Consider the following 224,925-nt stretch of genomic DNA (forward strand, 5'->3'; position numbering starts at 1 on the left):
CACCAGCACCCGCGCCCCGAACGCATCGATCGCGGCTTCGATGGCCCGCGGGTCGTCCCCGGGCCCCGGGGCCTGAGGTCCGCCTGTCAGCCGGGTGCGGGGCGCCTCGGGTTGCTCGGCCAGATGGGCGGCCAGCACCGACAGACCCGGCAGCGACGCCGGATCGCCGGCGTGCAACCAGACGCCCGGGCGCGGGCGGGCGGGCGCCGCGCGCGTCATCGCGGTGCCCGCCGCAGATCGGGCGGCGGCAGCGGCGCGGGGCCGGGGGCCGTCAGCCGTTCGAGCAACGTGGCCTGCAACGCGGGGCCAGCCGCGACCACCCCGGGGCTGCGTGCCTGGGCGGTGTTGAAACGCAAGGGCGCGCCAGCCCGGTCGGTCACGACCCCGCCGGCCTCGGCCACGATCAGCGCGGCGCCGGCGATGTCCCAGTCCCAGGCGTCGCGCAGCGTCAGCATGGCGTCGAAGCGCCCCTCGGCCACCAGCGCCAGGCGCCAGGCCAGCGAGGGGCGGAAGTGGCGCTCGAACGCGGGCACGCCGCCGGGCCAGTGCTGCGGGTCCATCGCCGGGCGCGTGGCCAGCACGCGCGCCCCCGCCGCGTCCCGATGCCCGGTCACGGTGATAGGCGCACCGTTCAATTGCGCGCCACCGCCCTGTCGCGCGGCATAGGTCAGCCCCATCATCGGCAGATGCACCACCGCCGCCACCGGCTGGCCGGCCCGGACCACGGCCAGCGCATGGGCAAAGCCGTTCTGCCCCTCGATGAAGGCCCGGGTGCCATCGATCGGATCGACGACGAACAGCGTATCGGCCTGCAACCGCGCCAGATCGCCCAGCGGATCGCTTTCCTCGCTGAGCCAGCCATAGCCCGGGCGCGCGGCGCAAAGGCGGCTTTGCAGATAGTCGTTGACGGCCAGGTCGGCCTCGGTCACGGGGCCCTGGCCGCCGCCCTTGTCCCAGACCCTGCCCCCGGCACGAAAATGGCGCTGGGCGATCTCGCCCGCGCCGCGCGCGGCGTCGAGCAGCAGCGCCAGATCCGTGTCAGGCCCCGGCAATCGTCAGCCCCTCGACCAGCAAAGAGGGAACCTGCGTGCTGAGATGCGCGCGGGCGTCATTGGCCGCGGTCATCCGCATCAGCATGTCGCGCAGATTGCCCGCCACGGTGCATTCGTTGACCGGATAGGCGATTTCGCCGTTCTCGACCCAAAAGCCCGACGCCCCGCGCGAATAATCCCCGGTGGTCGGGTTGATGGTCGAACCGATAAGCGCGGTAATCAGCAACCCGGTCCCCATGTCGCGGATCAGATCCGCGCGGCTGGCGGCGCCCTGGGTCAGCGCCAGGTTCGACAGGCTGGGCGAGGGCGGTGCCGAGGGGCCGCGCGCCGCGTTCGCGGTGCTGGTCATCCGCAGCTTGCGCGCGGTGGCCAGGTCCAGCACCCAGCCTTGCAGCACACCGTCCTGAACCCAGGCGCGGCGGGTGGTCGCCAGCCCCTCGGCATCGAAGGGCCGGGTGCCGGCGATGCGGACGCGCAGCGGGTCCTCGATCAGGTCGAACCCCGGCGGCAGAACGGGCTTGCCCAGCGCATCGCGCAGCCAGCTGGCGCCGCGGGCGATGGCGGTGCCGTTGATCGCCCCGGTCAGATGCCCGACAAGCGACGCCGCAACCCGTTCGTCATAGAGCACCGGATAGCCACCCGACGGCGGCTTTCGGCTGCCCTTGCGGGCGGCGGCGCGTTCGCCGGCCTGGCGGCCGATCTCCTCAGGGGTGGGCAGGTCGGCTTGAAAGATGCGCCCCTCGCTGGCCCAGTCCCGTTCCATCGCCGTGCCCGAGCCGGTAATCGCCACACAGGCGGTATGGCGCGAGGTCCGCTGATAGCCGCCCGCGAACCCGTTCGACGCCACCAGATGGATCGTGCGGCGCGAATAGCTGGCGCTGGACTGGTCGATCTGGCTGACCCCGGCGACGGACAGCGCGGCCTCCTCGGCGCGGCGGGCGTCGTCTTGCAACTGCGCGGGGTCGGGTTCGGCCGTGGAGTCCGCCAGGTCCAGCCCCCCGGCATCGCGGCGGGCCGACAACTGGCCGGGGTCGGCAAGGCCCGCGAAGGGGTCCTCGGGCGCCTCGCGCGCCATGGCCACGGCCCGTTCGGCCATCGCCGCCAGCGTCGCCGCGCGCCCGTCCGAGGACGAGACGCAGGCCTGCCGGCCGCCGACCAGCACCCGCAGGCCCAGGTCCAGCCCCTCGGCGCGTTCGGCGTGCTCCAGCCGGCCCTGACGAACATCGATCGAAAGCGCCGTGCCCTCGATTGCCAGGGCATCGGCGGCATCGGCCCCGGCCTTGAGGGCGGCATCGATCAGGGCGTGGGCGAGGTCTGCGGTCATGGTCGGGCCTTGGCTGCGAAGGGAACCCCCGAGGCTTAGCGCCTTGCCGCGCCGAAGGGAACCCACGCGACGCGGGGGCGGCGGCGCGTCATACCACGATCACCGCCGCGCCGTCGCCGGCATAGAGCCGGTCCACCAGCCCCGCGCGCTGCGCCAGCATCTTGCGGAAGTTGAGGTTGCCCTTGGCGGTAATCTCGCCATCGGCCATCGATGGCGGCGCGGTCAGGACCAGCGCGCGCCGGATCGCATGGGCCGACCCCTCGTTGGGCCCGGGTTTCAGGCGCGCCGCGATCTGCTGCGCCTGCGCCACCACCAGCGCGCCGTCGTCGTCGCGCGCCCCCTCGGCCAGCGCCGGGGTCGGCACGATCAGCACGCCGACTTCGGCCCGGTCGGCGCCGGTGATGACGACGTCCTGCGCCAACCCCTTGAGCCTGGCCAGCACCTCGAGCCTGAGCCCGGCCGCGCGCACCCAGGTGCCGGTGTTCAGCTTGAACTCCTCGGCGATGCGGCCGTCAAAGGTCAGACCCTTGTTCATGTCGCCGGGATCGACGAAACGCATCGCGTCGCCGGTGATGAAATACCCCTCGTCGTCAAAGGCCTCGGCGGTCTTTTCGGGGTCGTTCAGATAGCCCGGGGTGACGGTATCGCCCTTGACCCGAACCTCGAACCGGTTCGCGTCATCGACCGGCACCAGCTTGATCGTCACCCCCGGCAACGCGACGCCGATGATGCCGGATTGATGCGTGAATTCATGTTGCAGCAGCGCGGCGGGGGCGGTTTCGGTCAGACCCCAGCTCGAATTGAACAGCGGCATGGCGCCGCGCACGTCGCGCGCCATGTCCTCGAGATCGGCCCAGATGTCCTGCGGCAAGGAAGCGCCGGCATAGAACAGCATGTCCAGATTGCCGAAATACTGCCGCCTGAGCGCGGGATCGGCCCGCAGCGCGTCCCGCAGCACGGCAAACCCCACCGGCACGTTGAAGGCGATCGTAGGCGACACCTGGCGCAGGTTCTCGATCGTGTGCACCGCCAGCGCGGGCGTCGGCTTGCCGTTGTCGATATACAGCGTGCCGCCGTTCGACAGCACCAGATTGAAGTTGTGCGACCCGCCGAAGACGTGGTTCCAGGGCAACCAGTCCAGCAGAACGGGCGGCTTTTCGGTCACGAAGGGCAAGGTCGCCCGCAATTGCGCCTGGTTGGTGCACATCATCCGCTGGGTGGTCAGCACGCCCTTGGGATGCGAGGTCGAGCCCGACGTCAGCAGGTATTTGGCCACCGTATCGGGCCCGACCGCCGCGTTCAGGCCCGAGACGTCGCCCCGCCCCTTCAGCAGGTCGGCAAAGGGCGTCGCGCCCGACCCCGCGCCGGTGCTCACCACCTTTTCCACGCCGTCGAATTCGGCCAGCGCCAGCGCCGCGCCATAACGCGACCCGTCGTCGGCAAAGACCATGCGCGGCCGGATCATGCCGGCGATGCGTTGCAGAACCGGATGCGCGCCCGGAATCAGCGCGTATTGTTCGGCCACCGGCACCGTCGGCACGCCGATATACTGCGCCGCCAGCGTCAGCAGCGCGTGGTCCACGCCGTTGCCGCTGACGATCAGGATCGGGTCGCCCGCGCCCATGCCGCGATCCGCCAGCGCGGCGGCGATCGCCTGCACCATGGGCAGCGCCTGCGCATAGGTGACCTCGCGCCAGCCCGGGCCCGCGCGTTCGGCCAGGAACAGGCGGTCCGGCGCGGCATCGGCCCATTGGTGCAACCAGTCGGTCGAGCGGTGCGCGATCGGTCCCAGGGGGATCGCGCTGGTCAGCAGAATCGTGCCGTCCGCGCGATCCGTGCGCAGGGCCTCATGGGCGCGATACTTGGTCTGCGTCGTCATCCGAACTCCTCCCGTTCGATTCGATGCGGTGCAAGGCGTCCAGCAGGGCCAGGCGTTCCTCGGGGCCCAGCCCGGCCGCCATGCGGCTGTCATGCGCAGCCACGGCCGCGCTGGCGCGGTCGCAGACGCGCCGCCCCTTCAGCGTGACCCGCAGGTCATAGGCCCGGCGGTCGTCCTGGGCGCGGGTGCGGGTGATCCAGTCCGCACTCTCCAGTTCGTCGAGGATCAGCACCAGATTGGGGCGTTCGATCAGCAGGATGTCCGACAGGCGCGACTGGCGCACACCCGGGGTGTCGCGGATCACCACCAGGACCGAATAGGTCATCATCCTGAGCCCATGAGGCGCCAGCGCCGCGTTCACATCCGTCTGGATCGCGGCAAAGGCGCGCTTCATGCCGTAGCCCAGGAACTGCCTGAGGGTGCGGTCGGGCCGCGCGCTCATCGGTTCAGCGCGGCGGCAGGCGGGTCGCGCCATCCAGCCGGATCGTGGTGCCGTTGAGATAGGGGTTCTCGACGATCTGCGCGACCATCAGCCCGTATTCCGACGGCAGGCCCAGACGGTCGGGAAAGGGGATGTTGGCGACGATCTGCTGCGTCGTCTCGGGCGGCAGGCTTTCCATCATCGGCGTGTTGAAAAGACCGGGCGCGATGGCCATCACCCGCACACCCGAGCGCGCCAGTTCCCGCGCAGCCGGCAGACACATCGACGCGATGCCGCCCTTCGAGGCCGAATAGGCCGCTTGCCCCACCTGACCATCCTGCCACGCCGCCGAGGCGGTGTTGATGATGACCCCCCGTTCGCCGCCGGGCAGCGGGTCCATCGCCTGCATGCCGCGCGCGGCGTAGGACATGACGATGAAGGTGCCGATCAGGTTGACCCGGATCACCCGCTCATAAAGGTCGATGGACAGCTTGCCCTCGCGTCCGACGATCCGCGCCGCCACGCCGATACCGGCGCAGTTCACCGCAACCCGGGGCATCCCGCCCAGCCCGGCCACGATCCGCTCGAAAGCCGCCGCGACGCTGGCCTCGTCGCCGACATCGGCCTGCACTGCCAGCCCGCCGATCTCGGCCGCGACAGCCTCGGCGCGGGCGCCGTCATAGTCCAGCACCGCAACCCTGGCCCCGCGTTCGGCCAGCAGCCGCGCCGTGGCCGCACCCAGCCCGCTGCCGCCACCCGTCACCAGCGCAATCTGTCCGTCGATCTGCATGGAATTCCCCCTCCAACCGCGTGCCGAATATTGGTTATCCGTCATAACTATGCCCCATCGGTCGGGCAAGAAGAAAGGGGGCCGAGGCCCCCTTTCACAACCCGCGCCCGGCGTCAGGGTATCAGGAACAGCGTGATCGCCGGAAAGGCCACCAGGATCCCCACGCGGATCATGTCGGACAGCACGAAGAACGACACCGCCTTGTAGGTCTCGGTCATCGGGGTGGATCGGTCCATGGCGTTGATGATGAACAGGTTCATGCCCACCGGCGGGGTTATCAACCCGGTCTCGACCACGATCAGCACCAGGATGCCGAACCAGATCGCGACGTGTTCGGACGACATGCCGAAATCCAGCGCCATCATCATCGGAAAGAAGATCGGCACGGTCAGCAGGATCATCGACAGGCTGTCCATGACGCAGCCCAACAGCAGATAGATCACCAGGATCACCACCAGCACCGCAACCGGGGACAGCCCCAGGTTCACCACCCATGCGGACAGGGTCTGCGGCACCTGCGTCAGCGCCAGGAAGCTGTTGTAGAACCCCGCGCCAAAGACGATGAAGAAGATCATCGCCGTGGACCGCGCGGTCGAGGTGAAGCTTTCGAGCATGGTCTTGCGGTTGAGCCCGCGGTTGAACAGGGCGATCAGCCCGGTGCCCAGCGCGCCGACGGCCGAGCCTTCGGTCGGGGTGAAGATGCCGCCATAGATGCCGCCCACCACCGCCAGAAACACCAGCAGCACCGGCCAGATACCCAGCAGCAGGCGCATCCGTTCGCCCCACGGCACGCGCTCGGCCGTGCCGGCCCGGTCCGGGTAGAGACGGACATAGATCGAGATGACGATCATGTAGCCGATCGCCGCCAGCACGCCCGGCGCAAAGGCCGCCAGGAACAGCTTGGCGATGTTCTGCTCGGCCAGGATCGCATAGATCACCAGCACGACCGAGGGCGGGATCAGGATGCCCAGCGTGCCACCCGCCGCCAGAAGCGCGGTGGACAGCCCGCCGCCATAGCCGAACTGCTTCAACTCGGGCAGGGCGACGCGGCCCATGGTCGCCGCCGTGGCCAGGGACGAGCCGCAGATCGCCCCGAACCCCGCGCACGAGGCGACGGCGGCGATGCCGACCCCGCCCCTGCGGTGGCCGACAAAGGCCTCGGCGGCCTTGAACAGCGACCGTGACATGCCGCCGATGGTGGCGAAATAGCCCATCAGCAGGAACATCGGCACCACCGCCAGCGATTCGCTGGCAAAGGTCGAATAGGCGGCGCTTTTCAGGCGCGCCATGGCCATGTTGGGGCTGCCGGTCACGACCCAGTAGCCGACATAGCCGGTCAGGAACATCGCCAGCCCGATCGGCATTCTGAGGAAGATCAGCAGCAGCAGCGCCGGGAACGAGACGATTCCGATTTCGAGGTTGGTCAATGCTCCGCTCCTTCGGTCACGACCAGGGCGCGGTCGGTCAGGGCCTCGACGGTGCGGACCGCCGCCATATAGACGCCGATCGCGGCGGTGATGACCGCCGGAATCAGGGCCAGCAGATAGTTCCACCACATCGGATATTGCAGCAGAAAGGTGGTCGAGCGTCGGCGGATATAGGTGCTCATGCCCTCGTAGAGCTGCACCGCGATCAGCACCAGCGCCAGGGCAAAGATGATCTCGATCACCATCTGCAACCAGCGCCGCTTGCGGTCGCTGAGACCGGCGGTGAACACGTCCACCGTGGCGTGCCCGCCGGTGATCTGGCACCAGCCGATGAAACAGAAGATCGAGATCGCCAGCCCGGCCGTCAGGAATTCATAATCGCCGAAGATGGGCCCGACCCCGATGCCGATCAACCAGTTCGCAAGGCCCGCCATGTTGGACTGCATCCAGTCCGAATGCAGGATCGTCGACGCCGTGCGCCCCAGGATCGACAGGCACAGCATGAGCACCAGAAGGGTCAGCAGAGCCCCCCCGACAACCGCCATCCACCAGGCGATCCGGTAGAAAAATGCGTGAATGGTCTTGAACATCGTCCCGTTTCCGTTGCCGCGCGCGTAAGCCGCCCGTCTTGCCGATGCCTGGGCCCCGCGCCGCAGCCGGCCGGAACCGTGAGTGTAAGGGGCGCAGCCACCGGCCGCGCCCCTGCCTTGAACCGGGTTCCGTCGCCGTCAGTGCGCGGCTTCGTAATCCGCCATGAGCTGGCGCGCTTCGTCGATCAGCGCCTGGCCGTCGATGCCCCGGTCGGCCATGTCGGCGGTCCAGGTTTCATAGAGCGGCGCCACGACATCGCGCCATTCCTGGGCGTCGGCTTCGGGAATGGTGATGATGTTGTTGCCCGCATCCACCGCGACCTGCCGCGCCGGGCCGTCGGCGTCGGCCTGCGTGCCGCCCGCGAAGATCGAGAATTCCAGACCCGAGTTGCGGTCGATGACTTCCTGCAGGTCGGCCGGCAGGTTGTCATAGGCGTCCTGGTTCATCGCGAACGAGAAGGTCAGGGTATACAGGCCCGGCCCTTCGAATTCGGTGTGGTTGTGCACCAGTTCGGCGACGTGCAGCGAGGTGGTCACCTCCCACGGGATCGTGGTGCCGTCGATCACACCGCGTTGCAGCGATTCGGGGATCGCCGGAACCGGCAGGCCGATCGCCTCGGCGCCGACCAGGCCCAGCAGGTCGTTCACGCCGCGCGAACCGCCGCGGATCTTCATGCCTTGCAGGTCCGAGGGGTGCCGCACCGGCGTGCTGGTGTGGAAAATGCCCGGGCCGTGGACCCACATGCCCAGCATGTGCACGCCGGCGAAATCTTCCTGCATGTGTTCCTGGTACATCTGCCACAGCGCCGACGAGGCGGCGCGCGCATCCGCCACGAAGAACGGCAGTTCGAACACCTCGGTCTGCGGGAAGCGGCCGGGGGTGTAGCCGTTCACCGTCCAGACGATGTCGGCCACGCCGTCCATCACCTGGTCCATCAGTTCCGGCGGCGTGCCGCCCAGCGCCATCGAGGCATAGCGTTCGACGCGGATACGCCCGCCCGAGTCACGCTCGACGTTGTCGGCCCACACGTCCAGCACGAGATGCGGCACGTTGGCCTGCGCGGGCAGGAACTGGTGCATCCGCAGGGTATATTCCTGCGCCTGCGCGGTTCCGGCCGTCACCGCCATCGCGGCCGCGGCCCCCATCAATCCCAGAACAGTTCTGCGCTTGGTCATCTGTTTCTCCTCCCAAAGACGCCAGCTGGCATTATGTTGCAAACAGTGGCATAGGCCGCAATATAATGCCAAGACAATTTTCGCGGCCTGCCCGGACCTCTCGGTGGTCCGCCGTATTCGTTGCAGTCGCAAGCTTCCATGTGAAAACGATTCCTGCAAGCAAAATTTATCGACCGCTCGGTCACTTTTATCGCGCGGCGCTCATTCGGCATCCGGCTGGCGCGCGGGATGGGCGCGCTCAAAGGCCTCGAGCCCCTCGCAGGCAGCGACGATCTGGCGCAGGCGCGGCAGGCCCGAGGTATCGACCTTGAACCGCTGCGCCGAAAACATTTGCGGCACCAGGTAGACCTCGGCCATGCCCGGGGTGTCGCCAAAGGCAAAGCGCGTCGCCGGCCGCCGGGCCAGCAGCGCCTCGCAGGCGGCCAGCCCGTCGCCGATCCAGCGTTGGCACCAGGCTTCCTTGCCTTCCAGCCCCTGGCCGTAGTTCGCCTCGAGGTATTGCAACGTGCGCAGGTTTTGCAGCGGATGGATCTCGCAGGCGATGACGGCGCAAAAGGCGCGAACCGCGGCGCGCTCGAACAGGCCTTGTGGCAGCAGCGCGGGGGTCGGGTGCGCCTCGTCCAGCCATTCCAGGATCGCCGGCGATTGCGTCAGCACCTGCCCGTCCACTTCAAGCGTGGGCACCAGCGCCTGCGGGTTCAGCGCGCGATAGGCCGCGCTTTTCTGCTGGCCGCCGTCCCTGACCAGATGCACCGGCACAAAGTCATAGGCCAACCCCTTCAGATTGAAGGCAATCCGGCAGCGATAACTGCTGGAGCTGCGGAAATAGCCGTGAAAGCGCATGAGACCCCCGTTTTCAACCCGCGTTCGCACCGCCCGGGCCCCGCCGCGGGCCCCGGGCCATCCGGCCGACGCGCCGTCAGTCCGCCGCGCCGATCGTCAGACGCACCGGCGCCAGCCCGTCGATACCGCCCTCCAGCACATCACCAGGATGCACCGCGCCGACGCCTTCGGGCGTGCCGGTCAGAATCACGTCGCCGGGGCCCAGGTGATAGAATTTCGACAGGTGCACCAGAACATCGACGCAATCGTGGATCATCAGCGACAGATCGGACTGCTGGCGGATCTGGCCGTTGACCGACAGATGGATGCGCTGCGCGCCGACGGGGCCGAAATCGGCCGCTCGGGTCATCTCGGCCAGCACTGCGGCGCCTTCGAAATCCTTGCCCAGGTCCCAAGGCCGGCGCAGGTTCTTGGCCTGCCCCTGCAAATCGCGCCGGGTCATGTCCAGCGCGCAGCCATAGGCGAGAATCGCCGCCGACGCCTGCTGGCGCGAGGCGCGAAACAACGGCGCGCCCAGGGCAAAGGCCAGTTCCATCTCGTGGTGATAGTCGTCGGTGCCCGGTGGATAGGGCAGCGTCACCCCGGACGGCACCAGATGCGCGGGCGACTTGGTAAAGTAAAAAGGGGCCTCGCGATCGACCTCGACCCCCATTTCGGCGGCGTGGGCGGCATAGTTGCGACCGACGCAAAAAATCCGCGACACCGCATAAGCGGCGCTTTCGCCGCGCAGCGCGATGGTCGGAACCGGCGGGACCGGAAACAGGAACCCGCTCATCGCACCAGCCCGGTGCCCGTGGAAATCCGCTGCATCTGCCCCTCCCTGTCCTGTCGTCCCGGTATGGCGCAGTCCGGGCCCGATGTCAGCCCCAAAGGCAATGCGGGCTTGACACAAGCCCCCTTCGCGGGCATCCATTCATGAAACATGACTCATCGTTCATGTTTGCGACTGGGAGGTTATCATGAAACTGCTTCTGAGCGCCGCTTTCGCCGCGCTGGCCACCGCCCCCGCGATGGCCGACGAGATCCGCATTGCCCATATCCACGACATGACCGGCGCGCTCGAGGCCTATGCCGCGCAAAGCCAGACCGGCCTGATGCTGGGGCTGGAATACGCCACCGACGGCACCATGCAGGTCGATGGCCATGACCTGGTGGTCACCGAATACGACAGCCAGCTGCGTCCCGATCTGGGCCGCGCGCTGCTGGCGCAAGCGTTCGGCGACGACGACGCGGCGATCGCCGTGGGCCCGACCAGTTCAGGCGTGGCGCTGGCCATGCTGCCTGTGGCCGAGGAATACGAACGCATCCTGCTGGTCGAACCGGCGGTCGCCGATTCGATCACCGGCAGCGACTGGAACCGCTACATCTTCCGCACCGGGCGCAACTCCAGCCAGGACGCGATCTCGAACGCGATCGCGCTGGGCAACGAGGGCACGGTCGTCGCCACCCTGGCGCAGGATTATGCGTTCGGCCGCGATGGCATCGCCGCCTTCCGCGAGGCCCTGGCCGGAACCCCCGCGCAACTGGTGCACGAGGAATATGTGCCCACCGACACCACCGATTTCACTGCCGCGGCCGAGCGCATCTTCAATGCCTTGCAAGAGCATGAAGGCGACCGCCGTCTGTTCGTGATCTGGGCCGGTGGCGGCAACCCGATGGGCCGGATCGAGGCGATGGACCCCGAACGCTTTGGCATCCATCTGGCCACCGGCGGCAACATCCTGCCCGCGCTGGTCGCCTACAAGGATTTCCCCGGGATGGAGGGGGCGACCTATTACTATTACGACATTCCCCACAACCCGGTGAACGACTGGCTGGTGGAACAGCACATGGCGCGCTTCGGCACGCCGCCCGACTTTTTCACCGCGGGCGGCATGGCGGCGGGGATCGCCGTGGTCGAGGCGCTGCGCGCCACCGGCGGATCGACCGATACCGAGGCCCTGATCGCGGCGATGGAAGGGATGCACTTCCAGACCCCCAAAGGCGAGATGTGGTTCCGCCCCGAGGATCACCAGGCGATGCAGTCGATGTATCACTTCCGCATCCGCGTCGATCCGAACGTCGAATGGGCGATCCCGGAACTGGTGCGGGAAATCACGCCCGACATGATGGACGTGCCGGTCCGCAACAACCGCTGATCCCTGCATGGACCTTGGGGGCGCCCGGCCTGGGGCGCCCTCTCCCCCCCGTCTGACGTTCCCCGTTCCCGCCCGAGGTGCCCCATGCCGCAACCCTCGCTGGTCACGCATGACCTGACCGTGCGCTTTGGCGGCCATATCGCCGTCGATGCCGTGTCCTGCGCGTTCACGCCCGGCGAACTGACCGCCATCGTCGGCCCCAACGGCGCGGGCAAGACCACCTATTTCAACCTGATCTCGGGTCAGATCCGCGCCACGTCGGGCCGCGTCGAGCTGATGGGACAGGACATCACCCGTCTGCCCGTCTCGGCCCGCACCGAGGCCGGGCTGGGCCGGGCGTTCCAGTTGACCAACCTGTTCCCGCGCCTGACCGTGCTGGAAAACGTCCGCCTTGTGGTGCAGGCGCGCGCGCGGCGCGGGTTCAACCTGTGGACCATGGCGCAGGGCCACCGCGACCTGATCGAACAGGCCGAACAGGTGCTGGAACGGGTGCGGCTGACGCATCTGGCAGGGCAGACCGTCGCCGCGCTGTCGCACGGCGATCAGCGCAAGCTCGAGGTCGCGGCGATGATCGCGCTGAAACCCCGGGTCTTCATGTTCGACGAGCCCACCGCCGGCATGTCGGTCGAGGAAGCGCCCGTCATCCTGGACCTGATCGCCGGCATCAAGGCCGACCCCGACGCCACCGTGCTGCTGGTCGAACACAAGATGGACGTGATCCGCAGCCTGGCCGACCGCATCATCGTGCTGCACAACGGCGCGCTGGTCGCCGACGGCGCCCCGGCGCAGGTGATGGCCTCGGACGTGGTGCAAGTGGCCTATCTGGGCAAGGAACTGACCGATGTCTGACCCGATCCTGACCCTCAGCGGCGTGCAGACCGACATCGCCCAGTATCACATCCTGCACGGCGTCGATCTGGTGGTGCCGCGCGGCGCGGTGACGATGCTGCTGGGGCGCAACGGCGCCGGAAAGACGACGACCCTGCGCACCATCATGGGCCTGTGGCAACCCCACGCGGGCGAGATCCTGCTGGACGGCGCGCATATCCACGGCCTGACCCCGGCGCAGATCGCCCGGCGCGGCATCGGTTTCGTTCCCGAGGACATGGGCATCTTTTCCGACCTGACGGTCGAGGAAAACATCCGCCTGGCGGCGCTGTCGGGCCAGCCGATCCCTGAGCGTCTGGAGTGGATCTTTGCCGCCTTTCCCGCGCTCAGGACGTTCTGGCATTCGCCCGCCGGCACGCTCTCGGGCGGGCAGAAACAGATGCTGGCCGTCGCCCGCGCCGTGGTCGAGGACCGCGAACTCTACCTGATCGACGAACCGTCCAAGGGGCTGGCGCCGGCCATCGTCGCGACCCTGGCGCGGGCCCTCAAGGACCTGAAGGAACGCGGTGCCTCGATCCTGATGGTCGAACAGAACTTTTCCCTGGCGCGCGCGCTGGGCGATCACGTCGCGGTCATGGATGACGGACGCATCACCTGGACCGGCGCCATGGCGGACCTGGCCGGCGACACCACCCTGCAAGAACGCCTGATGGGCCTGAAGATGGAAAGCGCATGAGCAACACGGCCCCCTCGCACGCCCCCACGATCACCCGCCTGCCCCTGGCCGAGCGGCTGAAACCCTGGTTGCCGCTGCTGCTGGTGCCGGTGCTAATCGTGCTGGGGTTCCTGGCGATCCCGGCGACCTCGTCGTGGTTGACGCTGACGGTGTCCGGGCTGGCGATGGGAATGATGATCTTCGTCATCGCCTCGGGGATGACGCTGGTGTTCGGGCTGATGGATGTCATCAATTTCGGCCACGGCGCGTTCATCTCGTTCGGGGCGTTCATCGGCACCTCGGTACTGCTGGCGCTGGGCACGATGACCGGGGCGCCGTCCTTGCTGCTGAACCTGCTGGCGGTCGCCGGCGCGGTGCTGGCGGCGATGATCGTCACCGGCGGCATCGGCTGGGCATTCGAGCGGGCGATCGTGCGGCCGGTCTATGGCAGCCCCCTGAAACAGATCCTGGTGACGATGGGCGGGCTGATCGTGGCCGAGCAGCTGATCTATGTGATCTGGGGCGGCCACGAGATCGTCATCGCCCGCCCCGAAACGCTGAAAGGCGCCTTTACCTTTGCCGGTGCCGCGCTGGAAAAATACCGCGTGCTGGCCGTGGCGGTCGGGCTGGCGGTGTTCACGGCCCTGAGGCTGGTGCTCAGGCGCACCAAGCTGGGGCTGATCGTGCGCGCCGGTGTCGATAACCCCGAAATGGTTCAGGCGCTGGGCTACAACATCACCCGCGTCTTCGTCGGCGTGTTCGTCGCCGGGTCGGCGCTGGCCGGGCTGGGCGGCGTCATGTGGGCGCTTTATCAAGAGGTCATCACCGCGCCGATGGGCAACGAGATCATGATCCTGGTGTTCATCGTCGTCATCATCGGCGGGCTGGGATCGGTCGAGGGCTGCTTCATCGGCGCGCTGACCGTCGGGCTGGTGCAGAACTACGCGGCTTTTCTGGAACCCAAGCTGGCGCTGATCTCGAACATCGCGCTGATGGTGGCGATCCTGATGTGGCGGCCGATGGGGATGGTGCCGGTGGTCAAGGCGAAATGATCCGCGCGCCCCGTTTCCGACCCGCCCTCGGCCCCGCCCGCCACGACGCGCCCCACCCCTGCCCCGAAGGAGCCCGATCATGATGCGACTGCTTTCGGGCGATGCCCCCCGTAGCCGCCTGCTGGCCCTGCTGCTGGCATTGATCCTGCTGGCACTGGCCTTTGCGCCCTTCCTTTTTCCCGGCTCGCGCAGTCTGGAAACGGCCGCGCGCATCTGCGTGGTGATCGTGCTGGTCGCCAGCTATGACCTGTTGCTGGGCTATGGTGGCATCGTCAGCTTCGCGCATACCATGTTTTTCGGCATGGGTGCCTATGGCGTCGCCATCGCCAGCGACCGGCTGGGCACGGGCTATGCCAGCCTGGCGCTGGGCGCGCTGGCCGGTCTGGTCGTCGCCGGTCTGGTGGCGCTGCTGGTGGCGCTGCTGTCCTTGCGGGTGCGCGCGATCTTCTTTGCGATGATCACGCTGGCGATCGCCTCGGCAGTGGCGGTGCTGGTCAGCCAGTTGTCGGCCTATACCGGCGGCGAGGACGGCATGAACCTGCGCATCCCGCGCGAATTGACCCCGGCGTTCCGCCTGGGCGAGGTGTTCGGCACCCGCATCACCGGCAAGATCCTGAACTATTACCTGGTGTTCGCAGGCTGTCTGGTGCTGTTCCTGGGGATGCTGCGGATTGTCAATTCGCCCTTTGGCCGGGTCCTGCTGGCGATCCGCGAGAACGCCTTTCGCGCCGAGGCCATCGGCTACCGCGTCGTGGTCTACCGCGCCGTCGCCACCTGCCTGTCGGCCATGATCGCGGCGCTGGCCGGGTCGCTGTTCGCGATCTGGCTGCGCTATGTCGGCCCCTCGACCACGCTGGGGATGGAGCTGATGATGGACATCCTGCTGATCGTGGTGATCGGCGGCATGGGCACGATGTATGGCGCGGTCGTGGGCACGGCGATCTTCGTGCTGGCGCAGAATTACCTCAAGGAACTGATGGGTGGGCTGTCCGAGGCCACCGCGTCGCTGCCGCTGATCCCCGACCTTCTCAGCCCCGACCGCTGGCTGTTGTGGTTGGGGGTGCTGTTCATCCTGTCGGTCTATTTCTTCCCCACGGGCATCGTCGGTCGCCTGCGGGGCACCCGGTGACGATCCGCCTGCACCGCTGGGGCGCGGGCCCACCGGTGATCTTCCTGCACGGCTGGACGATGACCGGGGCGATCTGGGCACCGGTCGCGCAGCGCCTGGACGCCGCCAGCCTGGCACCCGACCTGCCCGGGCATGGCGGCACGCGCGGTCCCGCGCCCTCGGTCGCGGGCGGCGTGGCGCTGCTGGCGGACCTGATCGCACAAGAAGGGATCGCCGGGGCCACCCTGGTGGGCTGGTCGCTGGGCGCGCTGATCGGCTGGCGCTACCTGGCCGAGGGCGGAACCGGGGTCGCCCGCATGATGTCGCTGGACATGTCGCCCCGCCCGCTGCCCGCGCCGGGCTGGAACCACGCCATGCGCGGCCAGAGCGCCGAAAAGGCCGCGCGCGGCGGCGCACGCTTTCGCGCCGACTGGGCCGGCGCGGCGCGCGCCATCGCCCAGGGCATGTTCGCCGACCCCGACGGCTGCGCCGCGCTGTCGGCGGCCGAGGCCGAACGGCGGATCCGCGCGCAGGACCCCGTGGCCATGGCCGCCTTCTGGGATTCGCTGACGCGCGAGGACCTGCGCGCCGCGATCCCCGAGCTGACGGTGCCGGTGCTGGCGGTCCACGGCGCCCAAAGCCGCGTCTATCCTCCGACGACCGCCGGCTGGATCGCCGCCGCCGCCCGGCACGGGCAGGCGCGGGTGCTGCAAGGATGCGGACACGCGCCGCACCTTGAGGACCCCGCCGCGGTTGCCGCATTGCTCACCGCCTTCATCGCCGACACCTGAGCGGGGGCGCGAAAGGGGGCCAGCCCCCCTCTTTGCTACGCAAATTCACCCCCCGGGATATTTCCGGCACAAAGAAGGGGCGTTAACCTGTGCTGAACCATGATGCGCCAGCGCGAGGGAGGACTGCGATGATCGAGGCCTGTGTGTTCGATGCCTATGGCACGTTGTTCGACGTGGGGGCGGCGGCGCGGCGCGCGGCGGCCGAACCCGGCGCCGAAAGCTGGGCCGCGCGCTGGCCACGGATCGCCGCCGACTGGCGCCGCAAGCAGCTGGAATATTCCTGGCTGCGCGCGATCCAGGGGGCGCATTGCGATTTCTGGCAGGTGACGCAGGACGGGCTGGACTGGGCGCTTGAGGCCGCCGGGCTGGACGATCCGGCGCTGCGCGCGCGGTTGCTGGCGCTTTACTGGGCGCTTGAGGCCTTTCCCGAGGTGCCCGCCATGCTGTCCGCCCTGGCCGCAAGGGGCCAGCGCCGGGCGATCCTGTCCAATGGCTCGCCCGGGATGCTGGAGGGCGCGGTGCGCTCGGCCGGATTGTCCGGCCAGTTCGAAGCTCTGCTGTCGGTCGAAAGCGTGGGTGTGTTCAAACCCGCGCGCGCGGTCTACGACCTGGTGGCCGCGACGCTGGACCTGCCGCCCGGGCGGGTGCTGTTCGTCTCGTCGAACGGCTGGGACGCGGCGGCGGCGGCGGCCTATGGCTTTGTCACGGCCTGGGTGAACCGCGACGGCGCCCCGATGGACCGGCTGCCGGGGCGGCCCGCGCATGTGCTGCGCGACCTCGGTGCGCTGCCCGATCTGGTCGCCGGCCTTTAACCTGCGAAATTGCACTGGCGGCACCTGGGGCGGCGCCCTAGTCTGCACCGATGACCGCGATTCTCGACAGCCGCTATTCCTGGACCCGCCTCGCCCTCTCGCTGGGTATCGCCACCGTCGGCAACGTCGGCATGTGGTCGGTCATTGCGCTGATGCCCTCGATCCAGGCCACCTTTGGCGGCGGCCGGGGCGAGGCGTCGATCCCCTATACGCTGACCATGGCGGGGTTCGCGCTGGGCAATCTGGTGATGGGCCGGGCGGTGGACCGCTGGGGCGTCAGCCGCGCCCTGACCGGCGCCGCGCTGCTGTCGGCGCTGGGCTATTGCCTGGCCGCGATCAGCCCGACGATCTGGCTGCTGTCGCTGGCGCAACTGCTGATCGGGCTGGGCACGGCGGTGTTCTTCGGTCCGCTGCTGGCCGACATCTCGTTGTGGTTTCGCCGCCGCCGGGGAATCGCCGTGGCCATCGCCGCCAGCGGCAACTATCTGGCGGGGGCGATCTGGCCGGTGGCGCTGTCCGGGGTCTTGCAGACCCAGGGCTGGCGCGGCGTCTGCTGGGTGCTGGCGGCGCTGGTCCCCGTGGTGGTCATCCCCGCCGCACAACTGCTGCGCCGCCGGGTGCCCGAGGAAAGCCTGACCGCCGCGGCGCAGGCCACCGGACTGACGCCGCGCCGGGTGCCCTTTGCGCCGACCACGATGATGTGGATGCTGGGCCTGGCCGGCATCGGCTGCTGCGTCGCCATGTCGATGCCGCAGGTGCATCTGGTCGCCTTTTGCGTGGACCTGGGCTATGGCCCCGTGGTCGGCTCGCAGATGCTGAGCGTGATGCTGATGGGTGGCGTCGCCTCGCGGCTGGTGTCGGGGCTGATCACCGACCGGCTGGGGGGCATTCCCACGCTGCTGATCGGCTCGGTCGGGCAGATGATCGGGCTGATCCTGTATCTGCCGTCGGACGGGATGACCTCGCTTTACGTCGTCAGCCTGATCTTCGGGCTGAGCCAGGGCGGGATCGTCCCCGCCTATGCCATCATCGTGCGCGAGACGATGCCCCCGCGCGAGGCCGGCACCCGCACCGGCTTCGTCATCATGGCGACGATCCTGGGCATGGCGCTGGGCGGCTGGATGTCGGGCTGGATCTATGACGTGACCGGCAGCTACGCGATGGCCTTTGTCAACGGGATCGGCTGGAATCTGATGAACATCGCGGTCATGGCGGTGATCTTGCTGCGCAGCCGCCCCGGGCGCGGCACGGGCGGATTGGCGGCGACGGCCTGACGGCGCGGGCTTGCACGCGCGCGGGAATGTCCTAGCATGGCGGCTCGAAAGGACCCGCCATGCCGCACGATCACCCGCACCATGACAATCACCTCGACCCGATGGATGCCCGCGTGCGGGCGCTGGAAACGATCCTGACCCGCAAGGGGCTGGTCGATCCGGCCGCGATCGACGCGATCATCGACACCTATGCGCACAAGGTCGGGCCGCAGAACGGCGCCGCGGTCGTCGCGCGGGCCTGGACCGATCCCGCCTTTGCCGGCTGGCTGGCCGAGGACGCGACGGCGGCGGTTGCGTCGATGGGGTTCACAGGGCGGCAGGGCGAACACGTCCAGGCGGTCTTCAACACCCCGCAGACCCATAACGTCATCGTCTGCACGCTGTGCTCGTGCTATCCATGGACGCTGCTGGGCCTGCCCCCGGTGTGGTACAAATCCCCCGCCTATCGCTCGCGCGTGGTGATCGAACCGCGCGCGGTGCTGGCGGAATTCGGGCTGTCCTTGCCGGCGGATCAGCAGGTGCGGGTCTGGGATTCCACGGCGGAACTGCGCTATCTGGTCGTCCCGATGCGCCCCTCGGGAACCGAGGGTTGGCCGGCCGACCGCCTGGCCGCGCTGGTCACGCGCGAAAGCATGGTCGGCACGGGAATCGTCGAGGCACCACAATGAACGGGCCCCAGGACCTGGGCGGGCAGATGGGCTTTGGCCCCGTCGCGCCCGAGGACAACGAACCGCTGTTTCACGCCCCTTGGGAAGAACGCGCGCTGGGCATCACGCTGTGCGCGGGCGCCCTGGGGCGCTGGTCGCTGGACGAAAGCCGCCACGCGCGCGAAAGCTTGCCGCCGGCGGTCTATTATTCGGCCAGCTATTACGAGATCTGGACCCGCGCGCTGGAGGTGCTGCTGTTGCGCCACGGGATGGTGTCGGACCGCGAACTGTCGTCCGGAGAGGCCGCCGAACAGCCCGCCGACCCACGCCGCCTGTCGCCGCAGGCGGTGCCCGCGGCGCTGGCCCGGGGCACGCCCTGCGACCGGCCGCTGGACAGCGCGCCGCGCTTTGCCGCCGGGCAGCGGGTGCGCGCGAAGAACGCGCATCCCCGCACCCACACGCGCCTGCCCCGCTATCTGGCCGGCCACAGCGGGGTGATCGAATCGGTGCATGGCGGCTTTGTCTTGCCCGATACCAACGCCCACGGCCTGGGCGAACAGCCGCAGCGACTCTATACCGTCGTGTTCGACGGGCACGAGGTCTGGGGCGCAGATGGCGAACCCGGCCTGACGATCAGCGCCGATCTGTGGGAGGGCTATCTTGAGCACGCCTGACACCCCCGATCGCCCGTTCGAAGCCCCCTGGCAGGCGCAGGTGTTCGGCCTGACCGTGGCGCTCAGCGACGGGGGCCTGTTCACCTGGAGCGACTGGACGCAGGCGTTCGGCGCGCGGCTGGCCGCCGGGGTCACCTATTGGGACGCCTGGGTCCAGGCGCTCGAAGGGATGCTCGCCCAGCGCGGCATCGCCCCGCCGGACGAGGTCACCGCCCTCGCCCACCGATGGGAGGACGCCGCCCACGCCACCCCGCACGGCGTGGCGATCCGGCTGGAGAACGCGCCCGGCTGACGTTTCTGGACAAGACTGTGCAGATACGGCGTCCTGTGCTAACCAAAGACATGCAACAGAACCCGATCACCGACCCCGCCCGGCTGGGACTGGCCACGCTGGGCGTCGTCGCGGCTTCGGTCGGGTTCGGCCTGGTGCCGCTGTTCGCGCGCGGCCTGACCGAGGGCGGCATGGCCCCGCAAGCGGTGGCCCTCTACCGCTATGTGCTGGCCTCGGCGGTGCTGGCGCCGTTCGTCTGGCGCTGCCGGCGGCAATGGCCGACCCTCGTCTGGGGGCTGGCCACCGGGGTGCTGATGGCGCAGGGCTGGGTGGCCTATGTCCGCGCGATCGAGGTCGTGCCCGTTTCGACGGCGGGCGTGCTCTACATGACGTATCCGGCGTTTACGTTGGCGCTGTCGTGGCTGCTGTTCGGCGACCGGCCCGCGCGCCGGTCGATGGTGGCGGCGGGCATGATCGTCGTGGCGGCGGCGATCGTCATGACCCCCGGCGCGGTGGACCCGGCGCTGATCCCGCTGCTGCTGCTGTCGCTGGCCGCGCCGGCGGGGTTCGGGCTGGGGATCAGCGTGCTGGTGCACCGGATGCCCGCGATCCCGCCGCTGGCGCGGATCGGCATCGTGTCCATGGGTTCGGTTCTGGGACTGCTGCCGCTGGTGCAGGCCACACCCGCCGCCGCCCTGCTGCCGGCGGACCCGCACGGCTGGCTGCTGGTGCTGGGAATCGGGTTGGGCACGGCGCTGGTGCCGCAACTGATCTACACCGTCTGTTCGCCGGTCATCGGCACCGCGCGCACCGCGGTCGCGGGCAGTATCGAGCTGCCGGTCATGTTCGCGGTCGGCTGGCTGGCCTTTGGCGAACCGCTGGGCGGGGCGCAGGCCGTGGCCTGCCTGCTGGTGCTGGCGGCAATCGCCCTGACACCCGCCCGACAGGCCCGCAGCATCGCCGCCCAGCACGATCAGCGTTGATGCATCACCTCGACCCCCAGAACGTTGGGCAAGTGGCGGGCGATTTCGGTCCAGGTTTCGCCGTCGTCGATCGAGGCGAAGACACTGCCCGAGTTGGTGCCGAAATAGAGCCCGGCCCGTTCCGCCCTGTCCGTCGCCATCGCCTGCCGCAAGACCGTGAAATAGGCGTTGTCGGGCAGGCCCTGGCGCATCGGCGCCCAGCCCTCGCCGGCGTCCCGTGACCGCCAGACGGCCGCCTGCCCCCCCGGAGGATAGCGCCCGCCCCATTCCAGCAACGGGATCACGAACAGCGTGTCCGCGTCCTGCGGGTGCACGGCGATGGGAAAGCCGAAATTCGTCGGCAGGCCCGCGGTCACCTCGTCCCAGGTCCGCCCGTCGTCCCGGCTGCGAAACACGCCCTGGTGGTTCTGCATATACAGCATCGTGCCATCCAATGAGCGCACCATATTGTGCACGCACAACCCCACGTCATAGCCGCATTCGCCGGTGATCGGGTCGGGCGTGGTGGACTGGTTGCTGCGGCGGTTGCGCGGCTCCCAGGTCTGGCCGCCATCCTCACTGGCATAGACCCCGGCGGCCGAAATCCCCACCCACAGCTTGGCGCCGTCGCCCAGGATGGTGTGCAGCACCAGCCCCGCGCCTCCGGGTTGCCAGCCGCTGGCCGAGGGGTGGTTCGACAACCCCTCGACCCGGCGCCAGGTCTCTCCGCGGTCGTCGCTGGCATAGAGCGCGGCGGGCTTCGCCCCGGCATAGAGCGTGTCACCCACCCGGCCCAGCGCCCAGAGCGCCTGGATCTGCCCCTTGAAGGGCGCGTCGGGATCGGGGCCACGCCCCAGCATCTTGCGGAAGGTTTCGTCGCTGGCCAACATGTGGTCCAGATGCCCGTTCGCCAGCAGGGATTTCGTCCAGGTCGCGCCGCCATCGTCGGACCGCCAGACGGCGCTGCCCTGCCATTCCCCGCCGCAGGCGGCCCAAAGGGTGCCGGTCTCGGGGTCGCCCAGAACATGGCTGGCCGGCCAGCCGTCGCAGAATGGCCCGCGCTGCGTCCAGTTCCGACGCGCACCATCCGATTCCAGCACGAACACACCCTTGCCCGTGCCGACCAAGACCGTCACCCGCTCGCTCATCTACAAACCCTTTCCCGTTTGCGCGACGGCCAGATTAGCACGAATTGGCACGCGACAAGCGGGAAAACCGGCGCCGGGAAAAGGCTTGACAGCGTGGGCTCGGGGCTCAATATGACGAATGATTCATGTTTCAGGACGACCGATGCCCGATGCCTCGCCCAGCCGCCAGCCTTCGGTCCGCCCGCGCACCCGGCGCGGCCAGGATACGCGCGCCGCGATCCTGCGCGCGGCCGAGGTGGTGATCGGCGAGACCGGCTTTGCCGCCGCCTCGATCGCCGACATCACCCGCAAGGCGGGGATCGCGCAGGGGACCTTCTACATCTATTTCCAGTCCAAGGACGAGGTGTTCCGCGAACTGGTGCTGGAAATGAGCCGCCTGACCCGCGCCTTCCTGACCGAGGCGACCGCCGATGCCCCGGACCGGCTGACCGCCGAACGCCGGGGGCTGCGCGCCTTTCTGGCCTTTGTCGCGGAGCGCCCGGCGCTCTACAACATCGTGATGGAGGCCCGCTCGGTCGCGCCCGATGCCTACCGCGCGCATTACACCACGTTTGCCAGGGGGTATGCCCAGAACCTGGTCGCCGCCGAACGCGAGGGCGAGGTCCGCCCCGGCGATTCCGAGGTCCGTGCCTGGGCGCTGATGGGGCTGGCGGTGATCCTGGGCGAACGCTTTGCCATCTGGCAGACCGACGCCGATCTGGACCATGTGGTGGATCAGGTCTTTGACATGCTGGAACGCGGGCTGAAGCCATGACCCCGGTGCCGCCGGACGCCGGACACGCGGCCGACGGGGACCGCTTCGACCTGCCCGAAACCCGCGCCGCGCCGGCGCGGTTCCTTGCCACGATGGGAGCGTGACATGGGACACCTGCCCGATTTCGCCGCCCGCCGCGCGGCCCTCAGCCCCGACCGGCTGGCGTTCCTGGACCAGGACAGCGGCGAACGCTGGACCTTTGCACAGATCGATGCCGCCGCCGCCCGCATGGCCGGCGGGCTGCGCCAGCGGGTCGCGCCGGGCGCGCGCGTGGCGATCCTGTGCCACAACCGGCCCGAATTCTTTGTCGCCCTCTTTGCCTGCCAGAAGGCCGGGCTGATCCTGGCGCCGCTGAACTGGCGCCAGCCGGTGATGGAATTGAAGCCGGTCCTGGACAGCGTCGCCTGCGCTCTGGTGCTGCATGACGCGACCTTTGCCGCGCAGGCCGCGCAACTGGGCCTGCCGCGAATGGAGCTGCGCGTGCCCGATTGCGCGCCCCTGCCCCCCGCACCGGTGGACGAGGACGCGCCCTGGTATGTGCTCTTCACCTCGGGCACCACGGGCCTGCCCAAGGCGGTGATCCAGACGCCGCGCATGGCGATGGCCAACGCGGTGAACATCGCCCAGGCGATGGCGCTGACCCCCGACGACCGCAGCGTCAACTTCCTGCCGCTGTTCCACACCGCCGGCATCAACCTGTTCACCCTGCCCCTGTTCCTGTGGGGTGGCTCCAGCCTGGTGCTGCGCAAATTCGACGCACCGGCGCTGGTCGATCTGGTGGCCTCGCGGCAGGTGACGCAGTTTTTCGGCGTGCCGGCGATCTATCAGGCGCTGATGCAGATGGATCTGTCGGGGGTCGATCTGGCCGGACTGCGCGGCTGGGCCTGTGGCGGCGCCGCCCTGCCCGAGGCCACGATCCGCTTTTTCGCCGATCGCGGCGCGCCGATCTGCAACGGCTTTGGCATGACCGAAACCGGCCCGACCGGCTTTCTGATCGACCGCGACGCGGCGGTCGACAGGATCGGTTCGGTCGGCAAGCCGCAATTGCTGACCGAGGCCCGGCTGGATGGCGTGCCCGACGGCCTTCCCGGCACCGGCGAATTGCTGTTGCGCGGCCCCTCGGTGACGCCCGGCTATCTGGACAACCCGCAGGCCACCGCCGCCAGCTTTACCCCGGACGGCTGGTTGAAATCGGGCGACGTCGCGGCCCGCGATGCCGACGGCTACTACCGCATCGTGGATCGCATCAAGGACATGTATATCTCGGGCGGCGAGAACGTCTATCCGGCCGAGGTCGAGCGCGTCCTCATCACCCACCCCGATATCCTGGAGGCTGCGGTGGTCGGCATGCCCCATGCCCGCTGGGGCGAGACCGGCGTCGCCTTTCTCATCGCCCGCCCCGGGGCGGGCATCGACACCGGCGCGCTGCCCGACTGGCTGCGCACACGGTTGGCCGCCTACAAGATCCCCGGCGCCTGGCACGTGGTCGCCGATTTCCCCCGCACCGCCGCCGGCAAGGTGCGCAAGCCGGACCTGAGGGCGATGCTGTGATCGTCGAACGGATCTGGACCCCGACGCAGGCCGATTTCGACCGCTTTGCCCGCCTTTCGGGCGACGACAACCCGATCCATGTGGACCCCGATTTCAGTGCCCGCACCCGGTTCGGGCGCACGGTCAGCCACGGGATGCTGCTGTATGCGCGGCTATGGGCGATGCTGCGCGCGGCCCACCCGGACCGCCCAACCCGGATGCAGGAGATGACCTTTCCCAACCCCGCCTTTGCCGACGAACCGCTGCGGCTGGCGCTGGAGGATACCGGCACGGGCATCGCCCTGTCGGCCGCCCGCGTGGCGGATGGCGCGCTGTGCTTCCAGGGCCGGGCGGTGCTGGCATGAGCCCCGGCGACCACGCCGCGATCACCCGCCGCTTCACCGATCGCGACATCGCAGAGTTTGCGGCGCTCTCGGGCGCCTCGCCGGCCGAGGGGGTGCCGGAGCCGCTGATAGCCGCGCTCTTTTCGCGTATCCTGGGCGTGGACCTGCCCGGGCCCGGCACGAACTATCTGAAACAGACCCTGCGCCTGCTCGCCCCCGCGCCCGTGGGGCAGCCCCTGACGGCGCGGGTCACGATCACCCGCCTGCGGCGCGAAAAGCACCTGGTCGATCTGGCCACGACCTGCCACGCGGCCGACGGGACGCTGATCTGCGAGGGGCGCGCTCTGGTGTTGGCGCGCGACGTGGCGCGCTAGCCCGCCGCCGCGCGCCCCGCATTGCGGCCCGAAAACAGGCAGCCGCCCAGGAACGTGCCCTCGAGCGCGTTGTAGCCGTGATAGCCGCCGCCGCCGAACCCCGCGCATTCCCCGGCCGCGAACAGCCCGTCGATGCGATACCCTTCGGCGTCCAGCACCGCACCGTCGAGATCAGTGTGCAGCCCGCCCAGCGTCTTGCGCGTCAGGACCGACAGCCGCACGCCGATCAGCGGCCCGTGCGCCGGGTCCAGGATGCGGTGCGGCTTTGCGGTGCGGATCAGCCGATCCCCGCGATAGGCCCGTGCGCCCCGGATCGCGGTGACCTGCGTATCCTTGGCAAAGGGGTTCAGGATCTGGCCGTCGCGGGCTTCGATCTGCGCGCGCAGGCTGGCCGGGTCCAGCACCGGATCGCCCATCGCCGCGCCGATCCGGTTCATGCCGGCGACCAGGTCCTCGATCGTTGCGGCAACGGTGAAATCCGCGCCGTGCTGCTTGAACGCCTCGACCGGGGTGGGGGCCTTGCCGCCCGCGCCCAGTCGCGCCTTCAGCACAGCCCCCCACCGACCCGCGGTCAGATCCGGATTCTGCTCGCTGCCAGACAGGGCAAATTCCTTTTTGATGATGCTCTGGCTCAGCACGAACCAGGAATGCGCGTGCCCGGTGGACAGGATGCGCCGCAGCGTGCCCAGCGTGTCGAACCCGGGCAGATACGGCGCCTCGAGTCGCTTGCCCAGCGCGTCGAACCACAGCGACGACGGCCCCGGCAGGATGCGAATCCCGTGGTCGGGCCAGATCGGATCCCAGTTGCGCAGCCCCTCGGTATAATGCCACATCCGGTCGGTGTTGATCCGCGCCGCGCCCGCAAAGGCGGCGACATCCATCATGTCGCCATCGACATGAGCGGGCACGCCACAGACCATGCGGTCGGGCGCCGGGCCCAGGCGGGCCTCGGGCCAGGCCGCGCGCACCCGCGCCAGGTTGCCGCCGATCCCGCCCGAGGTCACGACGACCGCCCCGGCCTCGATCCGGAAGGCGCCGACCACGCCGCGCCCCGACCGCTGGCCGCGCGCCACGTCGGTGGGTTCCAGAACCTCGCCGCTGACCCCGCTGATGCGACCGGCGGCGATATCCAGCGCGGTGACGCGGTGGCGAAAGGCAAAGCGCAGCCGCCCGGCCGCCTCGTGCGCCCGCGCCATGCGGACAAAGGGCGCCAGAACGCCCGGCCCGGTGCCCCAGGTGACATGAAAGCGCGGCACCGAATTGCCGTGGCCGGTGGCCAGCGCCCCGCCCCGTTCGGCCCATCCGACGACCGGGAACCAGCGCATCCCGATGCCGTGCAGCCAGTCGCGCATCGGCCCGGCGGCAAAGGCGACATAGGCCTCGGCGACGCGGCGCGGCCATTCGTCCTGCGGGCCGTCGAATTGCGCCGATCCCATCCAGTCGGCCAGCGCCAGCCCGCGGCTGTCGCGGATCTTCATCCGGCGCTGCTCGGGCGTATCGACCATGAACAGACCGCCCAACGACCAGAACGCCTGCCCGCCCAGGTTCTGCGCCCCCTCCTGATCCAGCACCAGGACCGAGCGCCCCCTGTCGGCCAGTTCGCAAGCCGCGACCAGCCCCGCCAGCCCGCCGCCCACCACAACCGCATCCGCCTGATCGTGCAAATCGTTGCCCATCGCCGCCCCCTGTTCCGACACGAAGCCTAGAACCGCCACGGGACTGTGTCCAATGAGTCGCGATGCCGGCTGCATTTGGCGACAAGTTTCAATCCTGACTTGCTGCCTTTGCGCGCCGCCTGTAGCGTGGCCCGGAACAGACGTCCGCGTCGCCCGGAAAGCTGGGCAAAGTCACAATAAGGCTGCGCGGAATCGAGGGATTTACAGGCGGAACGATTGACGACATGACCCTTTCCAAAAGCCTCATGGACGCGAAGCTTCGCCCCGCTCGACATGTGACCCTGGCGCTGGCGGCCGTCCTGGCCGTTGCCGGCTGCTCGATGCCGCGCGGCGCCGCGCTGCAAAGCGAGATCCTGCGCGGCACCGACACCGCGGATTCGACCGTGCAGGTGATCGAGGTCACGCGCGCGACGATCACCGACCTGGACCGCTGGCCTGTCGCCGACCCGGAAACGCGCCACCACTGGGTCACCACCGGCGCCGCGCCCACCGCCCGGATGATCCGCGCCGGCGACCTGCTGTCGATCTCGGTCTGGGACAGCCAGCCGGATTCGCTGCTGACCACCGGCGACCAGCGCGTGGTGAACATGGACCATGTGCCGGTGTCGGCCTCTGGGCATGTGTTCGTGCCCTATGTGGGCGAAGTGCGCGTGTCCGGCATGTCGTCCGAAATGGCCCGGCGCGAGATCCAGGACCGCCTGTCGCCCATCGTGCCGGACGGCCAGGTGCAGCTTTCCGTCAGCCCCGGGTCCGGCAACACCATCGACGTGGTGACGGGCGTCGCCCGCCCGGGCCGCGTGCAGTTGCCGGAAATCAGTCCGACCATCCTGTCGGTGCTGGCCGAAAGCGGCGGCATCAGCCCTTCGCTGCGCAACCCGCTGGTGCGCCTCAATCGCGCGGGCGAGGCCTATGCGATCCCGGCCAGCGAACTCTTCGCGTCGCCCGCCAACGACATCCAGCTCAGGGGCGGCGACCGCATCCTGGTCGAAGAGGACGGCCGCAGTTACATCGCCCTGGGCGCCACCGGCCGCCAGGAGGTGGTGAACTTCGCGCGCGAGGACATCAACGCCCTGGACGCCGTCTCGACCATCGGCGGGCTGTCGAACACGCGCGCCGATCTTCAGGGCGTGATGGTCCTGCGCACCTACCCCGCCAGCCTGGTGCGCGAGACCGGCCCCTATCCGCGCCAGCAAGAGGTGATCTTCACCTTCGACCTGACCTCGGCCGATGGGCTGTTCGCCGCGCGCCGCTTCCAGATCGAGGCGGGCGATGTCGTCCTTGCGACGGAATCGCCGGTGCCGCTGATCGCGCAGACGATCACCATGCTGCGCACCCTGCGCAACGTGAACCTCTGACGCGACAGGTCGCTTTCCGGCCCTCAAGCTGCGCCCCCGGACATGTGTCCCGGGGGCGCCTGCGTCTAGGCAGGGGGGAATTCCCCGACTTGCCCCCTTGCCCCGCGCGCGAGGGCGGCGCACAGAGACCGGCATGATCGTGCACCAACCCAGCCCCGTGCCTGCCCGCACCGCGCCGCCGCGCGTCGGCGGGCATTTCGGCGAACTGGTGCAGGGCCGGCTGGGCCCTGACGGGCCGCTGGCGCTGGTGTCGCTGCCCTGCCCCGCGCTGTGGGTCGAACCGGCCGAGCCGGGCGATCCCGCGCTGATCGGCCCGCGCCGGTTGCGCGCGCTTTGCGCGGCGCTGGACCTGCCGTTTCCCGGGACCCTGCCCCGGCTGCGCGCGACGATGCCGCCCGGCGGAGGCGCCGGATCCTCGACCGCGGCGCTGGTCGCCGTCGCCCTGACACTGGGCTATGACGGGCCGCCCGACGCCCTGGCCCGCGCCTGTGTCGCCGCCGAAGGCGCCAGCGATCCGCTGATGTTCCCGCGCGCCGAACGGCTGCTTTTCGCGCCGCGCCTGGGCCAGGTGCTGCGCCGGCTGCCCGCGCTGCCGCGCTTTTCGGTGATCGGCGGGTTCCTGGGCCCCGGCCTGCGCACGCGGGCCGAAGATCAGGATTTCCCCGACATCGCCGACCTGATCGCGCGCTGGCAGCCGGGCCTGCCGCGCGCCGAATTGGCCGCGCTGGCCAGCGAATCGGCGCGCCGCACGCTGGCCCTGCGCGGCCCCTCGGGCGATCCGACCGCCGATCTGGCACGCGACCTGGGCGCCGATGGGTGGCTGATCGCCCATACCGGCAGCGCGCGCGGGCTGATCTTTGCCCCCGGCGCCACGCCAGCCGACGCCGCCGCCACCATGGCCGAGGCCGGGTTCACCGGCCTTGTGTGCTTCGACGGAGGCGGCGCATGAGCTTCGCGGCGGCGATGCTGGTGGCGATGGCGCTGGACCTGGCGTTGGGCTGGCCCGACGCGCTGTTCCGGCGCATCGGCCACCCGGTCACCTGGCTGGGCGCCCTGATCGCCGGGCTGGAACGCCGGTTGAATCGCACCCCGGGCCAGCGGATCAAGGGCGTGCTGACGGCGCTGGTCGTCATCGCGACAGCGGGCGGGCTGGCCGCGGGGCTGGTCTGGCTGTTGCCGGGCGGCTGGGCGGGCACGGTTCTGGCGGGCGTTCTGGCCTGGCCGCTGGTTGCCCTCAGGTCGATGCACGACCACGTGGTCGCGGTGGCGCGCCCGCTGGCGGCGGGGGATCTGGCGGCGGCGCGTCACGCGGTGTCGATGATCGTCGGCCGCGACCCCAGCGGCCTGGACGAGGCCGGTGTCGCCCGCGCCGCGATCGAAAGCCTGGCCGAGAACACCTCGGACGGGATCGTCGCGCCGCTGTTCTGGGGGGTGTTGTTGGGCCTGCCCGGCATCGCCGCCTACAAGGCCATCAACACGCTGGATTCGATGATAGGCCACCGCACCACAAGATACGAGGCCTTTGGCTGGGCCTCGGCCAGGATCGACGACGGGGTGAACCTGGCACCCGCGCGCCTGACGGGCGGGCTGTTCGCGCTGGCCTCGGCCGCGCCGCGTCGTGCGCTGGCCTGCATGGCCCGCGACGCCCGTCACCACCGCAGCCCCAACGCTGGCTGGCCCGAGGCCGCGATGGCCGGCGCACTGGGCATCCGGTTGTCGGGGCCGCGCGTCTACGGCGACCGGGTGGCGCAGGAACCCTGGGTCAATGCCGGCGCCCCGGACCCGACCCGGCTGGACCTGGGGCGCGCCCTGGGGCTTTATCGGCGGGCGATGGCGGCGCTGGCGCTGGTGGTGGCGCTGGTGGCGCTGACGGGATGGTAGGGACGGCATGACACGCGATCACGGCGGCAATCTGGACGCGGCGCGCGCGCTCTATGGCGGCGCGGACTGGATCGACCTGTCCACCGGCATCAACCGCCGCCCCTATCCCCTGCCCGCCCTGCCGCCCGAGGTCTGGACCGCGTTGCCCACCCGCCCCGCGCTGGACGCCCTGTCCCGGGCCGCCGCGGGCGCCTATGGCGTCCAGCCCGCGCAGGTGCTGCCGCTGGCCGGCGCGCAGGCGGCGATCCAGCTTTACCCCCGGCTGCGCGCGCCCGGTCTCGCCCGGGTGCTGACCCCCACCTACAACGAACACGCCGGCGCGCTTCAGGCTCAGGGGTGGACGGTCGAACCCGTGGCAACGCTGGACGCGCTGGAGGGGGCCGACCTGGCCGTGGTGGTGAACCCCAACAACCCCGATGGCCAACACCACGCGCCCACTGTCCTGGCCGCGTTGTCGCGGCGCGTGGGCCTGCTGGTGGTGGACGAGAGTTTCGCCGATCCGCACCCGGCGCTCTCGACAAGCGCGCATCTGTCCGACCGGCTGCTGATCCTGCGCAGTTTCGGCAAGTTCTACGGGCTGGCCGGGGTGCGCCTGGGGTTTGCGTTGGGCGGACCCGCGTTGCTGACGCGGTTGCGCGACCTGGCCGGCCCCTGGGCCGTCGGCGGCCCGGCGCTGGAGATCGGCGCGCAGGCGCTGGGCGATACCCGCTGGCAGGCGCAAACCACGGCCCGGCTGATGCAGGACGCGGCGCGGCTCGATGCGCTGGCGGACGGCGCGGGGTGGGCGCTGGTGGGCGGCACGGCGCTGTTTCGCACCTATGCCAGCCCCGACGCGGCCCGCGCGCAGGCGGCGCTGGCGCGGGCCGCGATCTGGTCGCGCATCTTTCCCTATTCGCGCACATGGGTCAGACTGGGCTTGCCCGACGGCGCGGACTGGCCGCGCGTTGAAACCGCATTGAGGGGCCTGACATGACCAAGACCGCGTTGATCACCGCCGCCGGGTCCGGCATGGGGGCGGCCTGCGCCCGTCGCCTTGCGGCCGAGGGGTGGCAGATCGCGATCCTGTCGTCCTCGGGCAGGGGCGAGGCTTTGGCGCAGGAGCTGGGCGGGGTCGGCGTCACCGGGTCGAACCTGCAAACCGCCGATTTGCAACGCCTGGTCGATGCGGCGATGGACCGCTGGGGCCGGATCGACGCGGTGGTCAATTCCGCCGGCCATGGCCCCAAGGGGCCGCTGCTTGCGATCCCCGACGAGGACTGGCACCGCGCGCTCGACGTCTACCTGCTGAACGTGGTGCGCCTGGCAAGGATGGTCACACCGATCATGCAGGCCCAGGGCGGGGGTGCCTATGTCAACATCTCCACCGCCTGGATCGACGGGCCGTCGCTGATGTTCCCGACCTCGGGCGTGATCCGGGCGGGGTTGCAGGCCTTTACCAAGATGTTCGCCGACGAATACGCCGCGCAGGGCATCCGCATGAACACCGTGCTGCCCGGCTGGATCGACAGCCTGCCGACGCAACCCGAACGCGCCGCCAGCGTGCCCCTGAAACGCTATGGCACGCCCGGGGAAATCGCGGCGACCGTCAGCTTCCTGTTGTCCGAGGGCGCGGGCTACATCACCGGCCAGGGCATCCGCGTCGATGGCGGGTTGATGCGCGCGGTCTGAGCCCGTCTCACCCCCGCCCGCTGTCCACGACGCCCTGATACCACTGGCGGATCAGGGCGCGCTCGTCGTCTTCCATCCACGACAGGTTCGACGGCGGCATGGCGTGCGCGCGACCGGCTTGCAGATAGATCAGGCGCGCGGCACGGGCGACCTCGGCCTGGGTTTCCAGACGCAGGCCATGGGGGGCCCAGTTGATACCGGGATAGACCGGCATCTCGGCGTGGCACATGGAACAGCGGCCGGTCACGGTGTTGTAGACCTGGTCGAAATCCGCCGCCTGCGCGAACCGCGCGACCGAGGGGGGCAACGCGGACACGTCCTCTTCGGCGCGGCTCAGAGCGGGCGCCACGGACAGCCACATGATGAGGATGAAGATCACCGCCGTCACCGCCCAGGTCCAGGTCGGATTGCCCGTGCGCGCGTGGTTCGAGTTGAAGTAATGCCGGATCGACACGCCCATCAGGAACACCAGCGAGGCGATGATCCAGGTGTATTGGGTGGCGAAGGCCAGCGGATAGTGGTTCGACAGCATCAGGAAGATGACCGGCAGCGTCAGATAGTTGTTGTGCGTGCTGCGCTGCTTGGCGATCTTGCCATATTTGGGGTCGGGCTTGCGCCCCGCTTGCAGGTCGGCCACCACCACGCGCTGGTTCGGCATGATGATCATGAAGACGTTCGCCGTCATGATCGTCGCGGTCCAGGCGCCCAGGTGGATCATCGCCGCCCGCCCGGTGAACACCGACGTGTAGAAATACGACATCCCCACCAACACGACGAACAGCGCGATCATCACCAGGGTCTGGTTCGAGTTTACGAACCGCTTGCAGATCTGGTCATAGACCAGCCAGCCAAACGCAAGCGAGGCCATCGAGATGCCGATCGCCTGCCAGGGCGCCAGGTCCAGCACCGCCGGGTCGATCAGGTAGAATTCGCTGCCCAGATAATAGACCATGACCATGAGCGAAAAGCCCGAGATCCAGGTCATGTAGCTTTCCCATTTGAACCAGGTCAGGTGTTCGGGCATCGTCGCGGGGGCGACCAGGTATTTCTGGATATGGTAGAACCCGCCGCCGTGGACCTGCCATTCCTCGCCATGGGCACCCTCGGGGAGGTTCGGAACCTTGCGCAGCCCCAGGTCCAGCGCGATGAAATAGAACGACGATCCGATCCAGGCGATCGCCGTCACGACATGCAGCCAGCGCAGCGCGAATTCGGCCCAGGCGCCGATAATGGCCAGTTCGAACATCTGTCCCTCCCGTTGGATTCGGCAAAGGGTATACCGAGGTCAGTCTTTCTGATAATCCGTCAAATCTCTGAGGACTTTCAAGCGGGGGCGAAAAATGTCCTATGTGAACATGGTCCGAATGTTTGTCCGTGTCTACGAATTGGGCAGTATGTCGGCCGCCGCCCGCGATCAGCGCACCTCGCCCGCGGTCGCCTCGGGGCGGATCAGCGAGCTCGAGAAGCATCTCGGTGTGCGGTTGTTCAACCGCACCACGCGCAAGCTGCAACCCACCGAGAACGGCCGGCTGTTCTATGAGGGCGCGCTGGGCATCCTGCAAGCGATCCAGGACGCCGAGGCCGCGGTGGCCGACGCCACGCAGAACCCGCGCGGCGTGCTGTTCGTGGGGGCGCCCCTGGGCGTGGGGCGGCGGTTCCTGGGGCCCTATGTGCCCACGTTCAAGGCCGCCTATCCGCAGATCGACCTGCGGCTGCGCCTGTCGGACCGGATCATCGATGTCACCGCCGAGGGGCTGGACGCGGTGCTGCACCTGGGAATGCCCGACGACAGCGGACTGAAGATGCGCGCCGTCGCCGATTGTCCCCGCGTGTTATGCGCCGCGCCCGCCTATATCGCCGCCCGCGGCAACCCCGAGGACGGCGCCGCACTGATCCGGGACCGTCACGACTGCCTGAACCTGCGCTATCCCGGCGCCAAGGAATTCCAGTGGACCTTGCAAACCCCGCAGGGGTTGCAGAAATTCGAGATCGTCGGCCCCTATGAATCCGACGACGGCGAGGTGCTGACCGATTGGGCGCTGTCGGGGCACGGGATCGTGCTGAAGCCCATCTTCGAGGTGGCCACGCATCTGCGATCCGGCGCGCTGGTGCCGGTGGCGCAGGCAACCCCTCCGCTGCCGGTGTCGCTGAGCCTGCTGACGCCGCACCGCCGCCTGCGCGACCCCAAGGTGCGGCTGTTCGCGGATTTCATCGTCAGCCGCATCCGCGCCGACATGGCCCGCCAGGTCGAAGGCCTGGACCTGCCGCAGGCCGCGCCGGTCTAGTCGCGCCCCGCGCAGGCGCGCAGATGCGCCATGCGGGCGTCGAATTCGGTCGCAAAGTCATGCGCGCGGGCAAAGGCCAGCCCGGCCTCGGCGTTGGCGATCAGGGCCTTGCGGTCGCGGTCCCAGGCGGCAATCCGCTGCGCCAGGTCCCGCACGCGCCCCATCGGGGCAACCGCGCCCGCACCCGCCTCGGCCGACAGGCGGGTCCACATGCGGTTCGCATACCCCACCAGCGCCAGGCCGCAGCCCATCGCCTCGAGATAGGTGCAGGACGGGTCGGCCTGCCGGTGACAGGACAGGAACACATCCGCCTGGGTGCGGCTGACCGGCACCAGCCCGGTTTCGAAATCCACCGGGCCGTGCAGGCGCACCCGGCCGTCGAATGCGGCCAGTCCGGCGGCGATCTGTTCCGCCAGCGAGCCGGCGCCGTAGATGTCCAGCGTCGCCGCCACGCCCAGCCCGTCCAGCGCGTGCATGACCGCCAACAGGTCCTGCGCACCCTTCATCGGCTCCAGCCGTCCCGAGTGGATCAACCGCAGCGGCGCGCCCGCGTGCAACCGTGCGGCCCGGGCGGCCATCTCGTCCGGGGTGGCCATCAACGCCGGCGTCATGCGGTTGTCGAGATACAGAATCGGCCGCGACACCGACCCGGCCAGGGCATCGAACGCGGGATAGCCGTTGAACTGCACCCCGGCGACCCGGCGCAGGCTGTCCGCCATGGCGCGGTCCTGGCGCACCAGCCTGATCGAACGCACCACGCGGCGCAGCGGGTTCAGCCCGCGGTCCAGCCAAAGCGTTCGCAGGCGGGTGTCCAGCGTGTATTCCAACCCTGAGACGACGGGCACCACCGCATCGCGGGCGGCGGCGGTCAGGCGCGGGAAATCTTGCAGGTCGGCGGAAATCAGCGCCAGCGCGGCGCCCTGAAACAGGGACGCGGGCACTGGCGCGCCCGCATCCAGCACCGTCAGGTCAAAGCCCAGATCCCCGGCCGCGTAATCGCGGCCAAAGGGAATGGACCCCGCGCCGCGCCACAGCACGCAGCGAACCCCGCCGGCCCATCCCGCGCGATGGGCCCGCATCCCGTCCACGAACTTCACATCCAGCCGATACCCTCCGGGGATATCCTGAACCGGGGCGGGGGCACAAAACAACAGGGTCTGGGGCATGATCGCTCCGATACGCGCCCCCTTTGCTAGTCCCCGCCGGCCGGCGGGGTCAAGCAATCAGCTGCCGCGATAGGTCGAATACCCATAGGGCGACAGCAGCAGCGGCACATGGTAATGCGCCTGAGGGTCGGCCATGCCAAAGCGGATCGGCACGATGTCCAGGAACAGCGGCGCCTCGCCCGCCTGCCCGCTGGCGCGCAGATAGTCGCCGGCGTGGAACACCAGCTCGTAACTGCCCGGGGCGAAGCGGTCCTGCGGCAGGATCGGCGCGTCGGTGCGCCCGTCGTCGTTGGTCGTCGTCTCGGCCAGCAGGCGGCGGGTTTCGCCCTCGATCGCAAAGAGCGCGATTCGCAACCCCTGGGCCGGGCAGCCGCGCGCGGTGTCCAGAACATGCGTCGTCAGATATCCGGCCATCGATTGGTTCCTTTTCATCAAGCTTGCGCCCCATTCTGCCCGGAAACGGCGCAATTGCCAGACCGCCTGCCGGACATAGGTCTTTTCGCGATAATTTGAAAAACGCGGCGATCTTTTGGGTTACGCTGAAACTCGAGCCTCGGAACCGGGGCCCAGGTGACTGCAAGGAAATGACCGTGATCGACGCCCCCCGCTATCCCCGAGACCTGATCGGCCATGGCCCGCGCGCGCCGCGCGCGCGGTGGCCCGGCGGCGCGCGCGTTGCGGTGTCCCTGGTGCTGAACTACGAAGAGGGCGGCGAGAACTGCCTGCTGCACGGCGATGCCCAGTCCGAGGCCTTCCTGTCCGACATCGCCGGCGCCGCGCCCTGGCCCGGGCAGCGGCACTGGAACATGGAATCGATCTATGACTATGGCGCGCGCGCCGGGTTCTGGCGGCTGCACGCGCTGTTTACCGGCCGCGCGCTGCCGCTGACGATCTACGGCGTCGCGACGGCGCTGGCGCGCAACCCCGAACAGGTGCGCGCGATGCAGGCGGCGGGTTGGGACATCGCCTCGCACGGGCTCAAATGGGTCGAGCACAAGGACATGCCCGAGGCCGAGGAACGCGCCCAGATCGCCGAGGCGATCCGCCTGCATACCGAGGTCACGGGCGAGGCCCCGCGCGGCTGGTATACCGGACGATGCAGCGTCAACACGGTGCGCCTGACGGCGGAAACCGGCGCGCTGGACTGGATCAGCGACACCTATGACGACGACCTGCCCTATTGGATCGAGGTCGGCGCCCGCGACCAGTTGGTCATTCCCTATACGCTGGAAGCCAACGACATGCGCTTTGCCACGGCGCCCGGCTGGGTCACGGGGCAGGATTTCGGCCAATACCTGATCGACGCCTTTGATGTGCTGCACGCCGAGGGCGGGCGCATGATGTCGATCGGCCTGCACAACCGGCTGATCGGCCGGCCGGGAAAGCTGGCGGGGCTGATCCGGTTCCTGGATCACGTCGCGGCAAAGGGCGGGGCCTGGTTCGCCACCCGCAGCGAGATCGCGGAATTCTGGGCCGCCAACCACCCCCACCAGCGGATCGAGCGCCCCTCGCGCATGGACCGCGACACCTTTGTCGCGCGCTTCGGCTCGATCTTCGAGCATTCGCCCTGGATCGCCGAACGCGCCTGGGCGCTGGAGCTGGGCCCTGCGCATGACACCGCGCTGGGCCTGCACAACGCGCTGGCACGGATGTTCCGTTCAGCCTCGGACGCGGAGCGCCTGGGCGTGCTGACCGCGCACCCGGACCTGGCGGGAAAGCTGGCGGCGGCAAAGCGTCTGACGGCGGAATCGACGCACGAGCAGGCCTCGGCCGGGCTGGACGCGCTGACCGACGCCGAGCGCGAAGCCTTTCAACGCCTGAATTCGGCCTATGTGGACAAGCACGGCTTTCCCTTCATCATCGCCGTGCGTGACAACACCAGGGCGAGCATCCTGGCGGCCTTTGAAACCCGCCTTGCCAACGACACCGAAACCGAGTTCGCCACCGCCTGCAAACAGGTGGAACGCATCGCCGAACTGCGCCTGATGGACCTGTTGCCGTGACCCAGTATTACGCCCCGACCGGCGGCCTGCCCCGTCAGACCGACCTGATGACCCAGCGCGCCGTCTTCACCGAGGCCTATGCGGTGATCCCGCGCGGCTGCTTCAGCGACATTGTCACCAGCCTGCTGCCCGGCTGGGATCGCACCCGGATGTGGCTGATCGCACGGCCGATGTCGGGCTTTTCCGAAACCTTTTCCCAATACGTGGTCGAGGTCCAGCCGGGCGGCGGGTCGCAAACCCCTGAGAACGACCCCCAGGCGCAATCCGTCCTGTTCCTGACCCACGGCGCGCTGACGCTGCGCATCGACGGTCAGGCGCACGGCCTCGAACCGGGGGGCTATGCCTATATCCCGGCGGGCGCGCGCTGGACGCTTGTCGCCACGGGCGACGAGGCTGCGCGCTTTCACTGGGTGCGCAAGATCTGGGAACCGGCCAGCGGGATCGACCGCCCCGAGGCCTTTGTGACCAACGAAACCCGTGTCGCCCCCGTCGCCATGCCCGACACCCAGGGACGCTGGGCCACGACCCGCTTCGTCGATCCCGCCGATATGCGCCACGACATGCATGTGAACATCGTCACGTTCCAGCCGGGGGGGCTGATCCCCTTTGAGGAAACGCATGTCATGGAGCACGGTCTCTATGTCCTGCAAGGCAAGGCCACCTACAAGCTGAACCGCGACTGGGTCGAGGTCGAGGCCGGCGATTTCATGTGGCTCAGGGCCTATTGCCCGCAAGCCTGCTACGCGGCGGGCGCCGAACCTTTCCGCTACCTGCTCTACAAGGACGTGAACCGCCACGCCCGACTGCGCGGCCCGTGGTCGAACCCGGGGAGCCCCCGATGACCCCGACCTTTCGCGCGACAGACCCATGCCGCACCTTGGCCGGGGGGTGGAAATCCCGCCGGCCGCGCCACGTCAAGACGACTTGCCCATGACGCGCACCGTTGCCCTCGAATCCCTGACGCCCGATGCTTTTGCGCCGTTTGGCGATGTGCTGGCCGCGACCGGTGACTTCCGCCTCATCAACGAAGGCCTGTGCCATCGCCACCACGACCGGGCGCGCCTGGACTTTGGCCCCGAGGGGCGCGCCGGGATCTCGATCTTCGACGCGGTGCCGCGCGCGCTGCCCTATGCGTTCACCCTGGTCGAACGGCACCCCGAGGGGTCGCAGGCCTTTGTGCCGATGCACGCCCATCCCTTTCTGGTGATCGTCGCCCCCGACGAGGGCGACCGCCCCGGCCGCCCCCGCGCCTTTGTCACCGACGGCACGCAGGCCATCAATTTTCACCGCGGCACCTGGCACGGGGTGCTGACCCCGCTGTCCGCGCCCGGACTTTTCGCGGTGATCGACCGCATCGGCACGACTGCGAACCTGCAGGAATACAACTTCGACACCCCGTGGGTGGTGACCGACCGATAGCGCCCCGAACTCGACGGGCGTCGGACCAGACCCGGGATCAACCCGGGCACCATTAACCGGACCGCGTCCACAGGGGAGGGACGCGGAGACGGCGCGAAAAAATATCAATCTCCCCCAGGGAAAGGAAACGAGAGAATGGCCACGTCAACCATCGGGACACCCGAACAGCTACGGGACCCGAATTATACGCCGCCACTGGGCACGGCGATTCCGCTGGGCATCCAGCATGTGCTGGCGATGTTCGTGTCGAACGTCACGCCCGCGATCATCGTCTGCGGCGCGGCCGGAATCGGCTTTGGGTCGGATCAAGGCGCGCTGGGCTTTCCGGACATGACCTACATGATCCAGATGTCGATGCTGTTCGCCGGCATCGCAACGCTTTTCCAGACCATCGGCTTTGGCCCGGTCGGCGCGCGCCTGCCAATCGTGCAGGGCACCTCGTTCGCCTTCATCCCGATCATGATCCCCGCCGTCGCCGGCGCGGGCGTGGGCGGGCTTGCCGGACTTCTGACCGGGGTCATGCTGGGTGGGGTCTTTCACTTCTGCCTGGGCTTCTTCATCGGCAAGATCCGCTTTGCCTTGCCGCCGCTGGTCACCGGCCTGATCGTCCTGATGATCGGCCTGGCGCTGGTGCGCGTGGGCATCCAGTATGCTGCGGGCGGCGTGCCGCTGATGGGCACCGACGCCTTTGGCAGCCTGGAAAAATGGACCCCGGCGCTGGTCGTGGTGGTCGTCACGCTGGCGGTCAAGTTCTTCATGCGCGGCTTTGCCGCCGTGGCCGCGGTGCTGATCGGCATCATCGCCGGGTATCTGGTCGCGATGGTGATGGGTCAGGTCAGCTTTGCGTCGATGGGCCGCGCGGGCTGGTTCACCGTGCCGACGCCGTTCCACTGGGGCTTTCACCTGGATTGGGCGATCGTGATCGGCATGTGCTTCATGGCGATCGTCTCGGCGATCGAGACCGTGGGCGACACCTCGGGGATCACCAAGGGCGGCGCGGGGCGTGAAGCCACCGACAAGGAAATCTCGGGCGCGACCTTTGCCGACGGCCTGGGCACCGCGGTGGCGGGCGTCTTCGGCGGTTTGCCGAACACCTCGTTCAGCCAGAACGTGGGCCTTGTCGCGATGACCGGCGTGATGAGCCGCCACGTCGTCACCTTTGGCGCGCTCTTCCTGATCGTCTGCGGCCTGATCCCCAAAGTCGGCGCCTTCATCAACACGGTGCCGATCAACGTGCTGGGCGGCGGCGTGATCGTCATGTTCGGCATGGTCTGCGCCTCGGGCGTGTCGATGCTGTCCGATGTCAACTGGAACCGCCGCAACATGGTGATCTTCGCCGTGTCGCTGTCGGTCGGCCTGGGCCTGCAACTGGAGCCCTCGGCGCTGCAACACGTCGGTCGCACGATGCAGATCCTGCTGACCTCGGGGCTGCTGCCGGCGGCCGGGATCGCCGTCATTCTGAACCTGGTCCTGCCCGAGCATCTCTCGGACGAGTCGATCGAGGAAGTGTCGGGCGGTCTGGCGGGCACCGATCGCGGCTGACCGTCGCGTTTGCGAATACCGGGGGGGCGGGCCACACCGGCCCGCCCCTTTTCGATGGGAGAAAGACAGCAATGACAACCACCTTGATCCGCAACGCCGATGTCGTCGTCACCATGGATGACCGACGGCGCGAACTGGCCGGGGCCTCGATCCTGGTGCGCGACGGCGCGATCGCCGCCATCGGGTCCGGCCTGGTCGCCCCTGAGGCCGAGATCATCGACGCCACCGGTTGCGTGGTGACGCCCGGGCTGGTGAACACCCATCATCACCTGTATCAGACCCTGACCCGCGCCGTGCCCGGCGGGCAGGACGCGCTGCTCTTTGGCTGGTTGAAGACGCTCTATCCCATCTGGGCGCGCTACACGCCCGAGGACATGCGGATCTCGACCCAGCTGGGCCTGGCCGAACTGGCGCTGTCGGGATGCACGATGTCCTCGGACCATCTCTATCTCTTTCCCAACGGCGCGCGCCTGGACGACACGATCCACGCCGCCGCCGATGTGGGCCTGCGCTTTCACGCCACACGCGGCGCCATGTCGATCGGCGAATCCAAGGGGGGGCTGCCGCCCGATTCGGTGGTCGAGGACGAGGCCGCCATCCTGGACGACTGCATCCGCGTGGTGGACGCCTTTCACGATCCCCGCCCCGCGGCCATGGTTCGCGTCGCGCTGGCCCCCTGTTCGCCGTTTTCCGTCAGCCGCGAGTTGATGCGCGACGCGGCGCTGCTGGCGCGCGACAAGGGCGTCATGCTGCACACCCATCTGGCCGAAAACGACGAGGATATCGCCTATTCCCTGGCGCAGTTCGGCTGCCGCCCCGGCCAGTATGCCGAGGACCTCGGCTGGACCGGAGCGGATGTCTGGCACGCCCATTGCGTCAAGCTGGACGACGCCGAGATCCACCTGTTCGCCCGGTCGCTGACCGGCGTGGCGCATTGCCCCTGCTCGAACTGCCGGCTGGGAAGCGGCATCGCCCCGGTCCGGCCGATGCGCGACGCGGGCGTGCGCGTCGGGCTGGGCGTGGACGGGTCCGCCAGCAACGACGCCGGCGACCTGATGGCCGAGGCGCGCCAGGCGATGCTGTTGCAGCGCGTGGCCCGGGGCGCAGACGCCATGAGCGCGCGCGAGGCGCTGGAAATCGCCACTCTGGGCGGCGCGACGGTTCTGGGGCGCGCGGGCGAGCTGGGCTCGGTGGAAGCCGGCAAGCGCGCGGATCTGGCGATCTGGGACCTGCGCGGCCTGCAGTCCGCGGGCAGTTGGGACCCGATCGCGGCGCTGGTGCTGTGCGGACCGCATCGCGTGCGCCATCTGCTGGTCGAGGGGCGGCAGGTGGTGCGCGACGGGCGATTGACGGGCCTGGACGCGGATCACCTGGCCGCGCGCGCGCGCCAGGCGACGGCGCGGCTGATGGGCTGACGGGAAACGGGCCCGCGCGGGGCCCGTTCCCGATCCCTGCCGCCGGGCTCAACGGCGGGTGATGCGCCCGTCGGTATAGGGCGCGTAGGGCTGGTTGGCCGCCAGATATTCGGCCACCACATCCGCCAGATCGGGACCGAAATCATAGGCATTCATCGCGTCGTCGCGGAACATCGCGTAGCCGTCGCCGCCCCGGCGCATGAAGTCGTTCGTCACTACGCCATAGACCACCGCCGGGTCGATGGGCGCCCAGGCCCCGTCCCGCATGACCATCACGTCGCTGACCCGGCTGCCGGCCTCGGCATTGGGGTCAAAGGTGTAGTGCAGCCCCGCCACCTGCGCGAAGCGGCCCGCGCCGTCCGCCAACTGGCTGACGCCGTTCTCCAGCGCCGCGACGACCTGAGCGCCGTTCAGCTGAAAGGTGGCCAGCGTGTTCTGGAACGGCAGCACCGCCAGCACCTCGCCCATGGTGATCGTGCCCTCGTCGATCGAAGCCCGCAACCCGCCGCCGTTCTGGATGGCGATGGTCACGCCCTGATCCGCGACGCGGGCCAGCATCGCGTCGGCCACCAGGTTGCCCATCGAGCATTCCATCTGCCGGCAGACCGTGCGGTCGCCCTCGATGGCGGCGGTGGCCTCGGACACGGGGCGGTTGCGGGTTTCCTCGAGAGGGCCGGCCAACTCGCTGACCCAGGCGGCAATCGTCGGATCGGGGGTCACCTCGGCGTTGATCTCGATCGCGTCACCCGAGGCGAAGATCAGATTGTTCTGTTCATCGAGATCCAGCACCAGGTGACCCAGATAGCGGCTATAGGCCCCCGCCGTGACGACCGGCACCATGCCGCCGGCCTCGGAATCGACCCAGGTCGGATAGGGCCCCTCGCGCGCGGGGTCCGAGGCGGACAGATAGGTGTGGCTGTGCCCGCCCACCACGGCGGCCAGCCCCGGCACCTGCGCGGCAATGCGCTGGTCGGCGGTGTAGCCGGTGTGCGTCAGCGCGATGATCGGCGCCGCGCCCTGCTCTTGCAACTGCGCCACGGCAGCGCGCAGCGCGTCGATTTCATTGCCGAAGCCGATGGTCGGCCCGGGCGACGAGGTTTCCCCCGAATCCGCCGCCAGCACGGACACCACGCCGACATGCAGCCCGCCGGTTTCCACGATGGCCCAGGGCGCGATACGGCCCGCCAGCAGGTTGTTCTGCGAGGCGTCGATATTGGCCGAGATGATCGGGAAGCTGACGGTATCGAGGAACAGCGCCAGCCCCTCGGGGCCGTTGTCGAATTCGTGGTTGCCCACCGCCATCACATCGACGCCGATCCGCTCCAGCAGCTCGGCTTCGACGCGGCCGCCATAGGTGGTATAGAACAGCGACCCCTGGCTGTCGTCGCCGGCATCGAGCACCAGCACCGGGTGGCCCTCGGCCTCGATGGCGCCGCGCATCTGCGAGATCAGCGCATAAAGCCGCGCCGCGCCGCCATAACAGCGGCCCTCGGCCTCGTCGCCGGCCGAGCAAGTCGAATTGAACCGGTTGATCGATTCGATGCGGCTGTGGAAATCGTTGAAATGCAGGATATGAAGTTCGGTATCCGCGAGGCCCGGCAAGGCACTGGCCGCGACCAGCGCCGAGGAGCCCAGAAGGGTCCGAAGCTGAGGCGAAAAGGTCATTGGAATCCCCTGTGTGTTTTTGTCCCCAAGGTCAAAGATTGCGCGCGGCGCCGGCCCGAGTCAAAGGCTCAGTTGCGGGATCGCATCCCGTCGTGACACGACGATGACCCCGCGCGGCCCGCAACGCCCATTGACCGGGCGCCCCGCTTTGGGCATGAGCAAGCCATGCTGATATTCAAGATCTTCCGCCGCCCGGAATGGGACGCGCTTGTCACCCGGGGCCACACCGCGGGCGCCCCCATCGATCTGGCGGACGGCTATATCCACCTTTCGACCGCGCAACAGGTGGCCGAAACCGCCGCACGGCATTTTGCCGGGGTCAGCGACCTGGTTCTGGTCGCCGTCGATCCCGACCGGCTGGGACCGGCGCTGCGATGGGAGCCCTCGCGCGGGGGGGCGCTGTTCCCACATCTCTATCGTGAGATGACCCTGGCGGATGTCGTCTGGGACAAGTCCCTGCCACTGGGCGCGGCCGGCCATATCTTCCCCGAAGGGGTGATCTGATGATCGAATCGCTGGGCCTGTGGGCCATGCACCGGATCGACCCCGAAACCGGGCACGGTCTGGCGCTGAAGGCCTTGAACGCGGGTCTGGTGCCCCTGGCGGGCACGATCACCTCGGTCCGGCTGCGCACCGAGATCGCCGGCCTGCAACTGCCGAACCCGGTGGGTTTGGCGGCCGGGTTCGACAAGAATGCGATCGCGCTGGCCCCCCTGGCCCGCGCCGGCTTCGGCTTTGTCGAGGTGGGCGCCGCGACCCCGCGCCCGCAGGCGGGCAACCCCCGCCCCCGCCTGTTCCGCCTGACCGAGGACCGCGCCGTCATCAACCGCTTCGGCTTCAACAACGACGGGGCGCAGGCCATCGCCCAGCGTCTGGCGCGCCGCCCCGACGGGCCGGTGGTCGGATTGAACCTGGGCGCCAACAAGGACAGCGCCGACCGCGCGGCGGATTTCGCGCAGGTGCTGCGAACCTGTGGCCCGCATGTCGATTTCGTCACGGTCAACGTATCCTCGCCCAACACCGAAAAGCTGCGCGACCTGCAAGGGCCGGCGGCGCTGTCGGCCTTGCTGGCCGGCGTGATGCAGGCCCGCGCCGAGCTGGAGCGCGCCATCCCCGTGTTCCTGAAGATCGCGCCCGATCTCGATCCCGAGGGACTGGCCGGCATCGCCGAGGTTGCGCGCACCAGCCGGCTGGACGCGATCATCGCCACCAACACGACCCTGTCGCGCGACGGGCTGACCAGCCGCCACAAGGGCGAGGCCGGCGGTCTGTCCGGCGCGCCCCTGTTCGAGAAATCGACCCGGGTGCTGGCGCAGCTTTCGCGCCTGACCGGCGGGCAGATCCCGCTGATCGGGGTCGGCGGCATCGATTCGGCCGAAGCCGCCTATGCCAAGATCCGCGCCGGGGCGAGCGCGGTGCAGCTCTATTCCGCGCTGGTCTACCAGGGCTTTTCGCTGGTCGGCCAGGTGGCGCGCGGGCTTGAGACCTTGCTCACGCGCGACGGGTTCGCCACGATCGCGGACGCCGTCGGAACCGGGAGGGATCAATGGCTGTAACCACCGACACGTTGGAAATCTGGCACAATCCGCGCTGTTCGAAATCGCGCCAGGCGCTGGCCTATCTTGCCGAACGGGGGCTGACGCCCCGGGTGCGGCTGTATCTTCAGGACCAGCCCGATGCCGGGGAAATCCGCGCGATGCTGGCCGCGCTGGGCTTGCCGGCGGCGGACCTGCTGCGCAAGGACGGCGCGGCGCTGAAAGCGGAACCCGAGGACGCGATCATCGCGGCCATGGTGGCGGACAGCGCACTGATCGAACGCCCGGTCATCCGCCGCGGCGGCGCGGCGGTCATCGGCCGCCCGACCGAGGCCATCGACCGGCTGCTCTAACCCGCCCGGCCGACCGCGCGAATCGCAAAGACGCACCCGTCCGAGGGCAGCTCGGGCACGGTGGCGCAAAGGCCCCGCGCCACCTGCCAGGCCGCCAGGACCTTGGGCACGTAGTCGCGTGTTTCGGCAAAGGGAGGCACACCGCCCGACCGCCGGACGGCGCCCTCGCCAGCGTTGTAGCCGGCCAGCGCCAGCACCACGTCGCCATCGAATTCGCCCATCAGCCAATCCAGATAGGCCACCCCGCCCTGGATGTTCTGCGCCGGATCGAGCGCGTTCTCGACCCCAAAGCGATCCGCCGTGGCCGGGATCAACTGCATCAACCCCTGCGCCCCGGCGTGGCTGACCGCCCCGGGCCGCCCGGCGCTTTCAACCGCGATGACGGCCAGCGCCAAGGCCGGCGACACCTGCGTGCCGATCGTGGCGCGCAGGATGTCGCTGCCGTGCGCGGCGGCGATGTCTTGCAGGTGTTGCACGCTGGGCTGGGGCACCTGCGCCCCCTCAGGCGCGTTGACCAGCGCCGCCATGGCCGCCAGATAGCGACCCGGCGCGGGCTCGGCCCCCGGGGGGACATGATCCCAGAACCAGCCGAACCGCGAACCGGCGACCGCGCCGCCCGGGGCGGCCTCAGGCTGCGCCGGGGTCTGCGCCACGGGCTGCGGGCCGGGCGGGGCGATCCGGCGCGCCTGTTCCTGGGGGTCGATCTGCACGGTGATCCGCGTGCGCCCGTCCATCGGCGCCACGCCGATCCGGCGCGCCGCGAAATCCTGCGCCGCGGCAGGCGGCACAAGACAGGCCACCCCCATCAGGGCGACCAGGATCGCGGCGATTCGTCTGGGCAAGCTGCTCGGCATGGCCCCTCGTGTTTTGGACACCCTGCCAGAAAACCGCCCCTCGCGCAAACCCGCGCCTGAGGGGCGCTGCGAATCCCCTCCAGCCCCGAGGCCCGGGACCCGATTCTCGGCGCCCCGCGCGCAGCCGGGCCCTTCCCGGTCCCAATGCCGCATCAGGAACAAAGGACCCGCCGCAGCGCGACTGTCCACGCCCTGCGATCAAGTCGCGCAAAGACCTTTGGCTCGCCAGATTTCCGCCACATTCCGCCAAGGTCCTGCCGCGGTCTGGGGCGAAAACGTCCCTGTCGAAACGAGGACCGGGCCCAAACCCCATCAACCTTCCGCTTCTCGTGACGACACAAGCAATGAATGTATCGTTACCGAACCTGGAGAGCACAACCATGACCATCTTCTCGAACATCAAAGCCTTTGCCGCCAACGAATCGGGCGCCGTCACCGTTGACTGGGTGGTGCTGACCGCCGCCATCGTCGGCCTGGGCCTGGCCGTGATCTCGTCGGTGCGCACCGGCGTCGGCGATCTGGCGACCGACATCTCGACCTCGCTGTCGGGTGCGACCGTTGCGACGCTGGGCGAACTGGGCGTGAACCAGTAATCCGCCCGACACAGACCTGACCGAACTGGCCGCCCGAAAGGGCGGCCTTTTCGATTCCCGGCGCTGGCATGTGACGCCAGGGCCCCGCGCCGACTCGCCCTTCGACACCCGGGACGCGACGCAGCACCTTTCGTGGCTCTAAGGAGCCCCGGTTTCGAGCGCGGCAACAGTCTTGGGCCCGCGCGTCAAATCACCCAAGGTCGCGAAACAATTCACGAAAAGATACCTGGTTTGCCCTGAAATCGCCTGATTGCGCCCATCGACCCGCCGTGAATCAGGGCGATAACGAAGATGCCGGAACGGAGAGCGGTTCAACCCCCCTCAACCACGCGTTCGAAGTTCGGGCATCAGTAGCAGTAACCATCATCCTGGAGATACAAGTATGACCCTCTTCTCGAACATCAAAGCCTTTGCCGCCAACGAATCGGGCGCCGTCACCGTTGACTGGGTGGTGCTGACCGCCGCCATCGTCGGCCTGGGCCTGGCCGTGATCTCGTCGGTGCGCACCGGCGTCGGCGATCTGGCGACCGACATCTCGACCTCGCTGTCGGGTGCGACCGTCGCGACGCTGGGCGAACTGGGCGTGAACCAGTAATCCATCGGATTTCTTGGCCCTGACACGGGCCTGGCGGACCGCATCCCCCGATGCGGTCCGTTTCGTTCCGACGGCCACATCTTTCCCATGGTCGCGCCACGATCCTGCCCAAATCGCCCGGCAGGATCATGCGGTCAGACCCGCGTCACCGCGGGTGCATTCAAAGCAACCGAGAAAACCGCACAGGAGTTTGCCATGCGCGCAGTTCAGATCGGAGTCCTCGGCATCGGCCTGGCGCTGGCTGGTTTCGGCGTCTACATGGCGCAGAATTACGTCGCGCAGACGCGCAGCGCCCTGGCTGTCGTGCAAGCACGCAACGCCGCCGCGCCCGGCGCCATTGCCACCGTCAACGTGATGGTCACCACGCGCCCCATGCGCTACGGCGAGCCGATCCGCGCCGAAGACGTGCGAAGCGTCGCCTGGCCCGCGAACGCGGTGCCGCCAGGCGTGTTCAACAGCATGGATGACGTGGTTCCCGATCCTGACCGCCCGCGCGTGGCGCTGCGCGCGATGGAGCCGATGGAACCGCTTCTGGCGGTCAAGGTCAGCGAACCCGGCCAGCCCGCGGGCATCACCGCGATCCTGACCCCGGGGATGCGCGCCTTTACCATCCGCGTGGACCAGAACAGCGGGATCTCGGGAACGCTGCGCCCCTCGGACACGGTCGATATCTATTGGACCGGCCGTGGCGCCCAAGACGGCGAGGTCACGCGCCTTTTGTCCAGCGGCGTGAAGATCATCGCGCTGGACGAGAACGGCGATCAGGACCGCACCTTCAACGGCATTCCGCGCTCGGTCACGGTCGAGGCCGCGCCCGAGATGATCGCTTCGCTGGCACAGGGCCAGTCCACGGGACGGCTGTCACTTTCCCTGGTCGGCCTGGACGACACCACGGCGACCAGCCAGATTCAGGTGGACAGCCGCAGCCTGCTGGGCATGGAAACCCGGGCCGCGGCACCGGTCGAACGCTGCACGGTGCGCACCCGCCGCGGGTCCGAGGTGGTCATGATCGAGATCCCCTGCACCAACTGACGCGGCAATTGCGCCACAGGGAAGGCCCCCAGATATGGGGGCTTTCGCATGGGCGAACCGCGACACCTCGGTGCGGGGACGGACAACAACGCGAAAAACGCGCCGCAATCAATTGATTCTTGCATAAAAAACCGGATTCAAGCATTCTAGCCCCGACCGGTGCGCAAGATGCTGGCATCCTGAGGTGATCGAGAGGCAGGATCACATGACCGTTAAGAGTAGTTTCGCGCCGTCTCTGGCGCTGGCCCTTGCAGGCCTGGCAACCCCATTGCTGATGGCGGGTGGCGCCCATGCGCAGACCCTGCGCGTGGCCTCGACCAGCATTCGCGATACGCTGAGCGTGGCGATGAACCGCGCGGTGGTCGTCGATTCCGATACGCCCTTTGTCGAGCTGTCGATCGCCAACCCGGGAATCGCCGACATTTCCACCCTGTCCGATCGGTCGATCTATGTGCTGGGCAAGGCGCCCGGGCGCACGACATTGACCATCCTGGGTGCGAATGGCGAACTGATCGCCAACGTCGAAGTGCAGGTCACCCCCGATGTCGCGGAATTCCGCGAACGGCTGCGGCAGATCCTGCCGTCGGAAAACATCGAGGTGCGCACCGCCAACGACGGCATCGTGATGTCGGGTGTCGTGACCTCGGCAGCACGGATGGACGCGGCGCTGCAACTGGCCGAACGCTATGCGCCGGGCCGGGTGTCGAATCTGATGAGCGTCGGCGGCAGCCAGCAGGTCATGTTGCAGGTGCGCTTCTCCGAGGTGCAGCGGACCGCGGCACAGAACCTCGCGGCGAGCCTTGCCGTCGGTGGTGGTGGCAACGTCCTGGGCAGCGGCGCCTTCAGCACCGCGACCGCCGCGACCGCGGCGCTGGGCGGCTCGGTCTCGCCCTCGGGCGCGGACCGTCAGGGTGTGTTGTCCGGCGGCTTCACCATCGGCAGCGTGCAGTTCCAGGTGATGCTCGAGGCGCTGGAATCGAACGGTCTGGCGCGGACCCTGTCCGAACCCAGCCTCACCGCCCTGTCCGGCCAGGAGGCCCACTTCCTGGCGGGCGGCGAAATTCCCGTGCCGGTCGTCGGCAGCTCGGGCTCGGTCAGCATCGATTACCGGTCGTTTGGTGTCGAACTGACCTTTACCCCGGTCGTCGGCAATGACAGCCAGATCAACCTGACGATGGATGCGAGCGTATCCAGCCTGGATGCCGCGAACGGCGTCAGCACGGGCGGCGTGACAGTGCCCGCCTTCCGGCGGCGGCAGACCTCGACCACGGTCGAACTGCACGATGGCGAAAGCTTCGCCATCGCCGGCCTGTTGCAGGACGATTTCCAGGGCAACATCGACCAGGTGCCATGGCTGGGCGACCTGCCGGTGCTGGGCGCGCTGTTCCGCAGCACCAATTATCAGCGCAATCAAAGCGAACTGATGATTTTCGTCACCGCGCATCTGGTGACACCGACCCGCAGCGATGCGCTGATCCTGCCGACCGACCGGATCCGCCCGCCGTCCGAGCGCGACCTGTTCCTCAACGGGCGCATGTCCGGCGCAAGCGGTGGCGCGGGCGAGGTCGCGCGGCAGGACTTCCGCGGCGGCTACGGCTATGTGATGGAGTAACGCGATGCAGATTTCCCGCAGAGCCCTGATGCTGGGGATGGTCGGCGCGCCGCTGGCCGCCTGTAGCACCGCCGAACTGGGGTCGCATATCGACGAGGGCGGCTTCGGCAACCCGACCGCGCACAATCTTTTGTTGCAGACCGGGCAGTTGCCCTTCGCCATCGACCTGGCGCAGCGGTTCAACGCCGAAGTTCCGAACACTGTCACCTTCGATTTCGACAGCGCGCGGCTGGACGGTCAGGCGCAAGCCATCCTGCGCGTTCAGGCCCGTTGGATTCGCCACTTCCCCGAAGTGACCTTCCGTGTCTACGGCAACGCCGATCTGGTCGGTTCGTCCGCCTACAACCAGCGGCTGGGGATGCGGCGCGCCCGTGCGGTTGTCGCCTATCTGGTGCGCCAGGGCATCAGCCGCCGCCGGCTGGAGGCCGTCATTTCCAACGGCGAGACGCAGCCCCTGGTCCAGACCCAGGACCGCGAGCGGCAGAACCGCCGCGCGGTGACCGAGGTGTCCGGTTTCCTGCAAGACCACCCGCATATCATCAACGGCGAATACCTCGAGATCGTGCACCGCGAGTATGTTGACAGTGCCACCGCTTCAACCGGCCGACGCAGCTCGGGCGGTTCCCTCTGACCCCGACGAAGACCCCCCGCCAGATACCTCGCCTGGCAGGCCAGACGGCGCCCCGCTCACCCAAGGCGGGGCGTTCGTTTTTGTGACAGCTGGCCTGACAATTACGATTTTTTAGCCCCATTATCGCCAAGATTGTCCCCGAAATTGAATGCATCCCGAATCCGGAGAGGCCCGGATTGATCGGTTATCGGATGCCATCGCCCGTCGAACGCGGGCACGGAGGACCAAAACGATGTCGAGCGCAGCCGCCACCAAACACAATGCGCCCATTCGGGCCTGCACCGTTTCGCGCGATGTTCAGAACTTCGACCTGTTGATCGAGGACATGGAACTGGAACTCGGGGAAAGCTGGGGTGACCTGACCTTTCCCAGTGCCCTGAAATTCCTGGACCAACCCGACGCCAAGTCGCTGGAATTCCTCGCGATCGCCCTCGATGACGAGGACGAGACCAACCTCGCCATGGTCGAGGCGGTGATCCAGCGCGCGACCACGCTGGGCGTGCGGATCCTGCTGATCGCCGAGGAACTGGGGCCGATCGCGCTGCACCGCCTGCTGCGCCTGGGCGCCAGCGATTTCGTGCCCTACCCGCTGCCCGAAGGCGCGCTGCACGATGCCATCCAACGCCTGCGCCAGCCGGTGGCCGATGTGATGGCCATGCCCGGCAACGCCGGTTCGCGCAAGATGGCCGCGCCGAATCAGACCAGCGGCACGGTCTATGCCGTGCAGTCGCTGGCCGGCGGTTCGGGCGCGACGACCTTTGCCGTCAATCTGGCGTGGGAAATCGCCAACTCGGGCAAGGCCGCGCCGCGTGTCTGCATGCTGGATTTCGACCTGCAAACCGGCTCGATCGCGACCTATCTGGACCTCGCGCGCACGGAAAAGGTCTATGAACTGCTGTCGAACACGGCCGTGATGGATCGCGACTTCTTCATGAACACGTTGCAGACCTTCAACGACAAGCTGAAGGTGCTGACGGCCGCCGCCGACATGCTGCCGCTGGACATGATCTCGCCCGACGATATCGAACGGGTGATCGCCATGGCGCGCGCGAACTTCGACATCGTCGTGATCGACATGCCGGGCACCGTGGTGCAATGGACCGAAACCGTCCTGAACGAGGCCGATGTCTATTTCGCGACGATGGAACTGGACATGCGCTCTGCGCAGAATGCCCTGCGCCTGATTCGCGCCCTCAAGGCCGAGGACCTGCCCCTGTCCAAGCTGCGCTATGTGCTGAACCGCGCGCCCAAATTCACCGACCTGTCGGGCAAGGCGCGGGCCAAGCGGCTGGCCGAAAGCCTGGATATCGAATTCGAGGTGATGCTGCCGGACGGCACCACGCAAGTGACCCACGCCAACGATCACGGCCTGCCCCTGGCCGAGATCGCGCCGAAGAGCCCCTTGCTCAAGGAAATCCGCAAGGTCGCGCAATCCATCGTCGAAGCGAACCGCGACGAAAATCGCGCCGCCGCCTGAGGAGAGGGATCATGTTCTCGCGCTATCGCAAGGATACCACCACGCCGGCCAGCACGACGCCCGAATCGCGCGCGGTTCCGGTGCACGAAATGGCCCGTGTGACGCCGTCGTCGCTGGCGACCGCCCCGGTGCCCGCGGCCCCGCCGCCGCGCGCCAGCTTCAAGGCGCAGCCCACCGCGCCGATCGCCGCCCTTGCGGCCGCGAACGACAAGGACCGCCGCCGCCGGCAGCGCATCCTCGAGGTGAAGTCCGAGCTGCACACCCGGTTGCTGGACAACCTGAACCTCGCCGCGCTGGACAACGCCTCGGAAGCCGAACTGCGCGCCGAAATTGCCGCCATCGCCGCCGAGGCGCTGAGCGACATCAACTTTGCGCTGACCAGCGAGGAACGGCTGGCCCTGAACCAGGACCTCTATTTCGAGGTGCGCGGCCTGGGCCCGCTGGAGCCCCTGCTCAAGGACGACACCGTCAACGATATTCTGGTCAACGGCCCCAACCGGGTGTTCATCGAACGCTCGGGCAAGCTGGAGCTGACCGACGTCACCTTCAAGGACGAACGCCACCTGCTGCGGATCATCGACAAGATCGTGTCCGCCGTGGGCCGGCGCGTGGATGAATCGAACCCCTATGTGGACGCCCGTCTGGCTGACGGCTCGCGTTTCAACGCGATGGTTCCGCCGGTCGCGGTGGACGGCTCGCTGGTGTCGATCCGCAAATTCAAGAAGGAAAAGCTGGGCATCAACGACCTGGTGGCCTTTGGCGCCTTTTCCGAAGAGATGGCGATGTATCTGGAGGCCGCGGTGGCAACCCGGCTCAACGTCATCGTCTCGGGCGGGACGGGTTCGGGCAAGACGACCACGCTGAACGCGCTGTCGTCGTTCATCGAGAACTCGGAACGCATCCTGACGATCGAGGACACCGCGGAACTTCAGCTTCAGCAGGTCCATGTCGGCCGGATGGAAAGCCGACCCGCCAACGTCGAGGGCAAGGGCGCCGTCACCCAGCGCGACTGCCTCAGGAACGCGCTCAGGATGCGCCCCGACCGCATCATCGTCGGCGAGACGCGCGGCGAGGAAGTCATCGACATGTTGCAGGCCATGAACACCGGTCACGACGGTTCGATGACGACGATCCACGCCAACAGCGCCCGCGACGGCATCAGCCGGCTTGAGAACATGGTGGCGATGGCGGGCATCGAGATGCCGCTGAAAGCCGTGCGCAGCCAGATCGCCTCGGCGGTCAACCTGATCGTGCAGGTCAGCCGCCTTACGGACGGCTCGCGCCGCATGGTCTCGATCACAGAAGTGACCGGGATGGAGGGCGAGATCATCACCATGCAGGAGGTGTTCCGCTTCGAGCGCACCGGCCTGGAACCCAATGGCAAGATCCTGGGCCATTTTACCGGCGCGGGCATCCGTTCGCATTATTCCGAGCGGTTCCGCCGCTGGGGCTATGACCTGCCCTCCAGCATCTACGACGTTGTTCAGCAAAGGTAAGCGCCATGCAGATCGACCCGACATTCCTGATCTACGGCGCCATCTTCGGCGGCATTCTGCTGCTGGTCGAGGCCCTCTACATGATGGTCTTCGGCCGCTCCATCCGGCTGGGAAGCCGCCTGAACCGCCGCATGGAAATGCTGGAAGGCGACACCAACCGCTCAGAGGTGATGGACCGTCTGCGCAAGGAGGCGACGCAGCACAGCAAGACGGCCACCCTGCCCTTCTATTCGCTGCTGGCCGAAAAGGCCGAGAAGGGCAAGATCGCCTTTTCGCCGATCGCGCTGATCGGCGTGATGGTCGTGCTGGCCGGTGTCGCCTTTGTCGCCCTCTCGCTGTTCACCGGCGCGCCCCTTGCGCTGAAGATCGGCGTCTCGGCGGCGATGGGCATCGGCGGCGTGTGGTTCTGGGTCGGCAACAAGGCCAAGAAACGCCTCTCGATGATCGAGGAACAGCTGCCCGACGCCATCGACCTGATCGTGCGCGGCCTGCGCGTGGGGCATCCGTTCGTGCACGCGCTTTCGGCCGCCTCTCGCGAAATCCCCGATCCGCTGGGCACGGAACTGGGTCTGATCGCCGACGAGGCCTCGTATGGTCGCGAGATGGGCGAGGCCCTGTTCGCCTTTGCCGAGCGCATGGACATGCAGGACCTGCGGTTCCTGGCGGTGGCGGTGACGATCCAGGCCCAGTCGGGCGGCAACCTGGCCGAGATTCTCGATGGGCTCAGCAAGGTCGTGCGCGCCCGTTTCAAGCTGTTCCGCCGGGTCCGCGCCATCACCGCCGAGGCAAAGTGGTCGGGCATGTTCCTGTCCGGCTTTCCGATCGCGGCGATGCTGATGATCAGCATGGTCAAGCCCGACTATTACGACGAGGTCAAGGGAACCGCCCTGTTCATCCCCGTCGCCCTGGTGGTGTGCATCTTCCTGGTCATCAACGTCCTGTACATGCGCAAGATGGTCAACATTCAGGTTTGAGGATCCGGTGACATGAGTAACTCGCTTCTTTCCACACTCGTCTCCCCGCCGGGCATCATCGCGCTGCTGGTCGCCGTCGGCGTCACGCTGACCCTGTGGATGATGACCAGCGCCAAGGATACGAAACCCGATCCGCTGGCCAAGCTCAAGGAACAGTCGCGCCGCGCCGGCGCGCACGAATCCGGCCGGCTGTCGAAGCGCGTGGCGCAGTCCTCGGCCATGGCCAAGCGTCTGGAAAAGTTCAAGGCGCTGCTGGAACCGGCCGACGCGGCCGAAATGGGCGAGGCCCGCCTGCGCATGATTCAGGCGGGCTATCACGGGCGCAACGCGGTGCGCGATTATCACGCGGCCAAATTCATTGGCGGTGTCGGCGGCCTGTTCCTGGGGCTGGTCTACATGCTGATCCTGCCCCCGGGGGACGGCGCGGCGATCTGGGCCACGGCAATGCCGGTTCTGGTGCCGACGCTGGTCGGCTACTACCTGCCGATCTACTGGGTCAACAAGCGCCAGGGCGAGCGTCAGTCGCAGATCACCCGCGGCTTTCCCGATGCGCTGGACATGCTGCTGATCTGCACCGAGGCCGGTCAATCCATGGACCAGTCCATCGCCCGCGTCTCCAAGGAGTTGCGCGCCGGCTACCCGGCCCTGTCCGAGGAATTCGACACCGTGTCGCATCAGATCAAGGCGGGCATGGACCGGCTCGAAGTGTTGAAGGACATGGGCGTGCGCTGCGGCAACAACGACATCAAATCCTTTGTCACGGTGCTGATCCAGTCGGCCACCTACGGCACCTCGGTCGCCGAGGCGCTGCGTGTCTATGCCGGGGAAATGCGTGACAAGCGCGTGATGCTGGCGGAAGAGAAGGCGAACGTCTTGCCGACCAAGCTGACACTGGGCACTATGCTGTTCACGGTGCCGCCGCTGCTGATCATCCTGATCGGGCCGTCGGTCTATGGTGTGATGGAAATGCTCAACACGGCTGACTTCGGCCTATGATGAAATGGATCGGGATGGCGGCGCTGATGGCGCTGTCGGCCTGTCAGAGCAGCGGCGCGTTCTCGCCGGACGGCTTGCCCGGTCGCGCCGTCAGCCCGTCCGAGGATGTCGATGGCCTGATCGTCGGTCACCGGCTGATGGAGGGCGGCGAATACGAGCTGGCACTCAGGGCCTATTACCGTTCGATCGCCGAACGTGGGCCGACCGTCGATGCCCTGTCCGCCATCGGCTCGGCCAACCTCAGGCTGGGCAGGCTGGGGCAGGCCGAACAGATGCTGAACAGGGCAATCGAATTCGACCCCGAATTCGTTCCGGCGATCAACAATCTGGGCGTCGTGATGGTCGAACGGCAAGAATGGAGCCAGGCCGCCCATCTGTTCCGCACCGCCTTTGCGCTGGACAGCGGACGCTCTGAAGAAATCCGCCAAAACCTCAGGCTTGCTCTCGCAAATCTGGGGAATCCGGGCTATAGTGCCGAAAACAACAACGATAATTTCGCTCTGGTGCGGCGCGGGAACGGTCGGTTCCTCCTTCTCGCAACGCCGTGAGCGGCGAGCAGTGAAGGACGGGACATGGCCAAGGTGTGGATAGCACCGGTGTGCCTGGCAGGGCTTGCCCTGCTGGGTGGGTGTGGCGAATCGATGCGGGCCCAGACGGCGCGCGCGATCGACAGCGTTGCCGCAATCGACCAGGAAAACATGGCCGAGATGATGCTGGCCGTGGCCGATCCGCGGGAATCGATCCAGTATTTCTCGCAGCAATCGCAGGCCCATCCCGACCAGGTGATCTTTTCGCGCGGGCTGGCAAAGTCGCTCATGCGCGCCGGCCAGGCCGAACAGGCGATCCCCGTCTGGCAGCGGGTGCTGGAACATCCCGATGCGACGACCGACGACCGTGTCGATCTGGCCGAGGCCTATATCCGCAACAACGACTGGGCCCAGGCCGAGGCGACGCTCAACACCGTGCCGCCGACCTATGAGACCTTCAACCGTTACCGTCTCGAGGCGATGGTCGCTGACAGCCGCCAGCAATGGGACCGTGCCGACAGTTTCTACGAGATCGCCGCCGGGCTGACCGCGCAACCCGCGGGCGTGCTGAACAACTGGGGTTATTCCAAGCTGACGCGCGGCGACGCGCGCGGAGCGGAACGCCTGTTCCTTGAGGCGTTGCAGCACGATTCCACGCTGTTCACGGCCAAGAACAACCTGGTCCTGGCACGGGCCTCGCGGCGCAACTACGAACTGCCGCTGATCGAAATGACGCAGGTCGAACGGGCCGAATTGCTGCACACGATGGCGCTGGCGGCGATCCGTCAGGGCGACGTGCAGACCGGCCGGGGCCTGCTGCAAGAGGCGATCGCGACCCACCCGCAATATTTCGAGGCCGCCGAAACGGCGCTGGCCGCGCTGCATTAGGTCCGACCCATGCTGACCCAATCTTCCCATGCGGCGCTCTGGTTTCTGATCTTCGCGACGCCGGTGTCGCTGTATGTCGCCTGGAGCGACGTCAAGGCGATGCGCATCCCCAACGTCGCCGTGCTGCTGCTGATGGCGATTTTCGCGGTGATCGGCGCCCTCCTGCTGCCGTTTCAGGTCTGGGCCTGGGCCTGGCTGCATTTCGTCGTGGTCCTGGTGATCGGCTTCGTGCTGAACATGACCGGCGGGTTCGGCGCCGGCGACGCCAAGTTCGCGGCCGCGATGGCCCCCTTCGTCGCGTTGGGCGATCTCAGGTTGTTTTTGGTGCTGCTTTCGGCGGTGACAATTGCCGCGCTGGTGATGCACCGCGTGATGCGCGCGATCCCGGCCGTGCGCAACGCCACTCCGGACTGGGCCAGCTGGCAACGGCGCGAGTTCCCCTTTGGCCTGGCCCTGGGGCCAGCGTTAATCTTTTATCTGGTTTTGGCAGCTATCTACGGAAGCTGACGCCGCGCCGTGAGGTCCGTGCATGAACGAACTGAGCCCTGACGCCCGCATCCCGGCCCCGCCGCCACCGGCCTCGTTGCAGGACACCGGCCTGCCGATGACGCTGATGCGGGACATCCTGCTGAAGACGATGTTCCGCATGTCGCTGAACATGGTGTCGGACCTGTCGCGTATCCTGTGCCTGCCTTTCGCGCAGGTCCAGCAATTGATCGATGCCGCCCGAACCGAACACCTGATCGAGGCGATGGGAACCCTGCACGCCACCTCGTCCTCGAACGAGATGGGCTTTCAACTGACCGACGGCGGGCGCAAGCGGGCGCAGCAGGCGCTGGCCATTTCGGAATATTACGGCGCCATGCCAGTGCCGCTGGAGGCCTATGGCGAGCAGGTCCGCCGCCAGTCGATCCGCAAGGTCAAGATCACCCGCGATCAGCTGACCGCCGCGATGGGCGACCTGATCCTGCCCGAGGGGCTGCTGGCGAACCTGGGCCCGGCCGTCACCTCAGGTCGGTCGATCCTGATGTATGGCCCGCCCGGCAATGGCAAATCCTCGATCTCGAACGGCATTCGCGACGCGCTTGGCGACAATATCTATGTGCCCCACGCGGTCGTGCATTCCGGCCAGGTGATCGCCGTTTACGACCCGATCGTGCATCGAAAGATCGAAACCCCGCAACAGACCGGCACGCAGCTCAGGTTGCAGGGCCAGCGGTTCGACCAACGCTATATCCTGTGCGAACGACCCACGGTCATCACCGGCGGCGAACTGAAGCTTGAGATGCTGGAACTGAAATACAATCCGGTGGCGCGCACCTATCAGGCCCCGTTGCAGTTCAAGGCGTCGGGCGGGGTGTTCATCGTCGATGACCTTGGCCGGCAAGAGGAACCGCCGCAGGCCCTGGTCAACCGCTGGATCGTCCCGCTTGAGATGAACTACGACATCCTGTCGCTCACCTCGGGCGAGAAGTTCATCGTGCCCTTCGACACGCTGGTGATCTTTTCCACCAACTTCCACCCCAACGCGATCTTCGACCAGGCCGCGCTCAGACGGATCTTCTTCAAGATCAAGATCGACGGCCCGAACCAGGCCGATTTCCTGAAGATCTTTGCGCTGGTCGCGCGCAAGCGTCGCATTCCGTTGAACGAAGAGGCGCTGATCCACCTGTTGCAGAACAAATACCCGACCATCGACAATGTTTATGCCAATTATCAGCCGGTGTTCCTGATCGACCAGATGATCGCCATCTGCCAATTCGAGGGCAAGCCGAACCACATGTCGCCCGAGCTGATCGACCGCGCCTGGGGCAACATGTTCGTCAAGGACGAGGACATCGTCCGCTAGGCCGCCGTCCCGCCGCCCCAGCGGTCGCGGACGGCATCGGCATAGGTGCGGCTGACCGGCAACTCGCGGCCGCAGCGCAGAACCACGAACAGCCGCCCGCGTTCGATCCGGATGCGCTGCACGGCGGCATCCGCCACCCAGTGCGAACGGTGAATGCGCAGCCCGGGCCAGTCACCCAGTTCACGCAGCGCGTCGGCAAAGCGCAGCAGGACAGAGCTGGGGCCGCGTTCGGTATGGACCTGGACGTAGTGGTCGTCGCTGGACAGCGCGTGCAACTCGCCCCGCTTGTCCTCGGGCAGGCGCTGCAAAAGCGCGGGCCCTCCGTCGGTGCCGACCGCCACGACCGCATCCGGGGCATCCGGCCCGTCCTCGGCCGTTTCGGTCGCAGGCTGAGCGGTCTCGCCGGATGATGGCGCCTGTGCGTCGGGGGCGGGCCCCGGATCGGGCATCCCCGCAGCGCCGGCCTCGGACTTTGCCCAGCCCCATTGCGGCGCGATCCCCAGCAACGACACGCCCAGCGCCTCGCGCAGGACCAGCATCGACACCGACACCGACAGCACCACCAGGCCGGTTTGCCAAAGGGTAAAGGGCTGGTCGAGGTTCGACACCCGCTCGTTGAAATAGAACAGCGGCGGCGTGTAGAGCAGCGTGAACAGCGGCAGCATCACCGCATCGACAAGCACCGGATTGCGATCACGCCCCAGGGCATGTTTCAGCAGCGATCTGAGCGAAACGGACAGCGCGATCGAAAACGCGACGACACTCGCCCAATAGGCCGTCCGCGCGGCAAAATTCCCCAAGGTGAACGATCCGAATGGTCCGGTAGTGGCCAGGATCAAGGTCGTCCCCAACCAGACCAGCGTGAGCGCACGGATTGGCCGTTTCCAGGGACACGCTGAGGACTCAATTCTACTGTAACGCAACGACATGGCTCGATTCGCATCGATGGATGGGTAATTTAAGAACGGAATTCAAGGAATTACCATCCCGAGAACGAGGAAAGAAACAGATGATCCGCAAGTTTGCCACCCTCGCTCACAGCCATGAGGCGAGTATCCGGGATAGTTTCGCGCGCCAGACGATGATGCACACCCTCGGGGCCGAGCTGATCGCAGTGCAGGCCGGCAGTTGCACCCTGCGGGCGCTGATCGCGCCGCATGTGCGCCAACAGCACGGCGCGGCCCATGCCGCGCTGGCCTTTGCCCTGGGCGATACCGCTGCCGGCTACGCGGCCCTGTCCACCATGCCCGAAGGGGTCGAGGTGATGACCGCCGAGATCAAGATCAACCTCTTGTCCCCTGCGGTGGGCGATGCGCTGGAAGCCGTCGGCACGGTCGTGCGCGCGGGTCGTCGGCTGACGATCGTCACCGCCGAGGTGTTTGCCCTGTCGGGGACGCAGCGCAAACAGGTTGCCCTGCTGCAAGGCACGATGGTGCCCGTCGATCCGGCCTGAGACTGGACAGACGCCTGCGGCACGGATCAAATACCGCCGCGGCACGTTCCGGCAAAGGGCACCGGCTGCGCGCGCCCGAAATCCTTTTGCCATGACGCCCGACAGGAAAGGCCAGACCATGCCGCTGCGGATCGAACGAACCGCGCCGACCACCGCCGTCGTGACCCGCCAATTCGCCGCCCCGCCGGCGCACGTCTTTGCCGCGCATTCAGAGCCGGCGTTGGTGCGGCAGTGGTTGACCGGCCCCGACGGCTGGGTCATGGCGCGCTGCGAAATCGACCTGCGGCCCGGCGGCACGCTGCGCTATGACTGGCAGCGCACGGACGGAAGCGGTGCCTTCCACCTGACCGCCGATGTGCTGGCCGTCGAAGCGCCGCACCGGATCGAGCATGTCGAGCGCATGTTCCTGCCCGACCCGACACCCGACAACACCGTAGAAACGCGGTTCGTCGCCGATGGCGGCGGCACGCGCATGGTCATGACCATGCGCGTCGCCGATGCGGCAACGATGGACCAGATGCTGGAAACCGGCATGGCGGACGGGATGGAGGCAAGCTACGCGCGCCTCGATGCCTTGCCGCGCTGAGCCGGCCGCCGCGCGCGCGCTCAGGCCGTCAGGCCCTGCGGCTCGGCCAGGCCGTTGGCGCGGCAGGTCGCCGTCAGCGTGTTCGCCAGCAGGCAGGCGATGGTCATCGGCCCGACGCCGCCCGGCACCGGGGTGATCGCGCCCGCGACCTCAACGCAGCTGGCGAAATCGCAATCGCCGAAAAGTCCGTTGCGGCCCTCGATGCGGTTGATCCCCACGTCGATCACCGTCGCGCCCGGCTTCAGCCATTCCCCGCGCACCATTTCGGGCCGACCGACCGCCGCGACCACGATATCCGCGCGGCTCAGCACATCGGGCAGGTCCCTGGTGCGCGAGTGCGCGATGGTTACCGTGCAGCTGTCGCCAAGCAGAAGCTGCGCCATCGGCTTGCCAACGATGTTCGAACGCCCGACGACCACCGCATTCATCCCCGCGAGCGAGCCGTGGTGATCGCGCAGCATCATCAGACAGCCCAGCGGCGTGCAGGGCACCATCGACTTCTGCCCGGTGCCCAGAAGCCCCACGTTCGAAATGTGGAAACCGTCCACATCCTTGGCCGGGTCGATGGCGTTGATGACCAGATCGCTATCCAGATGGCCCGGCAGGGGCAGCTGCACCAGGATGCCATGCACCGCCGGATCGGCGTTCAACTGCTGGATCAGCGCCAGAAGATCCGCTTCGGCCGTGTCGGCCGGCAGCTTGTGCTCGAACGAGTTCATGCCGACCTCGAGGGTCTGCTTGCCCTTTGACCGGACATAGACCTGGCTTGCGGGGTCCTCGCCCACCAGCACCACGGCCAGGCCGGGCGTCAGCCCATGCTCATCCTTGAGCCGCTGCACATGCTCGGCCACCTGCGCGCGCACCTTTGCGGCGAACGCCTTGCCGTCGATGATCGTCGCTGTCATCTCAAACCTCCGTATTCGCGTATTGGGCGCGGTAATGCGCCATTTGCATCCGGGTGGCCAGCACCGCGTTTTTCATCAAGGTCGCCACCGTCACCGGGCCGACGCCGCCGGGCACCGGGGTGATCCAGCCCGCGACCTCGGCGCAACTGGCGAAATCGGCGTCGCCCACGGTCTTGCCCTCGACCCGGTTGATGCCGATGTCGATGAGCGCCGCGCCGGGTTTCAGCATGTCGCCCGTGACCAACCCCGGCTTGCCCACCGCCACGAACACCGCATCCGCCGCGCGCGAATGCATCGCGACCGAGCGGGTCATGTGGTGGCAGACGGTGACCGTGGCCCCCAGGCCCATCAGCAGAAAGGCGATCGGCTTGCCGACGATCTCGCTGTGGCCGATGACGGTGACGTCCAGCCCTTCCAGCTTCAGCGGCAGGGTTTTCAGGATCTCGACCGCGGCGACCGCCGTGCAGGGCCCCAGCGCAAGGTCATTGTAGACGATGTTCCCGATCGAGGCCGGGTGCATCCCCTCGACATCCTTCAACGGATGCACCGCCTTTTGCAGAGCCTTCACCGGGATGGGCGCGGGCAGTGGGCGCTGGATGATGATCCCGTTCACCCGCGGATCGGCGTTCAGCCCTTGCAGCACGCCGACCAACTGCTCCATCGAGATCGTCCCGGGATAGTTGCGGGCTTCGAATTCGACCCCGGCATCCTGTGCCTGTCGCTGCTGGTTGCGAACATAAAGTTCCGCCGCCGCTGTATCCCCGACCGAGATCGACACCAGCCGCGGCTGCCAACCCTGTTGCGCCAGTTCGGCCGCCTCGCGCGCGGTTTCCTCGCGCATTTTCGTGGCGATAGCCTTGCCGTCGATCACCGCGGCTCGCATGGCGCACTCCTGCCCGGATGGGGAAACAAGGGCCGGAATGTATGCATTCGCACCCTGGCCTGCGGAAAAGGGACGGCGGGTTCCCTCGGGACCCCGCCGTCGCGCGTGTCGGTCAGAACAGCCCTTCGACAAAGCCGTCGTCGCTGATGCGGATCGTTTCCGCCGCCGGGGTCCTGGGCAGGCCCGGCATGGTCATGATCTCGCCGCAGATCACCACGATGAACCCGGCGCCCGCGCTCAGTCGGACCTCGCGCACCGGAACGGTGTGCCCGGTGGGCGCGCCGCGCAGGTTCGGGTCGGTCGAGAAGCTGTATTGCGTCTTGGCCATGCAGACCGGGAGGTGGCCGTAACCGGCGGCTTCCCAGGCTTTCAGCTGGTCGCGGATCGACTTGTCGGCGATCACGGCGTCGGCGTGATAGATGCGCTTGGCGATGGTCTCGATCTTCTGGAACAGGCCCATGTCATCGGGGTAGATCGGCGAGAAGTTGGCCGAACCCGATTCCGCCAGTTGCACCACCTTGCGGGCCAGATCCTCGATCCCGGCCGAGCCGTTGGCCCAGTGCTTGCACAAGATCGCCTCGGCGCCTTGCTGGGCGACATAGGCCTTGACCGCTTCGACCTCGGCGTCGGTGTCGGAATAGAAGTGGTTGATCGCCACCACCACCGGCACGCCAAAGGATTTCACGTTGGCGATGTGGCGGCCCAGGTTCGGGCAGCCCTTCTTCACCGCATCGACGTTCTCGGGGCCGAGATCGGCCTTGGCCACGCCGCCATTCATTTTCATCGCGCGCACGGTGGCGACGATGACCGCCGCGGCGGGCTTCAGGTTGGCCTTGCGGCACTTGATGTCAAAGAACTTCTCGGCGCCCAGGTCGGCACCGAAACCGGCCTCGGTCACGACATACTCGCCGAGTTTCAGCGCGGTCGTCGTGGCGATGACCGAGTTGCAGCCATGCGCGATGTTGGCGAACGGGCCACCGTGCACGAAGGCCGGGTTGTTTTCCAGCGTCTGCACCAGGTTCGGCTGCATCGCATCCTTCAAGAGGACGGTCATCGCACCGTCCGCCTTGATGTCGCGGCAGTAGATCGGGGTCTTGTCGCGGGTATAGGCCACGACGATGTCGCCCAGACGCTTTTGCAGGTCGGCCAGATCCCTGGAGAGGCAGAGGATCGCCATCACTTCGGACGCCACGGTGATGTCGAAGCCGGTCTGACGCGGGAACCCGTTGGACACGCCGCCCAGGCTGGTCACCACGTCGCGCAGCGCGCGGTCGTTCATGTCCATGACGCGGCGCCACACGACGCGGCGCTCGTCGATCTGCAGGCTGTTGCCCCAGTAGATGTGGTTGTCGATCATCGCGCTGAGCAGGTTGTGCGCCGAGGTGATCGCGTGGAAGTCGCCGGTGAAGTGGAGGTTCATCTCCTCCATCGGCACGACCTGGGCATAGCCGCCCCCCGCCGCGCCGCCCTTCATGCCGAAGTTCGGACCGAGCGAGGCCTCGCGGATACAGATCACCGCCTTCTTGCCGATGCGGTTGAGCCCGTCGCCCAGGCCCACGGTGGTGGTGGTCTTGCCCTCGCCCGCGGGGGTCGGGTTGATCGCGGTGACAAGGATCAGCTTGCCGTCCGGGCGATCCTGGATCGCGTTGATGAATTCCTGGCTGACCTTGGCCTTGTCATGGCCATAGGGCAGCAGATGTGCGGCCGGGATACCCAGCTTGTCGCCGATCTCCATGATCGGTTTCTTCTGGGCTTCGCGGGCAATCTGGATATCGGACTTGAACGACATGGACGGCGTCTCCCTGCGCGGTCGTGGGACTTGCCCATGACTTACCGGGCGCGGGTTATTGTATACATCCCTTTTGCGACCGATCCGCGCCGTTTTCCGCCCTCGGGAGTTTCCGATGGGAAAGTCGGCGGCCGCGCGGCGGTCAGTCCGCGACGGCCATCGCCGCCTGCGACCATGGGGGCTGGTCGGGAATGAACAGGCGCAAACTGTCGCCCAGCGCAACGGGGCCTTCGGCCTCGACCCAGGCGGTGACGCCACGCCGTCCGGCCGCGGCCGGCTTGAACCGCGCGCCGAACCCCGGGTGGCGCTGTTCGATGGGGCGGGCGGGCAGCGTGCAGGGGCGGTTTTCCATGTCCACCGTCAGGCAGGCCCCCGAATCTGCCAGCAGCCGCGACGACGGCGGGACGCGGCTGAAATCGGGCAGCCCGCGCACCACCATCGAGGCGCCCAGCAACGCCGGGTCCAGCGCCGGCAGGCCCATCGCGGCGGCGATCGAGGCCAGCTCTTCCTCGGACAGGATGCTGAGCTGGCGCGTGTTGCGGATCGGCGTGTTGCGCGGATAGAGGCCCAGCACCCGCGAACAGGACGGCCGCGTCAGTCCGCCGTGGGATTCGCCCTCGGGCCCGGCAAAGCCCAGCGTCAGCGCGGGCACGGGGTTCGCGGGCAGCGCGGCGTCGCGGTCGCCCACGATCCCCAACCAGGTGACGGTGGCCTTGAACCGGGTGGCGGCGAGTGCGGGCACGGCAAATCCTCCATGAAAAAGCCCCGGCACCGTGGCGCGGCGCCGGGGCAAATGCAAGGGGCAGACCGCCGGATCAGGCCGAGGGCGTCGGCTCCAGCCCGCCGTCGCCCGAATCGCGGCGCGGCTTGGTGCGCGGGATCGACATGACCGAGGGCGTGCCCGCGCTGGGGGAATCGTCCTCGTCGCGGCCGGGCCCTTCGCCGCGCATCACGCGGGTGATTTCCGGGCCGGTGAGGGTCTCATACTCCAGCAGACCCTGCGCCAGGTTCTCCAGCTCGTCGGCGTGATCGGTCAGCAACTGCTTGGCCGTGCGATAGCCTTCATCGACGATCTTGCGCACTTCCTCGTCGATCTTCTTCTGGGTTTCCTGGCTGGCGCTCGATCCGCCCGAGTAGTTGCCCAGATAGGACTGCTGCTCGTTCGCATAGTCGATATGGCCCAGCTCGTCCGAAAAGCCGAACTGCGTGACCATCGCCCGGGCGATGCGCGTGACCTGCTGAATGTCGCTGGCCGCGCCCGAGGTCACGTTCTCCTTGCCGAAGATCAGCTCCTCGGCCACCTTGCCGCCCATCGCCATGGCGATCTTGGACTTGTATTTGGTGTAGGTCACCGACAGTTGGTCCCGCTCAGGCAGGCTGAGGACCAGGCCCAGCGCACGGCCGCGCGGGATGATTGTCGCCTTGTGGATCGGATCGTGCTGCGGAACGTGCAGCCCGACGACCGCGTGCCCGGCCTCGTGGTAGGCGGTCAGCTTCTTCTCGTCCTCGGACATGACCATGCTGCGGCGCTCGGCGCCCATCATGACCTTGTCCTTGGCATCCTCGAAGTCCTGCATGGTGACAAAGCGGCGGTTCTTGCGCGCGGCCGTCAGCGCGGCCTCGTTCACCAGGTTCGCCAGATCCGCGCCCGAAAAGCCCGGCGTGCCGCGCGCGATGATGCGCAGGTCCACGTTCGGGCCCAGCGGCACCTTGCGGGCATGCACGCCCAGGATCCGCTCACGGCCCTTGATGTCGGGATTCGGCACCTGCACCTGACGGTCGAACCGGCCCGGGCGCAGCAACGCGGGGTCCAGAACGTCGGGGCGGTTGGTGGCGGCGATGATGATGATGCCTTCGTTCGCCTCGAACCCGTCCATTTCGACCAGCAGCTGGTTCAGCGTCTGCTCGCGTTCGTCGTTGCCGCCGCCATAGCCCACACCGCGCGAGCGCCCCACGGCGTCGATCTCGTCGATGAAGACGATGCAGGGCGCGTTCTTCTTGGCCTGCTCGAACATGTCGCGCACGCGGCTGGCACCGACGCCCACGAACATCTCCACGAAATCCGACCCCGAGATGGTGAAGAACGGCACGCCGGCCTCGCCCGCGATCGCGCGCGCCAGCAGCGTCTTGCCGGTGCCGGGCGGGCCGACCAGCAGCGCGCCTTTCGGGATCTTGCCACCCAGGCGGCTGAATTTCTGCGGGTTGCGCAGGAATTCGACGATCTCTTCCAGCTCGTCCTTGGCCTCGTCGATGCCGGCCACGTCGTCAAACGTCACGCGCCCGTGCTTTTCGGTCAACAGCTTCGCCTTGGACTTGCCAAAGCCCATCGCGCCACCGCGCCCGCCGCCCTGCATCCGGTTCATGAAGAACACCCAGACGCCGATCAACAGCAGGAAGGGCAGCCAGACCGAAATCGCGGACATCAGGCCCGACCGCTCCTGCGGGCGCGCCTCGACCGAGACGTGGGCGGCGATCAGCCGGTCGGTCGGATTTTCACCGCCGGGGCGAATCGTCGTGTAGACCTGCCCCCCGCGATCGGTGACGCGCAGCGTCTCGCCGTCGATCACAACCCGGCTGACGTCGCCCGCATCGACCCGTTGCAGGAAATCCGAATAGGCGACCGTCCGCCCGGTGGTCGTGCTGCTGCCGTTGTTGAACAGCGTGAACAGGACGATCATCAGGAAAAACAGGACGATCCAGAAGGCGAAATTGCGCGCGTTGCCCACGGGGCTCTCCACATCTCTCGGCCGGGGTGCGGCCAGTTGGCCCTAAGATAGTGATGCGCGGGGTGACTTCAATGCGATAGTGCCCTGTCAGCCACAATCGCGGCGAGAGGTCGCGCGCTCAGATGCCAGCCCTGCGGCCACGCCGCCAAGGGCGCGGCGATCAGAGCGTCATTATGCCAGATCGCGGGCAGTCCCGCCAGCACCGCGCGCGCCAGACCGGTCTCGCGCCAATGCGGGTGTTGTCCGGCCCTGGCCTGCCGACTCAACCGGGTCAGCCCGTCCTCGCCCAGCGCGCGGATTTCGCCCGGGCCCGGGCCCTCGGCCCGCCAGCGCCCGTCCCAGGGCGTGCCACGCAGCGCCGCCACCGCGACGGCCTCGCGCGACAGCCGCCATCCGTCACCCTCGGGCTGCAAGAGACACCCCATCAAGGTCCCCTGCCCCCGCGCGAGCAGCCGGTGCAGGTCCTCCAGCCGGGGCCGGTGCCAGGCGCCCGACAGATGCATCAGCAGATGCGCGGCCATCCGGTCGCGGATTTCGGGCAACGCGGGCCAGGCGGCGATCCGCAGCGTGCCGCGATCCTCGCGCACCAGCGCATCGAGCGCGGCCTGCGTCTGCGCCTCCAGCGCGTCGCGCGCGCGGCGCATCCGCTGCGCGGTCGCCGCCAGCCCGGCGGCGTCGATCCCCAGATCGGCCAGCGCGGCCAGCGCCCCGCGCGCCCGAGGCCGCTGGAACCGCAGGTCCGCGTTCGTCGGATCCTCGACCCACGACAGACCGCGCGTGCGCAAGGCGTCGCGCAGCGCCGCCCGCGACACGCCCAACAGGGGCCGCAGCCACAGAATGCCCCCCGCAAGCCGCCGCTCGGCCATGCCCGACACGCCGTCCACCCCGGACCCGCGCGCCAGCCGCATCAGCACGGTTTCGGCCTGATCGTCCTGCGTATGCGCCAGAATCACGGCATCGAGACCGCCCGCACGCGCCCAGTCCCCGATCAGCGCGTACCGCGCCGCGCGCGCCGCCCCCATCAGGTTGCCACGATGACCGCCCGCACCCTCGGCCCAGCGCAGCACCGCGTGCGGCACGCCCAGCCGCGCGCACAATGCCGCCACGCCCGCCGCCTCGTGCGCCGCCTCGGGCCTGAGCCCGTGATCGACCGTCACCGCCCGCACCCGGGCGGCGCCCAGGGCCTCGACCGCCAGCACCAGCGCCGCGATCGAATCCCCACCGCCCGACACGGCGATCCCGACCCGGCCCAGACCGGCGCAGGCCTCCCGCAGACACGCCAAAGGGGCCGGGCCCGTCATGACCCCGCCCCATCACCTTGTGCGAAATACGCTCGGGGGGTGCGGGGGGCAGACAGCCCCCCGCCGCGCGGGCGCCAGCCCCGCGGCCCGGGTCGCCCGAGGGCTGGAGGCTGGAGGCCTCCCGGCCGAGGGCGAAACCGCTCCGTTGTCCCTGGGCCCGTCACGCTCAGCGCGACAGCACCGTCACCGCGCGGCGGTTCACGTCCCAGCAGCGCGGCGCGTCGCACACCTCGATCGGGCGCTCCTTGCCATAGCTGACGGTGCGGATGCTGCCCGACGGCACGCCGGCGCCAATCAGGAACTGTTGCACCCGCGCGGCACGGCTCGCGCCCAGGGCGATGTTGTATTCCCGCGTGCCGCGCTCGTCGGCGTGGCCCTCGACCAGGATCTGATAGCCCGGGTTGCGCGACAGCCAGGCGGCCTGGGTGCGCAGGATGGTCTGGGCCTCGGGGTTCAATTCGGTCGAATCGACGGTGAAATGCACCGTGTCGCCGATCGTCTCGTTGAAATACGCGATCGAGGCCGGATCGTTCGGGTCGCCCAGCGCGCTCGAGGAAATGCCGCCGCCCGCGCCCATCGGGTCCTGGTAATCCGCGCCACCGCGCGGGTTGTTGCACGCCGCCAGCGCCAGCGTCAGCGCCACCAGCGTGGCTTTGGTCAGAAGGTTCATGTCTCTCGTCCTTATGGTTCTGTCCTGCCCTTGCGCGCATCATACCAGAGGGCGCGCCCGGGGGGAATCGGGGGGTGTTCACGTCACGCGGCGCAGAGGCCGGGGGCGGTGGCCGGCGTCGCGGCGGGCCTCAGGGCAACAGCGGAGACCAGCTCGGATCCGAGGCCGGTCCCGGGGTCGGCACCCGGCGCAGGTTGCGCCCGGTGATATCGACCGACATCAGCACCGGGTCCGCGCCCTGGTCCTGACGGGTGAACATGATCACCCGGCCGTTCGGCGACCAGGTCGGACCCTCGTCCAGGAAACTCGCGGTCAGGATGCGTTCGGCCGATCCATCCAGCCGCATGACGCCGATGTGGAAACGGCCGTTGTGCTGCTTGGTGAACGCGACCAGGTCCCCGCGCGGCGACCAGACGGGCGTCGAATAGCGCCCCTGCCCCTGGCTGACCCGCGTCGCGCCACCACCCTGCAAGCCCATGACATAGATCTGCGAGGTGCCCGACCTGTCGCTTTCGAACACCACCTGCTGACCGTCGGGCGAGAAGCAGGGCGCGGTGTCGATCGACTGGGTCTGCGTCAATTGCCAGCGCTGACCGCTGGCCAGGTTCAGCAAGAACAGGTCCGTCCGCCCGTCGATCGACAGCGAATAGACCACCGATCCGCCATCGGGCGAAAACCGCGGGGCAAAGGTCATCGTCCCGGGTTGATCGCCGATCACCTGCCGGCGGCGGCTGGCCACATCCATCAGATAGATCCGCGGAAAGCCGGTCTCGTAGCTGGTGAACAGGATCCGGTCCCCCGTGGGCGAGAAGCGCGGCGCAAAGGCCAGCGCGGTGCCATCCGTCAGGAACTGCGTGCCGTCGCCGTCCTGATCCATGATCGCCACCTGCTTGCGGCGGTTGTCGCGCGGGCCGCTTTCGGCGATGAACACCACGCGGCTGTCGAAATAGCCGCTCTCGCCGGTCAGCCGCATATAGACCTGGTCCGCCACCCGGTGCGCCATCCGCCGCCAGGTGTCGGTGCTGCCATCCAGTTGAAGCCCGTCGCCCAGTTGCTGCCCCGAGACCACGTCGAACAGCCGGAATTTCACCGTCATCTGCCGCCCGTTCACCCGCACCGCGCCGGTGATCAGGGCGCGCGCGTTGATCGCCCGCCAGTCGGCGAACTGCACCGGGCTGTCGAAACTGCTGACCCGTCCGACATGCGCCGAGGCCGGGATATCCCTGAGCAGCCCGGTGCCGGTCAGGTCGTTGGCGATCACCTGGGCCAGCGGCGCGGCGTATTGCCCGCCGGCACCGTTCTCGGCGACGAAATCGGGGATCGCGTAGGGCACGGGTTCGATCACGCCCTCGTTGATCTCGATCCTGAGCGGCGTCTGCGCCAGCGCGGCGCGCGGGGCCAGCGCAAGGCCGGCAAGCAGTCCCAGGACGGGGCGACGGGAAAATTGGGTCATCGGGTACTCATTCGCGCTGGGTTGAAGGTAATTTCGACCAGACGCCACTGGTCATACAGATCCTGCGGCAAACCATAGCCGTCCATACCACATTGGACGATGGCCTGTCGCCCGGCTTCAAAGGCCGCCTGCTGCGCCGCCGCCCCCCCGCCCGAGGCCGACACCATGCGGATCGAGCTGCCGATGGGCCGCGCGTCGGGCGTCATTTCGAAACCGATGGTGACGACGACGTTCAGGGCCTCGGTGGACAGGATGCCGGTGTTCCAGCAACTTTCGATGTTCAGCCGCAGCGCGTCCGCATCGGCCTGGCTGAGCGCGGGCGCCGGATCGGCCAGCGCCTGCGCCAGCGCGTCGTTGATGGCCGAGGCGCTGGGCCCGTCGTCCTGCGGCGCGGTGGCCGGGGTCGCGATGGTCGCGGGTGCGGGGGCAGGCGTGGGGGCGGGCGCGGGCGTTTCGACCCTGGCCGGGCGGGCGCGGGGGCGCAGGCTGACTTCGGGCGCGGTGGCGGTCCGGCGCACGGGATCGGTTTCCGAAATCTGGGTGTTTTCGGTCACGGTTTCGGTGGCGGCGGCCTCGCGCTGGGTCGCTTCCCGGGCCTCGGGCGCCGTGATGGTCGCGGTCGCGTCGGGCACGATCGCGGCCTGATCGCGCGGCGCGGTGCGCACCTCCGGCGCGGGGGTCGGCGCGGGCTCGGGCGCGACGCGTTCCGCCGGGCGCTGCACGGGGCGCAGGCTCGAATCCGGCGTGGTGGTCGGCGCGATGACGGCCGCCTGCGGGCGCTCGGATTGCGGCGCGGGCGCGGGCGCGGGGGTGGGCATCGGCGCAGGCGCGGGCGGCGTTACCGGCGACGGCGCGGTGATCGATTGCTGCGGCGGCGGCGCGGGCCGGGGCGCCGGCGCAGGCGCGCTGGGCGGCGGCGGCGGCGGGGCGGCGGCGGTCATCGCGGCGAAATCGCTGGCCGAGACCAGCGCGACCTCGGTCACCGCGGGGTCTGGTGCATTGTCGGGGGCGTGGAACAGGTCGAACAGCATGATCCACGCGATCAGCCCGCCGTGCAGCGCCATCGAGGCCTTCTGCCCCGTGTTCAGATGCATCTGCCCCACCAGCGTCATGGCGTTACCGGCCCGTATCGGCCCCGAACGAGGGGCCGCCTGTCTCGGTCACCAGACCGATGTTGTGGAACCCGCCCGCGTTCAGCGCACCCATCACCTGCACCACCCGCTCATAGGGGATCGCGCCGTCCGCGCGCAGGAACACGCGGTCGTTCTGGCGCTCGGCGGCAATGGCCTGAAGCCGGGGGATCAGGTCATCGGCGGCGATCGGCGTGGTCATCAACGCGATCGACCCGTCGGCGCCGATGGTGATGGACAGCGGTTCCTCTTGCTGCGCGGGCAGGGCTCCGGCGGCGGATCGCGGCAGTTCGACCGGAACGCCGACCACCAGCATCGGCGCTGCAACCATGAAGATCACCAGCAGCACCAGCATCACGTCCACCATCGGGGTGACGTTGATCTCGGCCATCCTGGCGGAATGGCCCCGACGCCGACGCCGCGTGCCGGACCCTGATTGCCTGCGGATCAGTTGGGCACCCATCGCTCAGGCGTCCAGATTGCGCGACAGAAGCGTGCCGAATTCATCCGCGAACTGCTCATAACCCGAGGCCACGGCGTCGCTGTCATCGCTGAGCTTGTTGTAGAAGATCGTCGCCGGGATCGCCGCCAGCAGCCCCAGGCCGGTCGCCAGCAGCGCCTCGGCGATGCCGGGCGCGACGACGGCCAGGTTGGTGGACTGCGCCATGGCGATCTCTTCGAACGCGGATTTGATGCCCCAGACGGTGCCGAACAGACCGACAAAGGGGCTGGCCGAGCCGACCGAGGCCAGGAACGTCAACCCCGCGTTCAGGTCCCGCGCCTCGCGGTCGATGGCCACGTCCATGCTGCGGTCGATGCGCTGCGCCGCGCCTGCGATCATCGCTCCGTCCTGCCGGTGCGACCGCTGCCATTCGGCCATCCCGGCCGCAAAGACACGCTCGGGCCCGCTGGCGGGATTCGCGCCGATGCGCTGATACAGCTCGTCCAGCGGTTCGCCTGACCAGAAGGCCGCGTCGAAGGCCTGCGCCTGCGCCCGGGCGCGGCGGAAGACCAGATGCTTCTGGATGATGATCGCCCAGGACCAGAACGAGGCCACGATCAGCAGCAACATCACGATCTTGACGAGGAAGGTCGCGCGCAAAAACAGCGCGATGAGCGAAAAGTCGATGTCGCTGGCCTGTGCCAGAGTAGCGGTGTCCATGCCTAGTTCCTGCTCGGGTGCGGGGCGACAGTTTCCCGAAGCCGCCCTCATTTGCGCCGATTCTAGCGGTTTTTGAAGCGGGGCGCCAATGGAACAACGCGATTGTTACGCAATTCCGCCGATCTTGGCGCCGATGTGAGCGAGTTCCGCAGGCAAGCGGCGCGGCCGCCCCTGAACGGACATGCAGACCAGGGTGGCGCGGGCGCGAAAGAGCACGCGTTCCGCGCAGAGCACCTGCTGGTCCAGAACCAGCCGCGCGGGGGTGGCCTGAACCGGCAGGGTGCGGACCGTCAGCCGGTCGTCCAGACGGGCCGGCGCCAGAAAGTCGGCCTCGATCCGGTGCACGGCAAAGACGATGCCCTGCGCGCGCAAGGCGTTCTGGTCGATGCCCAGGCCGCGCACCCAGTCCGATCGCGCCCGTTCGATGAACTTCAGATAGTTGGCGTGATACACCACGCCGCCGAGGTCGGTATCCTCGTAATACACCGTCACGGGAAAGCTGTGCGGGGCCGCGCTCATCGGTCGTGCAGCCCCTTGCCGGCCAGAATGCGCGCGCGGGCCTTTTCGATCCGCGCGACGCGGGTCGCCGGCTGTTTCGCTTGCCCCACATGCAGCGCCCAACCGCGCCGGCGCCCCGGGGTCAGCGCGTCCCAGGCCTCGCGCAGTTCGGGATCGGCATCGAGCGCCTCGATCAGGGCGTCGGGCAGGTCGAAATCGTCCGCGGGCAGGTCCACGCGTCGGCCGGCGGCCTCGTTCGCGATGGCCTGGTCCACAAAGGCGCGGATCACCGGCGCGGCGGCCAGAACCTCGGCCGCGTCGAGGAACCGCAGGGTGCGGACCGCGCGGCTGTTGGGCCCGGGCCGGCCCAGCCGCCCCTCGGGGTCATCCAGCAGGGCGCCCTTGAACAGGCCCAGAACCGCCGCATCGCGAAACCCCCACAGCGTGGCGATATTGCCGCCGTGCGCCTCGTAGCAGGGGCCGCGCCACTTGAAGCGTTCCTCAAGCGGCATCGCCAGCAGGATCGCGCGCAGCGCGGACAGGGCCTCTGGCCGCTCGCCGGTCTGGAAGAATGCGGTGATGCGCGGATCGGTCATGCGCCCAGGATACAGCCAAGCCAGGCCTGGGTGAAGCGGCAGAACGCGCGGCCCCGGCTACATCCGCGCGGCCAGTCTGAGGGCGTGGCTGGCGTCCCGCGCGACGGCTGGCATCACCGGGTCATAGGCCGCGCGGATCAGCGCCGCCACCTCAGGGCGCAGGACGGCGACACCGTTCGCCATCGCCAGGGGCGGTGTGTCGCGAAAGGCCGCGTCGCCCCACAGAACGATCACCTGCACCGCCTGCAACAGCGCCAGATCGGTCGCCGGCATCGCGCGCATTGCCTCATCCATGCGCACGAACACAAAAGCCGCCCGGATCGACCCGTCGGCATCAAAGCGAAAGGCGCGATACTGGTTCGCCTGCTGCGCCTTGAGCCGGTCGAGGGCCGGGGCCAACCCGCCGACCAGACGGTCCAGGTCAGGCACCGCCAGAAGCTCGTCCCAGTCGCGAAAGAAGAAGACGAACAGATTGGCGCCCTGTTCGGGGTCGGTCTCGGCCATCTTGTGGCCGGCCAGCGCCACGACCGCCTCGATCGCGCCCTTGACCACGCCCAGGGTCGCGTCGTCCACGCCAAAGACGATGGGAACGATCGGCCGGCCCCAGCGGGCAAAGTGATAGTGTCCGTCTGCGCGGGTGAAGAAGCGGTCGGTCGTCATGCAGGGTCCAGCGAGCGGGGAATGCGCGGGTAGAGCACGGCCTGCGACAGCCCCCGCGCGACATTGAAGATCATCAGCGACAGCCACAGGCCGTTGTTGCCCAAGGGCCACGTCAGCCAGACCGACAGCGCATAGGTCGCAGCGGCAAAGGCGGCGGTCAGCAGCATCTCGCGGGTGAAGGTGGCACCGATGTAGATGCCGTCGAACATCCAGGCGGCAATGCCCAGCACCGGGGCCAGAACCACCCAGGGCAGATAGTGCCGGGCCTCGATCCGCACATCGGGGGCGGTCGTCATCAGGTCGATGATCCAGGGCCCGGCCAAGGCAAAGACAACCCCCATCAGCACCGCGCCCCCCGCGCCCCACAGACTGGTCAGCCGCACCGCGCGCGCCAGACTGGGGCGCAACCGCCGCCCCACCGCCTGCCCCACCAGCGTTTCGGCGGCAAAGGCGAAGCCGTCCAGCAGGTAGGCGGTGATTTCCAGGAATTGCAACAGGATCTGGTTGGAGGCGATGGTCAGATCCCCCCGCCCCGAGGACAGGAACAGGAAGGCCGTGAAGCACCCCTGCAACAGGATCGAGCGCAGCATGATATGGCCGTTCACCGTGGCCATGCGCCTGAGCCGCACCGCGTCGAACACCCGCGCGCCGGTGGCCACCAGCCCCGCGCGGCACAGCCACAGGCCCAGCGCCAGCCCCGACCATTCGGCGATCAGCGTGGCCAGCGCAACACCTTCGACGCCCCAGCCCAGGCCCAGCACGAACCAGAGGTCCAGCACGACATTGGCGCCGTTCGTCACCGCCTGCATAACCAGCACCGCGCGGGTGCGTTCGATGGCGATCAGCCAGCCGGTCAGCGCATACATCGCGATGGTCGCGGGCGCGCCCCAGATGCGGATGTGCAGATAGGTCGCCGCCATCCCCTCGACCTGAACCGAACCCGGCGTCACGCGAAAGGCGGCCCAGATCAGCGGCCATTGCAGCGCCACCAGCACCAGCCCCGCCGCCGCCGCGATCAGCAGGCCGCGTTTCAGGATCGCGCCGGCCTCGCCCGTGTCGCCCGCGCCATGCGCCTGCGCCGTCAGCCCGGTCGTTCCCATCCTGAGAAAGCCGAACATCCAGTAGAACACCGACAGGATCACCGCGCCCAGGCCCACCGCGCCGATCGGCGCCGCCAGGCCGAGCTGCCCGACCACGGCGGTGTCCACCAGCCCCAGCAGCGGCACCGTCACGTTCGCCGCGACGATCGGCAGGGCGATGCGCAGGACGCGCGCGTGGGTCAGGTCGCTCACCCGTGTCAGCCCCGCGGCTCGCGGCCGGGGATCAGGAAATGCCCCGTCGCCTGCGCAAAGAGCCGGGCGCGGTTGTCCTGCCAGGCCTCGACATGGACCGAGGCATAGCGCCGCCCCGAGCGGTTCACCCGGGCCCGCGCATAGGCGTCGCGCGGCAGGCCCGAGCGCAGGTAATCCACGGTGAAGTCGATGGTCTTGGGCAAGCGCGGCAGATGCGCCTCGTCCAGCGCGCGGGGATCGAGCGTGCCGGTCTCCATTTCTTCCCACAGGCCCGACCAGGACAGTTCGATCATCGCCGTGATTTCCAGAAAAGCCGAGGTCACGCCGCCATGCAGCGCCGGCAGGAACGGATTGCCGATCAGCTTTTCGTCAAAGGGAAGGATGGCGGTCAGCTCGTCGCCGCGCCGGTCGAACTGGATGCCCAGAAAGCGGATATAGGGAATGCCGCCGACCAGCACGCGCAGCGCCTTGTCGCGGCGCTCCTTGATGATCTGGACGGGTTCGGGACGTTGGCGGCCGCTCATGATTTTGCCTCCGGGCGACCGCTCGAGGTTTCCATGGTGAACGCCCCCGAGGCGGTGGCGACGGGTAGCCCTTCGTCCTCGTCATGGGCGGTGGCGCGGACAAAGGCGACGGTGCGGGTGGCGTGGAAACATTCCGCCCGCGCCGTGATCCGCTGCCCGGGTTTCGCCGCGCGCATGTAGTCGATTCGCAGGTCCAGCGTCGCGGTGCCGCGCGCGCCCGGATAGGACATGACCGCCGCCCCGCAGCAGGTGTCCATCAGGGCCGAAACCGCGCCACCCGCGATCACCCCGGTCGCCGGGTCGCCGATCAGTGCCTCGCTGTAGGGCATGGCCATCACGGCCTTGCCGTCAGCGATCTGGATCAGCTCCAGTCCCAGCGCCTTGGCGTGGGGAATGGCGTCGATGAACCGCTGCGCGGGGGAAGGATCTGTCATTGCGCTGTCCTCGTGCCAGGCGTCATTGTCCAAGGGATGGCGCGAATTCACCCGGAAAGGCAAGGCCCGGCGCGGCGTCAGGCCCGGTCGCTTGCATTTTGCACATGCGAAACGACGGTTGCCACCGACCGCGGCGCGTCTTACGCTGCCCCCATAGGGACGGGCAAGGAGGCCGGGCGTCGTGCGATGAATGAACCGCGACTGACCTTCAAGGAGATGTGCACCAGGTTCGAGGTCACCCCCCGAACCCTGCGTTATTACGAGTATATCGAGCTGTTGCAGCCCGAAAAGGAAGGCCGCAACCGCTTTTACACCCCGCGCGAGGTTGCCCGCATGACGCTCATCATGCGCGGGCGTCGCTACGGGTTCGCGCTGGAGGATCTGCGCCAGTGGCTGCTGATCTATGAACAGCACGGCACCAAGCCGCAGATGAAGACCTTTGTCGAAATGGCCGACCGCCAGATGATCGAGCTGCAACGCCAGCGCGAGGAGCTGGCCCAGGTGATCGCCGATCTCAAGGCCATGCGCGACCTGGCCGAGTCGCTGTCCGCGGAAGCCGACGACTGAGCCCCCGCTGGGGTTGCGCGATCATGACGCTGGGTCACGGCGGAATCGTGACGCTGCGTCGGGGATTACGTTAACGTCAACTCCTCTTCATCTTGTGGTCAACAAGTCTATCTAGCGTTCACGGGATCACGGTTCCCGGACTGCGAGGGATGCATGGACACCGAGTTGATGACCATCCGCCAGATGTGTGACGTCTTCGACGTTACGCCGCGCACGCTGCGCTTCTACGAGGCCAAGGAACTGCTGATGCCGATCCGGCAGGGGCAGAAGCGGCTGTATACCCGCCGCGATCGCGGCCGGCTGAAGCTGATCCTGCGCGGCAAGCGATTCGGCTTCGCGCTGGAGGAAATGCGCCAGTTGCTGAACATGTATGATCGCGGCGGCCAGAACGCCGACCAGCTGAAAAGCACCATCGCCGCCGCCCACGAACGGCTGGCCCAGATGGAGCGTCAGCGCGACGAACTGACCGAAGCCATCGACGAATTGCGCGCGCAGCTTGGCCAGGGTGCCGACCTGCTGGCCGCTTTCAAACCCGCCGCCGAATGATCCCGCCGCGGACCTTTTTCTGACAGGAGATCCCCATGCCGCTTTATTCCGCCCCCGTGAAAGACATGCAGTTCCTGCTGCATGACGTGCTCAAGGCCAGCGAAACCGGCATCCCCGGCTATGCCGAACTCGACCGTGATTTCACCGCCGCCATCCTCGAGGAAGCCGGCAAGCTGGCCGAGGGCGTGCTGGCGCCTTTGAACCCCGTCGGCGACACCGAAGGCTGCCGGCTGGAAAACGGCGTGGTCTACACGCCCACCGGCTTCAAGGATGCCTTTGCGCAGATCAAGGACGGCGGCTGGAACGGTCTGGACCTGCCCGAGGAATTCGGCGGCCAGAATTTGCCCTATGTCGTCGGCACGGCCGTGGGCGAGGTCTTTGTGTCCGCCAACATGGCGTTCAACATGTATCAGGGCCTGACGCACGGCGCGATCAACGCCATTCTGGCGGCCGGGTCCGACGAACTCAAGGCGACCTATCTGCCGAAGATGGTCAGCCTGGAATGGACCGGCACCATGAACCTGACCGAGCCGCATTGCGGCACCGATCTGGGCCTGATCCGCACCCGCGCCGAACCGCAGGACGATGGCAGCTACAAGATCACCGGCCAGAAGATCTTCATCTCGGCCGGCGATCACGACATGTCGGACAACGTCATCCATCTGGTGCTGGCCAAGGCCCCAGGCGGCGGCGAGGGGACGAAGGGCATCAGCCTGTTCATTGTGCCCAAGTTCCTGGTCAACGCCGACGGCAGCCTGGGCGCGCGCAACGCCGTTTCGGTCGGCAAGATCGAAGAGAAGATGGGCATTCACGGCAACGCCACCTGCGTCATGAATTATGACGAGGCCACCGGCTATCTGGTCGGCGACCTGCACAAGGGCATGAAGGCGATGTTCGTCATGATGAACGAGGCCCGCCTGGGCGTCGGCCTGCAAGGGTATGCCCAGGCCGAGGCCGCCTATCAGAACGCCGTCGCCTATGCCCGCGACCGTCTTCAGGGCCGTGCCGTGACCGGCGTCGAAAACCCCGGCGGCAATGCCGACCCGCTGATCGTGCACCCCGATGTGCGCCGGATGCTGCTGGACCAGAAAAGCTTTGTCGAGGGCGCGCGCGCCTTCACCTTTTGGGGGGCGCATCTGATCGACCGCGCGCATCGGCTGGGCGACACCGAGGCCGAGGGCCTCATCAGTCTGCTGACCCCGGTCATCAAGGGGTTCCAGACCGATGTCGGCTTTGCCATGACGGTGCAGGCGCAGCAGGTCTATGGCGGCCACGGCTATATCGAGGAACAGGGCATGTCCCAGTTCGCCCGCGATGCCCGCATCGCCATGATCTACGAGGGCGCGAACGGCGTGCAGGCGCTGGACCTGGTCGGCCGCAAGCTGGCCGCCGACGGCGGCAAGCCGGCGATGGCCTTCTTCGAGATGGTCAAGGGCTTCATCAAGGAGAACGAGGGCGACGAGGCGCTGAAAGTGGCCTTCCTGGAACCGCTCAAGGCCGCGTCCAAGGATCTCCAGACGGCGATGATGTTCTTCATGCAGCAAGGCATGAAGAACCCCAACGCGGCGCTGGCCGGGTCGTCGGACTTCATGCACCTCTTCGGCCATGTGTGCCTGGGCTACATGTGGGCGCTGATGGCCAAGGCCAGCAGCCAGGCCCTGGCGCAAGGCACCGCTGACGCCACGTTCCACGAGACGAAGCTGGCGACCGGGCGCTATTATATGGCCAGGCAGCTGCCCGCGACCATGATGCACCTGGCCCGCATCCAGTCGGGCGCCGAGCCGGTCATGGCGCTGGCCGCCGACCGCTTCTGACACGTCCGGGCGGCGCCTTTCCGGCGCCGCCCGCCCCCTTGCGGAGGACCCATGCCCAAACGCCTGCGCCTGACCCGCCGTTTCCCCGTCGCCATGAGCGAGGATGGCTATCGCCGCCTGAAACGGTTCGCCCATGACGCGGGCCTGGACGAAGGCGAGGCGCTGTCCTTTCTGTTCGAACACTTCGACAGCGTGACGCATGCGGAAAACCTGGGGCACCGGCTGCGGCTGTTCAACGCGGAACTGGAAGCGCGCAAGAAATGACCTGGAATCCGGCCTTGGGAGGGGCCCGCCAATGAGCTTTCCGCTGACCCCGTCGCCCTGGATGACCGACGAGCACCAGATGCTTGCCGAGATGTCTCGCAGCTTCTTCGAAACCCGCTGGGTGCCCGAGATCCCCCGTTGGCGCGACCAGGGCAAGATGGACCGCGACACCTGGACCGAGGCCGGCGCGATGGGGCTGCTCTGCGCCTCGATCCCCGAGGAATACGGCGGTGCCGGCGGCGACTTTGGCCACGAGGCGGTGATCTCGATGGAAGCGGCGCGCGCCAACCTGTCCAGTTGGGGCAACGGCGTGCATTCGGGGATCGTCGCGCATTACATCCTCGCCTATGGCACCGAGGAACAGAAACGCCGCTGGTTGCCCGGCATGGCGACGGGCGAGATCGTCGCGGCGATCGCCATGACAGAGCCTTCAGGCGGGTCGGACCTTCAGGCCGTGAAAACCCGCGCCATCCGGGACGGGAATGTCTATCGGCTGAGCGGGCAGAAGACCTTCATCACCAACGGCCAGCACGCGAACCTGATCGTCGTGGCCGCAAAGACCGACCCGGCCGCGGGCGCCAGGGGGCTCTCGCTGATGGTCGTGGAAACCGAGGGCGCCGAGGGCTTTACCCGCGGCCGCAACTTGGACAAGGTCGGGCTCAAGATCGCGGATACGTCGGAGCTGTTCTTCGACGATGTGGCCCTGCCGCCCGAGAACCTGCTGGGCGGGGCCGAGGGGCAAGGGTTCTACCATATGATGCAGCAACTGCCGCAGGAACGCCTGGTCATCGGCGCCGGCGCGGTAGGCGCGATCGAGGGCGCCGTCGAACGCACCATCGCCTATTGCAGGGACCGCCAGGCCTTTGGCAAGCCGATCCTGGACTTCCAGAACACCCGGTTCAAACTGGCGGAATGCAAGACCAACGCCGTGGTCGCGCGCAGCTTTCTGGACACATGCGTCACCGCCCACCTGAACGGCGGCCTGAGCGTCGAGATGGCCGCGATGAGCAAATTCTGGCTGAGCGACCTGCAATGCCAGGTGCTGGACGAATGCGTGCAGCTGCATGGCGGCTATGGTTTCATGCAGGACTATGCGGTGGCCGAAATGTGGACCGACGCGCGCGTTCAGCGGATCTATGGCGGCACCAACGAGATCATGAAGGATCTGATCGGGAGGGGTTTGTGATGGCTCCCGCCCGTCGGGCGCAGGATCGTGGATCCTGTCCCTCCCGTTGGGCCGGGATGGGGGGGGCGGCGCGCCCCCCGCACCCCCGCGCCCAAGGGGGACACGCCCCCCTTGGGAAACCCCGTGCGTATTGGGGACAAGATGATGGGGGCACACCCCTCCCCGCCTGTGCGTTCCGCTCTCGGGCGGGTCGGGGTGGCATCACCTTGTACGGTCATCGGCTCGCCAGCCTGTACCGTGAGGCCACGGTAGCAGGCGTGTGGTTAGCAAATCGTAAACGCGCCCTTTCACCTTGTTCCAAATACGCCGGTCCCGCCCTCGCCACCGCTCCAACGCCGCAAAGGACCGCCCGATGAGTGCCACCCTTTATTGTTTCGGTGAATCCGGGAATGCCTACAAGGCGGCCCTGACGATGACCCTTGCGGGCTATGACTGGACCCCGCGCTACGTCGACTTCTTTGGCGGCGAGACCCGGACGCCCGAATTCCGCGCGATCAACGTGATGGGCGAAGTTCCCGTGCTGGTCGATGGCGACACCACCCTCAGCCAGTCCGGCGCGATCCAGTATCACGTGGTCAAGGCCACCGGCCGGATGGGCGGTTCCCCCGATCAGGCCGAGGAGGTGTTGCGCTGGGTGCTTTGGGACAACCACAAGCTCAGTTCGCAAGCCGGAATGACCCGCTTCCTGATGAATTTCCTGCCCGAGGCCAAGCGCCCGACCGAGGTGATCGGCTTCATGCAAGGCCGCCTGAAGGCGGCCTATGCCACGCTCGACGCCCATCTGAAGGACCGCGACTGGATCGTCGGCGACGCCCCCAGCATCGCCGACACGGCCTGCAGCGGTTACCTCTATTACCCCGAGCCCTTCGGTTTCAACCGCGCCGAATGGCCCGGAATCGACCGTTGGCTGGACGCGATTTCGGCCCTGCCCGGCTGGAAACACCCATATGACATGATGCCCGGATCGCCCGCCGACCGGGTCAAGGCCTAGGAGGACCTGATGACTGAAGCCTATATCTATGACGCCGCCCGCACCGTGCGCGGCAAGGGCCGCAAGGACGGCAGCCTGCACGAGGTCACCGCGGCCCGACTCAGCGCCATCGCGCTGAACGCGATCAAGGAGCGCAACGACCTCGACACCCGCGCCATCGAGGACGTGATCTGGGGCAACGTCACCCAGGTCGGCGAGCAGGGCGCCTGTCTGGCCCGCACCGCGGTGCTGGCGTCGGATTTCGACGAATGCGTGCCGGGCGTCAGCGTGAACCGCTTCTGCGCCTCGGGGCTGGAGGCCGTGAACATGGCCGCCAACCAGGTGCGGGGCGGGGCCGGCATGGCCTATGTCGCCGGGGGCGTCGAGTGCATGAGCCGGGTGCCGATGGGTTCGGACGGCGGCGCGATCGCGGTCGATCCGCAGATCGCCATCGACAACTATTTCGTGCCGCAGGGCATCAGCGCCGACATTATCGCCACGAAATACGGCTTTACCCGTGACATGGCGGACGCGATGGCGGTGGAAAGCCAGAAGCGCGCCGCCGCCGCCTGGGCGGACGGCCGCTTTTCGCGGTCCATCGTTGCGGTTCGCGACATCAACGGGCTGATGATCCTGGACCGCGACGAGTTCATGCGCCCCGAGACCGACATGCAGAGCCTTGGCGCCTTGAAGCCCAGCTTCAAGGACATGGGCGAGGTGATGCCCGGTTTCGACAAGATCGCGCTGATGAAATACCCCGAACTCGAACGGATCGAGCATATCCACCACGCCGGCAATTCGTCGGGGATCGTGGATGGGGCGGCGGCGATTCTGATCGGCAACAAGGAATTCGGCGAGAAATTCGGCCTGAAACCGCGCGCCCGCATTCGCGCCACCGCCAAGATCGGCACCGATCCGACGATCATGTTGACCGGGCCGGTGCCGGTCACCGAAAAGATCCTGCGCGAAAGCGGCATGGGGATCGGCGACATCGACCTGTTCGAAGTGAACGAGGCCTTTGCCGCGGTCGTCTTGCGCTTTGAACAGGCGTTCGGCGTCGATCATGCGAAGGTCAACGTCAACGGCGGCGCGATCGCCATGGGCCACCCGCTGGGTGCGACCGGCGCGATCATCATCGGCACGCTGCTGGACGAGCTGGAGCGCACTGGCAAGGGCACGGGCCTGGCGACGCTGTGCATCGGCTCGGGCATGGGTGCCGCGACGATCATCGAACGGGTCTGACCCATGGCCGGGATCGACGCACGCGCCGTCTACGAAGCCCATCTGAGGGCAGCGTCGCGTGCGGCGTTCTCGGGCGACCTGCGCGGGTTGCTCGCGCGCTTTGCCATTCCGTCGCAGATTGCGATGGCCGACCGGTCGATCGTCATCACGTCGAGCGAGGAGCTGGACCTAGCCTTGCAGGACTATGTTCATCGCCTGCAAGCCGAAGGGATCACCGACGAACGCGAATGGTGCGACGACGCGGTGGTGGTTCGGGGCATGCCGGACCTCATCTCTGGCCGGCACACCACCGAATGGCATTTTGGCGACGGTCGCCCGCCCCGGCGGTTCGGAAACCGGATGGTCCTGCTGCGCCATCCCGAGGGCTGGAAACTGCTTTGGCTGCGAAGCGATCTGGCCTGCGACGAGATGGAATTGCTCAGCGCCGAGTTCGTGGCCGCGCAGGCGCTGGCCTTCAAACCCCTCAATTCGGGACGGCGCCGTGACGGCGCACCGTCCTGACAGTCCCTGATCCAAGGAAATCGAGATGACTGAATTCCATTATGCCCTGGACGCCGACGGCGTCGCCACCATCACCTGGGACGTGCCCGGGAAATCCATGAACGTCATGTCCTTTGAGGGCCTGCGCGAGTTGGAGGCCTGCGTTGACAGGGCGCTGGCCGACGCGGCCGTCAAGGGCGTCGTCATCACCTCGGGCAAGGCCGACTTTGCCGGCGGCATGGACCTGAACGTGCTGGCCGACATGCGCGACAACGCCGGCGACAATCCGGCGCAGGGCCTGTTCGACGGCATCATGGCGATGCACGCGCTGCTCAGGAAGATCGAGCTGGCCGGCATGGACCGCAAGACGCAAAAGGGCGGCAAGCCGATCGCCGCCGCCCTGCCCGGCACCGCAATGGGCATCGGTCTGGAACTGCCGTTGTCGTGCCACCGCATCTTTGCCGCCGACAACCCCCGCGCGCAGATCGGCCTGCCGGAAATCAAGGTCGGCATCTTCCCCGGCGCCGGCGGCACCACGCGCCTGTCGTGGAAACTGGGCGCCATGGCCGCCGCGCCGCTGCTGCTGGAAGGCAAGTCGAACAACCCGGCCAAGGCCAAGGCCGCCGGCGTCATCGACGAGGTCGTTCCCGCCGATCAGCTGATGGCCGCCGCCAAGGCCTGGGTGCTGGGCGCCAAGGACGCCGACCTGGTCAAGCCCTGGGATACCAAGGGATACAAGGTGCCTGGCGGCGCCCCCTATTCGGCCCCCGGCTTCCCGACCTTCGTCGGGGCCTCGGTCATGGTGCACGCCAACACCTGGGGCGTCTATCCCGCCGCCAAGGCGCTGCTGTCGGCCGTCTACGAGGGGTTGCAGGTGCCCTTCGACACCGCGCTCAGGATCGAGGCCCGGCATTTCGTCAGCGTGCTGATGAACCCGTCGTCCAGCGCGATGATCCGCAGCCTGTTCCTGAACAAGGGCGCGCTCGAGAAGGGCGCGAACCGCCCCGACGTGCCCGACGAAAAGGTGTCCAAGGTGGGCGTTCTGGGCGCCGGCATGATGGGCGCGGGTATTGCCTATGTCAGTGCGGCGGCCGGCATCGAGGTCGTGCTGCTCGATTCCACCATCGAGGCGGCGGAACGCGGCAAGGCCTATTCCACCGGCATCCTGGACAAGGCGATCAAGCGCGGCCGCAGCACCGAGGAAAAGAAAGCCAGGCTGCTGGGCCAGATCACCACGACGACCGATTACGCCGATCTTCAGGGCTGCGACCTGATCGTCGAGGCGGTGTTCGAGGACCCCAAGGTCAAGGCCGAAGTCACCGCCAAGGCCGAGGCCGTGATCCCGGAAACGGCGATCTATGCCTCGAACACCTCGACCCTGCCGATCACCTCGCTGGCGCAGGCCTCGAAGCGGCCGGAACAGTTCATCGGCATCCACTTCTTCAGCCCGGTGGACAAGATGCTGCTGGTCGAGATCATCAAGGGCGCCCAGACCGGCCCGCGCGCGGTGGCCAAGGCGCTGGACTATGTGCGCCAGATCCGCAAGACGCCGATCGTGGTGAACGATGCGCGGTTCTTCTATGCCAACCGCTGCATCATTCCCTATATCAACGAGGGGATGCGCCTGGCCGCCGAAGGCACGCCGATGCCGATGGTCGATCACGCCGCGCAGTTGCTGGGCTTCCCGGTGGGGCCGCTGCAACTGGTCGATGAGACCTCGCTCGATCTGGGGGCCAAGATCGCCAAGGCGACCAAGGCGGCGATGGGCAACGACTATCCCGACGACGCCGTGGACGAGGTGGTGTTCTGGATGGTGGACGAGGGCCGCCTGGGCCGCAAGACCAAGGCCGGGTTCTTTGACTATGACGCGGCCGGCAAGCGCCTGGGTTACTGGAAGGGCTTTGGCCAGAAGTATCCCGCGCAGGACGGCGCCGACCTGACCGACGTTCAGAACCGCCTGATGATGGCGCAGGTGCTGGAGGCCGTGCGCGCGCTGGAAGAAGGCGTTCTCGAGGACATCCGCGAGGGCGACGTGGGCGCGATCCTGGGCTGGGGCTTTGCTCCCTGGTCGGGCGGTCCCTTTGGTTGGCTGGACATCATCGGCGCGGCCAAGGCCGTGGCGATCTGTGACGACCTCTCGGCGCGCTACGGCAAGCGGTTCGCCTGCCCGCAGATGCTGCGCGACATGGCAGCCAAGGGGCAGACCTTCTACGGTGCGAACGCGGTGCAGACCGCGGCCTGAGGCGCCGTCGCCCCGGGGCATCCGTGCGTGCCCGCCGAACGAACAATGGAAAAGGGCCCCGCGGGGCCCTTTTCACGTTCCGGTGCCGGGATCAGTGCGCGGCGTGCATCGCGGCGACCAGGCGGCGGCTTTGCGCCTCGGTCAGGCGCTGATACGTGCCGTGCGATCCCCAGGCCATCAGTTCCTCGGCGGTGCGCACGGTCTCGGTGTGGCGCGCGGGGCAATGGGCCAGCAGCGTGCCGTTCACATAGACCACTTCGTCGCCGTCGAATTCCAGCGTCACCGTCGTGATTTCGCGCGCCGGGGGAACCCGGGAAATCCCGCGGAAACCGTCCAGAGCTCCGGCGGACACCACCGTGAAAGCGTCGCCATACAGGGCCTCGGCCTCGTCGGATTCGATCAGCAGCGCCTGTTCGGGCAACACCCGCATTTCGGTTCGGTTGCCCAAAGCCCGAGCCGGGATCTGCAACGGCCAGGCCGCCCGGGGGGCATCATGCGCGGCGGTCCACAAGGTCGAGACCGAAACCGATTTCAGCAGCTGCATCCCGTGATCGAAGGTCACCACCCGATCCCCGGGGCGCAGATCCTCGACCGGCAGCCAACCCAGATCGGTCGCGACCAGCGAGCCGGCGATCAGGCCCTCGGCGACCGAACCGGAATCGTTCCGGCCCATGCCTGCGTCACTGGCGGCGTCAAAGGTCCCGTCCCAGGCATTGCCGCGATCGGCAAACGCAAAGGGAATTGTCGCCCGGAAATCACTCAAACCACCCATCCAACTCTGCAACATGGTCTGTCCTTTCGTGAACACCGTTTGCATTCGATGGGTCCATACAACCGCCGGGAGGTGGCGAAGACGGGGAACGATTAAGGTAAATTGGTGATCTTTTCAGAAACCGATCCGTTGAAACGGCCACATTGGGGCCATTTCCGGCGAAATATGGCGAACAATACCCCCAAGGTTTGGGGATTGGTTCCAGATGACAGGGAAATGGCGCGACCTCAGCGTCCGCGCACCGCGATCATCACACCGGCAGCAACGATCAACCCCATGCCCACCCATGCAACCGCGGCGATAGTTTCGCCCCATAGAAACCAGCTCCATGCGGCCGAGATCGGCAGGATGACATATTCGAAGATCGACACCCGGCTGGCCTCGGCCAGTTGATAGGCCTTGACCATGCAGCCCACGGCAACCATCGACCCGGCCGCCTGCACAAAGGTCCAGAACAGGACCTGGCCGTTCGGCAGAACCCAGCCGCGCAGGATGAACCCCTCGGCGCCGGCCGGAACCGCCGGGTGCCACAGCGCCAATCCCGCCAGGCCCGCAACACCCGCAACGCCCAGCGCCAGGAAGAACCCCAAGGTCATCGCCGCGGCGCTTTCCTGCGGGCACCATTCGCGCGTCGCCAGATTGCCCAGCGCATAAAGCGCCCCCGCCCCGACCGGCAGCAGGCTGGCCCAGCCCAGCGGCGAGTCCGCGCCGGGTTGCAGCACCAGCACCACGCCCAGAAAGCCCAGCGCCACGGCCGCGATCCGCACCGGCCCCAGCGCATGGCCGAACCAGAAGCGCGAAAAGATCAGCACGAAAATGGGCGCGGTGAACAGGCCCGCCGCGGTCTGCGCCACGCTCAGAAAGGCCAGGCAACCGAAATAGATCAGCATCGCGCCGGCGTGAATCGCCGAACGCAGCGCCAGCGCGCGCGTGTCGCGCGCCGCCAGACGCAACCGCAAGGGCCGCGCGGCCAGCACGAACAACGCCGCCGCCATGGCCGTGCGCATCGCGTGGAACTGCCACAGACCGACATCGGCGGCGATGAGACGCACGAAATTGTCGGTGAAACCGATGAGCAGCGCATAGACCAGAACCGTGCCACCTGCGGCCAGCGTGTGGTTGCTCGGCGTGTCGGTCATGTTCGAGGCCCCTTTCCGGCGGCGCCAAAGGCCGCCAATATGCCCAATCAGAGGAACCTGCGCTTGGCAAGAGGGAGCACGCGATGGGCTGGCTGGCGGATGAATCGGGACTGGACAAATGCGCGGCCAATTATGTGCCTCTGACGCCGTTGTCGCATCTGCAGCGCGCCGCCGACATCTTTGCCGACCGCGAGGCACTGGTCTATGGCACGCAGCGCTGGACCTATCGCGCCTATCACGCGCGCGTTTCGCGGCTGGCGTCGGCGCTGGCGGGGTTGGGGGTCAAGCCGGGCGACGTTGTCGCCACGCTCTTGCCCAATATCCCCGCGCATGCCGAGGCCCATTTCGGCGTGCCCGCCTGCGGCGCCATCCTGAACGCGATCAACACGCGACTGGATCTGGATACGGTCGCCTATATCCTGGAACACGCCGGCGCCAAGGTCGCACTGGTGGATTCCTCGCTGGTCGATCTGGTCGAACGGGCCTGCATCATCATCGGCGGTGGCCCGCGCATCATCGAGGTGCCCGACGAACAGGCCGGCGTTGCCGCAAGCGGGCGCCACCTCATCTATGAGGACCTGCTCGCGGGCGGCGATCCCGCCTGGGCCTGGGTCATGCCGCAGGACGAATGGGAATCGCTGGCGCTGAACTATACCAGCGGCACGACCGGGCGGCCCAAGGGCGTGGTCTATCACCACCGGGGCGCCTATCTCAGCACGCTGAGCCAGCCGATCAGCTGGCGGATGACGCTGTATCCGCGCTATCTGACCATCGTGCCCATGTTTCACTGCAACGCCTGGTGCCACCCCTGGATGATCCCGGCCCTGGGGGGCGCGGTGATCTGCCTGCGCGACATCACCGCGCGCGGGATCTACCAGGCTGTCGCACAGGAAAAGGCCACTCATTTCGGCGGCGCGCCGATCGTGCTGAACACCATCGTCGGCGCCAACGAGGCCGAACGCCTCCCCTTTGACCATGTGGTCGAGGTGTTCACGGCCGGGGCCCCGCCCCCGGCGGCGACGCTGGCCGCGATCGAGCCGCTGGGCTTCAATGTCACCCAGGTCTATGGCCTGACCGAAACCTACGGCCCCGCCACCGAATGCACCTGGCACGAGGGGTTCGACGCCCTGCCGCAGGCCGAACGCGCCGCCGTCAAGGCGCGCACCGGCGTGCTGATGCCCTTCATGGAAGACATCACGGTGCTGGACCCGCAGATGCGCCCCGTGCCCCGCGATGGGGCCGCGCTTGGTGAGATCATGCATCGCGGCAACGGCGTGATGAAGGGCTATTTCCGCAACCCCGAGGCGACGCGCGCAGCCTTTGACGGCGGCTATTTCCATTCGGGCGACATCGCGTTCCGGCACGAGGATGGCTATATCAAGATCGCGGACCGCTCGAAGGACATCATCATCTCGGGTGGCGAGAATGTGAGTTCGGTCGAAGTCGAGGGCGCGCTGGCGCATCACCCGGCGGTCTCGTTGTGCGCGGTGGTGGCGAAGCCGGACGACAAATGGGGCGAGGTGCCCTGCGCCTTTTTCGAGTTGAAAGCCGGCGCTGAAGCCACCGAGGCCGAGTTGATCGCTTTTTGCCGCGAGCGTCTCGCCGGGTTCAAGACACCGAAACGCATCGTGTTCCACGAATTGCCCAAGACCTCGACCGGAAAGATTCAGAAGTTCGAATTGCGTGCGTTGGCAAGGACCCTGTGAGAAGGCGGCGTGAGCAGGCAGCGGGGGCTGCCGCCCCCGCACCCCCGCCCCAAGGGGGGCACGCCCCCCTTGGGAAACCCCGTGGCCCGGTTTCGACACGATGAAGCAGTGGTGAAGGGCCCGTCTCTGGTGCCGGGGCCCGGGGTGCGGTAGCATGGGGCAAACCCGCAGCAAGAGAACCGGGACGGCACTGAGGCATGACGGCGCTTGAAAAATACGCGCGGCTCGAAGGGCCCGGTGTCTGGCGTGCCGGAGCCGATGCCCAGCGGCGCGATGTGGTCGTGTCGCTGGGTGAATCCAGCCTGATGATCGCCGACACGCGGTCCGGGCAGGCCTTGAGCCATTGGTCCCTGCCCGCCGTGCAGCGCCTGACGCGGGGCACGCGTCCGGCGGTCTATGCCCCCTCGATCGAAAGCGAAGGCGAGACGCTGGAAATCGACGACGCCTTGCTGATCGAGGCGCTGGAAACGATCCACAGCGCGCTGGCCCCCCGCCCTCCGACGCGCTGGTTGCGCCTGGGCATGATCGGCGCCGTGGCCGTTTTGGCCGTCGCCGCGGCGCTGTGGGTTCCGGGTGTCCTGGTCGAGCGCACCGCCGCAATCGTGCCGCCGGCGATGCGTGCGCAGATCGGCCGCGAGGCGCTGGATGGCATGACATTATCCGCCGCAAGCGCGCGCCTTTGCGCCAACCCCGAGGGGCGGCAGGCGCTGGCCACGCTGCGCACCCGTGTTCTGGGTGCCGATTGGCGGGTCAGCGTGGTCAGCGGCGTGCCGGGGTTCGAGATCGCCTCGCTTCCCGGGCGGCAGATCGTGCTGGGCGACGACCTTGTCTCGCGCCTGGACAGCGGCGAGGCGCTGGCCGGATGGCTGGCGGCCGAGGCCCTGGACATTGAGGCCCATGATCCGTTGATCGAGGCGCTGCACTATGCCGGCACCCGGGCCACAGTGACGCTGCTGGTCACCGGAACCTTGGCCGAGGATGCCCTGAGGGGGTATGCGCTGCAACGGTTCGCCCGCCCGCCCGCGATGCCCGAGGCCGAGGCCCTGGGCGGCTGGCTGGACGGATTGGGCGTCTCATCGACCGCCTATGCGCTGTCGCTTCCCGATGGGTGGCAGGAATTGGCGCAGCGTCTGGCGGATCGCACGGCGACGGCGCCACGCACGGGCGAGCGGCTGCTCAGTGACGGCGAGTGGCTGACGGTGCAAGGCATCTGCGCAAACTGACCCCCTCATGCCCGGGGCACGAGGGGGACGCGCGGGGGGCCGCGATCAGCGGATATAGGCGTCGGAATAGCCCAAAGCGCGCGCCGCACCCAGCGCGGCGCTGAGTTCCGCACGCGACGAGAACGGCCCGGCCAGCACGACCTGCACCTGGCGGCCGCCGCTGGTGGCCTGCCCGGTGGCGACCGGCATTCCCTGGGCTTGCAGCCGCGAGATCGTGGCGCGTGCATTCGCCGCGACCCCGAAGGTGCCGACCTGGACATACTGGCCGTTGCTCATGTGTCCGCCCGTCGGCGTTGTATCGCGACGGCTGGCGCGGCTGTCGATCGGCGCAGTGGTGCCCATGGTGGACACCCGCGCACGCGGCGCGGCCCGCTGCGGCTGCACCGAGGCGCCGTGGAGGTAGGGCTCGGGCCAGCGCGGCGCATAGGGCGGGGGCAGCATGTAGACGTTGTTGTCGGGCGCGGGATAGGGGTTCGCGCCGTCCCAGGGCTGCCACTGGCCACCGTTGGGCGACTGCTGGCGCAGCGCGTCGGCCGGGTGTTCAGCCTGCGGACCGCAGCGCAACGGCAGATCGGGGCGCACGGGCGAGGGCACGGCGTAGAGCTGGCTGTGGGGCGAATAATTGGTGCAGGGCGACGGGCCGGTCTGGTCATAGAAGCTCCAGCGGCGATCCAGCGCGCTGGCCTGAGCCTGATAGACCTGCGCAGGGCGGCTGCGCCCTTGCTCGGGCGGGACGGACCAGGGGGCGTTGCGGCGGCCCGTCGCGGGGGCGGCCTGCGCGGTGCGGACGCGCGCCGGCGCGGTCGCCGCAGCGGCGGTCGCGGTCCGGGCGGGCGAGGCCGCGCGCACGGTCACCGGTGCCGGCGTGGCGGCCGCGACCCGCGCGGCCCCCGACGGGGCGCTGGGTTCGAACCCGCACATCGGGCGACGGTCATCGCCATACCGCGGCACCCACGAGGTGGCCCCGTTGAAGCCGGCACGAATGAACACGCAACCGTTCGAGTCGACATACTGCGACTGCGTGTAGCTGGCAGGCGGGATTTCAGCCGGCGTGCGGCCGGCTTGCGCCTGGGCCATCGCCGCCGAGAGGACCACGGCTACCGCCGCCGTGGAAAGAATTTTGGCAACCATTATCAACCCCCTGTTACCTTGAGCCAAGGATGCAACGGCGGCGACGTGGAGTAAAGCCTTAAGTTCCGGTCACTTGGTGCCGAACATCCGGTCACCGGCATCGCCCAGCCCGGGCACGATATAGCCGTGGTCGTTCAGGTGATCGTCCAGCGCGGCGGTGACGATGCGCACGTCGGGGTGGGCCTGCCGCATCCGTTCGACCCCCTCGGGCGCCGCCAGCAGGCACAGGAAGATGACATTCCTGGCGCCCTGCGCCTTGATCAGGTCGATCGCCGCGGCCGAGGAATTGCCAGTCGCCAGCATCGGGTCCACCACGATCGTCCAGCGTTCCGCCAGATCGGGGGGCAGTTTGCAATAGTATTGCACGGGCGTCAGCGTCTCGGGGTCACGGTAGAGGCCGACAAAACCGACCCGCGCCGCAGGGATCAGTTCCAGAATTCCGTCCAGCAGCCCGTTGCCCGCGCGCAGGATCGACACCAGCGCCAGCTTGCGCCCCTCGAGCATGGGCGCATCCATCGGGCACAGCGGGGTTTCGATCCTGACCGTCGTCAGGGGCAGGTCGCGCGTCACCTCATAGGCCAACAGCATCGAGATCTCGCGCAGCAACTGGCGAAACTTCGAGGTCGAGGTCGCCTTGTCGCGCATGATGCTGAGCTTGTGCTGCACCAGGGGATGGGTGACGACGGTCAGGTGTTCGGTCATGCGCGGCCCTCGATGGTCTGGATGATGCGATTGCGGGTGCCCGCGTCGCAGAACGCGGCCCGGGCCGCATCGAGATTGATCGCGCGGAAATCTTCCTCTGTCCAGCCAAAGGCTTGCGCGAGGGCGTCGTATTCCCGCGTCAGCGTGGTGTGAAAGAACGGCGGATCGTCGGTGGACAGCGACACGCGCACCCCGCGATCCCTGAGCCGCGCCACGGGGTGGTCGGCAAAGGTCGGATAGATGCCCAGAAAGACGTTCGATCCCGGGCAAACCTCGAGCGTGACAGCGTCCTCGGCCAGCCGATCGACCAGCGCGAGGTCCTCGATCGCGCGGACACCGTGGCCGATACGTTCGGGGCGCAGATGATCCAGCGCGTCGCGCACGCTGTCGGGGCCGCCCCATTCGCCGGCATGGGCCGTCAGCCTGAGCCCGGCTTCGCGCGCGCAGTCGAAGGCCCAGGTAAAATCGCGCGGGTTGAACTGCTTTTCATCGCCCGCGATGCCGAAGCCGGTAATGAACGCGCCCGCCGTTTCCGCCGCGCAGCGGGCGATCGGGCGCGATTTCTCGGGGCCAAAGTGGCGGATCGGTGTGATGATCCCCCTGAGCGTGATGCCCATGGTCCGTTCGGCGTGCAACGCGGCCTCGTGGATGGCGTGCAGGTATTCCTTCCATGCGCCCACATCGCCGCCGCCGCAGAAATCGGGCGACAGGAAGGTTTCGGCATAGATCACCCCGTCCCTGGCGCGTTCTTCCAGCACCGCGGTGGTCAGGCGGCCGAAATCCTCGGGCGTCTGCAAGGTCGTCGTGGCGGCCTCGTAAACCTCGAGGAAATGCCAGAAATCGCGATAGGCATAACCGCCGTCTTCGGTGAAGATCCTTGAAATATCAAGGTTCTTTTCCTTTGCCAGCCCACGGATAAAGGCCGGCGGCGCGGCGCCTTCGAAATGCAGGTGCAGTTCCACCTTGGGCAAGGCGGGATCGATACGGTCCGTCAAAGAAAGCTCCTTCCGGGACCGGTTTCCGACAGCCCCAAATGGGTCGCGACCGAGGCCGCGACATCGACAAAAGCGCACAGCCCGATCTCGCCCGTGCCCGCGCCCGCGACCAGAACCGGCACCCGTTCACGGGTGTGGTCGGTGCCGGTCCAGGTGGGGTCGTTGCCATGGTCGGCGGTGAACAGGGCGATATCGCCCGGACGCAGGCGCGCCAGGAAATCGGCCGCCGCCGCATCGAAGGTTTCCAATGCCTGCGCATAGCCTTCGACGTTGCGGGGGTGACCATAAAGCGAGTCGAACTCGACCAGATTGCAAAAGATCAGCGCGCCGTCCTCGGCCTGATCGGCCAGCCTGAGCAGGTGCTCAACCAGATCGGCGTCGCTTTTGCCCTTGTGCAGGTGGCTGACCCCACGATGCGAGAAGATGTCGCCGATCTTGCCGATGGCGTGGACCACCCGGCCATCGGCCTGCGCCCAGTCCATCAGCGCGGGTTTCGGCGGCGCGATGGCAAAATCGCGCCGGTTTCCGGTGCGCTGGAATGCCCCGGGCGCGCCGACAAAGGGCCGCGCGATCACCCGGCCGACGCGACGGGCGTGCAACACGGGCGCCAGGTCCTGGCACAGGCGGATCAGCCGCTCCAGCCCGAAGCTGTCCTCGTGCGCGGCGATCTGGAACACGCTGTCGGCCGAGGTGTAGCAGATCGGCCAACCCGTGCGCATATGCTCGGCGCCCAGCCGGTTCATGATGGCGATGCCCGAGGCGTGGCAATTGCCCAGGATGCCCTCGGTCCCGGCGCGGCGGCAGACCTCGGCCACCAGCGCGGCGTCGAACGCGGGCTCGGTGTTGGGGAAATAGGTCCAGTCCCAGGGCACCGGCACCCCCGCCAGTTCCCAATGTCCCGAGGGCGTATCCTTGCCCTGGCTCACCTCGGTTGCGGCGCCCCAGCGACCGCGCGGCACGGCGCCCAGGCCCGGCGGCACCAACCCCGAGGCCAGCGTCACCGCGCGGCCCAGCCCCAACCCGTCAAGCGTGGGCAGGCGCAGCGGGCGCCCGGCCTCGGCGCGCACCCGGGCGATGTGGCCCAGCGTGTTCGCACCGGTATCGGGGCGGTCCTCGTTGAAGAAGCGATCCGCGTCAGGCGCACCGCCACATCCGACAGAATCGAGAACGACGACAAAGGCCCGGCTCATGCGATGCGCTCCTGCACCAGGGCCACGGGCGCGGGGGCCTCGCCCATGCGGACGGCGGCCTGAAGCGCGGCGATGGCGGCCTCGGCGCCAGCGGGATCGGCGGCGTGGACCAGGGCCAGCGGCCGGTCGGGGCCGACCGCGTCGCCCGGCGCGGCCAGGTCCGAGAACCCCACGCGCGGATCCACCGGGTCGCCCCCCCTGAGCCGCCCGCCGCCCAGATGCACCACCGCTTCGCCCACGGCGCGGGTGTCGATGGCGGCAATCGTGCCCGGGGCCGGGGCCGGCACGGGCCGGATCACCGGGGCCGGGCGCAGAAGCGTGGCGTAGCGGTCCACGAAATCGGCCGGGCCACCCTGCGCCACGACCATGCGGCCGAACCGTTCGACGGCCCGGCCATCGGTCAGCACCGCCCGGATCCGCGCGGCGCCCTGCGTCGCGTCCGGGGTCTGGCCGCACAGCGCCAGAATCTCGCCACCCAATGCGACGGTCAGGTCCACCAGCCGGGGGGTCACCGCGCGGCCGGTCAGCGTATCCATCACCTCGGCCACCTCGAGCGCGTTGCCGGCGGTCCGCGCCAACGGGCGGTCCATGTCGGTCACCAGCGCCGAGGTGCGGCACCCCGCGCCATTCGCGGTGTCCACCAGGGCACGGGCCAGCGTGCGCGCCTGTTCCAGCGCAGGCAGAAAAGCGCCCGAGCCGACCTTGACGTCCAGCACCAGCGCGCCCAGCCCGGCGGCCAGCTTTTTCGACAGGATCGACGCGGTGATCAGATCGACCGATTCCACCGTCCCCGTCACGTCCCGGATCGCGTAAAGCCGCCGGTCCGCCGGCGCGATCCGGCCCGAGGCCGAGACGATCGCGCACCCGACCTCGCGCATCAGGGCCCTGAGGCGCGGCTCGCCCGTGTCCACGGTAAAGCCGGGAATGGATTCCAGCTTGTCCAGCGTGCCGCCGGTGTGACCCAACCCCCGCCCCGAGACCATCGGCACGTAGACGCCGCAGCACGCCAGCGCCGGGGCCAGCAGCAGGCTGATGGAATCCCCGACCCCGCCGGTCGAATGCTTGTCCACCACCGGGCCGGGCAGGTCCCAGCGCAGCCGGTCGCCACTGTCGCGCATGGCGCGGGTCAATGCCACGCGGCCCTCGTCCCCCAGCCCCTTCAGCAGCACGGCCATGGCAAAGGCCCCGGCCTGCGCATCGGTCACGGTGCCGTCGGCCAGCCCGCGGGCGAACCAGGCCAGCCCGTCCGGTCGGGCGCACCCGTCGCGAACCGAGGCGATGACCGATCGTGCGTCCATCAGGCGCGGTCCATGTGATCGGCGCCAAAGGCACCGGGCAGCAACTGGTCCATCGTCATCGTCAGGCGCGCCCCGTCGAGCGTGGCCATGGTGACCGTGACCTCGGGTCCGGCGAATTCGCGCAGCTTCTGGCGGCAGCCCCCGCAGGGCGGTGTCGGCGTCGAGCTGTCAGCCACCACCACCACCTCACGGATGCGGGTGTCGCCGCCCGCGACCATGGCGGCGATGGCCCCGGCCTCGGCACAGGTGCCTTGCGGATAGGCGACGTTCTCGACATTGCAGCCGACGTAGACCGCGCCGGATTCGGCCAAGATGGCGGCGCCAACCTTGAAGCGGGAATAGGGCACCCAGGCCCGTTCCCGCACCGTTCTGGCCTGATCGAGCAGGGACATCGCAACCTCGTCGTGAAAAATTGACCTTCTGGTCCGAGTTTGCGCGCGGGGCTCGCCAATGGCAAGCCCCGCCGCCGCCCGCCGCGCGCCCCGATCAGGCGGCGCGCACCCGTGCGTCGCTGTCCCAGGTGCCGGCGTTGGCCAGGATGAAAGCGGGCTCGTGATAGGCTTGTTCCAGCAAGCGGCGATACAGCGCCCCCTCGGCGGCGCGGTCCAGTGGCTGATCCACGCCGGCGACAATCTGCAATGCCTCGCCCAGGGCATCGACGGTGCCAGACCCCTCGTCGAACTGCGCCTTTTTGCGCCACACCAGGTCATGCGGCAGAAGATCGGCGCAAGCCTTGCGCAGGATCCATTTCTCGGTCGTGGGGCCGGTGCTTTCGAGGCCCTCGGTGCGGCGCATCTTCAGCGTTGCCGGGATCGACTGCGAAAAGGCGATCAGATCGCGGTCCAGGAAGGGGGTGCGCGCCTCGAGCGATTCCGCCATCGTCACCCGGTCCACCCGTTGCAGGTTGATGTTGTGCATCGTCCCCAGGCTGCGGGTCAGTTCGTCGGCCAGCGCGCGCGGGTGATCCACATAGGCGTGGTGATAAGTGTAGCCGGCGAACAGTTCATCCGCCCCCTCGCCCGTCAGCACCGCCTTGACGTGCTGCGCGGCCAGCTTCGCGGCGAAATGCGTGGGCACCGCCGAGCGCACCAGATCCACATCCGCGCTTTCCAGGTGATAGATCACATGCGGCAGGACGCGCGCGACATCGGCGGGGGTAAAGGCGTATTCGTGATGATCCGCGCCGATATGCGCCGCCACCCGGCGCGCCGCCAGCAGATCCGCGCTTCCCGCCGTGCCGACCGAGAAGGTTTTCAACGGGCGGCTCGACTGCCGGGCGGCGATGGCGGCAATGATCGAGCTGTCCAGCCCGCCGGACAGAAAGCTGCCGACCTCGACATCCGCGACCATCCACTTTGCAACCGCCTCGTCCAGCACGCGGCGCAATTCCTGCGCGGTGCCGTCGATATCCAGGCCCGGCTCGGGCTCGGCCGCGCCTTGCGGCATACGGAACCAGCGGCGTTCGCCCAGGGCACTGTCATACAGGCACCCGGGGCCGACCGCGCGCACATCGGTGACGCCCAGACCGTCAAAGGCCTTCAACTCGGACGCCAGGGCCAGCCCTTCGCCGATCCGCGCAACATAGAGCGGTTTGATCCCCAGCGGATCGCGCGCGGCCATGAAGCGCCCGGGTTCGGCCAGGATGAAAGCGAACATGCCGTCCAGACGCGCCACCCAACGCGGGGCGTCGGTGCGTTTCAGGTGCAGCACCGTCTCGCTGTCCGAGGCCGAGCGGAACCGCTCACCCCCCAGGATCGCCCGCAGGTCGCGGTGGTTGTAGATCTCGCCGTTCACCACCAGCATGTCGTCTTGCTGGATGATCGGCTGGCGGCCGTCGTCCGGGCCGATGATGGACAGGCGGCAATGCGCCATGATGACGCCATGAGGCGCACGCACGACCTCGGTCGCGTCAGGGCCACGATGGGAAATCTTGCGGATCATGGTCGAGGCCAGCGCCTCGTCCCCGCAGTTCCAAAGGCACACGATTCCGCACATGCCAAACTCCCGTTCTCATGCGTCGCACAAAGGTTACAGAACCTCGGTTTCCGGGTTCCCCGGCAGGGTCACTTCCAGCAATTGCAGATCCGCGGTCGGCTGCGCGTAGCGCGTCGCCATGCCCGGCGGAATGACGAACCCGTCGCCCTTTTCCAGGCGGAAAGGGTCCTTGCCCTCGCCCTCGAGCACCAGGCCGCCGGCCATCACATAGGTGAACAGGATGTCGCCCTTGTGGCGCGTCCACGCGGTTGGCTGGCCGTCCGGCCGCGCCACCATGACCGAGGCGACGCCCCGGGTGTTCGCGTCGATCGTGGTATCGCGGGCCTCGAACCCGGGCAGGCGAAAGGGGCGGAACACCCCGTCGGCAGCCAGACTGTGCACGAACCGCTGCCCGTTCCATTCCCGATCCGGGCGCTGCTGCGGCGTCGGCAGGTTCATCGCGTGGTCGATTTCGGTGACATGCTCGGCCGGGACACCGATTTCGATGACCTCGACATCGTCGCCCGAATGACAGACGCGGTGGCGGATCTCGGGCGGCTGGATGAAGCAGTCGCCCGGCGTCAGGCGACGCATCCCGCCCTGGTCCTCATACAGCACATCGACCCAGCCGTTGACGCAGAAGATCAGCTGAAAGCCGACCTTGTGAAAATGCACCATGTCGGGCACCGGACCGCCGCCCGGGATGCGAATGTGGCTGGCGATCATCGCGCCGCCCAGCCGGCTGGGCACCAGGTCGCGATAGTTCATGCCGGCGCGGCCGATGACCCAGGGCGCCTGATCGGCCATGCGACGCACGACAAAGGCGTGCTCGGTCGCGGGCAGGACCAGCGGCGGGTTCAGTTCGTCGATCTCGATCCGGGTGCCGTTGGGCGCGGTCAACACGCGCTGCCCCCCGGCGAACGCGTCCGGCGAGTCGGTCAGCAGGCGAATCGTGCCGGGCCCTTCGGGCGCGCCCTTTTCGATCCGCAGCCGCAACCCGTGCCCCGAGAACACAGCCACCTGCGGATCGTCGGCGGGATAGATCATGTCCATCCGCAGGCCCAGGACCTTGGTGTAGAACGGGATGTCGTCGCGCAACTCGTTGGTTGGCAGGCGGATTTCGGCACGGGTATCGGTCATGCAGGGCCTCGCGTTTACCGGCAGTCTGGCCCCCTGTCTTCGGCTTTGCAAGAGAGTGCTTCAGCCACCGCGAAGAATGCAGGACTGGCGTTTTGCGGAAAATGGTTTAATGCTGAACCAAATTGTGGAGGGCCTCATGGACGAAGCGCACAAGGACGATGTGAAACAGGCCGCGCGCCAGGCGGCGCTGTTCTACCACGAGTTTCCGCGCCCCGGAAAACTGGAAATCCGCGCGACCAAGCCGCTGGCCAACGGCCGCGACCTGAGCCGCGCCTATTCCCCCGGCGTCGCCGAGGCCTGCCTCGAGATCAAGGCCGACCCCGCCACGGCCGCGCGCTACACCTCGCGGGGCAATCTGGTGGCGGTGGTGACGAACGGCACCGCCGTGCTGGGGCTGGGCAACATTGGCGCGCTGGCATCGAAGCCGGTGATGGAGGGCAAGGCGGTGCTCTTCAAGAAGTTCGCCAACATCGACTGTTTCGACATCGAGGTGAACGAACCCGACCCTTACAAGCTGGCCGATATCGTCTGCGCGCTTGAGCCGACATTCGGCGCGATCAACCTCGAGGACATCAAGGCGCCCGACTGTTTCATCGTCGAACGCCTGTGCCGCGAACGCATGGGCATTCCGGTGTTCCATGACGATCAGCACGGCACGGCGATCGTGGTCGGCGCGGCGGCGGTGAACGCGCTCAGGCTGACGGGCCGCAGCTTTGACCAGATCAAGGTCGTCTCGACCGGCGGCGGCGCGGCGGGCATCGCCTGCCTGAACATGCTGCTGAAACTGGGCGTCCGGCGCGAGAACGTCTGGCTGTGCGACATCCACGGCCTGGTTTTCGAAGGCCGCGAACAGGACATGAACCCCGAAAAGGCCGCCTTCGCCCAGCCCACCGACCTGCGCACGCTGGATCAGGTAATCGAGGGCGCCGACCTGTTCCTGGGCCTGTCCGGCCCCGGTGTGCTGAAGCCCGAGATGGTCGCCCGCATGGCCGACGATCCCATCGTCTTTGCGCTGGCCAACCCCACGCCCGAAATCATGCCCGACGAGGTGGCCGCGGTCGCCCCCGGCGCCATCGTCGCCACCGGGCGTTCGGACTATCCGAACCAGGTGAACAACGTCCTGTGCTTCCCGTTCATTTTCCGCGGCGCGCTGGATGTGGGCGCGTCCGAAATCAACGACGCGATGGAGGTCGCCTGCGTCGAGGGGATCGCCAAACTGGCGCGCGCCACCACCTCGGCCGAGGCCGCGGCCGCCTATCAGGGCGAAAAGCTGTCCTTTGGCCGCCAGTATCTGATCCCCAAACCCTTTGACCCGCGGCTGATGGGCGTGGTCGCCAGTTCGGTCGCGCGGGCGGCGATGGAAACCGGCGTCGCGGCGCGGCCGCTGGCGGATCTGGACGCTTACAAGCGCGGGCTGGATCAGTCCGTGTTCCGCTCGGCCATGCTGATGCGCCCGGTGTTCGAAAGCGCGCGCATCGCCTCGCGCCGGATCGTCTTTGCCGAGGGCGAGGACGAGCGCGTGCTGCGCGCCGCCCAGGCCATCATGGAGGAAACCACCGAGGTGCCGATCCTCATCGGCCGCCCCGAGGTGATCGAACGCCGCTGCGAACGCTATGGCCTGCCGATCCGCCCGGGCCGCGAGTTCGAGGTGGTCAACCCCGAGAACGACCCCCGCTATCGCGACTATTGGGAAACCTATCACGGGTTGATGGAACGGCGCGGCGTCACCCCTGACACCGCCAAGGCGATCCTGCGCACCAACACCACCGCCATCGGTGCGGTCATGGTCCACCGGGGCGAGGCCGACAGCCTGATCTGCGGCGCCTTTGGCCAATACCTGTGGCACCTGAACTATGTGCGCCAGGTTCTGGCCCGCGACGGCCTTTGCCCGGTGGGTGCGCTCAGCCTCATCATCCAGACCGAGGGGCCGCTGTTCATCGCCGACACCCAGGTCAACCCCGAACCGACGGGCGCGCAGATCGCCGAAACCGTTATCGGCGCCGCCCGCCATGCCCGCCGTTTCGGTGTGCAGCCCAAGGTCGCGCTGTGTTCGCATTCGCAATTCGGCACCCTGGACACATCCTCGGGTCGGCGGATGCGCGAGGCGCTGGAGATCCTCGACGCCTCGGGCCTGGATTTCGAATACGAGGGGGAAATGGCGGTCGATGCGGCCCTGGACCCCGAGCTGCGGGAAAGAATCTTCCCGCGCTCGCGGATGGGAGGGGCGGCGAATATCCTGGTCTTTGCCAACACCGACGCCGCCAGCGCCGTGCGCAACATCCTGAAGACCCGCGCCAGCGGGTTGGAGGTGGGCCCGATCCTGATGGGCATGGGCAACAAGGCGCATATCGTGACGCCCTCGATCACCGCGCGCGGCCTGCTGAACATGGCCGCCATCGCCGGCACCCCGGTGTCGCATTACGGCTGAGTCGGGGGGCGTGCTAACAGGCCGGGCAAAGTTTGCAAACTCTGCCCGGTCCGGCGCGCCCGCGCGGCCAGCGAGGCCGTTTTGCAAAAATTAGCCAGCATGCGCGGCGAAATCTGCAAACCTTTTTGCCGCACCCCGGCCCTGTCCTGCGGTAACAGCGTTGCAACGGCGCCATGACCCGGCGTAACTGACCCCACCGAGGAGGAGGGTCCCATGAGTTACGCCGACGTTTACCGCCGCTCGATCGACAACCCCGACAGCTTCTGGCTGGACCAGGCGCAGGCCATCGACTGGGACACCCCGCCGACCCGGGCCCTGTTCGCCGAAAACGCCCCCATCTACGAATGGTTCAAGGACGCCGAGGTCAACACCTGCTGGAATGCCGTGGACCGCCATGTCGCCCAAGGGCGCGGCAACCAGACCGCCATCATCTACGACAGCCCCGTCACCCATGTGCGGCAGGAAATCACCTATGCCGAACTGCTCGAACGGGTGAGCAGCCTGGCCGGCGCGCTAAAGGCCCAGGGCATCGAAAAGGGTGACCGGGTCATCATCTACATGCCGATGATCCCCCAGGCGCTGGAGGCGATGCTGGCCTGCGCGCGGCTGGGCGCGATCCATTCCGTGGTGTTCGGCGGCTTTGCGGCGCGCGAACTGGCGACCCGCATCGACGACGCCACGCCAAAGGCGATCATCGCAGCGAGTTGCGGCATCGAACCGGGCCGCGTGGTGCATTACAAGCCTCTGCTCGACGGCGCGATCGACATGGCCAGCCACAAACCCGATTTCTGCGTGATCTATCAGCGCGAACAGGAGGTGGCCCATCTGACCCAGGGGCGCGATCTGGACTGGCACGAATTCCAGTTCGGGGTCGAACCGGCCGCCTGCGTTCCGGTGCGCGGCGATCACCCGGCCTATATCCTGTATACCAGCGGCACCACCGGCCAGCCCAAGGGCGTGATGCGCGCGACGGGCGGCCACCTGGTCGCGCTGGCCTGGACGATGAAGAACCTCTACAACGTCAACCCCGGCGAGGTCTTCTGGTCGGCCTCGGACGTGGGCTGGGTCGTGGGGCACAGTTATATCGTCTATGGCCCGCTGATCCACGGCGCCACGACCATCGTGTTCGAGGGCAAACCCGTGGGCACGCCCGATGCGGGCACCTTCTGGCGGGTGATCGACCAGAACAAGGTGGTCAGCTTCTTCACCGCGCCCACCGCCTTTCGCGCCATCAAGCGCGAGGACCCCAAGGGCGAATTCCTGAAGAAATACGACACCTCGAGCCTGCGCGCACTGTTCCTGGCGGGGGAACGTGCGGACCCCGACACGGTGAACTGGGCCGCCGCGAAACTGGGCGTGCCGGTGATCGACCACTGGTGGCAGACCGAAACCGGCTGGGCGATCTGCGGCAACCCGCAAGGGCTGGAGCCGCTGCCCGTCAAGGTCGGCAGCCCCTCGGTGCCGATGCCGGGCTATGACGTGCGCGTGCTGGACGAGGGCGGCCACCCGCTCGCGCCGGGCACCCTGGGCGCCATTGCCATCAAGCTGCCCCTTCCCCCCGGCACCCTGCCGAACCTGTGGAACGCCGAGGCGCGCTTTCGCAAGTCCTATCTCGACCATTTCCCCGGCTATTACGAGACGGGCGACGCCGGCTATATCGACGCGGACGGCTATGTTTACATCATGGCCCGCACCGACGATGTCATCAACGTCGCCGGGCACCGGCTGTCCACCGGCGCGATGGAAGAGGTCCTGGCCAGTCACCCCGATGTCGGTGAATGCGCGGTGATCGGCGTGGCGGACGATCTGAAGGGGCAGGTGCCGCTGGGCTTTCTGTGCCTGAACAAGGGCACCAACCGGCCCCACGACGAGGTCGTGCGCGAAAGCGTGAACCTTGTGCGCGACCGGATCGGCCCGGTCGCGGCGTTCAAGCTGGCCGTGGTGGTGGATCGCCTGCCCAAGACGCGCTCGGGCAAGATCCTGCGCGCCACGATGGCCAAGATCGCCGATGGCGAAGAATTCAAGATGCCCGCCACGATCGACGACCCGGCGATTCTGGACGAGATCGCCGTTGCGCTGAAAACCCTGGGATACGCCGGCGGCTGACCCAGGGTCGAACCCGCGACATTGCAAAGGTAACGCCCCGTCACGCAAGTGTTCGGGGCGTTCGCATGTGAAAACCGGGATTCATCCCTTGATTGTGCCACGGTTCCGCCGCAATCTCGTGCAAGGGTAGTTAATGGTGTGATTCCAAACAAACATATGGATGATTGGTTCGAAATGGATCCCGGCAGACGGACCCCTCCCGCCATCGACAAGGCGGTTCTGGAACGTCTGTTCGCCATGGGGGATTCGTCGTTGCGCCGGGCGCTGTGCGCGCAGTTGCGCGCCGACTTTCAACGACTGCATCAGGCGGTTCTGGGACCGGACGGCGCCGCCGTCGGGCGTGCCGCGCACGAGTTGAAGGGGCTTGCGGCGACGGTCGGGGCCGGGCGGCTCACCGATCTGGCGCGGGCGCTGGATGCGCGCGCGGAAAACCTGGGCGCCGCGGCACGCGCTGCGATCGTCACCCCCGTCCTGCATGAGATCGAGGCCGTGCTTGCCTGTCTCGATTCCGCCGCCGGGGAACCCCCTGCGGCATGACCAAGCCACTGACATCGGACACGATCCTGCTGATCGAGGACACGCCCTCGTTGCAGATGATCTACAAGGCCGCGTTGAACCGCGCCGGGTTCACCGTGGAAACCTGCGGCACCGCGGCCGAGGGGACGGCCGCCTTTCAGCGGCTGAAAACCTCGATCGTGCTGCTGGACCTGATGCTGCCGGACCGCGCCGGGCTGGATGTCATGCAGGACCTGCTGGTGGCCGAGCCCCGCACCTGCGTCATCGTCATCACCGCCAACGGTTCGATCAACAAGGCCGTTGAAATGATGCGCGCCGGGGCGCATGAATTCCTGGTCAAGCCGTTCGACGACCAGCGCCTGATCGCCGCGGTCGAGAACGCCCGCAAGGCGCTGCGCCATCGCCCGCAGCCGCTTCACGCGCCGCGTGGCGAAGCCCCCGCGCGGCAGGTCCTGCCCCCGTTCATCGGCCATTCCGAACCGATGCAGGCGGTCTATGAAAAGATCCGCTCGGTCGCGCGGTCGATGGCAACGGTCTTTGTTACCGGCGAAAGCGGCACCGGAAAGGAACTCTGCGCCGAGGCGGTGCACCAGGCCTCGGCCCGCGCGAGCGGCCCGTTCGTGGCGCTGAACTGCGGCGCGATCCCCGTGGACCTGCTGGAATCCGAGGTGTTCGGCCACCTGCGCGGGTCCTTCACCGGCGCGATCTCGGACAAGCTGGGCGCGGCGGCGGCGGCGGACGGCGGCACGCTTTTCCTGGACGAGATCTGCGAAATGGATCTCAACCTGCAAACCAAGCTGCTCAGGTTCCTGCAAACCTCGACCATCACGCCGGTCGGGGCGACGCGCCCGCGCAAGGTGAACGTGCGGATCATCTGCGCCACCAACCGCGACCCGGCCGAGGAGGTCCGCCGCGGCCGGTTCCGCGAGGACCTGTATTACCGCCTGCATGTGGTTCCGATCCACCTGCCCCCGCTGCGCGACCGCGGCGACGACGTGAACGAGATCGCCGACGCGCTGATCTCGCAAATGGGGCGCGAGGAAAACCATGACTTCCAGGGCCTGTCGCCGCGCGTGCGCGAGTTGTTCCGCGCCCTGCCCTGGCCCGGAAACGTGCGGCAGCTCATCAACGTGCTGCGCAATGTCGTGGTGCTGAACGACGGCCCCCACGTCACGCCCGAGATGCTGCCGCCCGATCTGCTGGCGATCCGTGCCGCCCCCGCCCCCGCGGCCGGGGAACGCAGCGGGCTGTCGCTGGGGGACCTGGCCGGCCGCACGCTGGCGCAGATCGAGCGCATCGTCATCGAGGATGCGCTGGCCCGCCACGGCGATTCCGTGCCCAAGGCGGCGCGGGAACTGGACGTCTCGGCCTCGACCCTCTATCGCAAACGCGAAGCCTGGGCCAAAGCCGACGAGGGATGATGTCCGACACGCGCCGTTCGCTGCTCATCACCGGGTGTTCCTCGGGGATCGGGTATCACTGTGCCCATGCCATGCGCGCGCGCGGCTGGCGGGTCTTTGCCTCGTGCCGTCAGCAGGCCGATTGCGACCGCCTGACCGCCGAGGGGTTCGAGGCCCCGCGCATCGACTACGCCGACGAGGCCAGCATCGCCGCCGGGATCGACGCCGTGCTTCAGGCGACCGGCGGTCGGCTGGACGCGCTGTTCAACAACGGCGCCCACGCCTGCCCCGGCGCGGTCGAGGATCTGCCGACCGGCGCCCTGCGCGAGATCTTGCAGGTCAACGTGCTGGGCTGGCACGAACTGACCCGCCGCGTCATCCCGGTGATGCGTGCGCAGGGCCATGGCCGGATCGTGCAGAACTCCAGCGTCCTGGGCTACACCCCCTACCGCTGGCGCGGCGCCTACGGCACGTCGAAATTCGCGATCGAGGGGCTCAGCCGCATCCTGCAACTGGAACTGTCGGACACGCCGATCAAGGTGGTTCTGATCCAGCCTGGTCCCGTCGCGTCGAAAATCCGCGTCAATTCGATCCCGCATTTCGAACGCTGGGTGGATTGGCGCAACAGCCCGCGCCGCGCGCAGTATGAGGGCAGCCTGTTGCAGCGGCTTTATCAGGGCGGACCCAAAGACCGCTGGGAACTGGGCCCCGAGTCCGTCGCCCGGGTGCTGGTCAAGGCGATCGAATCCGCGAACCCGCGCCCGCGCTACACCGTGACCGTGCCGGCGGCGCTGATGGCCTGGGCTGTCCGCCTGCTGCCCGAGCGCACGCTTCTGGCAATTCTGTCGCGGCAATGAGGGGGCGCGACGAACTTGCCACTGGCTTTCTGACACCGGGGCGTTAAGTCAGGGGCAACCAAACGGAGGGCGCCATGCTACTCAACGATCCGCTGTTCATCCTCGCTGCCGTCCTGTCGCTGGTGGTGCTGGGCATCCTGTTGTTCGGCGTCGGCAGCTTTGCCCGGGGGGGCGAATTCAACCGGCGCAACGCCAACAAGATCATGCGCTGGCGGCTGGGCGCGCAGTTCGTGGCGGTGGTCGTCATCGTCGCCTTTGCCTATCTGCGGCACAGGGGCTGATCGGTCCGATGGTCGTTCTGAACAAGATCTACACCCGCACCGGCGACAAGGGCGAAACCGCGCTGGGCAACGGCAACCGCGTGCCCAAGGACGCGCCGCGCGTCGAAGCCTACGGCACCGTGGACGAGACCAACGCGACTGTCGGCCTGGCGCGACAGCACAGCACCGGCGACATGGACGCCGCGCTGGCCCGCATCCAGAACGACCTGTTCGACGTGGGCGCGGACCTCTGCCGCCCCGATCTGGCCGCCGATGCCGCCGCCGACTATCCCCCCCTGCGCATGACCGATGCCCAGGTGGACCGGCTCGAAGCCGAAATCGACGCGATGAACGCCGCACTGGCGCCGCTGCGCAGCTTCGTGCTGCCCGGCGGCACGCCCCTGGCCGCGTCGTTGCACCTGTGCCGCACCGTCTCGCGCCGGGCCGAGCGTATGGCCGTGGCTCTGGCCCGCGAGGGCGACGTGACCCCCGCCGCGGTGCGCTACCTCAATCGCCTGTCGGACTGGTTCTTCGTTGCCAGCCGCGTCGCCAACGACAATGGCGCCGGCGATGTGCTGTGGGTGCCGGGCGCCAATCGTTGACGCTAACGCGGTCCCGACGCGGCGTCCGCATGGCGCTGAGTGTCGTTTTTCCCCTGTTTTCCGCGCCGCAGAGACGCTAGGAAACGGGTCAGCATCCAATCCGCCCTGGGGTCCGCCCGAGGGCCGCGAGCAAGGGAGAATGTCGCCGATGAAAGTTCTGGTGCCCGTGAAGCGGGTGATCGACTACAACGTGAAGGTCCGCGTGAAGGCGGACGGGTCGGGTGTGGACCTGGCGAACGTGAAGATGTCGATGAACCCGTTCGACGAGATTGCGGTCGAGGAAGCCATCCGGCTGAAGGAAAAAGGCGTCGCGACCGAGGTCGTGGCGGTGTCGATCGGCGTGAAGCAGGCGCAGGAGACGCTGCGCACGGCGCTGGCGATGGGCGCGGACCGGGCGATCCTGATCGTGGCCGCCGACGACGTGCACCAGGACATCGAGCCGCTGGCGGTGGCGAAGCTGCTGGCCGCCGTGGTCAAAGAGGAACAGCCGGGTCTGGTTCTGGCCGGCAAGCAGGCCATTGATAATGACATGAACGCCACCGGCCAGATGCTGGCGGCGCTTCTGGGCTGGTCGCAGGGCACCTTTGCGTCCGAGCTGGAGATCGCCGGCGACAAGGCGAAGGTCACGCGCGAGGTGGACGGCGGTCTGCAGACGATCGAGGTGGCGATGCCCGCGATCATCACCGTGGACCTGCGCCTGAACGAGCCGCGCTATGCCTCGCTGCCCAACATCATGAAAGCCAAGAAGAAGCCCTTGGATGAAAAGACGCCCGCCGACTACGGCGTCGATGTCACGCCGCGGCTGAGCGTGGTCAAGACCTCGGAGCCTGCCGCGCGCAAGGCCGGGGTGAAGGTCGGTTCGGTGGACGAACTGATCGCGAAACTGAAAGACGAAGCGGGGGTGATCTGATGGCCGTTCTTCTGCTGGGTGAAGTGACCGACGGCGCGCTGTCGCGCGACGCCACCGCCAAGGCCGTGACGGCCGCCCGCAAACTGGGTGACGTGACCGTGCTGTGCGCCGGGGCCTCGGCCGCGGCCGCGGGTGCGGACGCGGCGACCATCGCCGGTGTGGCAAAGGTTCTGGTGGCCGAGGACGCGACGCTGGGTCACCGGCTTGCGGAACCGACCGCGGCGCTGATCGTCGCGCTGGCGGGCGGCTATTCGCACATCGTCGCGCCCGCGACGACGGACGCCAAGAACGTGCTGCCGCGCGTCGCCGCGCTCCTGGATGTGATGGTGCTGTCGGATGTCTCGGGCATCGTCGATGCCGACACGTTCGAGCGCCCGATCTATGCCGGCAACGCGATCCAGACGGTGAAATCGTCGGACGGCGTGAAGGTCCTGACGGTCCGCACCTCGACCTTCGAGGCCGCGGGCGAGCAGGCGGCAGCGGCGATCGAGAGCGTCCCGGCGGCGGCGAACCCCGGCCTGTCGTCCTGGATCGAGGACAAGGTCGCGGCCTCGGACCGGCCGGAACTGACCTCGGCCAAGATCGTGGTCTCGGGCGGTCGCGGCGTCGGCTCTGAGGAGAATTTCCGCATCATCGAGGCGCTGGCGGACAAGCTGGGCGCGGCGGTGGGCGCCTCGCGCGCGGCGGTGGACAGTGGCTTTGCGCCGAACGACTGGCAGGTCGGCCAGACCGGCAAGGTCGTGGCGCCGCAGCTTTACGTTGCGGTCGGCATCTCGGGCGCGATCCAGCACCTGGCGGGGATGAAGGACTCGAAGGTCATCGTGGCGATCAACAAGGACGAGGAAGCGCCGATCTTCCAGGTCGCCGATTATGGCCTGGTGGGCGATCTGTTCACCGTGGTCCCGGAACTGACCGGCAAGCTGTAAAACCCCGCGGACGGGCAGAATCGCCCATCCGGCACGAACCTGACGGCCCGCCCCATGGCGGGCCGTTGCCGTTTCACGGGCGGCGACCGCCCAGACGGAATCGCAGGGCCTCGGCCGCCGCGATCCGGTCCTCGGGGTTGACCGCCAGGCGGCGGCGCCCCTCGCCCGGGATCGGCGGCCGGGGCAGCCAACCCGGGGACGGCAGGTCGATCAACACGCCCTTGACCGGCAATCGTTCCAGCAGCAGCCGCATCCGCGTCACCCACAGCGCGGCCAGAACCTTGCGCACTTCGGCAAAGCGGTCGGGGCAGGTTCCGGCCAGCGTCCCGAGCGCATGGCCGGTAAAGGCGATGGCGGCAAAATCCACATCGGGAAACAGCGCCTTCAGCGCCGGACGCGCGGCGACGAATCGGTCGTTGCGGCGCGGGTGCACCGAATAGAACGGATTCGACAGATTCCCCAGCGGCGGCAACACCAGAACAAAGCCGCGCGCCTCTTCCGCGCGTTGCGCCAGCTCGGGGTCCCCGAGGTGCATGTCAACCCCCTCGACCTGCGCGGACGGCACCAATAGCCGGTCCAGCACCCGGCCCGTAACCGCCGGCGTCAAACGCGCGCTGCTGCGCGGGCCGATCAGCATCAGCGCCCTGTGCCGGATCGGCGCGTGACAAGGCACGCCTCTGTGCACGGACGGACCCAAACGTCCGCCGGCGTGGTCATGCAGACATTGTTGCATGGCACCCTTCCCAAATTTTCACCCGGCACCATTGTTGCGCCAAAAACTTACAATCCTCTTACCAGCCGCCCCAGGACCGAGGGGGACTTGCGCCGCCCGCTGCCGGGCGCATAAGGTCGCCTGAGCGAGCAGGCGGGCAGACGATAGGGACAGGCATGGACATCAAGGTTGTGGGCATCGTGGGTGCGGGGCAGATGGGCAACGGCATCGCCCATGTCTTTGCCCTGGCGGGGTTCGAGGTCATTCTGAACGACATCTCGGACGAGGCCCTGTCCAAGGCGTTGGCTCTGATCGACCGGAACCTGGACCGCCAGCTTCAGCGCGGAAAGCTCAGCGCCGAGGCCAAGGATGCGGCGATGGCGCGCATCCGCACCACGACCCGGCTGGCCGATGTCGGTCCGACCGATCTGGTGATCGAGGCCGCGACCGAACGCGAGATGGTCAAGCAAGCGATCTTCGAGGATCTGCTGCCGCATCTGAAGCCGACAACGATCCTGACCTCGAACACCTCGTCCATTTCGATCACGCGGCTGGCCAGCCGCACCGACCGGCCCGAACGCTTCATGGGGTTCCATTTCATGAACCCCGTTCCGGTGATGCAACTGGTCGAACTGATCCGTGGCATCGCCACCAACGAAGAGACCTACCGAACCCTGCTGGCGGTGGTCGAAAAGCTGGGCAAGACGGCCGCCTCGGCCGAGGACTTTCCAGCCTTTATCGTCAACCGGATCCTGATGCCGATGATCAATGAGGCCGTCTATACCCTCTACGAGGGGGTCGGCAGCGTCAGATCCATCGACGAATCGCTGAAACTGGGCGCGAACCACCCCATGGGCCCGCTGGAACTGGCCGATTTCATCGGCCTGGACACCTGCCTGGCCATCATGAACGTGTTGCACGACGGGCTGGCGGATACGAAATACCGCCCCTGCCCGCTGCTGACCAAATATGTCGAGGCCGGCTGGCTGGGTCGCAAGACCAAGCGCGGTTTCTATGACTATCGGGGCGAGACACCCGTTCCCACCCGGTAATCAGCCCTCGTCGCCATCGGTGAATTGCAGCTTTGCAAGGCGCGCGTAGAGCCCGCCTTGCGCCACCAGTTCGGCGTGCGTGCCCTCGGCGGCGATGCGGCCGGCCTCGAACACCACGATTCGGTCGGCCTTGCGCACGGTTGCCAGACGGTGCGCGACCACCAGTGTGGTGCGGCCCTGCGACAGCCGTTCCACCGCCTGTTGCACCAACCGCTCGCTTTCCGCGTCCAAGGCCGAGGTGGCCTCGTCCAGCAGCAGCACGGGCGCGTCGCGCAGGATGGCGCGGGCGATGGCGATGCGCTGCTTCTGGCCGCCCGACAGCATCACGCCGCGTTCGCCCAGTTGCGTCTCATACCCCTCGGGCAGGGCGGCGATGAAATCATGCGCGGCGGCGGCGCGGGCGGCGTCCTCGATCTGGGCATCGGTCGCGTCGGGACGGCCAAAGCGGATGTTCTCGCGCGCCGAGGTGGCAAAGATCACCGGGTCCTGCGGCACCAGCGAGACCGCGCCACGCAGATCCCGGCGGGTCAGGTCGCGCAGGTCGGTGCCATCCAGGCGGATCGCCCCCTCTTGCGGATCGTAGAAGCGCAGGAGCAACTGGATCATGGTCGATTTCCCGGCCCCCGAGGGGCCGACCAGGGCCACCGTCTCGCCCGGATTGACTGTCAGGTTGACGCCGTCCAGCGCCGATTGCCTGGGCCGCGAGGGGTAGTGAAAGCGCACGCCCTCGAACGCGACGGCGCCCCGCACCGGGGCCGGCAGGGAAACCGGGGTCGCCGGGTCCTGCACGGCGTCCGTCGCATGCAACAGTTCGACCAGCCGCTCGGTCGCCCCGGCGGCGCGCTGCAACTCGCCCCAGATCTCGCTCAAGGCCCCGACCGAACCCGCGACCAGCACGGAATAGATGACGAACTGCACCAGTTCGCCGATGCTCATGCTGCCGGTGCGCACATCCAGCGCGCCGACCCACAACACCCCGACAACGCCCGAGAACACCAGCGCGATGATGACCACCGTCATCACCGCCCGCGTGGCGATGCGCGTCATCGCGATGTCAAAGCTCTTTTCGGTGACCGTGGTAAAGCTGGCGATCGACTGCCCCTCGTGGGTAAAGGCCTGCACGGTCTGCGCGGCCGACAGGGCCTCGGCCGCGTGGCCACTGCTGGCGGCGATCCAGTCCTGGTTCTGGCGCGACAGCGTGCGCAACCGCCGGCCCAGCGTGACGATGGGCACGATCACCGCCGGCACCAGCAGCAGCACCAGTCCGGTCAGCTTGGCCGAGGTCAGCGCCAGCAGCACCAGCCCGCCCAGCAGCATCAGGACGTTGCGCAGCGCGACCGACACCGACGAGCCGACGATCGACTGGATCAGCGTGGTGTCGGTGGTCAGCCGCGACAGCACCTCGCCCGACATGATCCGTTCGAAGAACGCCGGCGACATGGCGATAACGCGTGCGAACAGCGCCTCGCGCAGGTCGGCGACGACCCGTTCGCCCAGCCGCGTCACCATGTAGTAACGCAGCCCCGTGCCCAGCGCCAACAAGCCCGCCAGCGCCAGCGCGGCGACGAAGTATTCGTTCAGCAACTGCAACTCGCCCGAGCCGAAGCCATCGACCACCCGGCGCACCGCCAGCGGCAGCGCCAGCGACACCGAGGCCGTGAGCACCAGCGACGCCAGCGCCCCGAACAGCAGTCCCCGGTAGGGCCGCAGAAAGGGCCACAAACCGGACAGCGAACCCATCCTGCGCGAAGTGGCCCTGTCCTGGGCCTGCGAAACGTCGGTCATGGCGCGCCTTTCCATAGGAGTCGCCTTGCCGTTTAGGCCCACGGGCAGCAAGGGGCAAGCACTCCGCGACGGGACGCCGCGCCGCGAGCCATCGAACATTTCACGCGCAACGACCGGCATTGGCGAATATTCATCGAACAGTGCAGCGGATTGCCGCACATCCATCGGCGATTCCCCGTATCCCCGCACGGATTCCGGAAAATTCCCGGCGCCGGCGGTCTGTTTGGACCGGACTTGGTAAAATCCGCGCAAGCCGTGGGGGGAACGCAATGAAAAACCGATCGTCGCCGGCTTTGACGAACAGGTCGGCCATGACCCCATGGGCGCCATTGTCGCCCCAAGGCCTGGAGGTATCGGTTCGGCAAGGGCAAGGAACCGGCCTTCAAGCCGATGTTCCGCGTCTTCGTCCGCGCGGCGCTTCGATGGGCGCGGTGCCGGATTTTCCGGACGCGGCGTTGTTCGCGATGAGGGTTGTGATCATCGTTGGCCTTTACCTTTTGATGCCGGTGGTGAAACCTGAGCGGAACAGCTGTCTGTCCCGGCTCGAACCTGGCGAAATTCGCAAGGTCAAATGAGTTTCGCGTAGCAAGTGTCCGTATGCGCACGGGAGCGTCGCGTGTCAGTGAGGTCGGGCCCGGCAACGGGCCCGGCCTTTTTCCGCCGGTTCACGCGCCGATGGCAAACAGGTGATCGCGCCCGGCTTGCCCGGCGTGGGGCGCCCGGTCATGCTGCGGACATTCCAGACCGGAGTTCGCACATGCCCTTTCCCCTGACCCGTTTCCGCCGCGCCCTGATCCTGTCCGCCGGAACCCTGGCGCTGGCCCTGCCGCTCAACGCCGAAACGACGATCCGCGGCGTCACCCTGTCCACCGCCGGCCTTGCCATGATCGAGGCGACGGGTCACCTGGGCAGCGACCCGATCCGCCTGTCGATCGCCCGGGGCGACATCGACGACTTTCTGAAAAGCTTGTGGGTGGTCGATCCCGCGGGGTCGGTGCCCTCGGTCACGATGACCGGGCCCGGCAGCTTCGACGACGCCTTTGCGCATTTCCCCTTTGGCCCGCAGGACGTGACCGACCCGGCCCGCCTGTTCGCCGCGATGATCGGCGCGCCCGTGACGGTCGAGCGGCGCGGCGAATCCTGGTCCGGGCTGAACATGGGCGTGACCCAGCGCCCCGGCGAGAACGGGCCGCAGAACGTGCTGACGGTGCAGGGCGACGACGGCACGCTGCACAGCTTTGTCATGGATGACGCGCTGGGGGTGCGATTCGCGGACGCGACGGATCAGCAGACCCTGACCGCCGCGCTCAGGGCCTGGCGCGGCTCGGCCAATCCCCGGCGGGTCGAGGTGACACTGGACAGCGCCGATCACAGCGAACGCGACCTCGACCTGGTCTATCTGCAAAACGCGCCGCTGTGGCGCACCGCGTGGCGCGCGGTGGACACGTCCGACGGCATCCGGCTGATTGGCTGGGCGGTGGTCGAGAACACCACCGGCGCCGACTGGGACCAGGTGCGGCTGACGCTGGCCACCGGGTCTGTTCGGGCGATTTCCGCCCGACTTTATGAACGCCGCTATGCCCAGCGCGAACAGGCGCTTGACGATGCCGTCGCGGCGCCGATGGTGGCGGCCACAAGCTATCGCGCCGGCGCGCTTGCCATGGCCGAGGCCGCGCCCGCACCGATGATGGCCGACAGCGCCGCCAGCGTCGGCGTGACGGCCGACGACGGCGACAGCTTCAGCCGCTTCACGTTGGACACCCCCGTGACGCTGGCAGCCGGCCAGATGATGAGCGTGCCGTTCCTGTCGGAATTGCTGCCCGACGCGCGGCTCACGCTGTATCGCGGCGGCTCGGGCGAGTTGCACCCGACCATCGCGCTGTCGCTGGAAAACCCGCTGCCCCTCAGGTTGCCCGCCGGGGTGCTGACCCTCTACGAGGACGGGCGCGGGCACGCGGGCGACGCGATGATCCCCGAGATGGCCCCCGGCGCGACCGAAACCGTCACCTTTGCCCGCGACACCGCGGTCGAGGTGCGCGAAGAGAACACCGGCACCGAAACCGTGCGCGAGATGCGGCTGTCGAACGGGTTGCTCTATGTGACCGAGGACCTGGAACAGCGCACCACCTATCGCATCGAGGGCGCCCCCGGGGCCGCGCGCGACATCACCATCGACCATCCGCGGCGCGACGGCTGGACCGTCAGCTCCGCCACCGGCCCCGAGGAACGCCCCGACGCCTGGCGCTGGGTGGTGCATGTCGCGGCCGGCGGGCGGGACAGCCTGACGGTGACCGAACGCCAGCCGCGCACCCGGCGCGTGGGGTTGATGGACATCGACACCAACACGCTGGCCTACTGGCAGGGGCGCTCGGTCGATCCCCGGGTGACCCAAACGCTGCGCCAGCTTGCCGATCTGCGGGGCCAGATCACCGTCGCGCAAGAGGACCAGCGCACCCAGGCGCAAAGCGTCCAGACGCTGGAGCGTGAGCAACAGCGCCTGGTCAACCTGATCGTCCAACTGGGCGACGACAGCCAGGCCAACCGCGACCGTCGCGCCCGTGTGGATGCCATCGACGCCGAGATCGCCGCTGCCCAGGCCGCCAGCGAGGCGGCGGTGCAACGGGTTCAGGACCTGCACCGCCAGATCGCCGCGCTGATCGGGGCCTGACGATCAGTCGAAGCGCCAGCTCGACGCGGTGACGCCGCCCATCAGGCCCACATCGTGATAGATGCGGGTGGCGGCACCGCCCTCGGCTGCGCCCAGCGCAGCGAACAGGGGCACCAGGTGATCCTCTTGCGCGTGGCAGGCCCGCGCGTAGGGGGCGCGTTCCCAGTCCAGAATGCGCGGCGTGCGGACCTCGGGCGGGGCATCCAGCGTTTCGCTCAGCCAGGCGTCGAACGCCTCGCTGGGCACCCGCGCCGCCGGTCCGAACTGCCGAAGGTTGTGATAGCTCAGCCCCGATCCGACGATCATCACCCCCTCGTCACGCAGGGGCGCCAGCGCGCGCCCCAGGCGCAGATGCTCGAGCGGCGCATACCCCTTCCGCAACGAGACCTGATAAACCGGCACATCGGCATCGGGGAACATGATGTAGAGCGGCGCAAAGGTGCCGTGATCGAACCCCTGCGTCGGGTCGATCCGCGTCGGCAGGCCGGCGGCGGCGATCAGATCGGCGGTGCGGGCAGCCAGATCGGGCGCGCCGGGTGCCGGATAGGTGATGGTATAGGTCTCCGGCGGGAAGCCATAGTAATCATAGACCATCGGCGGATTCGCCGCGCCCATGACGGCAAAGGCGTCGTCCTCCCAGTGGCCGGACACCACCAGCACCGCGCGCGGCCGTTCGGGCAGGTCCACGACCATCCGCTTGAGCGAGGCTTCGAGGGTCACGAACTGCCGGCGCATCGGCGCCAACCAGGGCCACGGGCCGCCCCCGTGCGAGATGAAATAGGTGGGAAGTCGGGTCATCGGACGCTCCTGTCTCGGTCACCACGAATATCGGCCCGCCGCGCGATTCGGAAAACGCGCCCCCGCGCACAGGTTCTGTGCATCGCCGCGAGGTCCGGCCCGCCCCGTCACAAGGCGCCCGGTCCCACCATTTCGCGCATCGCGACATAGGTGTGATACTCGGACACGTTCGGGTCGTCGTGGAACACCTCGATCGCGAACTGCGCATAGGCCGCCATGCTTTCCAACCGCAAGGTCAGCACGAAATCCGCATCCCCCGTGACATACGAGGCCAGCTTGACCTCGGACCGGCCGCGCAGTTTCCGGGCGAAATCGGCATATGTGCGCGCGCCGTGGTCCAGCGAAACCAGCGCGAACACGGTGACCGGCGCGCCCAGATATTCGGGATTCACCACCGAGATGTCGGCCGTGATGATCCGTTCCGCCCGCAATCGTCTGAGGCGGCGCAGAACCGCGCTTTGCGACAGACCGACACGGTCCGCCAGCACCCGGGCCGAGGTCTGGTTGTCGCGCTGCATCTCGGCCAGAAGCGCGTGGTCGAACCGATCGAGCGCGACGGATTTCGCCATTTTGGACCCCATCAAAGGCGCATTTCGCCAATTCATAGCGAAAATCGGTGAAAACAACCAGGCAATTTCGCGCAAGATCCGCGCGACGCGGTTGGGCACGGTGCCTTTCCGCCCGCGACAGGACCGCCCATGACCGACTGGAACAAACGCACGCTGACCGCCCAGGCCATGGGCCATATCGACCCGCTGACGCGCGCCGTGGTGCCGCCGATCCACGTGGCGACGACCTACATCCGGGACGAGGACAACGGCTATTCCTCGGGCTACATCTACGCCCGCCCGCACAACGCCACCGTGCGCGAGGCCGAGGCGGTGCTGGCGATGCTGGAAGAGGCGCCGGCCGGCGCGCTGCTGTTCGGTTCGGGCATGGCGGCGGCGGTCGCGGTGTTCGAATCGCTGGCGCCTGGGGACCATGTGGTGGCCTCGCGGGTGATGTATTGGGGCCTGCGCAACTGGCTGGCGACCGAGGCGACGCGCTGGGGCCTGTCGGTCGAATTCGTGGAAACCGACGACCTGGATGCGCTGCGGGCCGCCGTGCAGCCCGGGCGCACGCGGCTGGTCTGGATCGAAACCCCGTCCAACCCGATGTGGACGATCACTGACATCGCCGCCGCCGCCGCGATCGCCCATGCCGCCGGCGCGCGGCTGGCGGTCGATTCGACCTGCGCCTCGCCGGTGCATACCCGCCCGCTGACGCTGGGCGCCGACATTGTCATGCATTCGGCCAGCAAGGTGCTGAACGGGCATTCCGACGTGATCGCCGGGGTTCTGGCGGCGCGCGAGGACAGCGCGTTGTGGGAGCGGATCAAGGCGACGCGGCACAACCGGGGCGCCATCCTGGGCCCGTTCGAGGCCTATCTTCTGGCGCGCGGGATGCGCACGCTGCATGTGCGCCAGGAACGGCAGTCGGCCTCGGCCATGGCGCTGGCGCAGCGTCTGGCGGCGCATCCGATGGTCGCGCAGGTGCTGTATCCCGGCCTGCCGCAACACCCCGGGCACGACATCGCCGCGCGGCAGATGACGGGCGGGTTCGGCTACATGCTGTCGCTGCGGCTGACGGGCGGCGAGGGCGCGGCCATCGCCACCGCGGCCAGGGTGCGGCTGTGGAAACGCGCGACGTCGCTGGGCGGCGTGGAAAGCCTGATCGAACACCGCGCCTCGATCGAGGGGGCGGGCTCGCCCTGCCCCACCGATCTGCTGCGCCTGTCCACCGGCATCGAGGACACCGGCGACCTGTTCGACGACCTGGACGAGGCGCTGCGCGCCGCGGCGCGCGGCTGACCTCAGATCAGGCCACGATAGGCGGCTTCCCAGCGCGTCAGGTTGTACATGTCGGTATGCCCCCACGGCTCGCCATAGCTGGGCGCGTCGTTGGGGCCCATGGCCAGCTCGGCCTCCATGTAGGCGCGGCGCTGATCCAGCGCGACCAACAGGTCGGCGTCGGACAAGGTCTTGACGTTGTTGTTATACCAGTTGGTCACCCCAGCCGGGGTGAAGAAATAGAAGGTCTGGTTGGCGTAGCCGGCGGCCGAGGACAGGTCGAGATCGGCGTTCGGGTCGGTGCCGGGCAGAATCAGCGCCACCGAGGCGTTGCTCAACGCGGCCTGGATATCGGTGGCCAGGTCCCCGACCCCACCGCGCACCGCCACGGCCGAGGACAGCCCGAGACCCGAGACCGCGGCCGTCAGGACCACCCAGTCCACGGTCACGGCACCACTGTTATCCGTCAGAAAGTCTTTCGCCTTGTCCAGGACACTTGCCATGATTTGCCTACCCGAAATCGCAACACGCTCGCCGGAAATATTGGCGGCGCGGTCAGGCTGACGGCAAAGTGTGTCAAAGTTGCGAAAGCACCGGGGCCGGATTGCGGCGGGGCCCCGGATGACCGCGAAGTCCGGGGGGGCGCCGCGCCGTGGCGGGCGCCCCCCCGGGACCTGGGATCAGTGCACGACCTTCATGCGCGGCTGGTCGTCGTCGGCGGCGCTGCTGGCGTGGCCGTCGATGATCAGCCCCTCGGGGCCGGCCGTGACCGGCACCGTCGCGCCATCCAGCACCGTGCCGCTCAACAGCATCTGCGCCATCGGGTCCTGGAGATACTTCTGGATCACCCGCTTCAGCGGACGGGCGCCATAGACCGGGTCATAGCCCTTGTCCGCCAACCAAGTCCGCGCACCCGGGTCCAGATCCAGCACGATCTTGCGCGCTTCCAGCCGCTTGGTCAGCCGCTTGAGCTGGATCTCGACGATGCCGTCCATATCCGCCCGCTTGAGCCGGTCGAAGATGATCGTCTCATCCAGCCGGTTCAGGAACTCGGGCCGGAAATGGGCGCGCACGGCCTCCATCACATGGCTGCGGGCCTCGGCGGTGTCCGTCCCATCGGGCAGATGGCTGAGCGCCTGAGAGCCCAGGTTCGAGGTCAGCACGATCAGCGTCTGCTTGAAGTCCACCGTGCGCCCGTGGCTGTCCGTCAACTGGCCGTCGTCCAGCACCTGCAACAGCACGTTGAACACGTCGGGGTGGGCTTTTTCCACCTCGTCGAACAGCACGACCTGATAGGGGCGGCGACGGACGGCTTCGGTCAGGACGCCGCCTTCCTCATAGCCAACATACCCCGGAGGCGCCCCGATCAGCCGGGCGACCGCGTGTTTCTCCATGAACTCGGACATGTCGATGCGGACCATCGCGCTGTCGTCGTCGAACAGGAACTCGGCCACCGCCTTTGTCAGCTCGGTCTTGCCGACGCCGGTCGGGCCCAGGAACAGAAAGCTGCCCAGCGGACGGTTCTCGTCGTTCAGGCCGGCCCGCGCGCGCCGCACGGCGTTCGCCACCGCGCGCACCGCCGCATCCTGGCCGATGACCCGCTTGTGCAGACCCTCTTCCATGCGCAACAGCTTCTCGCGCTCGCCCTCCAGCATCTTGGTCGTGGGGATGCCGGTCCAGCGTTCCACCACTTCCGCGATCTGTTCGGGCCGCACCGCGTCGCCCACCAGCTTCTCGGCTTCGCGCGCCTCGGCCTCGGCCAGTTGCTTTTCCAGCCCCGGAATGGTGCCGTATTGCAGCTCGCCCGCCTTGGCGAAGTCACCCGTTCGCTTGGCGGTGTCCAGGTCGATCCGCGCCTTTTCCAGCTTTTCCTTCAACCCGCGCGCGGCTTCCAGCATGTCGCGTTCGTTCTGCCACTTGGCCGTCAACTCCGACGATTGCTGCTGCAACTCGCTGAGCTCGGCCTCGAGCTTGTCCAGCCGATCGCGCGAGGCCGCGTCGTCTTCCTTTTTCAGCGCCTCGGATTCGATCTGCTTTTGCAAGATGTCGCGGTCCAGCGCGTCCAGTTCCTCGGGCTTGGAATCGATCTGCATCCGCAGACGGCTGGCCGCCTCGTCCACCAGGTCGATCGCCTTGTCCGGCAGGAAACGGTCGGTGATGTAGCGGTGCGACAACGTCGCCGCCGCCACCAGCGCCGAATCCGCGATCCGCACGCCGTGGTGCAGCTCGTATTTCTCCTTGATGCCGCGCAGGATCGACACGGTGTCCTCGACCGTGGGCTCGGCCACAAAGACGGGCTGGAACCGGCGGGCCAGGGCCGCGTCCTTTTCCACATATTTGCGGTATTCATCCAGCGTGGTCGCGCCGATGCAGTGCAACTCGCCCCGCGCCAGCGCCGGCTTGATGAGGTTGGCCGCGTCCATCGCGCCGTCCGACTTTCCCGCGCCAACCAGCGTGTGCATCTCGTCGATGAACAGCACGATGTCGCCCGCCGCCGTCTCGATCTCCTTCAGAACGGATTTCAGGCGTTCCTCGAACTCGCCGCGATACTTGGCGCCCGCGATCAGCGCGCCCATGTCCAGCGCCATCAGGGTCTTGTCGCGCAGGCTTTCGGGCACGTCGCCGTTGACGATGCGCAGCGCCAGCCCCTCGGCGATGGCGGTCTTGCCGACGCCGGGCTCGCCGATCAGCACCGGGTTGTTCTTGCCCCGGCGGCTGAGCACCTGCATCGTGCGGCGGATTTCCTCGTCGCGGCCGATGATCGGGTCGATCTTGCCCGCGCGCGCGGCCTCGGTCAGGTCGCGGGCATATTTCTTCAGGGCTTCATAATTGTCCTCGGCCGAGGCGCTGTCCGCCGTCCGGCCCTTGCGGATATCGTTGATCGCGCCGTTTAGCGCCTGCGCCGAAACCGCGCCCGCGTCCAGCGCATCCTTGGCCGGGCTCTTGACCATGGCCAGCGCCATGAGCACCCGCTCGACCGGAACAAAGCTGTCGCCGGCCTTCTGGGCCAGTTTCTCGGCCTCGTCCAGAACTCGCACGAGGCTCTGGTCGGTATAGACCTGCCCCGCGTCGCCCGAGACCTTTGCCTGCTTGCCCACCGCCAGATCGACCGCCTGCGTCACCCGCTCGGGCGCACCGCCGGCGCGGCGGATCAGGTTGGCCGCCATGCCCTGGTCGTCGTCCATCAGGGCCTTCAGCAGATGTTCGGGGGTCAGCCGCTGGTGCTGTTCGCGCGCGGCGATCGTCTGGGCGGCCTGCAGGAACCCGCGCGCCCGTTCCGTGAACTTTTCAAGGTTCATCGTGCTCTCCATTCCAAGCGCCCGACCGTCGGCACGCCCGACCATCGGCGCGTGCCCCTTGCGGGCCTCGATCCTTATGTGGGGGCGAAATTTCCGCCATCAAGAGGGGTTGTTAACCCTCGGGCAACCTTCCGTCGGCACTCTGTCCCAAACGCGAATGGAGACACCTCATGCTGCAACGCGCACCCCGCCTGCCGTCGCGGGTTCTGGTCCAGGTCCGATCCCCGGGCGGTGGTTTCGATGCCACGATCGGCAACCTGTCCGCGGGCGGCGCCCGTCTGCTGGGCGTGCCCGACCGCATGGTCCGCGTGGGCGACCCGATCGAGATCCACTGCCAGGGCGGTTCGCACGTCGCCCATGTCCGTTGGCATTTCGACGACACCTGCGGGCTGATGTTCGAACAACCGCTCAGCCCGCGCGCCATCGCCGCGATCCTCGGCTCGCGGCTGCTGCAATAGGGGGGCACGATGCAATATCGCGAATGGCGCTATCCCTGCCAACACCCCGTGGACCTGGCGACTGGCTCGCAACGGGTCCAGGGGCTCATGGTCAATGTCAGCCAGCACGGCGCGCGGATTGCCGGCCCCCTGTCCACGCAGACCGGCGACCGGCTGACCGTGCTGCTTGGCCCCGGATGCCTGCCGCGTGAGGCGGTGGTCCGCTGGGCACGGGGTGGCACCTTCGGGGTGAACTTTGCACGCCCGCTGGACGCCCGGACCATCGCCGTGGTCCGCAAGACCGCCGGCCATCGCGGGTTCCATGGCAGCGCGCCCGTGGCCCGGGCCCGCGAATTGCGCTGAGCGTCCCGGTGTCCTCCCCCCGGCCCGACACCACCCACAGGCCCCGCGACACCGCGTTTCCTTGACTTGCCTCCGGTGCGGCCGCATATCCCCCTGAAACGGAGGCCGTCCATGTTCATCCAGACCGAATCCACCCCGAACCCCGCCACGCTGAAATTCCTGCCCGGGCAGGATGTCCTGGGCCGCGGCACCGCCGATTTCCCCGACGCGGGCGGCGCGGGCAACTCGCCCCTCGCCAGCGCGATCTTCGCCGCGCCCGGCGTCACCGGCGTGTTCCTGGGCGCCGATTTCATCACCGTGACCAAGGCCGACGGAATCGACTGGGCGCATCTGAAGCCGTCGATCCTGGGCGCCATCCTGGAGCATTTCCAGTCCGGCCGTCCGGCCATCGAGGGCGAGGCCGAATCCGCCCATGCGCAGCAGGACGGCCCCGACGGCGAGATCGTCGAACAGATCAAGGAACTGCTCGACACCCGCGTGCGCCCGGCCGTGGCCCAAGACGGGGGCGACATCACCTTTCACGGGTTCGACCGGGGCGTGGTCTATCTGCACATGAAGGGGGCATGCGCCGGCTGCCCCTCCAGCACGATGACGCTGAAGATGGGCATCGAGAACCTGCTGCGCCACTACATCCCCGAGGTGACCGAGGTGCGCCAGGTTGCCGTCTGACAGCGGCACGGTCCTGGGCTTCGATACTTCGGGCGGCTGGATCGCGGCCGCCGTGATCGGTGGCGGGCGGACGCTCGCCCATCGCCACCTGTCAATGCCGCGCGGCCAGGGCGAGGCGCTGCTGCCCTTCCTGGCCGAGGTCCTGACCGAAGCGGACCGCGCCTGGTCCGACCTCGCCGCGATCGGCGTCGGCACCGGCCCGGGCAACTTCACCGGCATCCGCATCAGCGTCGCCGCGGCGCGCGGGTTGGCGCTGGGACTGGGCATTCCGGCCATCGGCGTGACCACCTTCGACGCACTGGCGCTCGACGGGCCCGCGCTGCCGGTGACGGTGCCGGCGTTGCGCGGCCAGACCTGGGTGCGGGACCCCGGCGGCACCCCGCGGCTGACCGACGCCGCGCCCCCCACCGCGATCGGCACCGACCATGCGCCGCCCGCCCACCCGCTCGCCGTCGCCATCGCCCGCCTGGCCGAGGTCCGGCGCCTGACCCCGCAGCCGCGCCCGGCCCCGACCTACCTGCGCGAGGCCGATGCCGCCCCCGCGTCCGAGGCGCCACCCCCGCTGCTGGATTGACCGGCCCCGCGCGGCGCTTCAGCGCCGCGCCCCCTCGCCCGAGGGCTGACGCAGGGACTGCGTCCGGCCGAGGGCGAAACCCGCCCCTTTCCGCTTTTCCCGAACCCCGGCGCAGGCTACAGCGACCCATGACCCCCGATGCGCTCGCCGCGCTGCACGCCCGCACCTTTGTCGCGCCCCCCCCCTGGAGCGCCGCCAGCTTCGCCGCGCTGCTGGCCCGCCCTCATGTCTTTCTGGAAGCCGACGCCCAGGGGCGCGCCTTTGCCCTGGGCCAGGTCATCGCCGGCGAGGCCGAACTGCTGACCCTCGCGACCGACCCCGCGCATCGCCGCCAGGGTCTGGCGCGCGCCCTTCTGGCCCGCTTCGCCGCAAGCGCCCGCCAGCGCGGCGCCGACAGTGCCTTTCTCGAGGTGGCCGAGAACAACGCCGCCGCGCGCGCGCTCTATGCCGCCAGCGGCTGGACCGCGCGCGGCCGCCGCCCCGGATACTACCGGACCCCGGGGCAGCCCGCTGTCGCTGCATTGATCCTTTGCAAGTCTCTCGCCTGAGATTTAACCTGCCTCGGCCGGACGATTCCCTTTACTTGTCCGTTTGGTAAAATTTGCTTGACGGCCTCGACCCCTGTGGACCTAGAGTGATGATGAACCGAAACATCGGCTCAACCGCGAGGGAGCCCGAACCCCGGCGGCCAACGACGACCCAACTGGGAGAACCAACATGAAACTGACCCGCACGCTCCTCGGCGCGACTGCTGTCGCCGCGCTGATGGCCGGCACCGCCTGGGCGGAGCCCGCGCTGATTTACGACCTGGGCGGCAAGTTCGACAAATCCTTCAACGAAATGGCCTTTACCGGCGCGACGCGCTGGGCACAGGAAACCGGCGGCGAGTTCCGCGACATCGAGTTGCAGTCCGAAACCCAGCGCGAGCAGGCGATCCGCCGCTTTGCCGAGGCCGGCTACAACCCCGTGGTGATGACCGGCTTCAGCATGGCCACCCCGCTCGAGGTGGTCGCGCAGGACTATCCCGACACCACCTTCGTCATCATCGACGGCGTGGTCGATCTGCCGAACGTGCGCTCGGTCCTGTTCGCGGAACAGGAAGGGTCGTATCTGGTCGGCATGGCCGCCGGCATGGCGACCCAGACCAACACCGTCAGCTTCGTCGGTGGCATGGACGTTCCGCTGATTCGCGCCTTTGCCTGCGGCTATGCGCAGGGCGCGCACGCGGCCAACCCGGACATCAACGTCATCGTCAACTACACCGGTACGACGCCCGCCGCCTGGAATGACCCGGTGCGCGGCAGCGAGATCACGGCCGCCCAGATCAGCCAGGGCTCGGACGTGGTCTTCGCCGCGGCCGGCGGCACGGGCGTGGGTGTCCTGCAACGCGCAATGGATGACGGCATCCTGTCGATCGGCGTCGATTCGAACCAGAACTACCTGCATCCGGGCCATGTTCTGACCTCGATGATGAAGCGCGTCGACAACGCGGTCTTCGACGCCTTCACCGCCGGCCCCGGGATGGAAACCGGTATCCACGTCATGAACCTGCAATCGGGTGGCGTGGGCTGGGCTCTGGACGAGAACAACGAGGCGCTGATCACGCCGGCGATGCGCGAAGCCCTCGGCGCGGCCGAGGCGCAGATCTCGTCCGGGGATCTGGTGGTGCACGACTATCGTTCGGACAACACCTGCCCGATCTCGGTCGAGTAAGGCTCTGACCAGATGGGCGCCGGTGCGACCGGGGGGGCGGCAGTCGATGCCGCCCCCGCCATCGAGCTTCGCGGGATATCGAAGGCGTTCGGCCCGGTCCAGGCGAACAAGGACATCAACATACGGGTGCGCAAGGGCACCATTCACGGCATCATCGGCGAGAATGGGGCGGGCAAGTCCACGCTGATGTCGATCCTTTACGGGTTCTACAAGGCCGACTCGGGCGAGATCCTGATCGACGGCCAGCCCACCCAGATCACCGATTCCCTGGCGGCCATCCGCGCCGGCATCGGCATGGTCTTTCAGCATTTCAAACTGGTCGAGAATTTCACCGTTCTTGAGAACGTCATCCTGGGCGCCGAGGGGGGCGCGCTGCTGACGCCCTCGAAAGCCAAGGCCCGGCGCCTGCTGACACAACTGGCCGCCGATTACGAGCTGCACGTCGAACCCGACGCCCTGATCGAGGATCTCTCGGTCGGCCACCAGCAGCGGGTCGAGATCCTCAAGGCGCTGTATCGGGAAGCGAACATCCTGATCCTGGACGAGCCGACCGGCGTTCTGACCCCGGCCGAGGCCGATCACCTGTTCCGCATCCTGCGCGGGCTGAAGGATCAGGGCAAGACGATCATCCTGATCACCCACAAGCTGCGCGAGATCATGGACGTGACCGACGAGGTCAGCGTCATGCGGCGCGGCGAGATGGTGGCGACCGTGACCACGGCCGAGACCAGCCCCACCGAACTGGCCGAGCTGATGGTCGGCCGCAAGGTGTTGCTGGAGGTGCACAAGACCCCCGCCCAGCCCGGCGCGGTGGTGCTGTCCGCCCGGAACTTGCGCGTGGTGGACCGTCACGGCGTCGAACGGCTGCGCGGCATCGACCTGGACATTCGCGCGGGCGAGATCCTGGGCATCGCCGGCGTCGCGGGCAACGGGCAATCGGTGCTGCTGGAACTGCTGTCCGGCATGATGTCAGGCACCGGCAGCCTGACGATGAACGGCAAGCCGCTGGATCTGTCGCTCAAGCGCGACACCGCGCGCACCCGACGCGAGGACGGCATCGCCCATGTCCACGAGGACCGCCACCGCTGCGGGCTGATCCTGGACTTCATGGCCTGGGAAAACATGGCCTTTGGCTATCACTACGCCCCGGAATACCAGAAGAACGCCCTCTTGATGGACAATCACGCGATCCTCGAGGACGCGCGCGGCAAGATCGAGCGTTTCGACGTGCGCCCGCCCAATCCGATGCTGACCGCCGAAAGCTTTTCCGGCGGCAACCAGCAAAAGATCGTCCTGGCGCGCGAAATCGAACGAAACCCCGATCTGTTGCTGGTGGGTCAGCCCACGCGCGGCGTCGATATCGGCGCGATCGAATTCATCCACAAGCGGCTGATCGAGCTGCGCGACCAGGGCAAGGCGATCTTGCTGGTGTCGGTCGAACTGGACGAGATCCTGTCGCTGTCGGACCGCATCGTCGTCATGTTCGACGGCCGCATCATGGGCGAACGGGACCCTGAACAGACCAACGCGCGCGACCTGGGCCTGTTGATGGCCGGCGTCACCGGTGACGGCAAGTCGAGCACCGGCAGCACGGCTACCGGCAAGACGGGCACCAGCAAGACGGGCGCCAGCAAGACGGGGGATGCCGCATGAGCGCGCGGGCAATGCCGAAATGGGCCGATGTGCTGTTGGTTCCGCTGCTGTCGCTGGCAATCGCCTTTGCGATCTCGGCGCTGGTGATCCTGGCCATCGGCGAGGACCCGGTGCGGGCCATGAACCTGATGATCTCGGGGTCCCTGGGTTCGACCTATGGCTGGGGCTACACGCTGTATTACACCACCAACTTCCTGCTGACCGGTCTGGCCGTGTCGATCGCCTTTCAGGCCAAGCTGTTCAACATCGGCGGCGAGGGGCAGGCGCTGATCGGCGGGCTGGGCGTGGCGCTGGTCTGCCTGTTCGTCCCCTGGCCGAACTGGTGGCTGGGCATGATCGCGGCGATCCTGGCCTCGGCGCTGTTCGGCGCGGCCTGGGCGCTGATCCCGGCCTGGTTGCAGGCCAAACGCGGCAGCCACATCGTCATCACCACGATCATGTTCAATTTCATCGCCGCCTCGGTGATGAACTACCTGCTCAGCCATGTGTTGCGGCCGCCGACCTCGATGGACCCGGCGACCGCGCGGTTCGACAACGTGCTCAGGCTGCCACGGTTGCATGACGTGCTGGGCCTGGTGGGCATCGACTTTTCGCGCTCGGGGCCGGCGAACGTGATGCTGTTCGTGGCGCTCGCCTTTTGCGTGCTGGGCTATGTGTTGCTGTGGCGCACCCGCCTGGGGTTCGAGATCCGCGCCTTTGGCCAGTCCGAGCCCGCAGCGCATTACGCCGGGATTTCGGCGGTGAAGATCGTCCTGGTGGCGATGCTGATCTCGGGCGCATTGTCGGGCACGATGGCGGTGAACAGCGTGATGGGCGGACCGCAGCGGCTGGTGATGAACGCGGTCGAGGGCGCGGGCTTCATCGGCATCGCGGTGGCGCTGATGGGGCGGTCGCATCCGATCGGCATCATCGCCCCGGCGCTGCTGTTCGGCTTCCTGTATCAGGGCGGCTCGGAACTGGCGATCGAGACCGCGATCCCGCGCGAGATGATCGTCATCATCCAGGCGCTGGTCATCATGTTCACCGGCGCGCTGGACGACATGGTGCGCCGCCCGCTCGAGACCCTGTTCCTGATGTTCCGGCGGAGGACCTGACATGGATGTCGCAACCATCGTCCAGATCCTGGAATCGACCCTCAGACTGGCGACCCCCCTGCTGTTCGTCTGCCTGGCGGGCCTGTTCAGCGAACGCGCCGGGATCTTCGACATCGGGCTCGAGGGCAAGCTTCTGGTCTCGGCCTTCTTTTCGGCGGCATTCGCCTATTACACCGGCTCCGCCTGGCTGGGCCTTCTGGCGGGCATCGCATCGTCGGTGGTGTTCGGGCTGATCCATGGCGTCGCCTCGATCACCTTTCGGGGCAACCAGCTGATTTCGGGCGTGGCGATCAACTTTCTGGCGGCCGGCATGACCGTGGTGGTCGCGCAGAGCCTGTTCCACCAGGGCGGGCGCACCCCGCCCCTGGAAGGCGCCGCCCGCTTTCAGAAGATCGACCTGCCCTTTGCCGATGCCCTGCATGACGTGCCGGTGATCGGCCAGATCTACAGCCAGATCCTGAACCAGCATTCGATTCTGGTCTACATGGGCCTGGCCGCCGTGCCGCTGACGTGGTGGGTTCTGTACCGCTCGCGCTTTGGACTGAGGTTGCGCGCGGTGGGCGAGAACCCGGCGGCGGTGGATACCGCCGGGGTCAGCGTCGTGCGGTTGCGCTATGCGGCGGTCATCATCACCGGCGTGCTGTGCGGCATCGGCGGGGCGTATCTGTCAACCTCGCTGGCGGCAGGTTTCGTCAAGGACATGTCCGCAGGGCGCGGATACATCGCCCTGGCCGCGCTGATCTTTTCCAAGTGGCGGCCCTGGCAGGGGCTGGGCGCGGTGCTGCTGTTCGGCGCGCTCGAAGCCATCGCCAACAGGTTCCCGAACGTCGATCTGGGGATCGTCACCCTGCCCAATCAGGTGATGACCGCGCTGCCCTATATCCTGACGGTGGTGATCCTGGCGGGTTTCGTCGGCAAGGCCATTCCGCCCCGCGCCGGTGGCGAACCCTATGTCAAGGAACGCTGACCCCGCTCACATTGTGTTTCCAATATGTGAAAACCGAACAAAGCCCCTGTCAATCGCGGGGGCTTTGTCCTATGGGGAATCATGCTGGTCTATCTGCCCATAGCCGAGATTTCGACAAACATCCTGACGCTTCTGGGCGTCGGCGCGGGCGTGGGAATGCTGTCCGGCATGTTCGGCGTGGGTGGCGGGTTCCTGATTACGCCGCTGCTGTTCTTCATCGGCATTCCGCCGGCCGTTGCGGTGGCCACCGGGGCGAACCAGGTCGTGGCCTCGTCCATTTCGGGGGTGCTGGCGCATCTGCGGCGCAAGACGGTGGACCTGAAAATGGGCACCGTGCTGTTGCTGGGCGGCCTGATCGGCTCGACCGTGGGGATCTGGCTGTTTCGGTGGCTCAGTGCGCTGGGGCAGATCGACCTGGCCGTACAGCTGTCCTATGTGCTGTTCCTGGGCGTCGTCGGCGCCCTGATGCTACAAGAAAGCCTGCGCGCCTGGTATCGCACCAAGAAAACCGGCAGCGGGCGGCGCAAGCTGCACCAGCACACCTGGGTGCACGCCCTGCCCTTCAAGATGAAATTCCGGGTCTCGGGCCTGTATATCAGCGTCATTCCGCCGCTGATGGTGGGCGCCGTCGTCGGCATCCTGTCGGCTGTGATGGGCGTGGGCGGCGGGTTCATCATGGTCCCCGCGATGATCTATCTGCTGGGAATGCCGACCAAGGTCGTCGTCGGCACCTCGCTGTTCCAGATCATCTTTACCACCGCCTACACCACCGTCATGCACGCCGTGACCGGCCATTCGGTCGATATCGTGCTGGCGTTCTTCCTGATCCTGGGCGGGGTGATCGGCGCGCAACTGGGCACGCAGATCGGCCTGAAGCTGAAGGCCGAGCAATTGCGCATCCTGCTGGCGCTGCTGGTGCTGGCCGTCTGCATCAAGGTCGCGCTGGACCTGCTGATCCAGCCCGGCGAGCTGTATTCGATCCGCGTGTTGGGGGGCGAGTGAGATGCGAGCCCTTCTCGTTCTTCTGCTGACCCTGGCCGCCGCCCTGCCCGCCGCCGCCAGCGAGATCGTCGGCGCCCTCAGCCAGAACCGCGTGTCGCTGACGACCAGTTTCTCGGGGTCCGAGATCCTGATCTTCGGTGCGATCCGCCGCGATCCCGGCGAGGAACAGACCGCCGAAACCGACGAGGCAAACGGCGCCACCGATTACGACGTGGTCATCGTCATCGAGGGCCCCCGCCAGCCGGTCGCCGTCTGGCGCAAGGATCGCCGCGCCGGCATCTGGATGAACGTGGATTCGATGGCCATGGCCTCGGTTCCGTCGTTCTATGCCGTCGCCACGACCGCACCGCTGAACCAGATCGTCTCGCCCGAGACGGACGCGACCTATCGCATCTCCGCCCGGCAGGCGATCCGGGGCGTCACGGGGGACACCGCCGGCACGCCCGAATCCGCCCTGTTCACCGAAGCCCTGATGCGCATCCGCGAACGCTCGCAGCAGTATCTGGCGCTGGATCGCTGGGTGCACCTGGATCGCGACATCCTGTTCCGCGCCAACGTCCGCCTGCCCGCGAACCTGACCGAGGGCGCCTATACGACGCGCATGTATCTGGTGCAGAACGGCGCGGTGGTCAGTCAGTTCCGCACCGCGATCTTCGTGCGCAAGGACGGGGTGGAACGCTGGATCCACCAACTCGCCTTTGACCAGCCGCTGCTCTACGGGCTGTTGTCGCTGGTCATCGCGCTGGTTGCCGGCTGGGGGGCGTCGGCGCTGTTCCGGATGATCCGTCAGTCCTGACATCCGGGCATGGGGCGCGGATTTCGACGTCCGGGCGGCTCTTGCGCGACACGCGGGACGCTGCCCGCGCCTGACGTGTCGCTTGCGTCATTTATCGCGGCGCCCGGGTCGGGTTAACCTGCGCCCGTCGGCCCCCGGTTCGAGGACACCATGCGTCACCTCCTGCTGCTACTCGTGCTTTGCCCCTGGTCCGCGCAGGCCCAGGACGGCCCTCAGGGCATCGCCTTTGTGCAGGCCCCCGAACAGGCCAGCGGCGTCGCGACCGGCCCCACGCCCGAGACCGCCTTTGCCCGGGCCCGCGCGCAATGCGTGGCCGGCGGCGCGGCGTCCGAGGATTGCCTGCGCACGACCTGGTGCTTTCCGGCGGGCTGGTCGGTCGATATTTTCGCCCAACACCGCGAAGGGCTGCACTGGCATGAGGTCAGCTGCGGCCTGCCCTCGCGCAGGGTGGCCGAGGTCGTGGCCCAGGCGCTGTGCGATCCCACCGAACGGCCCTATCTGATCGAATGCCAATTGGTGCAGATCTACGATCCCGAGGGCACGCCGCTGTTGCCCGACTGACCGAAATCTCGGTTCGGATTGTAACAAATCCTTGCAATTTTCTCGCCGCATTGCAGAAATCGGCCAGTGCGTCTGACCGATCCCCTGGGAAGGAACCCGAATGGCCCGTTTCAACAAGATCCTCATCGCGAACCGCGGAGAAATCGCCATCCGGGTGATGCGCGCGGCCAACGAGCTGGGCAAAAAGACGGTCGCCGTCTATGCCGAAGAGGACAAGCTGAGCCTGCACCGCTTCAAGGCGGACGAGGCCTATCGGATCGGCGAGGGGCTGGGACCGGTGGCCGCCTATCTCTCGATCCCCGAGATCATCCGCGTGGCGCAGAAGTCGGGCGCGGACGCGATTCACCCGGGCTATGGCCTGCTTAGCGAGAACCCCGCGCTGGTCGATGCCTGCGTCGCCGCCGGGATCACCTTCATCGGGCCCAAGGCCGAGACCATGCGCGCCCTCGGTGACAAGGCCAGCGCCCGCCGCGTGGCGATCGCGGCCGGCGTGCCGGTGATCCCCGCGACCGAGGTTCTGGGCGACGACATGGACGAGACCCGCGCCATGGCCGAGGCCGTGGGATATCCCCTGATGCTGAAGGCCAGCCACGGCGGCGGCGGGCGCGGAATGCGGCCGATCCTGGGCCCCGACGAATTGGAGACCAAGGTCCGCGAGGGCCGCCGCGAGGCCGAGGCCGCCTTTGGCAACGGCGAGGGGTATCTGGAAAGGATGATCCTGCGCGCCCGTCATGTCGAGGTGCAGTTGCTGGGCGACACCTACGGCAACCTCTATCACCTGTTCGAGCGGGACTGCACCGTGCAGCGCCGCAACCAGAAGGTCGTTGAACGCGCCCCCGCCCCCTATCTGACCGAGGCCCAGCGCGCCGAGGTCTGCGCGCTGGCGCTGAAGATCGGCAATTCCGTGGGGTATCAATGCGCGGGGACGGTCGAGTTCCTGATGGATATGGACACCGGCGCGTTCTACTTCATCGAGGTGAACCCCCGCGTCCAGGTCGAACACACCGTCACCGAGGAAGTGACCGGCATCGACATCGTCAAGGCGCAGATCCGCGTCTGCGAGGGCGAGACCCTGGCCGAGGCGACCGGCACCCCCTCGCAAGGGGATGTGAAGCTTTCGGGCCACGCGCTGCAATGCCGGATCACCACCGAGGACCCGCTCAACAATTTCATCCCCGACTATGGCCGCCTCACCGCCTATCGCAGCGCGACCGGCATGGGGATCCGCCTGGACGGCGGCACCGCCTATGCGGGCGGTGTCATCACGCGGTATTACGACAGCCTGCTGGTCAAGGTCACGGCCTGGGCGCCGACCCCGACAGAGGCCATCGCCCGGATGGACCGCGCGCTGCGCGAGTTCCGCATCCGCGGCGTCAGCACCAATATCGCCTTTGTCGAGAACCTGCTCAAGCACCCGACCTTCCTGGCCGACCAGGCGACGACGAAGTTCATCGACACCACGCCCGAGCTGTTCCAGTTCAGGAAGCGCCGCGACAGGGCGACGAAGCTGCTGGTCTACCTGGCCGATATCACCGTGAACGGTCACCCCGAGACCGCCGGCCGCCCCCGCCCCGCCGCCGAGCCGCGCACGCCCGAGCCGCCCAAGGTGCGTGCCCAGCACGCACCCTACGGCACCCGCTCGCTGTTGACGGACAAGGGCGCCAAGGGCGTCGCCGACTGGATGAAGGATCAGACGCAGCTGCTGATCACCGACACGACGATGCGCGACGCGCATCAGTCGCTGCTGGCGACAAGGATGCGGTCGATCGACATGATCCGTGTGGCGCCGGCCTATGCCGCCAATCTGCCGCAGCTTTTCAGCGTCGAATGCTGGGGCGGCGCGACCTTCGATGTCGCCTATCGTTTCTTGCAGGAATGCCCTTGGCAGCGCCTGAGGGATCTGCGCAAGGCGATGCCGAACCTGCTGACGCAGATGCTGCTCAGGGCCTCGAACGGGGTGGGCTATACCAACTACCCCGACAATGTCGTGCAGTCCTTTGTCGCCCGTGCCGCCGAAACCGGCGTCGATGTGTTCCGCGTCTTCGACAGTCTGAACTGGGTCGAGAACATGCGCGTCGCCATGGACGCCGTGATCGAATCGGGGCGTATCTGCGAGGGGACGATCTGCTATACCGGCGATCTTCTGGACCCGGCGCAGCGCAAGTACACCATTGATTACTATGTGAAGATGGCCAAGGCGCTGGAGGCCGCCGGCGCCCATGTGCTGGGCGTCAAGGACATGGCCGGCGTGCTGAAGGCCCCTGCCGCGCGGGTGCTGTTCTCGGCGCTGAAGGATGCGGTGGATCTGCCCATCCACTTCCACACGCATGACACATCAGGCGCGGCCATCGCCACGATCATGGCCGCCAGCGAGGCAGGGGTGGACGCGGTCGATGCCGCCATGGACGCGCTCAGCGGCAACACCTCGCAGGCCACGCTCGGCTCGATCGTCGAGGCCCTGCGCCATACCGCGCGCGACACCGGCCTCAGCATCGACGCGATCCGCGAGATTTCGGACTATTGGGAACAGGTCCGGGCGCATTACGCCGCCTTCGAGACCGGCCAGCAGGCCCCGTCGTCCGAGGTCTATCTGCACGAGATGCCCGGCGGCCAATTCACCAACCTCAAGGCTCAGGCGCGCTCGCTGGGGCTGGAGGACCGCTGGCCCGAGATCGCCCGCGCCTATGCCGACGCCAACCAGATCTTCGGCGACATCGTCAAGGTGACGCCCTCGTCCAAGGTCGTCGGCGACATGGCGCTGATGATGGTCACCCAGGGCCTGACCCGCGCCCAGGTCGAGGACCCGGCCTTTGACATGGCCTTCCCCGAATCGGTGGTGGACATGTTGAAAGGCAATCTCGGCCAGCCCGAGGGCGGCTTCCCGGCCGCGATCACCGCCAAGGCCCTCAAGGGCGAAGCCCCCGTGACCGAGCGCCCCGGCAAGCATCTGCCACCCGTCGATCTGGAGGCGGTGCGCGCGCAGGTGTCGCGCGAACTCGACGGGTTCCGTATCGACGACGAGGACCTGAACGGCTACCTCATGTATCCCAAGGTCTTCCTGGACTACATGGGCCGCCACCGGCTCTATGGTCCGGTGCGGACGCTGCCGACCTGGACCTTCTTCTACGGCATGGAACCCGGCAACGAGATCTCGGCCGAGATCGACCCGGGCAAGACGCTGGAAATCCGCCTGATCGCCGTTGGCGAAACCGGCGAGGACGGCGACGTGAAGGTCTTTTTCGAACTGAACGGCCAGCCCCGAACGATCCGCGTTCCCAACCGCAAGGTGAAGGCCACGCAGGCCGTGCGGCCAAAGGCCGAAGAGGGCAACCCCGCCCATGTCGGCGCGCCGATGCCGGGCGCGGTGGCCTCGGTCGCGGTCAGTGTGGGGCAGGCCGTGAAGCCGGGCGACCTGCTGCTGACGATCGAAGCGATGAAGATGGAAACCGGCCTGCACGCCGACCGCGCAACCGTGGTCAAGGCCGTGCACGTCCAGCCGGGCACCCAGATCGAAGCCAAGGATCTGCTGATCGAACTGGACTGAGACCCCGCCGCCCGGCGCGGCTGGCCCGCGAACCGCCCGTCCCCCTTCCCCCGGGGCGCGGGCGGCTCACGCCCCCGCGCCAACGGACGGACCGTCATCGCCCCGGGCCGACGCGGACAATTTTAGACAAATGCGCGCTTCTTTGTGCCGCAAATATCCTCGGGGGTGAATTGGCGCAGCCAAGAGGGGGTGGAAAACCCCCTGCGCCGGTATCGATCCGCGCCGCGGTCAGCGCTTCTTCACGAACTCGGTCAGGATGACGATCCGCTGCCCTTCGACGCGGCCCTCGATCTGGCCGGCGTTGTCGGGCACCAGCGCGATCCCGCGCACCGCCGTGCCGCGTTTCGCGGTGAAGCTCGCTCCCTTGACCGGCAAGTCCTTGATCAGCACCACCGTGTCGCCCTGTGCCAGCAACACCCCGTTCGAATCGCGGTGTTCCAGCGCCGCCGGGGTGTCGGCCCAGGCCTGTGCCTCGGGCGACAGGATCATCGTGTCGCGCAGGTCAGTGGCCCAGCCTTCGGACAGCGTGGCCAGCTTGCGCCAGACGGCGAACTGCACCGCGGGTTCGGCCGACCAGGCGGCGCCTTGCAGGCATTGCCAATGGGCCGGACTGTCGGGCGCGGTCTCGCCGCGGCAGGTCGCGCACAGCAGGACCGGCGTTGCCGGCGGTTGCGCCTGCGCGTCGAGCGTGGCATCGGCGCCGCAGAATTCGCAGGCCCCCCCGGCGCGGGACATCAAGTCGGGATCGGTGCTCATCGGAGGGTCCTGTGTTGGGGGTCGCCCCTGGTCCTAGGACAAGCGGCGTTCGAAGGCAAACGAAAGCCGGCCGGCCCGTTCGCCCGCCCCTGGACCGCACCGCCAGACGGATGCGGAAAACGTCGAGACGGTCGATTTTTTCGCTTGCGGCGCCGCGGTGTTTCCCCTAAATCCGCGCCTAACGAAACGGGGCGCGGGCGTAGCTCAGGGGTAGAGCATAACCTTGCCAAGGTTAGGGTCGTGAGTTCGAATCTCATCGCCCGCTCCAATTCGAAACCGGCGGCCCTCGGGCCGCCGTTTCGCGTTTCAGGGCCCGCGCGCCCGCCCTTGCCGCAAAGGGTCAGCCGCGCCCCAGCCAGGGCATGTTGGTCGCCATGATGGACAGGAACGGAATGTTCGCGCCGGGCGGCAGGCTGGCCATGTGCAGCACCGCGTCGGCCACGTCCTCGACCCGCATCATCGGCTCGGCGCGAATCGAGCCGTCGGCCTGCGGCACCCCCTTGCCGATCTGCGCCGCCAGTTCGGTTTCGGCGTTGCCGATGTCGATCTGCCCCGCCGCGATGGCATAGGGGCGGCCGTCCAGCGCCAGCGTCTTTGTCAGGCCGGTGATCGCGTGTTTGGTGCCGGTATAGGCCACCGACCCGGGCCGGGGCGCGTGGGCCGAAACCGAGCCGTTGTTGATGATCCGCCCGCCCATCGGTTCCTGCCGGCGCATCTGGCGAAAGGCGGCGCGGGCACACAGGAACATGCCGGTCAGGTTCACATCGACCATCGCCTGCCAGTCCGCCAGGCTGAGGTCGTCGATCAGCGACCCTTTCAGCATCTTGCCGGCGTTGTTGAACAGCGCATCCACCCGCCCGAAGCGCGCGACGGTGGCGGCAAAGGCCGCGTCCACCTGGGCCTCGTCGGTGACGTCGCAAGCCAGCGGCAGGGCGTTGGGGTGCCCGTCGGCCAGCGCCTGCAAGGGCGCCAGGCGGCGGGCCAGCAGGGTGACGGTCCAGCCCGCGTCCAGAAAGCGCCGGGCGGTGACCTTGCCGATGCCCGCGCTGGCGCCGGTGATGACGATGACCGGCACCGTTCAGAACGCCTTGAAGGTCATGGTGGTCAAGGTGCGCGAGATGTCGGGCACGTCGAACAGGTTCTGCGCCAGGTAGTGGCCGACATCTTCGCCTTCGGGGATGTAGACCTTGGCGATGAGGTCCCATTCGCCCGACGTCGAAAAGAGTTCCGACACGATCTCGCGGTCATAGATGGCGGTGGCGACCTCGTAGGTCTTGCCGGGGGTGCAGCGGAACTGGACAAAGACGCAATGCATGGACGGGTCTCCTGGTTTCGGGGCGCAGGTTAGGCAGCGGCGCGGCGCCACGCAAGATCAGCCGAGCCTGTAGCTGGCAAGCGCGTCATAGGCCGGGCCCTCGGGGCGCAACGTGGACCGGTAGAGCACCATCTCCTCGGCCAGCCACAGGTCCGAGGTCACGGGTTCGACCGCCTGCATGGCGCGCGCCAGGGTGTCGGGCTGGGCCTCTCCCGCGCGGAACCGGCCCAGTGTGACATGGGGCACGAATTTGCGCGCCGGGACCGCGATGCCCATCGCGCGGGCGGCGCGAACGGTCTTCATCTGGATCGCGTTCAGCCGCGCGTCGCCGGCGATGCGGACATGCAGCGCCTCGGGCGTGTCACCGCCAAAGGTGCCCAACCCGTCCAGGCGCAACAGCGGCGGATAGAGCGCCAGCGCCGCGATCGCGTGGTGCAGATCCTCGAGCACGGACTCCGGCTGACGATCCAGAAAGACCAGCGTGATGTGAAAACCCGCAGGGTCCAGCGGTCGCGGCAGGGGCAACCGATGCTGCACCGCCGTCAACCGATGCAGGATCGATTCGGGCACGGGCAGGGCAAGAAAGGCGCGGATCATACCCGAGGCCTAGCGGCCGGGTTGCGCCAGATCAAGGTTTCATGCGGAGAATCGTGAAGACTGGCCCCGGATTGATCGAACCGAGGAGGTCCGCGATGATGATGGAACGCTTCATGAAACTGTTCCGGCGCAGCCGTGACCTGCACGACATCCGCGCCATGAGCGACCGGGATCTCGCCGATCTGGGCGTCACCCGCGCCCAGGCCGAGGCCCTGACCGCCCTGCCCGACGACGTGCCGGGACGGGTCGCCGCGATGGGGCGGGTGTTCGGGCTGTCCGAGGACACGCTCACCCGGCAGCGTGACCTCTGGAACGAGATGCTGCACAGCTGCCACCACTGCCAGGATCTGGCGACCTGCGAACGCACGATGGTGAACCGCATCACCGGCGAGATCCCCGAGGTCGGCTTCTGCCCGAACGCTGGCGCCTTTGCGGCGCTGTCGGATCGCTACGCCTCGGCGTAAGGCGCGGCCTGTTGCCGGGGCGTGACGGGGTATCGGGCGGGGCGGTGGGCCGGTGGGCCTGTCTCAACCCTCGTCTTGAAGTTCGAGAGCGAACGGGGCCGGCGCGCCGCCCAGATCGTCGATCCTGAGCGGGCCAGAGGGTCGGCCCAGCCGGTTGCGAACCACCCACAGCAGCCGGTGCTCGGCGCGGGTGATCGCCACATAGGCCAGACGTTTCCACAGCGGGATGCCGGCCTCGGTGCGGCCGGCGCGGGCGGCGGCGTATAGGTCGGGGGCAAAGACCTGGACCTCGGGCCACTGGCTGCCCTGCGCCTTGTGGATCGTCACCGCCGCGCCGTGCAGGAACGCCGCCCCCATATGCGCCGCGTAGGGGATGAAGGGCTCTTCCTCGCCCTCTTTCTCGATCTTGATGATGGACGCGGCCGAGACCTGCGGCTCTTCGGCGCCAAAGACATGCAGGCGCGAGAATCCGGGACGCTTGCCCGGCCCCAGGTAGACGCATTGCGCGCCCTTGATGAGACCCCGGGCCTCCAGGTCGATGCGGCGCTTGCGGTGCTTCAGCGGCAGTTCCAGCCCGTCGCAGATCAGGGGTTCGCCGGGCAGGAGCTCGGCCTCGGGGGCGGCGTGGGCGGCGCGAAAGGCGTGGATCAGCTTGATGCGCGTGGCGTTGCGCCAGACCAGCACCGGCGAACGCGCCATCAGGTCGCTTTCCACGCGCTGTGCCCAGACCACCCGGTCGTCACGCCGCGCGGCCTGTTCGATCATCCGTTCGAAGGCCTCGAATTCCAGCGCGGGGTCGGACAGGGCGTGCGCCAGATCGAGGATCGGGTTGTCCTGCGTCTGGCGGTGCACGCGGTGCAGCTCAAGTTTCTGGGCCGCGGGAAGGGTGTCGAAGACCATCTCGCCGGACTGCCCCACCGGGGCCAGCTGCGCGGGGTCCCCGAACAGCACCAGGGTCTGGAAGATTTCGGACAGGTCCTCCATCTGGCGGGCGTCGAGCATCGAGCTTTCGTCGATGAAGCCGATATCGAGCGGGTCTTCGCGCCGTTTCCAGCCCTTGATGAAATCGGACCCCCGCAGACCCGCCGCAGCCAGCGCGCCAGGGATCGATTTCACGGTGTCGTAGAACGCCTTGGCCCGGTCGAGGGCGGTATCGCCCAGGTCGGGCATATCGGGGCGCGGACCCGCGCCTTCCAGCCATTCGGCGATCTTTTCGTATTCGGGGTCGTAGACCGGGGTGTAGAGGATGCGGTGGATCGTCGTCGCCGGCACGCCGCGATTCCTGAGCACCGAGGCCGCCTTGTTGGTGGGCGCTAGGATGGCGAGGGTGCGGCGGTCCTTTCGGCGCTTGCCCTCGTAATCGCCGCTGACCGTATCGACCCCGGCCGCAACCAGGGCCTTGGTCAGTTCGGACAGAAGCATCGTCTTGCCCGAGCCAGCCTTGCCCAGAACCGCCAGCACGGCGCTGTCGCCGTCGGGGTCGGGCGGCGCGGTGGTTTCGTCGAGAATGTCGATCCCGGCTTTCGCCAGAAGGTCGGCCAGCCGGTCCCAGGCCGCCGCCTGGTCGTCGGAAAAGGTCAGGGAAAGGGCGGCATCGGTCATGCGCGCGACCATAGGGGAAGGGCGGGCCGGAGGGAAGCGGTGGCTCCCGCCCGTCGGGCGCAGGATCGAAAGATCCTGTCCCTCCCGTTGGGCCGGCCGGGGGGCGCTGCCCCCCGGACCCCCCGGGATATTTGGGGCACAAAGACGGGGCCTGGCCGGGGTGCGTGAAAAACCGGATTCCCCTTGTGCGACAGAGCGGCTATGACCGGGGGCATGAGCGACGACCTGCCCCCCGACGAGACGCCCGAGACCCCTCTGGCCGAACCCCTGCGCCGTGCGCTGGGGGAACGCTATCTGCAATACGCGCTGTCCACGATCATGCACCGGGCCTTGCCCGACGCGCGGGACGGGCTGAAGCCGGTGCACCGGCGCATTCTGTTCGCGATGCGCGAGTTGAAGCTGACCGCGACCGGGGGCTTTCGCAAGTCCGCCAAGATCAGCGGCGACGTGATGGGCAATTATCACCCGCACGGCGACGCCGCGATCTATGACGCGATGGCGCGTCTGGCGCAGGATTTCACCATCCGCTACCCGTTGGTCCACGGGCAGGGCAATTTCGGCAACATCGACGGCGACAATCCCGCCGCCAGCCGCTACACCGAGGCCCGTCTGACCGCCGCCGCCGAGGCGCTGCTGGAAGGGCTGGCCGAGAACGCGGTCGATTTCCGCCCCAATTACGACGGCACCCTGGACGAGCCGGTGGTGCTGCCGGCCGCGTTTCCGAACCTTCTGGCGAACGGATCGAGCGGCATCGCGGTCGGCATGGCCACCAACATCCCGCCGCACAATCTGGACGAGTTGGTCGCCGCCTGCCTGGCGCTGATCAAGACCCCGGCGCTGTCCGACGACGACCTGGTGGCGATGATACCGGGCCCCGATTTCCCGACCGGCGGCGTGATCGTCGAACCGCGCGAGAGCATTCTCGAGGCCTACCGCTCGGGCCGGGGCAGTTTCCGGCTGCGCGCCAAATGGGGGCGCGAGGACCTGCCGCGCGGCTCCTGGCAGGTGGTGGTGACCCAGATCCCCTATCAGGTGCCGAAATCCAAGCTGATCGAGAAGCTGGCCGAGGTGATCCAGACCAAGAAGGTCCCTTTGCTGGCCGATGTGCGCGACGAATCGGCGGACGACGTGCGCATCGTGCTGGAGCCGCGCTCGAAGAACGTGGACGCGGACCAGATGATGGGCATGTTGATGCGCGTCACCGATCTGGAAATCCGGTTCAGCCTGAACATGAACGTGCTGATCGACGGCCGCACGCCCAAGGTCTGCGGCCTGCGCGAGGTGCTGCGCGCCTTTCTGGACCACCGCCGCGCGGTCCTGCAACGGCGCAGCCAGCACCGGCTGGACAAGATCGACCATCGGCTCGAGGTGCTGGAAGGCTTCATCATCGCCTATCTGAACCTCGATCGGGTGATCGACATCATCCGCTATGACGAGGCGCCGCGCGACGCGCTGATGCGCGAGACCTGGGGTCGGACGTTCCCGCGCGCGATCTCGGAAAAGGATTATGTCGCCCCCGCGCCGGGTGACGGGGAACTGACCGAATTGCAGGCCGAGGCGATCCTCAACATGCGGCTGCGCAGCCTGCGCCGGCTCGAGGAACTGGAGCTGCGCAAGGAGCATGACGCGCTGTTGAAGGAACGCGCGGACCTGGACGACCTGCTGCAATCCGAATCGCGCCAGTGGAAACGCATTGGCGAGGAACTGGCCGCGGTGCGCGACCAGTTCGGCAAGGGCACCGAACTGGGCAAGCGCCGCACGACCTTTGCCGAGGCCGGCGAAGTCGAGGTCCTGGCGCCCGAGGCCATGATCGAGCGCGAGCCGATCACCGTCGTCTGTTCGAAGATGGGCTGGATCCGCGCCATGAAGGGCCATGTCGCGCTGGACAGCGAGTTCAAGTTCAAGGATGGCGACGAAGGCGCCTTTGCGCTGCACGCCGAGACCACCGACAAGATTGTGCTCTTCGGGTCGAACGGGCGGTTCTACACGTTGCTGGGCGCCAACCTGCCAGGCGGGCGCGGCATGGGCGAACCCCTGCGGCTGATGGTGGACCTGCCGCAAGAGGCGCAGATCGTCGATCTGTTCCTGCACCAGCCCGGTGCGCGCATGATCGTGGCCTCGTCGGACGGGGACGGATTCATCCTGCCCGCCGACGAGATGCTGGCCCAGACGCGCGCGGGCAAGCAGGTGCTGAACTTGCGCGACGGCGCGCGCGCACTGATCTGCAAGCCGGTCGCGGGGGATCACGTCGCCGTGGTGGGCGAAAACCGCAAGATGCTTGTCTTTGCGCTGGACGAATTGCCCGAGATGGCGCGCGGCAAGGGCGTGCGGCTGCAAAAGTTCAAGGACGGCGGCCTCAGCGACCTGACAACGCTGACCCTGGCCGACGGTCTGTCGTGGAAGGACCCCGCCGGCCGCACCCGGCACGAGGGCGACCTGGGCGAATGGCTGAGCAAACGCGCGGGAACGGGCCGCATGGCGCCGCGCGGGTTCCCGCGCGACAACCGCTTCGGCTGACACCCGCCCTTCCCCCGGCGTTGCCATGTCGGGGGAATCCCGTTAAGCCTTGGCCAAAGCCGACGGGATTCCAGCCATGCCGCACGCCACCTCGTTTCTGAAACCGGCCGCCCTTCTGGCGCTTGGCCTTCTGGCCTCGGCCTGTTCGCGCAACGGCGCCGAACTGGGGGAAATGCGGCCCGAACTGGGCGACTTCCGGCTGTGCTACAACATCGTCACGACGAATGACGCCGTGAAGGGCCCGCTCTCGCGCGAGGCTGACCTCGATGTCTTCGCCGATCACCTGCGCGACGAGATCGACCGCCGCTTCGGACGCTACGAAGGCGACCGGCTGTATCACATCGCGATGCATATCGACGCCTATGTCCTGGCGGTGCCGGGCGTTCCGCTGGTCGCCTCGCCGCGTTCGGCGCTGATCACCTCGGTCGATGTCTGGGACGATCGCCTGGGCCGGGCCCTGAACGAGGAACACGAACAGATGACCGTGCTGGAAAGCGCGGGCGCGTCGGGCATCATCGGTTCGGGGCTGACGCAAAGCGCGGATGAGCAGATGCAGCAACTGTCGCGCAACGCGGCCCTCAGGATCGAGGACTGGATGGCTGAACACCCCGAATGGTTCGACCACCCCGAAGACGCCGCCGACACCGAAACCGCCGCCGCGGACGAGACCGCGCCGAGCCCGTCCGGCAATGCGCCCGCGGGCGCCCGGGCCGCCAATGGCGACGGCGCGCCCAGCTGCGGGCGGCGCTGATCCGGACCGGGCGCGCACCCGTCGCCCGCACTGGCGGCGGCCCTTGGCGAAAAGGACGGAAACTGTCCGTGCCCCGCGCCAATGCGCTTGATTTTTCCCGATTCCGCCTATAAGTCGCGCGCGACGCGGCTCGCCGAAGTGCGGGGTTCTTCCCGCCGCGATCGACAACCGGGAAGGCGGGTTTCCCCCCGCCGCGCCGACCAAGACTTGAGGAGAAGCCATCATGGCGAAGGCAAAGTTTGAACGGACGAAACCGCACGTCAACATCGGGACGATCGGTCACGTTGACCACGGCAAGACGACGCTGACGGCGGCGATCACGAAATACTTCGGCGACTTCAAGGCGTATGACCAGATCGACGGCGCGCCGGAAGAAAAGGCGCGCGGGATCACGATCTCGACGGCGCATGTGGAATACGAGACCGAAGCGCGTCACTACGCGCACGTCGACTGCCCCGGCCACGCGGACTATGTGAAGAACATGATCACGGGCGCGGCGCAGATGGACGGCGCGATCCTGGTGTGCGCGGCCTCGGACGGCCCGATGCCGCAAACGCGCGAGCACATCCTGCTGGGCCGCCAGGTGGGCATCCCCTACATGGTCGTCTACATGAACAAGGTCGATCTGGTTGACGACGAAGAGCTGATCGAACTGGTTGAGATGGAGCTGCGCGAGCTGCTGTCGTCCTACGAGTATCCGGGCGACGACATTCCGATCGTCAAGGGCTCGGCCTATCAGGCGATGATCGGCGAGATGAAGGAAATCGGCGAGGATTCGATCCGCGCGCTGATGGCCGCGGTTGACGAATACATCCCGACGCCGGCGCGCGCCGTTGACCAGCCGTTCCTGATGCCGATCGAGGACGTGTTCTCGATCTCGGGCCGCGGCACGGTGGTGACCGGCCGTGTCGAGCGTGGCGTGATCAACGTCGGCGACGAAGTCGAGATCATCGGCATCCGCGCGACGAAGAAATCGACCTGCACGGGCGTCGAGATGTTCCGCAAGCTGCTGGACCGCGGGGAAGCGGGCGACAACATCGGCGCGCTGCTGCGCGGCGTGGATCGTGACGGTGTCGAGCGTGGCCAGGTTCTGGCGAAGCCGGGTTCGGTGACGCCGCACACCCAGTTCGAGGCCGAGGCCTACATCCTGACCAAGGAAGAAGGCGGCCGCCACACGCCGTTCTTCGGCAACTACCGCCCGCAGTTCTACTTCCGCACGACGGACGTGACCGGCACGGTGAAGCTGCCCGAAGGCACGGAAATGGTGATGCCGGGCGACAACCTGAAGTTCGAGGTCGAGCTGATCGCCCCGATCGCGATGGAAGAGAAGCTGCGCTTCGCCATCCGCGAAGGCGGCCGCACCGTCGGCGCCGGCGTCGTCTCGAAAATCCTGAAGTAACGCGGAAACCACAGGATGGGCGACAAAGCCCATCCTGTCACGGGCGCGCCGGCATTGCGCTGGCGCGCCTTTGCTTTTTGCCCGGGCCCCGCTAGACTGCCCGGCGACAGGAGATCGCCGCCATGGACCAGACCGCCACCTGAACCCGCCCTTCGGTTTCAAGGAAAAGGACTGTCCATGCCGGATTTCCAACCGGGCCCTTCGGCCCTGCCCCCGCCCCTGACCCGCCACCCCATCGTGCTGCCGGACGGCACCGCACTGCCGGGGACGGTGTTCCTGCACGCCGTGATCGACCACCCGAACATCAGCGTCGGGGACTATGCCTATGCGTCGGACTTTGGCCAGGTCACCGACTGGGCCGCGCATCTGGCCCCCTATCTCTACCCGGGTGCGCCTGAGCACCTGCGGATCGGCCGCTTTGCCCAGATTGCCCATGGCGTGCGGTTCATCACCAGTTCCGCCAATCACCCCCTGGGCGGCCTGAGCGCCTATCCGTTCCGCATTTACGACATGGCAACAACCGGCCCCTATCTTGCCGAGGCCGCGACCCATGGCGACACTGTCGTCGGCCCCGACGTCTGGCTGGGGTTCGAGGCCCGCGTGCTGCCCGGTGTCACCATCGGGGCCGGTGCGATCGTTGCCGCCTGCGCGGTGGTCACCCGCGATGTGCCGCCCTATGCGGTCGTCGCCGGCAATCCGGCGCGTGTCGTCAAGCACCGCTTTCCGCCCGGCGATATCGCGCGGCTGCTGCGGCTGGCCTGGTGGGACTGGCCGGTCGCCCGGATCCTGGCCGCCCTGCCCGCGATCGAAGGGGCCGACCTGGCAGCGCTGGAAAGGCTGCGACCCGCGGACTGAGACGCGCCGCGCCGCGTTGCCTCGGGGGCCGTTAACCTTTTCCTAACGGGTTAACGACGAAGATCGCGGCAAACGGGGGACGGGAATGCTGGCACGCGCGCGCACGGTCGCCTTCGACGGAATCGAGGCCCGTCTGGTCGAGGCACAATGCGTCCTGACCCCGGGCCTGCCGTCCTTTCAACTGGTCGGCCTGCCCGACAAGGCGGTCAGCGAGGCGCGCGAACGGGTCCGCGCCGCGCTTTCGACCCTGTCCATCGGACTGCCGCCCAAACGGATCACCGTCAACCTGTCGCCCGCCGACCTGCCCAAGGAAGGCTCGCATTTCGATCTGCCCATCGCCCTGTCGCTGCTGGCTGCCCTCGGCATCATCCCGGCCGAGGATCTGGCGAATTGCGTGTCGATGGGCGAGCTTTCGCTCGACGGGACGCTGGTGCCGGTGGTGGGCGCCCTGCCCGCCGCGATGACCGCCGCGGCCGAGGACTGCGCCCTGTTGTGCCCCAGCGCCTGCGGCGCCGAAGCCGCCTGGGTCGGCGCGGCCCGGGTCCACGCGCCGGCCAGCCTGACCGAGGCAATCCACCACTTTACCGGCAAGGCCCCGCTGCCCCGCGCCACCCCCGGCGAGGTCATGCCCGACCCGACGTCGCGCGACATGCGCGACGTCAAGGGACAGGAACGCGCCAAGCGGGCGCTGGAAATCGCCGCCGCCGGCCGCCATCACCTGATGATGGTGGGCTCGCCCGGCTCGGGCAAATCCATGCTGGCGGCGCGGATGCCCGGCATCCTGCCGCCTCTCAGCCCCGCAGAGGCGCTTGAAACCTCGATGATTCATTCGCTGGCCGGGCTGCTGGACGAGGGGGGGATCTCGCGGAGCCGCCCGTTCCGTGAACCCCATCACACCGCCTCGGTTGCGGCGATCGTCGGGGGCGGGCGCAACGCCAGGCCAGGCGAGATCAGCCTGGCGCACAACGGCGTTCTGTTCCTGGACGAATTCCCCGAATTCCCGCGCACCGTCCTGGAAACGCTGCGCCAGCCCATCGAAACCGGCGAGGTGATCGTCGCCCGCGCCAACGCGCACACCCGCTATCCCTGCCGGTTTCTGCTGGTTGCCGCGGCCAACCCCTGCCGCTGCGGCTATCTGGCCGAACCCGCGCGGGCCTGCAACCGGGCGCCGGCCTGCGGCGAGGAGTATCTCGGCCGCATCTCGGGGCCGTTGATGGACCGTTTCGACCTCAGGCTCGAGGTGCCGCCTGTGGCCTGGTCGGACCTGGACCTGCCCGCCACCGGCGACAGGTCCGCCACCATCGCTGCCCGCGTGGCGCAGGCGCGCGCCCGGCAAGAGGCCCGCTTTGCCGACCACCCGGGCGTGCGCGTCAACGCGGATGCCGAAGGGGCCGTGCTCGAAGCGGTCGCCACCCCGGACGCCGAAGGGCGCGCGCTGCTGGCACGGGTCGCGGACCGGTTCGGTCTGACCGCGCGGGGCTATCACCGGGTCCTGCGCGTGGCGCGCACCATCGCCGATCTGGACGCCAGCGCCGAGGTGCGCCTGCCGCATGTCGCCGAGGCGGTCAGCTTTCGTCTGACGCAGCCGGCAGGCAGCCCAGAATGAAACGGCCGGTCTGATCCAGCGTCGCGCGGGCCTCGGGCAGCCAGTTGTGCAGGATCGGCCAGGCGTGCGGCAGGTCGCCCGCGATGCGGATTTCGGCATGGGGCAACCGCCCGCGCATCCGCAGCGCATCGTCGCGCAGAATCTCGGTCTCGGCGGCGTGGATCATGACCGGCGGCGCCCCCGGAAAGGCCGCATGCAGCGGCGACAAACGGGGGTCGTCGGCGTCGCCCGGGCGCGCGCCGCCCAGAATTTCGGTGCGCACGGCGGTCAGTCGGTGCGCGGGCAGCAACTGGTCGCGCGAGGCATTGGTCACCAGCGAGGCCCCGGAGAACGTCAGATCGGTCCAGGGCGAGAACGCGAACACCCCCGCCGGCGGCGTCCCCGCGCGGCACAATTGGCTGAGCAGCGCCAGGGCCAGCCCGCCGCCCGCCGAATCGCCCCCCAGCAAGATCCGGTTCGCCGCGTAGCCCTGCGCCAGCAACCCCTGCCAGGCCGCCAGTGCATCGTCGAACGCCGCGGGAAACGGGTGCTCGGGCGCCAGCCGGTAGTCGGGCAGAAAGGCGCGCAGCCCGGTGCGGCGCGCGATTTCGGCCAGCATGGGCGCGTGACTGCGCGAGGACCCCAGGATATAGGCCCCGCCGTGGAAATACAGGATGGCCCCTTCAACGTGGGGACGGTTCGACACCCACAGGCCCGGGACGCCACCCACCGAACCCTGCTGCATCAGGCTTAACGGTGGGGGCCGGAACAGCCGCCGCGCATTGAGATCGAAATGCGCGCGCGCGGCCTCGGGCGTGCGTTCACGGGCCAGCGACGGGCGCATGACGTGGCGCGAGAACCAGCGCAGGGCTTCGGCTTGCCAGGTCATTCGCGTGCGCGCTTTGCCTCGATCGCCTCCCAGATCCGGGCGGCGACGTTGATGCCGTCGAACCGCTCGAGTTCCTGGATGCCGGTGGGCGAGGTCAGGTTGATTTCGGTCAGCCAGTCGCCGATCACGTCGATGCCGACAAAGATCTGGCCGCGCTCGCGCAGCAAGGGGCCGATGGCGGCGCAGATCTCGCGGTCGCGCTGGGTCAGGCCGATTTTCTCGGGGCGCCCGCCGACATGCATGTTCGAGCGCGTCTCTCCGGCAGCCGGAACCCGGTTGATCGCGCCGACCGGCTCGCCGTTCACCAGGATCACGCGCTTGTCGCCCTGGGACACGGCGGGCAGGAATTTCTGCACGATCATCGGCTCGCGCGAGAAGCTGGTGAACATTTCATGCAACGAGGACAGGTTGCGGTCGCCCGCGTCCAACCGGAACACCCCGGCGCCACCGTTTCCATAGAGCGGCTTCAGGATGATGTCGCCGTGGCGATGCTTGAAGTCGCGGATCTCGTCCAGGCTGCGGGCGATCATCGTCGGCGGCGTCAGGTCGGGGAATTGCAGGACCAGCAATTTCTCAGGGTAGTTGCGCACCCAAAACGGATCGTTCACCACCAGCGTGGTGTCGCGGATCAGGTCCAGCAGGTGCGTCGTGGTGATATAGGCCATGTCGAAGGGCGGGTCCTGGCGCAGCCAGACCACATCCATCCCGGCGAGGTCCACGCGTTCCTCGGGACCCAGATGGGCGTGGTCGCCCTGAACGCGCTGAACCTGCAACGGATGGGCCCGGGCCACCACGCGCCCCTGGTCGAAGGTCAGCTTGTCGGGGGTATAGACCCACAGCGCGTGGCCGCGCGCCTGGGCTTCCTCGGCCAGGCGGAAACTCGAATCGGCGTTGATGTTCACGCCCTGGATCGGGTCCATCTGGAAAGCGATACGCAGCGCCATGATACCTCCTGCCGGTCATCGGGGCGATGTGCCCCAGCCGATAGATGGCCCAGACAGAGCAAAGTTTCAACGCCTTGCAGGTCCCGCACGCTCAACCGATGAGCGCATTCTCGACGATGTGAATCCGTCCGACCGCATCCACCAGCGCGACATCGAAGCGCGCGTCGCCGGGGGCGCCGGCGGGCGCCTGCCCCAGGTATTCGGCCGCGGCGTCCCGCAACCTGAGGATCTGGCGCGCCGACAGTCGTTCCGCGGCACGGGCGTGGCTGCGGCTTTTCTTGACCTCGACAAAAACAAAGCCGTCGCCCCCTTGCAGCACCAGGTCTATTTCGCCGCCCGCACCCCGCCAGCGACGGGCGGCCAGGACATAGCCCCGGCGCAGATAGTCGCGCGCGACCTGACCTTCGGCCGACAGGCCGGCGTGATAGGACAGCGATCCGGTCATTCCCCCTCCTTCGACAGCGCGAGCGCGCGTTGATAGACCTGACGGCGCGGCAGCCCCGTGGCCGCCGTCACACGGTCCACGGCTTCGCGCAGCGAGCTTTCGTCCAGCGCCGCCACCAGGGCGCTGTCCAGATCGGCGGCCGGATCGCCCCGGTCGGTGGCGCGCCCGACCAGCAGCACGATCTCGCCCTTCAGGTCGCGCCCCTCGATGGCGGCGGCGACGTCATCCAGCGTGCCGCGAATCACCTCCTCGAACCGTTTGGTCAGTTCGCGGCACAGCGCGCCGTCGCGTGACCCGCCCCAAGCCTCGCGCAGTTCCGTTAACAGGCGGTGAATGCGTTTGGGCGATTCATACAAGACCAGGGTCGCCGGGATCGGTGCCAGTTCCGCCAGCCAGGCCTTGCGCGCGGCGCCCTGTGCGGGCGGGAAGCCGGCAAAGCAGAAGCGGTCGGTCGGCAGCCCCCCGACCGCCAGCGCCGTCAGCACCGCCGAGGCCCCGGGCGCGGCCAGCACGCTGTGCCCCGCGGCGATGGCGGCACGGGCCAGTTGGAAACCGGGATCGGCAACCAACGGCGTCCCGGCTTCGGACGCATAGGCGATCGACTTGCCCTCGGCCAGCAGAGCTATCAACCGGGGCCGCACCTGCGCGCCGTTGTGGTCGTGATAGGCGATCAGCGGCCGCCCCTTGAGCGGCACGCCGTGGATCTCCATCAGGCGGCGCAGGCTGCGGGTGTCCTCGGCCGCCAGCACATCGGCGCCGGCCAACAGATCCAGCCCGCGCAGCGTGATGTCACGCGCCGCGCCGATCGGGGTTGAGACCAGATGCAACCCCGGCGGCACCCGGCCGCGCGCGGGGCCGTAGCCCGCCCCCGCATGATCATCTTCCTGCCCATCGCTCATGTCTGCCCCGTTACATGCGTTTACTTCATCTTGTGCGTTCAATACTGTGTCGCGCGGCGCAAGCCGCCGCAACCCGCCCTTGACACACCGAGGAATTCGATGCGCGCCAAACCCCTCCGCACCCCTGCCGCCGCCCTGACCCGCCGCAGCATTCTGGCCGGTGGCAGCCTGCTGGCGCTGAGCGCCTGCATGCCCTCGGGCTTTGGCACGGGCGCGCCCCGGGTGGACACCAACGCGCCCGTTCCGGTGGCGCTGCTGGTTCCGGCGGGCTCGTCGAACGAGGGCAACACGATCCTGGCGACCTCGCTCGAAAACGCCGCGCGGCTGGCGGTGGCGGATCTGTCGGGCGTGCAGATCGACCTGCGCGTCTATTCGACCCAGGGCGACCCGGCGGTCGCCGCGCAGGTGGCGCGACAGGCCGCGGACGAGGGCGCGCGCATCATCCTGGGCCCGGTCCATGGCGCCGAGGCCACGGCCGTCGGCACCGCCGTGGCCCCCGACGGATTGAACGTGCTGGCCTTTTCCAACAACCCGGCAATCGCGGGCAACAATGTCTTCGTGCTGGGCCTGACCCCCGACAACGCCGCGCGCCGGGTGTTCACCTATGCCGCCGAACACGGCAAGCCGCGCACCATGGTCATCGGCGAGCGCACGACCGCGGGCGAGTTGATGCTGGCCGCCGTCAACCGCGCCGTGGCGGGCACCGGGGCCGAGATCGTCGCGACCGAGACCTACGACTTCTCGCAGCAGGGAATCGTCGCCGCGCTGCCGCGCCTGGCCTCGACCGCGCGGTCCTCGGGGGCGCAGGCGATCCTGTTCACCGCCGACAGCGCCGGCGCGCTGCCGGTTCTGGCGCAGTTGCTGCCCGACAACCGCATCGCCGGGCCGCAGTTCCAGTTCATGGGTGTGACGCAGTGGAACGTGCCCCCCGCGACGCTGCAACTGCGCGGCCTGCAAGAGGGGTGGTTCGCCATGCCCGACCCCGCGCTGACCGGCCAGTTCGAGCAACGCTACACCGCCGCCTATGGCAGCGGTCCGCATCCGATCGCGGGGCTGGCCTATGACGGGATCGCCGCGATCGGTGCGCTGCTGGGCACCGGCTCGGCGCAGGCCCTGTCGCGCGACTCGCTGACCCAGAGCTCGGGCTTTGTCGGGGTGAACGGCGTGTTCCGCCTGCTGGCCGACGGCACGAACCAGCGCGGCCTGGCGCTGGCCACGATCCGCGACAACGCGGTGGTGATCCTGGACCCGGCGCCGCGCAGTTTTGCCGGCATGGGGGCGTAAGGGTTTCATCGTGGCGCAAACCGCTTCCACCCCGTCGCCCGTTGCCGCCGACGGACTCTACGCCCTGCCGCCCGCCCCGACCGAGGACGAACCCCTGATCTGCGAGCCGGACGCGATCTGCGATCTGGCGGCGCTGGATCGCACCCTGGCCGAGGGGCTGTCCGGGCAGAGCGACCCGCGCGAGATTCGCGCCTTTGCGGTCCGCACGCTGGTCGAGGTCCTGCGCCATGGCAACGAGGTGCTGAAAGCGGCCCTCGTCGCCGCGCCGCGCGACGCGCGGGCCTTTGTGCGCTCGCAGACCTGGCTGACCGACACGGTGGTGACCTGCGCCTTGCAAGTGGCGCAGCGGCACCTGCACCCGAACGGCGCCCCGACCCTGGGCGAGCGCATGGCGGTCATGGCCGTGGGCGGCTATGGCCGGGCCGAGATGGCGCCGCATTCCGACGTCGATCTGCTGTTCCTGACCCCGCACAAGATCACCGGCTGGGCCGAAAGCGTGATCGAATCCACGCTGTATATCCTGTGGGACCTGAAGCTGAAAATCGGTCACTCCTCGCGGTCGATCGACGATTGCATCCGGCTGGGGCAGGAAGATTACACGATCCGCACCGCGCTGCTGGAAATGCGCCTGCTGACCGGCAACGCCCCGCTGGCGCATGAGCTGCGCGACCGTCTGTGGAAAGAGTTGTTCAAGGGCACCCAGGCCGAGTTCGTCGAAGCCAAGCTGGCCGAACGCGCGGACCGCCACCAGAAGCAGGGCGGCCAGCGCTACATGCTGGAGCCCAATGTAAAAGAGGGCAAGGGCGGGCTCAGGGACCTGCAAACCCTCTACTGGATCGCCAAATACATCTACCGCGTGAACAAGGCTGCCGAACTGGTCGGGCATCAATTCTTCACCGAGGACGAATACCAGAGCTTCCGCGCCGCCGAGACGTTCCTGTGGGCGGTGCGCTGCCACCTGCACCACATCACCGGCCGCCCGGTCGATACGCTGACCTTCGACCTGCAACCCGAGGTCGCCGAGCGGATGCGCTATGTGGACCACGGCGGGCGCCGCGCGGTCGAGCATTTCATGCAGGATTATTTCCGCCACGCCACCCAGGTGGGCGAGTTGACGCGCATCTTCCTGACCGGGCTCGAGGCGCGGCATGTGAAACGGGCGCCCGGTCTGCTGCGGCTGCTCAGGCGGCGCAAGACGGTAAAATCCGGCTACCGCGTGGATCTGAACCGGCTGAACCTGACCGACCCCCAGGATTTCCTGAAAAACCCGTTGAACCTGCTCAGGATTTTCGAGGAAGCCCTGCGCACCGGCCTGCTGATCCACCCCGACGCGATGCGCCTGATCGCCGCGAACCTGAACCTGATCGACAGCGACGTGCGCGAGAACCCCGAAGCGGTGCGCATCTTCGTGGACTTGCTGCTGAAGCACGGAAACCCCGAACGCGCGCTCAGGCGGATGAACGAACTGGGGGTCCTGTCGGCCTTTCTGCCCGAATTCGAACCCATCGTCGCGATGATGCAGTTCAACGTCTACCACCACTATACGGTGGACGAACACATCATCCAGTGCATCAGCACCCTGGCCCAGATCGAGCGCAAGGAACTGGTCGAGGAACTGCCGATCTCGTCCAAGATCCTGGACGCCGGCGTCAATCGCAAGGTGCTCTATATCGCGCTGTTGCTGCACGACATCGGCAAGGGCCGGCCTGAGGACCACTCGATCCTGGGCGCGCAGATCGCCCGGCGGGTGACCCCCCGGCTGGGGCTGAACGCCGAAGACTGCGAAACCGTGGAATGGCTGGTGCGCCACCACCTGCTGATGTCCGACGTGGCGCAGAAACGCGACCTGGGCGACCCGCGCACGGTGCGCGACTTTGCCAAGGCGGTGAAAACCAAGAAGCGGCTGGATCTGCTGACGGTGCTGACCGTCTGCGACATTCGCGGCGTCGGCCCCGGGACATGGAACAACTGGAAGGCCATGCTGCTGCGGCAGCTTCACGCGCTGACCACCGACGCGCTCGAGGGCGGCGCCGAGGCCCTGAACCGCTCCAACCGCGAGGACGAGGCCAAGCGCGCCCTGCGCGAGGCGCTGGCCGACTGGCCGCGCGCGGACCTGCGCACCGAGACCGCGCGCCACTACGGCCCCTATTGGCAGGGTCTGGCGACCGAGGCGCATATCGTCTTTGCCAATCTTCTGCGCGGGCTGGGCGACAACGAGATCCGCATCGACCTGCACCCTGACGAGGGGCGCGACGCCACCCGGGCCTGTTTCGCGCTGGCCGATCACCCGGGGATCTTTTCGCGGTTGGCGGGGGCGCTGGCGCTGGTCGGGGCGAACATCGTCGATGCGCGCACCTATACGTCGAAAGACGGCTATGCGACGGCGATCTTCTGGGTGCAGGACGCCGAGGGGCACCCCTATGAACAGGACCGCCTGCCGCGCCTGCGCAAGATGATCGAACGCACCTTTGCCGGCGAGGTGGTGGCGGCGCAGGCGCTGAAGGACAAGGACAAGGTCAAGAAACGCGAACGCCAGTTCCGCGTGCCGACCAACATCGCCTTCGATAACGACGGGTCGGACATCTACACCATCATCGAGGTGGACAGCCGCGACCGGCCCGGTCTGCTTTATGACCTCACCCGCACGCTGGCGGCGAACAACATCTACATCGCCTCGGCCGTGATCGCGACCTATGGGGTGCAGGTCGTGGACAGCTTTTACGTCAAGGACATGTTCGGGCTGAAGCTGCACGCGAAGTCCCGGCAAGAGGCCCTGGAGAAAAAGCTGCGCGCGGCGATCGAGGCCGGCGCGCAGCGGGCGGCGCAAGGATGAGGCGCGAACGGGGCGGGGCGCGACGATGACGCCGATCCGCCTGATCCGGTCCGTCATGGTCGTCGGCGGCTGGACCCTGCTGTCGCGCGGCGCGGGCTTTGCGCGTGACGTGATGATGGCCGCCTATCTCGGCTCGGGCCCGGTGGCCGAGGCGTTCTTCGTCGCCTTTTCGCTGCCCAACATGTTCCGCCGCTTCTTTGCCGAAGGCGCGTTCAACATGGCCTTTGTGCCGATGTTCGCCAAAAAGCTGGAGGGCGGCGAGGACGCGAAGCGGTTCGCGCGCGACGCCTTTTCGGGCCTCGCAGGGGTGCTGGTGCTGTTCTCGATCCTGGGCACGCTGGCGATGCCCTGGCTTGTCTGGGCGATGGCCTCGGGCTTTGCCGGCGACGAGCGATTCACGCTGGCGGTGCTGTTCGGGCGGATCTCGTTCAGCTACATCCTGTTCATCTCGCTGGTGGCGCTGCTGTCGGGGGTGCTGAACACCTTTGGCCGCTTCACCGAGGCCTCTTTCGTGCCGGTTCTGATGAACCTCATGTTCATCGGGGCGATGCTGATCGCCGGCCGGCAGGGCTGGGACATGGGCCTGACCCTGGCCTGGACGGTGCCTGTCACCGGCATCGCGCAACTGGCCTTTACATGGGTTTCGGCGCGCCGGCTGGGGTTCACCCTGTGGCCCGGCCTGCCCCGCTGGACACCCGACCTGAAGCGCCTGCTCATGATCGCAGGGCCCGCCGTCCTGGCGGGCGGGGTGGTGCAGATCAACCTGCTGGTCGGCCGTCAGGTCGCCTCGTATACCGAGGGGGCGGTGGCCTGGCTGACCTATGCCGATCGGCTCTATCAACTGCCGCTGGGGGTCGTCGGGATCGCCATCGGCACGGTGCTGCTGCCCGATCTCAGCCGCCGGCTGCGCGCCGGCGACGCCGAGGGTGGGCGCGCCAGCTTCAACCGCGGGACCGAATTCGCCCTGGCCCTGACCCTGCCCGCCGCCGTGGCGCTGGTGGTGATCGCCGTGCCGTTGGTCGCGGTGCTCTATGGACGCGGCAGTTGGCAACCCGAGGACACCGCAGCGACCGCGCTGGCGCTGGCCGTCTATGGCGCCGGGCTGCCCGCCTTTGTCATGCACAAGGTCCTGCAACCGCTGTTCTACGCGCGCGAGGACACGCGCAGCCCGTTCCATTACGCGGTGGTGTCGATGGTGGTGAACGCGGGCCTGGCCGTCGGGCTGGCGCCGGTCATCGGCTATATCGCCGCCGCGCTGGCCACCACGCTGTCGGCCTGGGCGATGGTCTGGCAGCTTTGGCGCGGCAGCCGCAAGATGGGCGATGCCGCCCGGTTCGACAGCCGGACGCGCCGCCGCCTGCCCCGCATCGTCGCGGCCTCGGCGGTGATGGGGGGCGCGCTTTGGGGCGCGACGCAGGTCCTGCAGACCATGTTGGACACCCCCGGCCTGCGCTATGGCGCGCTGGCGTTGCTGGTGTTCGCCGGCATGGCCAGCTACGGGCTGTCGGGCGCGCTGCTGGGGGCCTTTCGGCCCAGCGACTTCCGGGCCGCGCTACGCCGGGGCTGAGAGAGGGGGGGGGCGCCGGGTCAGAAGACCTTGCGCCCGATCCATATCAGGATCGAACCGCCCAGAAAGCCGGCGATCAGATAACCCAGAATGCCCGAGAACGCGACGCCGAGAAAGCCGAACAGCCAGCTTGCGACCGCCGCGCCGACGATCCCCAGCACGATGTTGACCAAGATCCCGGTGTTGGACTTCATGACTTGCGAGGCGATCCAGCCGGCCAGGCCGCCGACCACGATCGCGCCGATCCATCCCATACCCATTTGACCCTCCTGCGATTGACGCCCCCTTTATGTAGGTGGGACCGACCGCCACGCAAGGTTTCCGGTCATCCCCGCAGTCGCGCCCGGGTGCGTTGCCAGCTTCCCGGGCCCAGCACCAGCGCCGAGGCGCCATAGGCCAACGCAAAGGCCGCGAACTCGGCCAACCAGGCGGGGCCGCCCTCGGCCAGCAGGCCAAAGGCCAGACGCGCCAGCAGCAGCATGGCGATCAGGCCAAAGGCGCGCAACCGCCTGGCCCTGTCCGCGCCGGCCTCGTGCACCTTCAGCCAGGTGAAGCCGCCGACCAGCGCAAAGGCCATGGGCATCGCGCCGAACAGCCAGCCCAGTTGATCCTGCGCCGTGACCAGACCGAACACAAAGGCCGCAACGACCGGCACCGCCAGCGCCAGGACAAGGAACCGCAGGTTGCCGAACGCCTCGGCCACGGCCTTGCCCAGGGCGGCGATCAGCACCGCCCCGAACAGCGCGTGCATCAGGTTGCCGGCGACGAAGCTGAACGTGACGTAGCGCATCAGAAAGCGGGGCAGGTAATGGTGGCCGTCGATCATCGACTGCTGGATGGCGCTGGAAAACGCATGATCCTGGATCGCCGCGATGCGCCAGCCGATGCCCTGCGCGCCGCCGACCAACCCCAGATCCGCCAGCGAGAGCACCGCCTCGACCCCCAGGACCGCCAGGATCAGCAGCCAGACCGCCCAGGGCAGCCGGTTGAAGGGGGCGGCGTTGAGATCGGTGTCGGTCATCGGGTCCTCCGCTGGGGTTCGGTTGACGCCCCGGCCCGCCAGCGATAAGCGAACGGAACCGGATTTTCCACCATGGAGTGAGGCAGATGGCCGACACCGTAGCCACCCCGCCGAATGCCAAGTTCAAACCGCGCATCTTTTCGGGCATTCAGCCGTCGGGCGGCTTGACGCTGGGCAATTACCTGGGCGCCCTGAAACGGTTCGTCGAAAAGCAGGACGAGGGGATCGAGACGGTCTATTGCCTGGTCGATCTGCACGCCATCACCGTCTGGCAGGACCCCGACGCGCTGCGCCGCCAGACGCGCGAGGCCGCGGCCGGCTTCATCGCCGCCGGGATCGACCCCAAACGGTCGATCCTGTTCAACCAGAGCCAGGTCTCGGCCCATGCCGAACTGGCCTGGGTGTTCAACTGCGTGGCCCGCATGGGCTGGATGAACCGCATGACGCAATGGAAGGACAAGACCGCCGGCAAGGACGCGGAAAAGGCCTCGTTGGGGCTGTTTGCCTATCCGTCGCTGATGGCGGCGGACATCCTGCTCTATCACGCGACGCATGTGCCGGTGGGCGAGGACCAGCGCCAGCATCTGGAACTGACGCGCGACATCGCGACCAAGTTCAACCACGACTACAAGGTCGATTTCTTCCCGATCACCGAACCCGTGATCGAAGGCGCCGCGACCCGGGTGATGAGCCTGCGCGACGGCACCAGGAAGATGTCGAAATCCGACCCGTCGGATGCCTCGCGGATCAACCTGACCGACGACGCCGACACCATCGCCCGCAAGATCCGCAAGGCCAAGACCGACGCGGAACCCCTGCCCGAAACCATGGACGGGCTGGCCGAACGCCCCGAGGCGAAGAACCTGGTGAACATCTATGCCGCGCTGGCGGGCCAGTCGCAGGCCCAGGTGCTGGCCGATTATGCCGGCCAGGGGTTCGGGGTGTTCAAGCCGCGGCTTGCGGATCTGGCGGTCGAGAAGCTGTCGCCGATCACCGGCCGGATGCAAAACCTGATGCAGGACCCGGCCGAGATCGACCGCATCCTGGGCGACGGCGCCGACCGCGCCGATGCGATCGCCCAGCCGATCCTGAAGCGGACGCTGGACATCACCGGGATGATCCGCTCGCGGTGAGCGGGCAGCGGGGGGCTTCTCGCCCCCCGCACCCCCTCGCCAAAGGGGGCCGGCGGCCCCCCTTGGAACCCCGCCGGCGCGGTGCCGTCACGCGGCGAAATAGCGATCCGCGGGCAGATACCACGCCAGCCGCGCCGCCTGCGCCCAATCCCGTTCCTCGGCCGTGTCGCCGACCATCACCACCCGGTCCGCCGCGCAGGGCAGCGCCGCCAGGATCTGGCGACGCGCCTCGCCCCAGCCGGCGAAGGGGCGCGGCGCCTCATGCGCGCGCTCGATCAGCCCGTCGGTCAGGTCCGGAATTTGCGCCGGATTCAGGGGTTTTCTGGCCAGCGCCTCGCGCGCGACGCCCGACAGCGCGGAAAGCCTCGCATCGCGATCCAGGGGCAGCACCGGATGCGGGGGCAGCAGGCGCAGCGCGTTGGTCGAGAACAGGAACGCGATCACGTCATGCCCCGAGGCCGCCCGGATCGACGCATAGGTCCGGTAATCGAGCCCCAGTTCCGCCGCGCGTTTCACCCTGAGGCGCACGACCTCGATCGGCAGCACCGGCAGCAGCCGCGCGCGCGCCTTGCCCCAGGCATGCCGGCGCCAGCTTTCGCCGGCTTCCATCGTCGGGCCGTTGTTGTGTCCGATCCCCGCCATCCGCGACTCCACCAAGCGTTTCCCGCCAACTTAGCCGTTTCGCCAGCAAAGAAAAGCCCGCGAGCCTGGCCAAGCCTAGCCCAGCGGTGGCCAGGGGCGTTGCGCATCCGCCGCGACCCAGGCCTGAACCCAGCCGGGCAAGGCGGGGCTTTCCAGACCGGAACAGCCCATCGCCGCGATCATCCTGTGGGGCGCGACGATCCCCTGCGCGTCGGTGACGGCGCTGCGGATCAGGACGTTGTTCAGCGCCTCGCCCTCGCGCCAGATCGACTGTTCGATATAGAAGAACCGCGCGTCCCAACCGATCAGCCGCGTGCGCATCTCGAAGGTCTGCAACATGCGGATGCGGCGGCGGTAGCGCACGCTGGACCCGGCCACGGTCATCCCCCAGCCCTGACGCCGCAAGGCCGCCGTCATGCCGATCCGCACGGAAAACGGCACCCGCCCCAGATCATAGAGGGTCAGCGTGCGCCCGTTGTTCAGTTCCATCCAGGGGTCCAGATCCCAGGGCCAGCACATGTGCCGCGACACATGCGTGTCCAGAGGCGCCAGCGGGCGGCCGCGAAACTTGAGCGATTCCTTGACCAGTCGAACCAGAGGATACATGCGCGCCCTTTCCTTGCGCGGGCGTCCTGACCCGCCCCGCGTCCGAGGTCAAGCCGTGCGTCACGTCACGCGGTGACGAAATGGTGACGAATCCGCGCCAAGCTTGCCCTTGGGTCGTCATTGCCCGAAACGGGGCAGCGGCGTATCCTGATCGCAACCAAAGGAGAGATCATGACCGGCGCGATGCGCACAGCCTATTCCCGGGCCGAGCAGATCTCGGATGCAGTGGTCCATGTGACCGGCCTGTCGCTGGTGCTGATGGCGGTGCCTGTGCTGATCGTCCTGACCGCGCTTTTCCGCGGCGATGCGGCCTCGGTCACCGGCGTGTCGATCTATGGCGGCGCGCTGGTGGCGATGATCCTGTGCTCGGCGCTTTACAACATCGGTGAGACCTCGGGCTGGGGCGCGGCCCGCGAATGGCTGCTCAGGCGGCTCGATCATGGGGCGATCTACCTGAAGATCGCGGGAACCTACACGCCGTTCACGCTGCTGTCGGGCCAGGGTGCCGCGCTGACAGCAGGCATCTGGGGCGCGGCGGCGGCTGGCATCGCGCTGAAGGTCATCTCGCCCGAACGCTTCAAATGGGCGGCGCTGGCGCTGTATCTGGGCATGGGCTGGGCCGGTCTGGTCGCGGGCGGCCCGATGTTCGCCAGCCTGCCGACGGCGGTTCTGGTGCTGATGATCACGGGCGGCGTGCTGTATTCGCTGGGCGTCGTGTTCTACCTGTGGCGGCGACTGCCCTTCCACTACACCATCTGGCACGTCTTTGTGCTGACGGCGAGCTTCGTGTTCTACGCCGCCGTTCTGGTGTTCGTGCTGCTGGGCCCCGAAACCGCGCTGGTCTGACCGCCGCCAGCCTATTCGCCGGCCTCGTCGTCCGCCTCGCAATCGGTCAGAATGGCCAGAAATGCCGATCCGAATCGCTCGGTCTTGGCCGGTCCCATGCCCGCGATGCGCGCAAGGTCCGCATGGGTCGCGGGCCGGCGCTCGGCGATCGTGCGCAATGTCGTATGGGTGCAGGACATCGGTTTTTGCGTGCCGTCCTCGCCACGGGCCAGATCGCGCTGCGCGGCTTCGAGCCGATCGTAGAGCGTGCCGGCCTCGGTCCCGGCCAACTTGCGGCGCGCCGGATGGGGCGCGGGCGACGGGGCCCCGGTGATGACCTCAAGAAAGCGGGTGCCGTAACGCTCGAGCTTGGTCGCGCCGACGCCCGAGATCCGCGCAAAGGCATCCAGCGTCTGCGGCCGGCTCTCGGCCATTTCGATCAGTGAGCGGTCGTTGAAGATGACATAGGGCGGCACGTTCGCCGCATCCGCCAACGCCCGGCGCAAGGCCTTCAACGCGCTGAGCAGGGGCGCGTCCTCGTCCGAGACCAGCGCGCGCGGCTCGGCTCGGGTCGCGGTGCGCTGCACGGTATCGGCACGAAAGGTCAGGCTGCTTTCGCCGCGCAGCACCGGGCGCGCGGCCTCGGTCATCCTGAGGGCGCCGTGGCGTTCGGAATCGGGCCGCACCAGATCGCGCCCCATCATCTGACGGAACACCCCCTGCCAGGCGGCTCGCGCCATGTCGCCCCCCACCCCGAAAGTCGGCAGGTGATCGTGCCCGCGAGCCGCGATCTTGTCGGTGCGGTTGCCCATCAGGACGTCGATCAGGTGCTGCGTGCCAAAGCTTTCGCCCGTGCGCAGCATCGCCGACAGCGCCTTGCGCACGGCTTCGGTCGCGTCGAAGGTCTGAACCGGACTTTCGCACAGGTCGCAGTTGCCGCAGGGCACGCTGACCTCGCCGAAATAGGCCAGCAACATCCGCCGGCGGCACCCCGTGGCCTCGGCCAGGCCCAGCAAGGCGTTGAGGCGCGCGTGATCGGCCTCGCGGCGGTCCGCTGGCGCGTTTGATTCGTCGATCTGGGCGCGGCGCAGGCGGATGTCGTCGGCCCCGAACAGCGTCATCGTGTCGGCGGGCAGCCCGTCGCGGCCTGCGCGGCCGATCTCCTGGTAATAGGCCTCGATCGATTTGGGCAGATCGGCATGCGCGACCCAACGGACATCGGGCTTGTCCACCCCCATGCCAAAGGCGACGGTCGCGCAGACGATCAGCCCATCCTCGGTCTTGAAGGCGTCCTCGACCGCGCGCCGGTCCCAATCTTCCAGCCCGCCGTGATAGGCGCGCGCGCTGTGCCCGGCCTCTTCCAGCGCGCGGGCCAGTGTTTCGGTGCGCGCGCGCGTCGCGCAATAGACGATCCCGGCCTGCCCCTTGCGCACCGCCGCATAGGACAGGATCTGCTTGCGCGGGTTGTCCTTGGCGGCAAAGGCCAGGCGGATATTCGGCCGATCAAAGCCGCGCAGGAACACCTCGGGCGTGGCGTCGTCAAACAGCCGGTGGGTGATTTCGACCCGGGTGGCGGCGTCGGCGGTGGCGGTAAAGGCCGCCAGCGGCACCCCCAGACTGCGCCTGAGATCGCCGATGCGCAGGTAATCGGGCCGGAAATCGTGCCCCCACTGGCTGACGCAATGCGCCTCGTCCACGGCGATCAGCGTGCAGTCTGCCCGTCTCAGCAGCGCCGTCGTGCCCGAGGACGCAAGCCGCTCGGGCGCGATGTAGAGCAGCTTCAACCGGTGGTCATCGAGCGCGGCGAAGATTTCCTCGTTTTCGTCGGCCGTGTTGCCCGAGGTCAGAGCCCCGGCCGCGACCCCGGCCTCTTGCAAGGCGCGGACCTGGTCCCGCATCAGCGCGATCAGCGGCGAAATCACCACCGTCAACCCGTCCCGCGCCAGGGCAGGCAATTGATAACACAGGGATTTGCCCCCGCCGGTCGGCATGATCGCCAGCACGTCACGGCCCTGGGTGACCGCTTCGACGATCTCGGCCTGACCGGGGCGAAAGGCCGAAAAGCCAAAGACCCGCGCCAGCAGGTCCAGCGTTCGTTCTGGCGCGCGGGCCTCCACGGTTCAGTAGAAGGCGGGCAGGTTGTTGGCGATGACGATCTGGATCGCATAGATCCCCAACAGCACGATCATCGGGGACAGATCCAGCCCGCCCATGTCGGGCAGGAACCGGCGGATACGGCTGTAGACCGGATTGAGAATCCGGTTCAGCCCGTCCCAGATTTGCGCGACCAGGGGTTGGCGCAGGTTCAGCACCTGGAAGTTGATGAGCCAGCTCATGATGACATGGGCGATGACGATATACCAGATCACCTTGAGGATCAGGAGGATGATCGTGAGCAGCGACAGCATGGTCTCTCCAACTGTGTCCGGGCCGGTCCGTCCCCTCAGGTAAGGCCTGCACGTGCCGCGCGCAACCCCACAGGCGGGATCAGCCGGTGTCGTCCAGCCGGGTCTCCAGCGGGCAGGTCTCGTCGGGGCGATAGCGGGCAATCATGTCGATCAGCAGGGGCTTCTTCAGCGGCTTGGTCAGCACGTGATCCATGCCGGCGGCCAGGATGTCGTCCTGATCGCTGGGCATGGCATGGGCGGTCAGCGCGATGATCGGGACCTGCGCGCCGCCCGGCAACTGGCGGATTGCGCGGGTGGCCGTGCGGCCGTCCATGCCCGGCATCGAAATATCCATGAAGATCAGGTCCGGTCGTTGGGCGCGAAACGCCTCGACCGCCTGGGCGCCATCTTCGGCAAAGCGGATATCGACCGCCAGATCCGCGACCATCTTGGAAAACACCAGCCGGTTGGTCCGGTTGTCCTCGGCCGTGAGCAGGCGCATCCGTCGCCCCGATCCCGACCCGACGACCGCTGGCGCCGGCAGCGGACGCGGGCGCGGCTCGGCCTGGGGATTGGAGAGCGCCTGAAGGTGCCGCACCAGATCGTGCCGCAGCAGCGGTTTTTGCAAGATCGCGCGCAGGTCCGACGTGGCCGGGTGATCGCGCACCACCGTGGGCGCCGAACTGAGCAGGATCACCGGCAGCGTGTGACCGGCAGCGCGCAGTTTCGCGGTCAGGTCCAGCCCGCTCATGCCCGGCATCTCGTGGTCGGTCAGCAGCAGGTCGAAATACCCGGGCGCATGGGTGGACAGGGCTTCGAAGGCCTCGGCCCCCGAGGCGCAGAGCGTCACATCGAGCCCTTGCGCGACCAGTTGGCGGTCCAGGATCGTGCGGTTGACGAGTTGGTCATCCGCCACAAGAACGCGGTGCAGCAGGATCGGCAGCGCCGCCAGGGGTTCGCTGTCCTCGGCGCGCGGCAGCGTCAGTGAAAAGCCAAAGCACGACCCCTTGCCCAGCTCGCTTTCGACCCAGATCTGCCCGCCCATCAATTCGATCAGCCGCCGCGTGATCGCCAGGCCCAGACCGGTGCCTTCGAACTGGCGGGTGGATTGGTCGTCCACCTGGGCGAATTCGCCGAAGATGCGATCGATGTTCTCAGGCGCGATACCGATGCCGGTGTCTTCCACCGTGACATTCAACTGGTGGTGGCCGGCGTCGGTTTCGACCCCGACGACGCGGATCAGCACATGGCCCCGTTGGGTGAACTTGACCGCGTTGCCGATGAGATTGGTCATCACCTGCCGCATCCGCCCCGGATCGGCCAGGAACCGGGTCGGCAGGAACAGGTCATAGTCCATCAACAGGTCGATCGAGCGGTTGCGCGCCCCGGCCTGCAACAGGATCAGCACCTCATGGATGCAGCGTTCCAGATCGAAGGGCTCGGGGTGCAGGGTCAGTTTGTCGGCCTCGATCTTGGAGAAGTCGAGCACGTCGTTGATGATGTTGAGCAACGCCTCGCCCGAGGACCGGATGGTATCGGCATAAAGGCGCTGTTCGTCGGAAAGATCGGTGTCCGACAGCAGTTCGGCCATGCCGACGACGCCGTTCATCGGCGTGCGGATCTCGTGGCTCATGTTCGCCAGAAAGGCGGATTTGGCACGATTCGCGGCCTCGGCCCGGGCGCGCGCTTCCTCCAGCTCGGCGGCGTGGCGCTGGGTTTCGGTGATGTCGCGCACCAGGCTGACGATGTCCCCGCCGCGCGCGCGCCGGTCGTGGATGCGCGCCGTGTCGCCGCGACTGAAGGTCAGGATGATCGGGTCGATGCGCTCGCCCTCCCACCGGGCCATCATCATCGCGATCCAGTCCTCGGCCTTGACGCCGTCCAGTTGCACGCGCCCCTCATAGGCCAGGATCTCGACCAGGCGGCGATAGGGGATGCCGGGCTGCACCTCGGAAAAGCCCGAGAACACGCCCAGATAGGCCTGATTGGCGATCACCAGATCCTGGTTGCGGTTGAACACGGCAAAGCCGTCGCGAATGGTGTTCACGGAATCCCACAAGCGCCGTTCCGCCATGACGGCGCTGCGATGCGCGGTTTCGGCTTCCTCGCGGACACGGTTGTGCAGCACCTGCACCTCGGCGGCGCGCTGCGCTTCCTCCAGCGCCGAGGATCGGCCCTGATTGCGCAGGCTTTGCAATTCACGCCGGGCGGCATCGAGCTGGGACAGCGCGGTGTCCAGTTCACGGGTGCGATAATCCAGCCGCTGTTCGGCGGTCAGCCGCGCGCGGCGTTCTTGCGTGAGCTTGTCGAACAGCGTCATCGGGTCCCGTGGACTGGACAAAGGAAAAGGACCGGCACGGATGCCGGTCCCTCCAACATTCCCGTCAGGGGTGAAGACCTGCTTAATTCGCGCAGGATTTTTCGTCAGAGACGCTCGATTGCCAGCGCGATCCCCTGGCCGCCGCCGATGCACATGGTGATCAGGCCATAGCGGCCACCGATGCGTTCGAGTTCATACATCGCCTTGACCGTGACGATGGCGCCCGTGGCGCCCACCGGGTGGCCCAGCGCGATGGCGCCGCCGTTGGGGTTCACGCGGGCCGGGTCCAGTCCCAGGCCTGCGTTGACCGCCAGGGCCTGCGCGGCAAAGGCCTCGTTCGATTCGATGACGTCGAAATCCGCGACCGAAAGACCGGTGCGTTTGAGCAGCGCCTCGACCGCGGGGATCGGGCCGATGCCCATCACTTCCGGGCGGACCCCGGCCACGGCATAGCCAACGACGCGAGCGCGGGGTTTCAGCCCCGCCGCTTCGGCCGCGTCGGCGCGCGCAAGCACCACCGCCCCGGCGCCGTCGTTGATCCCCGAGGCGTTGCCCGCCGTCACGGTGCCCGCCTTGTCAAAGGCCGGGCGCAACCCCGCCAGCGCCTCGAGGCTGGTCGCCTTGGGGTGTTCGTCGGTGTCAAAAGCGACCTCGCCCTTGCGGCTCTTGACCATGATCGGCGCGATCTGATCCTTGAAGCGGCCCTCGGCGATCGCCCGCGCCGCGCGCACCTGGCTTTCCAGGGCAAAGGCATCCTGTGCCTCGCGGGTGACACCGCATTCGCGCGCGACGTTTTCCGCCGTGACGCCCATGTGGCCCGTGCCGAACGGACAGGTCAGCGCGCCCAGCATCATGTCCTGCGCGCCGACATCGCCCATCTTCTGGCCCCAGCGGGCGGCGGGCAGGATATAGGGCGCGCGGCTCATCGATTCGGCACCACCGGCAAGCGCGAATTGCGCGTCGCCCAGCGCCAGCGCCTGCACCGCGGACACGATCGCCTGCGCGCCCGATCCGCACAGCCGGTTCACGTTCATCGCCGGGACACTGTCGGGGATGCCCGCCTGGATCGCCGCCACGCGCGACAGATAGGCGTCGCGCGGCTCGGTGTTGATGACATGGCCAAAGACCACCGTGCCGATCTGCGCGGGCGCGACACCGGCGCGTTCCAGCGCAGCCTTGGTCACATGGGTCGCGGTCTGCGACACGGGGATGCCCGCCAGGCTTCCGCCGAAGGTGCCGATGGCGGTGCGGGCGCCGCTGAGGATGACGATCTCGTCCATGACAAGGCCTTTCGCTGTGGGGTTGCCTGGGCCGATCTATAGCCCCCCGGCCCCGTCAGACAAAGCGCCGCAGCGCGGCGGGACGCAACGTCAGGCGGTCAGTCGTCGGCGCCATCGGCGGCCAGACGCCCCTCGCGGCCGCCACGCCGCTTCTTCAACTGGCTCGCCCGTCCGGGCAGTTCGGTCATCAGTTGCGCACGGGATTCGGGTGCCATCGCGGACCAGGCGGCGATCTCGTCGAGGGTGCGATAGCAGCCCGCGCAGATCCCGGCCCTGGGGTGGATCACGCAGATCTTCACGCAGGGGCTGTCGATCTCGTCGCGTTGCCAGATCGTGCCCTTGGAAAGCTGGTTCATGACGGCCCTCGGCTTGTTCCGCTGGCAAGATAGCCGGCTGGAGCGGGGTTTCCAGCCCGTCAGCGACGCATCACGGCCAATCTGTCCAGAAACCCCTGCAGGATGAACCCGGCGGCAACATGATCGATCACCTGCGCGCGCTTGGCCCGCGAGGTATCGAAATCCAGCAGCGCCCGTTCGGCCGCGACGGTGGACAACCGTTCGTCCCAGAAGCCGATCGGCAGGTCGGTCAGCGCCGACAGGTTCCGCGCAAAGGCGCGCGTGGACTGGCAGCGCGGCCCTTCGGTTCCGTCCATGTTCAGCGGCAGGCCCAGAACGAAGCCCGCCAGCCCGCGCGACTGGGCGATCTCGATCAGACGCGCGGCGTCCAGGGTGAATTTCTTGCGCCGGACGGTTTCCATCGGCGTGGCCACCCCGCGCCTGAGGTCCGAGATCGCGACACCGATCGTCTTTTCCCCCAGATCCAGGCCGGCCAGCGCGCCCTGAGCGGGCAACGCGGCGACAAAGGCGGCGGTCTCGGGAAAGACGGGCATCAGTCGCTGAACCCCTGTTGGCGGGCGGCGGCGTCGATCTGTGCCATGGCGTCGGGCTGGTCGGCGAACACCTGCCGGGCCTCGGCCCAGATGCTGCGCGCGCGGTCGGCCTGTCCCAGAACGCCCAGCGCATTGATGAGGCGCGCCCATTCCTCGGGCGTGCCGCCCTGGTTGGACAGCCGGGCGGCCAGCCCCTCGACCATGTTTCCGATCATCTGCTGACGCTCGCCCGAGGTCATGTCCGCCGCTGCCGCCATGTCGGCGGCCGAGGGGCCCCGGCTGCCGCCTTCGGGCGGCAAGGTGTAACGAACACCCGCGATCTGCGCCAGTTCGGGCAGCGCCTGCCTGAGCGAGGGCACCCAAGGATCGTCGGGGTTGCTGTCTTCAAGCAGCCCGCGCCAGATGCGGAAGCTCAGATCGGGCCGCCCGGTCTGAATGAACATCCAGCCCAGGTAGAACCGCGCCGACCCGTTGCGCGGGTCGCGTTCCAGGATGCGTTGCAGCACGACCTCGGCCTGCGGCGAGACGATGCCGCCGGTCGCCAGCACCATCGCCTCGGCCAGCGCGGACAGGTCCGCGACGGGGGCATCCTGCCCCTCGACATCGATCAACTGGCCCCAGGCCCGGGCCGAGGCCGCGTGATTGCCCAGGTTCCCCTCGTTCACGGCCAGCAGGCGCAGCCCCTGCGCATCGCCGGGACGGTTGGCGACGGCCTCGCGCAAGCGGGTCATCAGGTCCAGATAGGTCTGATCGACCTGCGGCGCGGCGGGCCGGTTGGGATCGTTGGCCCAGTCGGTTTCCAGCACGTCCTGGCTGGGCCGCGCGGCGCGCATTTCGGCCGCCTGCGCGAACCGCAGCGCCAGCGGTTCGTCACCCATCCCGGGCACGCCCTCGCGCAGATAGAGCAGCCCGGCGCCGATCGGCACCGACAGGGCCAGCACCAGCGCGACCCGCCGCATCGCGCGTGGCGATTCGACGGTTTCGGCGCTGGTCTTGCGATCGGCTTCGAGCAGGCGGCGGGCGGTCTCGGCGCGCATCCGCTCGGCCTCGTCCGCGGGGATCAGGCCTCGGGCCCGGTCGCGGTCGATTTCTTTCAACTGATCGGCGTAGATGCGCATCTCGCGTTTCTCGCCAGGTTCGGACGCGCGCACGCGGGCGCCACGGGCCAGGCCCAGCGCGATCAAGCCGACCACCAGCACGCACAATGCCAGCGCCGGACCAAGGAACCACCAGATCGTCATGCCGTCTCCTGTCTGACGGCCCTCCTTAGCCCGACACTGCCCGGGAAAAAAGCGAAACCGCGTTCATAGAGGCGTGACATAAGGCACCGGACGCGCCACAGGATGCGGCGAGCCGACGCAGTTTGACGCCTGTGTCGGTTTTGTCCGCATTGTGCCGCTTGCAGCCAAGGGTTTCGCCCCGCCGCGATCCATCACGCATTCAAACGCGGCCCCGGAAGGAGAGCGCCCATGACTCGGTATTCGGTCTTTGCCATCGCCCGTGAAGCGATGCGCCAGCATTCAGGCTGGCAACGCGCCTGGGCCTCGCCCCAACCCAAGCCGCATTATGACGTCATCATCGTCGGTGCCGGCGGGCATGGGCTGGCAACGGCGTATTACCTGGGCAAGAATTTCGGCATCACCAATGTCGCGATCATCGAAAAGGGCTGGCTGGGCGGCGGCAACACCGGGCGGAACACCACGATCATCCGCTCGAACTATCTGCAGGACCCGTCGGCCGCGATCTATGAAAAGGCGCGCTCGCTCTACGAGACGCTCAGCCAGGACCTGAACTATAACGTCATGTTCAGCCCGCGCGGCGTGATGATGCTGGCGCAGACCGAACACGAGGTTCGCGGCTACAAGCGCACCGCCTATGCGAACGCACTGCAGGGCGTCGACACCCGCTGGATCGGCCCGGCCGAGGTCAAGCGCCTGGTGCCGATCATGAACATCGAGGGCCCGCGCTATCCCGTGCTGGGCGCGCTGTGGCAGGCCCGTGGCGGCACCGCGCGCCACGACGCCGTCGCCTGGGGCTATGCCCGGGCATGTTCGCAGATGGGGATGCATGTCATCCAGAACTGCGAGGTGACCGGCGTCGAAAGCGTGGGTGGCGTGGTCTCGGCGGTGAACACCACCAAGGGCACGATCGGCTGTGGCAAGCTGGGGATCGTCGTCGCCGGGCATTCGGGCCATCTGGCGAACATGGCGGGCTTCCGTCTGCCGGTCGAATCGGTCGCGTTGCAGGCGATGGTGTCGGAACCGATCAAGCCGGCGATCGACTGCGTGGTCATGGCGAACACCGTGCACGGGTATCTGTCGCAGTCCGACAAGGGCGAAATGGTCATCGGCGGCGGCGCCGACCATTTCAACAACTACACGCAGCGCGGCTCGTGGATGCATATCGAGGAAACGGTGCGGGCGCTGGTGGAAACCTTCCCGATGCTGTCGCGCCTGAAGATGCTGCGCCAATGGGGCGGGATCGTGGACATGACCGGCGACCGCTCGCCGATCATCTCGAAAACGCCGCTGGGCAACACCTTCATCAACTGCGGCTGGGGCACCGGCGGGTTCAAGTCGATCCCGGGTTCGGGGTGGGCGATGGCGGAACTGGTCGCCAAGGGCGAGCCGGGATCGTTGGCGCGCGACTTTTCGATGTTCCGCTTCCGCGAGGGGCGCTTCATCGACGAAAGCGTGGCGGCGGGGGTGGCGCATTGATGCGGGACACCTCCTCCCAGCCGGCCGAGGGCCGGGCCGGCGCGCTGTCTTGCCACGCGCCGTTTGAACCCACCCGGGCCGCGCCGCGACCTACCCTGCGCCATTCCGTTCGCAGGGAGTTTCCGCATGGGTCGTCAACCCACCGTCCAGCCCGCCTCGGCCGTGAAGGCCTTGATCGTGGCCACGCTTGCCGGCGCGGCCTTTGGGGCCAGTTCGGCGCTGCTGCCGTTCCTCAAGATCAATGCGATCGTGCTGCTGGGCGGGGTGGTGATGGCCTTTGTGGTGCATCTGGCGCTGCAACGCGGGATGCTGGCCAATCTGGGTGTTGGGCTGCTCAGCGCCGCGTTCGCGGTCTTTGCGATGTGGGCGTTGTGGTTCGGGCTGGAGCACGGGTTTGCGCGCCTTGCCTCGGTGCTGGCGCAGGGACCCAAGGGCATCCGCGCGACGCTGGAAACCCTGGGCGGAACGGCCAGCGTCACCGTGCGTCTGTCGGGCGGCACGCGCAGCACGCACGGCCCCGACGAGATGCGGCTCATCTGGCTGGTCGAAACGATCCTCATGGCGGCCGGGCCGATCTTTGGCGCCTTGCTGTCGCCCCTGCTGCAACGGCGTCAATCCGCCGCCGTCTGACCCTCACCCCTGACCTGACCGTCCGGGCTGGCCGTGGCATCGCCGCGTCCGGTCCGTTCGCGCGACTGGAGGCCCCATGCTGCTGCTGACCTGTCCCTGCTGCGGCGTCACCGCCGAGGAAACCGAGTTCGCCAATGGCGGCGAGGCGCATCTGAAGCGTTTTGGCCCCGGCTCGACCGATGCCGATTACGAGGCCTACATGTTCGCCCGCAAGAACCCGCGCGGCGTGCATTTCGAACGCTGGCGGCACGCCTTTGGCTGCGGCAAGTGGTTCCTGATGGCCCGCGACACCATGACGCTCGAGGTTTACGGCGCCTATCCCGCGCAGACCACCGAACCGCCCGCCGACATCACCGCAAAGATCAAGGCCCGCCGCCCCGAATGGGAGGGTTACAAATGAGCCATCGACTGCAATCCGGGGGCCGCCTGATCGACCGCTCGCGCCCCATGACCTTCAGCTTCAACGGCAAGGCGCTCAGCGGGTTCGCGGGCGACACGCTGGCCGCGGCCCTTCTGGGCGCGGGGCAGACGCTGGTCGGCCGGTCGTTCAAATACCACCGCCCGCGCGGCATCGTCGCCTCGGGCGCCGAGGAACCGAACGCGCTGGTCGGCATGGGCGAGGGGCAGCGGTTCGAACCGAACCAGCGCACCACCACGACCGAGCTGTTCTCGGGCCTGAAGGCGATCAGCCAGAACCACTGGCCCAGCCTCGATTTCGACATCGGCGCGATCAACGCCAAGCTGTGGCGCTTTTTCCCGGCGGGCTTCTACTACAAGATGTTCATCCACCCGCGCCCGTTCTGGAAATGGGTCTACGAACCCATTGTCCGCCAGTCGGCCGGTCTGGGCAAGGCGCCGCACCCCGAAACCCGTGACGCCGACCGCTACGAGCAGATCTACGCCTTTTGCGACGTGCTGGTCGCGGGCGGCGGGATCGCCGGTCTGGCCGCTGCGCGGGCGGCCGCGGATGCAGGCCAGCGGGTGATTCTGGTCGAACAGGCCGCGCATTGGGGTGGCCGCGCCGTCGTCGATGGCGCCGAGGTCGAGGGCCAGCCGGCCGAGGCCTGGGTGGAGGCGACGCTCGCCCATCTGAGCGGCCTGGCCCATGTCACCGTGCTGAGCCGCACCATGGTTTCGGGCGTTTACGACCACGGCTATGCGCTGGCCTATCAACGCGTGGCCGATCACCAGCCGGGCGCCGACATGCCCCGCCACCGCCTGTGGCGCATCCGCGCGGGCGAGATCGTCAACGCCGCCGGCGCCATTGAACGACCGCTCAGCTTTGCCGGAAACGACCTGCCGGGGGTGATGCTGGCCTCGGCCGTGCGCGACTATGTGGTGAACTGGGGTGTGACCCCGGGCCGCCGCGTGGTGGTGGTGACCAACAACGACGACGCCTATCGCACCGCGCTGGCGCTGCACGCCGCCGGCGTCACCGTCGCCGCCGTGATCGACGCGCGCACCGAAGCGACCGGCGCCCTGCCCGCCCGGGTGCGCGCCGCCGGTATCCGGATCGCCGAACACACCGCCATCCGGCATGTCGAGGGCGGCAAGGCGGTGACCGGGCTCGCGCTGTGCCGCTTCGATTCCGACGGCGGCGCGGTCACCGAGACGCTGGCCTGCGACGCGGTCGCCATGTCGGGGGGCTGGTCGCCGGTCGTGCACCTGTGGTCGCATTGCGGTGGCAAGCTGACCTGGGACGACGCCCGCGCCCTGTTCCGCCCCGATCCGAACCGCCCGCCACTGAACCAGGACGGCAAGGGCTATGTTCGCTGCGTCGGCGCCGCGAACGGCGATCTGGGCGACGAGGGCGACGCGCCGATGATGCCCGTGTGGATGATGCCGGCGCAGGCCGGCTATCTGTTGCGCGCGAAAATGTGGCTGGACCCGCAGAACGACGTCAAGGTCTCGGATGTGCAACTGGCCGCGAAAGAGGGCTACGAATCGGTCGAGCACACCAAGCGGTATACCACGCTGGGGATGGCGACCGACCAGGGCAAGCTGTCCAACATCAACGGCCTGGCGATCCTGTCCGACGCACTGGGTCAGCCGATCCCGCAGACCGGAACCACCACCTTCCGCCCGCCCTATACGCCGATCTCGCTGGGCGCCATCGCCGCCGAGGCCCGGGGCGAGATCTTCCAGCCGCTGCGCAAGACCCCGATGCACGACTGGCACGAAAGCCACGGCGTGCACTGGGAGCCGGTCGGCCATTGGCGCCGCCCCTTCTGCTACCCGCGCGACGGCGAAAGTCATGCCCATGCCGTCAGCCGCGAGATCACGCAGGTGCGCGGCTCGGTCGGGCTGCTCGATGCCTCGACCCTGGGCAAGCTGGTGGTCAAGGGACCGGACGCGGGCCGCTTCGTGGACATGCTCTACACCAACCTCATGAGCACCCTGCCGGTCGGCAAATGCCGCTATGGCCTGATGTGCAACGAGAACGGGTTCCTGTCGGACGACGGCGTGGTCGCGCGCCTGTCCGAGGACACCTGGCTGTGCCACACCACATCTGGCGGGGCGGATCGCATCCACGCCTGGATGGAGGACTGGCTTCAGTGCGAATGGTGGGACTGGAAGGTCCACGTCGTCAATCTGACCGAACAGTTCGCGCAGATCGCCGTCGTCGGCCCCAACGCCCGCAAGGTGCTGGAAAAGCTGGGCGGCATGGACGTGAGCCGCGACAGCTTCGCCTTCATGGACTGGCGTGAGGGCAAGCTGGGCGGCTTCGACGCGCGCGCCTTCCGCATCTCGTTCTCGGGCGAGTTGAGCTATGAGATCGCCGTGCCCGCCGCGCAGGGCCTGGCGTTCTGGGAGCGGCTGCTCGAAGCCGGCGCCGAATTCGGCATCATGCCGTATGGCACCGAGGCCCTGCACGTCCTGCGGGCCGAAAAGGGCTTCATCATGATCGGGGATGAAACCGACGGCACGGTGATCCCGCAGGACCTGGGGCTGAACTGGGCGATCTCAAAGAAAAAGGCCGACTTCCTGGGCAAACGCGGCATGGAACGCGAGGCCATGGTTTCCCCTGACCGCTGGAAGCTGGTCGGGCTGGAAACGCTGGACGGATCGGTCCTGGGCGACGGCGCGCTGGCGCCGCTGCCCGGCAGGAACGACAATGGCCAGGCGCTGACGCAGGGCCGCGTCACCTCGACCTATTTCTCGCCCACGCTGGGCAAGGGCATCGCCATGGGCCTGGTCCATCGCGGCCCCGACCGCATGGGCGACGTGATCGAGTTCCAGACCGAAACCGGCGGACGGGTCGCCGCGCGGATCGTCGATCCGTGTTTCTACGACAAGGCAGGGGACAAGCAGAATGTCTGATGCAGTCAGCGCATTGGCCGGGGCGCACAGCACCGGCATGGTGGATCTGGCGGACGCCGGGTTGCAAGGGATGATCACGCTGCGGGGCGACCTGTCGTCCGGCGCGCTGGCCGATGCCGTGCGCGCCGCGACCGGGGCCGAAGTCCCGGCGCGCCGCCGCGTCGCCACCGGCGACCGGGGGCAGGCGCTGTGGATGTCGCCGGACGAGCTGCTGCTGGTCGTGCCCTACGCGCAAGCCGCGACCACGGTCGCCGCACTGGAAACGGCGCTGGCGGGCGAGTTCGCCACCGCCGCGAACGTGTCCGATGCCCGCGCCATGGTGACGATCAAGGGGATCGAGGCACGGAATGTTCTGGCCAAGCTCTGCCCCGTCGATTTCCGCGACTTCGCGGTGGGCGATTTGCGCCGCACCCGCGCCGCACAGGTCGCCGCCGCGATCTGGCGCGAAGACGAGAACGACTGGCGGTTGGTGTGCTTCCGTTCGGTCGCCGGTTACGTCTGGGGCGCGCTGGCCACGGTCGCGCAGCCGGGCGGCGAGGTCGGTCTCTATCGCTGACGGGGAAAGGACGGTAGAACGGCGTTTGCATACGCCGTTCCCAACCTCGTGAGACCGCCATGCCCCAAAGTCTTGCGCATGTCGCGCTGGTCGTCCGCGACTACGACGAAGCGATCGCGTTCTACTGCGACACCCTCGGCTTTGACCTGGTCCAGGACACCCCCCAACCCGAGCAGAACAAACGCTGGGTGGTGGTAAAGCCCCGCGGGCCGGGCGCCAGCTCGCTCTTGCTGGCACGCGCCAACACGCCGGAACAGGCCGCCTTTGTCGGCAATCAGAGCGGCGGGCGCGTGTTCCTGTTCCTCAGGACCGACGATCTTTGGCGCGACTACCACGATCTGAAGGCCAAGGGGGTGACCTTTGCGCGCGACCCGGTCGAGGCCCCCTATGGGATCGTCGCCGTGTTCCGCGACCTCTACGGCACGCTCTGGGACCTGATCCAGTTCACGGACGGGCGGCCATGATCCGCCCCCTGCACCCCACCGCATTGGTCACGGGCGGCAACCGCGGCATCGGCCGCGCCATCGCCGCCGGGCTGAAGGCACGCGGCTGCGCCGTCACGCTGGGCGCCCGCGATGAGGCCGCCGGTCGGCAGGCGGCCGCGGACCTGGGCACCGCCTTTGCCCGCATCGACCTGCAAGACCCCGACAGCTATTTCGAGGCCGTCACCCGGGCGGGCGGTTTCGACATCCTGGTGAACAATGCCGGCGTGCTGTCCGACGCGTCGCTGCTCTCGCCAAGGTCGGATTTCGATCTGGCGATGGAGGTGATGGTGAACGCCCCTCTTGACCTGATCCGCCTGAATGTCCCGCATTGGCGGCGAAGCGGCTGGGGGCGGATCGTCAACCTGTCCTCCGGTTGGGGGCCCATGCCGAGGGGCTCGAGGGGCCCGGCGCCTACGGCATTGCCAAGGCCGCGCTGAACGCGCTGACCCGGGCGCTGGTGCGCGACCTGCCGCCGGGGGTCAAGATCAACGCCGCCTGCCCCGGTTGGGTCGCCACGCGCATGGGCGGCGCCAATGCCCCACTGACCCCCGAGGACGGCGCCGACACGCCCCTGTGGCTGGCCACCCTGCCCGAGGACGGCCCGACCGGTGGATTCTACCGCCAGCGCCAGCCCATCCCCTGGTAAGCGCCCGCCCACCCCGCATCGCCACCGGACCGCCCTTGAGGGGCGGTTTTTCTTTGCTCCAAGGGGAAGTTTCGATTGCCTGACCTATTATTCTTAGGGTAAGAAATTTTGAGGCAAGAAATCTACAGGCAAAATGGCCGCCCAGCCACCGCGACCGAAATTGCCGCCGCTTTCCGCGTTGCGTGCATTCGAGGCCGCGGGAAGGCTGGGCGGCTTCGCCCCCGCCGCCCAGGAATTGGGCGTGACGCCGGGGGCCGTGACCGCGCATCTCAAAACCCTGGAATCGGCGCTGGGCGTCGTGCTGTTCGACCGCCACCACCGTGGCGTGGCGCTGACCGATCTGGGTGCGCGGGTGCTGCCCGAGTTCACCGAGGCATTTCGCGCCCTGGAAACCGCCGTGCACCGGCTCGAAGCGGAAGCCGCGCCGGGGCTGGTGCGGATCGCGACCACGGGAGACCTGGCCCAGCTGTGGCTTTCGCCCAGGCTGGCGGCGCTGCGGGCGCAGGGGTTGACCGTGATCCCGCAACCCGCGGCCGCGCCGGACGCCGCGCGCGGCACCGCCGACCTGGCGCTGTTCCCGCGCCCGACCGCCCCCCCGGCCGGCGCCCAGACCAGCCCCCCGATCGGGCGAAACCTCGCCGCGCCCCTGATCGCCGTTGCGGCCCCGTCACTGCCGCTGGGCCCCGACCCGGCCACGATCGCCCCGGCCCACACCCTGATCCTGTCCGGCCCACTGGGCAACTGGACCCGTTGGGCCGACGCGGCCGGCATGCCAGGGTTTCAGCCGCGCGGCCCGGTGCTCAGCCTGGCCGCGCTGGCGGTCGAGGAAGCGGCGAACGGCGCGGGCGTGTTGGTCATCGCGCGCCCTCTGGTGGAACAGGCGCTGGGCACCGGCCGGCTGATCGACCCGTTCGGCATCGCCGCACCGTCAGGCCAGTGCCTCGCGCTCTGGCCGCTGCGGCCGGCCGGGCCCGACAGCGCCGCAGCGAGGGTCCTGGCAGCCCTGATGGGTGACTGACCGGGCGCGGGTTTCGCCCTCGGCCGGAAGCATTCCATGCTTCAGCCCTCGGGCGACCGGGCGCGCGGGCTGAAGCCCGCGCGCAAGGGGGCGCTGCCCCCTCTTCGCTGCGCGAATTCACCCCCGGGATATTTGGGGCACAAAGACGGGCAAAGTCCGCACCTGGGCCGGAACAGGGCGCGGGGATTTTCAAGGGGTCCCGCGGACCCCTTGAAGCGGGGGGTTTGGGGGGCAGCCGCCCCCCAAGCCTCGTTCAGTTCAGCAAGCCTGCGTGACGCAGCGCCGCGTCGATGGCCCCGGCCACCGGCGCGCTGACGCCCACCAGCGGCAGGCGCACGTCGTCGCGGCACAGGCCCAGGCGCGCCATCGCGTATTTCGCGCCGGCCACGCCCGGCTCGAGGAAGATCGCCGTGTGCAGCGGCATCAGCCGGTCCTGATAGTCCAGCGCCGACGCGAAATCGCCGCGCAGCGTGGCCTCCTGGAATTCGGCGCACAGGCGCGGCGCGACATTCGCCGTGACGGAAATGCAACCAACGCCGCCATGGGCGTTGAAGCCCAGCGCGGTTGCGTCCTCGCCCGAAAGCTGGACAAAATCGCGCCCGCAGGTCTGGCGCTGCTGGCTGACGCGCTCGATCTTGCCGGTGGCGTCCTTGACGCCGACGATCCGCGGCAGTGCGGCCAGTTCGCCCATCGTTTCGGGCGTCATGTCGATGACCGAGCGTCCGGGGATGTTGTAGATCACGATCGGCAGGCTGCTGGCCTCGTGCAGCGCGCGATAATGCGCGAGCAGGCCCGCCTGCGTCGGTTTGTTGTAGTAGGGCGTCACCACCAGGGCGGCGTCGGCACCGACCTTTTCGGCGTGCCGGATCAGGCGGATGGCCTCGACGGTATTGTTCGAACCCGCCCCGGCGATCACCGGAACGCGGCCCTTCACGGCCTTGACCACCGCCTCGACGACGGCCTCGTGCTCGTCATGCGTCAGCGTCGGGCTTTCGCCCGTGGTCCCCACCGGGACCAGCCCGTGGCTGCCCTCGGCGATATGCCATTCGACCAACGATTCGAGCGCCTCGAAATCCACCGCCCCGTCGCGGAACGGCGTGATCAGAGCGGGTAGCGATCCCCGGAACATCCTCATCTCCATATCGGCGCCGCGCGCGGGTGGGTCCCTGCGCGCATATCCAAGCCGGATAGACGCTTACCCCACGGTTTTCAAGGCCGTCAGAACGCCACCTGATCGCCACCCTTGAGGTCCAGGATCTCGCGGGCCTCGTCCGGGGTGGCAACGGCATGACCGAGATCCTCGATGATCCGGCGGATCTTGGCGACCTGCTGGGCGTTCGACGTGGCCAGCTCGCCGCGCGAGATGAACAGGCTGTCCTCCAGCCCCACGCGCACATGCCCGCCCATCTGGCTGGCCGTCACCGCCAGCGGAATCTGCGCCGCGCCGGCCGCCAGGACCGACCAGCGATACTGGTCGCCGAACAGCTTGTCGGCGGTGCGCTTGAGAAACACCAGGTTGTCCACGTCGGCGCCGATCCCGCCCAGAATCCCCAGCACGAACTGCAAGAACACCGGCGCGCGGAAATGCCCCTGATCCATCATGAATTTCAGGTTGTAGAGATGGCCGACATCGTAGATCTCGTGCTCGAACTTGATCCGGTGCGGCGCAAGCGTTTCGGCGGCTTCCTTGATGTCCTTGAACGTGTTGCGAAAAATGTTCCCCTCGGACCCTGCGACATAGGGCTGCTCCCAGTCAAACTTCCACGCCTGGTAGCGGTCGGCCAGCCCGTGGAAGCTGAAATTCAGCGACCCCATGTTCATCGAGCACATTTCGGGCGAAAAGGTCCTGGCGGGGGCGATCCGGTCCTGGATCGTCGCGGTCAGCGACCCCCCGGTCGAGATGTTCACCACCGCGTCCGTCGCCTGCCGGATCCGCGCCAGGAACGGCGCGAAATCGGCCGGGTCGATCGACGGCGCCCCGGTGGCATCGTCGCGCGCGTGCAGATGCAGGATCGCCGCCCCGGCCTCGGCAGCCGCGATCGCCTGCGTGGCGATCTGGTCGCTGGTGCAGGGCAGCGCGTCCGACATCGTCGGCGTATGGATCGCACCGGTCACAGCGCAGGTGATGATGGTCGTCGGCTTTCTGGCCATGGCGGACGGTCCTTTCGATAGACGCGCCATGATTGTCCCAAGCCCGCCCGCAATCAAGACCACGTCCGCGCCGGACGGGCATTATTGCCCGCCCGGTCGCCGGCCGTTCACCAGGCACCGACCCGGTCGAGGTCCGCGCGCAGGTCGAAATCCAGCGCCTGGGCCCGCGGCCGCGTCAGCACCGAGACCAGCACGAACAGGCCCAGGCTGGCCCCGCCCACGCTGAGCGCCAGCACCGGGTTGAACACGCTCACGCCCCGGATCATCGCCATCCACACCGCCAGCGCCGCGCCCCCGCCGATGGACGCCAGCGCCCCCGCCGCCGTGCCGCGCCGCCAGAAGAACGCCCCGATCGTCGCCGGAACCGTCACCATCAGCCCCGCGGCCGACAGCGCCGCCAACTGATCGACGATCTGCGCCTTTTGCACCGCGAACAGGCTGGCGAACAGCACGACCAGGATCACCACAACGCGCCCCGCCAGGATCTGCGCCCCGGGTTGGGCGCGCCGCATCAGGTCGCGCGCGACCATCGCCCCCAGCGTCAACGCAATGGAATCGAGGGTCGAGACCGCGGCGGCCAGGATCCCCAGCACCAGTAGCACCGCCACCCAGGCCGGGATCGCCCCCGAGGTCAGCAACGCCGGCGTCGCGGCGGCCGAATTCTCCAGCCCCGGCGCCAATTGCAGCGCGGCAAAGCCCCAGGTCACCGCGATCAGCGTGAACGCCAGGCCAAAGCCCAGCACCCACAGGATCATGCGCCGCATCGCCGCCATGTCCTTCAGGATGAACAGCCGCTGGCTGACCTGCGGGTTCGAAATCGCGAAAAAGAACCACGGCAGCGACAGCGCCACAAAGGTGCCCAGGCTCCACAGCCCGGGCCCGGGCACGCCCAGCCGTTCGCCCTGCGCCTCGGCGACGCCGCCGGCAAAGGCACCCCAGCCGCCCAGCGCCGCCACCGCGAACAGGATCGCCAGCAGCGCCGAGCCCAGCATCACCACCGCCTGCACCGCATCCGTCCACGCGACCGAGCGGATCCCCGCGACCAGCGTCCAGACCGCCGCCAGCAAGGCACCTGTCGCCACCGCCTGCACCAGCGTGATCTCGCCGCCGGTGACGCCCGACAGCAGCAGGCCGATCCCGGCCATCTGCGTGGTGCAATAGGGCATCAGGAACACCAGCGCGACCAGCGCCGCCAGCCGCGCCACCCAGGGGCTGCCGTAGCGTGCGCCCAGCATCTCGGCCGGCGAGATGAAGCCCCAGCGCCGCGCCGCCAACCAGAAGCGCGGCGCAAAGATCACCAGCAGGCCCAGACCCGCGAAATAGATCAGTTCGAACCCCAGCGCGCCGATCCCGCCGCGATAGGTCAGCCCCGTCAGCACCACCAGCATGAAGGCCGAATAGGTCGTCGCGGCATAGCTCAGGCCCGCGACCACACCGCCGAACGCGCGCCCGCCCAGGTAGTAATCCTCGGCCGTGCCGGTGTTGGCCCGCGCCGCGCGCCAGGCCAGCAGCAGGCCCAACCCGGCAAAGACGGCGATCGCCGTCCAGATCGTCGTTGGCGCCAGCATCACGCGTCCCTCCAGCCACGAATGCCCAGCGCGATCAGCACGATCACCGCCAGACCAAAGGCGCCCCAGAACCCGGCGACCGCCCAGCCCTGCCCCCCTGCCAGCACGCCATAGGGCACCGCCACGCCCGCCAGGACCAGAAGCGCCAGCGCCCCCAGCCACAGCCCGAACCCGCCTCGCTTCGCCATCGTGCACCCCTCCTCGGCCGCAAAGGAAGGGGGCCGTGTAGGACGCGCCGGCCAACCACGCAAGGGGAAAAGACCTCTAACCCTTGTTTTTGCAGCATTTTTTACTATACGGTCAAGCAACTGCCGGGTGCGAACGGGATTTGCATCCGCGCGGGCGGGGCGCTAAACCCCGGCTGACCAGACCGGAGCACAGCATGATCCTTTATCCCGCGATCGACCTCAAGGACGGCCAGTGCGTCCGCCTCTACAAGGGCGCGATGGACCAGGCGACGGTCTTCAACGACGACCCGGCGGCGCAGGCGGCGGCCTTTGCCGCGCAAGGCGCCGAATGGCTGCACCTGGTGGACCTGAACGGCGCCTTTGCCGGAAAGCCGGTGAACGCCGGCGCGGTCGACTCGATCCTGAAATCCGTCGCCCTGCCCTGCCAGCTGGGCGGTGGCATCCGTGACATGGCCACGATCGAAACCTGGCTGGCCAAGGGCCTGCGCCGGGTGATCCTGGGCACCGTGGCAGTGGAAAATCCGACCCTGGTGCGCGAGGCCGCGCGCGCCTTTCCCGGGCAGGTCGCGGTCGGCATCGACGCCCGCCAGGGCCGCGTCGCCACCAAGGGCTGGGCCGAGGAAACCGATGTCATGGTCACCGATCTGGCCCGCGCGTTCGAGGACGCAGGCGTGGCAGCGATCGTCTATACCGACATCGACCGCGACGGCGCCATGCAGGGACCGAACGTCGGCGCGACAGCGGCCCTGGCCCGCGCCACCACGATCCCGGTGATCGCCTCGGGCGGGGTCTCGTCGCTGGCCGATCTCGTCGCGCTCCGGGATTGCGGCGCGCCGCTGGACGGCGCCATCTCTGGCCGCGCGCTTTATGACGGAAAACTCGATCTGGGCCAGGCGCTGCGCGCGCTCAAGGCCTGAGCCCGGGCCCTCGGTCTGGCCGCGGCGCGCACGGGGATTTTCAAGGGGGGCGTGCCCCCCTTGAAGCAGGGGGTGCGGGGGGCGGCAGCCCCCCGCCTTTCGCTGACCCTTTCGTGACCCGAAAGGCGGCAGATATGCGCCGAACAGCCCCCCTGGGGGCCTTTACGGCACGGCCCCGGCAGGCCTATAAGGGCCGCGCCACGCCCCCGCCCTGACCCGCAGGGACCTTCCATACTTTCAGGATGATCGCCACATGTTTGGACTGACAGGCCTCTTTTCGTCGGATATGGCGATCGACCTCGGAACGGCGAACACCCTGGTCTACGTCAAGGGCCGGGGCATCATCCTGAATGAACCCTCGGTCGTCGCCTATCACGTCAAGGACGGGCGCAAGCAGGTGCTCGCCGTCGGCGAGGATGCCAAGCTGATGCTCGGCCGCACCCCCGGCTCGATCGAGGCGATCCGCCCCATGCGCGACGGCGTCATCGCCGATTTCGACGTGGCCGAGGAAATGATCAAGCATTTCATCCGCAAGGTGCACAAACGCTCGACCTTTTCCAAGCCCAAGGTCATCGTCTGCGTCCCCTATGGCGCCACGCCCGTTGAAAAGCGCGCGATCCGCCAGTCCGTGCTGTCTGCCGGCGCGCGCCGCGCGGGGCTGATTTCCGAGCCCATCGCCGCCGCGATTGGCGCGGGCATGCCGATCACCGATCCCACCGGTTCGATGGTGGTCGATATCGGCGGCGGCACGACCGAGGTCGCGGTTCTGTCCCTGGGCGACATCGTCTATGCGCGCTCGGTCCGCGTCGGCGGCGACCGTATGGACGAAGCGATCATCAGCTACCTGCGCCGCCACCAGAACCTGCTGATCGGCGAATCCACCGCCGAGCGGATCAAGACCACCATCGGCACCGCCCGGATGCCCGATGACGGGCGCGGCAAGGTCATGCAGATCCGCGGCCGCGACCTGCTGAACGGCGTGCCCAAGGAAATCGAGATCACCCAGGGCCAGGTGGCCGAGGCACTGTCGGAAACCGTGCAGACGATCTGCGAGGCGGTGATGATCGCGCTGGAAACCACGCCCCCCGACCTGGCCGCCGACATCGTGGACCGCGGCGTCATGCTGACCGGCGGCGGTGCGCTTCTGGGCGATCTGGACCTGGCGCTGCGCGAGCAGACGGGCCTCATCATCACCGTCGCCGACCAGTCGCTGAACTGCGTTGCCCTGGGCACCGGCAAGGCACTGGAATACGAAAAGCAACTGCGTCACGCCATCGACTACGAAAGCTGACGCCCTTCCCGCCCCTGTGAAGAGGGATCGCCGTGGCATCTGACCGGAGCAACGAGGCCGATTTCGTCCGCCCCGTCCGGCGCCTCGTCATCGGGGTGCTGGCGCTTTTGCTGCTGGCGCTGTTCCTGTTGTGGCGCATCGACAGCCCGCGCGTGGAACGCTTCCGCACCGCGGTTCTGGACACGGTCGTGCCGAACATGGACTGGGCCATGGCGCCCGTCACCCGTGTCTCGCGCATGGTCGAGGATTTCCGCAGCTATGCCCGCATCTACGAACAGAACCAGGAACTGCGGCGCGAGTTGCAGCAGATGCGCGCCTGGCGCGAGGCCGCCCTGCAACTGGAACAGCGCAACGCCCAGTTGCTGGACATGGCCCGCGTGCGGCTGGACCCGCAACTGACCCACGTCACCGGCGTGGTGATGGCCGACGCCGGCAGCCCGTTCCGCCAGTCGGTGCTGATCAACGTGGGCGCGCGCGACGGAATCGTCGATGGCTGGGCGGTGATGGACGGGCTGGGCCTTGCCGGGCGCATCGCCGGCGTTGGCGAACGGTCGTCGCGGGTGATCCTGCTGACCGATTCCAACAGCCGCGTGCCGGTCATCGTGCAGCCCTCGGGGCAACATGCGCTGCTGTCGGGCGACAATACGGCGATGCCGGTGCTGGATTTCGTCGAGAATGCCGATGAACTCAGGCCCGGCGACCGGGTCGTCAGCGCCTCGGACGGCGGGGTCTTCCCACCCGGCCTCCTGGTGGGCGAGGTCGCGCAAGGGGCGGACGGGCGCACCCGCGTGCGGCTGGCGGCGGATTACGGGCGGCTCGATTTCCTGCGCGTGCTGCGCTCGCGCCCGGCCGAACAGATCGACCAGACCGGCGCCCTGCTCAGGCCCGTCGATCCCTCGGGGACACCGCTGGACCCGACAACCGGCGTTCCCGCCCCCGCGCCCCTGGCCGAGGCCGAGCCCGACACCGCGACCGAAACCGTCGAGCCGGTGCCCGCCGTGCCCCTGCCCGGCGGCGCCGAGGCCCCGGTGACCGACGGATCGCAGAATGAATGAAACCTGGCGGCTGAACACGCTGGCCCATCTGGGCCTGTGGCTGGCGATCGCGGGGGTCGGCACGCTGATCCACATCCTGCCGCTGTCGGGGCCGGAACCCGGCTGGCCCGCACCCGACCTGTTCCTGGCGCTGACGCTGGCCTGGGTGCTGCGCCGCCCCGCGCATCTGCCCGCCGCCGCCATCGCGCTCACCTTTCTGGCGCAGGACCTGGTGCTGATGCGCCCGCCGGGCCTGTGGGCGCTGATCGTGCTGGGCGGCAGCGAGTTCCTGCGCCGCCGCGCCTCGGTCGTGCGCGAGATGAACCTGCTGCTGGAATGGGCGATGGTCAGCGCGGTGCTGATCGCGATGACCCTGGCCTATCGGTTCGGTCTTGCAATCGTGATGGTCGGGCGCGATCCCCTCGACTTGAGCCTGGCGCGGCTTGCGGTCACAATCCTGGTCTATCCGCTGGTGGTCTGGGCGTTGCAATCCGTGCTGCGCGTGCGCAAGCCCGCGACTGGCGAACTGGACGAGCTGGGACGGAAACTATGAAGCGCCCGCCCAAGGATACCGAGGAAAGCGCCCGCCGCATTTCGCGCCGCGCCATGCTGATGGGCGGCGCGCAGATGGCGTTTGCCGGGGTGCTGGTGCTCAGAATGCGGCAGTTGCAGCTGGGCCAATCCGAGGAATTCCGCCTGCTGGCCGAGGAAAACCGCATCAACATCCGACTGCTGCCGCCGTCGCGCGGGCTGATCGCGGATCGCAACGGCAATCTTCTGGCCCAGAACGTGCAGAACTATCGCATCGTTCTGGTGCGCGAGGACGCGGGCGAGCCCCGCGCCGCGCTGGAACGCCTGTCCGCGCTGATCCCGCTGACCGCTGACGAGATCGACCGCGCCGAGCGCGAGATCATGCGCCACCGCCCGTTTGTCCCGGTCACCATCGCCGACCAGCTGAACTGGGAGGAAGTGGCCCGCGTCGCCGCCAACGCCCCGGCCCTGCCCGGCATCACGCCCGAGGTCGGGCTGACCCGCTTCTATCCCTTCGGCGCGGAATTCGCGCACACCGTCGGCTATGTCGGCCCCGTCTCGGAACGGGACCTGGAAGGGCGCGAGAACCCCGACCCGCTGCTGATGATCCCGCGCTTCCAGATCGGCAAGATCGGGGTCGAACGCGAATACGAGGACCTCCTGCGCGGATCCGCCGGGCACCGGCGGATCGAGGTGAACGCCGTCGGCCGCGAGATGCGCGAACTCGACCGGCAAGAAGGGGACGCGGGCGCCAACGTGCAATTGACGCTGGACCGTGCCTTGCAGGCCTTCACCCTGGCCCGGCTGGGCGAGGACAGCGCCGCCGCCGTCGTGATCGAGGTGCAGACCGGCAACATCCTGGCCCTGGCCTCGGCGCCATCGTTCGATCCGAACCTGTTCGTGCGCGGCATTTCGGTCGCGGATTTCGCCGAGCTGCGCGACAACGATCACCGCCCGATGTCGAACAAGACCGTGCAGGGCGCCTATCCGCCCGGTTCGACCTTCAAGCCGGTGACGGCGCTGGCGGCCTTTGACGCGGGGCTGGCCACACCCGACGAGCGGGTCTTTTGTCCCGGCTATATCGAGGTCTCGAACCGCCGGTTCCACTGCTGGAACCGGGGCGGGCACGGGCGGGTCAACCTGACCTCGGCGCTGGCCGAAAGCTGCGACGTCTATTTCTACGAGATGGCCCAGCGCGTCGGCATCGACCGGATCAACGCCATGTCCGAACGCATGGGCCTGGGCTTTCGCTACGACCTGCCCCTGTCGGGGATTTCCAGCGGGCTGAACCCATCGCGCGAATGGAAGCGCGAGCGGCGCGATGCGGAATGGGTCGTCGGCGACACGATCAACGCCTCGATCGGGCAAGGCTATGTGCTGGCGACGCCGTTGCAATTGGCGGTCATGACCGCGCGGATCGCCACCGGCCGGGCGATCCTGCCGCGCCTGGTCCACGCCATCGACGACATCGAGCAACCCGTTCCCGATTATCCCGCGCTGGGGCTGGACGCGGCGGCGCTGGCGCAGGTGCAGCGCGGCATGTGGGAGGTGTCGAATTCGAACCGCGGCACCGCCTATGGGTCGCGCATCGTTTCGGCCGATCTGCGCATGGCGGGCAAGACGGGCACCAGTCAGGTGTTCTCGATCACGTCGGCCGAACGCGCGGCGGGTCTGCGCCGGCAGGATCAACTGCCGTGGAACCGCCGCGACCACGCGCTGTTCATCTGCTACGCACCCGACACCGACCCGCGCTATGCGGTGTCGGTGGTCGTCGAACACGGCGGCGCCGGCTCGTCGGTCGCCGCGCCCATCGCCCGCGACATCATCCTGGCCGCCCAGAACGGCGGCTTGCCCCCGCTCGAGGCCTACCCCGCCCCGCAGCGCAATCGCATCGAATCCGTGATCCGCGCCATCAGCGAGCGCATCGGCCCGGCCGCAACACCACAAACGGGGCGCAACCGGGCATGAGCTATCTGGAATACAACGTCAAACGGTCGCCAACCGGACTGAGCAAGGTGCTCTATGTCAACTGGGTGCTGGTGCTGCTGCTGACCGCCGTCGCCTGCGTGGGCTTTCTGCAACTCTATTCCGTGTCGGGCGGGCAGTTCGACCGCTGGGCCGAGCCACAGATGCAACGCTTTGCGCTGTCGCTGGCGGTCATGTTCACCATCGCCTTCGTGCCGCTGTGGTTCTGGCGCTCGATGGCCGGGATGGCCTATGCGGTGTCGGTGCTGCTGCTGCTGGGGGTCGAATTCTTCGGCTCGATCGGCATGGGCGCGCAGCGGTGGCTCGAACTGGGGCCGATCCGGCTGCAACCCTCGGAAATGACCAAGATCACCGTCATCATGGCGGTCGCGGCCTATTACGACTGGCTGGACATCCGCAAGGTCTCGCATCCGCTGTGGGTGGGGGTGGCGCTGCTCATTATCCTGGTGCCCGCGTTTCTGGTGGTGAAACAGCCCGACCTGGGCACCGCGCTGCTGATTATCGGCGGGGGCGGAATGGTGATGTTCTTCGCCGGGGTCAGCCTGTGGTATTTCGGCGGGGTGATCGGGCTGGTGATCGGGCTGATTTCGGTGGTCTTTGCCTCGCGCGGGACAAGCTGGCAGTTGCTGCACGACTATCAGTTCCGCCGCATCGACACATTTCTGGACCCGTCGCTGGACCCGCTGGGAACCTCGTATCACATCAACCAGGCCATGATCGCGCTGGGGTCGGGCGGATTGTCGGGGCGCGGCTTCATGCAGGGCACGCAGTCGCGGCTGAACTTCCTGCCGGAAAAGCAGACCGACTTCATCTTCAACACCCTGGCCGAGGAGTTCGGCTTCATCGGCGGCGTGTTCCTGCTGGCGCTCTATATCGGCATCATCGTCACCTGCATCGTCGCGGCGATGCAGTCGAAGAACCGCTTTGCGGCGCTGCTGATCCTGGGCATCGCCGGGAACTTTTTCCTGTATTTCGCGGTCAACATGGCGATGGTGATGGGCCTGGCGCCGGTCGTCGGCGTGCCGCTGCCGCTTGTCAGTTACGGAGGCTCGGCGATGCTGATGATCCTGATCGGCTTTGGCCTGGTGCAATCCGCCTGCATCCACCGACCGAGGGAACGCGCATGACCATCCTTTTCGCCGCCGGCGACTGGCGCTGGCCGATCTGGGAAGCCCCTCTGCGTGCCGCGATGCGCGATGCCGGGCTCGATGACGGCGCGCTGACCCTGCGCGCCGACCCCGCCACGGTCGAGGCCATGATCTACGCCCCGAACGCCGAGACCCCCGACGATTTCACGCCCTATTCCCGGTGCAAGGCGGTGCTCAGCCTCTGGGCCGGGGTCGAGCGGATCGTCACCAACCGCACGCTGACGCAACCTTTGTGCCGCATGGTGGACCCGGGCCTGACCCAGGGCATGGTCGAGTATGTCACCGGCCATGTGCTGCGGACGCATCTGGGCATGGACACCCTGTCCCGGACGCGGTGGCAGCCGGTGCCGCCACCCCTCGCCGCCGAACGGCCGGTGGCGATGCTGGGGCTGGGCACCCTGGGGACGGCCTGCGGGCAGGCGCTGGCCTGCCTGGGCTTTCCCGTGCTGGGATGGAGCCGGCGGGCAAAGGACGTGCCGATGATCGAATGTCACCATGGGCGCGAAGGGCTGCGCGGCGTGCTGGAACAGGCGCAGATCGTCGTCACCCTTCTGCCCGCCACGGCGGACACCGAAAACACGCTGAACGCCGAAACCCTGTCCTGGCTGCCCGCGGGCGCTGCAATCGTCAACCCGGGGCGCGGCACGCTGATCGACGATGCGGCGCTGCTGGAGGCGCTGGACAGCGGGCAGGTCGGTCACGCGACCCTCGATGTCTTCCGCATCGAGCCCTTGCCACAGGACCACGCCTATTGGGCCCATCCCCGCGTCACCGTCACCCCGCATATCGCCGCCGAGACCCGCCCCGCCACCGCCGCGCAGGTGATCGCCGAGAACCTGCGCCGCCTGCGCGACCATGAGCCGCTGCTGCACCGCGTGGACCGCGCCGCCGGGTATTGAGCGCAAGGTCGCGGCTTGATCCCGGCGCGCGGAACGGGTCTGATCCGGAAACTCGGGAACAGGGGATCGCGATGTCGAATCAACCGCATACCGATCCGGTGATCGACCTGCTGGCGCCCGCCTACGCGGCACTTGCGGACCGGATTTGGGACACGCCGGAGCTGCGCTACGGCGAAACGCGCTCGGCCGGCGAACAGATTGCCACCCTGCGCGCCGCCGGCTTTCGCGTGACCGAGGGGCTGGCGGGCATCCCCACCGCGTTCATGGCGGACTGGGGCGCCGACGGGCCGCTGATCGCCTTTCTGGGCGAATTCGACGCGCTGGCGGGCCTGAGCCAGGCGGCGGGGGTGGCGGTGAAAACGCCGTTGGAACAGGGCGGCAACGGGCACGGCTGCGGTCACAACCTGCTGGGCGCGGGGGCGATGCTGGCGGCGACGGCGTTGCGCGACCATCTGCGCGACACCGGGCGCGCGGGGCGCGTTCGCTACTACGGTTGCCCGGCGGAAGAGGGCGGCTCGGGCAAGACCTTCATGGCGCGGGCGGGGGTGTTCGACGGGGTGGACGCGGCCTTCAGTTGGCATCCCGGCTCGTTCAACGCGGTCTCGCCGGCGCGATCTCTGGCCAATGTGCAGGTCTATTACCGCTTTCACGGCCGCGCCGCCCATGCCGCCGCCAGCCCGGAACTGGGCCGCTCGGCACTGGACGCGGTCGAACTGACCTCGGTCGGGGTGCAATACCTGCGCGAACACATGCCCGAAAAGGCCCGCATCCATAGCGCCATCACCCAGACCGGCGGCCTGTCGCCCAATGTCGTGCAGGACCATGCCGAGGCGCTGTATCTGATCCGCTCGCCCGAACCCGCCGACGCGCTGGCCCTGTTCGAACGGGTGACACGGATCGCCCGGGGCGCGGCCATGATGACCGAAACCGAAATGACGTTCGAGGTGGACAAGGCCTGCTCAAGCCTGTTGCCGAACCGGGTGCTGGACCGCCTGATGCAGGCCGAACTGGAACGCCTGGGCAACCCCGGTTTCGACCCTGAGGATCACCGCTTTGCCGCCGCGATCCGCGACACCCTCGGTCCGCAGGACGTGGGCGCTGCCTATCGCATGTTCGGCATCGACCCGCCGGCCGAGGCGCCGATCCTGCACGAGGGCACGCTGCCCCTGGCCCCCGAAACGCTGATCCTGCCCGGTTCGACCGATGTCGGCGATGTCAGTTGGCAAACCCCGCTCACCCAATGCACCGCCGCCACCTGCGCGCTGGGCACGCCGTTTCACAGCTGGCAACTGGTCGCGCAGGGCAAATCGGCGATGGCCCATCGCGGCATGATCCACGCGGCAAAGGCGATGGCCGGCGCCGCCGAACGGCTGATCGCGGACCCCGCCCTGCTGGCCGAGGCCCGCGCCGAATTCGCCGCCCGCACCGCCGCGCGGCCCTATGCCTCGCCCTTGCCAGACGACGTGCTGCCCCCGCCCCTGCGCCAGAGGGCCGCGCAATGAGCACCCTCGGCACGCTCTTGCGCGACCTGGTGCCCGGTCCCGACGGCATCGCCGCGCATATCCCCGAGGGGTGGATGCAGGGCCGCACCGCCTTTGGCGGCATCACCGCCGCGCTGGCGCTGGCGGCCGCCCGCCTGGCGCTGCCCGATCTGCCGCGCCTGCGAACGATGCAGGTGGCCTATCTGCGCCCGATTGGGGCCGATGTGACGCTGCATGTCAGCCTGGTCCGCGCCGGCCGCACCAGCAGTTTCGTACGCGTCGAGGCCTGCGCGCAGGATGCGATTGGCGCGACGTTCCTGTTCGTCTTCGGCGCCGCGCGGCCGTCCAGACATCGCCACGACCACGCCCCCGCGCCGGCCCTGCCCGCGCCCGGGGATTGCCCGGCTTTCCTGCCCGGGGGTGCGGGGCCCAACTTCCTGGGCCGCTTCAACCTGAAACTGGCCGAGGGGCCGCACCTGGTCACCGGCTCGGACACGCCCGCCTTCACCACCTGGAGCCGCCTGGCCGATGACAGCGACGTGCCGCCCGAGATCGCCCTGGTCTGCATCGCCGACAGCCTGCCCCCGGCGGCGATGACCGGGTTCCGCACCCTCGCGCCGATCAGCACCATCACCTGGACGCTGGACCTGGCGCGAATTCCCGATCGCAACGACTGGATCAGCATCCGCACCGCCAGCCTTCAGGCCGACGAGGGGTATTCGGTGCAGGACATGGCCCTGCACGACGCCGGCGGGCGGCTGATCGGCTCGGCCCAGCAGTTGGTCGCGCTGTTCGACTAACGGCAGTAGGGCCCGCTGCGATAGCTGGCGACGTCGAAATGAAAATGGTCCTGGTGGTAGCGATCCGCCGCCGGGCTGAGCGTGGTGCCGAAAATCCCGCAGGCACCGCGATACATCTGCGCCAGCGCGCGACCGTTGCGCCCCCGCCCCCAGTCGCCCTGCACCGTCACCACATCGCCGTTCGCCAGCCGGTAGCCGGCAAAATCGATCGCCCGCCCGCGCCCGTGTTCGGAAATCCGGGCGCCCGGCTGGCTGTTGCGCGTGCGGCAGGAATAGTCCCCGATGACCCGGATCTGCGTCACCCCGCCGCCCCGGCTGCCGACGGCGGGCAGCATCTGCTCGCGCACCCAGCGATCAAAGGCCACGGCCGCGTCGCAGCCCAGCGTCGCCGGGCGCGACAGCGGAATGCCCTGCACCGCCGTCACGCTGACCGGCGCATCGACCCCGCACCCCCGCGTGCGTGAGGTGATGGGCGGCAACTCGCGGCCGGTCAGGCCGCGCGTGTTGCACAGCCCCGCCCGGACCGGCCCTGTGGCCCCGGTGGCCCCGGTGGCCGCCGCCACGGCGCGCACGGGCTGCACCGGGCGCGTCGGCGCCCGCAACCCCGAGGGGCGTCGGCGCGGCACCAGGCTGCGGGCGACGGCCAACGCGGTTTCCTCGGCGACCGAACCGGGGGCAATACCGGGGGCAATACCGGGCGCGGCCAGCGTGCCGGCCAGCGCCTGGACCACAGCGTTGTCGGTCACCGGAACGCCCACGGCCGGACCGCCCAGCTGCGCCGGACGCGGGCGCGGAAAGAGCGAGTGCCACGGCACCTCGGCCAGCGCCGTGCCGGCGCCCAGGATCAGGCTCAGGATCAGCAGAACCGCCCGCACGCGCCTAGCCCTTTCGCCCGCGGCCGAAATCGGGCGCGTCGGTGTCTTGTCCTGCCTCGATGATGCCGCGCCGGATCGCGCGAGTGCGGGTGAAATAGTCGAACAGGTGATCGCCGTCACCCATGCGGATGGCGCGTTGCAGCACAAACAGCTCCTCGGTGAAGCGGCCCAGGATGTCCAGCGTCGCGTCCTTGTTGGTCAGGAACACGTCGCGCCACATCGTCGGATCGCTGGCCGCGATCCGCGTGAAATCCCGAAACCCCGAGGCCGAATACTTGATGACCTCGCTTTGCGACACGCGGCGCAGGTGATCGGCCACGCCAACCATCGTGTAGGCGATCAGGTGCGGCGTGTGCGACACCACGGCCAGCACCATGTCATGATGCCCAGCCTCCATCGTATCCACGTTCGCGCCCATCCCCTCGCACAAGCGGCGCAAACGCGCGACGGCCTCGGCATCGGCCCCGTCGGGCGGGGTCAACAGCCACCAGCGGTTTTCGAACAACGAGGCAAAGCCCGAATAGGGGCCCGAATGCTCGGTCCCGGCCAAGGGGTGCCCGGGGATGAAATGCACCGCCTGCGGCAGGTGCGGGCCGACCGCGTCGATCACCGCCTGCTTGACCGACCCCACATCCGTAACCGTTGCGCCCGGGCGCAGATGCGGCGCGATCTCGCGCGCGACGGCCTCCATCGCCCCCACCGGCACCGCCAGAACCACCAGATCGGCGCCCTGCACGGCCTCGGCCGCCGTGGCGTGAACGCTGTCAACAAACCCGATCTGCCGCGCCGCCTCGCGGGTTTCGGCGCTGCGTGCGTGCCCGGCGATGTGACCGGCCAAACCGTGGCGCTTCATCGCATGGGCCATCGACCCGGCGATCAGGCCCAGCCCGATCAGGGCAACCCGCTCATACACACGCGCCATCACCGCACCCCCTTGAACGCCGCCAGCACACCGACGATGCGACGGCAGGCCGCCTCGTCGCCCACGGTAATGCGCAGGCATTCGGGCAGCTTGTAGCCGGCGACCTTGCGCACCAGAATGCCGTCGGCCTTCAGCGCGGCGTCGGCGGCGTCCGCCTCGTCGGCGCTGGCAAACCGCGCGAGGACGAAATTCGCGTGACTCTCATCGCAACCGATGCCCATCTGCACCAACGCCGCGCGCAGCCAGGCGCGCCAGCGGGCGTTCTCGGTGGCGCACCAACGGGTATAGGCCACGTCCCGCACTGCCGCCTCGGCCGCGCCGAGCTGCGCGTTGGACAGGTTGAAGGGCTGGCGGATGCGGTTCAGGACGTCGATCACCGCGCGCTGCGCGTAGCCCCAGCCGATGCGCAATCCGCCCAGACCGTGGATCTTGGAAAAGGTTCGCGTCATGATGACGTTCGGATGGGCATCGACCAGCTCCGCGCCGCCGTCATACCCCTGGGCAAACTCGGCATAGGCGCCGTCCAGCACCAGCACCACGTCCGCCGGCAGCCCCTGCGCCAGGCGCCGCAGCGCAGTGTCAGGCACCATCGTGCCGGTGGGATTGGCCGGGTTGGCGATGAACACCAGCCGCGTGCGCGGACCGACCGCCGCCAGAATAGCGTCCACATCGACCACGCGGTCCCTCTCGGGCACCTCGACCGGGGTGGCGCCGACGGCATGGGCCAGGATCGGATACATCGAAAAGCCGTGCGCCGTGGTGATCGCCTCGTCGCCGGGACCGGCAAAGGCCTGGGCGATGAATTGCAGAACCTCGTCCGAGCCCACGCCGCAGATGATCCGGTCGGGGTCCAGCCCGTGCACGCCGCCGATCGCTGCGCGCAGCCCGGCGTGATCCGTGGCGGGATACCGGTGCAACTGCCCCGCCGCCGCCGCAAAGGCCGCAGCCGCCAGGGGCGACGGGCCATAGGGGTTCTCGTTCGACGACAGCTTCAACACGTCGTCGCGCCCCTTCAGCGTGCTCTCGCCGCTGACATAGAGCGCGATGTCCATGATCCCAGGCTGCACACGGATGGTATCGCTCATGTTCTTCCCCAGACGCCCCCTTCGGGGGTTTACCTCGCCCCGGTCAAGGCGACCACCCGCCTTGACCATGCTCTTCCCGCCCCCGGCATCATCTTGGCAGAAATACGCTTCACGAGGGTCCGGCCAGGTGGGTCCGGGAGGGTGGGACACCCTCCCGGCGGGGGGTGCGGGGGGCTGGCCCCCCGCCGCCACCGGCCCCCGATGCGAAAGGGCCGCCCCGGTTCCCCGGCGCGGCCCTCCACGAGGCAAGACCTCAGCCGTGGCCGGATCAGTTCTTCGCGTAATATTCGACGACCAGGTTCGGCTCCATCTGAACCGGATAGGGCACGTCGCCCAGACCCGGCGTGCGCACGAAGGTCACGGTCATTTTCGAATGGTCGGCGTCCAGGTAGTCCGGCACGTCGCGCTCGGCCGAGGCGATGGCTTCCATCACCAGCGCCATCTGCTTCGAACGGTCACGGATGGCGACGACATCGCCTTCCTTGACGCGATACGAGGCGATGTTCACCCGGCTGCCGTTCACGGTCACATGGCCGTGGTTCACGAACTGGCGGGCGGCGAAAATGGTCGGAACGAACTTGGCGCGATAGATCACGGCGTCCAGGCGGCGCTCGAGCAGGCCGATCAGGTTCTCGCCGGTGTCACCCTTCACGCGGGCGGCTTCGGCATAGATGCGCTTGAACTGCTTCTCGGTCACGTCGCCATAGTAGCCCTTGAGCTTTTGCTTGGCGCGCAACTGGGTGCCAAAGTCGGACAGCTTGCCCTTGCGGCGCTGGCCGTGCTGGCCCGGTCCGTATTCGCGCTTGTTGACGGGCGACTTGCCACGGCCCCAGATGTTTTCGCCCATGCGGCGGTCGATCTTGTATTTGGCAGCGGTGCGTTTGGTCATCGCTGATCTCCTTCTTGTCACATCAGAAGGGCGTTGTCCTTTCCGGGTTTCCCCGGCGACAGGTCTCCCCTTGCGGGGGCCGCCAACACCAATGAAAACCGGGCGCCCTGCCACTGTGGCAAGCACCCGGACGGCGCGCTTATACAGCCCGCGCGGGCAGAGTCAACGCCCCCCTGACACCCGCCCCCGCCCCCGGGATGGCGCCGGTGTCCCGCCCTTGCACCGCGCGCGCGCCATCCCCACATCCGGGCTACCGCGACATGAGGTCCGCATGATCCCCAGCCACCGCCGTTTCACCCGCCAGATCGACCGGATCGAAACCGGCCATCCGCGCCTGGGGTGGGTCGTGCGCGGCCTGACGGCGCCCGGGCGCGTGTGGTTGCGGCTGCCGGTTGCGCTGCTGCTGATCGCCGGCGGCTTCGTGGGTTTCCTGCCGATCCTCGGGTTCTGGATGCTGCCCCTCGGTCTGATCCTGCTGGCCATCGACCTGCCCCTGCTACGCCCCGGGGTCGGGGCCCTCATCGTGCGCGGGCGCGCGGCGCTGCGCCGCTGGCGCCAGGGCTAGGCCCCCACGGCAGGGCGGCGCGGGTCGCCGCGCGCGTCAGGCGGCGCTGGGGGCCAGGATTCCGGCCTCGCCCCGGGTCAGGCAGCGCCGCGCCGGATCGCCGAACCGCCCCGGATCCGAGGCCAGCCCGGGCGCCACCCGTTCGAGCGAGCGCGCATGCCAGGCCAGAACGCGCGGATCGGCCATCCCCGGGTGGAAGCTTTCGCAAGGCTGGCCATTCGCGGTGATGATCTCGTGCCGCTCCAGCATCAGGTGGATATAGCGCACGGAATCGATGCCAAAGTCCCGGCGGATGGCGCGGCCATCCTCCAGATCTTCGGCCGCGACCAGCACTTCGGCCTCGCCCAGCAGGGCCGGCGCGCGCAGCAACAGCCGGTGCCCGGGCGAGATCAGCAGGTCCCCTTCGGGGCGTCCGCGGGCCAGGGCATCGGCACGGATCCGCAGCGGCCGCAGGTGCGGATGCAGGAACAGCTCGGCGCCCGACAGGCGGGTCTCGCCGCGCCAGACCACCGGCTGCGGGCCGTTGTCGCGCGTCAGCACCCGATCGCCGGGGGCGAGTGTTTCGATGGCCCGCGCGCCGTGCGGGGTGGCGATCGCCGTGCCCGGCAGAAAGCAGATGACGCCGGCTCGGCGCGGCGCGCGGGTGGCATCGACCAGCGACAGCCCCGCGACCCACAACTCGCGGTCGGGCGGCGGCAACAGGGGGTGGAACACCGCCAGCAACCGCGCGCCCTGCCGCACGATCCGTGCCGGATAGATCCGGCGGCCATCGGTCAGCAGCATGGAATCGGCCGGGGTGTCGGGTTCGGGCGCGGACTGGGCCTGTGGCATCGCCGCCAGCGCCAGGCGCCGCATCCGGTCGCGCGCGCGCCGGCGCGGATCGTCGCGGTCCGCGGGGCTGTCCAGCCACAGCGTCGCGATGCCGGCGTCCAGTCTGCGCGCCGTGCCGCGCCAGCGCCAGGACATGCCGACCGCCATCAGATCCGGCGGCAGCCCCCATTCCTCTCCGGGCGCAGTCTGCGCCCATTCGACGGCATACACGCCGCTGAAACCCGATACACTGCTCATTGTTTTGCCTGTTTGTTTCCGGAACGGTAACAAACGCCGAGTCGTCTGGAAAGAAGGTTCTGCGCCGTCATGGCCCGGTCCAGGGCCGGTCGCCGGCCCTTTGGCGCGCGGAAAGGACCGTGCCGCCCGGCTCCAGGGCCAGCGCACCCGAGCGCGCCAGCGCGGCTGCGTCAAGGATCCGGCAGTCGCCGGGCGGGGCCGTATCGATGCGCGCGTCGATGACAATCCGCCGACCGTCGTGGCACTGGTCCGCCAGCGCCCGTTCGCCGCGCCGTCCGGTCAGATGCACCCAGACCTCGCCGTCAAAGACGAACCGCACCCCGCCCTCGACCGGCTCGAAGCCCGGCCGTGCGGCGGCGGTGGCCTGGTCGGCGCCGTCCCCGTCGGACTCGAGCCAGGCGAGCGCCGTGTACCCCGCGCCGCGAGACCGGCTGAGCACACGCCCCGCCGGGGACCAGAGGCCGACAAGCGCCCCCTCACCGTCGATCAGCAGCGCCGGCCGGGCGGCGAGGCCCCAACCGGCAAACGCCGCCGCCATCGCCCCAAGCCCCAGCCAGCGCGACCGGGCCGGCCACAGGATCAGCCACAACGCGCCCAGCGACAGAAGCGGCATCACCCAGGTCGGCGGCGCGGCGATAGGGCGCAGCGCCGCGTCGATCCCGGCGAACCAGGTGGCGACTCCCAGGATCCAGCGCGCGCCCAGCGCCATCAGGGACAGGCCGATACCCTCCAGACCCAGCGGCCAGAGCGCGGCCGCCAGAACCGCCGCCGGCATGACCAGCACGCCCATCAGCGGCACGCTGAGGATGTTGGCCAGCAGACCGTATTCGGCCGCGCGGTGGAACTGTGCGGCGGCAAAGGGCGCCGTTGCCAGACCGGCCACGACCGAGGTCGTCACGGCGCCCAGGATCGGCGCCAACCAGCGGGCCGACCGGCCCGGCGGGCTGCGCGAGCGGGCCAGGCGCTGCGCCTGTTTGCGATCGCGCAACCAGCGAAACGTCGCCACCAGCGCGACGGTCGCGGCAAAGGACATCTGAAAACCGGCCGACAGGATCGACTCGGGCCGCCAGACCAGCAGCACCAGCGCCGCCAGGGCCACCGACCGCAGCGACACCGCGCGTCGTCCGGCCAGAACGGCACCCAGCATCACCGCCGCCATCACGAACGCGCGTTGCGTCGCCACATTGCCCCCCGACAGCGCCAGATAGACCGCCGCCGCGGCCAGCGCGCCCAGCGCGGCGATGCGCCGGATCGGCCAGTTCAGCGCCAGCCAGGGCACCATCGCCAGAAGCGCCCGCAACACGCCATAGACCACCCCCGTCAGCAGCCCCATATGCAGCCCCGAGATGGCCAGCAGATGCGCCAGGTTCGAGCGGCGCAGGGCCTCGGTCGTCTGGAGGCCCACGCCAGACCGGTCCCCGGTCAGGATCGCGGCGACAAAGCCGCCCGCCTCGCCCGGAAGCCGTTGGCGGATGCCGCCGGCGATGCGCAGGCGCAACCGCGTCAGGGCCAGCGCAAGGCCCGGTTCGGGCCGCGCCAGCGTCACCACGGGGTTGCGCGTGTATCCGACCGCGCCCAGCCCGTCGAACCAGGCGAGGCGGCGGAAATCGAACCCGCCGGGCTCGACCGGCCCGCCGGGCGGGGCCAGCAGACCCGTCGTCGCGACCCGGGCCCCGGCCACCGGGTCGATATCGAGCGGCCCCAGGATCGAAACGCGCACCCGTCGAGGAACCCGCCCGGGCGCGACATCGGGCAGGACCACGCGGTCCAGCGTCAGGCGCACCGCGTCACTGCCCGACCGGTCGATGCCGACGATCCGCCCCTCGATCGGGCCATAGCGATGCCAGCCCAGAACCGGCGCGGCCACCTGTTGCGTGCGCCAGGCGGCCAGCAACGGACCGGCCAGGACCAGCGCCAGCGCCAGCGCCAGCGGTCGCCAGTCGCCGGGCCCGGTCAGCGCGGCCGCCGCGGCCAGCGTCAATCCGCCCGCCAGCAGCGTCAGCGCCGGTGCGCCGGGTTCGACCGGAAGCGCGAAATACGCACCCACGCCGATCCCCAGCAGGACGGGCACCAGCGGGAACAGCGCCCCGCGCGCCACCGCGATCGCCGCCAGCAGCCCCGCCAGCGGCGCTGGCAGGGAAACGGCGACCTGATCCTGGGCGGCGGGGCTCGACACTTGTTCTCGCCTGTCTCTTTGCCTAGAGCTTGGCGCAGCTTAGATCCCCCGTGGTTTCCGAAAGGTTAACGATCGATGTCAGCCCCCGTCGTCACCCGCTTCGCCCCCTCGCCGACGGGGTTCCTGCACATCGGCGGCGCGCGGACGGCGTTGTTCAACTGGCTCTACGCGCGCGGACGGGGCGGTCGGTTCCTGCTGCGCATCGAAGACACCGATCGCGCCCGCTCGACCCCCGAGGCCACGGCGGCGATCCTGTCCGGACTGACCTGGCTGGGCCTCGACTGGGATGGCGAGGCGATCAGCCAGTTCGAACGCGCCCCCCGCCACGCCAAGGTCGCGCGCGCCATGATGGAACGCGGCCATGCCTACAAATGCTTCTCGACCCAGGACGAGATCGAGTCGTTCCGCGAGGCCGCCCGCGCCGAGGGGCGCAGCACGCTGTTCCAAAGCCCCTGGCGCGACGCCGACCCCGCGACGCACCCCGATGCGCCTTATGTGATCCGCCTGAAGGCCCCGCGCGACGGGGAAACAGTGATCGAGGATGCCGTTCAGGGGCGCGTCGTGTTTCGCAACGACCAACTCGACGACATGGTTTGTTTACGCTCTGATGGCACACCCACCTACATGCTGGCCGTGGTCGTGGACGATCACGACATGGGCGTGACGCATGTGATCCGGGGGGACGACCATTTGAACAACGCGGCGCGGCAATCGCAGGTCTATCACGCGATGGGCTGGGACCTGCCGCAATTCGCCCATATCCCCCTGATTCATGGCGAGGACGGCAAGAAGCTGTCCAAACGCCACGGCGCCCTAGGGGTCGAGGATTACCAGCGCATGGGCTATCCGGCGGCGGCGATCCGCAACTATCTGGCACGCCTGGGCTGGAGCCATGGCGACGACGAGTTCTTCTCGGATGCGCAGGCGACGCAATGGTTCGACCTGGGGGGAATCGGCCGCGCGCCGGCCCGACTGGACCTGAAAAAGCTGGACCATCTGACGGCGCTACACTTCTCGGTGATGGATGACGCCGCGGCGCTGCATGAACTTGAGGCATTTCTGGCCGCGACCGAGGCTCCGCCCTTGACCCCGGCGCAGCGCGACGGGCTGCTGCGCGCCATGCCCCAACTGAAAGACAAGGCCAAAGGCTTTGGTCAAATCCTTGAAAGGGCTCACTTTGTCTTGACCGCGCGGCCGATCCTGCCGGACGAGAAAGCGGCGAGGCTGCTGGATTCTGTATCCCGTCGTATACTGGGCGAATTGACGCCGCATCTGCAAAATGCTAGCTGGGACCGCGAGAGACTCGAAGCCATCGTGGGCGAATCCGCCGCGCAACACGGCCTCGGACTCGGCAAGCTTGCCCAGCCGTTGCGGGCGGCGCTGGCCGGTCGGACCGTGTCGCCAAGCGTGTTCGACATGATGATTGTTCTGGGACGCAATGAGACCCTGGCGCGGCTCACGGATGCCGCAAACGGGGGTTGAGCAACCACGGCCCCGGTGCGCCGGGCCGCCAACTTGAGAAGCGAGGGACGCGATGGTCGAATCCAAGAGAAGTGCAACACTCACGGTTGGCGATACCTCGCTGGAGTTGCCGATCTATTCGCCGACCGCAGGGCCGGATGTCCTGGACATCCGCAAACTCTATGCCCAGGGCGATGTGTTCACCTACGACCCCGGGTTCACCTCGACCGCCAGCTGTTCCTCGACCATCACCTATATCGACGGCGACAAGGGCGAACTGCTCTATCGCGGCTATCCGATCGAGCAACTTGCGGACAAGTCGCACCACCTCGAGGTGTGCTACCTGCTGCTCTACGGGGAACTGCCCACCGCCCAGCAGATGATCGACTTCGAGACCCGTGTCACCAAGCACACGATGGTCCACGAACAGATGCAGTATTTCTTCCGCGGTTTCCGCCGTGACGCGCACCCGATGGCGACCATGGTCGGCGTCGTCGGTGCCATGTCGGCCTTTTACCACGATTCGACCGACATCAACGACGAATGGCAGCGCGAGGTCGCGGCGATCCGCATGATCGCCAAGATTCCGACGATCGCCGCCATGGCCTACAAGTATTCGATCGGCCAGCCCTTCGTCTATCCGAAGAACTCGCTCGATTATGCCGGCAACTTCCTGCACATGTGCTTTGCCGTCCCGGCCGAGGATTACGTCGTCGATCCGATCCTCGCCAAGGCGATGGACCGCATCATGATGCTGCACGCCGACCACGAGCAGAACGCCTCGACCTCGACCGTGCGCCTGGCCGGATCGTCGGGCGCCAACCCCTTCGCCTGCATCGCCGCCGGCATCGCGTGCCTCTGGGGCCCGGCCCATGGCGGCGCCAACCAGGCCTGCCTGGAAATGCTGCGCGAGATTGGCACCGTCGATCGCATCCCCGAATTCATCGCCCGCGCCAAGGACAAGAACGACCCCTTCCGCCTGATGGGATTCGGGCATCGGGTCTACAAGAACTTCGACCCGCGCGCCAAGGTGATGAAGGAATCGGCCGACGAGGTGCTGGACCTTCTCGGCATCCACGACAACGAGACGCTCAAGGTCGCCAAGGAACTTGAACGCATCGCGCTGGAAGACCCCTATTTCATCGACAAGAAACTCTACCCGAACGTCGATTTCTACTCGGGCATCATCCTCGAGGCGATGGGCTTCCCCACGTCGATGTTCACGCCGATCTTTGCGCTGTCGCGCGCGGTGGGCTGGATCGCCCAGTGGAAAGAGATGATCTCCGACCCGGAACTGAAGATCGGCCGCCCGCGCCAGCTCTACACCGGCGCGCCGCGCCGCGATTACCAGGACGTCGAATCGCGCTGATCCGCACGCCCGCCAATACAGCGAACGCCGCCCCTCGCGGGCGGCGTTTCCGCATCCGGACGGCGACCGCCGGGCCATAATCCGCATCCGATTTGATGCAAATTGTCGGGAATTCCGCGCCGCGCCCTCCCCTTCTTTGTGCCGGAAATATCCCGGGGGTCCGGGGGCAGGGCCCCCGGCGCCTACACCCCGCGCAACCGATGGCTGGAAAGCGCCGTGTAATCGGCCATCGCCCCCTCGGCCAGGCGCGCATAGTCGCCCGACAACACGGGCAACGGCCCCTCGGCCGCGTCGAACCCGCTCGAGGCATGAACCGACTGATACCAGACCGGCGCCCAGACCCCATCAAAGGCCTTGGGCCCCGCGGGCCAATGCAACATCCGCTCGGTAAACGGGATGTCCAGCGCCGCGCAGAGCGCGCGCAGCATCGGCTCCGGCGCGGCGCGGATATCCCCTGAATCCACCACCGGCGGCACCCGTCCCGTCCGCGCGGCGATCCGCTCGAACAGCGCGCGCTGCCGGGCAAAGCCCAGTTCCGCCAGGTCCGGCGATTCGCGTTTGCGGACATAGGACGCCACCACCCGCACCGGATGCCGGATCAGGAACGCGTGGCGGCAGTCGTCCATCCAGTCCAGCGGCATCTGCGGCAGCATGTGTTGGGTCATGTGCTTTTGATACCATAGCGCCGCCCCCCCCGGCGCCGCCCCGGTCAACCGCACCGCGCCCGGGTCGCGCGGCTGGCTGGCCAGCACCTCCGCGCGCATCGGATGGTCGAAGCCGGTCGTTGCCAGATAGGCCGCGTAAAAGGGTTCGTCCGTCACCGCGCAATCGCCGCGCGCGGCAAAGGCATACATCATCGCCGTCGAAAGGTTGCGAGGGCCCGACCACATGGCGATGCGGATGGTCATGCGCGCCCGCCGTGCCCGGCCAGCGCGCCATACATCGCCGGCCGCCGGTCGCGCCAGCAACCCCATCCGCGCCGGAACGCGGCCACCGCGTCCAGATCGACGGTCGCCGTGACATGGCCCGGCGTCGCGCGGTCGGCCTGCGCCACCACCGCGCCCGTCGCATCGGCGATGAAGGACGTGCCGTAAAAGGTGATCGGCGTCGCGCCCTCGGCCTCGGCCCCGATCCGGTTCGAGGCCACGACCGGCACCATGTTCGCCGCCGCGTGCCCCTGCATCACCCGCTGCCAATGCGGCTGGCTGTCATAGGACGGGTCCGCGGGTTCCGAGCCGATCGCGGTCGGATAGAGGATCGCCTCGGCCCCGTTCAGAACCAGCGCGCGCGCCGTTTCGGGGAACCACTGGTCCCAGCAGATGCCGACCCCCAGCCTTCCGAACCGGGTGGCGAAGGTCACGAAACCCGTATCGCCGGGCGTGAAATAGTATTTCTCCTCGTAACCGGGGTTCTGCGGGATATGGGTCTTGCGATAGCAGCCCAGGTTGGTGCCGTCCGCATCCAGCATCGCGACGGTGTTGAACAAGGTGTTGCCCGCCCGCTCATAGACGCTGATCGGCAGCACCACCCCCAGCGCCCGCGCCAAGCTTGCGAAATGCCGCACTGCCCGGTTTTCCTCAAGCGGCACGGCCAGGTTCAGGTGGCGGGCGTGCTGTTCGGCACAAAAATAGGGCGTTTCGAACAGCTCTTGCAGCAAGATGACCTGCGCCCCGTCGCTGGCGGCGGCGCGCACCAGGGCTTCGGCCCGGGCGATGGTCTCGTCGCGGTCCCAGGAACAGGCGAATTGCGTGGCGGCAAAGGTGACGGGGCGCATGGTTACTCCGGCGGATGAACCGCCAGCCTGCCCGATCCCGGGCGCCCGCGCCAGCCCTTCCTGTCAGCCCTTTTCGGCGGCCTTGGCCGCGTTCCACAGCGCATCCATCTCGGCCAGGTCCGAGTCCTCGGGCCGCCGCCCTTCGGCGGCCAGCGCCGCCTCGATGGCCCGGAATCGGCGGGTGAACTTGTCGTTGGCGGCCCTGAGCGCGGCCTCGGGGTCGATATCCAGATGCCGGGCCAGATTCGCCATGACGAACAGCAGATCGCCGTATTCCTCGAACCGGTGCTCGGGCGCGGCCTCGGTCAGTTCGCGGGCCTCCTCGGCGATCTTGTCCACGACCAGCGCCACATCGGGCCAGTCGAACCCGACCCGGGCGGCGCGCTTTTGCAGCTTGACCGCGCGCGTCAGCCCCGCGTGGCCCACCGGCACATCGTCCAGAACGCCGGTCAGCGCCTTCGCCGCGCGCTCGCGGGCCTTGCGCGCCTCCCAGGCTTCGGTCTGGGCCGCGGCGGTGGCGATGGTTTCGGCGCCAAAGACATGCGGATGGCGCGCGACCATCTTGTCGGCGATGGCGCGCAGCACGTCGTCCAGGGTGAACAGACCGGCCTCCGCGGCCATCTGCGCGTGATAGACGGACTGGAACATCAAGTCACCCAGTTCGCCCTTCAGCCCGTCCCAGTCGCGGCGCGCGATCGCATCGGCCACCTCATAGGCCTCCTCGATGGTATAGGGGGCGATCGTGTCGAAGTCCTGCTCCAGGTCCCAGGGGCACCCGCCCACAGGCGCCCTGAGCCGCGCCATGATGCGGGCAAGACGCGCAAGACCGCCCTCGGGGTCGTGGATCAGCGGATCGTCAGCCATTGCGCCCACCCGGATAATTGCCGATGCTTCCCCTCCATCGCATCGCCCGACGCCGGAGTCCACCATGCCTGTCCTCAACCGCATCGCCGATTACGCCGAGGACATGAAAACCTGGCGCCGACACCTGCACCAGCACCCGGAAACCCGCTTTGATTGCGCCCAGACCGCCGCCTTTGTCGCCGGGCGCCTGCGCGAATTCGGCATCACCGAGATCCACGAGGGCATCGCCCGCTCCGGCCTGGTCGCGATCATCGAAGGGCAGGGCGACGGCCCGACCATCGGCCTGCGCGCCGATATCGACGCCCTGCCGATCACCGAGGAAACGGGCCTGCCCCATGCCTCGACCGTGCCCGGCAAGATGCACGCCTGCGGCCATGACGGGCATACCACGATGCTGCTGGGCGCCGCGCGTTACCTGGCGGAAACGCGCAATTTCGCCGGCCGCGTCGCGCTGATCTTTCAACCGGCCGAGGAATGGGGCGGCGGCGCCGGCGTGATGGTCCAAGAGGGGATCATGGAACGCTTCGGCATCGGCCAGGTCTATGCGCTGCACAACGCGCCGGGCGTGGCCGAGGGACGGTTCGAAACGCGCCCCGGCCCGATCATGGCCGCGGTCGATACGCTGACTGTCACGGTCACCGGGCGCGGCGGCCACGGCGCCCACCCCGAGGACACCGTGGACCCGGTCGCCGCTATCGTGCAGATGGTGGGCGCGCTGCAAACCATCGTCAGCCGAAACCGCCGCGGCACCGACGCACTGGTCATCAGCGTGACCCAGATCCACACCGGCAGCGCCGACAACATCATTCCCGAAACCGGCTGGTTCTGTGCCACCATCCGCACCTATGACAGGGCCGTGCAGGCCATGGTCGAAACCCGCTGCCAGGCGATCGTCCAAGGCATCGCTGCGGCGATGTCGTGCTCGGCCGTCGTGGACTACGAGCGCGGCTATCCGGCAACCGTCAACCACGCGCGCGAAACTGCCTTCGCCACCGAAATCGCCGCCGAAGTCGGCAGCGCAACGGGCGAATGCGACCCCGTCATGGGCGCCGAGGACTTTGCCTTCATGCTGGAACGCCGCCCCGGCGCCTATCTGTTCCTGGGCCAGGGCGACAGCGCAGGCCTGCATCACCCGCGCTATGACTTCAACGACGCGGTCGCCCCGGTCGGCGCCAGCTTCTTTGCCCGGCTGGTGGAACGCGCGCAACCACGCGCGTGACGCGCCCCACGCCGGCCGGATCGCCCGGCGGCGGCCGGGCTGCGTATTTGGAACAAGGTGAGGGGGCAGACCGGAACAATTTGAATCGAATTGTTCATCATCTTGTCGAAAATACGCTCGGGGGGTGAGCCCGCAGGGCGAGGGGGGCGGAAAGCCCCCCTTTCCCGGCCTAGAAGAACTGTTCGCGAATCAGCCGTTCCTCCAGCCCGTGCCCGGGATCGAACAAGAGCCGGTGCTTGATGCGCGGCTCGGACCGGATTTCCACCGAGACGACGTTGCGGACGGGCTGGGCGTCGGCGTCGGCCATGACCGGGCGCTTTTCCGGGTCCAGAACGTCGAACCGCACGACCGCTGATTTCGGCAGCAAGGCGCCGCGCCAGCGCCGGGGGCGGAACGCCGCCATCGCCGTCAGCGCCAGCACATCGGCGCCGATCGGCAGGATCGGCCCATGGGCCGAATAGTTGTAGGCGGTCGAGCCCGCCGGCGTGGCCAGCAGCGCGCCGTCGCAGACCAGTTCCTCCATGCGCACCAGCCCGTCCACGGTGATCCTGAGCCGCACCGCCTGCGGTCCCTCGCGCAGCAGCGAGACTTCGTTGATGGCCAGCGCTTCGTGGATCCGGCCCTGCGTGTCCGTGGCCCTCATGGCGAGAGGGTTCAGCACGGTCTCCTGGGCCGCGTCCAGGCGCGCCGGCAGGTCCTCGATCGCGAAAGCGTTCATCAGGAAGCCGACGGTGCCGCGGTTCATGCCATAGACCGGCACGTCGCGGTGCTGGGTCGCGTGCAGCGTTTCCAGCAGGAAGCCGTCGCCGCCCAGCGCGACGATCACCGCCGCCTGCTGCAAGGGCGCGTCGCCGTAGATCGCGACCAGCTCGGCGCGCGCCGCCTGGGCAACCTCGGTCTGGCTGGCCAGGAACACGATGGGCCCCCGCTTGGCCTGTCTCTGTGCCACGTCATTGCCTTTCGGTTCGCGCTGTCAGCCACAGGTTTCGCAAATGCGCCGAGGGCCCGCAATCGGAAAGGGCATTTCGCATCCGTCACCCAATGCGGCGTTTTCGGCGCTTTCCGCCCGCGCCCCCCTGCGATAAAGAGCGCCACAACCCGACCGGATCAACCGCCCCAGGCCCACAGCGGAGACGCGCATGACCCCCTCGACCGGCTTTTTCACCGAAGACCTCGCCACCCGCGACCCCGAGATCGCCCGCGCCATCGGCCTGGAACTGGGCCGCCAGCGCGACGAGATCGAACTGATCGCGTCCGAAAACATCGTTTCCAGGGCGGTGATGCAGGCGCAGGGGTCGGTCATGACCAACAAATACGCCGAGGGGTATCCGGGCAAGCGTTACTATGGCGGCTGCCAGTATGTGGACATCGCCGAGGAGTTGGCGATCGAGCGCGCCAAGGCCCTGTTCGACTGCAAGTTCGCCAACGTGCAGCCGAACTCGGGCAGCCAGATGAACCAGGCCGTGTTCCTGGCGCTGCTGCAACCGGGCGACACGTTCATGGGGCTGGACCTGAACTCGGGCGGGCACCTGACGCACGGCTCGCCGGTGAACATGTCGGGCAAGTGGTTCAACGTGGTCAGCTACGGCGTGCGCCAGCAGGACCAGTTGCTGGACATGGACGAGGTTCGCGCCAAGGCGCTGGAGCACAAGCCCAAGCTGATCCTGGCCGGCGGCACCGCCTATTCGCGTCTCTGGGACTGGGCCGCCTTCCGCGCCATCGCGGACGAGGTGGGCGCGATCCTGCACGTGGACATGGCGCATATCGCGGGCCTGGTCGCGGGTGGCCAGCACCCCTCGCCCCTGCCCTATGCGGATGTCGTGACCACGACCACGCACAAATCCCTGCGCGGCCCACGTGGCGGCATGATCCTGTGCAATGACGAGGCGATCGCCAAGAAGATCAACTCGGCGGTGTTCCCCGGCCTGCAAGGTGGGCCGCTGATGCATGTCATCGCCGCCAAGGCCGTCGCCTTTGGCGAGGCGCTTCAGCCCGGGTTCAAGGATTACGCCGCGCAGATCGTGAAGAACGCGCAGGCGATGGCCGACCAGTTGATGAAGGGCGGGATCGACATCGTGTCGGGCGGCACCGACAACCACCTGATGCTGGCCGACCTGCGCCCCAAGGGCGTGACCGGCAAGGCGACCGAGGCCGCCCTGGGCCGCGCGCACATCACCTGCAACAAGAACGGCGTGCCGTTCGACCCGGAAAAGCCCTTTGTCACCTCGGGCATCCGGCTGGGCACGCCGGCCGGGACGACCCGCGGCTTTGGCGAGGCCGAGTTCCGCCAGATTGCCGACTGGATCGTCGAGGTGGTCGATGGTCTGGCCGCAAATGGCGACGCCGGCAACGCGGCGGTGGAAGAGGCTGTGCGCGCCAAGGTCAAGGCGCTGTGCGACCGCTTCCCGCTCTATCCGGGGATGTGAGCACTGGGCGGGTCCGCCACCCGCCGGCTGGAACGCGCGCTGGGTGACGCCATCCGCGCGCGGCTGCCCTCGGCCATCGAGGGCCCCGCGATGTTCGTGCTCAAGCATTTATGGGCCGGGCTTTATGGCGGGGTCCTGTTGGTGGCCATCGGGGTTTCGACCCTGGTCTGGCGCGACGACTGGGCCCTGGCGCGCAACGATGCGCTGTTCCTGATCGCGCTGGGCACGCAGGCACTGTTCCTGGCCCTGCGCCTTGAATCGCGCGAGGAGGTCGCCGCGCTGGTCGGATTCTCGGCCCTCGGCATGGGGATGGAGTGGTATAACACCGCTGCCGGCCACTGGACCTATCCCGACACCGGCCTGTTCGCCTTGGGCGATGTGCCGTTGTTCGTGGGCGCGATGTATGCCGCTGTCGGCGTCTGCGTGTTGCGCATGATCCGCATCTTCGAGATGCGCTTCGTGCCCTTTCCGCCGCTGTGGCCCACGCTGGGGCTGACCTTGGCGATCTATGTGAACTTCTTCACGCAACACGTTTGGATCGACCTGCGTCTGGGCCTGATGGTCGCGACGGTGCTGCTGTTCGGGCGCACCTGGATCGTCTTTACGCCGGCCGCAGGGCGGCGCTGGCGGATGCCCATGCTGCTGTCGCTGGCCCTGTCCGCGCTGGGCGTCTGGCTGGCCGAGAACCTCGGCACCCTGACGGGCACCTGGCTGTATGACGGGCAGGAAACGCACGATCCGGTCAGCCTCGGGACCCTGGGGTCGTGGTATCTGTTCCTCTGCGTCGCGCTGATGGTGGCGCTCGCCGCCCTGCCCCAGGCCACGCGCCCCGAAGAAAGCTGACCGATGCCCCTGCTGACCCTGTTGCGCCATGGCACCCCGACCGACCTGCCGCCCCTGTTGATCGTGCACGGGCTCTTTGGGTCGGCGCGGAACTGGGGCGCGATCGCCAAGCGGATGTCCGACAGCCGCGAGGTGATCGCGGTGGACATGCGCAACCATGCCAACAGCTTTTGGGACGGCGACCACAGCTATGCCGCGATGGCCGCCGATCTGGCCGCCGTGATCGCGGCCGAAGGCCATCCGATGGACGTGCTGGGCCATTCGATGGGCGGCAAGGCGGCGATGGTGCTGGCGCTGACCCGACCTGCGCAGGTGCAGCGGCTGGTGGTGGCCGACATCGCGCCGGTCGCCTATCCGCACAGCCAGAACCACCTGATCGCGGCGATGCGCGGGCTGGACCTGTCCGGCGTGGACTCGCGATCCGAGGCCGACCGCCGCCTGTCCGCCAGCGTGCAGGACCCGGGCGTGCGCGCCTTTCTGCTGCAATCGCTGGACCTGAAGGCCACGCCGCCGCGCTGGCGGCTGAACCTGGACACGCTGGAACGGCACATGGACCAGACCACGGGTTGGATCGACGATTCGGCGCTGACGCCGTTCGACAAGCCCGCGCTGTTCCTGACCGGCGCGCTGTCGGACTATGTCAAGCCGACCGACCGCGCGCATATCCGCGCGCTGTTCCCGCAGGCCAAAATGGCCAAGATCCCCGGCGCCGGCCATTGGCTGCACGCCGAGAAGCCGCGCGAATTCGAGGCCGCGCTGCGGGTGTTCCTGGGACCGCCGGCCGCCTGATCAGGCGTTTTCCAGCTTTTTCGCCAGGACCCAGACCACGGGCACGGCGACAACCGCCCCGATCGCCGCCGCGACGATGATCGAGCGGAAGTCATACAGATTCATCGTCACCGCCGCGACGACCCCGATGCCGGCCAGCGTCGTGCCGACAATCGAATACAGCAACATCATCAAACGGACCATCGTGTCCCCCATGCATGGTTCGGGGCGATCCTATCCGGCGCCCCTGGCTTTTCCTTGATCTCGCGCAAACCGGCGGCGAAAACATGCGGAAACGAGAATGTCTGACCTCAGCACGTCAGCCGCGCGGTCATCACGCCACTGTCGCCGCGCGCGCTGCCCGCGACAAGGGGGCATCCACCGACCTGTTCGGCCGCCTGCACCATGGCCACCAGAATCGCGGGGTGATCGGCCCGGCGGGCATAGCCCAGCCGGATCACCTGCACCCGGGGCCGGGCTGTGTCACGGTCCAGGTAGACCGCATAGCTGCGCCCGTCGATCTGCACGCGCTGCGCATCGCTGCCCCAGAACGCCCGGTCGGGCGAGGCGCAGGCCATCAGCAACAGAAGGGCGACAAGGACACGCATGGCGCCAGTCTGCCCGCCCAAGGGTTAACGCCCGCTTAACGCGCACATGACTTGCGGCCCCCCGGCGCTTTACGCTATCGGGGGCGGGCGGGCGATTAGCTCAGTTGGTAGAGCGTCTCGTTTACACCGAGAATGCCGGCGGTTCGAGTCCGTCATCGCCCACCACCCCCGCATCCGCACGCCCGCAACCCCAAAGGCCCCGCCCCGTGGCAAGGCCTCTATCGGGCACGCGCCCCGTCATCGTGATCTGTGCAAACCCCTGTCGAACCCGCGGTGCGATGCCGACGCTGGCGCGGTTGCGAAACCCTTGCCAGACCCCGGAATCGCCGCTATTCATTCTTTATGCGGAATGACATTCCAAACAAAGAATACCCCTTGTGAGCGACGACCCCCCTCAGGTCCGGCCTGTCGGCGCGCTGGTTCACGCGCTGCGCATCCTGCGCCACCTGGCCGCGCAGGGGCGGCCGCAGGGCGTGACGGCAATCGCCCGGGCAACCGGTGTCAACGGCTCGACCTGTTTCAACATCCTGCGCACCCTCGCGGCCGAGGGGCTGGTCAGTTTCGACGCGCAGGCAAAGACCTATCGCCCGGCGCTGGGGCTGGTCGAGCTGGCGGTCGGCGTGCTGGGCACCAACCCCGGCGACCTGATCCGCCCCGAGCTGGAGCGCATGGCGCAGGACTACCGCGTGCTCATGTGCCTGTGGCACATCACCGGCGACGACCGTATCGTGCTGATCGAACGCGCCTTCGACCCCGGCGCGACACGGGTTGACCTGCCGCTGGGCAAGCGTCTTCCGGTCTATACCGGCGGCGTGGGGCGCGTGCTGGCCGCGCAACGCGCCCTTTCCGAAACCGAGATCCGCCGCCATTTCGAATCCCTGCGCTGGGAATCCCCACCCGCCGATTTCGCCGCCTATCGCGCCAGCATCGAGCGCGCCGGTCGCCTGGGCTATGCCGAGGACCTGGGTCAACTCTATGTGGGTGTGGACGTCATCGGCGCGCTGATCGTGGATGCGCAGGGCCAGGCGCGCTATGGTCTATCCAGCATCTCGTTGTCCGGTCAGATGGACGCCGACGCCCGCCGGGCAATCGGTCAGGACCTGGCCCGCACCGGCCGCCGCATCGGCCATTCGCTTTTCGCCGCGCCGGATGGCGCGCCCCCCGTTCCGACCTGAGAGGAGTCCGCCATGGAAGGTCCCGTCCGCTACGAAACCCACGGTGACATCGCCGTGTTCCGCATCGACAACCCGCCGGTGAACGCGACCAGTCTGGCCGTGCGGCAGGGGCTGGTGGATGCCGCCAACCGCTTTGCCTCCTCGCCCGAGAAGGTCGCCGTTCTGGTGGCCGAGGGGCGGACCTTCATCGCCGGCGCCGACATCACCGAATTCGGCAAGACCCCGCTGGAGCCCCACTTGCCCGACGCGATCCAGGTCATTGAATCGCTGGACAAACCGGTGGTCTGCGTGATCCACGGCACCGCGCTGGGCGGCGGGTTCGAGGTGGCGCTGGGCTGCCACTATCGCGTCATGCTGAAGGGCGCCCGCGTCGGCCTGCCCGAGGTGAACCTTGGCCTGATCCCTGGCGCCGGCGGCACGCAGCGCCTGCCGCGCCTGGTGGGCGTGGTGGCGGCCGCGGACATCTTCACCTCGGCCCGGCAGGTCAGCGCCGAGGACTGCCTGGCGCTGGGCATCGCCGACGCGCTGTCCACCGCCGAACCGTTCGAGGCCGGCATGGATTTCGCCCGCAAGATTCTGGCCGAGGGGCTGCCCGTGCGCCGCGTCAGCGAACTGCCCGTGCCGCCCACCGACGCCGACGCCCTGGCCGCCCTGAAAAAGAAGGTCGCGCGCGCCAATCCCGGCCACGTCTGCCATCTGAAGGGCATCGAGGTCGCCGAACAGGGCACCAGGCTGCCCTTTGCCCAGGGGCGCGCGCTGGAACGCGAAGCGTTCTGGGAGCTCATGCAAACGCCCCAGCGCGCGGCGATGATCCACGCCTTCTTTGCCGAGCGCAAGGTCGCCAACCTGCCCGAGATCAAGGGCGTCCAGCCGCGCAACCTGGCGCATGTCGGCGTCATCGGCGGCGGCACCATGGGCGGCGGAATCGCGGTCGCGTGCCTGCTGAACGGCCTCAAGGTCACGCTGATCGAACGCGATGCCGAGGCCGTCGAACGGGCCCATACGGGCATCGCCCGCACCCTGGCCGACAGCGTCAAGCGCGGCAAACTGGGCGCCGCCGCCCGCGACGGGCTGCTGGCCGAGAAACTGGTCACGACCGACGATTACGCGGCCCTCGCCACCGCCGATCTCATCATCGAGGCGGTGTTCGAATCGATGGACGTGAAAAAGGACGTGTTCGGCAAGCTGGACGACATCGCCAAGCCCGGCGCGATCCTGGCGACGAACACCAGCTATCTCGACGTGAACGAGATCGCCGCCATCACCCGGCGGCCGCAGGACGTGATCGGGCTGCATTTCTTCAGCCCCGCGCATGTGATGCGCCTGCTTGAGATCGTCGTCGCCGACAAGACCGCGCCCGACGTCACCGCCACCGGCTTTGCGCTGGCCAAGACGCTGAAAAAGGTTCCGGTGCGCGCCGGGGTATGCGACGGGTTCATCGGCAACCGCATCCTGAAGCACTATCGCACGGCCGCCGACATCATGGTCCTGGAAGGGGCGTCGCCGTTCCAGGTGGACCGCGCGCTCGAAGCGTTCGGCTTTGCCATGGGCCCTTATGCGGTTGCCGATCTGGCCGGGATCGACATCGGCTATCTGACCCGCAAACGGCTGGCCGCCACCCGCCACCCGCGCGAGCGGTTCGGCGAATGGGGCGATGTGCTCTACGAGATGGGGCGCCTGGGCCGCAAATCGGGGCGCGGGCATTACATCTATGACGAACAATCGCCCAAGGGCCGCCCCGACCCCGAGGTCGAGGAGATCATCGCAAAGGAACGCAAGGCCAAGAGCATCACCCCGCGCGATTTCACCGACGCCGAGATCGTCGAACGCTACATGGCGGCGATGATCAACGAAGGCGCCCGGGTGGTCGGCGAGGGGGTCGCGCTGCGGCCGCTGGATGTCGATGTGACCAAGCTGTTCGGCTACGGCTTTCCGCGCTTTCGCGGCGGGCCGATGCACTACGCGGACCAGATCGGCCTGGACACGGTCCTGGCCACCGTCGAGGCCGCCGCGAAAGAGGATGACTTCTTCTGGCAGCCCGCACCCTTGCTGAAACAGCTTGTGGCCGAGGGCCGCACCTTCGCCAGCCTGAACTGACACCTGAGGGACACCATGAAAGACGCCGTCATCGTTTCGACCGCGCGCACCGCCATCGGCAAGGCCTATCGCGGCGCGTTCAACAAGACGCATGGCGTGACCATCGCCGGTCACGCCGCCAGCCATGCGGTCCGCCGCGCCGGGATCGACCCCGCGCTGATCGAGGATTCGATCTGGGGCTGCGCCCTGCCTGAGAATGCCACAGGCGGCAACGCCGGGCGTCAGGTGGCGATCCGCGCGGGCCTGCCGGTCAGCGTGGCGGGCACCACGGTGAACCGGTTCTGCGCCTCGGGGTTGCAGGCGATCGCCCAGGGCGCGCACATGATCCAGGCCGAGGGGGCGCGCGCCATCCTGGCCGGCGGGGTCGAAAGCATCAGCCTGAACCAGCCCAGCCCGCGCGTGGCGCCCGAACCCTGGATCGTCGAACACAAGCCCGCGCTCTATCTGCCGATGATCGACACCGCCGATATCGTCGCGCAACGCTATGGCGTCAGCCGCGAGGCGCAGGACGCTTATGCGCTGCGCTCGCAACAGCGGATCGCCGCAGCGCAGGCCGGGGGCCTGTTCGCGGACGAAATCGTGCCCATCGACGTGCTGATGGGCGTCCAGGACAAGGCGACCGGCGCGATCAGCGACAAGGCGGTCACCCTGTCGCAGGACGAATGCAACCGCCCCGGCACCACGCTCGAAGGGTTGCAATCGCTGGCCCCGGTGCGCGGCGAGGGGAATTTCGTCACCGCCGGCAACGCCAGCCAACTGTCGGACGGCGCCGCCGCGCTGGTGCTGATGGAGGCCGGTGAAGCCGCGCGCGCCGGGCTCGAGCCGCTGGGTGCCTTCCGCGGTTATGCCGTCGCCGGGTGCGAGCCTGACGAAATGGGTATCGGCCCGGTGTTCGCCATCCCGCGCCTTCTGGAACGCCACGGCCTGAAGATCGACGACATCGACCTGTGGGAACTGAACGAGGCCTTTGCCAGCCAGTGCCTCTATTGCCGCGACCGACTGGGCATCGACCCCGAGAAATACAACGTCAACGGTGGCTCGATCGCCATCGGCCACCCCTATGGCATGTCCGGCGCCCGCATGACCGGCCATATCCTGCTCGAGGGCCAACGGCGCGGCGCGAAATGGGGCGTCGTGACGATGTGTATCGGCGGCGGCGCGGGTGCCGCCGGATTGTTTGAAATCTTCTGACCGGAGGACGCGATGGACCTGACTTTTTCCGCTGACGAAATCGCCTTTCGCGACGAGGTTCGCGCCTTCATGCGCGATCGCCTCCCGCCCGAAATCGCGGCCAAGGTCGCCGCCGGCACGGCGCTGAGCAAGGCCGACTATGACACCTGGCACAGCCTGCTGAACGAAAAGGGCTGGCTGGCCGGGGCCTGGCCGCGGAAATTCGGCGGGCAGGAGTGGTCGGCCGTGCAAAAGCACATCTTCGAGGAAGAAAGCGCCGCCGCCCACGCCCCCCGTGTCGTGCCGTTCGGCGTGGCGATGCTGGGCCCGGTGCTGCAAGCTTTCGGCTCAAGGGAACAACAGGACCATTACCTGCCGCGCATCCTCTCGGGCGAGGATTGGTGGTGCCAGGGCTATTCCGAACCCGGCGCGGGCTCGGATCTGGCCAGTCTGAAGACCCGTGCGGTGCGCGAGGGCGACCATTACGTCGTCAACGGGCAAAAGACCTGGACCACGCTGGGCCAGTATGCCGACAAGATCTTCTGCCTGGTGCGAACCTCGACCAGCGGCAAACCGCAAGAAGGCATCAGCTTTCTGCTGATCGACATGAACACCCCCGGAATCGAGGTGCGCCCGATCATCCTGATCGACGGCGTGCACGAGGTGAACGAGGTCTGGTTCACCGATGTGAAGGTCCCGGTCGAAAATCTGGTGGGCGAGGAAAACAAGGGCTGGACCTATGCCAAGTATCTGCTGACCCATGAACGCACCGGCATCGCCGGGGTCGGCTATGCGCAAGCCGGTCTCGACCAGCTCAAGCGGATCGCGCGGACGGAACTGCAAAACGGCCGCCCGCTGATCGAGAACCCGCTGTTCGCCGCCCGGCTGGCGCGGATCGAAATCGAGTTGATGGCGATGGCCACGCTGAACCTGCGCACCGTCGCAGGGGCGGATGCCGGCGCCGCCCCGGGCGCCGAAAGCTCGATGCTGAAGGTCAAGGGCACCGTGATCCGCCAGGCAATCAACGCGCTGGCCCTGCGCGCCATCGGCCCGTGGGCCATGCCCTTTGTGGCCGAGGGGCTGGAGGAATCGAACCTCTATCACCCGGGCCCCGACTATGCGGCCAAGGCGTCGAACGTGTATCTCAACAACCGCAAGATCTCGATCTATGGCGGCTCGAACGAGGTGCAGCGCGGCATCATCACCAAGGCAATCCTCGGTCTGTAAGGGGCGACGAACATGGACTTCAATCACACCGAAGAGCGCCGGATGCTGGCCGATTCGCTGCGTCGCACGCTGGAGCGCGGCGCGACCTGGGCGGATCTGGCGGACCTGGGCGTGCTGGGCGCACTGTTCACCGAGACCGAGGGCGGGTTCGGCGGGCATGGCTTTGACATCGCCGTGGTGTTCGAGGAACTGGGCCGGGCGGGATGCACGCTTCCGGTGCTCGAATCGGGCCTCGCCGGGGGGCTTCTGGCCGACGCCGGACGCGCGGACCTGGTCGAGCGGATCGTCGCGGGCGACCTGAAAGCGACCCTGGCCTATGCCGAGCCGGGGCTGCGCCATGACCTGGGACCGATCACCACCGCCGCCAACGGCGGGACGGTCAGCGGGCGCAAATCTTTCGTCACCCACGCCGACGAGGCCGACTTGCTGGTCGTCACGGCGCTGGACGAGGGCATGGTCAAGCTGTTCGCGGTCGATCCAAAGGGGCCAGGCGTCACGCCGATGACCACCCCGGCGCTGATGGGCGGAACGATCAGCGAGGTCACCCTGGACCGCGCTCCGGCCCAGGCGCTGGGCCCGGCCGACACGCTGGAAGCCCGGATTGCCGCCGCGACGCTGGCGGTCTGCGCCGATACGCTGGGGGTCATGGAAACGGTCAAGGCGATGACCCTCGACTATCTGCGCACGCGCAGGCAGTTCGGCGTGCCGATCGGCAAGTTCCAGGCGCTGCAACACCGCATGGCCGATGTCGCGATCGAGATCGAGATGGCGCGATCGGCGGTCATCAACCTGGCCGGCAACCTGCACGACGCCGCGCCGACCCGCGACCGCCACGTCTCGGCGGCCAAACACCTGATCGGACGAACGGCGCATCTGGTGGCCGAAGAGGCGATCCAGATGCACGGCGGTATCGCCATGACCGAGGAATACGCCCTCGCACCGCTGGCCCGCCGTCTCACCGCCGCCGACAGCCGGTTCGGCGACGAAGACTGGCACCTGGAGCGGTTCATCCGTCTGAGCGCGTGAGCGCGGGTGTCTGGCACGGCGCGACCGGAACCGCCAGGCTTCTGGGCATGCAGATCGACCGCGACCGCCCCGACGGATCAGCCGCCGTGTCGATGGCGGTGACCGAGGACCATACCAACCGGCATGGCAACATGCACGGCGGCCTGATCGCCACCGTGCTGGACACCGCGATGGGGGCGACCGCCAGCCTGGTGAAAGGGGATCGCGGAGAGATCCCCTTCTCCACCATCTCGTTGACGGTGAATTACCTGGCCCCCATGCCGCTGGGCACCATCACGGCAACCGCCCGCGTTCTGGGTGGCGGCTACAAGACGGTGTTCATCGAAGGCGAAGCCCGGTCAGGGGACGGCACGCTGGTCGCGCAGGCCACCGGCACCTTCAAGCGTGCGCCGATGTGACCGGGGCCGGGCGGGGGTTTCGCCCTCGGCCGGCAGCCTTCCAGGCCGCAGCCCTCGGGCGACCGGGCGCGGCGCTGACGCGCCGCGCGCAGGGGGCTTTGCGCCCCCTCTGGGCTGCGCCCATTCACCCCCGCAGGATATTTGGGGCACAAAGAAGGGGGCGCCTGCGCGAGCGGGGGGGGGTAACTGGGCTATCATGGTTAACGGTCCGTTAAGCCCCTTCTTTGTGCCTGAAATATCCCGGGGGTCCGGGGGCTGGCCCCCGGCGCTGGCAGCACGCCGTCGGCCGGGTCAGAGCGGCCCGGGGCGCCGTTCCTCGCTGAGCAGCACATTGGCATCGACGGCGCCGATCCCGGGCAGGGTCATGATTCGCCGACGCAGAACACGTTCGAAATCCGCGAGGTCGCGGGCCACCACCCGCAGGCGGTAATCGTAGAGGCCCAGCACGTGCTGGACGGTCTGCACCTCGGGGATGGCCGAAACGGCGCGCTCGAAATCCTCGAGCGACACGCGCCCCTTGGCGGCCAGGGACACCCCCAGGAACACCGTCACCCCGAATCCCAGCGCGGCCTGGTCCAGCACCAGCCGGCGGCCGGCCAGCACGCCGGACTCGGTCAGGCGACGGATGCGGCGCCAGGTCGCGGGTTGGCTGAGGCCCAGTTGCCGCCCCAGAGCGCCGGCGCTGAGGGTCGCATCGCGGGCGAGGGCGCGCAGGATGGCGCGGTCGGTTTCGTCGATTTCCAACATGGCGGGCTGTCCCCGGGATTACAGCGGCAGGGCTTCGCCGCGCTTGATTTCGGCGATATGCATCAGAGCCTCGAGGTCGGCGATATGCGGCAGGGTCAGGATCCGGCTGCGATAGACCTGCTGATAATGCGCCATGTCGCGCGCGATGACGTTGAGCCGCACATCCACGCGTCCCAGGAAGGTCTGGATCTCGATCGCCTCGGGGACCTCGCGGGCGGCGGCGATGAATTCGTCGAAGGCGCGCGGGTTCGTCTTGTCGAGGGTGACACGCAGCGAGACCTCGACCTCCCAGCCCAGCTTTCGCCAGTCGATGACCGCTTGCTGACCCTTCAGGATGCCACGCGCCCGCAGCCGCTCGAGGCGGCGCGAGGCCGTGGCCTCGGTCATGGTGGCGCGACGGGCGAGTTCGGCGACCGGCTGCGCCGGATCGACCTGCAACTGCCGCAAGAGCCGGCGGTCGGAATCGTCAACGGACATGATTTCACCGGTTTTTGCCACAATGGCGAATTGTTTCCGCCTCTGATTCGCAAAATATGTGGGAAATTGCAACGCATTTCGGGGCGAACGGCCTATGATGCGCGGCAATCAACACGAAAAGGAGCGCCCTCATGCGCGTGTATTACGATCGCGACTGCGACATCAACCTGATCAAGGACAAGAAGGTCGCCATCCTGGGCTATGGCAGCCAGGGCCACGCCCACGCGCTGAACCTGCGCGATTCGGGGGCGAAGAACGTCGTCGTGGCGCTGCGCGAGGGGTCGGCCTCGGCCGCGAAATGCGAGAAAGAGGGCCTGACCGTGATGGGCATCGCCGAGGCCGCCGCCTGGTGCGATCTGATCATGTTCACCATGCCCGACGAGTTGCAGGCCGCGACCTACAAGAAATACGTCCACGACAACCTGCGCGAGGGCGCCGCGATCGCCTTTGCGCACGGCCTGAACGTGCATTTCGGCCTGATCGAGCCGAAGCCCGGCGTCGATGTCATCATGATGGCGCCGAAGGGCCCCGGCCACACCGTGCGCGGCGAATACGTCAAGGGCGGCGGCGTGCCCTGCCTGGTTGCCGTGCATCAGGACGCGACCGGCCGTGCGATGGAACTGGGCCTGAGCTATTGCTCGGCCATCGGTGGCGGCCGTTCGGGCATCATCGAGACCAACTTCCGCCAGGAATGCGAAACCGACCTGTTCGGCGAGCAGGCGGTGCTGTGCGGCGGTCTGGTCGAACTGATCCGCATGGGCTTTGAAACCCTGGTCGAGGCCGGGTATGAGCCCGAGATGGCCTATTTCGAGTGCCTGCACGAGGTGAAGCTGATCGTGGACCTGATCTACGAAGGCGGCATCGCGAACATGAACTATTCGATCTCGAACACGGCCGAGTATGGCGAATATGTCAGCGGCCCGCGGATCCTGCCCTACGACGAGACCAAGGCCCGCATGAAGGCGGTGCTGACGGACATCCAGACCGGCAAGTTCGTGCGCGACTTCATGCAGGAAAACGCGGTCGGCCAGCCGTTCTTCAAGGCGACCCGCCGTCTGAACGACGAGCATCAGATCGAGCAGGTCGGCGCCAAGCTGCGCGCCATGATGCCCTGGATCGCCAAGGGCAAGATGGTGGACAAGTCGCGGAACTGATCCGGTTCGGACATGGTGCGTGCGAGCACGCACCCTACCCCTTGCGGGTAGCAACGGGCGCGCAGCGGGGAGGCTGCGCGCCTTTTTGCGCAGCCCGCGCACGCAGGTTTGACGCGGCGCCTGGCGCGGTGTCTGCTAGGATCGGCCCCAGCGCAGGAGGATGCCATGGATCGCCGTTCCTTTCTGACCGCCCTGGCCGGCGGTTTCGGCGCGGGCGCCGCGGCTTTGGCCGGACCGGCGTTTGCCGACGGCCTGGATCTGCGCTTGACCGGCGATCCGCGCGCCGTCCGGATGCACATCCGCGGGACCTATGTGACGCTCTCGGCGCTGGTCGTGCAGGATGGCGCGCGCGCCTTTGGCACCCGTTGGGCCGGCGGCGCTCCTGCCTTTGACGAGGACCGCGCCGATCTGTCCGCCACGCCGGTGATCGGCGGATTGTTCCGCCCGACCTTTCGCAACCGCTGGGTTGCCGCGCTGCCCTTGGGCACCGTCACGTTGACGGGCGACACGCTGGTTGCCACGTTGGACGAGGCGGCGCGTCTGGCCGGGACACGGGCGGTTCTGGGCGTGGGCCCGGTCAGTTGGGATCTGCCCGGGCCCCTGTTGCCGGTCACCCGGATGGCCGAGGGGGCGTCGGCGGGCGCGCTGCGCCTGGGCCGCGACGGGCGGCTGCTGATCGCCTTGCCGCAGGCGCAACCGGCGCCGTGACGGCCCCCGTCAGCCCGCTTTGGCCGCGGCCGATCCCGCCCGGGGGGCGGCTGCCGCTGCTCCCTAGGGTCCCGCGCCGCAAGGGGCCGCCGGCGGCGCTGCCGCTTCACCTCGGCCACAAGGAAATCCAGGCCGGGCTGACCGGCTCCGATCTGGCGCGCGCCTTTGCCCCCATCGATGCGATGCGCGCCCCTCGCCGGCTGGGACGGATCGCAAAGCGGCCGCCGGGGTTCCTCGCGCACCTGCCGCGCGGGCGGCGGCTGGACAGCGCGAGGCGGCGAGGTTAGGGCCAGCGGCATGGAACACGACGACGAGATCGACGCCCGGGGCCTGCTGTGTCCCCTGCCGGTGCTGAAGGCGCGCAAGCGGCTGGTCGGCATGGCCCCCGGCGCGGTGCTGCTGGTGCGCGCCAGCGACGTGGCCTCGATCGTGGACATGCCGCATTTCTGCGTGCAAACCGGGCACGCGTATCTGGGCCTGACCGAAACCCCGGACGGGCTGGAGCACCGGATCCGCCGGGGGGCGAACCCGCCGCCCCGCGCCTAGAAACCCAACGCCTTGCGCAGCATGTTCAGGGCCATGACCATCAGGAACACGGCGAACACCCGTTTCAGGGGCTTGGGGTCCATCGCATGGGCCAGCTTGACCCCCCAGGGCGTGGTCACCATGGTCATCGCCACCACCAGCGCAAAGGCCGGCAGGTTCACCGCGCCCAGGGTCAGGGGTGGCGGCGCGGCGGGCTGAAGCAGCAGAAAACCGATGACCGAGGGCACGGCGATGATGACGCCAAAGCCCGCCGCCGTCGCCACCGCGCGGTGGATCGGCACGCCGAACAGCGACATCAGCGGCACGCCGAACGATCCCCCGCCGATCCCCATCAGCACCGACAGAAAGCCGACCAGGCCGCCGGTCGCCGCACGCGGGGCGCCGGTCGGCATCGCATCGCCCAGGCGCCAATGCGCGCGGCCGAACGCCAGATACAGCCCGACCACCATGCCCAGCACGCCGAAAATCGCCTGCAACACCACCGATCTGAGCCCCGAGGCCGCGATCATGCCGATCACCGCCCCGCCGGCGATCCAGGGCGCCCAACCCCTCAGGATCACCCAATCCACCGCGCCGCGCCGGTTGTGTGCGCGCACCGACTTGACCGAGGTGACGATGATCGTCGCCAGCGAGGTCGCCAGGCACACCTGCATCAATTGCGGCCCGCCATAGCCCAGCGCGCTGAACGCATAGAAGAACGACGGCACCAACACGATCCCGCCGCCCACGCCCAAAAGGCCCGCGATCACCCCGGCAATGCCGCCGATCACCGCCAGCAGCAGGCCCATTTCCACCAGAAGCAGGGTATCAGGCATGGTGCCCCCCTTCGGCCGCGGCCACGGCGCGGATGCGTTCGACCATGGACCGCAACCCGTTCGAGCGTTGCGAGGAGAGGTGCTCGTCCAGACCCAGGCGGCGCAGTTCGGCACCGGCGTCGATGGCGGGGACCTCGGCCACGGGGCGCCCGGAATACAACGCGTGCAGCACCCCGATCAGGCCGCGCACGATCATCGCGTCGCTGTCGCCCAGAAAATCAAAGCGACCGTTCGCGATCTGCGGGAACAGCCAGACCTGGCTGGCGCAGCCGTTGACCTTGTTGGCGGGAACCTTGAGCGCCTCGGGCATCGGCGCCAAGGCGCGGCCCAGCTCGATCACATGGCGATAGCGGTCCTCCCAGTCGTCGAGGAACTCGAAGGTCTCGGCGATCTCGTCGAAGTCTTCCTGCGCCATGGTCCCTCCGGCTTTCTGGGCTGTGTCCAGACCTAGGCCCAGCCGCGCCCGAGGTCCAGCCCTACCCTTTTCAACTGGCCGCCTTTGCGTTAGTCAGATCGCGCGTTCCACGACAGGAGGCTGTGCGCATGAAGACGCCGTTTCTGGTGGCCCTGCTGGCCATCTCGTTGAGCCTGTCGGCCTGCGGCCGGGTCCGCGAATCGCGCCTGAACCCGATGAACTGGTTCGGCCACTCGCAAGAGGACACCAGCGCGCCGCTGGGTCCGGTGTCGAACAGCGTGGACCATCGCCCCCTGGTGCCGCAAGTCACCGCGATGACGATCGAGCGCACCTCGTCCGGGGCAATTGTCCGGGCCGAGGCCGTGATGCCCGCCGCCGGCTGGTGGGACCCGGAACTGGTTCCCGAGAATTTCGGCCGGCCCACGAACGGCACGCTGACCTTCCGCTTTGTCGCCGCCGCGCCGGTCAATCCGGTTGCCGAAACCAGCGCCGCCGCGCGCACCATCACGGCGGTCTATTCGCTGACGCAGGCCCAATTGGACACCACGTCCGAGGTCGTCGTCACGGGCGAGACCAACAGCCGGCGCGCGCGCCGCTGAGCCGGGCCGCGCTCAGCCTTCGGGCTTGGCGCGGTTCAGTTCTTCCAGCAGGTCCAGCAGCGTTTCCATGCGCTCGCGCCCATAGGACGCTTCCAGCCGGGCAAAGATCGCCAGGCTTTCCTGCGCGTGATCCTCGATCACCTGGCGCCCGCTGTCCGAGATCGTGACAATCGACCGCCGCCGGTCGCCCGGGTCTGTGGCGCGGGTGACCAGGCCCTGGTCTTCCATGGCGCGCAGGATGCGGGTCAGGCTGGGCAGTTGCAGGCAGGCCCGTTCGGCCAGCAGGCTCTGGTCCAGAGGGCCGGATTCGTCCAGCACGCGCAGGACGCGCCATTTCTGTTCGTTGATTCCGGTCGCCGCCAGCATTTCGCGCACCGGGCCCATCACGGTTTCCCGTGCGCGCAACAAGGCGATGGGCAGCGAGCGGGCGGTTCTGCGCAACGTGGTCTTGGTCATACCTCCGCTCTGGCGGATCATGCTGAACAAATCAAGCAGATTGCGATTGACATGGGGGGGCGAAAACACTTAACAAAGCAATTAATAACCAGGGGGCGAGCCGTGCCGCATCTGTCGATCCAGTATTCTCGCAACCTCGAAGAGCGGCTCGACCTGCCGGGCTTTCTGCGCGTGTTGCGCGACGCGGCGGTGGAAACCGGGGTCTTTCCGCCCGCTGGCATCCGCGTGCGCGCCTTTGCCGCCGATCACGTTCTGATCGCCGACGGCGACCCCGGACACGGGTTCATCGACATCGAAATCCGCCTGCGCGGTGGCCGTTCGCCGCAGGACAAGACCCGCGCCACCGCCCATCTCTTTGCCGCGGCCGAGGCCTTTTGCGCCGCCGACCTGGCGCAGAATTCGCTGATGTTGTCGCTGGAAATGCGCGACATCGACCCCGCGCTCAGCCCCAAGACCAGCTCCATCCGCCGATTCCTGCCGAAGGATATGCAAGCATGACCGATCTCGCCAAACATATCGCGCTGCTCGAGGGCCACCTGGCCCGGTTCCGCAAGGACGGCATCGTCAACCTGATCGGCGGGCAGGATGTCGCCGGCACGGGGGGCAGCTTCGAAACCCGCTCGCCGGTGGATGACAGCCTGATTGCCACCGTCTCGCGGTCCACGGCGGCGGATGTCGATGCGGCGGCAAAGGCGGCCAAGGCCGCGTTTCCGGCCTGGGCGGCGATGGACGGCAAGGAGCGCAAGAAGATCCTGCACCGGATCGCCGACCAGATCGTCGCCCGCGCGGACGAAATCGCGCTGTGCGAATGCTGGGACACGGGCCAGGCCTGGCGCTTCATGTCCAAGGCTGCGCTGCGCGCCGCCGAAAACTTCCGCTACTTCGCCGATCAGGCGCCGGGCGCGCGCGACGGCCAGACCCTGCACGCGGCCGGGCAGTTGAACGTCACCGCGCGCCACCCGATCGGGCCGGTGGGGGTCATCACGCCCTGGAACACGCCCTTCATGCTGTCGTCGTGGAAGATCGCCCCGGCGCTGGCGGCGGGCTGCACGGTGGTGCACAAACCCGCCGAATTCAGCCCCCTGACCGCGCGCCTGCTGGCCGAGATCTGCCGCGACGCGGGCCTGCCGGACGGCGTGCTGAACCTGGTCAACGGCTTTGGCGAGGACGCGGGCCGCGCCCTGACCGAACACCCCGACATCAAGGCCATCGCCTTTGTCGGCGAATCGAAAACCGGTTCGATGATCATGAAACAGGGCGCCGACACGCTGAAGCGGGTGCATTTCGAACTGGGTGGCAAGAACCCGGTCATCGTCTTCGACGACGCCGATCTGGATCGCGCGCTGGATGCGGTGATCTTCATGATCTATTCGCTGAACGGAGAACGCTGCACCTCGTCCTCGCGACTGCTGGTGCAGGACACCATCGCCGACGACTTTCACGCCCGGCTGACCGAGCGCGTCAAGCGCATCAAGGTCGGCCACCCGCTGGACCCCGCGACCGAGGTCGGCCCCCTGATCCACAAGGTCCATTTCGACAAGGTCATGTCCTATGTCGCGATCGGCAAGGCCGAGGGCGCGACCTGCGCCGCCGGCGGCACGCGCGCGGGCGAGACCGGCTGGTTCGTCACGCCGACGCTGTTCACCGGCGCGACGCGGGACATGCGCATCGCCCAGGAGGAGGTGTTCGGCCCCTTCCTGACCTCGATCCCGTTCCGGGACGACGCCGAGGCCCTGGCGATCGCGAACGACGTCGCCTATGGCCTGACCGGCTACCTCTGGACGGAAAACCTGACCCGCGCGCTGACCTTTTCGGATGCGCTCGAGGCGGGGATGATCTGGGTAAACTCGGAAAACGTCCGGCACCTGCCCACGCCCTTCGGCGGGGTGAAGGCCTCGGGCATCGGGCGGGACGGGGGCGACTGGTCCTTCGATTTCTACATGGAAACCAAGAACACGTCCTTTGCCCTGGGCAAACACAAGATCCAGCGCCTCGGCGCCTGAGAACCGCAACCTGGGAACGCGCGAACGTTTCAGGAGGATAGACCGATGGGCGAACTCGTCCTAGCTGCCAAGATGACCCATGTGCCGACCTTGCAGATGTCGGAACAGGAGGGCGCCCTCAAGGGCAAACGCCAGGCCGCCATCGACGGCCATCTGGAAATCGCACGCCGCGCCAAGGCGCTGGGCGTGGACACCGTGGTGATCTGCGACACCCACTGGCTGGTGAACGCAGGCTTTCACGTCAACGCGAACGAACGGTTCGAGGGGTTGCTGACCTCGTCCGAGTTCCCGCAATTCATCCGCGACCTGCCCTATGCGCATCGCGGCAACCCCGACCTGGGCGACGCGATCGCGCAGCGGGCGACCGAACTGGGGGTCTTCACGCTGTCGCACCACCTGGACAGCCTGGACCTGGAGTATGGCACGCTGGTGCCGATGCATTTCATGTCGCGCGCGCATGACATGAAGGTTGTTTCGGTCGCCGCCTTCTGCACGGTGCACGACCACCAGGAAAGCCGTTTGGTCGGCCAGGCGATCCGCGAGGCGATCGAGGCCAGCGACAGCAAGGTTCTGCTGGTCGCCTCGGGTTCGCTCAGCCACAAGATCTGGTCGAACCGCGACTATGCGCCGAACAACGGCACCTTCACCATCTCAAGCGAGTTCAACCGCCAGGTGGACCTGATGGTGCTGGAGATGTGGAAGCGCGGCGATCACGCGACTTTCCTGAAGATGCTGGGCGATTATGCGAAGCACTGTTCGGGCGAAGGGTCGATGCACGACACCGCCATGCTCTACGGCGCGCTGGGCTGGGACAGCTACACGGGCCGGTGCGACGTGGTGACCGAGTATTTCCCGTCGTCCGGCACCGGACAGGTCAACGTCATTTTCCCCGTGTAAGGTGCGTTGTCAACGCACCCTACCCCCCACCGAGGAGTCCCGATGCCCGTTCCCGCCCCGATCCTCTATCCGCCGTTCAACATCGTCCGCCTCAGCCATGTCGAATACCGCGTGACCGATCTGGCCGCCTCGCGCGCCTTTTACGTGGACACGCTGGGCTTGCAGGTTACGGACGAGGCGGACGGCGTCCTCTATCTGCGGGCCATGGAGGAGCGCGGGCATCACTGCATCGTCCTGGTCGAGGCCGAGGCCCCCTCGGTCGCGGTTCTGGGGTTCAAGCTTTTTGACGAGCCCGACCTGGACAAGGCCGCGGACTGGTTCGCGGCCCAGGGTCTGCCGGTCGCTTGGGTGGAGCG

Annotated in this window: 223 protein-coding genes, 2 tRNA genes and 1 pseudogene (2 of these 226 cut by a window edge); 133 read left to right on the top strand and 93 right to left on the bottom strand. The window is 68.1% G+C overall.

Annotation, left to right across the window (positions count from 1 at the left end; all coding sequences use genetic code 11):
- The 11 genes from H6900_01105 to H6900_01155 form a co-directional block, all read right to left on the bottom strand.
- Positions 1–219, bottom strand: partial view of a hypothetical protein gene (locus tag H6900_01105; GenBank protein ID MCC0071863.1) — the beginning only. The gene continues 903 nt to the left of window position 1, outside the view; the window shows 219 of its 1,122 coding nt (coding positions 1–219); its start codon is at positions 217–219; its stop codon lies beyond the left edge, outside the window.
- The gene (locus tag H6900_01110; protein ID MCC0071864.1) at positions 216–1,052 is read right to left on the bottom strand and encodes a 3'(2'),5'-bisphosphate nucleotidase CysQ; all 837 of its coding nucleotides are present in this window, start codon (positions 1,050–1,052) and stop codon (positions 216–218) included. The genes H6900_01105 and H6900_01110 overlap by 4 nt, the downstream gene beginning before the upstream one ends.
- A complete protein-coding gene (locus H6900_01115) occupies positions 1,039–2,376 on the bottom strand; it encodes a TldD/PmbA family protein (protein MCC0071865.1) in 1,338 nt (445 codons plus the stop codon). Before H6900_01115 ends, H6900_01110 begins: the two co-directional genes overlap by 14 nt.
- 88 nt (positions 2,377–2,464) lie before the next feature.
- Complete coding sequence (locus tag H6900_01120; protein ID MCC0071866.1) at positions 2,465–4,255, bottom strand: feruloyl-CoA synthase; 1,791 nt, start codon at positions 4,253–4,255, stop codon at positions 2,465–2,467.
- Positions 4,224–4,697 carry a MarR family transcriptional regulator gene (locus H6900_01125; protein MCC0071867.1) on the bottom strand — a complete coding sequence of 158 codons (474 nt, stop codon included), beginning with the start codon at positions 4,695–4,697 and terminating at the stop codon, positions 4,224–4,226. Before H6900_01125 ends, H6900_01120 begins: the two co-directional genes overlap by 32 nt.
- A gap of 4 nt (positions 4,698–4,701) precedes the next feature.
- Positions 4,702–5,466, bottom strand: coding sequence for an SDR family NAD(P)-dependent oxidoreductase (locus H6900_01130; protein ID MCC0071868.1), 765 nt, complete (start codon positions 5,464–5,466; stop codon positions 4,702–4,704).
- Between the two features lie 113 nt (positions 5,467–5,579).
- On the bottom strand, positions 5,580–6,893 hold the full coding sequence (locus tag H6900_01135; GenBank protein MCC0071869.1) for a TRAP transporter large permease: 1,314 nt from the start codon (positions 6,891–6,893) through the stop codon (positions 5,580–5,582).
- A complete protein-coding gene (locus tag H6900_01140; protein ID MCC0071870.1) occupies positions 6,890–7,483 on the bottom strand; it encodes a TRAP transporter small permease in 594 nt (197 codons plus the stop codon). The genes H6900_01135 and H6900_01140 overlap by 4 nt, the downstream gene beginning before the upstream one ends.
- Before the next feature lie 138 nt (positions 7,484–7,621).
- Positions 7,622–8,659 carry a TRAP transporter substrate-binding protein gene (locus H6900_01145; GenBank protein MCC0071871.1) on the bottom strand — a complete coding sequence of 346 codons (1,038 nt, stop codon included), beginning with the start codon at positions 8,657–8,659 and terminating at the stop codon, positions 7,622–7,624.
- Between the two features lie 201 nt (positions 8,660–8,860).
- A complete protein-coding gene (maiA, locus tag H6900_01150) occupies positions 8,861–9,502 on the bottom strand; it encodes a maleylacetoacetate isomerase (protein ID MCC0071872.1) in 642 nt (213 codons plus the stop codon).
- A 76-nt stretch (positions 9,503–9,578) separates the two neighbouring features.
- Positions 9,579–10,277 carry a fumarylacetoacetate hydrolase family protein gene (locus tag H6900_01155; protein MCC0071873.1) on the bottom strand — a complete coding sequence of 233 codons (699 nt, stop codon included), beginning with the start codon at positions 10,275–10,277 and terminating at the stop codon, positions 9,579–9,581.
- A gap of 184 nt (positions 10,278–10,461) precedes the next feature.
- Here H6900_01155 and H6900_01160 point away from each other — a divergent pair, with 184 nt between their 5' ends.
- The 12 genes from H6900_01160 to H6900_01215 all read left to right on the top strand — a co-directional run bounded on the left by H6900_01160 (position 10,462) and on the right by H6900_01215 (position 20,795).
- On the top strand, positions 10,462–11,640 hold the full coding sequence (locus H6900_01160; protein MCC0071874.1) for a substrate-binding domain-containing protein: 1,179 nt from the start codon (positions 10,462–10,464) through the stop codon (positions 11,638–11,640).
- A gap of 84 nt (positions 11,641–11,724) precedes the next feature.
- Positions 11,725–12,489, top strand: a complete 765-nt coding sequence (locus tag H6900_01165) for an ABC transporter ATP-binding protein (protein ID MCC0071875.1) — start codon at positions 11,725–11,727, stop codon at positions 12,487–12,489.
- The gene (locus H6900_01170; GenBank protein MCC0071876.1) at positions 12,482–13,204 is read left to right on the top strand and encodes an ABC transporter ATP-binding protein; all 723 of its coding nucleotides are present in this window, start codon (positions 12,482–12,484) and stop codon (positions 13,202–13,204) included. Before H6900_01165 ends, H6900_01170 begins: the two co-directional genes overlap by 8 nt.
- A complete protein-coding gene (locus tag H6900_01175) occupies positions 13,201–14,235 on the top strand; it encodes a branched-chain amino acid ABC transporter permease (protein ID MCC0071877.1) in 1,035 nt (344 codons plus the stop codon). Before H6900_01170 ends, H6900_01175 begins: the two co-directional genes overlap by 4 nt.
- A 76-nt stretch (positions 14,236–14,311) precedes the next feature.
- Positions 14,312–15,364, top strand: coding sequence for a branched-chain amino acid ABC transporter permease (locus tag H6900_01180; GenBank protein MCC0071878.1), 1,053 nt, complete (start codon positions 14,312–14,314; stop codon positions 15,362–15,364).
- Positions 15,361–16,134, top strand: coding sequence for an alpha/beta hydrolase (locus H6900_01185; protein MCC0071879.1), 774 nt, complete (start codon positions 15,361–15,363; stop codon positions 16,132–16,134). The genes H6900_01180 and H6900_01185 overlap by 4 nt, the downstream gene beginning before the upstream one ends.
- Before the next feature lie 128 nt (positions 16,135–16,262).
- A complete protein-coding gene (locus tag H6900_01190; GenBank protein MCC0071880.1) occupies positions 16,263–16,946 on the top strand; it encodes a haloacid dehalogenase type II in 684 nt (227 codons plus the stop codon).
- A gap of 50 nt (positions 16,947–16,996) precedes the next feature.
- Positions 16,997–18,220, top strand: coding sequence for an MFS transporter (locus H6900_01195; GenBank protein MCC0071881.1), 1,224 nt, complete (start codon positions 16,997–16,999; stop codon positions 18,218–18,220).
- A 59-nt stretch (positions 18,221–18,279) separates the two neighbouring features.
- Positions 18,280–18,888 carry a nitrile hydratase subunit alpha gene (gene nthA / locus H6900_01200; protein MCC0071882.1) on the top strand — a complete coding sequence of 203 codons (609 nt, stop codon included), beginning with the start codon at positions 18,280–18,282 and terminating at the stop codon, positions 18,886–18,888.
- Positions 18,885–19,541 (top strand): nitrile hydratase subunit beta, encoded by a 657-nt coding sequence (nthB, locus tag H6900_01205; protein MCC0071883.1) that lies wholly within the window; start codon positions 18,885–18,887, stop codon positions 19,539–19,541. The genes nthA and nthB overlap by 4 nt, the downstream gene beginning before the upstream one ends.
- The gene (locus tag H6900_01210; GenBank protein ID MCC0071884.1) at positions 19,525–19,833 is read left to right on the top strand and encodes a nitrile hydratase accessory protein; all 309 of its coding nucleotides are present in this window, start codon (positions 19,525–19,527) and stop codon (positions 19,831–19,833) included. Before nthB ends, H6900_01210 begins: the two co-directional genes overlap by 17 nt.
- Positions 19,834–19,883: 50 nt before the next feature.
- The gene (locus H6900_01215) at positions 19,884–20,795 is read left to right on the top strand and encodes a DMT family transporter (protein ID MCC0071885.1); all 912 of its coding nucleotides are present in this window, start codon (positions 19,884–19,886) and stop codon (positions 20,793–20,795) included.
- On the opposite strand, the gene H6900_01220 is transcribed toward H6900_01215, so the two are convergent.
- Complete coding sequence (locus tag H6900_01220) at positions 20,786–21,922, bottom strand: exo-alpha-sialidase (GenBank protein ID MCC0071886.1); 1,137 nt, start codon at positions 21,920–21,922, stop codon at positions 20,786–20,788. The two genes, H6900_01215 and H6900_01220, sit on opposite strands and share 10 nt — an antisense overlap.
- Positions 21,923–22,064: 142 nt before the next feature.
- Between H6900_01220 and H6900_01225 the strand changes: the two genes are divergently transcribed.
- From H6900_01225 to H6900_01240, 4 genes are all read left to right on the top strand, one after another.
- Positions 22,065–22,676 (top strand): TetR/AcrR family transcriptional regulator, encoded by a 612-nt coding sequence (locus tag H6900_01225; GenBank protein ID MCC0071887.1) that lies wholly within the window; start codon positions 22,065–22,067, stop codon positions 22,674–22,676.
- Positions 22,677–22,781: 105 nt separating this feature from the next.
- Positions 22,782–24,227, top strand: a complete 1,446-nt coding sequence (locus tag H6900_01230) for an AMP-binding protein (protein ID MCC0071888.1) — start codon at positions 22,782–22,784, stop codon at positions 24,225–24,227.
- Entirely contained in the window at positions 24,224–24,571 is a 348-nt protein-coding gene (locus tag H6900_01235; GenBank protein ID MCC0071889.1) for a MaoC family dehydratase, read from the top strand. The genes H6900_01230 and H6900_01235 overlap by 4 nt, the downstream gene beginning before the upstream one ends.
- Complete coding sequence (locus tag H6900_01240; protein MCC0071890.1) at positions 24,568–24,924, top strand: phosphate acetyltransferase; 357 nt, start codon at positions 24,568–24,570, stop codon at positions 24,922–24,924. Before H6900_01235 ends, H6900_01240 begins: the two co-directional genes overlap by 4 nt.
- Here H6900_01240 and H6900_01245 read toward each other — a convergent pair.
- Entirely contained in the window at positions 24,921–26,600 is a 1,680-nt protein-coding gene (locus H6900_01245; GenBank protein MCC0071891.1) for an FAD-binding dehydrogenase, read from the bottom strand. The two genes, H6900_01240 and H6900_01245, sit on opposite strands and share 4 nt — an antisense overlap.
- Before the next feature lie 245 nt (positions 26,601–26,845).
- Here H6900_01245 and H6900_01250 point away from each other — a divergent pair, with 245 nt between their 5' ends.
- From H6900_01250 to H6900_01270, 5 genes are all read left to right on the top strand, one after another.
- Positions 26,846–27,955: a polysaccharide export protein gene (locus H6900_01250; GenBank protein MCC0071892.1), complete on the top strand. Its 1,110-nt coding sequence runs from the start codon at positions 26,846–26,848 to the stop codon at positions 27,953–27,955.
- Between the two features lie 133 nt (positions 27,956–28,088).
- On the top strand, positions 28,089–28,904 hold the full coding sequence (locus H6900_01255; GenBank protein MCC0071893.1) for a propanediol utilization protein: 816 nt from the start codon (positions 28,089–28,091) through the stop codon (positions 28,902–28,904).
- Positions 28,901–29,836, top strand: a complete 936-nt coding sequence (cobD, locus tag H6900_01260) for a cobalamin biosynthesis protein CobD (protein ID MCC0071894.1) — start codon at positions 28,901–28,903, stop codon at positions 29,834–29,836. The genes H6900_01255 and cobD overlap by 4 nt, the downstream gene beginning before the upstream one ends.
- Positions 29,837–29,843: 7 nt before the next feature.
- Positions 29,844–30,809: a threonine-phosphate decarboxylase gene (locus tag H6900_01265; GenBank protein ID MCC0071895.1), complete on the top strand. Its 966-nt coding sequence runs from the start codon at positions 29,844–29,846 to the stop codon at positions 30,807–30,809.
- Positions 30,806–31,504 carry an SDR family oxidoreductase gene (locus H6900_01270; protein ID MCC0071896.1) on the top strand — a complete coding sequence of 233 codons (699 nt, stop codon included), beginning with the start codon at positions 30,806–30,808 and terminating at the stop codon, positions 31,502–31,504. Before H6900_01265 ends, H6900_01270 begins: the two co-directional genes overlap by 4 nt.
- 7 nt (positions 31,505–31,511) lie before the next feature.
- Here H6900_01270 and H6900_01275 read toward each other — a convergent pair whose 3' ends face one another.
- Positions 31,512–32,750: a urate hydroxylase PuuD gene (locus H6900_01275; protein ID MCC0071897.1), complete on the bottom strand. Its 1,239-nt coding sequence runs from the start codon at positions 32,748–32,750 to the stop codon at positions 31,512–31,514.
- 94 nt (positions 32,751–32,844) lie between these two features.
- Between H6900_01275 and H6900_01280 the strand changes: the two genes are divergently transcribed.
- Entirely contained in the window at positions 32,845–33,789 is a 945-nt protein-coding gene (locus H6900_01280; protein MCC0071898.1) for a LysR family transcriptional regulator, read from the top strand.
- On the opposite strand, the gene H6900_01285 is transcribed toward H6900_01280, so the two are convergent.
- Positions 33,786–34,955: a glycosyltransferase gene (locus H6900_01285; protein MCC0071899.1), complete on the bottom strand. Its 1,170-nt coding sequence runs from the start codon at positions 34,953–34,955 to the stop codon at positions 33,786–33,788. The two genes, H6900_01280 and H6900_01285, sit on opposite strands and share 4 nt — an antisense overlap.
- A 57-nt stretch (positions 34,956–35,012) precedes the next feature.
- Positions 35,013–35,369 (bottom strand): hydroxyisourate hydrolase, encoded by a 357-nt coding sequence (gene uraH, locus H6900_01290; protein MCC0071900.1) that lies wholly within the window; start codon positions 35,367–35,369, stop codon positions 35,013–35,015.
- Between the two features lie 170 nt (positions 35,370–35,539).
- Between uraH and puuE the strand changes: the two genes are divergently transcribed.
- The 5 genes from puuE to H6900_01315 all read left to right on the top strand — a co-directional run bounded on the left by puuE (position 35,540) and on the right by H6900_01315 (position 41,334).
- Positions 35,540–36,958, top strand: a complete 1,419-nt coding sequence (puuE, locus tag H6900_01295) for an allantoinase PuuE (GenBank protein MCC0071901.1) — start codon at positions 35,540–35,542, stop codon at positions 36,956–36,958.
- Positions 36,955–37,800 (top strand): (S)-ureidoglycine aminohydrolase, encoded by an 846-nt coding sequence (locus H6900_01300; GenBank protein MCC0071902.1) that lies wholly within the window; start codon positions 36,955–36,957, stop codon positions 37,798–37,800. Before puuE ends, H6900_01300 begins: the two co-directional genes overlap by 4 nt.
- Before the next feature lie 88 nt (positions 37,801–37,888).
- A complete protein-coding gene (locus H6900_01305; GenBank protein MCC0071903.1) occupies positions 37,889–38,377 on the top strand; it encodes an ureidoglycolate lyase in 489 nt (162 codons plus the stop codon).
- A 135-nt stretch (positions 38,378–38,512) separates the two neighbouring features.
- Positions 38,513–39,919 carry a purine permease gene (locus H6900_01310; GenBank protein ID MCC0071904.1) on the top strand — a complete coding sequence of 469 codons (1,407 nt, stop codon included), beginning with the start codon at positions 38,513–38,515 and terminating at the stop codon, positions 39,917–39,919.
- 71 nt (positions 39,920–39,990) lie between these two features.
- Entirely contained in the window at positions 39,991–41,334 is a 1,344-nt protein-coding gene (locus H6900_01315) for an 8-oxoguanine deaminase (GenBank protein ID MCC0071905.1), read from the top strand.
- Positions 41,335–41,382: 48 nt separating this feature from the next.
- On the opposite strand, the gene H6900_01320 is transcribed toward H6900_01315, so the two are convergent.
- Positions 41,383–42,999: a bifunctional metallophosphatase/5'-nucleotidase gene (locus tag H6900_01320; protein ID MCC0071906.1), complete on the bottom strand. Its 1,617-nt coding sequence runs from the start codon at positions 42,997–42,999 to the stop codon at positions 41,383–41,385.
- 165 nt (positions 43,000–43,164) lie between these two features.
- Between H6900_01320 and H6900_01325 the strand changes: the two genes are divergently transcribed.
- The 3 genes from H6900_01325 to H6900_01335 are packed head-to-tail and all read left to right on the top strand — an operon-like array spanning position 43,165 to position 44,887.
- Entirely contained in the window at positions 43,165–43,503 is a 339-nt protein-coding gene (locus H6900_01325) for a DUF952 domain-containing protein (GenBank protein MCC0071907.1), read from the top strand.
- Entirely contained in the window at positions 43,503–44,555 is a 1,053-nt protein-coding gene (locus H6900_01330; protein ID MCC0071908.1) for a quinone-dependent dihydroorotate dehydrogenase, read from the top strand. The genes H6900_01325 and H6900_01330 overlap by 1 nt, the downstream gene beginning before the upstream one ends.
- Positions 44,546–44,887, top strand: coding sequence for an arsenate reductase (glutaredoxin) (locus tag H6900_01335; GenBank protein MCC0071909.1), 342 nt, complete (start codon positions 44,546–44,548; stop codon positions 44,885–44,887). Before H6900_01330 ends, H6900_01335 begins: the two co-directional genes overlap by 10 nt.
- Here H6900_01335 and H6900_01340 read toward each other — a convergent pair.
- Positions 44,884–45,693 (bottom strand): lytic transglycosylase domain-containing protein, encoded by an 810-nt coding sequence (locus tag H6900_01340; GenBank protein ID MCC0071910.1) that lies wholly within the window; start codon positions 45,691–45,693, stop codon positions 44,884–44,886. The two genes, H6900_01335 and H6900_01340, sit on opposite strands and share 4 nt — an antisense overlap.
- A 428-nt stretch (positions 45,694–46,121) precedes the next feature.
- Between H6900_01340 and H6900_01345 the strand changes: the two genes are divergently transcribed.
- The 13 genes from H6900_01345 (at position 46,122) to H6900_01405 (ending at position 58,411) form a co-directional block, all read left to right on the top strand.
- Entirely contained in the window at positions 46,122–46,334 is a 213-nt protein-coding gene (locus H6900_01345; protein ID MCC0071911.1) for a hypothetical protein, read from the top strand.
- A gap of 382 nt (positions 46,335–46,716) precedes the next feature.
- The gene (locus H6900_01350) at positions 46,717–46,929 is read left to right on the top strand and encodes a hypothetical protein (protein ID MCC0071912.1); all 213 of its coding nucleotides are present in this window, start codon (positions 46,717–46,719) and stop codon (positions 46,927–46,929) included.
- A 195-nt stretch (positions 46,930–47,124) separates the two neighbouring features.
- Positions 47,125–47,961 (top strand): Flp pilus assembly protein CpaB, encoded by an 837-nt coding sequence (cpaB, locus tag H6900_01355; GenBank protein ID MCC0071913.1) that lies wholly within the window; start codon positions 47,125–47,127, stop codon positions 47,959–47,961.
- 205 nt (positions 47,962–48,166) lie between these two features.
- Positions 48,167–49,573, top strand: a complete 1,407-nt coding sequence (locus H6900_01360) for a type II and III secretion system protein family protein (GenBank protein MCC0071914.1) — start codon at positions 48,167–48,169, stop codon at positions 49,571–49,573.
- 28 nt (positions 49,574–49,601) lie between these two features.
- Positions 49,602–50,204 (top strand): OmpA family protein, encoded by a 603-nt coding sequence (locus tag H6900_01365; GenBank protein ID MCC0071915.1) that lies wholly within the window; start codon positions 49,602–49,604, stop codon positions 50,202–50,204.
- Positions 50,205–50,436: 232 nt separating this feature from the next.
- Positions 50,437–51,681, top strand: coding sequence for an AAA family ATPase (locus tag H6900_01370; GenBank protein ID MCC0071916.1), 1,245 nt, complete (start codon positions 50,437–50,439; stop codon positions 51,679–51,681).
- A gap of 89 nt (positions 51,682–51,770) precedes the next feature.
- Positions 51,771–53,177 (top strand): CpaF family protein, encoded by a 1,407-nt coding sequence (locus tag H6900_01375; GenBank protein ID MCC0071917.1) that lies wholly within the window; start codon positions 51,771–51,773, stop codon positions 53,175–53,177.
- 5 nt (positions 53,178–53,182) lie between these two features.
- Positions 53,183–54,151 carry a type II secretion system F family protein gene (locus tag H6900_01380; GenBank protein ID MCC0071918.1) on the top strand — a complete coding sequence of 323 codons (969 nt, stop codon included), beginning with the start codon at positions 53,183–53,185 and terminating at the stop codon, positions 54,149–54,151.
- A gap of 12 nt (positions 54,152–54,163) precedes the next feature.
- The gene (locus H6900_01385) at positions 54,164–55,147 is read left to right on the top strand and encodes a type II secretion system F family protein (protein ID MCC0071919.1); all 984 of its coding nucleotides are present in this window, start codon (positions 54,164–54,166) and stop codon (positions 55,145–55,147) included.
- Positions 55,144–55,695 (top strand): tetratricopeptide repeat protein, encoded by a 552-nt coding sequence (locus H6900_01390; GenBank protein MCC0071920.1) that lies wholly within the window; start codon positions 55,144–55,146, stop codon positions 55,693–55,695. The genes H6900_01385 and H6900_01390 overlap by 4 nt, the downstream gene beginning before the upstream one ends.
- Before the next feature lie 24 nt (positions 55,696–55,719).
- A complete protein-coding gene (locus H6900_01395; GenBank protein MCC0071921.1) occupies positions 55,720–56,562 on the top strand; it encodes a tetratricopeptide repeat protein in 843 nt (280 codons plus the stop codon).
- A 9-nt stretch (positions 56,563–56,571) separates the two neighbouring features.
- On the top strand, positions 56,572–57,069 hold the full coding sequence (locus H6900_01400; protein ID MCC0071922.1) for a prepilin peptidase: 498 nt from the start codon (positions 56,572–56,574) through the stop codon (positions 57,067–57,069).
- A gap of 22 nt (positions 57,070–57,091) precedes the next feature.
- On the top strand, positions 57,092–58,411 hold the full coding sequence (locus tag H6900_01405) for an ATPase (protein ID MCC0071923.1): 1,320 nt from the start codon (positions 57,092–57,094) through the stop codon (positions 58,409–58,411).
- Here the strand turns inward: H6900_01405 and H6900_01410 are convergent.
- Positions 58,408–59,250, bottom strand: coding sequence for a LytTR family transcriptional regulator (locus H6900_01410; GenBank protein ID MCC0071924.1), 843 nt, complete (start codon positions 59,248–59,250; stop codon positions 58,408–58,410). The two genes, H6900_01405 and H6900_01410, sit on opposite strands and share 4 nt — an antisense overlap.
- A 170-nt stretch (positions 59,251–59,420) precedes the next feature.
- Here H6900_01410 and H6900_01415 point away from each other — a divergent pair, with 170 nt between their 5' ends.
- Both H6900_01415 and H6900_01420 read left to right on the top strand, forming a co-directional pair.
- Positions 59,421–59,864 carry a PaaI family thioesterase gene (locus H6900_01415; GenBank protein ID MCC0071925.1) on the top strand — a complete coding sequence of 148 codons (444 nt, stop codon included), beginning with the start codon at positions 59,421–59,423 and terminating at the stop codon, positions 59,862–59,864.
- Positions 59,865–59,982: 118 nt separating this feature from the next.
- Entirely contained in the window at positions 59,983–60,450 is a 468-nt protein-coding gene (locus tag H6900_01420) for an SRPBCC domain-containing protein (GenBank protein MCC0071926.1), read from the top strand.
- A 20-nt stretch (positions 60,451–60,470) separates the two neighbouring features.
- Here H6900_01420 and folD read toward each other — a convergent pair whose 3' ends face one another.
- The 17 genes from folD to H6900_01505 all read right to left on the bottom strand — a co-directional run bounded on the left by folD (position 60,471) and on the right by H6900_01505 (position 76,473).
- Positions 60,471–61,355, bottom strand: a complete 885-nt coding sequence (gene folD, locus H6900_01425) for a bifunctional methylenetetrahydrofolate dehydrogenase/methenyltetrahydrofolate cyclohydrolase FolD (protein ID MCC0071927.1) — start codon at positions 61,353–61,355, stop codon at positions 60,471–60,473.
- Between the two features lies 1 nt (position 61,356).
- A complete protein-coding gene (locus H6900_01430; protein ID MCC0071928.1) occupies positions 61,357–62,238 on the bottom strand; it encodes a bifunctional 5,10-methylenetetrahydrofolate dehydrogenase/5,10-methenyltetrahydrofolate cyclohydrolase in 882 nt (293 codons plus the stop codon).
- A gap of 112 nt (positions 62,239–62,350) precedes the next feature.
- On the bottom strand, positions 62,351–64,027 hold the full coding sequence (locus tag H6900_01435) for a formate--tetrahydrofolate ligase (GenBank protein MCC0071929.1): 1,677 nt from the start codon (positions 64,025–64,027) through the stop codon (positions 62,351–62,353).
- Positions 64,028–64,169: 142 nt separating this feature from the next.
- Positions 64,170–64,769 carry an MOSC domain-containing protein gene (locus H6900_01440; GenBank protein MCC0071930.1) on the bottom strand — a complete coding sequence of 200 codons (600 nt, stop codon included), beginning with the start codon at positions 64,767–64,769 and terminating at the stop codon, positions 64,170–64,172.
- A 73-nt stretch (positions 64,770–64,842) separates the two neighbouring features.
- Positions 64,843–66,753: an ATP-dependent metallopeptidase FtsH/Yme1/Tma family protein gene (locus tag H6900_01445; protein MCC0071931.1), complete on the bottom strand. Its 1,911-nt coding sequence runs from the start codon at positions 66,751–66,753 to the stop codon at positions 64,843–64,845.
- Positions 66,754–66,821: 68 nt separating this feature from the next.
- Positions 66,822–68,054: a tRNA lysidine(34) synthetase TilS gene (tilS, locus tag H6900_01450; protein MCC0071932.1), complete on the bottom strand. Its 1,233-nt coding sequence runs from the start codon at positions 68,052–68,054 to the stop codon at positions 66,822–66,824.
- Positions 68,055–68,220: 166 nt separating this feature from the next.
- Positions 68,221–68,724, bottom strand: coding sequence for a peptidoglycan-associated lipoprotein Pal (gene pal, locus H6900_01455; GenBank protein MCC0071933.1), 504 nt, complete (start codon positions 68,722–68,724; stop codon positions 68,221–68,223).
- Positions 68,725–68,854: 130 nt separating this feature from the next.
- Positions 68,855–70,177: a Tol-Pal system protein TolB gene (tolB, locus tag H6900_01460; GenBank protein ID MCC0071934.1), complete on the bottom strand. Its 1,323-nt coding sequence runs from the start codon at positions 70,175–70,177 to the stop codon at positions 68,855–68,857.
- Positions 70,174–71,289 carry an energy transducer TonB gene (locus H6900_01465; protein ID MCC0071935.1) on the bottom strand — a complete coding sequence of 372 codons (1,116 nt, stop codon included), beginning with the start codon at positions 71,287–71,289 and terminating at the stop codon, positions 70,174–70,176. The genes tolB and H6900_01465 overlap by 4 nt, the downstream gene beginning before the upstream one ends.
- A 4-nt stretch (positions 71,290–71,293) precedes the next feature.
- Positions 71,294–71,770: a protein TolR gene (gene tolR / locus H6900_01470; GenBank protein MCC0071936.1), complete on the bottom strand. Its 477-nt coding sequence runs from the start codon at positions 71,768–71,770 to the stop codon at positions 71,294–71,296.
- A 3-nt stretch (positions 71,771–71,773) separates the two neighbouring features.
- Positions 71,774–72,469 carry a protein TolQ gene (gene tolQ / locus H6900_01475; protein ID MCC0071937.1) on the bottom strand — a complete coding sequence of 232 codons (696 nt, stop codon included), beginning with the start codon at positions 72,467–72,469 and terminating at the stop codon, positions 71,774–71,776.
- A 105-nt stretch (positions 72,470–72,574) separates the two neighbouring features.
- A complete protein-coding gene (ybgC, locus tag H6900_01480; GenBank protein MCC0071938.1) occupies positions 72,575–72,988 on the bottom strand; it encodes a tol-pal system-associated acyl-CoA thioesterase in 414 nt (137 codons plus the stop codon).
- Positions 72,985–73,563, bottom strand: coding sequence for a YdeI/OmpD-associated family protein (locus H6900_01485; protein ID MCC0071939.1), 579 nt, complete (start codon positions 73,561–73,563; stop codon positions 72,985–72,987). Before H6900_01485 ends, ybgC begins: the two co-directional genes overlap by 4 nt.
- Positions 73,564–73,620: 57 nt before the next feature.
- A complete protein-coding gene (locus H6900_01490; protein MCC0071940.1) occupies positions 73,621–74,223 on the bottom strand; it encodes a hypothetical protein in 603 nt (200 codons plus the stop codon).
- Complete coding sequence (locus tag H6900_01495) at positions 74,220–75,515, bottom strand: MATE family efflux transporter (protein ID MCC0071941.1); 1,296 nt, start codon at positions 75,513–75,515, stop codon at positions 74,220–74,222. Before H6900_01495 ends, H6900_01490 begins: the two co-directional genes overlap by 4 nt.
- 5 nt (positions 75,516–75,520) lie before the next feature.
- Positions 75,521–76,039: a PaaI family thioesterase gene (locus H6900_01500; protein MCC0071942.1), complete on the bottom strand. Its 519-nt coding sequence runs from the start codon at positions 76,037–76,039 to the stop codon at positions 75,521–75,523.
- Positions 76,036–76,473: a PaaI family thioesterase gene (locus H6900_01505; protein MCC0071943.1), complete on the bottom strand. Its 438-nt coding sequence runs from the start codon at positions 76,471–76,473 to the stop codon at positions 76,036–76,038. The genes H6900_01500 and H6900_01505 overlap by 4 nt, the downstream gene beginning before the upstream one ends.
- 186 nt (positions 76,474–76,659) lie before the next feature.
- Between H6900_01505 and H6900_01510 the strand changes: the two genes are divergently transcribed.
- The 9 genes from H6900_01510 to H6900_01550 all read left to right on the top strand — a co-directional run bounded on the left by H6900_01510 (position 76,660) and on the right by H6900_01550 (position 85,784).
- A complete protein-coding gene (locus H6900_01510) occupies positions 76,660–77,040 on the top strand; it encodes a MerR family DNA-binding transcriptional regulator (protein ID MCC0071944.1) in 381 nt (126 codons plus the stop codon).
- A 153-nt stretch (positions 77,041–77,193) separates the two neighbouring features.
- Positions 77,194–77,586, top strand: a complete 393-nt coding sequence (locus H6900_01515; protein MCC0071945.1) for a MerR family DNA-binding transcriptional regulator — start codon at positions 77,194–77,196, stop codon at positions 77,584–77,586.
- Between the two features lie 35 nt (positions 77,587–77,621).
- Positions 77,622–79,400: an acyl-CoA dehydrogenase C-terminal domain-containing protein gene (locus H6900_01520; GenBank protein MCC0071946.1), complete on the top strand. Its 1,779-nt coding sequence runs from the start codon at positions 77,622–77,624 to the stop codon at positions 79,398–79,400.
- Positions 79,401–79,451: 51 nt separating this feature from the next.
- A complete protein-coding gene (locus tag H6900_01525; protein ID MCC0071947.1) occupies positions 79,452–79,664 on the top strand; it encodes a hypothetical protein in 213 nt (70 codons plus the stop codon).
- 31 nt (positions 79,665–79,695) lie between these two features.
- A complete protein-coding gene (locus H6900_01530) occupies positions 79,696–80,850 on the top strand; it encodes an acyl-CoA dehydrogenase family protein (protein MCC0071948.1) in 1,155 nt (384 codons plus the stop codon).
- A 352-nt stretch (positions 80,851–81,202) separates the two neighbouring features.
- Positions 81,203–81,841, top strand: a complete 639-nt coding sequence (locus tag H6900_01535) for a glutathione S-transferase N-terminal domain-containing protein (protein ID MCC0071949.1) — start codon at positions 81,203–81,205, stop codon at positions 81,839–81,841.
- A gap of 9 nt (positions 81,842–81,850) precedes the next feature.
- The gene (locus H6900_01540) at positions 81,851–83,062 is read left to right on the top strand and encodes an acetyl-CoA C-acetyltransferase (protein MCC0071950.1); all 1,212 of its coding nucleotides are present in this window, start codon (positions 81,851–81,853) and stop codon (positions 83,060–83,062) included.
- Positions 83,063–83,065: 3 nt separating this feature from the next.
- Positions 83,066–83,563 (top strand): hypothetical protein, encoded by a 498-nt coding sequence (locus H6900_01545; GenBank protein ID MCC0071951.1) that lies wholly within the window; start codon positions 83,066–83,068, stop codon positions 83,561–83,563.
- Positions 83,564–83,588: 25 nt separating this feature from the next.
- On the top strand, positions 83,589–85,784 hold the full coding sequence (locus H6900_01550) for an enoyl-CoA hydratase/isomerase family protein (protein MCC0071952.1): 2,196 nt from the start codon (positions 83,589–83,591) through the stop codon (positions 85,782–85,784).
- A gap of 91 nt (positions 85,785–85,875) precedes the next feature.
- Here H6900_01550 and H6900_01555 read toward each other — a convergent pair whose 3' ends face one another.
- A complete protein-coding gene (locus H6900_01555; protein ID MCC0071953.1) occupies positions 85,876–86,571 on the bottom strand; it encodes a Hint domain-containing protein in 696 nt (231 codons plus the stop codon).
- Positions 86,572–86,783: 212 nt separating this feature from the next.
- Complete coding sequence (locus H6900_01560; protein MCC0071954.1) at positions 86,784–87,695, bottom strand: DMT family transporter; 912 nt, start codon at positions 87,693–87,695, stop codon at positions 86,784–86,786.
- A gap of 83 nt (positions 87,696–87,778) precedes the next feature.
- On the opposite strand from H6900_01560, the gene H6900_01565 reads away from it, so the two are divergent.
- Complete coding sequence (locus H6900_01565) at positions 87,779–89,401, top strand: AMP-binding protein (protein MCC0071955.1); 1,623 nt, start codon at positions 87,779–87,781, stop codon at positions 89,399–89,401.
- Between the two features lie 197 nt (positions 89,402–89,598).
- Complete coding sequence (locus tag H6900_01570) at positions 89,599–90,624, top strand: hypothetical protein (protein ID MCC0071956.1); 1,026 nt, start codon at positions 89,599–89,601, stop codon at positions 90,622–90,624.
- Positions 90,625–90,669: 45 nt separating this feature from the next.
- Here the strand turns inward: H6900_01570 and H6900_01575 are convergent, their stop codons facing one another.
- The 8 genes from H6900_01575 to H6900_01610 all read right to left on the bottom strand — a co-directional run bounded on the left by H6900_01575 (position 90,670) and on the right by H6900_01610 (position 99,054).
- Entirely contained in the window at positions 90,670–91,755 is a 1,086-nt protein-coding gene (locus H6900_01575) for an SPOR domain-containing protein (protein MCC0071957.1), read from the bottom strand.
- A gap of 69 nt (positions 91,756–91,824) precedes the next feature.
- Positions 91,825–92,457 carry a uracil phosphoribosyltransferase gene (upp, locus tag H6900_01580; protein ID MCC0071958.1) on the bottom strand — a complete coding sequence of 211 codons (633 nt, stop codon included), beginning with the start codon at positions 92,455–92,457 and terminating at the stop codon, positions 91,825–91,827.
- Positions 92,454–93,452 carry an adenosine deaminase gene (locus tag H6900_01585; protein MCC0071959.1) on the bottom strand — a complete coding sequence of 333 codons (999 nt, stop codon included), beginning with the start codon at positions 93,450–93,452 and terminating at the stop codon, positions 92,454–92,456. Before H6900_01585 ends, upp begins: the two co-directional genes overlap by 4 nt.
- Positions 93,449–94,642: a phosphopentomutase gene (locus tag H6900_01590; GenBank protein MCC0071960.1), complete on the bottom strand. Its 1,194-nt coding sequence runs from the start codon at positions 94,640–94,642 to the stop codon at positions 93,449–93,451. The genes H6900_01585 and H6900_01590 overlap by 4 nt, the downstream gene beginning before the upstream one ends.
- Entirely contained in the window at positions 94,639–95,940 is a 1,302-nt protein-coding gene (locus H6900_01595) for a thymidine phosphorylase (protein MCC0071961.1), read from the bottom strand. The genes H6900_01590 and H6900_01595 overlap by 4 nt, the downstream gene beginning before the upstream one ends.
- Positions 95,940–96,332 (bottom strand): cytidine deaminase, encoded by a 393-nt coding sequence (locus H6900_01600; GenBank protein MCC0071962.1) that lies wholly within the window; start codon positions 96,330–96,332, stop codon positions 95,940–95,942. The genes H6900_01595 and H6900_01600 overlap by 1 nt, the downstream gene beginning before the upstream one ends.
- A 94-nt stretch (positions 96,333–96,426) precedes the next feature.
- Positions 96,427–97,935 (bottom strand): asparagine synthase (glutamine-hydrolyzing), encoded by a 1,509-nt coding sequence (gene asnB, locus H6900_01605; GenBank protein ID MCC0071963.1) that lies wholly within the window; start codon positions 97,933–97,935, stop codon positions 96,427–96,429.
- Positions 97,936–97,968: 33 nt separating this feature from the next.
- Complete coding sequence (locus H6900_01610; protein ID MCC0071964.1) at positions 97,969–99,054, bottom strand: cupin; 1,086 nt, start codon at positions 99,052–99,054, stop codon at positions 97,969–97,971.
- Positions 99,055–99,190: 136 nt separating this feature from the next.
- Here H6900_01610 and H6900_01615 point away from each other — a divergent pair, with 136 nt between their 5' ends.
- From H6900_01615 to H6900_01655, 9 genes are all read left to right on the top strand, one after another.
- Positions 99,191–101,482 carry an NADP-dependent malic enzyme gene (locus H6900_01615; protein MCC0071965.1) on the top strand — a complete coding sequence of 764 codons (2,292 nt, stop codon included), beginning with the start codon at positions 99,191–99,193 and terminating at the stop codon, positions 101,480–101,482.
- Between the two features lie 213 nt (positions 101,483–101,695).
- Positions 101,696–103,588, top strand: a complete 1,893-nt coding sequence (locus tag H6900_01620) for a propionyl-CoA synthetase (GenBank protein MCC0071966.1) — start codon at positions 101,696–101,698, stop codon at positions 103,586–103,588.
- 156 nt (positions 103,589–103,744) lie between these two features.
- Positions 103,745–104,125, top strand: coding sequence for an Hpt domain-containing protein (locus tag H6900_01625; protein ID MCC0071967.1), 381 nt, complete (start codon positions 103,745–103,747; stop codon positions 104,123–104,125).
- Entirely contained in the window at positions 104,122–105,525 is a 1,404-nt protein-coding gene (locus H6900_01630) for a sigma-54-dependent Fis family transcriptional regulator (GenBank protein MCC0071968.1), read from the top strand. Before H6900_01625 ends, H6900_01630 begins: the two co-directional genes overlap by 4 nt.
- Positions 105,525–106,361, top strand: a complete 837-nt coding sequence (locus tag H6900_01635) for an SDR family NAD(P)-dependent oxidoreductase (GenBank protein ID MCC0071969.1) — start codon at positions 105,525–105,527, stop codon at positions 106,359–106,361. The genes H6900_01630 and H6900_01635 overlap by 1 nt, the downstream gene beginning before the upstream one ends.
- A gap of 74 nt (positions 106,362–106,435) precedes the next feature.
- Entirely contained in the window at positions 106,436–106,642 is a 207-nt protein-coding gene (locus tag H6900_01640; protein MCC0071970.1) for a twin transmembrane helix small protein, read from the top strand.
- Positions 106,643–106,650: 8 nt separating this feature from the next.
- The gene (locus tag H6900_01645) at positions 106,651–107,223 is read left to right on the top strand and encodes a cob(I)yrinic acid a,c-diamide adenosyltransferase (protein MCC0071971.1); all 573 of its coding nucleotides are present in this window, start codon (positions 106,651–106,653) and stop codon (positions 107,221–107,223) included.
- 148 nt (positions 107,224–107,371) lie between these two features.
- The gene (locus H6900_01650; protein ID MCC0071972.1) at positions 107,372–108,133 is read left to right on the top strand and encodes an electron transfer flavoprotein subunit beta/FixA family protein; all 762 of its coding nucleotides are present in this window, start codon (positions 107,372–107,374) and stop codon (positions 108,131–108,133) included.
- A complete protein-coding gene (locus tag H6900_01655) occupies positions 108,133–109,059 on the top strand; it encodes an electron transfer flavoprotein subunit alpha/FixB family protein (GenBank protein MCC0071973.1) in 927 nt (308 codons plus the stop codon). The genes H6900_01650 and H6900_01655 overlap by 1 nt, the downstream gene beginning before the upstream one ends.
- A gap of 73 nt (positions 109,060–109,132) precedes the next feature.
- Here the strand turns inward: H6900_01655 and H6900_01660 are convergent, their stop codons facing one another.
- On the bottom strand, positions 109,133–109,696 hold the full coding sequence (locus tag H6900_01660; GenBank protein MCC0071974.1) for a hypothetical protein: 564 nt from the start codon (positions 109,694–109,696) through the stop codon (positions 109,133–109,135).
- Between the two features lie 251 nt (positions 109,697–109,947).
- Here H6900_01660 and H6900_01665 point away from each other — a divergent pair, with 251 nt between their 5' ends.
- Positions 109,948–110,823, top strand: a complete 876-nt coding sequence (locus H6900_01665; protein ID MCC0071975.1) for a 3-hydroxybutyryl-CoA dehydrogenase — start codon at positions 109,948–109,950, stop codon at positions 110,821–110,823.
- Here the strand turns inward: H6900_01665 and H6900_01670 are convergent, their stop codons facing one another.
- Positions 110,824–112,623, bottom strand: a complete 1,800-nt coding sequence (locus H6900_01670) for an ATP-binding cassette domain-containing protein (GenBank protein ID MCC0071976.1) — start codon at positions 112,621–112,623, stop codon at positions 110,824–110,826.
- Between the two features lie 296 nt (positions 112,624–112,919).
- Here H6900_01670 and H6900_01675 point away from each other — a divergent pair, with 296 nt between their 5' ends.
- Both H6900_01675 and H6900_01680 read left to right on the top strand, forming a co-directional pair.
- Positions 112,920–113,183 carry a hypothetical protein gene (locus H6900_01675; GenBank protein MCC0071977.1) on the top strand — a complete coding sequence of 88 codons (264 nt, stop codon included), beginning with the start codon at positions 112,920–112,922 and terminating at the stop codon, positions 113,181–113,183.
- Positions 113,184–113,365: 182 nt separating this feature from the next.
- Entirely contained in the window at positions 113,366–115,276 is a 1,911-nt protein-coding gene (locus tag H6900_01680) for a DUF4139 domain-containing protein (GenBank protein MCC0071978.1), read from the top strand.
- Between the two features lie 3 nt (positions 115,277–115,279).
- On the opposite strand, the gene H6900_01685 is transcribed toward H6900_01680, so the two are convergent.
- Positions 115,280–116,074 carry a dioxygenase gene (locus H6900_01685; protein ID MCC0071979.1) on the bottom strand — a complete coding sequence of 265 codons (795 nt, stop codon included), beginning with the start codon at positions 116,072–116,074 and terminating at the stop codon, positions 115,280–115,282.
- 107 nt (positions 116,075–116,181) lie between these two features.
- Complete coding sequence (locus tag H6900_01690; GenBank protein ID MCC0071980.1) at positions 116,182–116,643, bottom strand: Lrp/AsnC family transcriptional regulator; 462 nt, start codon at positions 116,641–116,643, stop codon at positions 116,182–116,184.
- A gap of 129 nt (positions 116,644–116,772) precedes the next feature.
- Between H6900_01690 and H6900_01695 the strand changes: the two genes are divergently transcribed.
- The gene (locus H6900_01695; protein ID MCC0071981.1) at positions 116,773–117,924 is read left to right on the top strand and encodes a PLP-dependent transferase; all 1,152 of its coding nucleotides are present in this window, start codon (positions 116,773–116,775) and stop codon (positions 117,922–117,924) included.
- Between the two features lie 2 nt (positions 117,925–117,926).
- Here the strand turns inward: H6900_01695 and H6900_01700 are convergent, their stop codons facing one another.
- Both H6900_01700 and clpB read right to left on the bottom strand, forming a co-directional pair.
- Positions 117,927–118,406: a hypothetical protein gene (locus H6900_01700; GenBank protein MCC0071982.1), complete on the bottom strand. Its 480-nt coding sequence runs from the start codon at positions 118,404–118,406 to the stop codon at positions 117,927–117,929.
- Between the two features lie 177 nt (positions 118,407–118,583).
- Positions 118,584–121,202: an ATP-dependent chaperone ClpB gene (clpB, locus tag H6900_01705; protein ID MCC0071983.1), complete on the bottom strand. Its 2,619-nt coding sequence runs from the start codon at positions 121,200–121,202 to the stop codon at positions 118,584–118,586.
- A gap of 170 nt (positions 121,203–121,372) precedes the next feature.
- Here clpB and H6900_01710 point away from each other — a divergent pair, with 170 nt between their 5' ends.
- The 13 genes from H6900_01710 (at position 121,373) to H6900_01770 (ending at position 134,575) form a co-directional block, all read left to right on the top strand.
- Complete coding sequence (locus H6900_01710) at positions 121,373–121,660, top strand: PilZ domain-containing protein (GenBank protein MCC0071984.1); 288 nt, start codon at positions 121,373–121,375, stop codon at positions 121,658–121,660.
- A 9-nt stretch (positions 121,661–121,669) separates the two neighbouring features.
- Entirely contained in the window at positions 121,670–122,002 is a 333-nt protein-coding gene (locus H6900_01715) for a PilZ domain-containing protein (protein MCC0071985.1), read from the top strand.
- A gap of 111 nt (positions 122,003–122,113) precedes the next feature.
- Complete coding sequence (locus tag H6900_01720) at positions 122,114–122,671, top strand: NifU family protein (protein MCC0071986.1); 558 nt, start codon at positions 122,114–122,116, stop codon at positions 122,669–122,671.
- Positions 122,661–123,245: a tRNA (adenosine(37)-N6)-threonylcarbamoyltransferase complex dimerization subunit type 1 TsaB gene (tsaB, locus tag H6900_01725; protein MCC0071987.1), complete on the top strand. Its 585-nt coding sequence runs from the start codon at positions 122,661–122,663 to the stop codon at positions 123,243–123,245. Before H6900_01720 ends, tsaB begins: the two co-directional genes overlap by 11 nt.
- A gap of 128 nt (positions 123,246–123,373) precedes the next feature.
- Positions 123,374–123,793, top strand: coding sequence for a GNAT family N-acetyltransferase (locus H6900_01730; GenBank protein ID MCC0071988.1), 420 nt, complete (start codon positions 123,374–123,376; stop codon positions 123,791–123,793).
- A gap of 169 nt (positions 123,794–123,962) precedes the next feature.
- Positions 123,963–124,958: a BMP family ABC transporter substrate-binding protein gene (locus H6900_01735; protein MCC0071989.1), complete on the top strand. Its 996-nt coding sequence runs from the start codon at positions 123,963–123,965 to the stop codon at positions 124,956–124,958.
- Positions 124,959–124,970: 12 nt separating this feature from the next.
- Positions 124,971–126,611 carry an ABC transporter ATP-binding protein gene (locus H6900_01740; protein ID MCC0071990.1) on the top strand — a complete coding sequence of 547 codons (1,641 nt, stop codon included), beginning with the start codon at positions 124,971–124,973 and terminating at the stop codon, positions 126,609–126,611.
- An 11-nt stretch (positions 126,612–126,622) separates the two neighbouring features.
- Positions 126,623–127,705: an ABC transporter permease gene (locus H6900_01745; protein MCC0071991.1), complete on the top strand. Its 1,083-nt coding sequence runs from the start codon at positions 126,623–126,625 to the stop codon at positions 127,703–127,705.
- A 1-nt stretch (position 127,706) separates the two neighbouring features.
- Positions 127,707–128,672, top strand: coding sequence for an ABC transporter permease (locus H6900_01750; protein MCC0071992.1), 966 nt, complete (start codon positions 127,707–127,709; stop codon positions 128,670–128,672).
- A gap of 81 nt (positions 128,673–128,753) precedes the next feature.
- Positions 128,754–129,674, top strand: a complete 921-nt coding sequence (locus tag H6900_01755) for a sulfite exporter TauE/SafE family protein (protein ID MCC0071993.1) — start codon at positions 128,754–128,756, stop codon at positions 129,672–129,674.
- 1 nt (position 129,675) lies between these two features.
- Positions 129,676–130,470, top strand: coding sequence for a TIGR02186 family protein (locus tag H6900_01760; GenBank protein ID MCC0071994.1), 795 nt, complete (start codon positions 129,676–129,678; stop codon positions 130,468–130,470).
- Positions 130,471–130,620: 150 nt separating this feature from the next.
- The gene (locus tag H6900_01765) at positions 130,621–131,031 is read left to right on the top strand and encodes a hypothetical protein (protein MCC0071995.1); all 411 of its coding nucleotides are present in this window, start codon (positions 130,621–130,623) and stop codon (positions 131,029–131,031) included.
- Between the two features lie 100 nt (positions 131,032–131,131).
- Positions 131,132–134,575: a pyruvate carboxylase gene (locus tag H6900_01770; GenBank protein ID MCC0071996.1), complete on the top strand. Its 3,444-nt coding sequence runs from the start codon at positions 131,132–131,134 to the stop codon at positions 134,573–134,575.
- A gap of 228 nt (positions 134,576–134,803) precedes the next feature.
- Here H6900_01770 and H6900_01775 read toward each other — a convergent pair whose 3' ends face one another.
- Positions 134,804–135,331, bottom strand: a complete 528-nt coding sequence (locus tag H6900_01775) for a PhnA domain-containing protein (protein ID MCC0071997.1) — start codon at positions 135,329–135,331, stop codon at positions 134,804–134,806.
- Positions 135,332–135,524: 193 nt separating this feature from the next.
- On the opposite strand from H6900_01775, the gene H6900_01780 reads away from it, so the two are divergent.
- A tRNA-Gly gene (locus H6900_01780) sits at positions 135,525–135,599 on the top strand.
- A 72-nt stretch (positions 135,600–135,671) separates the two neighbouring features.
- Here the strand turns inward: H6900_01780 and H6900_01785 are convergent.
- The 3 genes from H6900_01785 to thpR are packed head-to-tail and all read right to left on the bottom strand — an operon-like array spanning position 135,672 to position 137,243.
- The gene (locus H6900_01785; GenBank protein ID MCC0071998.1) at positions 135,672–136,406 is read right to left on the bottom strand and encodes an SDR family oxidoreductase; all 735 of its coding nucleotides are present in this window, start codon (positions 136,404–136,406) and stop codon (positions 135,672–135,674) included.
- Positions 136,407–136,409: 3 nt separating this feature from the next.
- Positions 136,410–136,646: an Lrp/AsnC ligand binding domain-containing protein gene (locus tag H6900_01790; GenBank protein ID MCC0071999.1), complete on the bottom strand. Its 237-nt coding sequence runs from the start codon at positions 136,644–136,646 to the stop codon at positions 136,410–136,412.
- 57 nt (positions 136,647–136,703) lie between these two features.
- Positions 136,704–137,243: an RNA 2',3'-cyclic phosphodiesterase gene (gene thpR / locus H6900_01795; protein MCC0072000.1), complete on the bottom strand. Its 540-nt coding sequence runs from the start codon at positions 137,241–137,243 to the stop codon at positions 136,704–136,706.
- 95 nt (positions 137,244–137,338) lie between these two features.
- Between thpR and H6900_01800 the strand changes: the two genes are divergently transcribed.
- Positions 137,339–137,707, top strand: a complete 369-nt coding sequence (locus tag H6900_01800; protein ID MCC0072001.1) for a DUF1127 domain-containing protein — start codon at positions 137,339–137,341, stop codon at positions 137,705–137,707.
- 63 nt (positions 137,708–137,770) lie between these two features.
- Here H6900_01800 and H6900_01805 read toward each other — a convergent pair whose 3' ends face one another.
- The gene (locus H6900_01805) at positions 137,771–139,309 is read right to left on the bottom strand and encodes an AAA family ATPase (GenBank protein ID MCC0072002.1); all 1,539 of its coding nucleotides are present in this window, start codon (positions 139,307–139,309) and stop codon (positions 137,771–137,773) included.
- A gap of 213 nt (positions 139,310–139,522) precedes the next feature.
- Here H6900_01805 and H6900_01810 point away from each other — a divergent pair, with 213 nt between their 5' ends.
- The 5 genes from H6900_01810 to H6900_01830 all read left to right on the top strand — a co-directional run bounded on the left by H6900_01810 (position 139,523) and on the right by H6900_01830 (position 146,437).
- Positions 139,523–141,826: a DNA topoisomerase IV subunit A gene (locus tag H6900_01810; protein ID MCC0072003.1), complete on the top strand. Its 2,304-nt coding sequence runs from the start codon at positions 139,523–139,525 to the stop codon at positions 141,824–141,826.
- A gap of 76 nt (positions 141,827–141,902) precedes the next feature.
- Positions 141,903–142,577, top strand: coding sequence for a hypothetical protein (locus H6900_01815; GenBank protein MCC0072004.1), 675 nt, complete (start codon positions 141,903–141,905; stop codon positions 142,575–142,577).
- Between the two features lie 223 nt (positions 142,578–142,800).
- Complete coding sequence (gene tuf / locus H6900_01820) at positions 142,801–143,976, top strand: elongation factor Tu (GenBank protein MCC0072005.1); 1,176 nt, start codon at positions 142,801–142,803, stop codon at positions 143,974–143,976.
- A 177-nt stretch (positions 143,977–144,153) separates the two neighbouring features.
- Positions 144,154–144,831 carry a CatB-related O-acetyltransferase gene (locus H6900_01825; protein MCC0072006.1) on the top strand — a complete coding sequence of 226 codons (678 nt, stop codon included), beginning with the start codon at positions 144,154–144,156 and terminating at the stop codon, positions 144,829–144,831.
- Positions 144,832–144,916: 85 nt separating this feature from the next.
- Positions 144,917–146,437, top strand: a complete 1,521-nt coding sequence (locus tag H6900_01830; GenBank protein ID MCC0072007.1) for a YifB family Mg chelatase-like AAA ATPase — start codon at positions 144,917–144,919, stop codon at positions 146,435–146,437.
- Here H6900_01830 and H6900_01835 read toward each other — a convergent pair.
- The 4 genes from H6900_01835 to rsmI all read right to left on the bottom strand — a co-directional run bounded on the left by H6900_01835 (position 146,397) and on the right by rsmI (position 149,593).
- Positions 146,397–147,305, bottom strand: coding sequence for an alpha/beta hydrolase (locus H6900_01835; protein ID MCC0072008.1), 909 nt, complete (start codon positions 147,303–147,305; stop codon positions 146,397–146,399). The genes H6900_01830 and H6900_01835 overlap by 41 nt on opposite strands.
- On the bottom strand, positions 147,302–148,243 hold the full coding sequence (gene gshB / locus H6900_01840; protein ID MCC0072009.1) for a glutathione synthase: 942 nt from the start codon (positions 148,241–148,243) through the stop codon (positions 147,302–147,304). Before gshB ends, H6900_01835 begins: the two co-directional genes overlap by 4 nt.
- 97 nt (positions 148,244–148,340) lie before the next feature.
- Positions 148,341–148,694 (bottom strand): YraN family protein, encoded by a 354-nt coding sequence (locus tag H6900_01845; GenBank protein ID MCC0072010.1) that lies wholly within the window; start codon positions 148,692–148,694, stop codon positions 148,341–148,343.
- Positions 148,691–149,593: a 16S rRNA (cytidine(1402)-2'-O)-methyltransferase gene (gene rsmI / locus H6900_01850; GenBank protein MCC0072011.1), complete on the bottom strand. Its 903-nt coding sequence runs from the start codon at positions 149,591–149,593 to the stop codon at positions 148,691–148,693. The genes H6900_01845 and rsmI overlap by 4 nt, the downstream gene beginning before the upstream one ends.
- 99 nt (positions 149,594–149,692) lie before the next feature.
- Between rsmI and H6900_01855 the strand changes: the two genes are divergently transcribed.
- The 3 genes from H6900_01855 to murJ all read left to right on the top strand — a co-directional run bounded on the left by H6900_01855 (position 149,693) and on the right by murJ (position 155,277).
- Entirely contained in the window at positions 149,693–150,877 is a 1,185-nt protein-coding gene (locus tag H6900_01855; GenBank protein MCC0072012.1) for a penicillin-binding protein activator, read from the top strand.
- Between the two features lie 64 nt (positions 150,878–150,941).
- Entirely contained in the window at positions 150,942–153,710 is a 2,769-nt protein-coding gene (locus H6900_01860) for a [protein-PII] uridylyltransferase (protein MCC0072013.1), read from the top strand.
- A gap of 25 nt (positions 153,711–153,735) precedes the next feature.
- Positions 153,736–155,277: a murein biosynthesis integral membrane protein MurJ gene (gene murJ / locus H6900_01865; protein MCC0072014.1), complete on the top strand. Its 1,542-nt coding sequence runs from the start codon at positions 153,736–153,738 to the stop codon at positions 155,275–155,277.
- A 20-nt stretch (positions 155,278–155,297) separates the two neighbouring features.
- Here murJ and H6900_01870 read toward each other — a convergent pair whose 3' ends face one another.
- Positions 155,298–155,537, bottom strand: a complete 240-nt coding sequence (locus H6900_01870; GenBank protein MCC0072015.1) for a GlsB/YeaQ/YmgE family stress response membrane protein — start codon at positions 155,535–155,537, stop codon at positions 155,298–155,300.
- Positions 155,538–155,602: 65 nt separating this feature from the next.
- Positions 155,603–156,298, bottom strand: a complete 696-nt coding sequence (locus H6900_01875) for a rhomboid family intramembrane serine protease (protein ID MCC0072016.1) — start codon at positions 156,296–156,298, stop codon at positions 155,603–155,605.
- Positions 156,299–156,384: 86 nt separating this feature from the next.
- On the opposite strand from H6900_01875, the gene trpS reads away from it, so the two are divergent.
- Positions 156,385–157,431 (top strand): tryptophan--tRNA ligase, encoded by a 1,047-nt coding sequence (gene trpS, locus H6900_01880; protein ID MCC0072017.1) that lies wholly within the window; start codon positions 156,385–156,387, stop codon positions 157,429–157,431.
- A gap of 87 nt (positions 157,432–157,518) precedes the next feature.
- Here trpS and H6900_01885 read toward each other — a convergent pair whose 3' ends face one another.
- Positions 157,519–158,073, bottom strand: coding sequence for a hypothetical protein (locus tag H6900_01885; GenBank protein ID MCC0072018.1), 555 nt, complete (start codon positions 158,071–158,073; stop codon positions 157,519–157,521).
- Between the two features lie 75 nt (positions 158,074–158,148).
- The gene (locus H6900_01890) at positions 158,149–158,679 is read right to left on the bottom strand and encodes an acyl-CoA thioesterase (protein ID MCC0072019.1); all 531 of its coding nucleotides are present in this window, start codon (positions 158,677–158,679) and stop codon (positions 158,149–158,151) included.
- A gap of 171 nt (positions 158,680–158,850) precedes the next feature.
- On the opposite strand from H6900_01890, the gene H6900_01895 reads away from it, so the two are divergent.
- Positions 158,851–159,525, top strand: coding sequence for a hemolysin III family protein (locus tag H6900_01895; GenBank protein MCC0072020.1), 675 nt, complete (start codon positions 158,851–158,853; stop codon positions 159,523–159,525).
- An 11-nt stretch (positions 159,526–159,536) separates the two neighbouring features.
- Here H6900_01895 and recQ read toward each other — a convergent pair whose 3' ends face one another.
- The 7 genes from recQ to ccmI form a co-directional block, all read right to left on the bottom strand.
- Complete coding sequence (gene recQ, locus H6900_01900) at positions 159,537–161,594, bottom strand: DNA helicase RecQ (protein MCC0072021.1); 2,058 nt, start codon at positions 161,592–161,594, stop codon at positions 159,537–159,539.
- A 30-nt stretch (positions 161,595–161,624) separates the two neighbouring features.
- On the bottom strand, positions 161,625–161,912 hold the full coding sequence (locus H6900_01905) for a YggT family protein (protein ID MCC0072022.1): 288 nt from the start codon (positions 161,910–161,912) through the stop codon (positions 161,625–161,627).
- Positions 161,913–161,991: 79 nt separating this feature from the next.
- A complete protein-coding gene (locus H6900_01910; protein ID MCC0072023.1) occupies positions 161,992–164,211 on the bottom strand; it encodes a response regulator in 2,220 nt (739 codons plus the stop codon).
- A 104-nt stretch (positions 164,212–164,315) separates the two neighbouring features.
- Positions 164,316–165,491 carry an acetyl-CoA C-acyltransferase family protein gene (locus tag H6900_01915; GenBank protein ID MCC0072024.1) on the bottom strand — a complete coding sequence of 392 codons (1,176 nt, stop codon included), beginning with the start codon at positions 165,489–165,491 and terminating at the stop codon, positions 164,316–164,318.
- Between the two features lie 98 nt (positions 165,492–165,589).
- Positions 165,590–165,847: a DUF1289 domain-containing protein gene (locus H6900_01920; protein MCC0072025.1), complete on the bottom strand. Its 258-nt coding sequence runs from the start codon at positions 165,845–165,847 to the stop codon at positions 165,590–165,592.
- Between the two features lie 59 nt (positions 165,848–165,906).
- Complete coding sequence (gene ruvX / locus H6900_01925) at positions 165,907–166,380, bottom strand: Holliday junction resolvase RuvX (protein MCC0072026.1); 474 nt, start codon at positions 166,378–166,380, stop codon at positions 165,907–165,909.
- Positions 166,380–167,621 (bottom strand): c-type cytochrome biogenesis protein CcmI, encoded by a 1,242-nt coding sequence (gene ccmI, locus H6900_01930; GenBank protein MCC0072027.1) that lies wholly within the window; start codon positions 167,619–167,621, stop codon positions 166,380–166,382. Before ccmI ends, ruvX begins: the two co-directional genes overlap by 1 nt.
- Positions 167,622–167,849: 228 nt before the next feature.
- Here ccmI and H6900_01935 point away from each other — a divergent pair, with 228 nt between their 5' ends.
- From H6900_01935 to H6900_01970, 8 genes and pseudogenes are all read left to right on the top strand, one after another.
- On the top strand, positions 167,850–169,097 hold the full coding sequence (locus H6900_01935; GenBank protein MCC0072028.1) for a sarcosine oxidase subunit beta family protein: 1,248 nt from the start codon (positions 167,850–167,852) through the stop codon (positions 169,095–169,097).
- A 126-nt stretch (positions 169,098–169,223) separates the two neighbouring features.
- Positions 169,224–169,727 carry a hypothetical protein gene (locus H6900_01940; GenBank protein MCC0072029.1) on the top strand — a complete coding sequence of 168 codons (504 nt, stop codon included), beginning with the start codon at positions 169,224–169,226 and terminating at the stop codon, positions 169,725–169,727.
- Between the two features lie 76 nt (positions 169,728–169,803).
- Positions 169,804–170,127: a sarcosine oxidase subunit delta gene (locus H6900_01945; protein ID MCC0072030.1), complete on the top strand. Its 324-nt coding sequence runs from the start codon at positions 169,804–169,806 to the stop codon at positions 170,125–170,127.
- On the top strand, positions 170,124–173,048 hold the full coding sequence (locus tag H6900_01950; GenBank protein MCC0072031.1) for a (2Fe-2S)-binding protein: 2,925 nt from the start codon (positions 170,124–170,126) through the stop codon (positions 173,046–173,048). The genes H6900_01945 and H6900_01950 overlap by 4 nt, the downstream gene beginning before the upstream one ends.
- Positions 173,041–173,604, top strand: a complete 564-nt coding sequence (locus H6900_01955; protein MCC0072032.1) for a sarcosine oxidase subunit gamma — start codon at positions 173,041–173,043, stop codon at positions 173,602–173,604. The genes H6900_01950 and H6900_01955 overlap by 8 nt, the downstream gene beginning before the upstream one ends.
- A gap of 59 nt (positions 173,605–173,663) precedes the next feature.
- The gene (locus tag H6900_01960; protein ID MCC0072033.1) at positions 173,664–174,068 is read left to right on the top strand and encodes a VOC family protein; all 405 of its coding nucleotides are present in this window, start codon (positions 173,664–173,666) and stop codon (positions 174,066–174,068) included.
- Positions 174,065–174,735, top strand: a pseudogene (locus H6900_01965) (SDR family NAD(P)-dependent oxidoreductase). The gene H6900_01960 and the pseudogene H6900_01965 overlap by 4 nt, the downstream one beginning before the upstream one ends.
- 133 nt (positions 174,736–174,868) lie before the next feature.
- Entirely contained in the window at positions 174,869–175,753 is an 885-nt protein-coding gene (locus H6900_01970; GenBank protein ID MCC0072034.1) for a LysR family transcriptional regulator, read from the top strand.
- Between the two features lie 253 nt (positions 175,754–176,006).
- Here the strand turns inward: H6900_01970 and H6900_01975 are convergent, their stop codons facing one another.
- The 4 genes from H6900_01975 to H6900_01990 all read right to left on the bottom strand — a co-directional run bounded on the left by H6900_01975 (position 176,007) and on the right by H6900_01990 (position 179,660).
- The gene (locus H6900_01975) at positions 176,007–176,882 is read right to left on the bottom strand and encodes a 4-hydroxy-tetrahydrodipicolinate synthase (GenBank protein MCC0072035.1); all 876 of its coding nucleotides are present in this window, start codon (positions 176,880–176,882) and stop codon (positions 176,007–176,009) included.
- Between the two features lie 89 nt (positions 176,883–176,971).
- Positions 176,972–177,904 carry a 3-keto-5-aminohexanoate cleavage protein gene (locus tag H6900_01980; GenBank protein ID MCC0072036.1) on the bottom strand — a complete coding sequence of 311 codons (933 nt, stop codon included), beginning with the start codon at positions 177,902–177,904 and terminating at the stop codon, positions 176,972–176,974.
- Between the two features lie 107 nt (positions 177,905–178,011).
- Entirely contained in the window at positions 178,012–179,472 is a 1,461-nt protein-coding gene (locus H6900_01985; GenBank protein ID MCC0072037.1) for a sodium:solute symporter family protein, read from the bottom strand.
- Complete coding sequence (locus H6900_01990; protein MCC0072038.1) at positions 179,472–179,660, bottom strand: hypothetical protein; 189 nt, start codon at positions 179,658–179,660, stop codon at positions 179,472–179,474. The genes H6900_01985 and H6900_01990 overlap by 1 nt, the downstream gene beginning before the upstream one ends.
- A gap of 194 nt (positions 179,661–179,854) precedes the next feature.
- Here H6900_01990 and hisA point away from each other — a divergent pair, with 194 nt between their 5' ends.
- The 9 genes from hisA to H6900_02035 all read left to right on the top strand — a co-directional run bounded on the left by hisA (position 179,855) and on the right by H6900_02035 (position 189,747).
- Positions 179,855–180,577 (top strand): 1-(5-phosphoribosyl)-5-[(5-phosphoribosylamino)methylideneamino]imidazole-4-carboxamide isomerase, encoded by a 723-nt coding sequence (gene hisA, locus H6900_01995; protein MCC0072039.1) that lies wholly within the window; start codon positions 179,855–179,857, stop codon positions 180,575–180,577.
- 253 nt (positions 180,578–180,830) lie between these two features.
- Positions 180,831–181,868 carry a rod shape-determining protein gene (locus H6900_02000; protein ID MCC0072040.1) on the top strand — a complete coding sequence of 346 codons (1,038 nt, stop codon included), beginning with the start codon at positions 180,831–180,833 and terminating at the stop codon, positions 181,866–181,868.
- Between the two features lie 32 nt (positions 181,869–181,900).
- The gene (gene mreC / locus H6900_02005; protein ID MCC0072041.1) at positions 181,901–182,923 is read left to right on the top strand and encodes a rod shape-determining protein MreC; all 1,023 of its coding nucleotides are present in this window, start codon (positions 181,901–181,903) and stop codon (positions 182,921–182,923) included.
- Positions 182,916–183,455 (top strand): rod shape-determining protein MreD, encoded by a 540-nt coding sequence (locus H6900_02010; GenBank protein MCC0072042.1) that lies wholly within the window; start codon positions 182,916–182,918, stop codon positions 183,453–183,455. Before mreC ends, H6900_02010 begins: the two co-directional genes overlap by 8 nt.
- A complete protein-coding gene (gene mrdA, locus H6900_02015) occupies positions 183,452–185,401 on the top strand; it encodes a penicillin-binding protein 2 (protein MCC0072043.1) in 1,950 nt (649 codons plus the stop codon). The genes H6900_02010 and mrdA overlap by 4 nt, the downstream gene beginning before the upstream one ends.
- Positions 185,398–186,546, top strand: coding sequence for a rod shape-determining protein RodA (rodA, locus tag H6900_02020; protein MCC0072044.1), 1,149 nt, complete (start codon positions 185,398–185,400; stop codon positions 186,544–186,546). The genes mrdA and rodA overlap by 4 nt, the downstream gene beginning before the upstream one ends.
- Positions 186,543–187,466, top strand: coding sequence for a glyoxylate/hydroxypyruvate reductase A (locus tag H6900_02025; GenBank protein MCC0072045.1), 924 nt, complete (start codon positions 186,543–186,545; stop codon positions 187,464–187,466). The genes rodA and H6900_02025 overlap by 4 nt, the downstream gene beginning before the upstream one ends.
- Positions 187,467–187,537: 71 nt before the next feature.
- On the top strand, positions 187,538–188,968 hold the full coding sequence (locus H6900_02030; protein MCC0072046.1) for an amidohydrolase: 1,431 nt from the start codon (positions 187,538–187,540) through the stop codon (positions 188,966–188,968).
- Positions 188,965–189,747 carry a thioesterase family protein gene (locus H6900_02035; GenBank protein MCC0072047.1) on the top strand — a complete coding sequence of 261 codons (783 nt, stop codon included), beginning with the start codon at positions 188,965–188,967 and terminating at the stop codon, positions 189,745–189,747. The genes H6900_02030 and H6900_02035 overlap by 4 nt, the downstream gene beginning before the upstream one ends.
- On the opposite strand, the gene H6900_02040 is transcribed toward H6900_02035, so the two are convergent.
- The 4 genes from H6900_02040 to rpsD form a co-directional block, all read right to left on the bottom strand.
- Positions 189,744–190,622 (bottom strand): extensin family protein, encoded by an 879-nt coding sequence (locus H6900_02040; protein ID MCC0072048.1) that lies wholly within the window; start codon positions 190,620–190,622, stop codon positions 189,744–189,746. The genes H6900_02035 and H6900_02040 overlap by 4 nt on opposite strands.
- Positions 190,623–190,626: 4 nt before the next feature.
- Positions 190,627–191,544 (bottom strand): prephenate/arogenate dehydrogenase family protein, encoded by a 918-nt coding sequence (locus tag H6900_02045; GenBank protein ID MCC0072049.1) that lies wholly within the window; start codon positions 191,542–191,544, stop codon positions 190,627–190,629.
- A complete protein-coding gene (locus tag H6900_02050) occupies positions 191,544–192,629 on the bottom strand; it encodes a histidinol-phosphate transaminase (protein ID MCC0072050.1) in 1,086 nt (361 codons plus the stop codon). The genes H6900_02045 and H6900_02050 overlap by 1 nt, the downstream gene beginning before the upstream one ends.
- A 268-nt stretch (positions 192,630–192,897) precedes the next feature.
- Complete coding sequence (gene rpsD / locus H6900_02055; protein ID MCC0072051.1) at positions 192,898–193,518, bottom strand: 30S ribosomal protein S4; 621 nt, start codon at positions 193,516–193,518, stop codon at positions 192,898–192,900.
- A 271-nt stretch (positions 193,519–193,789) separates the two neighbouring features.
- Here rpsD and H6900_02060 point away from each other — a divergent pair, with 271 nt between their 5' ends.
- Entirely contained in the window at positions 193,790–194,083 is a 294-nt protein-coding gene (locus tag H6900_02060; protein MCC0072052.1) for a hypothetical protein, read from the top strand.
- Positions 194,084–194,119: 36 nt separating this feature from the next.
- On the opposite strand, the gene H6900_02065 is transcribed toward H6900_02060, so the two are convergent.
- Together H6900_02065 and H6900_02070 are read right to left on the bottom strand one after the other, a co-directional pair.
- Complete coding sequence (locus tag H6900_02065; GenBank protein ID MCC0072053.1) at positions 194,120–195,151, bottom strand: Hint domain-containing protein; 1,032 nt, start codon at positions 195,149–195,151, stop codon at positions 194,120–194,122.
- Positions 195,152–195,218: 67 nt separating this feature from the next.
- A complete protein-coding gene (locus H6900_02070; protein ID MCC0072054.1) occupies positions 195,219–197,276 on the bottom strand; it encodes a ComEC/Rec2 family competence protein in 2,058 nt (685 codons plus the stop codon).
- A 126-nt stretch (positions 197,277–197,402) separates the two neighbouring features.
- On the opposite strand from H6900_02070, the gene H6900_02075 reads away from it, so the two are divergent.
- Together H6900_02075 and gltA are read left to right on the top strand one after the other, a co-directional pair.
- A complete protein-coding gene (locus H6900_02075; GenBank protein MCC0072055.1) occupies positions 197,403–198,809 on the top strand; it encodes a glutamate--tRNA ligase in 1,407 nt (468 codons plus the stop codon).
- Between the two features lie 52 nt (positions 198,810–198,861).
- On the top strand, positions 198,862–200,157 hold the full coding sequence (gltA, locus tag H6900_02080) for a citrate (Si)-synthase (GenBank protein ID MCC0072056.1): 1,296 nt from the start codon (positions 198,862–198,864) through the stop codon (positions 200,155–200,157).
- 182 nt (positions 200,158–200,339) lie between these two features.
- Here the strand turns inward: gltA and H6900_02085 are convergent, their stop codons facing one another.
- The 3 genes from H6900_02085 to mazG all read right to left on the bottom strand — a co-directional run bounded on the left by H6900_02085 (position 200,340) and on the right by mazG (position 202,795).
- Positions 200,340–201,047 (bottom strand): HAD family hydrolase, encoded by a 708-nt coding sequence (locus H6900_02085; protein MCC0072057.1) that lies wholly within the window; start codon positions 201,045–201,047, stop codon positions 200,340–200,342.
- 14 nt (positions 201,048–201,061) lie between these two features.
- Positions 201,062–201,931, bottom strand: coding sequence for an N-carbamoylputrescine amidase (gene aguB, locus H6900_02090; GenBank protein ID MCC0072058.1), 870 nt, complete (start codon positions 201,929–201,931; stop codon positions 201,062–201,064).
- Between the two features lie 63 nt (positions 201,932–201,994).
- Positions 201,995–202,795 carry a nucleoside triphosphate pyrophosphohydrolase gene (gene mazG, locus H6900_02095; protein MCC0072059.1) on the bottom strand — a complete coding sequence of 267 codons (801 nt, stop codon included), beginning with the start codon at positions 202,793–202,795 and terminating at the stop codon, positions 201,995–201,997.
- A gap of 64 nt (positions 202,796–202,859) precedes the next feature.
- Between mazG and H6900_02100 the strand changes: the two genes are divergently transcribed.
- Complete coding sequence (locus H6900_02100; protein MCC0072060.1) at positions 202,860–204,014, top strand: amidohydrolase; 1,155 nt, start codon at positions 202,860–202,862, stop codon at positions 204,012–204,014.
- A gap of 169 nt (positions 204,015–204,183) precedes the next feature.
- Here H6900_02100 and H6900_02105 read toward each other — a convergent pair whose 3' ends face one another.
- A complete protein-coding gene (locus tag H6900_02105) occupies positions 204,184–204,933 on the bottom strand; it encodes an NAD kinase (GenBank protein ID MCC0072061.1) in 750 nt (249 codons plus the stop codon).
- A 220-nt stretch (positions 204,934–205,153) separates the two neighbouring features.
- Here H6900_02105 and H6900_02110 point away from each other — a divergent pair, with 220 nt between their 5' ends.
- The 3 genes from H6900_02110 (at position 205,154) to H6900_02120 (ending at position 208,072) form a co-directional block, all read left to right on the top strand.
- Positions 205,154–206,440 (top strand): serine hydroxymethyltransferase, encoded by a 1,287-nt coding sequence (locus tag H6900_02110; protein MCC0072062.1) that lies wholly within the window; start codon positions 205,154–205,156, stop codon positions 206,438–206,440.
- A 90-nt stretch (positions 206,441–206,530) separates the two neighbouring features.
- Positions 206,531–207,283: a DUF817 family protein gene (locus H6900_02115; protein ID MCC0072063.1), complete on the top strand. Its 753-nt coding sequence runs from the start codon at positions 206,531–206,533 to the stop codon at positions 207,281–207,283.
- A 3-nt stretch (positions 207,284–207,286) separates the two neighbouring features.
- Positions 207,287–208,072 carry an alpha/beta fold hydrolase gene (locus H6900_02120; protein MCC0072064.1) on the top strand — a complete coding sequence of 262 codons (786 nt, stop codon included), beginning with the start codon at positions 207,287–207,289 and terminating at the stop codon, positions 208,070–208,072.
- Here the strand turns inward: H6900_02120 and H6900_02125 are convergent, their stop codons facing one another.
- Together H6900_02125 and H6900_02130 are read right to left on the bottom strand one after the other, a co-directional pair.
- Positions 208,073–208,255, bottom strand: coding sequence for a hypothetical protein (locus tag H6900_02125; GenBank protein MCC0072065.1), 183 nt, complete (start codon positions 208,253–208,255; stop codon positions 208,073–208,075).
- Positions 208,256–208,362: 107 nt separating this feature from the next.
- Positions 208,363–208,659, bottom strand: coding sequence for a hypothetical protein (locus tag H6900_02130; protein MCC0072066.1), 297 nt, complete (start codon positions 208,657–208,659; stop codon positions 208,363–208,365).
- An 89-nt stretch (positions 208,660–208,748) separates the two neighbouring features.
- On the opposite strand from H6900_02130, the gene H6900_02135 reads away from it, so the two are divergent.
- From H6900_02135 to H6900_02165, 7 genes are all read left to right on the top strand, one after another.
- A tRNA-Val gene (locus H6900_02135) sits at positions 208,749–208,824 on the top strand.
- A 212-nt stretch (positions 208,825–209,036) separates the two neighbouring features.
- Positions 209,037–209,834 carry an IclR family transcriptional regulator gene (locus H6900_02140; protein ID MCC0072067.1) on the top strand — a complete coding sequence of 266 codons (798 nt, stop codon included), beginning with the start codon at positions 209,037–209,039 and terminating at the stop codon, positions 209,832–209,834.
- 12 nt (positions 209,835–209,846) lie between these two features.
- Positions 209,847–211,931, top strand: a complete 2,085-nt coding sequence (locus tag H6900_02145; protein ID MCC0072068.1) for an enoyl-CoA hydratase/isomerase family protein — start codon at positions 209,847–209,849, stop codon at positions 211,929–211,931.
- A 15-nt stretch (positions 211,932–211,946) separates the two neighbouring features.
- Positions 211,947–213,122: an acetyl-CoA C-acyltransferase gene (locus H6900_02150; GenBank protein MCC0072069.1), complete on the top strand. Its 1,176-nt coding sequence runs from the start codon at positions 211,947–211,949 to the stop codon at positions 213,120–213,122.
- A 12-nt stretch (positions 213,123–213,134) separates the two neighbouring features.
- Positions 213,135–214,328, top strand: a complete 1,194-nt coding sequence (locus H6900_02155) for an acyl-CoA dehydrogenase family protein (GenBank protein MCC0072070.1) — start codon at positions 213,135–213,137, stop codon at positions 214,326–214,328.
- Between the two features lie 12 nt (positions 214,329–214,340).
- The gene (locus tag H6900_02160; GenBank protein MCC0072071.1) at positions 214,341–215,354 is read left to right on the top strand and encodes an acyl-CoA dehydrogenase family protein; all 1,014 of its coding nucleotides are present in this window, start codon (positions 214,341–214,343) and stop codon (positions 215,352–215,354) included.
- Positions 215,355–215,401: 47 nt separating this feature from the next.
- Positions 215,402–215,752, top strand: a complete 351-nt coding sequence (locus H6900_02165) for a PaaI family thioesterase (protein ID MCC0072072.1) — start codon at positions 215,402–215,404, stop codon at positions 215,750–215,752.
- A 291-nt stretch (positions 215,753–216,043) separates the two neighbouring features.
- Here the strand turns inward: H6900_02165 and H6900_02170 are convergent, their stop codons facing one another.
- Both H6900_02170 and H6900_02175 read right to left on the bottom strand, forming a co-directional pair.
- Entirely contained in the window at positions 216,044–216,499 is a 456-nt protein-coding gene (locus tag H6900_02170) for an Lrp/AsnC family transcriptional regulator (protein MCC0072073.1), read from the bottom strand.
- An 18-nt stretch (positions 216,500–216,517) separates the two neighbouring features.
- Entirely contained in the window at positions 216,518–216,976 is a 459-nt protein-coding gene (locus H6900_02175; protein ID MCC0072074.1) for an Lrp/AsnC family transcriptional regulator, read from the bottom strand.
- Between the two features lie 131 nt (positions 216,977–217,107).
- Between H6900_02175 and ilvC the strand changes: the two genes are divergently transcribed.
- The 3 genes from ilvC to H6900_02190 all read left to right on the top strand — a co-directional run bounded on the left by ilvC (position 217,108) and on the right by H6900_02190 (position 219,384).
- Complete coding sequence (gene ilvC / locus H6900_02180; GenBank protein ID MCC0072075.1) at positions 217,108–218,130, top strand: ketol-acid reductoisomerase; 1,023 nt, start codon at positions 217,108–217,110, stop codon at positions 218,128–218,130.
- A gap of 165 nt (positions 218,131–218,295) precedes the next feature.
- Complete coding sequence (locus H6900_02185) at positions 218,296–218,838, top strand: hypothetical protein (GenBank protein MCC0072076.1); 543 nt, start codon at positions 218,296–218,298, stop codon at positions 218,836–218,838.
- Positions 218,839–219,135: 297 nt separating this feature from the next.
- Complete coding sequence (locus tag H6900_02190; GenBank protein ID MCC0072077.1) at positions 219,136–219,384, top strand: sulfurtransferase TusA family protein; 249 nt, start codon at positions 219,136–219,138, stop codon at positions 219,382–219,384.
- Here H6900_02190 and H6900_02195 read toward each other — a convergent pair.
- Both H6900_02195 and H6900_02200 read right to left on the bottom strand, forming a co-directional pair.
- Complete coding sequence (locus H6900_02195; protein MCC0072078.1) at positions 219,381–220,199, bottom strand: sulfite exporter TauE/SafE family protein; 819 nt, start codon at positions 220,197–220,199, stop codon at positions 219,381–219,383. The genes H6900_02190 and H6900_02195 overlap by 4 nt on opposite strands.
- Complete coding sequence (locus H6900_02200) at positions 220,192–220,614, bottom strand: SufE family protein (protein MCC0072079.1); 423 nt, start codon at positions 220,612–220,614, stop codon at positions 220,192–220,194. Before H6900_02200 ends, H6900_02195 begins: the two co-directional genes overlap by 8 nt.
- Positions 220,615–220,742: 128 nt before the next feature.
- On the opposite strand from H6900_02200, the gene H6900_02205 reads away from it, so the two are divergent.
- On the top strand, positions 220,743–221,213 hold the full coding sequence (locus H6900_02205; protein ID MCC0072080.1) for a hypothetical protein: 471 nt from the start codon (positions 220,743–220,745) through the stop codon (positions 221,211–221,213).
- Positions 221,214–221,225: 12 nt separating this feature from the next.
- Here H6900_02205 and hpaR read toward each other — a convergent pair whose 3' ends face one another.
- Positions 221,226–221,669 carry a homoprotocatechuate degradation operon regulator HpaR gene (gene hpaR / locus H6900_02210; GenBank protein ID MCC0072081.1) on the bottom strand — a complete coding sequence of 148 codons (444 nt, stop codon included), beginning with the start codon at positions 221,667–221,669 and terminating at the stop codon, positions 221,226–221,228.
- Between the two features lie 102 nt (positions 221,670–221,771).
- Between hpaR and H6900_02215 the strand changes: the two genes are divergently transcribed.
- The 4 genes in view from H6900_02215 to hpaD (H6900_02230) are tightly spaced (at most 45 nt apart) and all read left to right on the top strand, a layout consistent with a single transcriptional unit that may run on beyond the window.
- Complete coding sequence (locus tag H6900_02215; protein MCC0072082.1) at positions 221,772–222,167, top strand: 5-carboxymethyl-2-hydroxymuconate isomerase; 396 nt, start codon at positions 221,772–221,774, stop codon at positions 222,165–222,167.
- Positions 222,164–223,672: a 5-carboxymethyl-2-hydroxymuconate semialdehyde dehydrogenase gene (hpaE, locus tag H6900_02220; GenBank protein MCC0072083.1), complete on the top strand. Its 1,509-nt coding sequence runs from the start codon at positions 222,164–222,166 to the stop codon at positions 223,670–223,672. The genes H6900_02215 and hpaE overlap by 4 nt, the downstream gene beginning before the upstream one ends.
- Before the next feature lie 45 nt (positions 223,673–223,717).
- On the top strand, positions 223,718–224,569 hold the full coding sequence (hpaD, locus tag H6900_02225; protein ID MCC0072084.1) for a 3,4-dihydroxyphenylacetate 2,3-dioxygenase: 852 nt from the start codon (positions 223,718–223,720) through the stop codon (positions 224,567–224,569).
- Positions 224,570–224,611: 42 nt separating this feature from the next.
- A protein-coding gene (gene hpaD / locus H6900_02230) for a 3,4-dihydroxyphenylacetate 2,3-dioxygenase (GenBank protein ID MCC0072085.1) crosses the window boundary here: on the top strand, positions 224,612–224,925 show its beginning. The gene runs 667 nt beyond the window's last position; only the first 314 of its 981 coding nucleotides appear in the window; the start codon lies at positions 224,612–224,614; its stop codon lies off the right edge, out of view.

The sequence above is a fragment of the Rhodobacter sp. genome, from assembly GCA_020637515.1.
GTDB lineage: Bacteria > Pseudomonadota > Alphaproteobacteria > Rhodobacterales > Rhodobacteraceae > Pararhodobacter.

Excerpts from the sequence above, each read along its gene's own strand:
- H6900_01245 (MCC0071891.1), bottom strand. The coding sequence starts at position 26,600 with ATGGGCAACGATTTGCACGATCAGGCGGATGCGGTTGTGGTGGGCGGC.
- H6900_02050 (MCC0072050.1), bottom strand. The coding sequence starts at position 192,629 with ATGAGCGATACCATCCGTGTGCAGCCTGGGATCATGGACATCGCGCTC.
- H6900_01990 (MCC0072038.1), bottom strand. The coding sequence starts at position 179,660 with ATGGCGAAGCGAGGCGGGTTCGGGCTGTGGCTGGGGGCGCTGGCGCTT.
- H6900_01320 (MCC0071906.1), bottom strand. The coding sequence starts at position 42,999 with ATGACCTTTTCGCCTCAGCTTCGGACCCTTCTGGGCTCCTCGGCGCTG.
- H6900_01550 (MCC0071952.1), top strand. The coding sequence starts at position 83,589 with ATGACTGAATTCCATTATGCCCTGGACGCCGACGGCGTCGCCACCATC.
- H6900_01240 (MCC0071890.1), top strand. The coding sequence starts at position 24,568 with ATGAGCCCCGGCGACCACGCCGCGATCACCCGCCGCTTCACCGATCGC.
- H6900_01505 (MCC0071943.1), bottom strand. The coding sequence starts at position 76,473 with ATGACAGATCCTTCCCCCGCGCAGCGGTTCATCGACGCCATTCCCCAC.
- H6900_01230 (MCC0071888.1), top strand. The coding sequence starts at position 22,782 with ATGGGACACCTGCCCGATTTCGCCGCCCGCCGCGCGGCCCTCAGCCCC.
- H6900_01490 (MCC0071940.1), bottom strand. The coding sequence starts at position 74,223 with ATGACGACCGACCGCTTCTTCACCCGCGCAGACGGACACTATCACTTT.
- puuE (MCC0071901.1), top strand. The coding sequence starts at position 35,540 with ATGACCGTGATCGACGCCCCCCGCTATCCCCGAGACCTGATCGGCCAT.
- H6900_01945 (MCC0072030.1), top strand. The coding sequence starts at position 169,804 with ATGCTGCTGCTGACCTGTCCCTGCTGCGGCGTCACCGCCGAGGAAACC.
- H6900_02200 (MCC0072079.1), bottom strand. The coding sequence starts at position 220,614 with ATGGCGCAGGAAGACTTCGACGAGATCGCCGAGACCTTCGAGTTCCTC.
- H6900_01690 (MCC0071980.1), bottom strand. The coding sequence starts at position 116,643 with ATGGCGAAATCCGTCGCGCTCGATCGGTTCGACCACGCGCTTCTGGCC.
- H6900_01610 (MCC0071964.1), bottom strand. The coding sequence starts at position 99,054 with ATGACCGATACCCGTGCCGAAATCCGCCTGCCAACCAACGAGTTGCGC.
- H6900_02205 (MCC0072080.1), top strand. The coding sequence starts at position 220,743 with ATGAAGACGCCGTTTCTGGTGGCCCTGCTGGCCATCTCGTTGAGCCTG.
- ybgC (MCC0071938.1), bottom strand. The coding sequence starts at position 72,988 with ATGAGCGCGGCCCCGCACAGCTTTCCCGTGACGGTGTATTACGAGGAT.
- H6900_02010 (MCC0072042.1), top strand. The coding sequence starts at position 182,916 with ATGAATGAAACCTGGCGGCTGAACACGCTGGCCCATCTGGGCCTGTGG.
- H6900_01830 (MCC0072007.1), top strand. The coding sequence starts at position 144,917 with ATGCTGGCACGCGCGCGCACGGTCGCCTTCGACGGAATCGAGGCCCGT.
- H6900_01130 (MCC0071868.1), bottom strand. The coding sequence starts at position 5,466 with ATGCAGATCGACGGACAGATTGCGCTGGTGACGGGTGGCGGCAGCGGG.
- H6900_01755 (MCC0071993.1), top strand. The coding sequence starts at position 128,754 with ATGCTGGTCTATCTGCCCATAGCCGAGATTTCGACAAACATCCTGACG.
- H6900_01540 (MCC0071950.1), top strand. The coding sequence starts at position 81,851 with ATGACTGAAGCCTATATCTATGACGCCGCCCGCACCGTGCGCGGCAAG.
- tolQ (MCC0071937.1), bottom strand. The coding sequence starts at position 72,469 with ATGGACACCGCTACTCTGGCACAGGCCAGCGACATCGACTTTTCGCTC.
- H6900_01500 (MCC0071942.1), bottom strand. The coding sequence starts at position 76,039 with ATGAGCGGCCGCCAACGTCCCGAACCCGTCCAGATCATCAAGGAGCGC.
- H6900_02160 (MCC0072071.1), top strand. The coding sequence starts at position 214,341 with ATGGACTTCAATCACACCGAAGAGCGCCGGATGCTGGCCGATTCGCTG.
- hpaR (MCC0072081.1), bottom strand. The coding sequence starts at position 221,669 with ATGACCAAGACCACGTTGCGCAGAACCGCCCGCTCGCTGCCCATCGCC.
- H6900_01560 (MCC0071954.1), bottom strand. The coding sequence starts at position 87,695 with ATGACCGACACGCCGAGCAACCACACGCTGGCCGCAGGTGGCACGGTT.
- H6900_01760 (MCC0071994.1), top strand. The coding sequence starts at position 129,676 with ATGCGAGCCCTTCTCGTTCTTCTGCTGACCCTGGCCGCCGCCCTGCCC.
- H6900_01935 (MCC0072028.1), top strand. The coding sequence starts at position 167,850 with ATGACTCGGTATTCGGTCTTTGCCATCGCCCGTGAAGCGATGCGCCAG.
- H6900_02085 (MCC0072057.1), bottom strand. The coding sequence starts at position 201,047 with ATGTGGTCGGGCCCTCGCAACCTTTCGACGGCGATGATGTATGCCTTT.
- H6900_02130 (MCC0072066.1), bottom strand. The coding sequence starts at position 208,659 with ATGCGTGTCCTTGTCGCCCTTCTGTTGCTGATGGCCTGCGCCTCGCCC.
- H6900_01800 (MCC0072001.1), top strand. The coding sequence starts at position 137,339 with ATGATGATGGAACGCTTCATGAAACTGTTCCGGCGCAGCCGTGACCTG.
- hpaD (MCC0072084.1), top strand. The coding sequence starts at position 223,718 with ATGGGCGAACTCGTCCTAGCTGCCAAGATGACCCATGTGCCGACCTTG.
- H6900_01515 (MCC0071945.1), top strand. The coding sequence starts at position 77,194 with ATGGACACCGAGTTGATGACCATCCGCCAGATGTGTGACGTCTTCGAC.
- H6900_01140 (MCC0071870.1), bottom strand. The coding sequence starts at position 7,483 with ATGTTCAAGACCATTCACGCATTTTTCTACCGGATCGCCTGGTGGATG.
- H6900_02150 (MCC0072069.1), top strand. The coding sequence starts at position 211,947 with ATGAAAGACGCCGTCATCGTTTCGACCGCGCGCACCGCCATCGGCAAG.
- H6900_01665 (MCC0071975.1), top strand. The coding sequence starts at position 109,948 with ATGGACATCAAGGTTGTGGGCATCGTGGGTGCGGGGCAGATGGGCAAC.
- H6900_01420 (MCC0071926.1), top strand. The coding sequence starts at position 59,983 with ATGCCGCTGCGGATCGAACGAACCGCGCCGACCACCGCCGTCGTGACC.
- H6900_01670 (MCC0071976.1), bottom strand. The coding sequence starts at position 112,623 with ATGGAAAGGCGCGCCATGACCGACGTTTCGCAGGCCCAGGACAGGGCC.
- H6900_01985 (MCC0072037.1), bottom strand. The coding sequence starts at position 179,472 with ATGCTGGCGCCAACGACGATCTGGACGGCGATCGCCGTCTTTGCCGGG.
- H6900_01765 (MCC0071995.1), top strand. The coding sequence starts at position 130,621 with ATGCGTCACCTCCTGCTGCTACTCGTGCTTTGCCCCTGGTCCGCGCAG.
- H6900_01350 (MCC0071912.1), top strand. The coding sequence starts at position 46,717 with ATGACCCTCTTCTCGAACATCAAAGCCTTTGCCGCCAACGAATCGGGC.
- H6900_01165 (MCC0071875.1), top strand. The coding sequence starts at position 11,725 with ATGCCGCAACCCTCGCTGGTCACGCATGACCTGACCGTGCGCTTTGGC.
- H6900_01970 (MCC0072034.1), top strand. The coding sequence starts at position 174,869 with ATGGCCGCCCAGCCACCGCGACCGAAATTGCCGCCGCTTTCCGCGTTG.
- H6900_01145 (MCC0071871.1), bottom strand. The coding sequence starts at position 8,659 with ATGACCAAGCGCAGAACTGTTCTGGGATTGATGGGGGCCGCGGCCGCG.
- H6900_01555 (MCC0071953.1), bottom strand. The coding sequence starts at position 86,571 with ATGTTGCAGAGTTGGATGGGTGGTTTGAGTGATTTCCGGGCGACAATT.
- cobD (MCC0071894.1), top strand. The coding sequence starts at position 28,901 with ATGAGCTTCGCGGCGGCGATGCTGGTGGCGATGGCGCTGGACCTGGCG.
- maiA (MCC0071872.1), bottom strand. The coding sequence starts at position 9,502 with ATGCGCTTTCACGGCTATTTCCGCAGCTCCAGCAGTTATCGCTGCCGG.
- H6900_01615 (MCC0071965.1), top strand. The coding sequence starts at position 99,191 with ATGGACGAAGCGCACAAGGACGATGTGAAACAGGCCGCGCGCCAGGCG.
- ccmI (MCC0072027.1), bottom strand. The coding sequence starts at position 167,621 with ATGACGATCTGGTGGTTCCTTGGTCCGGCGCTGGCATTGTGCGTGCTG.
- H6900_01805 (MCC0072002.1), bottom strand. The coding sequence starts at position 139,309 with ATGACCGATGCCGCCCTTTCCCTGACCTTTTCCGACGACCAGGCGGCG.
- H6900_01265 (MCC0071895.1), top strand. The coding sequence starts at position 29,844 with ATGACACGCGATCACGGCGGCAATCTGGACGCGGCGCGCGCGCTCTAT.
- H6900_01975 (MCC0072035.1), bottom strand. The coding sequence starts at position 176,882 with ATGTTCCGGGGATCGCTACCCGCTCTGATCACGCCGTTCCGCGACGGG.
- folD (MCC0071927.1), bottom strand. The coding sequence starts at position 61,355 with ATGACAGCGACGATCATCGACGGCAAGGCGTTCGCCGCAAAGGTGCGC.
- H6900_01435 (MCC0071929.1), bottom strand. The coding sequence starts at position 64,027 with ATGTCGTTCAAGTCCGATATCCAGATTGCCCGCGAAGCCCAGAAGAAA.
- H6900_01335 (MCC0071909.1), top strand. The coding sequence starts at position 44,546 with ATGGCTGTAACCACCGACACGTTGGAAATCTGGCACAATCCGCGCTGT.
- aguB (MCC0072058.1), bottom strand. The coding sequence starts at position 201,931 with ATGCGCCCCGTCACCTTTGCCGCCACGCAATTCGCCTGTTCCTGGGAC.
- nthA (MCC0071882.1), top strand. The coding sequence starts at position 18,280 with ATGCCGCACGATCACCCGCACCATGACAATCACCTCGACCCGATGGAT.
- ruvX (MCC0072026.1), bottom strand. The coding sequence starts at position 166,380 with ATGCCCGTCTTTCCCGAGACCGCCGCCTTTGTCGCCGCGTTGCCCGCT.
- H6900_01175 (MCC0071877.1), top strand. The coding sequence starts at position 13,201 with ATGAGCAACACGGCCCCCTCGCACGCCCCCACGATCACCCGCCTGCCC.
- H6900_01790 (MCC0071999.1), bottom strand. The coding sequence starts at position 136,646 with ATGCATTGCGTCTTTGTCCAGTTCCGCTGCACCCCCGGCAAGACCTAC.
- H6900_01855 (MCC0072012.1), top strand. The coding sequence starts at position 149,693 with ATGCGCGCCAAACCCCTCCGCACCCCTGCCGCCGCCCTGACCCGCCGC.
- H6900_02145 (MCC0072068.1), top strand. The coding sequence starts at position 209,847 with ATGGAAGGTCCCGTCCGCTACGAAACCCACGGTGACATCGCCGTGTTC.
- H6900_01775 (MCC0071997.1), bottom strand. The coding sequence starts at position 135,331 with ATGAGCACCGATCCCGACTTGATGTCCCGCGCCGGGGGGGCCTGCGAA.
- H6900_02165 (MCC0072072.1), top strand. The coding sequence starts at position 215,402 with ATGCAGATCGACCGCGACCGCCCCGACGGATCAGCCGCCGTGTCGATG.
- H6900_01400 (MCC0071922.1), top strand. The coding sequence starts at position 56,572 with ATGCTGACCCAATCTTCCCATGCGGCGCTCTGGTTTCTGATCTTCGCG.
- H6900_01195 (MCC0071881.1), top strand. The coding sequence starts at position 16,997 with ATGACCGCGATTCTCGACAGCCGCTATTCCTGGACCCGCCTCGCCCTC.
- H6900_01950 (MCC0072031.1), top strand. The coding sequence starts at position 170,124 with ATGAGCCATCGACTGCAATCCGGGGGCCGCCTGATCGACCGCTCGCGC.
- H6900_01330 (MCC0071908.1), top strand. The coding sequence starts at position 43,503 with ATGATCGAATCGCTGGGCCTGTGGGCCATGCACCGGATCGACCCCGAA.
- H6900_01285 (MCC0071899.1), bottom strand. The coding sequence starts at position 34,955 with ATGCCCCAGACCCTGTTGTTTTGTGCCCCCGCCCCGGTTCAGGATATC.
- H6900_01590 (MCC0071960.1), bottom strand. The coding sequence starts at position 94,642 with ATGAGCCGGGCCTTTGTCGTCGTTCTCGATTCTGTCGGATGTGGCGGT.
- H6900_01740 (MCC0071990.1), top strand. The coding sequence starts at position 124,971 with ATGGGCGCCGGTGCGACCGGGGGGGCGGCAGTCGATGCCGCCCCCGCC.
- H6900_01870 (MCC0072015.1), bottom strand. The coding sequence starts at position 155,537 with ATGGGTATGGGATGGATCGGCGCGATCGTGGTCGGCGGCCTGGCCGGC.
- H6900_01160 (MCC0071874.1), top strand. The coding sequence starts at position 10,462 with ATGAAACTGCTTCTGAGCGCCGCTTTCGCCGCGCTGGCCACCGCCCCC.
- H6900_01710 (MCC0071984.1), top strand. The coding sequence starts at position 121,373 with ATGCTGCAACGCGCACCCCGCCTGCCGTCGCGGGTTCTGGTCCAGGTC.
- H6900_02110 (MCC0072062.1), top strand. The coding sequence starts at position 205,154 with ATGACCCCCTCGACCGGCTTTTTCACCGAAGACCTCGCCACCCGCGAC.
- H6900_01575 (MCC0071957.1), bottom strand. The coding sequence starts at position 91,755 with ATGGTTGCCAAAATTCTTTCCACGGCGGCGGTAGCCGTGGTCCTCTCG.
- H6900_01770 (MCC0071996.1), top strand. The coding sequence starts at position 131,132 with ATGGCCCGTTTCAACAAGATCCTCATCGCGAACCGCGGAGAAATCGCC.
- H6900_01845 (MCC0072010.1), bottom strand. The coding sequence starts at position 148,694 with ATGACCGGATCGCTGTCCTATCACGCCGGCCTGTCGGCCGAAGGTCAG.
- H6900_01685 (MCC0071979.1), bottom strand. The coding sequence starts at position 116,074 with ATGACCCGACTTCCCACCTATTTCATCTCGCACGGGGGCGGCCCGTGG.
- H6900_02100 (MCC0072060.1), top strand. The coding sequence starts at position 202,860 with ATGCCTGTCCTCAACCGCATCGCCGATTACGCCGAGGACATGAAAACC.
- H6900_02030 (MCC0072046.1), top strand. The coding sequence starts at position 187,538 with ATGTCGAATCAACCGCATACCGATCCGGTGATCGACCTGCTGGCGCCC.
- rpsD (MCC0072051.1), bottom strand. The coding sequence starts at position 193,518 with ATGACCAAACGCACCGCTGCCAAATACAAGATCGACCGCCGCATGGGC.
- H6900_01380 (MCC0071918.1), top strand. The coding sequence starts at position 53,183 with ATGCAGATCGACCCGACATTCCTGATCTACGGCGCCATCTTCGGCGGC.
- H6900_02190 (MCC0072077.1), top strand. The coding sequence starts at position 219,136 with ATGGAACACGACGACGAGATCGACGCCCGGGGCCTGCTGTGTCCCCTG.
- H6900_01430 (MCC0071928.1), bottom strand. The coding sequence starts at position 62,238 with ATGCGAGCCGCGGTGATCGACGGCAAGGCTATCGCCACGAAAATGCGC.
- hpaE (MCC0072083.1), top strand. The coding sequence starts at position 222,164 with ATGACCGATCTCGCCAAACATATCGCGCTGCTCGAGGGCCACCTGGCC.
- H6900_02115 (MCC0072063.1), top strand. The coding sequence starts at position 206,531 with ATGTTCGTGCTCAAGCATTTATGGGCCGGGCTTTATGGCGGGGTCCTG.
- tuf (MCC0072005.1), top strand. The coding sequence starts at position 142,801 with ATGGCGAAGGCAAAGTTTGAACGGACGAAACCGCACGTCAACATCGGG.
- H6900_01625 (MCC0071967.1), top strand. The coding sequence starts at position 103,745 with ATGGATGATTGGTTCGAAATGGATCCCGGCAGACGGACCCCTCCCGCC.
- H6900_01890 (MCC0072019.1), bottom strand. The coding sequence starts at position 158,679 with ATGTATCCTCTGGTTCGACTGGTCAAGGAATCGCTCAAGTTTCGCGGC.
- H6900_01120 (MCC0071866.1), bottom strand. The coding sequence starts at position 4,255 with ATGACGACGCAGACCAAGTATCGCGCCCATGAGGCCCTGCGCACGGAT.
- H6900_01565 (MCC0071955.1), top strand. The coding sequence starts at position 87,779 with ATGGGCTGGCTGGCGGATGAATCGGGACTGGACAAATGCGCGGCCAAT.
- H6900_01955 (MCC0072032.1), top strand. The coding sequence starts at position 173,041 with ATGTCTGATGCAGTCAGCGCATTGGCCGGGGCGCACAGCACCGGCATG.
- H6900_01730 (MCC0071988.1), top strand. The coding sequence starts at position 123,374 with ATGACCCCCGATGCGCTCGCCGCGCTGCACGCCCGCACCTTTGTCGCG.
- mazG (MCC0072059.1), bottom strand. The coding sequence starts at position 202,795 with ATGGCTGACGATCCGCTGATCCACGACCCCGAGGGCGGTCTTGCGCGT.
- H6900_01720 (MCC0071986.1), top strand. The coding sequence starts at position 122,114 with ATGTTCATCCAGACCGAATCCACCCCGAACCCCGCCACGCTGAAATTC.
- H6900_01825 (MCC0072006.1), top strand. The coding sequence starts at position 144,154 with ATGCCGGATTTCCAACCGGGCCCTTCGGCCCTGCCCCCGCCCCTGACC.
- H6900_02170 (MCC0072073.1), bottom strand. The coding sequence starts at position 216,499 with ATGTTGGAAATCGACGAAACCGACCGCGCCATCCTGCGCGCCCTCGCC.
- H6900_01340 (MCC0071910.1), bottom strand. The coding sequence starts at position 45,693 with ATGGGGGTGGCCTGTCTTGTGCCGCCTGCCGCGGCGCAGGATTTCGCG.
- rsmI (MCC0072011.1), bottom strand. The coding sequence starts at position 149,593 with ATGAGCGATGGGCAGGAAGATGATCATGCGGGGGCGGGCTACGGCCCC.
- H6900_01695 (MCC0071981.1), top strand. The coding sequence starts at position 116,773 with ATGACCGACTGGAACAAACGCACGCTGACCGCCCAGGCCATGGGCCAT.
- H6900_01510 (MCC0071944.1), top strand. The coding sequence starts at position 76,660 with ATGAATGAACCGCGACTGACCTTCAAGGAGATGTGCACCAGGTTCGAG.
- mrdA (MCC0072043.1), top strand. The coding sequence starts at position 183,452 with ATGAAGCGCCCGCCCAAGGATACCGAGGAAAGCGCCCGCCGCATTTCG.
- H6900_01305 (MCC0071903.1), top strand. The coding sequence starts at position 37,889 with ATGACGCGCACCGTTGCCCTCGAATCCCTGACGCCCGATGCTTTTGCG.
- H6900_01655 (MCC0071973.1), top strand. The coding sequence starts at position 108,133 with ATGGCCGTTCTTCTGCTGGGTGAAGTGACCGACGGCGCGCTGTCGCGC.
- H6900_01520 (MCC0071946.1), top strand. The coding sequence starts at position 77,622 with ATGCCGCTTTATTCCGCCCCCGTGAAAGACATGCAGTTCCTGCTGCAT.
- H6900_02155 (MCC0072070.1), top strand. The coding sequence starts at position 213,135 with ATGGACCTGACTTTTTCCGCTGACGAAATCGCCTTTCGCGACGAGGTT.
- tolB (MCC0071934.1), bottom strand. The coding sequence starts at position 70,177 with ATGACCCAATTTTCCCGTCGCCCCGTCCTGGGACTGCTTGCCGGCCTT.
- gltA (MCC0072056.1), top strand. The coding sequence starts at position 198,862 with ATGGTCGAATCCAAGAGAAGTGCAACACTCACGGTTGGCGATACCTCG.
- H6900_02060 (MCC0072052.1), top strand. The coding sequence starts at position 193,790 with ATGATCCCCAGCCACCGCCGTTTCACCCGCCAGATCGACCGGATCGAA.
- H6900_01640 (MCC0071970.1), top strand. The coding sequence starts at position 106,436 with ATGCTACTCAACGATCCGCTGTTCATCCTCGCTGCCGTCCTGTCGCTG.
- H6900_01700 (MCC0071982.1), bottom strand. The coding sequence starts at position 118,406 with ATGGCAAGTGTCCTGGACAAGGCGAAAGACTTTCTGACGGATAACAGT.
- H6900_01910 (MCC0072023.1), bottom strand. The coding sequence starts at position 164,211 with ATGACGCTGTTCGACAAGCTCACGCAAGAACGCCGCGCGCGGCTGACC.
- H6900_01530 (MCC0071948.1), top strand. The coding sequence starts at position 79,696 with ATGAGCTTTCCGCTGACCCCGTCGCCCTGGATGACCGACGAGCACCAG.
- H6900_01680 (MCC0071978.1), top strand. The coding sequence starts at position 113,366 with ATGCCCTTTCCCCTGACCCGTTTCCGCCGCGCCCTGATCCTGTCCGCC.
- H6900_01980 (MCC0072036.1), bottom strand. The coding sequence starts at position 177,904 with ATGGCCAGAAAGCCGACGACCATCATCACCTGCGCTGTGACCGGTGCG.
- H6900_01715 (MCC0071985.1), top strand. The coding sequence starts at position 121,670 with ATGCAATATCGCGAATGGCGCTATCCCTGCCAACACCCCGTGGACCTG.
- cpaB (MCC0071913.1), top strand. The coding sequence starts at position 47,125 with ATGCGCGCAGTTCAGATCGGAGTCCTCGGCATCGGCCTGGCGCTGGCT.
- pal (MCC0071933.1), bottom strand. The coding sequence starts at position 68,724 with ATGAACCTTCTGACCAAAGCCACGCTGGTGGCGCTGACGCTGGCGCTG.
- thpR (MCC0072000.1), bottom strand. The coding sequence starts at position 137,243 with ATGATCCGCGCCTTTCTTGCCCTGCCCGTGCCCGAATCGATCCTGCAT.
- H6900_01545 (MCC0071951.1), top strand. The coding sequence starts at position 83,066 with ATGGCCGGGATCGACGCACGCGCCGTCTACGAAGCCCATCTGAGGGCA.
- H6900_01225 (MCC0071887.1), top strand. The coding sequence starts at position 22,065 with ATGCCCGATGCCTCGCCCAGCCGCCAGCCTTCGGTCCGCCCGCGCACC.
- H6900_01395 (MCC0071921.1), top strand. The coding sequence starts at position 55,720 with ATGGCCAAGGTGTGGATAGCACCGGTGTGCCTGGCAGGGCTTGCCCTG.
- H6900_01920 (MCC0072025.1), bottom strand. The coding sequence starts at position 165,847 with ATGAACCAGCTTTCCAAGGGCACGATCTGGCAACGCGACGAGATCGAC.
- H6900_01360 (MCC0071914.1), top strand. The coding sequence starts at position 48,167 with ATGACCGTTAAGAGTAGTTTCGCGCCGTCTCTGGCGCTGGCCCTTGCA.
- asnB (MCC0071963.1), bottom strand. The coding sequence starts at position 97,935 with ATGTGCGGAATCGTGTGCCTTTGGAACTGCGGGGACGAGGCGCTGGCC.
- H6900_01280 (MCC0071898.1), top strand. The coding sequence starts at position 32,845 with ATGTCCTATGTGAACATGGTCCGAATGTTTGTCCGTGTCTACGAATTG.
- H6900_01620 (MCC0071966.1), top strand. The coding sequence starts at position 101,696 with ATGAGTTACGCCGACGTTTACCGCCGCTCGATCGACAACCCCGACAGC.
- H6900_01115 (MCC0071865.1), bottom strand. The coding sequence starts at position 2,376 with ATGACCGCAGACCTCGCCCACGCCCTGATCGATGCCGCCCTCAAGGCC.
- H6900_01415 (MCC0071925.1), top strand. The coding sequence starts at position 59,421 with ATGATCCGCAAGTTTGCCACCCTCGCTCACAGCCATGAGGCGAGTATC.
- H6900_01365 (MCC0071915.1), top strand. The coding sequence starts at position 49,602 with ATGCTGGGGATGGTCGGCGCGCCGCTGGCCGCCTGTAGCACCGCCGAA.
- H6900_01345 (MCC0071911.1), top strand. The coding sequence starts at position 46,122 with ATGACCATCTTCTCGAACATCAAAGCCTTTGCCGCCAACGAATCGGGC.
- hisA (MCC0072039.1), top strand. The coding sequence starts at position 179,855 with ATGATCCTTTATCCCGCGATCGACCTCAAGGACGGCCAGTGCGTCCGC.
- nthB (MCC0071883.1), top strand. The coding sequence starts at position 18,885 with ATGAACGGGCCCCAGGACCTGGGCGGGCAGATGGGCTTTGGCCCCGTC.
- H6900_01190 (MCC0071880.1), top strand. The coding sequence starts at position 16,263 with ATGATCGAGGCCTGTGTGTTCGATGCCTATGGCACGTTGTTCGACGTG.
- H6900_01215 (MCC0071885.1), top strand. The coding sequence starts at position 19,884 with ATGCAACAGAACCCGATCACCGACCCCGCCCGGCTGGGACTGGCCACG.
- H6900_01915 (MCC0072024.1), bottom strand. The coding sequence starts at position 165,491 with ATGGACGAGATCGTCATCCTCAGCGGCGCCCGCACCGCCATCGGCACC.
- H6900_01600 (MCC0071962.1), bottom strand. The coding sequence starts at position 96,332 with ATGTCCCTGCTCGATCAGGCCAGAACGGTGCGGGAACGGGCCTGGGTG.
- H6900_01125 (MCC0071867.1), bottom strand. The coding sequence starts at position 4,697 with ATGAGCGCGCGGCCCGACCGCACCCTCAGGCAGTTCCTGGGCTACGGC.
- H6900_01750 (MCC0071992.1), top strand. The coding sequence starts at position 127,707 with ATGGATGTCGCAACCATCGTCCAGATCCTGGAATCGACCCTCAGACTG.
- H6900_01255 (MCC0071893.1), top strand. The coding sequence starts at position 28,089 with ATGATCGTGCACCAACCCAGCCCCGTGCCTGCCCGCACCGCGCCGCCG.
- H6900_01835 (MCC0072008.1), bottom strand. The coding sequence starts at position 147,305 with ATGACCTGGCAAGCCGAAGCCCTGCGCTGGTTCTCGCGCCACGTCATG.
- H6900_01390 (MCC0071920.1), top strand. The coding sequence starts at position 55,144 with ATGATGAAATGGATCGGGATGGCGGCGCTGATGGCGCTGTCGGCCTGT.
- H6900_01535 (MCC0071949.1), top strand. The coding sequence starts at position 81,203 with ATGAGTGCCACCCTTTATTGTTTCGGTGAATCCGGGAATGCCTACAAG.
- H6900_01310 (MCC0071904.1), top strand. The coding sequence starts at position 38,513 with ATGGCCACGTCAACCATCGGGACACCCGAACAGCTACGGGACCCGAAT.
- upp (MCC0071958.1), bottom strand. The coding sequence starts at position 92,457 with ATGACCGAACACCTGACCGTCGTCACCCATCCCCTGGTGCAGCACAAG.
- H6900_01745 (MCC0071991.1), top strand. The coding sequence starts at position 126,623 with ATGCCGAAATGGGCCGATGTGCTGTTGGTTCCGCTGCTGTCGCTGGCA.
- H6900_01735 (MCC0071989.1), top strand. The coding sequence starts at position 123,963 with ATGAAACTGACCCGCACGCTCCTCGGCGCGACTGCTGTCGCCGCGCTG.
- H6900_01465 (MCC0071935.1), bottom strand. The coding sequence starts at position 71,289 with ATGACGCTGGTGGGGCAGATGCATCTGAACACGGGGCAGAAGGCCTCG.
- tilS (MCC0071932.1), bottom strand. The coding sequence starts at position 68,054 with ATGACGGGCCCGGCCCCTTTGGCGTGTCTGCGGGAGGCCTGCGCCGGT.
- H6900_01815 (MCC0072004.1), top strand. The coding sequence starts at position 141,903 with ATGCCGCACGCCACCTCGTTTCTGAAACCGGCCGCCCTTCTGGCGCTT.
- H6900_01370 (MCC0071916.1), top strand. The coding sequence starts at position 50,437 with ATGTCGAGCGCAGCCGCCACCAAACACAATGCGCCCATTCGGGCCTGC.
- H6900_01250 (MCC0071892.1), top strand. The coding sequence starts at position 26,846 with ATGGACGCGAAGCTTCGCCCCGCTCGACATGTGACCCTGGCGCTGGCG.
- H6900_02065 (MCC0072053.1), bottom strand. The coding sequence starts at position 195,151 with ATGAGCAGTGTATCGGGTTTCAGCGGCGTGTATGCCGTCGAATGGGCG.
- H6900_01405 (MCC0071923.1), top strand. The coding sequence starts at position 57,092 with ATGAACGAACTGAGCCCTGACGCCCGCATCCCGGCCCCGCCGCCACCG.
- H6900_01315 (MCC0071905.1), top strand. The coding sequence starts at position 39,991 with ATGACAACCACCTTGATCCGCAACGCCGATGTCGTCGTCACCATGGAT.
- H6900_02120 (MCC0072064.1), top strand. The coding sequence starts at position 207,287 with ATGCCCCTGCTGACCCTGTTGCGCCATGGCACCCCGACCGACCTGCCG.
- H6900_01660 (MCC0071974.1), bottom strand. The coding sequence starts at position 109,696 with ATGCTGATCGGCCCGCGCAGCAGCGCGCGTTTGACGCCGGCGGTTACG.
- clpB (MCC0071983.1), bottom strand. The coding sequence starts at position 121,202 with ATGAACCTTGAAAAGTTCACGGAACGGGCGCGCGGGTTCCTGCAGGCC.
- H6900_02185 (MCC0072076.1), top strand. The coding sequence starts at position 218,296 with ATGGATCGCCGTTCCTTTCTGACCGCCCTGGCCGGCGGTTTCGGCGCG.
- H6900_01220 (MCC0071886.1), bottom strand. The coding sequence starts at position 21,922 with ATGAGCGAGCGGGTGACGGTCTTGGTCGGCACGGGCAAGGGTGTGTTC.
- H6900_02195 (MCC0072078.1), bottom strand. The coding sequence starts at position 220,199 with ATGCCTGATACCCTGCTTCTGGTGGAAATGGGCCTGCTGCTGGCGGTG.
- H6900_01905 (MCC0072022.1), bottom strand. The coding sequence starts at position 161,912 with ATGCTGTCGCTGCTCACGATCATCCTCCTGATCCTCAAGGTGATCTGG.
- H6900_02000 (MCC0072040.1), top strand. The coding sequence starts at position 180,831 with ATGTTTGGACTGACAGGCCTCTTTTCGTCGGATATGGCGATCGACCTC.
- H6900_01485 (MCC0071939.1), bottom strand. The coding sequence starts at position 73,563 with ATGACCGATCCGCGCATCACCGCATTCTTCCAGACCGGCGAGCGGCCA.
- H6900_01325 (MCC0071907.1), top strand. The coding sequence starts at position 43,165 with ATGCTGATATTCAAGATCTTCCGCCGCCCGGAATGGGACGCGCTTGTC.
- H6900_01375 (MCC0071917.1), top strand. The coding sequence starts at position 51,771 with ATGGCCCGTGTGACGCCGTCGTCGCTGGCGACCGCCCCGGTGCCCGCG.
- H6900_01650 (MCC0071972.1), top strand. The coding sequence starts at position 107,372 with ATGAAAGTTCTGGTGCCCGTGAAGCGGGTGATCGACTACAACGTGAAG.
- H6900_01155 (MCC0071873.1), bottom strand. The coding sequence starts at position 10,277 with ATGAGCGGGTTCCTGTTTCCGGTCCCGCCGGTTCCGACCATCGCGCTG.
- H6900_01595 (MCC0071961.1), bottom strand. The coding sequence starts at position 95,940 with ATGGACGCACGATCGGTCATCGCCTCGGTTCGCGACGGGTGCGCCCGA.
- H6900_01940 (MCC0072029.1), top strand. The coding sequence starts at position 169,224 with ATGGGTCGTCAACCCACCGTCCAGCCCGCCTCGGCCGTGAAGGCCTTG.
- trpS (MCC0072017.1), top strand. The coding sequence starts at position 156,385 with ATGGCCGACACCGTAGCCACCCCGCCGAATGCCAAGTTCAAACCGCGC.
- H6900_02035 (MCC0072047.1), top strand. The coding sequence starts at position 188,965 with ATGAGCACCCTCGGCACGCTCTTGCGCGACCTGGTGCCCGGTCCCGAC.
- H6900_01895 (MCC0072020.1), top strand. The coding sequence starts at position 158,851 with ATGACCGGCGCGATGCGCACAGCCTATTCCCGGGCCGAGCAGATCTCG.
- H6900_02175 (MCC0072074.1), bottom strand. The coding sequence starts at position 216,976 with ATGTCCGTTGACGATTCCGACCGCCGGCTCTTGCGGCAGTTGCAGGTC.
- H6900_01570 (MCC0071956.1), top strand. The coding sequence starts at position 89,599 with ATGACGGCGCTTGAAAAATACGCGCGGCTCGAAGGGCCCGGTGTCTGG.
- murJ (MCC0072014.1), top strand. The coding sequence starts at position 153,736 with ATGACGCCGATCCGCCTGATCCGGTCCGTCATGGTCGTCGGCGGCTGG.
- H6900_01810 (MCC0072003.1), top strand. The coding sequence starts at position 139,523 with ATGAGCGACGACCTGCCCCCCGACGAGACGCCCGAGACCCCTCTGGCC.
- H6900_01385 (MCC0071919.1), top strand. The coding sequence starts at position 54,164 with ATGAGTAACTCGCTTCTTTCCACACTCGTCTCCCCGCCGGGCATCATC.
- H6900_01960 (MCC0072033.1), top strand. The coding sequence starts at position 173,664 with ATGCCCCAAAGTCTTGCGCATGTCGCGCTGGTCGTCCGCGACTACGAC.
- H6900_01525 (MCC0071947.1), top strand. The coding sequence starts at position 79,452 with ATGCCCAAACGCCTGCGCCTGACCCGCCGTTTCCCCGTCGCCATGAGC.
- H6900_01635 (MCC0071969.1), top strand. The coding sequence starts at position 105,525 with ATGTCCGACACGCGCCGTTCGCTGCTCATCACCGGGTGTTCCTCGGGG.
- H6900_01275 (MCC0071897.1), bottom strand. The coding sequence starts at position 32,750 with ATGTTCGAACTGGCCATTATCGGCGCCTGGGCCGAATTCGCGCTGCGC.
- tolR (MCC0071936.1), bottom strand. The coding sequence starts at position 71,770 with ATGGGTGCCCAACTGATCCGCAGGCAATCAGGGTCCGGCACGCGGCGT.
- H6900_02025 (MCC0072045.1), top strand. The coding sequence starts at position 186,543 with ATGACCATCCTTTTCGCCGCCGGCGACTGGCGCTGGCCGATCTGGGAA.
- H6900_01875 (MCC0072016.1), bottom strand. The coding sequence starts at position 156,298 with ATGACCGACACCGATCTCAACGCCGCCCCCTTCAACCGGCTGCCCTGG.
- H6900_01645 (MCC0071971.1), top strand. The coding sequence starts at position 106,651 with ATGGTCGTTCTGAACAAGATCTACACCCGCACCGGCGACAAGGGCGAA.
- H6900_01270 (MCC0071896.1), top strand. The coding sequence starts at position 30,806 with ATGACCAAGACCGCGTTGATCACCGCCGCCGGGTCCGGCATGGGGGCG.
- H6900_02045 (MCC0072049.1), bottom strand. The coding sequence starts at position 191,544 with ATGGCGCGTGTGTATGAGCGGGTTGCCCTGATCGGGCTGGGCCTGATC.
- H6900_02075 (MCC0072055.1), top strand. The coding sequence starts at position 197,403 with ATGTCAGCCCCCGTCGTCACCCGCTTCGCCCCCTCGCCGACGGGGTTC.
- H6900_01675 (MCC0071977.1), top strand. The coding sequence starts at position 112,920 with ATGACCCCATGGGCGCCATTGTCGCCCCAAGGCCTGGAGGTATCGGTT.
- ilvC (MCC0072075.1), top strand. The coding sequence starts at position 217,108 with ATGCGCGTGTATTACGATCGCGACTGCGACATCAACCTGATCAAGGAC.
- rodA (MCC0072044.1), top strand. The coding sequence starts at position 185,398 with ATGAGCTATCTGGAATACAACGTCAAACGGTCGCCAACCGGACTGAGC.
- H6900_02125 (MCC0072065.1), bottom strand. The coding sequence starts at position 208,255 with ATGGTCCGTTTGATGATGTTGCTGTATTCGATTGTCGGCACGACGCTG.
- H6900_01630 (MCC0071968.1), top strand. The coding sequence starts at position 104,122 with ATGACCAAGCCACTGACATCGGACACGATCCTGCTGATCGAGGACACG.
- H6900_01885 (MCC0072018.1), bottom strand. The coding sequence starts at position 158,073 with ATGGCGGGGATCGGACACAACAACGGCCCGACGATGGAAGCCGGCGAA.
- H6900_01170 (MCC0071876.1), top strand. The coding sequence starts at position 12,482 with ATGTCTGACCCGATCCTGACCCTCAGCGGCGTGCAGACCGACATCGCC.
- uraH (MCC0071900.1), bottom strand. The coding sequence starts at position 35,369 with ATGGCCGGATATCTGACGACGCATGTTCTGGACACCGCGCGCGGCTGC.